The organism is Bradyrhizobium sp. Leo114, from assembly GCF_055229415.2.
The window spans coordinates 57,672-284,224 of the sequence record NZ_JBUYEN020000004.1; the positions used below are offsets into that span (position 1 = coordinate 57,672).

209 protein-coding genes, 3 tRNA genes and 4 pseudogenes (2 of these 216 cut by a window edge) are annotated in these 226,553 nt (G+C 62.8%); 89 read left to right on the forward strand and 127 right to left on the reverse strand.

The window, feature by feature from the left end:
• A protein-coding gene (locus ACZIRK_RS06265) for a PAS domain S-box protein (protein ID WP_130228641.1) crosses the window boundary here: on the forward strand, positions 1-1,970 show its 3' portion. 1,159 nt of this gene lie to the left of the window's left edge; 1,970 of the gene's 3,129 nt are visible here — the last part of the coding sequence; the start codon falls outside the window, past its left edge; its stop codon occupies positions 1,968-1,970.
• 82 nt (positions 1,971-2,052) lie between these two features.
• On the opposite strand, the gene ACZIRK_RS06270 is transcribed toward ACZIRK_RS06265, so the two are convergent.
• Complete coding sequence (locus ACZIRK_RS06270) at positions 2,053-2,700, reverse strand: response regulator transcription factor (RefSeq protein WP_028162383.1); 648 nt, start codon at positions 2,698-2,700, stop codon at positions 2,053-2,055.
• Between the two features lie 150 nt (positions 2,701-2,850).
• Between ACZIRK_RS06270 and ACZIRK_RS06275 the strand changes: the two genes are divergently transcribed.
• Complete coding sequence (locus ACZIRK_RS06275; protein ID WP_130228642.1) at positions 2,851-3,162, forward strand: hypothetical protein; 312 nt, start codon at positions 2,851-2,853, stop codon at positions 3,160-3,162.
• Between the two features lie 98 nt (positions 3,163-3,260).
• On the opposite strand, the gene ACZIRK_RS06280 is transcribed toward ACZIRK_RS06275, so the two are convergent.
• The 5 genes from ACZIRK_RS06280 to ACZIRK_RS06300 all read right to left on the reverse strand — a co-directional run bounded on the left by ACZIRK_RS06280 (position 3,261) and on the right by ACZIRK_RS06300 (position 7,259).
• Entirely contained in the window at positions 3,261-3,590 is a 330-nt protein-coding gene (locus ACZIRK_RS06280) for a hypothetical protein (RefSeq protein ID WP_028162385.1), read from the reverse strand.
• Between the two features lie 2 nt (positions 3,591-3,592).
• Positions 3,593-4,468 carry a CheR family methyltransferase gene (locus tag ACZIRK_RS06285; RefSeq protein ID WP_130228643.1) on the reverse strand — a complete coding sequence of 292 codons (876 nt, stop codon included), beginning with the start codon at positions 4,466-4,468 and terminating at the stop codon, positions 3,593-3,595.
• A 32-nt stretch (positions 4,469-4,500) separates the two neighbouring features.
• Positions 4,501-4,884: a response regulator gene (locus ACZIRK_RS06290; RefSeq protein ID WP_130228646.1), complete on the reverse strand. Its 384-nt coding sequence runs from the start codon at positions 4,882-4,884 to the stop codon at positions 4,501-4,503.
• Between the two features lie 244 nt (positions 4,885-5,128).
• Entirely contained in the window at positions 5,129-5,509 is a 381-nt protein-coding gene (flbT, locus tag ACZIRK_RS06295; RefSeq protein WP_028162388.1) for a flagellar biosynthesis repressor FlbT, read from the reverse strand.
• A gap of 169 nt (positions 5,510-5,678) precedes the next feature.
• Positions 5,679-7,259, reverse strand: coding sequence for a flagellin N-terminal helical domain-containing protein (locus ACZIRK_RS06300; protein WP_130228644.1), 1,581 nt, complete (start codon positions 7,257-7,259; stop codon positions 5,679-5,681).
• 607 nt (positions 7,260-7,866) lie between these two features.
• Here ACZIRK_RS06300 and ACZIRK_RS06305 point away from each other — a divergent pair.
• The 3 genes from ACZIRK_RS06305 to ACZIRK_RS06315 all read left to right on the forward strand — a co-directional run bounded on the left by ACZIRK_RS06305 (position 7,867) and on the right by ACZIRK_RS06315 (position 9,948).
• Positions 7,867-8,574 (forward strand): Crp/Fnr family transcriptional regulator, encoded by a 708-nt coding sequence (locus tag ACZIRK_RS06305; protein ID WP_130228645.1) that lies wholly within the window; start codon positions 7,867-7,869, stop codon positions 8,572-8,574.
• Positions 8,575-8,842: 268 nt separating this feature from the next.
• Entirely contained in the window at positions 8,843-9,583 is a 741-nt protein-coding gene (locus ACZIRK_RS06310) for a Crp/Fnr family transcriptional regulator (protein WP_463327076.1), read from the forward strand.
• Between the two features lie 116 nt (positions 9,584-9,699).
• Positions 9,700-9,948, forward strand: coding sequence for a hypothetical protein (locus tag ACZIRK_RS06315; RefSeq protein WP_130229991.1), 249 nt, complete (start codon positions 9,700-9,702; stop codon positions 9,946-9,948).
• 361 nt (positions 9,949-10,309) lie between these two features.
• On the opposite strand, the gene ACZIRK_RS06320 is transcribed toward ACZIRK_RS06315, so the two are convergent.
• Positions 10,310-10,930: a helix-turn-helix transcriptional regulator gene (locus tag ACZIRK_RS06320; RefSeq protein WP_130229993.1), complete on the reverse strand. Its 621-nt coding sequence runs from the start codon at positions 10,928-10,930 to the stop codon at positions 10,310-10,312.
• A gap of 540 nt (positions 10,931-11,470) precedes the next feature.
• On the opposite strand from ACZIRK_RS06320, the gene ACZIRK_RS06325 reads away from it, so the two are divergent.
• On the forward strand, positions 11,471-11,890 hold the full coding sequence (locus tag ACZIRK_RS06325; protein ID WP_130229995.1) for a hypothetical protein: 420 nt from the start codon (positions 11,471-11,473) through the stop codon (positions 11,888-11,890).
• A gap of 55 nt (positions 11,891-11,945) precedes the next feature.
• Here the strand turns inward: ACZIRK_RS06325 and ACZIRK_RS06330 are convergent, their stop codons facing one another.
• The 4 genes from ACZIRK_RS06330 to ACZIRK_RS06345 all read right to left on the reverse strand — a co-directional run bounded on the left by ACZIRK_RS06330 (position 11,946) and on the right by ACZIRK_RS06345 (position 13,602).
• The gene (locus ACZIRK_RS06330) at positions 11,946-12,146 is read right to left on the reverse strand and encodes a hypothetical protein (RefSeq protein ID WP_130229997.1); all 201 of its coding nucleotides are present in this window, start codon (positions 12,144-12,146) and stop codon (positions 11,946-11,948) included.
• A 23-nt stretch (positions 12,147-12,169) separates the two neighbouring features.
• Positions 12,170-12,487: a hypothetical protein gene (locus ACZIRK_RS06335; protein ID WP_028162396.1), complete on the reverse strand. Its 318-nt coding sequence runs from the start codon at positions 12,485-12,487 to the stop codon at positions 12,170-12,172.
• Between the two features lie 89 nt (positions 12,488-12,576).
• Positions 12,577-13,032 carry an Hsp20 family protein gene (locus ACZIRK_RS06340; protein ID WP_130229999.1) on the reverse strand — a complete coding sequence of 152 codons (456 nt, stop codon included), beginning with the start codon at positions 13,030-13,032 and terminating at the stop codon, positions 12,577-12,579.
• A gap of 387 nt (positions 13,033-13,419) precedes the next feature.
• The gene (locus tag ACZIRK_RS06345; protein ID WP_130230001.1) at positions 13,420-13,602 is read right to left on the reverse strand and encodes a hypothetical protein; all 183 of its coding nucleotides are present in this window, start codon (positions 13,600-13,602) and stop codon (positions 13,420-13,422) included.
• A 218-nt stretch (positions 13,603-13,820) separates the two neighbouring features.
• Here ACZIRK_RS06345 and ACZIRK_RS06350 point away from each other — a divergent pair, with 218 nt between their 5' ends.
• Together ACZIRK_RS06350 and ACZIRK_RS06355 are read left to right on the forward strand one after the other, a co-directional pair.
• On the forward strand, positions 13,821-15,716 hold the full coding sequence (locus ACZIRK_RS06350) for an alpha amylase C-terminal domain-containing protein (RefSeq protein ID WP_130230003.1): 1,896 nt from the start codon (positions 13,821-13,823) through the stop codon (positions 15,714-15,716).
• Positions 15,717-15,827: 111 nt separating this feature from the next.
• On the forward strand, positions 15,828-17,882 hold the full coding sequence (locus tag ACZIRK_RS06355; protein WP_463327077.1) for an acetoacetate--CoA ligase: 2,055 nt from the start codon (positions 15,828-15,830) through the stop codon (positions 17,880-17,882).
• Positions 17,883-17,960: 78 nt separating this feature from the next.
• Here the strand turns inward: ACZIRK_RS06355 and ACZIRK_RS06360 are convergent, their stop codons facing one another.
• Both ACZIRK_RS06360 and ACZIRK_RS06365 read right to left on the reverse strand, forming a co-directional pair.
• Positions 17,961-18,599 carry an alpha/beta hydrolase gene (locus ACZIRK_RS06360; RefSeq protein ID WP_130230007.1) on the reverse strand — a complete coding sequence of 213 codons (639 nt, stop codon included), beginning with the start codon at positions 18,597-18,599 and terminating at the stop codon, positions 17,961-17,963.
• Positions 18,596-19,531, reverse strand: a complete 936-nt coding sequence (locus ACZIRK_RS06365) for a ring-cleaving dioxygenase (RefSeq protein ID WP_130230009.1) — start codon at positions 19,529-19,531, stop codon at positions 18,596-18,598. The genes ACZIRK_RS06360 and ACZIRK_RS06365 overlap by 4 nt, the downstream gene beginning before the upstream one ends.
• A gap of 132 nt (positions 19,532-19,663) precedes the next feature.
• Here ACZIRK_RS06365 and ACZIRK_RS06370 point away from each other — a divergent pair, with 132 nt between their 5' ends.
• On the forward strand, positions 19,664-20,557 hold the full coding sequence (locus ACZIRK_RS06370) for a LysR family transcriptional regulator (protein ID WP_130230011.1): 894 nt from the start codon (positions 19,664-19,666) through the stop codon (positions 20,555-20,557).
• Here ACZIRK_RS06370 and ACZIRK_RS06375 read toward each other — a convergent pair.
• Positions 20,554-21,102, reverse strand: coding sequence for a cysteine hydrolase family protein (locus ACZIRK_RS06375; protein WP_130230013.1), 549 nt, complete (start codon positions 21,100-21,102; stop codon positions 20,554-20,556). The two genes, ACZIRK_RS06370 and ACZIRK_RS06375, sit on opposite strands and share 4 nt — an antisense overlap.
• Positions 21,103-21,213: 111 nt before the next feature.
• Between ACZIRK_RS06375 and ACZIRK_RS06380 the strand changes: the two genes are divergently transcribed.
• The gene (locus ACZIRK_RS06380; RefSeq protein WP_130230015.1) at positions 21,214-22,194 is read left to right on the forward strand and encodes a GlxA family transcriptional regulator; all 981 of its coding nucleotides are present in this window, start codon (positions 21,214-21,216) and stop codon (positions 22,192-22,194) included.
• A gap of 149 nt (positions 22,195-22,343) precedes the next feature.
• On the opposite strand, the gene ACZIRK_RS06385 is transcribed toward ACZIRK_RS06380, so the two are convergent.
• Together ACZIRK_RS06385 and ACZIRK_RS06390 are read right to left on the reverse strand one after the other, a co-directional pair.
• Positions 22,344-23,318, reverse strand: a complete 975-nt coding sequence (locus ACZIRK_RS06385) for a quinone oxidoreductase family protein (RefSeq protein ID WP_130231858.1) — start codon at positions 23,316-23,318, stop codon at positions 22,344-22,346.
• A 208-nt stretch (positions 23,319-23,526) separates the two neighbouring features.
• Complete coding sequence (locus ACZIRK_RS06390) at positions 23,527-24,516, reverse strand: NADPH:quinone oxidoreductase family protein (protein WP_463327078.1); 990 nt, start codon at positions 24,514-24,516, stop codon at positions 23,527-23,529.
• Between the two features lie 144 nt (positions 24,517-24,660).
• Here ACZIRK_RS06390 and ACZIRK_RS06395 point away from each other — a divergent pair, with 144 nt between their 5' ends.
• The 3 genes from ACZIRK_RS06395 to ACZIRK_RS06405 all read left to right on the forward strand — a co-directional run bounded on the left by ACZIRK_RS06395 (position 24,661) and on the right by ACZIRK_RS06405 (position 28,599).
• Positions 24,661-25,719, forward strand: a complete 1,059-nt coding sequence (locus ACZIRK_RS06395; protein ID WP_208829495.1) for an AraC family transcriptional regulator — start codon at positions 24,661-24,663, stop codon at positions 25,717-25,719.
• A gap of 108 nt (positions 25,720-25,827) precedes the next feature.
• On the forward strand, positions 25,828-27,354 hold the full coding sequence (locus tag ACZIRK_RS06400) for an acyl-CoA synthetase (RefSeq protein ID WP_130231659.1): 1,527 nt from the start codon (positions 25,828-25,830) through the stop codon (positions 27,352-27,354).
• 33 nt (positions 27,355-27,387) lie between these two features.
• Positions 27,388-28,599 carry an ABC transporter substrate-binding protein gene (locus tag ACZIRK_RS06405; protein ID WP_463327079.1) on the forward strand — a complete coding sequence of 404 codons (1,212 nt, stop codon included), beginning with the start codon at positions 27,388-27,390 and terminating at the stop codon, positions 28,597-28,599.
• 217 nt (positions 28,600-28,816) lie between these two features.
• Here ACZIRK_RS06405 and ACZIRK_RS06410 read toward each other — a convergent pair whose 3' ends face one another.
• Together ACZIRK_RS06410 and ACZIRK_RS06415 are read right to left on the reverse strand one after the other, a co-directional pair.
• Entirely contained in the window at positions 28,817-29,998 is a 1,182-nt protein-coding gene (locus ACZIRK_RS06410; RefSeq protein ID WP_165435631.1) for an acyl-CoA dehydrogenase family protein, read from the reverse strand.
• A gap of 198 nt (positions 29,999-30,196) precedes the next feature.
• Positions 30,197-30,439, reverse strand: a complete 243-nt coding sequence (locus tag ACZIRK_RS06415) for a GDCCVxC domain-containing (seleno)protein (RefSeq protein ID WP_080663596.1) — start codon at positions 30,437-30,439, stop codon at positions 30,197-30,199.
• Between the two features lie 822 nt (positions 30,440-31,261).
• Here ACZIRK_RS06415 and ACZIRK_RS06420 point away from each other — a divergent pair.
• The 3 genes and pseudogenes from ACZIRK_RS06420 (at position 31,262) to ACZIRK_RS06430 (ending at position 34,688) form a co-directional block, all read left to right on the forward strand.
• Complete coding sequence (locus ACZIRK_RS06420) at positions 31,262-32,026, forward strand: response regulator transcription factor (protein WP_130231309.1); 765 nt, start codon at positions 31,262-31,264, stop codon at positions 32,024-32,026.
• Positions 32,027-32,596: 570 nt separating this feature from the next.
• Positions 32,597-33,179: pseudogene (locus ACZIRK_RS06425) on the forward strand (MarR family winged helix-turn-helix transcriptional regulator).
• 363 nt (positions 33,180-33,542) lie between these two features.
• Entirely contained in the window at positions 33,543-34,688 is a 1,146-nt protein-coding gene (locus ACZIRK_RS06430) for a DUF2336 domain-containing protein (protein WP_165435630.1), read from the forward strand.
• 5 nt (positions 34,689-34,693) lie between these two features.
• Here ACZIRK_RS06430 and ACZIRK_RS06435 read toward each other — a convergent pair whose 3' ends face one another.
• A complete protein-coding gene (locus tag ACZIRK_RS06435) occupies positions 34,694-35,035 on the reverse strand; it encodes a tRNA-binding protein (RefSeq protein ID WP_130231301.1) in 342 nt (113 codons plus the stop codon).
• Between the two features lie 840 nt (positions 35,036-35,875).
• On the opposite strand from ACZIRK_RS06435, the gene ACZIRK_RS06440 reads away from it, so the two are divergent.
• Entirely contained in the window at positions 35,876-36,466 is a 591-nt protein-coding gene (locus ACZIRK_RS06440; RefSeq protein WP_130231802.1) for a hypothetical protein, read from the forward strand.
• A 379-nt stretch (positions 36,467-36,845) separates the two neighbouring features.
• Here ACZIRK_RS06440 and vapC read toward each other — a convergent pair whose 3' ends face one another.
• The 4 genes from vapC to ACZIRK_RS06460 form a co-directional block, all read right to left on the reverse strand.
• A complete protein-coding gene (gene vapC, locus ACZIRK_RS06445; RefSeq protein ID WP_130231804.1) occupies positions 36,846-37,244 on the reverse strand; it encodes a type II toxin-antitoxin system tRNA(fMet)-specific endonuclease VapC in 399 nt (132 codons plus the stop codon).
• A complete protein-coding gene (vapB, locus tag ACZIRK_RS06450; protein ID WP_130231806.1) occupies positions 37,244-37,477 on the reverse strand; it encodes a type II toxin-antitoxin system VapB family antitoxin in 234 nt (77 codons plus the stop codon). The genes vapC and vapB overlap by 1 nt, the downstream gene beginning before the upstream one ends.
• Before the next feature lie 83 nt (positions 37,478-37,560).
• Positions 37,561-38,244 (reverse strand): integrase core domain-containing protein, encoded by a 684-nt coding sequence (locus ACZIRK_RS06455; protein ID WP_463327080.1) that lies wholly within the window; start codon positions 38,242-38,244, stop codon positions 37,561-37,563.
• A 69-nt stretch (positions 38,245-38,313) separates the two neighbouring features.
• A complete protein-coding gene (locus tag ACZIRK_RS06460) occupies positions 38,314-38,577 on the reverse strand; it encodes a hypothetical protein (RefSeq protein ID WP_463327081.1) in 264 nt (87 codons plus the stop codon).
• Positions 38,578-38,979: 402 nt separating this feature from the next.
• On the opposite strand from ACZIRK_RS06460, the gene ACZIRK_RS06465 reads away from it, so the two are divergent.
• Positions 38,980-39,076: transfer RNA gene (locus tag ACZIRK_RS06465), tRNA-Met, on the forward strand.
• A gap of 125 nt (positions 39,077-39,201) precedes the next feature.
• Here the strand turns inward: ACZIRK_RS06465 and ACZIRK_RS06470 are convergent.
• The 5 genes from ACZIRK_RS06470 to ACZIRK_RS06490 all read right to left on the reverse strand — a co-directional run bounded on the left by ACZIRK_RS06470 (position 39,202) and on the right by ACZIRK_RS06490 (position 44,366).
• Positions 39,202-40,194 carry a helix-turn-helix domain-containing protein gene (locus tag ACZIRK_RS06470; protein WP_245474857.1) on the reverse strand — a complete coding sequence of 331 codons (993 nt, stop codon included), beginning with the start codon at positions 40,192-40,194 and terminating at the stop codon, positions 39,202-39,204.
• A gap of 437 nt (positions 40,195-40,631) precedes the next feature.
• Positions 40,632-41,081: a cupin domain-containing protein gene (locus tag ACZIRK_RS06475; protein ID WP_463327082.1), complete on the reverse strand. Its 450-nt coding sequence runs from the start codon at positions 41,079-41,081 to the stop codon at positions 40,632-40,634.
• Between the two features lie 48 nt (positions 41,082-41,129).
• Positions 41,130-42,788, reverse strand: a complete 1,659-nt coding sequence (gene actP / locus ACZIRK_RS06480; RefSeq protein ID WP_130227660.1) for a cation/acetate symporter ActP — start codon at positions 42,786-42,788, stop codon at positions 41,130-41,132.
• Entirely contained in the window at positions 42,785-43,084 is a 300-nt protein-coding gene (locus ACZIRK_RS06485) for a DUF485 domain-containing protein (protein WP_130227659.1), read from the reverse strand. The genes actP and ACZIRK_RS06485 overlap by 4 nt, the downstream gene beginning before the upstream one ends.
• Before the next feature lie 31 nt (positions 43,085-43,115).
• Positions 43,116-44,366 (reverse strand): FAD binding domain-containing protein, encoded by a 1,251-nt coding sequence (locus ACZIRK_RS06490; RefSeq protein ID WP_130227658.1) that lies wholly within the window; start codon positions 44,364-44,366, stop codon positions 43,116-43,118.
• A gap of 165 nt (positions 44,367-44,531) precedes the next feature.
• Between ACZIRK_RS06490 and ACZIRK_RS06495 the strand changes: the two genes are divergently transcribed.
• Positions 44,532-45,242 (forward strand): TetR/AcrR family transcriptional regulator, encoded by a 711-nt coding sequence (locus ACZIRK_RS06495; protein WP_245474856.1) that lies wholly within the window; start codon positions 44,532-44,534, stop codon positions 45,240-45,242.
• A 107-nt stretch (positions 45,243-45,349) separates the two neighbouring features.
• On the opposite strand, the gene ACZIRK_RS06500 is transcribed toward ACZIRK_RS06495, so the two are convergent.
• The 3 genes from ACZIRK_RS06500 to ACZIRK_RS06510 are packed head-to-tail and all read right to left on the reverse strand — an operon-like array spanning position 45,350 to position 49,409.
• A complete protein-coding gene (locus tag ACZIRK_RS06500) occupies positions 45,350-47,578 on the reverse strand; it encodes a xanthine dehydrogenase family protein molybdopterin-binding subunit (RefSeq protein ID WP_130227657.1) in 2,229 nt (742 codons plus the stop codon).
• Positions 47,575-48,063 (reverse strand): (2Fe-2S)-binding protein, encoded by a 489-nt coding sequence (locus tag ACZIRK_RS06505; protein ID WP_130227656.1) that lies wholly within the window; start codon positions 48,061-48,063, stop codon positions 47,575-47,577. The genes ACZIRK_RS06500 and ACZIRK_RS06505 overlap by 4 nt, the downstream gene beginning before the upstream one ends.
• A 41-nt stretch (positions 48,064-48,104) precedes the next feature.
• The gene (locus ACZIRK_RS06510; protein WP_463327083.1) at positions 48,105-49,409 is read right to left on the reverse strand and encodes a c-type cytochrome; all 1,305 of its coding nucleotides are present in this window, start codon (positions 49,407-49,409) and stop codon (positions 48,105-48,107) included.
• A gap of 384 nt (positions 49,410-49,793) precedes the next feature.
• Between ACZIRK_RS06510 and ACZIRK_RS06515 the strand changes: the two genes are divergently transcribed.
• Genes ACZIRK_RS06515 through ACZIRK_RS06525 form a run of 3 tightly spaced genes read left to right on the forward strand, consistent with a single transcriptional unit; the run spans position 49,794 to position 53,356 of the window.
• Positions 49,794-51,002: an MFS transporter gene (locus ACZIRK_RS06515; RefSeq protein WP_130227654.1), complete on the forward strand. Its 1,209-nt coding sequence runs from the start codon at positions 49,794-49,796 to the stop codon at positions 51,000-51,002.
• A gap of 40 nt (positions 51,003-51,042) precedes the next feature.
• Positions 51,043-52,191, forward strand: coding sequence for an FAD binding domain-containing protein (locus ACZIRK_RS06520; protein ID WP_130227653.1), 1,149 nt, complete (start codon positions 51,043-51,045; stop codon positions 52,189-52,191).
• Positions 52,192-52,231: 40 nt separating this feature from the next.
• Positions 52,232-53,356, forward strand: coding sequence for an alkene reductase (locus ACZIRK_RS06525; RefSeq protein ID WP_130227652.1), 1,125 nt, complete (start codon positions 52,232-52,234; stop codon positions 53,354-53,356).
• Here the strand turns inward: ACZIRK_RS06525 and ACZIRK_RS06530 are convergent.
• Positions 53,353-54,267: a LysR family transcriptional regulator gene (locus ACZIRK_RS06530; RefSeq protein WP_165435349.1), complete on the reverse strand. Its 915-nt coding sequence runs from the start codon at positions 54,265-54,267 to the stop codon at positions 53,353-53,355. The two genes, ACZIRK_RS06525 and ACZIRK_RS06530, sit on opposite strands and share 4 nt — an antisense overlap.
• 125 nt (positions 54,268-54,392) lie before the next feature.
• Here ACZIRK_RS06530 and ACZIRK_RS06535 point away from each other — a divergent pair, with 125 nt between their 5' ends.
• The gene (locus ACZIRK_RS06535) at positions 54,393-55,331 is read left to right on the forward strand and encodes a ring-cleaving dioxygenase (protein WP_130227651.1); all 939 of its coding nucleotides are present in this window, start codon (positions 54,393-54,395) and stop codon (positions 55,329-55,331) included.
• Positions 55,332-55,383: 52 nt separating this feature from the next.
• Here ACZIRK_RS06535 and ACZIRK_RS06540 read toward each other — a convergent pair whose 3' ends face one another.
• The 7 genes from ACZIRK_RS06540 to ACZIRK_RS06570 are packed head-to-tail and all read right to left on the reverse strand — an operon-like array spanning position 55,384 to position 61,748.
• Positions 55,384-56,064: a YoaK family protein gene (locus tag ACZIRK_RS06540; RefSeq protein WP_130227650.1), complete on the reverse strand. Its 681-nt coding sequence runs from the start codon at positions 56,062-56,064 to the stop codon at positions 55,384-55,386.
• 1 nt (position 56,065) lies between these two features.
• On the reverse strand, positions 56,066-57,487 hold the full coding sequence (locus ACZIRK_RS06545) for an alginate export family protein (RefSeq protein WP_130227649.1): 1,422 nt from the start codon (positions 57,485-57,487) through the stop codon (positions 56,066-56,068).
• Between the two features lie 14 nt (positions 57,488-57,501).
• On the reverse strand, positions 57,502-58,428 hold the full coding sequence (locus ACZIRK_RS06550; RefSeq protein WP_130227648.1) for a VOC family protein: 927 nt from the start codon (positions 58,426-58,428) through the stop codon (positions 57,502-57,504).
• Between the two features lie 20 nt (positions 58,429-58,448).
• Positions 58,449-58,892: a DoxX family protein gene (locus tag ACZIRK_RS06555; protein WP_463327084.1), complete on the reverse strand. Its 444-nt coding sequence runs from the start codon at positions 58,890-58,892 to the stop codon at positions 58,449-58,451.
• 1 nt (position 58,893) lies between these two features.
• Positions 58,894-60,780 (reverse strand): amidohydrolase, encoded by a 1,887-nt coding sequence (locus ACZIRK_RS06560; RefSeq protein WP_463327085.1) that lies wholly within the window; start codon positions 60,778-60,780, stop codon positions 58,894-58,896.
• Positions 60,777-61,067, reverse strand: a complete 291-nt coding sequence (locus tag ACZIRK_RS06565) for a XapX domain-containing protein (protein ID WP_130227646.1) — start codon at positions 61,065-61,067, stop codon at positions 60,777-60,779. Before ACZIRK_RS06565 ends, ACZIRK_RS06560 begins: the two co-directional genes overlap by 4 nt.
• Positions 61,068-61,097: 30 nt before the next feature.
• Positions 61,098-61,748 (reverse strand): hydrolase, encoded by a 651-nt coding sequence (locus ACZIRK_RS06570; RefSeq protein WP_130227645.1) that lies wholly within the window; start codon positions 61,746-61,748, stop codon positions 61,098-61,100.
• A 475-nt stretch (positions 61,749-62,223) separates the two neighbouring features.
• Between ACZIRK_RS06570 and ACZIRK_RS06575 the strand changes: the two genes are divergently transcribed.
• Entirely contained in the window at positions 62,224-62,856 is a 633-nt protein-coding gene (locus ACZIRK_RS06575; RefSeq protein ID WP_130227644.1) for a hydrolase, read from the forward strand.
• Positions 62,857-62,879: 23 nt separating this feature from the next.
• Here ACZIRK_RS06575 and ACZIRK_RS06580 read toward each other — a convergent pair whose 3' ends face one another.
• The gene (locus tag ACZIRK_RS06580; RefSeq protein ID WP_130227643.1) at positions 62,880-63,806 is read right to left on the reverse strand and encodes a helix-turn-helix domain-containing protein; all 927 of its coding nucleotides are present in this window, start codon (positions 63,804-63,806) and stop codon (positions 62,880-62,882) included.
• A 263-nt stretch (positions 63,807-64,069) separates the two neighbouring features.
• Here ACZIRK_RS06580 and ACZIRK_RS06585 point away from each other — a divergent pair, with 263 nt between their 5' ends.
• Positions 64,070-65,029: a LysR family transcriptional regulator gene (locus ACZIRK_RS06585; RefSeq protein WP_165435348.1), complete on the forward strand. Its 960-nt coding sequence runs from the start codon at positions 64,070-64,072 to the stop codon at positions 65,027-65,029.
• Here ACZIRK_RS06585 and ACZIRK_RS06590 read toward each other — a convergent pair.
• Positions 65,022-66,422: a ring-cleaving dioxygenase gene (locus ACZIRK_RS06590; protein WP_245474855.1), complete on the reverse strand. Its 1,401-nt coding sequence runs from the start codon at positions 66,420-66,422 to the stop codon at positions 65,022-65,024. The two genes, ACZIRK_RS06585 and ACZIRK_RS06590, sit on opposite strands and share 8 nt — an antisense overlap.
• On the opposite strand from ACZIRK_RS06590, the gene ACZIRK_RS06595 reads away from it, so the two are divergent.
• On the forward strand, positions 66,346-67,911 hold the full coding sequence (locus tag ACZIRK_RS06595; protein WP_463327118.1) for an MFS transporter: 1,566 nt from the start codon (positions 66,346-66,348) through the stop codon (positions 67,909-67,911). The two genes, ACZIRK_RS06590 and ACZIRK_RS06595, sit on opposite strands and share 77 nt — an antisense overlap.
• A gap of 214 nt (positions 67,912-68,125) precedes the next feature.
• Here ACZIRK_RS06595 and ACZIRK_RS06600 read toward each other — a convergent pair whose 3' ends face one another.
• The 10 genes from ACZIRK_RS06600 to ACZIRK_RS06645 all read right to left on the reverse strand — a co-directional run bounded on the left by ACZIRK_RS06600 (position 68,126) and on the right by ACZIRK_RS06645 (position 85,659).
• The gene (locus tag ACZIRK_RS06600; protein ID WP_130227641.1) at positions 68,126-68,401 is read right to left on the reverse strand and encodes a hypothetical protein; all 276 of its coding nucleotides are present in this window, start codon (positions 68,399-68,401) and stop codon (positions 68,126-68,128) included.
• The gene (locus ACZIRK_RS06605) at positions 68,383-68,598 is read right to left on the reverse strand and encodes a hypothetical protein (protein ID WP_130227640.1); all 216 of its coding nucleotides are present in this window, start codon (positions 68,596-68,598) and stop codon (positions 68,383-68,385) included. The genes ACZIRK_RS06600 and ACZIRK_RS06605 overlap by 19 nt, the downstream gene beginning before the upstream one ends.
• A gap of 1,113 nt (positions 68,599-69,711) precedes the next feature.
• Entirely contained in the window at positions 69,712-74,223 is a 4,512-nt protein-coding gene (locus tag ACZIRK_RS06610) for a filamentous haemagglutinin family protein (protein ID WP_463327086.1), read from the reverse strand.
• A gap of 119 nt (positions 74,224-74,342) precedes the next feature.
• Positions 74,343-80,750 carry a filamentous hemagglutinin N-terminal domain-containing protein gene (locus ACZIRK_RS06615; protein ID WP_463327087.1) on the reverse strand — a complete coding sequence of 2,136 codons (6,408 nt, stop codon included), beginning with the start codon at positions 80,748-80,750 and terminating at the stop codon, positions 74,343-74,345.
• A 161-nt stretch (positions 80,751-80,911) separates the two neighbouring features.
• Entirely contained in the window at positions 80,912-81,934 is a 1,023-nt protein-coding gene (locus ACZIRK_RS06620) for a FecR family protein (protein ID WP_463327088.1), read from the reverse strand.
• On the reverse strand, positions 81,918-82,502 hold the full coding sequence (locus ACZIRK_RS06625; RefSeq protein WP_165435601.1) for an RNA polymerase sigma factor: 585 nt from the start codon (positions 82,500-82,502) through the stop codon (positions 81,918-81,920). Before ACZIRK_RS06625 ends, ACZIRK_RS06620 begins: the two co-directional genes overlap by 17 nt.
• A 10-nt stretch (positions 82,503-82,512) precedes the next feature.
• Complete coding sequence (locus tag ACZIRK_RS06630; protein WP_130230581.1) at positions 82,513-83,265, reverse strand: STN domain-containing protein; 753 nt, start codon at positions 83,263-83,265, stop codon at positions 82,513-82,515.
• 322 nt (positions 83,266-83,587) lie between these two features.
• Positions 83,588-84,487 carry an integrase core domain-containing protein gene (locus ACZIRK_RS06635; RefSeq protein WP_474417556.1) on the reverse strand — a complete coding sequence of 300 codons (900 nt, stop codon included), beginning with the start codon at positions 84,485-84,487 and terminating at the stop codon, positions 83,588-83,590.
• Positions 84,488-84,600: 113 nt separating this feature from the next.
• A complete protein-coding gene (locus ACZIRK_RS06640; RefSeq protein WP_463327090.1) occupies positions 84,601-84,993 on the reverse strand; it encodes a hypothetical protein in 393 nt (130 codons plus the stop codon).
• 576 nt (positions 84,994-85,569) lie between these two features.
• A tRNA-Ser gene (locus tag ACZIRK_RS06645) sits at positions 85,570-85,659 on the reverse strand.
• A 122-nt stretch (positions 85,660-85,781) separates the two neighbouring features.
• Here ACZIRK_RS06645 and ACZIRK_RS06650 point away from each other — a divergent pair.
• Positions 85,782-86,645: an alpha/beta fold hydrolase gene (locus ACZIRK_RS06650; protein WP_130227992.1), complete on the forward strand. Its 864-nt coding sequence runs from the start codon at positions 85,782-85,784 to the stop codon at positions 86,643-86,645.
• A gap of 274 nt (positions 86,646-86,919) precedes the next feature.
• On the opposite strand, the gene ACZIRK_RS06655 is transcribed toward ACZIRK_RS06650, so the two are convergent.
• The 6 genes from ACZIRK_RS06655 to ACZIRK_RS06680 form a co-directional block, all read right to left on the reverse strand.
• Positions 86,920-88,053 carry an ROK family protein gene (locus tag ACZIRK_RS06655; protein ID WP_130227991.1) on the reverse strand — a complete coding sequence of 378 codons (1,134 nt, stop codon included), beginning with the start codon at positions 88,051-88,053 and terminating at the stop codon, positions 86,920-86,922.
• Between the two features lie 138 nt (positions 88,054-88,191).
• Entirely contained in the window at positions 88,192-89,352 is a 1,161-nt protein-coding gene (locus ACZIRK_RS06660; protein WP_130227990.1) for an iron-containing alcohol dehydrogenase, read from the reverse strand.
• A gap of 31 nt (positions 89,353-89,383) precedes the next feature.
• Complete coding sequence (locus ACZIRK_RS06665) at positions 89,384-90,160, reverse strand: enoyl-CoA hydratase-related protein (RefSeq protein WP_463327091.1); 777 nt, start codon at positions 90,158-90,160, stop codon at positions 89,384-89,386.
• Positions 90,161-90,181: 21 nt separating this feature from the next.
• Complete coding sequence (locus tag ACZIRK_RS06670) at positions 90,182-90,919, reverse strand: SDR family oxidoreductase (RefSeq protein ID WP_130227988.1); 738 nt, start codon at positions 90,917-90,919, stop codon at positions 90,182-90,184.
• A gap of 48 nt (positions 90,920-90,967) precedes the next feature.
• Positions 90,968-92,524: a class I adenylate-forming enzyme family protein gene (locus ACZIRK_RS06675; RefSeq protein WP_245474891.1), complete on the reverse strand. Its 1,557-nt coding sequence runs from the start codon at positions 92,522-92,524 to the stop codon at positions 90,968-90,970.
• Between the two features lie 55 nt (positions 92,525-92,579).
• Entirely contained in the window at positions 92,580-93,230 is a 651-nt protein-coding gene (locus ACZIRK_RS06680) for a 2-hydroxychromene-2-carboxylate isomerase (protein ID WP_130227987.1), read from the reverse strand.
• A 192-nt stretch (positions 93,231-93,422) separates the two neighbouring features.
• Here ACZIRK_RS06680 and ACZIRK_RS06685 point away from each other — a divergent pair, with 192 nt between their 5' ends.
• The 4 genes from ACZIRK_RS06685 (at position 93,423) to ACZIRK_RS06700 (ending at position 95,830) form a co-directional block, all read left to right on the forward strand.
• On the forward strand, positions 93,423-93,938 hold the full coding sequence (locus tag ACZIRK_RS06685) for a winged helix-turn-helix transcriptional regulator (protein WP_028162425.1): 516 nt from the start codon (positions 93,423-93,425) through the stop codon (positions 93,936-93,938).
• A gap of 348 nt (positions 93,939-94,286) precedes the next feature.
• Positions 94,287-94,670, forward strand: coding sequence for a 50S ribosomal protein L21 (rplU, locus tag ACZIRK_RS06690; RefSeq protein WP_130227986.1), 384 nt, complete (start codon positions 94,287-94,289; stop codon positions 94,668-94,670).
• A gap of 123 nt (positions 94,671-94,793) precedes the next feature.
• Positions 94,794-95,066, forward strand: coding sequence for a 50S ribosomal protein L27 (gene rpmA / locus ACZIRK_RS06695; protein ID WP_027583052.1), 273 nt, complete (start codon positions 94,794-94,796; stop codon positions 95,064-95,066).
• A gap of 167 nt (positions 95,067-95,233) precedes the next feature.
• Positions 95,234-95,830, forward strand: coding sequence for a GNAT family N-acetyltransferase (locus tag ACZIRK_RS06700; protein WP_130227985.1), 597 nt, complete (start codon positions 95,234-95,236; stop codon positions 95,828-95,830).
• A 122-nt stretch (positions 95,831-95,952) separates the two neighbouring features.
• Here the strand turns inward: ACZIRK_RS06700 and ACZIRK_RS06705 are convergent, their stop codons facing one another.
• Positions 95,953-96,867, reverse strand: coding sequence for a DMT family transporter (locus ACZIRK_RS06705; RefSeq protein WP_130227984.1), 915 nt, complete (start codon positions 96,865-96,867; stop codon positions 95,953-95,955).
• Between the two features lie 213 nt (positions 96,868-97,080).
• Between ACZIRK_RS06705 and ACZIRK_RS06710 the strand changes: the two genes are divergently transcribed.
• Entirely contained in the window at positions 97,081-97,560 is a 480-nt protein-coding gene (locus ACZIRK_RS06710; protein WP_028162430.1) for a MaoC family dehydratase, read from the forward strand.
• Here ACZIRK_RS06710 and ACZIRK_RS06715 read toward each other — a convergent pair.
• Positions 97,557-98,093 carry a methylated-DNA--[protein]-cysteine S-methyltransferase gene (locus tag ACZIRK_RS06715; protein ID WP_130227983.1) on the reverse strand — a complete coding sequence of 179 codons (537 nt, stop codon included), beginning with the start codon at positions 98,091-98,093 and terminating at the stop codon, positions 97,557-97,559. The genes ACZIRK_RS06710 and ACZIRK_RS06715 overlap by 4 nt on opposite strands.
• 84 nt (positions 98,094-98,177) lie before the next feature.
• Here ACZIRK_RS06715 and ACZIRK_RS06720 point away from each other — a divergent pair, with 84 nt between their 5' ends.
• Positions 98,178-98,540 (forward strand): DUF1304 domain-containing protein, encoded by a 363-nt coding sequence (locus ACZIRK_RS06720; protein WP_130227982.1) that lies wholly within the window; start codon positions 98,178-98,180, stop codon positions 98,538-98,540.
• 293 nt (positions 98,541-98,833) lie between these two features.
• Positions 98,834-100,060: an ABC transporter substrate-binding protein gene (locus ACZIRK_RS06725; protein ID WP_463327092.1), complete on the forward strand. Its 1,227-nt coding sequence runs from the start codon at positions 98,834-98,836 to the stop codon at positions 100,058-100,060.
• 308 nt (positions 100,061-100,368) lie between these two features.
• Here the strand turns inward: ACZIRK_RS06725 and ACZIRK_RS06730 are convergent, their stop codons facing one another.
• A complete protein-coding gene (locus ACZIRK_RS06730) occupies positions 100,369-100,794 on the reverse strand; it encodes a DUF1330 domain-containing protein (RefSeq protein WP_130227980.1) in 426 nt (141 codons plus the stop codon).
• Between the two features lie 160 nt (positions 100,795-100,954).
• Here ACZIRK_RS06730 and ACZIRK_RS06735 point away from each other — a divergent pair, with 160 nt between their 5' ends.
• Positions 100,955-103,198, forward strand: a complete 2,244-nt coding sequence (locus tag ACZIRK_RS06735) for a transglycosylase domain-containing protein (protein WP_463327093.1) — start codon at positions 100,955-100,957, stop codon at positions 103,196-103,198.
• Between the two features lie 256 nt (positions 103,199-103,454).
• On the opposite strand, the gene ACZIRK_RS06740 is transcribed toward ACZIRK_RS06735, so the two are convergent.
• From ACZIRK_RS06740 to ACZIRK_RS06755, 4 genes are all read right to left on the reverse strand, one after another.
• Positions 103,455-104,294 (reverse strand): M48 family metallopeptidase, encoded by an 840-nt coding sequence (locus ACZIRK_RS06740; RefSeq protein ID WP_130227978.1) that lies wholly within the window; start codon positions 104,292-104,294, stop codon positions 103,455-103,457.
• A 198-nt stretch (positions 104,295-104,492) separates the two neighbouring features.
• Entirely contained in the window at positions 104,493-105,821 is a 1,329-nt protein-coding gene (locus ACZIRK_RS06745) for a polyhydroxyalkanoate depolymerase (protein WP_130227977.1), read from the reverse strand.
• Positions 105,822-105,947: 126 nt separating this feature from the next.
• Positions 105,948-106,766: an ABC transporter permease gene (locus tag ACZIRK_RS06750; protein ID WP_463327094.1), complete on the reverse strand. Its 819-nt coding sequence runs from the start codon at positions 106,764-106,766 to the stop codon at positions 105,948-105,950.
• Complete coding sequence (locus ACZIRK_RS06755) at positions 106,763-107,557, reverse strand: ABC transporter ATP-binding protein (protein WP_130227975.1); 795 nt, start codon at positions 107,555-107,557, stop codon at positions 106,763-106,765. The genes ACZIRK_RS06750 and ACZIRK_RS06755 overlap by 4 nt, the downstream gene beginning before the upstream one ends.
• A 49-nt stretch (positions 107,558-107,606) precedes the next feature.
• On the opposite strand from ACZIRK_RS06755, the gene ACZIRK_RS06760 reads away from it, so the two are divergent.
• The 3 genes from ACZIRK_RS06760 (at position 107,607) to ACZIRK_RS06770 (ending at position 109,736) form a co-directional block, all read left to right on the forward strand.
• A complete protein-coding gene (locus tag ACZIRK_RS06760) occupies positions 107,607-107,741 on the forward strand; it encodes a hypothetical protein (RefSeq protein WP_463327095.1) in 135 nt (44 codons plus the stop codon).
• Positions 107,742-107,754: 13 nt separating this feature from the next.
• The gene (locus ACZIRK_RS06765) at positions 107,755-109,077 is read left to right on the forward strand and encodes an ActS/PrrB/RegB family redox-sensitive histidine kinase (protein WP_130227974.1); all 1,323 of its coding nucleotides are present in this window, start codon (positions 107,755-107,757) and stop codon (positions 109,075-109,077) included.
• A gap of 104 nt (positions 109,078-109,181) precedes the next feature.
• Complete coding sequence (locus ACZIRK_RS06770) at positions 109,182-109,736, forward strand: ActR/PrrA/RegA family redox response regulator transcription factor (RefSeq protein WP_130227973.1); 555 nt, start codon at positions 109,182-109,184, stop codon at positions 109,734-109,736.
• Between the two features lie 224 nt (positions 109,737-109,960).
• Here the strand turns inward: ACZIRK_RS06770 and ACZIRK_RS06775 are convergent, their stop codons facing one another.
• Positions 109,961-110,446: an MmcB family DNA repair protein gene (locus ACZIRK_RS06775; RefSeq protein WP_028162441.1), complete on the reverse strand. Its 486-nt coding sequence runs from the start codon at positions 110,444-110,446 to the stop codon at positions 109,961-109,963.
• 120 nt (positions 110,447-110,566) lie between these two features.
• Between ACZIRK_RS06775 and ACZIRK_RS06780 the strand changes: the two genes are divergently transcribed.
• Positions 110,567-112,261 (forward strand): alpha-amylase family protein, encoded by a 1,695-nt coding sequence (locus ACZIRK_RS06780; protein WP_130227972.1) that lies wholly within the window; start codon positions 110,567-110,569, stop codon positions 112,259-112,261.
• Here ACZIRK_RS06780 and ACZIRK_RS06785 read toward each other — a convergent pair.
• Together ACZIRK_RS06785 and ACZIRK_RS06790 are read right to left on the reverse strand one after the other, a co-directional pair.
• The gene (locus ACZIRK_RS06785) at positions 112,249-113,940 is read right to left on the reverse strand and encodes an alpha-amylase family glycosyl hydrolase (protein ID WP_130227971.1); all 1,692 of its coding nucleotides are present in this window, start codon (positions 113,938-113,940) and stop codon (positions 112,249-112,251) included. The two genes, ACZIRK_RS06780 and ACZIRK_RS06785, sit on opposite strands and share 13 nt — an antisense overlap.
• Before the next feature lie 156 nt (positions 113,941-114,096).
• Positions 114,097-114,939 carry an RMD1 family protein gene (locus ACZIRK_RS06790; RefSeq protein WP_165435381.1) on the reverse strand — a complete coding sequence of 281 codons (843 nt, stop codon included), beginning with the start codon at positions 114,937-114,939 and terminating at the stop codon, positions 114,097-114,099.
• A gap of 115 nt (positions 114,940-115,054) precedes the next feature.
• Between ACZIRK_RS06790 and ACZIRK_RS06795 the strand changes: the two genes are divergently transcribed.
• Positions 115,055-115,723 (forward strand): MBL fold metallo-hydrolase, encoded by a 669-nt coding sequence (locus ACZIRK_RS06795; protein ID WP_130227969.1) that lies wholly within the window; start codon positions 115,055-115,057, stop codon positions 115,721-115,723.
• Between the two features lie 159 nt (positions 115,724-115,882).
• Here the strand turns inward: ACZIRK_RS06795 and ACZIRK_RS06800 are convergent, their stop codons facing one another.
• Positions 115,883-117,088 carry an extracellular catalytic domain type 1 short-chain-length polyhydroxyalkanoate depolymerase gene (locus ACZIRK_RS06800; protein WP_463327096.1) on the reverse strand — a complete coding sequence of 402 codons (1,206 nt, stop codon included), beginning with the start codon at positions 117,086-117,088 and terminating at the stop codon, positions 115,883-115,885.
• Between the two features lie 141 nt (positions 117,089-117,229).
• Positions 117,230-118,647 (reverse strand): annotated as a pseudogene (locus ACZIRK_RS06805) (MFS transporter).
• A 334-nt stretch (positions 118,648-118,981) separates the two neighbouring features.
• On the opposite strand from ACZIRK_RS06805, the gene ACZIRK_RS06810 reads away from it, so the two are divergent.
• The 4 genes from ACZIRK_RS06810 to ACZIRK_RS06825 all read left to right on the forward strand — a co-directional run bounded on the left by ACZIRK_RS06810 (position 118,982) and on the right by ACZIRK_RS06825 (position 123,208).
• Positions 118,982-120,220: an LLM class flavin-dependent oxidoreductase gene (locus ACZIRK_RS06810; RefSeq protein WP_130231155.1), complete on the forward strand. Its 1,239-nt coding sequence runs from the start codon at positions 118,982-118,984 to the stop codon at positions 120,218-120,220.
• Positions 120,221-120,429: 209 nt separating this feature from the next.
• Positions 120,430-121,353, forward strand: coding sequence for a LysR family transcriptional regulator (locus ACZIRK_RS06815; RefSeq protein ID WP_130231153.1), 924 nt, complete (start codon positions 120,430-120,432; stop codon positions 121,351-121,353).
• 110 nt (positions 121,354-121,463) lie between these two features.
• Positions 121,464-122,153 carry an SDR family NAD(P)-dependent oxidoreductase gene (locus ACZIRK_RS06820; protein WP_130231151.1) on the forward strand — a complete coding sequence of 230 codons (690 nt, stop codon included), beginning with the start codon at positions 121,464-121,466 and terminating at the stop codon, positions 122,151-122,153.
• A gap of 182 nt (positions 122,154-122,335) precedes the next feature.
• Positions 122,336-123,208: an NmrA family NAD(P)-binding protein gene (locus ACZIRK_RS06825; protein ID WP_130231149.1), complete on the forward strand. Its 873-nt coding sequence runs from the start codon at positions 122,336-122,338 to the stop codon at positions 123,206-123,208.
• Positions 123,209-124,066: 858 nt separating this feature from the next.
• Here ACZIRK_RS06825 and ACZIRK_RS06830 read toward each other — a convergent pair.
• Positions 124,067-124,909, reverse strand: coding sequence for an SDR family NAD(P)-dependent oxidoreductase (locus ACZIRK_RS06830; RefSeq protein ID WP_130228837.1), 843 nt, complete (start codon positions 124,907-124,909; stop codon positions 124,067-124,069).
• A gap of 195 nt (positions 124,910-125,104) precedes the next feature.
• Between ACZIRK_RS06830 and ACZIRK_RS06835 the strand changes: the two genes are divergently transcribed.
• The 4 genes from ACZIRK_RS06835 (at position 125,105) to ACZIRK_RS06850 (ending at position 131,765) form a co-directional block, all read left to right on the forward strand.
• Positions 125,105-126,067, forward strand: coding sequence for a sensor histidine kinase (locus tag ACZIRK_RS06835; protein ID WP_130228836.1), 963 nt, complete (start codon positions 125,105-125,107; stop codon positions 126,065-126,067).
• A 223-nt stretch (positions 126,068-126,290) separates the two neighbouring features.
• Complete coding sequence (locus ACZIRK_RS06840; protein ID WP_463327097.1) at positions 126,291-128,030, forward strand: putative bifunctional diguanylate cyclase/phosphodiesterase; 1,740 nt, start codon at positions 126,291-126,293, stop codon at positions 128,028-128,030.
• Positions 128,031-128,155: 125 nt separating this feature from the next.
• On the forward strand, positions 128,156-131,257 hold the full coding sequence (locus tag ACZIRK_RS06845; protein WP_130228834.1) for a bifunctional diguanylate cyclase/phosphodiesterase: 3,102 nt from the start codon (positions 128,156-128,158) through the stop codon (positions 131,255-131,257).
• A 103-nt stretch (positions 131,258-131,360) separates the two neighbouring features.
• A complete protein-coding gene (locus tag ACZIRK_RS06850) occupies positions 131,361-131,765 on the forward strand; it encodes a YccF domain-containing protein (RefSeq protein WP_028162454.1) in 405 nt (134 codons plus the stop codon).
• Between the two features lie 4 nt (positions 131,766-131,769).
• Here ACZIRK_RS06850 and ACZIRK_RS06855 read toward each other — a convergent pair whose 3' ends face one another.
• Positions 131,770-131,907, reverse strand: a complete 138-nt coding sequence (locus tag ACZIRK_RS06855) for a hypothetical protein (RefSeq protein WP_207231107.1) — start codon at positions 131,905-131,907, stop codon at positions 131,770-131,772.
• Between the two features lie 9 nt (positions 131,908-131,916).
• Entirely contained in the window at positions 131,917-132,849 is a 933-nt protein-coding gene (locus ACZIRK_RS06860; protein WP_207231106.1) for an LLM class flavin-dependent oxidoreductase, read from the reverse strand.
• Between the two features lie 127 nt (positions 132,850-132,976).
• Here ACZIRK_RS06860 and ACZIRK_RS06865 point away from each other — a divergent pair.
• Positions 132,977-133,053, forward strand: a tRNA-Arg gene (locus ACZIRK_RS06865).
• 166 nt (positions 133,054-133,219) lie between these two features.
• Entirely contained in the window at positions 133,220-133,924 is a 705-nt protein-coding gene (locus ACZIRK_RS06870; protein WP_463327098.1) for a restriction endonuclease, read from the forward strand.
• A gap of 382 nt (positions 133,925-134,306) precedes the next feature.
• Here ACZIRK_RS06870 and ACZIRK_RS06875 read toward each other — a convergent pair whose 3' ends face one another.
• From ACZIRK_RS06875 to ACZIRK_RS06905, 7 genes are all read right to left on the reverse strand, one after another.
• A complete protein-coding gene (locus ACZIRK_RS06875; protein WP_130231530.1) occupies positions 134,307-134,741 on the reverse strand; it encodes a hypothetical protein in 435 nt (144 codons plus the stop codon).
• 18 nt (positions 134,742-134,759) lie between these two features.
• The gene (locus tag ACZIRK_RS06880) at positions 134,760-135,635 is read right to left on the reverse strand and encodes a DUF2950 domain-containing protein (protein ID WP_463327119.1); all 876 of its coding nucleotides are present in this window, start codon (positions 135,633-135,635) and stop codon (positions 134,760-134,762) included.
• A 56-nt stretch (positions 135,636-135,691) separates the two neighbouring features.
• Complete coding sequence (locus ACZIRK_RS06885; protein WP_463327099.1) at positions 135,692-137,326, reverse strand: DUF3300 domain-containing protein; 1,635 nt, start codon at positions 137,324-137,326, stop codon at positions 135,692-135,694.
• 180 nt (positions 137,327-137,506) lie between these two features.
• Entirely contained in the window at positions 137,507-139,396 is a 1,890-nt protein-coding gene (locus tag ACZIRK_RS06890) for a sensor histidine kinase (protein ID WP_130225822.1), read from the reverse strand.
• A 95-nt stretch (positions 139,397-139,491) separates the two neighbouring features.
• Positions 139,492-139,857 carry a hypothetical protein gene (locus tag ACZIRK_RS06895; protein WP_463327100.1) on the reverse strand — a complete coding sequence of 122 codons (366 nt, stop codon included), beginning with the start codon at positions 139,855-139,857 and terminating at the stop codon, positions 139,492-139,494.
• A 104-nt stretch (positions 139,858-139,961) separates the two neighbouring features.
• The gene (locus tag ACZIRK_RS06900) at positions 139,962-141,194 is read right to left on the reverse strand and encodes an HlyD family secretion protein (RefSeq protein ID WP_463327101.1); all 1,233 of its coding nucleotides are present in this window, start codon (positions 141,192-141,194) and stop codon (positions 139,962-139,964) included.
• Positions 141,187-141,630: a hypothetical protein gene (locus ACZIRK_RS06905; protein WP_207231020.1), complete on the reverse strand. Its 444-nt coding sequence runs from the start codon at positions 141,628-141,630 to the stop codon at positions 141,187-141,189. Before ACZIRK_RS06905 ends, ACZIRK_RS06900 begins: the two co-directional genes overlap by 8 nt.
• Before the next feature lie 150 nt (positions 141,631-141,780).
• On the opposite strand from ACZIRK_RS06905, the gene ACZIRK_RS06910 reads away from it, so the two are divergent.
• Both ACZIRK_RS06910 and ppk2 read left to right on the forward strand, forming a co-directional pair.
• Complete coding sequence (locus tag ACZIRK_RS06910; RefSeq protein WP_130225821.1) at positions 141,781-142,236, forward strand: hypothetical protein; 456 nt, start codon at positions 141,781-141,783, stop codon at positions 142,234-142,236.
• Positions 142,237-142,278: 42 nt separating this feature from the next.
• Positions 142,279-143,076: a polyphosphate kinase 2 gene (ppk2, locus tag ACZIRK_RS06915; RefSeq protein WP_130225820.1), complete on the forward strand. Its 798-nt coding sequence runs from the start codon at positions 142,279-142,281 to the stop codon at positions 143,074-143,076.
• A gap of 321 nt (positions 143,077-143,397) precedes the next feature.
• Here ppk2 and ACZIRK_RS06920 read toward each other — a convergent pair whose 3' ends face one another.
• The 3 genes from ACZIRK_RS06920 to ACZIRK_RS06930 form a co-directional block, all read right to left on the reverse strand.
• Positions 143,398-143,601 carry a hypothetical protein gene (locus ACZIRK_RS06920; protein ID WP_165435201.1) on the reverse strand — a complete coding sequence of 68 codons (204 nt, stop codon included), beginning with the start codon at positions 143,599-143,601 and terminating at the stop codon, positions 143,398-143,400.
• Between the two features lie 733 nt (positions 143,602-144,334).
• The gene (locus ACZIRK_RS06925; protein WP_028162473.1) at positions 144,335-144,763 is read right to left on the reverse strand and encodes a hypothetical protein; all 429 of its coding nucleotides are present in this window, start codon (positions 144,761-144,763) and stop codon (positions 144,335-144,337) included.
• 182 nt (positions 144,764-144,945) lie between these two features.
• Entirely contained in the window at positions 144,946-146,640 is a 1,695-nt protein-coding gene (locus ACZIRK_RS06930; protein WP_130225817.1) for a SulP family inorganic anion transporter, read from the reverse strand.
• A 173-nt stretch (positions 146,641-146,813) separates the two neighbouring features.
• On the opposite strand from ACZIRK_RS06930, the gene ACZIRK_RS06935 reads away from it, so the two are divergent.
• Together ACZIRK_RS06935 and ACZIRK_RS06940 are read left to right on the forward strand one after the other, a co-directional pair.
• Entirely contained in the window at positions 146,814-147,668 is an 855-nt protein-coding gene (locus tag ACZIRK_RS06935) for an alpha/beta hydrolase family protein (RefSeq protein WP_245474706.1), read from the forward strand.
• Positions 147,669-147,698: 30 nt separating this feature from the next.
• The gene (locus tag ACZIRK_RS06940; protein ID WP_245474705.1) at positions 147,699-148,295 is read left to right on the forward strand and encodes an invasion associated locus B family protein; all 597 of its coding nucleotides are present in this window, start codon (positions 147,699-147,701) and stop codon (positions 148,293-148,295) included.
• Between the two features lie 16 nt (positions 148,296-148,311).
• On the opposite strand, the gene ACZIRK_RS06945 is transcribed toward ACZIRK_RS06940, so the two are convergent.
• Both ACZIRK_RS06945 and ACZIRK_RS06950 read right to left on the reverse strand, forming a co-directional pair.
• Positions 148,312-148,764, reverse strand: coding sequence for a response regulator (locus ACZIRK_RS06945; protein ID WP_349645071.1), 453 nt, complete (start codon positions 148,762-148,764; stop codon positions 148,312-148,314).
• Positions 148,765-148,896: 132 nt separating this feature from the next.
• Positions 148,897-149,529, reverse strand: coding sequence for a response regulator transcription factor (locus ACZIRK_RS06950; protein WP_165435205.1), 633 nt, complete (start codon positions 149,527-149,529; stop codon positions 148,897-148,899).
• 227 nt (positions 149,530-149,756) lie between these two features.
• On the opposite strand from ACZIRK_RS06950, the gene ACZIRK_RS06955 reads away from it, so the two are divergent.
• A complete protein-coding gene (locus tag ACZIRK_RS06955) occupies positions 149,757-150,443 on the forward strand; it encodes a helix-turn-helix domain-containing protein (RefSeq protein WP_028162479.1) in 687 nt (228 codons plus the stop codon).
• Between the two features lie 149 nt (positions 150,444-150,592).
• Here the strand turns inward: ACZIRK_RS06955 and ACZIRK_RS06960 are convergent, their stop codons facing one another.
• Positions 150,593-150,943: a phasin gene (locus ACZIRK_RS06960; RefSeq protein WP_130225814.1), complete on the reverse strand. Its 351-nt coding sequence runs from the start codon at positions 150,941-150,943 to the stop codon at positions 150,593-150,595.
• A 337-nt stretch (positions 150,944-151,280) separates the two neighbouring features.
• Between ACZIRK_RS06960 and ACZIRK_RS06965 the strand changes: the two genes are divergently transcribed.
• On the forward strand, positions 151,281-151,928 hold the full coding sequence (locus ACZIRK_RS06965) for a CoA transferase subunit A (RefSeq protein WP_130225813.1): 648 nt from the start codon (positions 151,281-151,283) through the stop codon (positions 151,926-151,928).
• A gap of 3 nt (positions 151,929-151,931) precedes the next feature.
• Entirely contained in the window at positions 151,932-152,582 is a 651-nt protein-coding gene (locus ACZIRK_RS06970; protein ID WP_130225812.1) for a 3-oxoacid CoA-transferase subunit B, read from the forward strand.
• Positions 152,583-152,647: 65 nt separating this feature from the next.
• On the opposite strand, the gene fabI is transcribed toward ACZIRK_RS06970, so the two are convergent.
• From fabI to ACZIRK_RS06995, 5 genes are all read right to left on the reverse strand, one after another.
• Positions 152,648-153,439, reverse strand: a complete 792-nt coding sequence (fabI, locus tag ACZIRK_RS06975) for an enoyl-ACP reductase FabI (RefSeq protein WP_130225811.1) — start codon at positions 153,437-153,439, stop codon at positions 152,648-152,650.
• Positions 153,436-154,650: an acetate/propionate family kinase gene (locus tag ACZIRK_RS06980; protein WP_130225810.1), complete on the reverse strand. Its 1,215-nt coding sequence runs from the start codon at positions 154,648-154,650 to the stop codon at positions 153,436-153,438. Before ACZIRK_RS06980 ends, fabI begins: the two co-directional genes overlap by 4 nt.
• A gap of 5 nt (positions 154,651-154,655) precedes the next feature.
• A complete protein-coding gene (locus ACZIRK_RS06985) occupies positions 154,656-155,627 on the reverse strand; it encodes a phosphate acetyltransferase (RefSeq protein ID WP_463327102.1) in 972 nt (323 codons plus the stop codon).
• A gap of 29 nt (positions 155,628-155,656) precedes the next feature.
• Entirely contained in the window at positions 155,657-157,876 is a 2,220-nt protein-coding gene (locus tag ACZIRK_RS06990; protein ID WP_130225809.1) for a DUF3141 domain-containing protein, read from the reverse strand.
• Positions 157,877-157,993: 117 nt separating this feature from the next.
• A complete protein-coding gene (locus ACZIRK_RS06995; RefSeq protein WP_463327103.1) occupies positions 157,994-159,079 on the reverse strand; it encodes an AI-2E family transporter in 1,086 nt (361 codons plus the stop codon).
• 287 nt (positions 159,080-159,366) lie between these two features.
• Between ACZIRK_RS06995 and ACZIRK_RS07000 the strand changes: the two genes are divergently transcribed.
• The 3 genes and pseudogenes from ACZIRK_RS07000 (at position 159,367) to ACZIRK_RS07010 (ending at position 160,641) form a co-directional block, all read left to right on the forward strand.
• Entirely contained in the window at positions 159,367-159,558 is a 192-nt protein-coding gene (locus tag ACZIRK_RS07000) for a GCG_CRPN prefix-to-repeats domain-containing protein (RefSeq protein ID WP_433994492.1), read from the forward strand.
• Positions 159,559-159,831: 273 nt separating this feature from the next.
• Positions 159,832-159,996: pseudogene (locus ACZIRK_RS07005) on the forward strand (ATPase inhibitor subunit zeta); the annotation flags it as partial.
• 123 nt (positions 159,997-160,119) lie between these two features.
• Positions 160,120-160,641 carry a GNAT family N-acetyltransferase gene (locus tag ACZIRK_RS07010; protein ID WP_130225807.1) on the forward strand — a complete coding sequence of 174 codons (522 nt, stop codon included), beginning with the start codon at positions 160,120-160,122 and terminating at the stop codon, positions 160,639-160,641.
• A gap of 427 nt (positions 160,642-161,068) precedes the next feature.
• Here the strand turns inward: ACZIRK_RS07010 and ACZIRK_RS07015 are convergent, their stop codons facing one another.
• Both ACZIRK_RS07015 and ACZIRK_RS07020 read right to left on the reverse strand, forming a co-directional pair.
• On the reverse strand, positions 161,069-161,554 hold the full coding sequence (locus ACZIRK_RS07015) for a hypothetical protein (protein ID WP_207231019.1): 486 nt from the start codon (positions 161,552-161,554) through the stop codon (positions 161,069-161,071).
• 149 nt (positions 161,555-161,703) lie between these two features.
• On the reverse strand, positions 161,704-162,015 hold the full coding sequence (locus ACZIRK_RS07020) for a hypothetical protein (protein ID WP_130225806.1): 312 nt from the start codon (positions 162,013-162,015) through the stop codon (positions 161,704-161,706).
• A 77-nt stretch (positions 162,016-162,092) separates the two neighbouring features.
• On the opposite strand from ACZIRK_RS07020, the gene ACZIRK_RS07025 reads away from it, so the two are divergent.
• Positions 162,093-162,941: a hypothetical protein gene (locus tag ACZIRK_RS07025; protein ID WP_028162492.1), complete on the forward strand. Its 849-nt coding sequence runs from the start codon at positions 162,093-162,095 to the stop codon at positions 162,939-162,941.
• A 161-nt stretch (positions 162,942-163,102) separates the two neighbouring features.
• A complete protein-coding gene (locus ACZIRK_RS07030) occupies positions 163,103-163,315 on the forward strand; it encodes a hypothetical protein (RefSeq protein ID WP_130225805.1) in 213 nt (70 codons plus the stop codon).
• Positions 163,316-163,386: 71 nt separating this feature from the next.
• Here the strand turns inward: ACZIRK_RS07030 and ACZIRK_RS07035 are convergent, their stop codons facing one another.
• From ACZIRK_RS07035 to ACZIRK_RS07050, 4 genes are read right to left on the reverse strand one after another with little or no spacing between them, the layout of a single operon-like run.
• Positions 163,387-164,496, reverse strand: a complete 1,110-nt coding sequence (locus tag ACZIRK_RS07035) for a hypothetical protein (protein WP_130225804.1) — start codon at positions 164,494-164,496, stop codon at positions 163,387-163,389.
• Positions 164,496-165,152 (reverse strand): 5-bromo-4-chloroindolyl phosphate hydrolysis family protein, encoded by a 657-nt coding sequence (locus ACZIRK_RS07040; RefSeq protein WP_463327104.1) that lies wholly within the window; start codon positions 165,150-165,152, stop codon positions 164,496-164,498. Before ACZIRK_RS07040 ends, ACZIRK_RS07035 begins: the two co-directional genes overlap by 1 nt.
• On the reverse strand, positions 165,152-166,744 hold the full coding sequence (locus ACZIRK_RS07045; protein ID WP_130225803.1) for a vWA domain-containing protein: 1,593 nt from the start codon (positions 166,742-166,744) through the stop codon (positions 165,152-165,154). Before ACZIRK_RS07045 ends, ACZIRK_RS07040 begins: the two co-directional genes overlap by 1 nt.
• Positions 166,741-167,799: a toxic anion resistance protein gene (locus tag ACZIRK_RS07050; protein WP_130225802.1), complete on the reverse strand. Its 1,059-nt coding sequence runs from the start codon at positions 167,797-167,799 to the stop codon at positions 166,741-166,743. Before ACZIRK_RS07050 ends, ACZIRK_RS07045 begins: the two co-directional genes overlap by 4 nt.
• A 348-nt stretch (positions 167,800-168,147) precedes the next feature.
• On the opposite strand from ACZIRK_RS07050, the gene ACZIRK_RS07055 reads away from it, so the two are divergent.
• The gene (locus ACZIRK_RS07055) at positions 168,148-168,759 is read left to right on the forward strand and encodes an LOG family protein (protein ID WP_130225801.1); all 612 of its coding nucleotides are present in this window, start codon (positions 168,148-168,150) and stop codon (positions 168,757-168,759) included.
• Positions 168,760-168,843: 84 nt separating this feature from the next.
• Here the strand turns inward: ACZIRK_RS07055 and ACZIRK_RS07060 are convergent, their stop codons facing one another.
• The 6 genes and pseudogenes from ACZIRK_RS07060 to ACZIRK_RS07085 all read right to left on the reverse strand — a co-directional run bounded on the left by ACZIRK_RS07060 (position 168,844) and on the right by ACZIRK_RS07085 (position 173,138).
• Complete coding sequence (locus ACZIRK_RS07060; protein ID WP_245474702.1) at positions 168,844-169,338, reverse strand: hypothetical protein; 495 nt, start codon at positions 169,336-169,338, stop codon at positions 168,844-168,846.
• 2 nt (positions 169,339-169,340) lie between these two features.
• Positions 169,341-169,558: pseudogene (locus ACZIRK_RS07065) on the reverse strand (hypothetical protein).
• An 11-nt stretch (positions 169,559-169,569) separates the two neighbouring features.
• Positions 169,570-169,752: a hypothetical protein gene (locus ACZIRK_RS07070; protein ID WP_130225799.1), complete on the reverse strand. Its 183-nt coding sequence runs from the start codon at positions 169,750-169,752 to the stop codon at positions 169,570-169,572.
• A 94-nt stretch (positions 169,753-169,846) separates the two neighbouring features.
• Positions 169,847-170,335: a DUF2267 domain-containing protein gene (locus ACZIRK_RS07075; RefSeq protein ID WP_463327105.1), complete on the reverse strand. Its 489-nt coding sequence runs from the start codon at positions 170,333-170,335 to the stop codon at positions 169,847-169,849.
• A 150-nt stretch (positions 170,336-170,485) separates the two neighbouring features.
• Positions 170,486-172,246, reverse strand: a complete 1,761-nt coding sequence (locus ACZIRK_RS07080; protein ID WP_130225798.1) for a methyl-accepting chemotaxis protein — start codon at positions 172,244-172,246, stop codon at positions 170,486-170,488.
• Between the two features lie 262 nt (positions 172,247-172,508).
• The gene (locus ACZIRK_RS07085; RefSeq protein WP_130225797.1) at positions 172,509-173,138 is read right to left on the reverse strand and encodes an aspartate/glutamate racemase family protein; all 630 of its coding nucleotides are present in this window, start codon (positions 173,136-173,138) and stop codon (positions 172,509-172,511) included.
• A 184-nt stretch (positions 173,139-173,322) separates the two neighbouring features.
• Between ACZIRK_RS07085 and ACZIRK_RS07090 the strand changes: the two genes are divergently transcribed.
• From ACZIRK_RS07090 to poxB, 4 genes are all read left to right on the forward strand, one after another.
• Positions 173,323-174,297, forward strand: coding sequence for an ABC transporter substrate-binding protein (locus ACZIRK_RS07090; protein WP_165435199.1), 975 nt, complete (start codon positions 173,323-173,325; stop codon positions 174,295-174,297).
• A 216-nt stretch (positions 174,298-174,513) separates the two neighbouring features.
• Entirely contained in the window at positions 174,514-175,335 is an 822-nt protein-coding gene (locus ACZIRK_RS07095; protein WP_130225795.1) for an ABC transporter ATP-binding protein, read from the forward strand.
• Positions 175,332-176,099, forward strand: coding sequence for an ABC transporter permease (locus tag ACZIRK_RS07100; RefSeq protein WP_130225794.1), 768 nt, complete (start codon positions 175,332-175,334; stop codon positions 176,097-176,099). Before ACZIRK_RS07095 ends, ACZIRK_RS07100 begins: the two co-directional genes overlap by 4 nt.
• Positions 176,100-176,226: 127 nt before the next feature.
• The gene (gene poxB, locus ACZIRK_RS07105) at positions 176,227-177,954 is read left to right on the forward strand and encodes a ubiquinone-dependent pyruvate dehydrogenase (RefSeq protein WP_463327106.1); all 1,728 of its coding nucleotides are present in this window, start codon (positions 176,227-176,229) and stop codon (positions 177,952-177,954) included.
• A gap of 134 nt (positions 177,955-178,088) precedes the next feature.
• Here poxB and ACZIRK_RS07110 read toward each other — a convergent pair whose 3' ends face one another.
• Positions 178,089-179,300 carry a threonine ammonia-lyase gene (locus ACZIRK_RS07110; protein ID WP_165435198.1) on the reverse strand — a complete coding sequence of 404 codons (1,212 nt, stop codon included), beginning with the start codon at positions 179,298-179,300 and terminating at the stop codon, positions 178,089-178,091.
• Positions 179,301-179,380: 80 nt separating this feature from the next.
• Between ACZIRK_RS07110 and ACZIRK_RS07115 the strand changes: the two genes are divergently transcribed.
• Positions 179,381-179,893: a DUF1697 domain-containing protein gene (locus ACZIRK_RS07115; protein ID WP_130225792.1), complete on the forward strand. Its 513-nt coding sequence runs from the start codon at positions 179,381-179,383 to the stop codon at positions 179,891-179,893.
• 28 nt (positions 179,894-179,921) lie between these two features.
• Here the strand turns inward: ACZIRK_RS07115 and ACZIRK_RS07120 are convergent, their stop codons facing one another.
• From ACZIRK_RS07120 to ACZIRK_RS07165, 10 genes are all read right to left on the reverse strand, one after another.
• Positions 179,922-180,080, reverse strand: coding sequence for a hypothetical protein (locus ACZIRK_RS07120; protein WP_165435197.1), 159 nt, complete (start codon positions 180,078-180,080; stop codon positions 179,922-179,924).
• A 188-nt stretch (positions 180,081-180,268) separates the two neighbouring features.
• Entirely contained in the window at positions 180,269-180,991 is a 723-nt protein-coding gene (locus tag ACZIRK_RS07125; RefSeq protein WP_130225791.1) for a di-trans,poly-cis-decaprenylcistransferase, read from the reverse strand.
• A gap of 33 nt (positions 180,992-181,024) precedes the next feature.
• A complete protein-coding gene (locus tag ACZIRK_RS07130) occupies positions 181,025-181,405 on the reverse strand; it encodes a winged helix-turn-helix domain-containing protein (protein WP_130225790.1) in 381 nt (126 codons plus the stop codon).
• Positions 181,392-182,009 (reverse strand): hypothetical protein, encoded by a 618-nt coding sequence (locus tag ACZIRK_RS07135; RefSeq protein WP_130225789.1) that lies wholly within the window; start codon positions 182,007-182,009, stop codon positions 181,392-181,394. The genes ACZIRK_RS07130 and ACZIRK_RS07135 overlap by 14 nt, the downstream gene beginning before the upstream one ends.
• Positions 182,010-182,130: 121 nt before the next feature.
• The gene (locus tag ACZIRK_RS07140; protein WP_130225788.1) at positions 182,131-182,490 is read right to left on the reverse strand and encodes a DUF1428 domain-containing protein; all 360 of its coding nucleotides are present in this window, start codon (positions 182,488-182,490) and stop codon (positions 182,131-182,133) included.
• A 105-nt stretch (positions 182,491-182,595) separates the two neighbouring features.
• Positions 182,596-183,333 carry a DUF899 domain-containing protein gene (locus ACZIRK_RS07145; RefSeq protein WP_130225787.1) on the reverse strand — a complete coding sequence of 246 codons (738 nt, stop codon included), beginning with the start codon at positions 183,331-183,333 and terminating at the stop codon, positions 182,596-182,598.
• A gap of 21 nt (positions 183,334-183,354) precedes the next feature.
• A complete protein-coding gene (locus tag ACZIRK_RS07150) occupies positions 183,355-183,816 on the reverse strand; it encodes an SRPBCC family protein (protein ID WP_463327107.1) in 462 nt (153 codons plus the stop codon).
• Complete coding sequence (locus tag ACZIRK_RS07155; protein WP_463327108.1) at positions 183,699-184,145, reverse strand: ArsR/SmtB family transcription factor; 447 nt, start codon at positions 184,143-184,145, stop codon at positions 183,699-183,701. Before ACZIRK_RS07155 ends, ACZIRK_RS07150 begins: the two co-directional genes overlap by 118 nt.
• Positions 184,146-184,462: 317 nt before the next feature.
• Positions 184,463-184,738, reverse strand: a complete 276-nt coding sequence (locus ACZIRK_RS07160) for a DUF3551 domain-containing protein (protein ID WP_130225784.1) — start codon at positions 184,736-184,738, stop codon at positions 184,463-184,465.
• 122 nt (positions 184,739-184,860) lie between these two features.
• Positions 184,861-185,835 carry a Bug family tripartite tricarboxylate transporter substrate binding protein gene (locus ACZIRK_RS07165; RefSeq protein ID WP_130225783.1) on the reverse strand — a complete coding sequence of 325 codons (975 nt, stop codon included), beginning with the start codon at positions 185,833-185,835 and terminating at the stop codon, positions 184,861-184,863.
• Between the two features lie 137 nt (positions 185,836-185,972).
• Here ACZIRK_RS07165 and ACZIRK_RS07170 point away from each other — a divergent pair, with 137 nt between their 5' ends.
• Both ACZIRK_RS07170 and ACZIRK_RS07175 read left to right on the forward strand, forming a co-directional pair.
• Entirely contained in the window at positions 185,973-186,392 is a 420-nt protein-coding gene (locus ACZIRK_RS07170; RefSeq protein WP_130225782.1) for a VOC family protein, read from the forward strand.
• A 219-nt stretch (positions 186,393-186,611) separates the two neighbouring features.
• Positions 186,612-188,186 (forward strand): AMP-binding protein, encoded by a 1,575-nt coding sequence (locus ACZIRK_RS07175; protein ID WP_130225781.1) that lies wholly within the window; start codon positions 186,612-186,614, stop codon positions 188,184-188,186.
• Positions 188,187-188,359: 173 nt separating this feature from the next.
• Here the strand turns inward: ACZIRK_RS07175 and ACZIRK_RS07180 are convergent, their stop codons facing one another.
• Positions 188,360-189,457, reverse strand: coding sequence for an HD-GYP domain-containing protein (locus tag ACZIRK_RS07180; RefSeq protein ID WP_463327109.1), 1,098 nt, complete (start codon positions 189,455-189,457; stop codon positions 188,360-188,362).
• Positions 189,458-189,668: 211 nt separating this feature from the next.
• Here ACZIRK_RS07180 and ACZIRK_RS07185 point away from each other — a divergent pair, with 211 nt between their 5' ends.
• The 3 genes from ACZIRK_RS07185 (at position 189,669) to ACZIRK_RS07195 (ending at position 191,628) form a co-directional block, all read left to right on the forward strand.
• The gene (locus ACZIRK_RS07185) at positions 189,669-190,457 is read left to right on the forward strand and encodes an alpha/beta fold hydrolase (RefSeq protein WP_130225779.1); all 789 of its coding nucleotides are present in this window, start codon (positions 189,669-189,671) and stop codon (positions 190,455-190,457) included.
• Entirely contained in the window at positions 190,454-190,804 is a 351-nt protein-coding gene (locus tag ACZIRK_RS07190; protein ID WP_130225778.1) for a hypothetical protein, read from the forward strand. The genes ACZIRK_RS07185 and ACZIRK_RS07190 overlap by 4 nt, the downstream gene beginning before the upstream one ends.
• 152 nt (positions 190,805-190,956) lie before the next feature.
• On the forward strand, positions 190,957-191,628 hold the full coding sequence (locus ACZIRK_RS07195; protein ID WP_130225777.1) for a dienelactone hydrolase family protein: 672 nt from the start codon (positions 190,957-190,959) through the stop codon (positions 191,626-191,628).
• A 142-nt stretch (positions 191,629-191,770) separates the two neighbouring features.
• Here the strand turns inward: ACZIRK_RS07195 and ACZIRK_RS07200 are convergent, their stop codons facing one another.
• The 3 genes from ACZIRK_RS07200 to ACZIRK_RS07210 form a co-directional block, all read right to left on the reverse strand.
• Positions 191,771-192,454: a polysaccharide biosynthesis/export family protein gene (locus tag ACZIRK_RS07200; RefSeq protein ID WP_245474700.1), complete on the reverse strand. Its 684-nt coding sequence runs from the start codon at positions 192,452-192,454 to the stop codon at positions 191,771-191,773.
• Between the two features lie 155 nt (positions 192,455-192,609).
• Positions 192,610-193,266 carry a peptide-methionine (S)-S-oxide reductase MsrA gene (gene msrA / locus ACZIRK_RS07205; protein ID WP_130229515.1) on the reverse strand — a complete coding sequence of 219 codons (657 nt, stop codon included), beginning with the start codon at positions 193,264-193,266 and terminating at the stop codon, positions 192,610-192,612.
• A 132-nt stretch (positions 193,267-193,398) separates the two neighbouring features.
• A complete protein-coding gene (locus ACZIRK_RS07210) occupies positions 193,399-193,716 on the reverse strand; it encodes a hypothetical protein (protein WP_463327110.1) in 318 nt (105 codons plus the stop codon).
• Positions 193,717-194,073: 357 nt separating this feature from the next.
• Here ACZIRK_RS07210 and rpsT point away from each other — a divergent pair, with 357 nt between their 5' ends.
• From rpsT to recF, 5 genes are all read left to right on the forward strand, one after another.
• On the forward strand, positions 194,074-194,340 hold the full coding sequence (gene rpsT, locus ACZIRK_RS07215) for a 30S ribosomal protein S20 (protein WP_028162524.1): 267 nt from the start codon (positions 194,074-194,076) through the stop codon (positions 194,338-194,340).
• A gap of 1,214 nt (positions 194,341-195,554) precedes the next feature.
• On the forward strand, positions 195,555-196,985 hold the full coding sequence (gene dnaA / locus ACZIRK_RS07220; protein WP_028162525.1) for a chromosomal replication initiator protein DnaA: 1,431 nt from the start codon (positions 195,555-195,557) through the stop codon (positions 196,983-196,985).
• 270 nt (positions 196,986-197,255) lie between these two features.
• Positions 197,256-198,374, forward strand: coding sequence for a DNA polymerase III subunit beta (gene dnaN / locus ACZIRK_RS07225; RefSeq protein ID WP_130229516.1), 1,119 nt, complete (start codon positions 197,256-197,258; stop codon positions 198,372-198,374).
• Positions 198,375-198,523: 149 nt separating this feature from the next.
• A complete protein-coding gene (locus tag ACZIRK_RS07230; protein ID WP_130229517.1) occupies positions 198,524-198,829 on the forward strand; it encodes an endonuclease domain-containing protein in 306 nt (101 codons plus the stop codon).
• Positions 198,830-198,907: 78 nt separating this feature from the next.
• Complete coding sequence (recF, locus tag ACZIRK_RS07235) at positions 198,908-200,047, forward strand: DNA replication/repair protein RecF (protein WP_130229518.1); 1,140 nt, start codon at positions 198,908-198,910, stop codon at positions 200,045-200,047.
• Between the two features lie 2 nt (positions 200,048-200,049).
• Here the strand turns inward: recF and ACZIRK_RS07240 are convergent, their stop codons facing one another.
• On the reverse strand, positions 200,050-201,936 hold the full coding sequence (locus tag ACZIRK_RS07240; RefSeq protein WP_463327111.1) for an acyltransferase family protein: 1,887 nt from the start codon (positions 201,934-201,936) through the stop codon (positions 200,050-200,052).
• Positions 201,937-202,270: 334 nt separating this feature from the next.
• On the opposite strand from ACZIRK_RS07240, the gene gyrB reads away from it, so the two are divergent.
• Positions 202,271-204,706, forward strand: a complete 2,436-nt coding sequence (gene gyrB, locus ACZIRK_RS07245) for a DNA topoisomerase (ATP-hydrolyzing) subunit B (RefSeq protein ID WP_463327112.1) — start codon at positions 202,271-202,273, stop codon at positions 204,704-204,706.
• Between the two features lie 27 nt (positions 204,707-204,733).
• Here gyrB and ACZIRK_RS07250 read toward each other — a convergent pair whose 3' ends face one another.
• Complete coding sequence (locus ACZIRK_RS07250) at positions 204,734-205,669, reverse strand: LysR family transcriptional regulator (RefSeq protein WP_130229521.1); 936 nt, start codon at positions 205,667-205,669, stop codon at positions 204,734-204,736.
• Positions 205,670-205,820: 151 nt separating this feature from the next.
• Between ACZIRK_RS07250 and ACZIRK_RS07255 the strand changes: the two genes are divergently transcribed.
• The 5 genes from ACZIRK_RS07255 to ACZIRK_RS07275 all read left to right on the forward strand — a co-directional run bounded on the left by ACZIRK_RS07255 (position 205,821) and on the right by ACZIRK_RS07275 (position 210,766).
• Positions 205,821-206,957 carry an aldo/keto reductase gene (locus ACZIRK_RS07255; RefSeq protein WP_463327113.1) on the forward strand — a complete coding sequence of 379 codons (1,137 nt, stop codon included), beginning with the start codon at positions 205,821-205,823 and terminating at the stop codon, positions 206,955-206,957.
• 125 nt (positions 206,958-207,082) lie between these two features.
• Positions 207,083-208,378 (forward strand): UDP-N-acetylglucosamine 1-carboxyvinyltransferase, encoded by a 1,296-nt coding sequence (gene murA / locus ACZIRK_RS07260; protein WP_130229523.1) that lies wholly within the window; start codon positions 207,083-207,085, stop codon positions 208,376-208,378.
• 60 nt (positions 208,379-208,438) lie between these two features.
• Positions 208,439-208,726 carry a hypothetical protein gene (locus tag ACZIRK_RS07265; protein WP_130229524.1) on the forward strand — a complete coding sequence of 96 codons (288 nt, stop codon included), beginning with the start codon at positions 208,439-208,441 and terminating at the stop codon, positions 208,724-208,726.
• 151 nt (positions 208,727-208,877) lie between these two features.
• On the forward strand, positions 208,878-210,293 hold the full coding sequence (locus tag ACZIRK_RS07270) for an MATE family efflux transporter (protein WP_130229525.1): 1,416 nt from the start codon (positions 208,878-208,880) through the stop codon (positions 210,291-210,293).
• Entirely contained in the window at positions 210,293-210,766 is a 474-nt protein-coding gene (locus ACZIRK_RS07275; protein WP_130229526.1) for a DUF2867 domain-containing protein, read from the forward strand. Before ACZIRK_RS07270 ends, ACZIRK_RS07275 begins: the two co-directional genes overlap by 1 nt.
• A gap of 251 nt (positions 210,767-211,017) precedes the next feature.
• Here the strand turns inward: ACZIRK_RS07275 and ACZIRK_RS07280 are convergent, their stop codons facing one another.
• From ACZIRK_RS07280 to ACZIRK_RS07290, 3 genes are all read right to left on the reverse strand, one after another.
• Positions 211,018-211,422 carry a hypothetical protein gene (locus tag ACZIRK_RS07280; RefSeq protein ID WP_028162536.1) on the reverse strand — a complete coding sequence of 135 codons (405 nt, stop codon included), beginning with the start codon at positions 211,420-211,422 and terminating at the stop codon, positions 211,018-211,020.
• Between the two features lie 260 nt (positions 211,423-211,682).
• Positions 211,683-212,201 (reverse strand): RlpA-like double-psi beta-barrel domain-containing protein, encoded by a 519-nt coding sequence (locus ACZIRK_RS07285; protein ID WP_207231125.1) that lies wholly within the window; start codon positions 212,199-212,201, stop codon positions 211,683-211,685.
• A gap of 413 nt (positions 212,202-212,614) precedes the next feature.
• Positions 212,615-213,733, reverse strand: coding sequence for an FUSC family protein (locus tag ACZIRK_RS07290; RefSeq protein WP_130229480.1), 1,119 nt, complete (start codon positions 213,731-213,733; stop codon positions 212,615-212,617).
• A 129-nt stretch (positions 213,734-213,862) separates the two neighbouring features.
• Between ACZIRK_RS07290 and ACZIRK_RS07295 the strand changes: the two genes are divergently transcribed.
• Positions 213,863-215,233 carry an MmgE/PrpD family protein gene (locus tag ACZIRK_RS07295; protein WP_130229481.1) on the forward strand — a complete coding sequence of 457 codons (1,371 nt, stop codon included), beginning with the start codon at positions 213,863-213,865 and terminating at the stop codon, positions 215,231-215,233.
• A gap of 5 nt (positions 215,234-215,238) precedes the next feature.
• Here the strand turns inward: ACZIRK_RS07295 and ACZIRK_RS07300 are convergent, their stop codons facing one another.
• Genes ACZIRK_RS07300 through ACZIRK_RS07310 form a run of 3 tightly spaced genes read right to left on the reverse strand, consistent with a single transcriptional unit; the run spans position 215,239 to position 218,099 of the window.
• Positions 215,239-215,805: a GNAT family N-acetyltransferase gene (locus ACZIRK_RS07300; RefSeq protein WP_130229482.1), complete on the reverse strand. Its 567-nt coding sequence runs from the start codon at positions 215,803-215,805 to the stop codon at positions 215,239-215,241.
• A gap of 43 nt (positions 215,806-215,848) precedes the next feature.
• The gene (locus ACZIRK_RS07305) at positions 215,849-216,733 is read right to left on the reverse strand and encodes a hypothetical protein (RefSeq protein WP_130229483.1); all 885 of its coding nucleotides are present in this window, start codon (positions 216,731-216,733) and stop codon (positions 215,849-215,851) included.
• A gap of 4 nt (positions 216,734-216,737) precedes the next feature.
• Entirely contained in the window at positions 216,738-218,099 is a 1,362-nt protein-coding gene (locus ACZIRK_RS07310; RefSeq protein WP_165435531.1) for an MBOAT family O-acyltransferase, read from the reverse strand.
• A gap of 171 nt (positions 218,100-218,270) precedes the next feature.
• On the opposite strand from ACZIRK_RS07310, the gene ACZIRK_RS07315 reads away from it, so the two are divergent.
• From ACZIRK_RS07315 to ACZIRK_RS07330, 4 genes are all read left to right on the forward strand, one after another.
• Positions 218,271-219,188 (forward strand): pirin family protein, encoded by a 918-nt coding sequence (locus ACZIRK_RS07315; RefSeq protein WP_463327114.1) that lies wholly within the window; start codon positions 218,271-218,273, stop codon positions 219,186-219,188.
• 65 nt (positions 219,189-219,253) lie between these two features.
• Complete coding sequence (locus ACZIRK_RS07320) at positions 219,254-220,168, forward strand: phosphoribosylaminoimidazolesuccinocarboxamide synthase (protein WP_130229486.1); 915 nt, start codon at positions 219,254-219,256, stop codon at positions 220,166-220,168.
• Between the two features lie 233 nt (positions 220,169-220,401).
• Positions 220,402-222,609: an SLC26A/SulP transporter family protein gene (locus ACZIRK_RS07325; RefSeq protein ID WP_130229489.1), complete on the forward strand. Its 2,208-nt coding sequence runs from the start codon at positions 220,402-220,404 to the stop codon at positions 222,607-222,609.
• 264 nt (positions 222,610-222,873) lie between these two features.
• Complete coding sequence (locus ACZIRK_RS07330; protein ID WP_245475039.1) at positions 222,874-223,428, forward strand: hypothetical protein; 555 nt, start codon at positions 222,874-222,876, stop codon at positions 223,426-223,428.
• A gap of 90 nt (positions 223,429-223,518) precedes the next feature.
• Here ACZIRK_RS07330 and ftsZ read toward each other — a convergent pair whose 3' ends face one another.
• Together ftsZ and ACZIRK_RS07340 are read right to left on the reverse strand one after the other, a co-directional pair.
• Positions 223,519-224,775: a cell division protein FtsZ gene (gene ftsZ, locus ACZIRK_RS07335; RefSeq protein ID WP_130229487.1), complete on the reverse strand. Its 1,257-nt coding sequence runs from the start codon at positions 224,773-224,775 to the stop codon at positions 223,519-223,521.
• 462 nt (positions 224,776-225,237) lie between these two features.
• A protein-coding gene (locus ACZIRK_RS07340) for an NAD-dependent succinate-semialdehyde dehydrogenase (protein ID WP_028162549.1) crosses the window boundary here: on the reverse strand, positions 225,238-226,553 show its 3' portion. 178 nt of this gene lie beyond the right edge of the window; only the last 1,316 of its 1,494 coding nucleotides appear in the window; its start codon lies beyond the right edge, outside the window — the gene reads right to left on this strand; the stop codon is at positions 225,238-225,240.

The window sequence follows — 226,553 nt, forward strand, 5'->3', positions numbered from 1 at the left end:
TCAGTGAGGTGAATGCCAAGACGGTTGCGCTCGAGCGTGAGGTGGTCGAACATCTGCGGACCGAAGCCGCGCGCGACCGCCTCGCCGGGCGCGAGCGCCTGTTCAGCGCCGCGGTCGAATCCGCCAACGACGCCGTCATCACGGAGTCGCTGGACGGCATCGTCACCGGCTGGAATCCGGCCGCGGAGCGCCTGTTCGGCTACACCGCGACTGAGGCGGTGGGCCGGCACATCTCGCTGATCGTGCCGCCCGACCGCGCCGCGGAGACCGACGACGTGCTGCGCCGGATCGGCTGTGGCGAGGCGATCGCGAACAACGAGACCGTGCGCCTGCGCAAGGACGGCAAGCCGGTCGAGGTCTCGCTCTCGATCTCGCCGATCAAGTCGGCATCCGGCGCCATCATCGGCATCTGCAAGACCGCGCGCGACATGACCGAAAGCCGCAAGGCGCAGGAAAATTTGCTCGAGAGCGAGCAACTGGCGCGCGGCATCATCAACAGCGCGCTCGATGCCTTCGTGCAGATCGATCAGAAGGGCATCATTCGCTACTGGAATCCGCAAGCCGAGAGCCTGTTCGGATGGCCCCGCGACGAGGCGCTTGGCAAGAACGTGTTCGAGCTGCTCGGGCGGCCGGACGGCCCGCTCAAGGCGGCGCTGGGGGCCTTCCTGCACTCAGGCGGCGTACAGTTGCAACAACCGCGCCGCGAGGTGCAGGCACGGCGGCGCGACGGCACCGAGTTCACCGCGGAACTGAGCATCGCCGCGCTGAAGACCCGCGACGGCTTCGTGTTCAACGGCTTCGTCCGCGATCTCACTGATAAGATCGCCGCCGAAGAGCGCATGAGGCAGGCCGAGAAGATGGAGGCCGTCGGCCAGCTCACCGGCGGCATCGCGCATGACTTCAACAACATCCTGACCGTCATCACCGGCACGATCGAGATCCTGGCCGACGCGGTGAAGACCGAGCCGCAGCTTGCCGCGATCACCAAGATGATCGACGAGGCGGCCGCGCGCGGCGCCGAACTCACGCAGCATCTCCTTGCATTCGCCCGCAAGCAGCCGCTCGACCCGCGCGAGATCGACGTCAATCTCCTGATCGTCGAGACCACCAAGCTATTGCAGCGAACGCTCGGCGAGCATGTCGAAATCGAATCGATCTTCGAGGACGAGACCTGCCTTGCCATCGTCGATCCCAACCAGCTCGTTACCGCGATCCTCAACCTCGCGCTCAACGCCCGCGATGCGATGCCTGATGGCGGCAAGCTCGTGCTCGAGACGGGAACCGTGTTCCTCGACGAAACCTACGCAAGACTGCAGGGCGACGTGCGGCCGGGGCGCTATGCGATGATCGCGGTGAGCGACACCGGCACCGGAATTCCCTCCGACATCATCGACAAGGTGTTCAATCCGTTCTTCACCTCGAAGGGGCCCGGCAAGGGCACCGGGCTCGGCCTCAGCATGGTCTATGGCTTCATCAAGCAGTCGGCGGGGCACATCAAGATCTACAGCGAGGAAGGCCACGGCACCACGGTCAAGATGTACTTGCCGCCTGCGACCAGCGCCACGGCCACGATCGAGCCGACGCTCACGGCGAAACTGCAGGGCGGCAACGAAACCATCCTCGTCGTCGAGGACGACAAGCTGGTGCGCGATTATGTGCTGACGCAATTGCACTCGCTCGGCTATGTCACGCTGGATGCCGCAAACGCTGCCGACGCGCTCGCCATCACCCGCGCCGGCAAACCGTTCGACCTCTTGTTCACCGACGTGATCATGCCCGGCATGAACGGCCGCCAGCTAGCGGAAGAGATCCACAAGCTGAAGCCCGACGTGAAGGTGCTGTTCACCTCGGGCTACACCGAGAATGCCATCATCCATCACGGCCGGCTCGACGAAGGCGTGCTGTTGCTGGCGAAGCCCTATCGCAAGTCGGACATGGCCATCATGATCCGCAAGGCGCTGGCTGGATAGCGACGCAATCGATCGCATCAGACGTCGCAATTAGCCCGCGCAAAAAAGACGATGTCGTCCGGGCCTTGAGCCGGGACGACGGCTAGGCCGAGCGCTGCTGTTGCTGCTGCGCGGTCATGACGATGCGCACGAGGTCGGCGGCGTTCCTGGCGCCGAGCTTCTTCATGATGTTGGCGCGGTGATCCTCGATCGTGCGCGGGCTGATGCCGAGGTGACGTCCCGCTTCCTTGTTGGAAGCGCCCGCCGTGAATTGTTCCAGCACCTCGCGCTCACGCCGCGTCAATGGCTCGCGTCCCGGGAAATGCAGCGTCGCTATCTGCGATGCGGAACTGTCGGCCTGGCGCCGCGTATAGGCGCCGATCGCCTCGTCGAGGCGAGCGACGATCTCGCTGCCACGGAACGGCTTCTCGATGAAGTCGAGCGCGCCGTTCTTGATGGCGCTGACGGCCATCGCGATGTCGCCCTGTCCCGAGATCATGAAGATCGGCGCCGGATACTCCTCGCCGTGCAGTTCCTTGAGAATGTCGAGGCCGGATTTGCCGGGGATGTGGACGTCGAGCAGGATGCAGGCCGGCGTCCTGGTTCGCGCCACCGACAGCAGCGCGGCGCCGTCGGCGAAACAGATCACCTGATAGCCGGCTGCGGACAGCACCATCGAAAGCGTGTCGCGGACGGCGGGATCGTCATCGACTACGAAAATCTCCCCGCGGGAGGGGGCACTCTCAGCCATAGGTCATTCCGTCCCTACTGGTGAAACCTGCAACCGAAACAATGGCTCCGACCGACATCGCATCGCATTGGCCCGTATTTGTACGGGACGACGGCTTAACGCACAAGTAGCACCGCGGTCCCTAAAGATAGGCTCCCGTGGAGAATGCGCATGCAGAAAGCTGCAGGAAACAATATCGCCGCCGAGGCCGTCGATGGAAACGACGCCTATGAATCGATCGTCTCGGACCTGATGTGCCTGATCGGGCAGGTGCAGGCGAGCCTGTCGCGGATCGAGAACGCAATCGTCTGCGAGACCTCGCTTGCTTCCATGGAAGCCGCCGACGCCGACATTTTCGTGCTTGATGACGTCACGCCCCGCTATGCCGTAGCGGGAGCGGCGCTGAAGGCATGCGACGCCGGCCTCGGCGCGGCCCTCGAGTTCCTGCTCGAGGCGAAGGCAATGGAGCACCAGCTAAACTAGAGCATGATCCGGAAAAGTGGAAACCGGTTTTCCGAAAAAGATCATGCTCAAACAAAGAGCTAGAGCGGGATGACGATTCGAGGAAAAGTTATCGCGCTTTAGCCGGCCGTCTTGGGGCTTTCAGTTCCCGACGCCGCGGCGAGGCGCTTTCTCACAGGCTTGCCCCGGATGAACTGGATGTCGATCTCGGTGCCGTTGACGCGGACCAGTTCGCAGCGGCGGTAGGCAAGCCCGGTCGAGGACAGCAGCAGGAAGAATTCCTTAAGGTTGAGGCCCTGGATGGAGCCTTCGACGTTCAGGGCCGCGTCATTCTCGGAGATGGCGTTGAGCACGCAATTGCGCCGCCAGGTTCCATCGATAGCCATGATGCATACCTCATAGCCGCGACTGAATGTCACTCGCTCCGCTGCCCTGCTGGTCTCCTTCATCGTCAGCGTCCTCCGATCGCGGCCATCCTGGGCATTGCGGCAGCCGCCATCGGGGCGACCGCGGGACGGGTGCCGGTCGGCCGATAGAGGCCGCGCTTTTCAGGACAGGGTTTGAAGACGTCGGTCAGACCGACGACGGTTTCGGCCGCGCCGAGCACCAGGAAGCCATCTCCTTCGAGCGACCTGGTGAGGCGGTTGAAAATATTGATCTTGGTGTCCTGGTCGAAATAGATCAGGACGTTGCGGCAGAAGATGACGTCGAAAGTGCCGAGCTGCGCGAAGTCATGCAGCAGGTTGAGCTGCCGGTGCTGCACCATCGCGCGGATGTCGGCGTTGACCTGCCAGAGCTCGCCGTTCTGCTTGAAATACTTCACCAGCAATTGGATCGGCAGGCCACGCTGCACCTCGAACTGGCTGTAGATTCCGGCCTTGGATTTCTCCAGCACATCCTGCGACAGATCGGTTGCGAGGATCTCGGTGCGCCAGCCCGCAAGCTGCGCGCTCATCTCCTTCAGGCACATCGCCAGCGAATAGGGCTCCTGCCCGGTCGAGCCGGCGGCGCACCAGATCCGGATCGTCCTGCGGCCCGCCCGCGCCTTCAACAGCTCCGGGATGATCGTATCGCGGAAATGATCGAACGGCGCCTTGTCGCGGAAGAAGAAGGTCTCGTTGGTAGTCATGGCCTCGACCACCTGCGCGATGTGGCGAGCCGATCCGCCCTTCATCTTCTGCACGAGATCGTCGATGCCGGAGAGACCGCATTTGCGCGACAGCGGCAGCAGGCGGCTTTCGATCAGATATTGCTTGTCCGCGGACAGATCGAGACCGGAATGGTCCTTGAGCAATTTGCGCAGATACTCGTAGTCGGAAGCGTTCACGATGGCCTCTTGGCGCAAAAGATTTCGAATGATCAGGCGGGCATCGAGGCCGCACACAGGCCGACTTCGTGGAACTTGGCGGCGATGATGTCCTTGTCGAACGGCTTCATGATGTATTCGTCGGCGCCCGCCTCAAGCGCGCGCGAGATGTGATCCATGTTGTTCTCGGTCGTGCAGAACACGACCTTGGGCAGGTCGCCGCCAGGCAGCCGGCGCAGATGGAGCAGGAATTCATGGCCGTCCATCACCGGCATGTTCCAGTCGAGCAGCACCGCTGCGGGCATGGCACGACGACAGGCGTCCAGTGCCCGCTCACCGTTCTCGGCCTCGATGATCTGGAAATTGAGTTCTTCCAGGAAGCGGCGCGCGATTTTCCGCACCACGCTGGAATCATCGACGACAAGGCAGGTCCGCACCTGCTCGCCGACACGAGGATCGTCCATCTGAATTCGCCTCTCGATTGTTCTTGTAGATGCTGATCAATCGATAGGCCTTGGCGGCTCACAACCACTTAATTTTACCGTCCGTGCGAATACGGATGGCATGTTGATACCGTGCGGCAGGGAACCGCCGAGGCGCGTCATCGACGGCCGTCGCGCGCCCAGACACGAAGACAATGAATTCGCTGGAGTTTTCGCGTGTGAGGCGGAGCCGGCAGGCTCAGGCCGCGGCGCGCTGCTGCTCGCGCTGCATCAGCTTGCGGATTTCCTTGAGCGCCTTGTAAAGCGCGCCATCCGCGACATGACGGTTAACCAGATCGAGCGCCTCGCGCGTGCTGGCATCGGCCTCCCGCAGCTCCTTGACGAAGCCGAGATAGGCGGTCCGATAACGCTGGACCTCGTTCTTCAGATACATGGTCTGGACGCAGTGATAGAGCCGCCTCGCCGGGGTGTTGGCGGTCTCCGCGGTCACGGTGTCCCGTTCGCGCAGGATCGGCGCTTCGCCGTCGATCAGGAAGGACGTGCGGGTGCCGGAATTGATCAGCACGGTCTCGCCGATGACGATCCGTTCAAACGGCTTCAGCTCGACGCGTAACGGCATGATCGTCTCCTTTTCTAGGCAACGGCGCGGGGGCATGCTCGCCCTCAATCTTCGAAATCTTCGTCGCGCAAACCGGCAGCAGGTGCGACGCCATCCGGTCTCGCAATTCGTCAGTCCGAAAGCGGCGGAGTTGCCTCCGCCGCTTCCGTGTTCGGTTTCGTCGCAGCGCTCAGCGGAGGAGCTGGAGCACGCTCTGCTGGCTCTGGTTGGCAAGCGCCAGCGCGGACACCGCGATCGACTGGCGGGTCGACAGCGCCTGGCTGTTGGCCGCTTCCTCGTTGGTGTCGGCCAGCGTCAGGTTGGACGAGCCGGTCTGCAGCACGTTGATCAGGTTCTTGGAGAAGTCCTGACGGATCTGCACGATCGACAGGTTCGAACCGAAGGCCGACGCCTGCGAACGCAGCGTGCTCGACGCGTTGTTCAGCGAAGTGAGAACCGTCTGGGTGCTGTCGTTGTCGATGAAGTCGGTGCCGGCAGTCAACGACGCCAGGCCGAGGCCGGCCGGATCGTTGGTCACGCCGTTGATCGTCAGCGTCGACTTGCCGGTTTCGTTGAACACCAGCTTGAGCTGATCGCCGTTCAGCAGGTTGATGCCGTTGAAGGACGCATCCTGCGCCGTCGTCTTGATCTGGTCGATCACCGTATTGTACTGGCGGACCAGATCGGCGCGGGTGTTCTGCGCGTTGATGTCCTTGACAGGCGCGGTCGTGGTGAGAGTCCCGAGCAGACCGCCAGCACCCGTGGCGCTGCCGGTGATCTTGCCGGTCAGATCAACCGACGCATCGTCGTTCGCAGTCGTGATGCTCAGCTTGCCATCGCTGGAGATCGAAGCCGTCAGGTTGCTGTCGGCGAGCTTCTTGTTGAGGTCGTCCAGGGTGTTCACCGCACCGGCGCCGGTTCCGATGGTGATGTTCTGAGCCGCTTTGGTGCCGATCGCAGCGATGCTGAGGACCTGGTTATCCTTGGTATTGGTCGGCTTGGTCTCACCGGCCGTAAGACCCAGCTTGGCGAGGACCGTGCTGGACCCACCAAGAGTGATGCTGTTGGTCTTGTCGGCGGCGGCGTTGCTGATGGTCAGGACGTTGCCGGCGCTGACCGACGACGTGCCACCGGTGATGCCATTGATCGCGGTAAGAACATCCGCCACGGTCGAGTCGGTGGCACCGGCAGTGTATGTCAGGTTGATCGTGACGTTGCCCGCAGCGTCCGTGGTCGAGGCCGCGGTGGCACCAGCGCCGCCGGTCGCGAACGTGATCGTCTTGCCGTTGACGGTGAACGAGTCGCCATTGGCAAAGCCAGCCGCGGTGGTGGTTTCGGTGCCGGCCAGGTTGGTGACCGCGGTGCCCGACACGGTCGCGGCCGTATCGGCGTTGCCGAGCAGGTTCGTGGCCGTCGCGCCGGTCACGGCCGCCGACGTGGCGGTCGACTTGGACGAATAGCCTGAGGTCGCCTGCAGCGCCTGGTTGGCGATCGACTTGGCGCTGTCGACCAGCTTCTGCAACGAGGTGATGCCGGTGTTGGCTGCCTGCAGCACCTGCACGCCATTGCCGATGCCATCGAGCAGGTTGTTGATGTCGCTTGCGCGGTTGTCGAGCGAGGCGGCGGTGAAATAGTTGGTGGGATTGTCGAGGGCCGAGTTGACCTTCTTGCCGGTCGAAAGGTGGCTCTGCGTGGTGGCGAGCAGATCAGCGGTCGACTGCAGCGAGAGCAGGTTCTGGCGAACCGAAGCCGAGAGAATAATGCCGGACATAGTTTGATACCCTTCTGGATGAACACACGATTGACGCAGCCGCCGGAAACTTCACTCCGGCGACCGTGCCACACTGTTCCGGCGGCGCTACCCGTTCGTTAAATCGCTCCTCAGTACAAATACCCAGAAACTCCGCGCGCAGACGCATTTCTCAGTAGTTCTACTGAGATGATCGCAAGTGTGAACGCGCAGATCGAAACAGCAGCACGCATGATGGATTGCGATCGCGGATCGCACAGCAGCAACTCTCGTCGTCGACAGACAAAGCGAGCGTGATGGATTTGGAATGTTTCGTGCTCGTCTCGTCGGAGAAGACAGCCACGTTGCGCGAACAAGTTCCTTTCGATCGTGCGTGGTATTTCGCATACACACAGCGCCGCCATTCGCACAGCCGTTTCGCCGTTGATCGCTTGTCCCACCTCGCACGAATCAGCGCGCGATTTTTGGTTCGGTCGCAAACGAAAACGTCTATCTGCCCGGTAAGGTGTATAGCCACGCGCGTGTAGCTCTTGTGCAATCGTGAGGGAAAGCTATTCTTCGCGCTATCCGACATGCCATGAGTAGGTGACGCGAGACGGTGAGCTCCCGCCTTTCGGCAGGAGAAGGAATGTCTGGATCATCGCGTCCGTCCAATCATCTGTTGCAGACTCTGCCGGCGGCGGAAATCGAGTTGCTGCGGCCGCATCTCGCAATCGTCGAGCTGACGAAAGACGCCGTGCTGTTCGAGGCCGGTGCGCCGATCGGCGATGTCTATCTGCCGCATAGCGGTGTGGTTTCACTGATCGTCGGCTTCACGGAAGGTGAAACCGTCGAAGTCGCCAAGATTGGACGCGACAGCATTGTCGGCGGCACTGCCGTGCTCCATGACGGACCATCGCTGGCGGATGCCGTCGTCATCATACCCGGCATCGCCTCGGTTCTCGCAACCGATCGCCTGCGCGCCGCGATGGAGACGAGCAGCACTCTGCGGCAAGTTCTGGTCAGGCACCAGCAGGCGATGTCCGTGCAGGCCCAGCAAGCCGCGACATGTCATGCATCTCACACGGTCGAATCCCGGCTGTCACGCTGGCTGCTGCACGCGCGAGAGTTGTGCGGCGGAGAACCACTCCCGTTGACGCAGGAATGTCTGTCGCAGTTGCTCGGCGTCCGGCGTAATGCCATTTCGATCGTGGCACACGCATTCCAGGAAGCTGGGCTGATCCGCTACAGCCGCGGGAATATCGAAATCATCGATCTCGAAGGTCTGCAGAAAACCGCCTGTGAGTGCTACACCGTCGTGAGGACGCAATGCGGTCGACTGCTCAACACGGAATGAGAAGCCTCTGGAGCACTTTCGGTTCTGATGGAATCAGAACCGAAGCTCCAGATTCTTGTTCTGACGCGTTTTCTTCACGCGAACCGGTCTCCGCTTCGCTCGAAAACGCTCTGAGCAGCGGAACCTGCGTCGCTGAGGCCACAGTCGCCGACGAGTATCAAACGACATCAGTCAAATGAACAGGTTTTCCTTGCCCGCGATGCGTGGCAAGGCCATCTTGCAACTCGGTCAGCGTGTGTCAGCTGCCAGGCCGAGATACGCTCTAGCAATGAGGCAGGAGACTGCTTTGGATTCGGTTCCTCGTTCGCCGAACGGATTCTTGTCCGCGCTGTCGGCATCCGATTTCGAACTGATCCGCCCGCATCTGCGCACAGTCGATCTCATCCAGGACATGGTCCTGGTCGAGGTCGATGAAGTGCTCAAGCGAGCCTACCTGCCGCAGAGGGGTGCGATTTCCCTGGTCGTAAAGCTCGCGCGCGGCGAGCACGTGCAGATCGCCTTGGTCGGGCGCGACAGCATCTTCGGCGCGTTCGCCGCGCTGGGGGACGCGACCGCGCTGAACTGCGCGGTGGTGGTGGTGCCCGGCATCGCTTCGACCATCGAGCTCGAGCAGCTTCGCCTCGCCGCCGACCGCAGCGCGACGTTGCGCTACGCGCTGGCGCGGCACGGGCTTGCGGTCGATGCGCAGGTCCAGCAGACCGCCGGCTGCAACGCTTCGCACACCGTGGAATCGCGGCTCGCACGATGCCTCCTGCACACCCGCGACCTGTCCGGAAGCGACAAGATCGTGCTGACGCAGGAAGCGATGGCGCAGATGATCGGCGCGCGCCGCAACAGCGTCTCGCTGGTGGCGCACACGCTTCAGCAGGCGGATTTCATCCACTACAGCCGAGGCCATATAGAGATCACCAATCTCGACAGCCTGATGAAGACCTCTTGCGAATGCTACGCGACGGTGAAAGCCCAATACACCCGCCTGATTCAGGGGTACGAATCGGTTACGCCATAAGCGCGACCGCGCGCTTGCTTCCCGCGTGGAAACCCGGCCGTACTTCTACGGCTCTCAATTTTCACGGACGGCTAAGCTTAACCGGCGATAATCGGAGTGCACACGGGAGAGCTGACATGTTCACGTTCGAAACGACGGACCAGAAGGAAGCCAGGCGTTTTCGGATCGCACAGTTCAACGGCAGGATCGCAACCGCGCATTCGGCCGGCGCGACGGTTACGGGCCACGTTCGATCCATCGTGGAGAACAAGTCGCGCGTTCCGGCGGCCTGGACCATCACGATCATCCCGGAAACGCCGAAGCCTGCTGCGGTAAACCTGCGGCCAGCCCCGCGCATCCGCACCTTCGCGGAAGATTACATCTGAATCACCTCGTAGCCCGGTGACGCGAATGCGTAAGCCAGGAGATCTGTGCCGATGTCGACCAGCGGCCCCGGATTACGCCGGCGCTTCCTTATCAATTTGAATCGAATCGTTGTTTGCTCAAGCGCAAGCTCGGCGCAAGCGCATCGTGCTTTGTTGCGCTCTACTGCTTCGACCTGCCGCAGGCATAGGCCGTGCCCGGCGGCCGTCGCGCGCCCAGCGCGAATTCGGTTCTGATTGAATCAGAACCGAAGCTGTAGATTCCTGTCTTGACGTGTTTCTGCGCAGATAAGTCTACGCAATCTGCCTAAACTTGATTGCGACGCAGGCCTGTGCCCGCTTCGCTTGAAAACGCTTCCAGCGCTCAGGACGACTGCATCAGCGCCTTGCGGACGAGATCGGCGGTGTTGCGTGCGCCGAGCTTGCGCATCGCTTCGGCGCGATGGCTTTCGAATGTCCGCGGGCTGATCTTCATGCGTAGCGCGCCTTGCTTGTTCGAATAGCCCTCGCTGATGAGACGGAGCACCTCGCGCTCGCGCCTCGTCAGCGGCTTCTGGCCGGCCTTGGATACAACCGTCACCTTTGGCGGCGGGCTTTCGTCCTTGATGCGCGCAGGCGGACTGTCCCATCCCGCCTTCTGATCGATAACGGGAGCGGATCCCGGATGAACCTCCGAAATCTGCTTCAGCATCGCGCAGACGCGCTCGGTCTGCTGCAGGGCGTTCTCGACCACCTGCTGCAGGTAGATTCGGGCTGCCGGCGAATGCGCGAACTGATGACTGTGCTGCTTGATCTCGTTCATGTAGAGCAGGAGCGCCGTCATCGGACCGTTGAACTGGCGCGCGATCGCAGCGCCCGCCTCTTCCGTAGCGCGCGCACGCTGTGCGGCGAGTTCCACAATCTCACGATTGCTCTCGAATGGGGCGCGGTCTTCCATCCACTTCGACAGATGTGACCCGTCGGCTCGATGCTCGTGCTGTGTCATGCGACCGATCTAGCGACCCTAAGGCTGTTCCCGCGTTAACTCGGCACTCAGTAGGAATACTGAGAACGCGACCATGTGTTGCCAGCTCACAAGGAAATAGAGGCAGACGCGCCTAGAGTTTGCAACAATTCTCGCAGGAATGTGGCAAATCTCAGTATTTCTACTCATAGGGAAAATACTGAAATTGTGGCGGAATGGCGTAGTTTCACGAGCATATTTGTGAGTTCCATGTGGCGGGTCCCGAACGCGCAGCGAATCACCGATGACGCGAATGGCAGCGTACTATCGATGCGCTGGTTCGAGAGCTTTCCAGAGGACGCTTATGCGGGCCTGTCGACGACCACGCGGCGCTTGCACTGAGATGACACGAACATGAGGTCGGCGCGCGATGCGTGCGCGAGAAGTCAACCCGCTACAGTGCATTGCTGCATGATTTGTGATCGATGCGCGGCGCCTCGCACCGGGGTTTGCGATTTACAGCTTTCACCGGCATCGCGATGATCGCGATCTCGATCTTCACAACGATGAAGGGAGACCGCGATGGCGCGAGCAACCGGATCATGGCTTGCGATGGCGACCTTGGCTTGCGCCTTGACGCTCTCATCAGCCGCGAATGCGCAGACCGCGCCCGCGGAGAATGCAGCGCCGCCGACCGCCGACAATGCGGTGATGATCACGGTGTTCCTGAAGCACGATCAGTCGCGCCCGCTCAGCGAACTCAACGCACAGCTCGAGAAGCAGGGCTACTACAAGGCCTTTCCGCCCGTGGGCGTCGAGGTCGTGAGCTGGTATGTGATGATGGGCATCGGCCAGGTGGTGACACTGCGGCTGCCGGCATCGCGGCTCCGCGAGGTCAATCGCGCGCTCGAGGACAAGGCCTGGGGCGCCTATCGCACCGAATTCTATCCGACCTATGATTACAAGGCCGTCGGCATGGCCGCGCACGAGAAGGCGCAATAATTAGCAATAGTTGATTGTCTGTCTCGGCGTGGCGCCAGCGAGGGCGCGTCACGCTTCATGGCAACGCACCCTTGCTCTCAGCTTGCGCCATGGCGGTCAGTTCGGCTTCGTTGATCGTGGCCCCGGATGCATCGAGCACCGAGACCGTGCGGAACCCGTCGTCGCGAAACTCCTCCATCTTTCGCAGCGCCGCCGCCGCCGTCGCGAGGATGACGGAGACGCCGCCGGGACCGTTCCTCGCAAATACCCGGAACATGATCCCCCAGCCCCTGACGTGCTCTACGCCGCCAGCGCGACGCGCGAGGTCGATTTCCGCCGGTACGGCTTGCCGCCCGGCGATCCCGATGGATCGGGGTCGAGCGCCGACAGCGCTTCAAGTACCTCGTCGATGCTGACAGCGCTCTTGGCACCCGGAAGTTCACGCAACGCCGGATTGGACGAAACCGCAGCCGCATCCGACGCCCATGACGCCAGCACGGCGCGCTTTTCCGCCACCGACAGCCGGGCATCCGCCAACACATCGCGCGGATGGTCGTAAACCGATGCCGGGTGCAGGATGACATTCAAATCGACGATATTGTCAGTGCGATCGATCATTGGTTGCTCCCGTTACTTGTTCAGGCACGTGTCAACCGTCCCGCCCGGCAGGTACACCGGGCGGGGCATCCGTCTGCGTCGCGAACGCGTTACGCCGCTTTCGCTTCGAGTTGCTGCACGTTGGCTGCCGTCGCGCCATCGATGGCGATCCGCCGCGGCTTCATGGCCTCGGGCACCTCGCGGACCAGTTCGATCTTCAGGAGTCCATTGTCGAACGCGGCGCTCTTCACCTGCACGTAATCGGCGAGATTGAAGTGCCGCTTGAACGGCCGCGCCGAGATACCGCGATAGAGGTATTCATGTTCGACCTTCTCGGACTTGCTGCCTTCGATCGTGACCACGTTGCTCTCGGCGGTCACCAAGATCTCGTCGGGCGAGAAGCCCGCGAGCGCAAGCGATATCTGGTAGCGATCTTCACCAAGCCGTTCAATGTTGTAGGGCGGGTAATTGTCCTCGCCCGTACGTGCCGCTGCGTCGACGAGATCGAACAGGCGGTCGAAGCCGATGGTCGAGCGCCACAGGGGAGCAAAGTCGTAGCTGCGCATAGCCAAATCCTCCAATGAGCAAGTTGGATACGAGCGGCACCGGACAGAACCGGTGCCCGTTCTGGTCCAGACCCATCAGGCGTCCGGACGCCATCCGTCGGATGGCGAAAAAAATCTTGGAAAAGGCCGATCCAGTTTCAAGGGGAGGCTACAAAAAATTTTTTAGCCCTTCGACGCAAGGCGATGCCCCCCGACATACGCGGCTCTCACCGCGTTTGTGAGCGCAGGCGACTTGGCCAGCTCAGCGGGTAAAGGTTGGAAGCAATCGACGGTGCCACTTGTTGCGATGTGGATCGCTTCGTCGCGTGCACTCGTCGCAATGATGCCAGACAACCCCTCGCGCTCGTCTGGCGCGCGGCGAGTCCGGGGACACGACCGATCAAGGCCTCAGGCGTGCGCCCTCGGCTGCTGGCTCAGCTTCTTGGCCAGCGTCTTCAAATCTTCGATCCGCCGGCTGCACAACAGCCGGGCGAATTCGTCGGCATCGATGGAGGATTGCGGAAGGACGGGCGGTTGGCGCAGCTCCCGGCGCCGCCAGAACAGCCGGGAGAGACGCTGCAGCAGCTTCATTTTCTTGAGCCTCGATGAGAGCCTGCGCGGATAAGTCGCCGAACCGGTCCTTGGTTCCGCGCGTTGCCCCTTTCCCCGTTCTTTTCCGCAAAGAGCAGCCGCCCCGCTCCCGCCGAGGCTCCCGCTTTCGCATCCGCGTAATAATGGTGGGCGACAACCTTGCCGGCCGCTGCCGCCAGGCTCATTCTCCCGGCGCCACGCGTTCAGGGGGAAGACAGATGCCTGAGCCGGACCTCACCGGCGCTCCGATGGGCGGCACGCTCGTGCCCGGCGGGGCGATATTCCGCGTCTGGGCGCCGCGGGCCAGCGCGGTCCATGTCTCCGGCGACTTCAACGATTGGAGGCAGGATGCCGGTTCGCTGATGTCGGAGATCGGCGGCGGGCACTGGGCGAGCTTCGTGCCCGGCCTGAAGGACGGCGACGCTTACCTGTTCTACGTCGAGGGCGTCGGCTCGTCCGGCTTCAAGCGCGACCCGCGGGCGCGGCTGCTCAGCGTCCAGCCGTCCTTTCCGGCCTGCAATTCCGTGCTGCGCGATGCCGGGCGATTTCCCTGGCGCCTCGAGCGCTTCGTGCCGCCGGCATTCAACGACCTCATCGTCTATCAGCTTCACGTCGGAACGTTCGCGCCGCATCCGGACAACGGGGATGGCAAGTTCTTCGACGTGATCGAGCGCGTGCCGCACCTCGCCGCGCTCGGCGTCAACGCCATCGAGCTGCTACCGATCCAGGAATTCCCGACCACGTTCAGCATGGGCTATAACGGAGTCGATCTCTATAGCCCGGAGAACCAATATGCCGAGGCCGACGAGGCAAAGCTCGGCCGCTATTTGGATCGCACCAACGCGATCCTCCAGGCGGCCGGCCACGCGCCCTATCCCGGCGTCGACACCCTCAGGCACAGCGACGACCAGCTTCGCGCGCTGATCGACGTCTGCCATGTCCATGGCATCGCCGTGATCTTCGACGTCGTCTACAACCATGCCGGCGGCGGGTTCGACGACAAGAGCATGTGGTTCCTCGATCGCCACCTGCCCGGCGACAACAACAACAGCCTCTATTTCACCGACAAGGGCTGGGCGGGCGGCCTGGTGTTCGCGTTCTGGAACGATGGCGTCAAACAGTTCCTGATCGACAACGCCACGTTCCTTTATGAGGAGTATCGGATCGACGGCTTCCGCTTCGACGAAGTCAGCGTGATCGATCGCTTCGGCGGCTGGGGCACCTGCCAGGACCTGACCTCGACATTGCGCGTGCAAAAACCCGAGGCGATCCAGATCGCCGAATATTGGCCGGTCAATGCGTGGATCGTGAAGGATCGCAGCGAGGGCGGCGCGGGCTTCGACGCCACCTGGAGCGACAGCATCCGCAACAGCGTGCGGGCGGCGATCGCGAGCGCCTCACAGGGCGCCAACGCACGCGTGCCGATGTCAGCGATCGCAGACGCGATCGCCGCGATCAGCCTGGGTAGCCGCTGGCGCGCGGTGCATGCGATCGAGAACCACGACATCGTCTATATGGGACGCGACGAACGGATCGCGGCGCTCGCCGACGGCAGCAATCCGCGCTCCTGGTATGCGCGCAGCCGCAGCCGCGTCGCGCTTGGCCTCCTGCTGACCGCGCCTGGCATTCCCATGCTGTTCATGGGCCAGGAGATGCTGGCGTCGAAGCCATGGAGCGACACGCCGAGCGTGGACACCGAAATCGGCTGGGCGGCGTTCGACCGTGGCGATGAGGTGATGGCCGGCTTCGTGCGCTTTGCGCGCGAGCTGATCGGCCTGCGCCTGAGGACGCCGGGGCTGCGCGGCGAAGGTTGCGCCGTCATCCACGTCCACGACGACAACCGCGTGCTGGCGTTCCAGCGCTGGGTCGAGGGCGACGGCGGCGATGTCGTGGTGGTCTGCAGCCTGAACGAAAGCCCGCTCCACAACTACGCGATCGGCTTTCCCGTCGCGGGCCGCTGGCGCGAGATGTTCAACAGCGACATCTACGACCGTGAGGTGACCGTCACCGCCGATGGCAGCGTGCACGCCGACGGCCCGCCGCTGCACGGCTTGCCCGCGTCCGCGGCAGTGACGATCCCGGCGAACGGGCTGTTGGTTTTCGCGCGGGGCTAACGCCATCGCTGGCATCTGTCCGGCGCCGGCCGATGACATTCCCGCGCGGGTTCCGTTATGCTAGGCCTTCGTTCGAGCGGCGCTCCCCGCCGCGATGCAAGTCGAAGAGCAATGGCCGCACCTCACGTTCCGCAGATCGCCCTTTATCGCCGCTGGCTGCAGGAGCAGCGCGGCCTGAGCTTTTCCAGCTTTGAGGACATGCGCCAGTGGTCGGTGCGCGACCTCGACGCCTACTGGCAGAGCATCTGGGACTATTTCGGCCTGCGCTCGCCGACGCCGCACCGCGCGGTGCTGGCGGAACGGAAGATGCCGGGCGCGGTCTGGTTTCCCGGCGCGTCCGTCAATTACGCCCAGCAGGTGTTCCGGCACGTCGAAGCCGCCGATGCCGCGGGCCTGGCGGCGATCGTGAGCAGCGGCGAAGATGGCGTGCTGAAAGCGACGAGCTGGCCCGAACTGCGGCGACAGGCGGCCGCGCTTGCGGTTCATCTGCGGGAAAAAGGCGTCAAGCCCGGCGACCGCGTCGCGGCCTATCTGCCCAATATCCCCGAGACCATCATCGCCTTCCTCGCCACCGCGAGCCTCGGCGCGATCTGGAGCGTGTGCGCGCCCGACATGGCGGCGCCGGCGGTGATTGATCGCTTCAAGCAGATCGAACCGAAAGTGCTGATCGCGTGCGATGCCGTCACCTATGCAGGCCGGCGGCATGACCGCCGCGCCGTGGTCGATGAGCTCCGGCGCTCGCTGCCAACGGTCAAGCATTTCATCCTGCACAGCGACGCGGAGAGCGCCGAGACGGCCGATCCGCTGCTATCAGCGATCTTCGCCCGCCGCAGTCCCGCGATCGATACGTTCGAGCCGGTGTGGCTGCCGTTCGATCATCCGCTCTGGATCGTCTATTCCAGCGGTACCACCGGCTTGCCGAAGCCGATCGTGCACAGCCATGGCGGCATCATCATCGTGGTGCTGCCGCTGAACACGCTGCACAACGATATCGGCTGCAGCTATCAGCCGAACTCGTTTGGCGAACGCTTCCATTGGTACAGCTCGACCGGCTGGATCATGTGGAACTGCCAGGTCAACGCGCTCCTGGGCGGCACCACCTGCTGCATCTTCGACGGCAGCCCCGGCGGCTCCAAGGACAAGCCGGACTGGACCACGCTGTGGCGCTTCGTCGCCGACGCACAGGTGACAGTGTTCGGCGCGGGCGCAGCGTTCTTTGCCAATTGCACCAAAGCCGAGATCGATCTCGCCGCCGTCGGCGACCTCTCACACCTGCGCGCGCTCGGCTCGACCGGATCGCCGCTCAGCGCCGACACGCAAGCCTGGTTCAACGAGCGCTTCGCCGCGCTTTCAAAGGTCAATGGCAACGCCGCGCAGGCGGACATGTGGTGGGCGAACATTTCCGGCGGCACCGACTTCGCCGGCGCCTTCATCGGCGGCAACAGGGAATTGCCGCAGACGCCGGGCACGATGCAATGCCGGATACTGGGCTGCGCCGTGGAGGCATTCAACGAGCAGGGACGGCCCGTGATCGACGAGGTCGGCGAACTCGTCTGCACCGAGCCGCTGCCGTCGATGCCGCTGCGTTTCTGGAACGATCCCGGTGATGCGCGCTACCGCGCCAGCTATTTCGAGACCTATCCGGATAATTTCGACGGCAGCGGACGCGGCCCGGTGTGGCGGCATGGCGACTGGCTGAAGGTCGCCGCCGACGGTTCCTGCGTGATCTATGGCCGGAGCGACGCCACCATCAACCGGCACGGCCTGCGCATGGGGACGAGCGAACTTTACTCGGCGATCGAGGCGCTGCCGGAGATCCTGGATTCGATGGTCGTCGACCTCGAATATCTCGGGCGCGAAAGCTACATGCCGCTGTTCGTGGTGCTGCGTGATGGCATCGCGCTCGACGAGGCGATGAAGGCAAGGATCAACAAGGCGATCGAAGCCGGCCTGTCCCGCCGCTTCCTTCCCAACGAGATATTCCAGGTGCCCGAAATCCCGCGCACGCTATCGGGCAAGAAGCAGGAGCTGCCGATCAAGAAGCTCCTGCTCGGCCATCCGATCGAGAAGGTCATCAACAAGGATGCGATGGCCAATCCGGGTTGCCTGGAGTGGTACCTCGCTTTTGCGGGCGACTATCTGCAGAAAAATACGGGCGCCGCTTGAGGCGGCGCCCGCATTCTAGGTTTTTGTTTTGACGCGTTTTCTTCACGCGAACCGGTGTCCACTTCGCTCGAAAACGCTCTACGTGGACTGAAGCGTCCGCTTCTTCACCCGCTCCAGCCACTCGCGCGTCAGCACGAGGTCCGCCTGCGAGAGCTGGTGTCCGGCCGGCAGGGTCCGATGCGTGACATCGGCGCCGGCATCGCCCAGTATCTCAGCCAGCTTCGCCGAGTTGGAGGCCGTTACGATCGGGTCCATCTGTCCCGCGGCGACCAGTACCGGCGCGCCGGCCAGGTCGGGGCGCGGTGGATCGGACAGCGGCACCATCGCGCGCAACAGTATCGCGCCCGAAAGCGTGCCAGGGCGAAGCAGCATCATGGCTGCGGCGATGTTGGCACCGTTGGAATAGCCGACCGCCACTGGCGCGCCGATGCCGAGACGCCGGCGCATCGCGTCAACGAAGTCGGCCAGTTCGGCAGCACGCCGCCGAACGTCGTCCTCGTCGAACACCCCTTCCGCAAGACGGCGGAAGAAGCGCGGCATCCCATTCTCCAGCATGCGGCCGCGCGGCGACAGCAGCGCCGAATCCGGCGACAGCATCCTGCCGAGCTCCAGCAGGTCGCTCTCGTCGCCGCCGGTGCCGTGGAGCAGCAGGAGGGGCGGCGCGCCCGCCCGTTCCGCCGGCTCGAAGCGATAGACAAAGGGTGTCTCGTTCGTCATGCGACTTCTCCCAAATCAGGCAGCACGCTTTCGATCTCCTTGCGATGCCGCTCGAGGAACGCCGGCAGCTTCAAGGTGTGGCCGAGGCTCTCGACGGGCTCATCCACCGCAAAGCCCGGAATGTCGGTCGCGATCTCGAACAGCACGCCGCCGGGCTCGCGAAAGTAGATCGAGCGGAAGTAGTTCCGATCCCTCTGCTCGGTCGGATGCAGGCCGTGCGCCGAGACCAGCTTCTGCGCCATCTGCCCCTGCTCCGCATCGTCAGCCGCGCGGAACGCGATGTGATGCACCGAGCCGACGCCCTGATGACCGCGCAGGAAGCCCTTGGCCTCGTAGATGTCGACGATGCCCCCTTGGGCGTCACCGGGAGCAGCGAAGCGGATCACCGAACCCTCGCGCGCGACCTCGCGGAAGCCGAGCACATCGGTCAGGATGGCCGCGGTCTTCTCGGCGGTCTCGAGCAGCAAGGTCACGCCGTGGAAGCCGCGGATCGCGTGCTCCGCTGGGACGTCGCCATTGCTCCAGGCCGGCTCATCTTCCGCGCCGGGAATACCGACGAGAGCGAGCGCCATGCCATCGGGATCGGTGAACGGCAGCACCGACTCACCAAACCGCTTCTCCAGCGGCTGATGGGGGATGCCCTTCTCGACGAAGCGCTGCACCCAATAGCCGAGCGAGCGCGCCGGCACGCGGAAAGCGGTCTGATGGGTCTCGCCGACGCCACGACTGCCGGCGGGGGCGCCCTCCCACGGGAAGAACGTCAGGATGGTGCCGGGATGGCCAACCTCGTCGCCGTAGTAGAAATGATAGGTCGTGGGATCGTCGAAATTGACGGTCTTCTTGACGAACCGCAGGCCGAGGTCGCGCGTGTAGAAGTCGAAATTCTTCAGCGGGTTGCCGGCGATGGCGGTGACATGATGGATGCCAGACATTGGTCTCTCCTGGTTAACTCGGGAACCCGATCGGGCTCGTTGAGTGCAATATCGGCCCGCTATGTTCCGAGAACAATCCATGCTTTCATGGAGCCACTGTCTACGAATTGAGGACAATCGGCCGGAGGCAAGATGGACAAGGTCGCGAGCTTGCGGGCGTTCGTGAGGGTCGTGGAGACCGGCAGTTTCGCCGAGGCCGGCCGACAGCTTCGCCTCTCCCGCTCCGCCGTCAGCAAGTATGTGGCCGAGCTCGAAGAGAGCCTCGGCGTGCAGCTCCTCAACCGCACCACCCGCCATGTCAGCACCAATGAGAGCGGCCAGATGTATTTCGAGCGCGCGCTCTCGATCCTGTCCGAACTCGACGCGGCGGATCAGGCGGTGTCGCAGGCGCAATCGGCGCCGCACGGACTGCTTCGCGTCAACGCGCCGATGTCGTTCGGCACGTTGCGGCTCGGACCGGCGGTCGCGGACTTCATGGGGAAATATCCGAAGATCCAGCTTCAGCTCGTCCTGAGCGACGACCTGCTCGACCCTGTGCAGGACGGCTTCGACGTCACCTTACGGATCGCGGAGCTGGAATCATCGAGCCTGATCGCGCGCAGGATCGTGCCGATCGACCGCATCGTCTGCGCCTCGCCGGATCACCTGGCCGAGCACGGCACGCCGACCCATCCGCGCGATCTTCGCGAGCATGTCGCGCTGACTTACGGCTTCCTGCTCACCGGCAACCAATGGAAGCTGACGGGTGCGGATGGCGATCACTGGATCCAGCCATCCTGGTCGCTGTGCGCGAACAACGCAGAGGTGCTGCGCGACGTCGCCGTGAAAGGGCACGGCATTGCGCTGATCCCGACCTTCATCGCCGGCGATGCGCTCCATACCGGCGCGCTGAAGACCATCCTTTCGGACTATCACGCGCCGCCGCTGACGCTCTACGCGATCTATCCTCCGACCAGGCACCTTTCGGTGAAGGTGCGGCTGTTCATCGACTTCCTGGTCGAACGCTTCGGCGCGGGAGCGGATTAGCGCGGGAGATAATCCGCCGTGCTCACCAGCGTCCCATAGGACGACCCCAGCGCGGCCATGAAGGCAGCGTGGACCTGCGCGGCGGGAACGTTGACCCCGCCGAACGCAAGGTCGCGCGTCGCGCAGGCGTCGTGCACAACGGTGGCCTTGTAGCCGAAATCCGCCGCCGCGCGAGCCGTCGCGTCGATGCACATATGGCTCATTGCGCCCACGATCACGACGTCCTCGATGCCTTTCGCATCGAGCGCCTGCTTGAGCGGAGTGTCGCGAAACGAGTTGGGATAGTTCTTCACGATCACCGTCTCGCCGTCGGCCGGCTGGACGGACCCATGGATTTGCGCGCCATCCGATCCCGCGACAAAGAACGGCGCATCCGGCCGCACGAATTCATGCCTGATGTGAATGACCGGATCGCCGCTGGCACGGGCAGCAGCGATGACGCGCCCCGCGTTGGCCGCGGCCGCGTCGATCCCGACCAGCGGCAGCCTGCCGGAAGCAAAATAGTCGTTCTGAAGATCGACAACGATGATCGCGCGCTTGCTCATGGCCGGACCGTCCTTTCCGCAGATTGGTCTGTACGTTTCTGGACAAGGCTAGGCCGGCCATCGCATGCTGCAAATTGGCGATACCGACATAAAACGGGTTGATACCGACAGATGGTTTCCCGAGGCCCCACCGAGATCGGGCTGGTGCATTATCCCGGCGCGCAGCTCGCCGCGATCCATGGCCTGACCGATCTGTTCGGCGCCGCCGACCGGATTGCGACCCGACATCGCAAACGCAAGTCCGCTCTGTTGCGGATCAGCCATTGGCAGCAGGCGGAGCCGGACAAGTCGCCGGCGCGGGTCTTTGACAGCGTCCCGGACAGCGATGCGAAGACAGCGCCTGCCGCGCTGATCCTGCCGCCGAGCCTTGGCGATCCGCCCACGCCGGAGAAGGCGGCGCCTTTCGTGCGATGGCTGCATGATTATCACGATGCGGGCGTCACGCTCGGGTCGGTGTGCGCGGGTGCATTCCTGCTCGGCGAGACCGGCCTCTTGGCAGGACGATCGGTAACGACGCACTGGGCCTACGCCGAGCAATTCCAGAACCGTTTCCCGGAGGCGCGCCTCGATATCGACCGGCTCATCATCGACGATGGCGACATCATCACCGCCGGCGGCGTGATGGCCTGGACCGATCTAGGCCTGAAACTGGTCGACCGCCTGCTCGGGCCGACGGTGATGATCGAGACCGCACGCGTCTTGCTGGTCGATCCGCCTGGCCGCGAGCAGCGCTACTACAGCGTGTTCGCGCCGCGGCTGACCCATGGCGACAAGGCCGTGCTCAAGGTGCAGCACTGGCTGCAGGCGACCGGAGCGAAGGACATCGCGCTGGCAACACTCGCGGCGCGCTCCGGATTGGAAGAGCGCACGTTCCTGCGCCGCTTCCAGAAGGCGACGGGCCTGACGACAACGGAATATTGCCAAAGGCTGCGCGTCGGCAAGGCGCGCGAATTGCTGCAATTCAGCCGCCTGCCCGTCGACCGGATCGCCTGGGACGTCGGCTATGGCGACCCGAGCGCATTCAGGAAGGTGTTCATGCGCATCACCGGCCTGACGCCGGGCGACTACCGGCGCCGCTTCAACGCGGAGTGAGGTTTGGCGCCCTCTCCCGCTTGCGGGAGAGGGCGGGGTGAGGGTGCTTCCGCGATTCACGCTGTTCGAACATGTGGAGAGAGCCCTCACCCGGCGCTACGCGCCGACCTCTCCCGCAAGCGGGAGAGGTTAAAGACGGCTCGACTGCATCACACCAGGAACACGGTCGATCCCGTGGTCTTGCGGGCGGCGAGATCGGCGTGGGCCTTGGGGGCGTCCTTGAGCGGATAGGTCTGGTTGATCTCGATCTTGACCGCGCCTGATTTCACCACGTCGAACAGTTCGTTCGCCATCGCCACCAGGTTCTCGCGCTTGGCGCCATAGGTGTTCAGCGTCGGACGGGTCACGTACAGCGAGCCCTTCTGTGCCAACAGGCCGAGATTGAGCGGCTCGATACTGCCGGAGGACTGGCCGAACAACACCGCAACCCCGAGCGGCGCCAGGCAATCCAGCGATTTCAGGAAGGTGTCCTTGCCGACGGAGTCGTAGACAACAGGCACCAGATTGCCTTCGGTGATCTCCTTGACGCGGGCGACGAAATCCTCGCGCGTGTAGACGATCGTGTGCGCGGTGCCGTGGGCTTTGGCGAGTTTCGCCTTTTCGTCGGTCGAAACCGTGCCGATCACGGTGGCACCGAGATGCTTCGCCCATTGGCCCAGGATCAGCCCGACGCCGCCGGCCGCGGCATGCAGCAGGATCGTGTCGCCGCTCTTGACCCGGTAGGTCTGGCGAATGAGGTACTGCACCGTAAGACCCTTGAGCATCATCGCGGCGGCAGTCTTGTCATCGATGCTGTCGGGCAGTTTGAGCAGACGGTCGGCGGGGATCAGCCGCTCCTCGGCATAGGCGCCGAGCGGCGAGTTGCCATAGGCGACACGATCGCCCGGCTTCAGGTCGGTGACGCCGGGCCCGACTTCCTCGACGATTCCAGCGCCTTCGCTGCCGAGGCCGCTCGGCAGCGGCACGCCATAGACGCCCGCGCGGTTATAGATATCGACAAAGTTCAGGCCGACTGCGGTGTGACGGATCCGCGCTTCGCCGGGACCGGGCTTGCCGAGCTTGACCTCCTCCCATTTCAAAACCTCGGGACCACCGGCCTGATGGAAACGAAAGGCGTGTGTCATGAGAAACTCCTGCAGCACGGGATGATTGTGAATCTCAGCGAAAGCGGCGAATGCAATCCATTTCGCCGGCCGCAGACCATATCAGCGTGCTGCACGGCGGCAAGCAGCGCCCACGGTCATCTTGCCGTGAGCCCGTGACGCAGTGCAAAATTCTTCCAATCAGATCCGACGCAGCAGAGATAATCTAGTCCTGCAACGGAGGATCGAGTCAGATCACCACGACGACCTTGCCCAGCGCGCGCCGGTCGGCAAGGTGCTGGATCGCCTTGCCGCCCTCCTGCAGCGGGAATTCGGCGCTGATGCCTGATGACAGCATGCCTTGCGAATACCAGGACTGGAGCGCCCGCCGGTTCTCGGCGAGGCGTGAATCCTGCGACAGCGTGAAGGTGCGCCAGTTGATCCCGAGCACATCGCAATTCTTCAGCAGCGGAAGGTTGAGCGGCAATGACGGAATGCCGGCGGTGAAGCCGAGCACGAGATAGCGCCCGCCCTCTGCGATACAGCGAATGGCGGTTTCCGAGAGCCATCCGCCGACGGGATCGATGATCACATCGGCGCCGTGCGGCCCGACCGCCTGCTTCAGCCGCGCAGCGAGCTCGCGACCATCCCCTGTTGTGTCGGCCGAATAGATCACGCCTTCAGAGGCGCCATGCTGGCGTGCGAAGCCGAGCTTCTCTTCCGATGAGGCCGCAGCGACGACGCGGGCGCCGAGATTGCGCGCGACCTGCACGGCGGCAATGCCGACGCCTCCCGCTGCGCCCAGCACCAGCACGGTTTCGCCGGCGCGCACGCCGGCACGGGTGTGCAGCGCGTAATAGGCCGTCTCGAAGATGAACTGCATGACCGCGGCATCGACGAACGACATGCCCTCGGGAATCGGGCTGCAGCGCGTGGCATCGACGGCGACGAACTCCGCCATGCCGCCGGTTCCGGTCCGCGCCGCGACCCGATCGCCGACGCGCAGCCCGGCAACCCCTTCCCCTGCCGCGGCCACGACGCCGGCCACCTCGGCTCCCGGCGCGAAGGGCCGCGGCGTCTTGACCTGATAGCGATCCTGGATCGTGAGAAGGTCCGGATAATTCACGCCGCAAGCCTTCACCGCCACCAGCACCTGCCCGGGTGCGGGCACCGGCTCCGGTACATCGAGCAGCCGCAGGGTTTCGGGCCCGCCCGGCTCGCAACTCATCAACGCGCGCATCAAATGTCCTCCGGCGGTACTCCCGTCAGCGACAAATGAAAAGAAGTCCCGCACCCGCAATGACGAAAACGATCAGTTGCGTTGACCTTGCCTGCCACAGGAATGGTGGCGACGGAACAATCCCGGCGCTAACATGCCAATGCCATGCCGGGAGCTTCCGCCGCACTTCGATCATCACGCGCTGCGCCGTCGCGTTCAGCGATCGATTCCGGCTATGTCGGCCTGGTCCTGAGCGGCGTGCGCGAGGCCGGCTTCGATATCGACCGGCTGTTGGCGCGCGCCGGCATCGCGCCCGAGCAACTCGAGAAGCCGGGCGCCCGGCTGCCGCAGGACCAGTTCGCCCGCCTGATCGCGATCCTGACCCGGGAAACGCGCGACGAACTCTGGCTCTTGTGCAACCGCCCGATCAAGCCCGGCACCTTCCGCATGATGTGCCGGCTATTGATCCGCTCTGCCAATCTGCGGGAGGCGATCCGGATCGGCTGCCAGTTCTATCATCTGGTCGCCGACGATTTCGTGGTGCGGCTGGCGGAAGGCCCGGATGACGCTTCGCTCTACGTCACCGACACCATCGCCCAGCCGAACCGGCGGCGCATGGTCAACGGCGCGATCCTCTTGTTCGCCTATGGGCTGATGTGCTGGCTGGTAGGCCGCCGGCTGCCGCTGATCACCGTTCACTACGTCTTCCCGGAAGAGCCGTTCAGCTCGGAGCTCGAGCCGTTCTATAGGGCGCCGATGCTGTTCGACCAGCCGCGCACCGAAATCCGCTTCGATGCCGAATTGCTCGATCTGCCGATCATGCCCGACGAGGAGCGGCTGCGGCGCTTCCTCGCTTCGATGCCCAATGCGCTCCTGGTGCGCTACCGCGACGACAGCAGCATGGCCGAACGCGTGCGCGGCATTCTCCGCCGCAACCTCAAGCGTCCGTTGTCGTTTGAGGACATCGCCGGGATGCTCGCCGTCTCGCCGCAGACACTGCGCCGCCGCCTGCTCGACGAAGAGAACTGCGGCTTCCAGGACATCAAGGATCGGCTGCGGCGCGACCTGGCCACGCATCTATTGCAGAAGTCCCGCCTGTCGCTGGAAGAAATCGCGGTCTCGCTCGGCTTCTCCGAGCTCAGCACCTTCCATCGCGCGTTCCGGCGGTGGACCGGCGTAACGCCCGGCGAGTTCCGCGAGCGCCGCGGCCCTGCCGCAAAATAGTAGCGTCGGATTCCGCCAATCGGATTGGCATGCGCGGTCATTCAATGATGCAGCCTTGATGCGGATAATCCCGGCAAGGCCGATGTTCTCGGCCAACACGGGGAAGAAATGCCAATCCTGCGCCAATGGGCTGAACGTCATCCCGACAAGACCGCCGCGCTCGTCGCCTTTTCCGACCAGGCGATGACCTATGGCGAGCTCGATCGCCGCGCCAATGCCGTCACGCAGCTCCTGATCTGGATGGGGCTCGCCGCCGGCGACGGCATCGCGATCATGCTCGACAACGACCCGGCCTATTTTGAGCTGATCTGGGGCGCGCGCCGCCACGGCGTCTATTACACGCCGGTCAGCACGCATCTGAAGCCCGAGGAGGCGGCCTATATCGTGCGCGACAGCGGCGCCAAGCTGTTCTTCGTCGCCGCGCGTTTTGCGGACGCGGTCCAGGCGCTGCTCGCCGACAATCCGCACCGGTCCGCGGTCTACGCACTCGGCGGCGCGTTGGATGGCAGCTTTGACTATGGCGCGGAGCTTGCCCGCTTCGATCGCCTGATCGAGATTCCCGACGGCCCCGTCGGCAAGGATTTCTTCTATTCCTCAGGCACGACCGGCAGGCCCAAAGGCATCAAGCAGCCGCTGTTCGCCAATCTTCGTCAGGCGCAGGCCTCCGGCGACTGGGTGCGCGACAATTTCGGCTTCGCGGAGGATACGGTCTATCTCTCTCCGGCACCACTGTACCATGGCGCGCCGCTTCGCTTCACCATGCGCACGCTGGAGAGCGGCGGCACCGCCGTGATCATGAAGAAGTTCGTACCGGAGCAGGCGCTGGCCGCGATCGAGCATTACCGCGTCACCCACAGCCAGTGGGTGCCGACGATGTTCTTCCGCCTGCTCGCGCTGCCTGACGAGATACGCGCCCGCTACGATCTCGCCTCGCATCGCTGCGCGATCCACGCCGCCGCGCCCTGTCCGCCCGAGCTGAAGGAGCGGATGATCGAGTGGTGGGGGCCGATCGTCTGGGAATATTACGCGGGCTCGGAGCGCAACGGCGCCACCTGCATCTCCACCGCGGACTGGCTGACCCATCGCGGCTCGGTCGGGCGCGCCTGCGTCGGCACTATCCATATCCTCGACGAAGCGCAGAGCGAGCTCGGCCCCGGCGAGATCGGCGACGTCTATTTCGACGGCCCGCAATTCGTCTACCACAACGATCCCGAAAAGACCGCGCGCTCGCGAAACGCCAAGGGCTGGTCGACCATCGGCGATGTCGGCTATCTCGATCACGACGGCTATCTCTATCTGACCGACCGCCGCTCGCACATGATCATCTCCGGCGGCGTCAATATCTATCCCGCCGAGATCGAGAATCGCCTGGCGCTGCATCCCGATGTGGCCGATGTCGCCGTGTTCGGAATCCCCAATCCGGAGTATGGCGAGGAGGTCAAGGCCGTGGTGCAGCTCAGGGAGCCGTCGAAGGCATCATCGGCGCTTGCGACTGAGCTGATGGCGTTCTGCCGGGACGGCCTGTCGCACGTCAAATGCCCGCGCTCGATCGATTTCGCGGCCGAGCTGCCGCGGCAGGAGAACGGCAAGCTGTTCAAGCACGTGCTGAAGCAGCGCTATCTGCAGCCGGCCTAACCGGATCATCAACAACGAAGACAGGAATAGAGCATGAAGAAGCTCATGGTGGCGACCTGTGCGATCGCATGGGCGGGGTTGTCGTTCTCCGCATTCGCTCAGGAGAAGAACTACGGACCAGGCGTGACCGATACCGAGGTCAAGATCGGCCAGACCATGCCGTATAGCGGCCCGGCGTCGAGCTTCGCGGCGATCGGCCGCGCGATGACCGCTTACTTCCAGAAGGTGAATGCGGAAGGCGGCGTCAACGGCCGCAAGATCAACCTAGTCTCGCTCGACGACGGTTATAGCCCACCCAAAGCCGTCGAGCAGACGCGGCGATTGGTCGAGAGCGAGGAGGTGCTCGCGATCGTCGGCACCTTCGGTTCGCCGACCAACTTCGCAACGCAAAAATATCTGAACGCCAAGAAGGTGCCCGGCCTGTTCCTCGGCACCGGCGCCAACCGCGTCTCCGAGCCCGCGACCTATCCGTGGTCGATGGGTTGGCAGCCGAACAACCATGCCAAGGGCGTGATCTACGCCAAATACCTCCTCAAGGAGCGGCCCAATGCGAAGGTCGCGGTGCTGTTCCAGAACGACGATTTCGGCCGCGACTACGTCAAGGGCTTTCGCGACGGGCTTGGCGACAAGGCCGCGACGACGATCGTCAAGGAGCTCAGCTACGAGATTGCCGAGCCGACCATCGACTCGCAGATCCTGATCCTGAAAGCGACCGGCGCCGACGTGTTCCTCGACATTTCGACGCCGAAATTCTCCGCGCAGGCGATCAAGAAGATGGCGGAAACGAAGTGGGATGCGCTGCACCTGCTCAGCGATGCCGCCGGCTCGATCTCCAGCACGCTGGCGCCGGCGGGGCTGGAGAATTCCAAGGGCGTCATCACCGTTGCCTTCCGCAAGGATCCGAACGATGCGGCATGGGGCGACGATGCCGGCGTGAAGGAATATCTCGCCTTCATGAAGCAGTACATGCCCGAAGCCAATCCGTCCGAGACCTATCACGTGTTCGGCTACGCGACGGCGCAGACCTTCGTTCACGTCTTGAAGAATTGCGGCGACGACCTGACGCGCGAGAACCTGATGAAGCAGGCGACCAGCATCAAGGATCTCGTCCTCCCGATCATGCTTCCCGGCATCAAGCTCAACACCACCCCCACGCGCTACACGCCGATGAGCCAGGAACAATTGATGCAGTTCGACGGCGTGAAATGGAAGCCGATCGGCGAGGTGATCGACGCGGAGAAGTGAGAGCGCGGTCTCGGGAATTTTACCTCGCCCCGCTTGCGGGGAGAGGTCGGAATTCGAGCGCAGCTTGAATTCCGGGTGAGGGGGTGCCTCCGCAAGCTCGTCTCAAACCGTCTTCGTGGAGATAGCCCCTCACCCTACCCTCTCAGAGCGAGCTCCGCTCGTCTCGGCCCCGTGAAGAACGGGGAGAGGGAGGCGCAGGGCACTTGCGCTCTTCAGTCTATTCACACTCGCGCAGCACCTCCCGCGCGATGGTCATCTTCATCACTTCGGTGGTGCCTTCCGCGACCTGCGCGATGCGGCTCTGGAAATAGAGCTGGCCGAAGCGGTTTTCCCTGAGCACGCCGAGCCCGCCATGGATCTGGATGGCGCGATCGATGACCCGGCAGGCCGCGAGCGGCGCGAAGCATTTCACCATCGCGGCTTCCTTGCGTGCATCGAGGCCACGATCGAGCATCCAGGCGGTCTTGTAGACCATCAGCCGCGACTGCTCGAGGTCCATCTCCGATTCCGCCAGCATCCATTGAATGGCCTGCCGTTCCGCGAGCGGTTTGCCGAACGTCTCGCGCTCACGCGCCCGTTTCGCGGCCTGCGTCTGCGCCCAGCGCGCGGTGCCGGTGAGGCGCGCACCGATCACGGTGCGGTTGCGGTTGAGCTGGTCCATCATGTAGCGGAAGCCCATGCCCTCCGCGCCCAGCATGTTCTTCGCTGGGACCACGCAATCCTTGTACTGGTAGTCGCAGCTCCGGCCGAGATAGGTGCCCGGCGCCATGGTCTCGTATTCGCGCAGCACCGACACGCCGGGATTGGGATAGTCGACCAGGAACAGGCTGATCCCCTCATAGCCCTTGGTCGGATCGGTCACGGCGTAGCAGAGCAGATATTTCGGCGTGATGGCAGGATGGTTCGGCGGCGGCGCCCAGCGCTTGATGCCGTTGATGATGTAATTGTCACCGTCACGAACGGCGGTGGTCTTTATCCCGGCCGCGTCGGAGCCCGCGCCCGGCTCCGAGATGTTGATGTGGTAGAACTTGTCCTCTTTCAGGATCGGATAGAGATACGCTTCCTTCTGCCATTCCGGCGCGACGTGAAGCGCGGGATGCGGATCGAGAAAGCCCGACCAGGTCGCGAGCAGGCCATGCATCACGGGCGACCTTACGATCTCCTCGTAGACCAGGCACTTCGCGACCGTGCCTAATCCCTGCCCGCCGGCTTCCTTCGGCACCGCCAATCCCCTGAAGCCGTATTCGCGGAATTTCCGCACCACGCCCATGAAGATGTCGTGCGGCACGGCGTAGTCGTCCGTTCCCCAGTCATCCTCGAGCGGGCGGCAGACTTCCTCCACAAAGGCAGCGGCCCGCGCCTTGATGTCGCGTTGTTCCCTGGACAGTTCAAAATCCACTGTGATCTCCAACCCTTGTTTTGCAAGGCTGGAGACTAGGTCGGCTGCGTCAGGGCGATTATGGCGTGGAGAGCCAATCTGGTTGGCTGATTGCATCAGGCCGGGAAACCTTGCTGGCTTCGTCCTTCGCGTCGCTCGATGACGCCGCGGTGTTTAGCGCGCGGAACTCGCGAAACAGGTCGGCAGCTCCCCAGTTGCTCAGCCATCTCTGGCTGAGCAAGCGCAAGTCGATGCTCCACGGCTGGCCTGAACCGGCGGGCATGGCACCGTGCCATAGGAACAAAAAACGCAGCAATCGCCTGGCTTGGGCTTCAGGTGAGCACCGCATGCCTTGCAATCGTAGAAGAACCTGCAAGCATCTAGCGGCATGATTTCCATCTGACGATATCCGCAGTGTGGGCATGTGACGATGGATTGCAGAATAAGTGAGTTGTCCTGCATCGCCGCATCCCGCCAGAAGTAGTCTCGAAATCAGCGCCATGAGTATAGCGCCGATACGGCCTCGAGGGGACGAAAACGAGATTGCGGATGACGCGGGAACGGACGGTGCCCCGCAAGGTCGCTTCTCCCGAGCAGAATCCGACCAGTTAGATTTTGTCTAATCGGCGCGATGACGTCTGCGTCGTCGTGCCATGTGGCAGGTTCCGTGGCGACAACCTGCCAAGCGTCACTTTCAGGCCAGCAATGGACAATGCTTGATCTTGGCGCGGCGGGATTCATGATTGCGCCTTCCGATAGCTCCAGCTCTTGAGCAAAGTAGCATTGCTACAAAATCATCTAATGATTGCTTCAAAACTAATTGCTTCAATAATCTCAAAACAAATGGTCGGCCTGCGTACCAACTACTCTCGGGGCAAGCTTGATTGCATTTCTGCATTTTGCCAACGTCAGGACGAGCGATTCACGTCGCTTATCTAAAAGAACGGCAAATTTTTGGAGCGCTCAGCATGACAAAGGCGCTCCGACACAACTGACATAGCCGTTCTGCATTCGGGGTGACCACCTATGTCTTGGGGGCACCTTCACGATTGTGTGCGTGTGCGTTTGTGGCGTCTCGTCGAGTCCGAACCTCAAAAACATAAATCCACGACGCGCTGAGCTCACGCTACAACCGCTGAATCTGCAAGTGACTCATCCGGAAAAGAAAGAACTGCGTGCGCAGGGCAATCTCTGCTCGCGCTGTCAGCATCACCACGGCACACGGCACACGGCACACGCCAAACGAAAAAATTCAACAGGCTAGGCGAATGGGGCAAATACCGCATGTACGTGATCATCGATGATCGAGAGAACGTTGCCACCGGCTACATCGGCGGTTTCGATCGTGAAGGCATTTCTTCTGTTGGATTTTCGCCAACGGAGTTCCTTGAGTGGCTGGAATCTGCGGGCGACGATGAGCTGTCGGCCATTGACGCTTTTCTTCTTGGAGATTGTGATACTCGCGCCACCTTGCCTCGCACTGTCCGCAAGCGCTGCCGTGCACCGATCATCGCGCTCAGCAACCAGAGAATGCTCAAGCACACGGTCGAGCTCTTTGAAGCTGGCGTGGATGATGTCGTCCATATTCCAGTCCACCCACGCGAGATCCTGGCAAGAACTGCCGCGATCTCCCGCCGCAGCCTCGGAATATCGACCCATGGCAAGCAAAGTGCGATTCGAGTCTTCTTTGACGGGAGAGATCCGGAAATTGGAGGAGCAGTGATGATGCTGCCGCGTCGCGAGCTCCGCATCCTGGAACACATGGTTGGTCAGCAAGGAAAATGGCTGACCAAAACGCAGATCTTCAATGCGGTTTATGGGATCTTCGAGTCAACGTTCGATGAAAACGTGATCGAAAGTCACGTCAGCAAGCTGCGCAAGAAGCTGCGTGACCGTCTCGGCTACGACCCGATCGTCTCGAGGCGATATATCGGCTACCGGCTCGATTCCTCCACAGGAGCGCCCGAAGACGATGCGACGCGAGATCTCCAAACCCTTGGCATCCTGGCCAAGCAAGCACCATCGAGGCCACGCCCCATCTTCACTTGAGAGAACGGGATCATCATTCAGAACAGGTAACGCATCGCCACGAACAACGACCGCGTGGCGTCTGTGCAGATTTGGTAACGAGCTAGCGCATGCCTGCCCGTCACGGCAGCAGGCGCAGCCATCCCATGCCGGATAACGGGTTTGCGCGACGCGCAGGCCCGCCGCTTACGTGTTGGCATCGCGTACCGCCTCGACAATGCTCTCGATAGAGCAGCACGATTTGTCGAATCCCGCGAGAATCCTCTGGAGACGCTTCGAAACGTGAAAATCATTCTTCGAATGCATCGCTGAACCTTTCGCCTTGTGACAGCGACAATGTCGTTGTCACTGACGATCCAGATTGCGTTGCTGCGGTGTGTAGTCCGATCCAATCGGGGGATGATTAATGAAGTCAGTGTTGCTTGCGGGGAAATTCAAACGATCAGCAGACAATTTCTTAATGGCCGACGCATTAGTGGGCTAAACGACATGCAGTTGAGTTGAACCTCGAACCAAAGCGCTAGCGAATCAGGGCGCTAATGAGGTGCACGCCGAGAAACTGCTCGCAAAATTTTTTGAATTGGGTCGATCATGACGTTAGCACGCGAGACGGTTGAATTATTGGTTCAGACGGCGAGAATTTGGCACTTCGAAGGTAGTCGGCACGGGCTGCGCGATCGCGAATGGATGGCCCTGCGTTTTCTTGCTCGCGCGAATCAGTTCTCACGGACTCCGTCGGCATTGGCCACTTTTGTCGGCACTACCAGGGGCACCGCATCTCAAAATCGTCAAGGTGCTCGAAAGAAAGGGATTCCTCGTTCGCAAACCTGCTGCGGAAGACAAACGCTCGGTGATCCTTTATGTGACCGCGCAGGGTGAGAAATTTCTCGGGCATGATCCGGTCAATGTACTCGTAAAGGCGATAGGCGTGCTCAGCGTCGATCGCCAGACCAGCTCACGCGATGCGCTCCGCCAGGTGCTCGACTGGTTGGATATTACCCAGCAACGACATCATGCGGACATTTGCAGGGAGTGCACGTTCTTGACGGAGAATAGTGCCGACGGCGCGACAGGCAACGCCTGCCCACAATTCACATGCCGCTTCTTTCGCGCAGCGATCACAGCGGACGAAACTATGCTGCTATGCGCGACCTTCGAGCGCGGCCGGCGATAGATTCATCCGACGCTGGCGCTACGGACGTCCGCCAAAGCGTGATGACTTTTCTTCGAATCGTCATCCCGCTTTAGCTCTTTTTGTTTGAGCATGATCTCCGCGCAAACGCTTCGCGTTTGTCGCGAGGGAAAACCGGTGTCCACTTTTCCGGGTCATGCTCTATTTCGTTTCGTGATGCTGTATGCCGAGAGAGCAGGCGAAGCGCACGGCAGCTTCGAGCTGCAACCAGACGATTACTGGAATGCCGACAATTTTAATCATCTATGAGGCAGCTCGAATCAACAATCTTCATTGCCCGCATGATAGCTCGTCGCCATCAACTCCTCGCCGCCAAAGGCGAACGTGCCGACGAGACCCATGATCATGACGACGTTCTATTCGTTAATCAATGAAGTGCAAAACACGACGACATCCGGGTCGACGAAACGGCAACTAAGGGCTCTCACCCGCATTACGGACTTGTTCCTTGCCGGGTCTGGTCGCTACTCCAAACAACAGATCAAACTGTTTGACGAGATATTCAAAACACTCGTTGCCGTGATCGAGTTGAAGACCCGCGTCAGGCTGGCTCGCCATCTCGCGACTGACTCGAATGCGCCGGCAACGCTGGTCAGGGCACTTGCATCGGATGATGCTGTTGCCGTGGCGGCTCCGGTTCTCAGTCAGTCGGATGCCCTTAGCGAGTCCGATCTTGTTGCCTGCGCCAGCACCCAAGGTCAGGGCCACCTTCACGCAATCGCGCAACGTCGAACAATCAGCGAGGCGATCACGGAGCTGCTGATTCTGCGCGGCGAAGCCGGCGTGGTCCATGCGGTTGCGAGCAACCCGGGCGCCCGCTTTTCGGATGGCAGCTTCGGCGAGCTCGTCGCGCGATCGAGCGAAGATACCCAGCTTGCCCTCCATGTCGGGACGCGGCATGACATCCCCAGACATCATTTCCTGAAGCTTATGGAAACTGCCTCGGCTTCCGTACGCAACAAGATCGCCGCGGCAAACCCGCAATTTTCCGACGCCGTGCATGACGCCGTGACAGAGGTCATCGACGACATAAATCTGGAGGTCCGCAATCAGTCTCCGGATCACGCGCGGGCAAGGAAGAAGGTAAAGCGCCGCAAATACTGGAAGGAGCTCGGAGAAGCGGATGTTCACGCGGCTGCCCGAGCGCAGGATTTTGAAACGGCTGTGATGGCGTTGTCCGTCCTTGCAGCCTGCCCCATCGAACTGGTCGAACGGGCGGTTCTCAACGACAATCCTGGCACCGTGCAACTTGTCGCAAAAGCCGGCGGATGTTCCTGGGCAACGGCCAAGGCTTTGCTGCTGATGAGAGTAGCGGACCGCAGGCTAAGCAAGATCGACCTTGATCAAGCGCGAGAAAACTTCGAGCGGATCGAGCTCCGAACGGCGAGACGAGTGCTTGAGTTCTACAAGGCACGCCGTGACGCGCGCACAAGCGAAAGCCATCCCATCGCGCCGAGCGAATCCGGCTCCCTAGCGGTCGCCATGATATAGGTCCGCTAGAACAGGCGCCCGCCATTCGGAACTGGCCGCTCAGGCGCAACGAGCACCACACGGCCTTGTTCATCGGGAAAGCCCAGCGTCAGCACCTCCGAGAGGAATGGGCCGATCCTGCGCGGCAGCAGATTGACCACGCAGGTCACCTGCCGACCAATCAATGACTCGGCGGAATACAGCTCGGTAAGCTGCGCGCTGGACCGCTTCGTTCCAACCTCGGGGCCGAGATCAATCGTCAGTTTCCACGCCGGCTTCCGCGCTTCCGGAAAATCAGCCACGTCAACGATCGTGCCGACCCTGATGTCGATGGCCAGGAACTCGTCGATCCCGATCGTTTGCGTCATGTAAAGCTCGCGCGGCAATGGCGTTTCCCGCGCGCATCCCGCAGGGGATCCCAGCCGTTCCCGTTGATGGCGGAGAGGGAGGGACTCCCGGAGCCCGGCAAGAAATGCTGAAAAAACGGGGCTTTTTCACCAGTGCGCGAAACTGCTCTGTACCAATGAATGGTACCAACTTCGTCCCCCAGGGGCAATTCCCTTCAGCGAATCCTTGGCGGCGGAGCAAGGCCTGGGCTCACGCAACGGAGCAGGAAAGCGGCCGGCCGCCTCCCCCCGCCCCGACCGTGCAATTGCAGCCAAACCCGGATCGGCTGGGCAAGCGGGCCGGATCGCTCAGCCAACCCTTCGTCATGAGGGGCAGCCGCTGGAGAGGACGCTGCGAATCCTTGCGACCTGTAGGCGCCCCGCCCCGCCACTCCGACCACCGATGTCCGCGCCGGGGCGTTAGCCTTCCCGACAGCTAAGCTCTCCTCTGAGACATATCGGCCCCGGAGTACCCCTACAGCCGACAGCGACGCCAGCATTTCTGACGGGGGTATGCGCGCATAGGTTTCAACATGCAACATGGAGCCGACCCAGCGCTGGAGGGCGCAATGGCGCTCGTTGCGGTGACGCATAACTATCCCCCGGACGCCGAGAGGCGCGATCAGTCCAGCGATGCCATGCCACGCAACGCGCGCGCATTCATGGGCGTAGCTTCGGGTCGGGTTGACCATCTGTGCGTCGTGCTCGCGATCTTCGGTTGTGACCTAACTAGTGCGACATAGCGACGTTACGCCTGACCGCTGTTATGGATATATTTGCTGCTACTGATCCTTGCCGCGACGACCTGCCTCCGGTTGCACCATGTTCGACGCTGACCCTAAAGCCAGAGCCGATCTAAGGGCCGGGACCCTTTATGCGATAGCGGGCGAAACCGCCTGGATCTACTACGGCCAGGTGACACTGGATAAGGCCATCGGCTTCTTCAGACGTCGGGAGCACAATTTGGCGGAGCCGGAAGGTATCTTATCATCGAACGTGATGGCCACAGTCGTAGTTGCCCATCCATCCATAGGCCAAGCATTGAGGTCCGGTCGATGGAAGAAGCTAGGCCGTTTCCCGCTGCACAAAGATCTGCAAAAGATACGCTATTCAGTTCAGTGGCCGGTAGGAACTTTGAACGTAACGGTATGGGCAGGCGGCAAGCCGAGATATGATACGCGTGTCGAAGACCCCGCGATCCAGAACATGGAGATTGTCGCTGCCTGGGACGCGGAGTATCACATTCCATCACGCCTCACTGCCGACTTCGGAGAAGAAGAAGCTAAATGGCACATCGGCGGACCAATCTGGCGCGAGCGGAAGGTCAAGGAGGAAACAGCGAGACGTTTTCCTGATCACCCGTGGAACAGGCTGCCCGAGGATTGGGTGCCGACTGACAGCGACCAAGGGTAGAAAGCGTCGAGTTGCTAATTCGGTACCCAGCGGCCGAATCTGACCCGTAGCTAACGGTGCCCTCGACCTCTGTAAGGTCGGTTCGTCGGCCTAAAGTGGACATCGCTGAGATCATCATCATCATCGTCCCTGACACATCAACATCCGAAATAAAAGCCCGCCATCGCTGGCGGGGCATAATGTGTTTCAGGTAAGGGACCTACTTTGCCCCGATTAGGGGACCAACTTATAGGGGACCAACTTTGCCCACGGCTGCAGGCTTGCGCCGCGAGGGGCTTTTAAGCGGCGCCAGACTGACGGGTGCATCTGATGCGACGTGAAGGCCGCGCGCCTTGCGCAGGGCACTTGCGTGCGCAAAATCTGACCTTCCTGTCCTCAGTCAGACCCAGTTCTCGACTCTGACCCCCGGCATGCGAGCAAACTCGCGCATGTTGTTGGTGACGATGATCAGTCCCTCGCTGCGAGCATGACCGCCGATCTGCATATCGTGCGGACCACAGGGCGTTCCCGCCCGCTCAAGTTCCGCCCGGACCTGACCGTAGTGCGCGGCCGCCTTGTCAGCAAATGGCAGCACATCAAGACGCGCCACGAAATGTTCGATGGCCGTTAGATTGTCGGCGCGGCGCGCGGACTTCTCGGCGCCATAGTGCAACTCGCCGAGCGTGATGCTTGAGATGCAGAGTTGCTCGGCCAGCCCATTGAATTTTTCGCGCAGGTCCGGCGGATAGTTCTTCATGACGTAGATGCAGATGTTGGTGTCGAGCATGTAGGTGAGCATCAGAGCGGCTCGCGCTCCTCGGCTTCCGGCTGTCTACGTTCGACCATGAAATCCTCGCTGACGCGCGGTCCGTTCTGAAACAGATCATCCCACCGTTTGCCTTGAGGCACGATCATACGGCTGCGGCCGATCTTCAGGATGTCGACCTGATGCACATCCTCAGGAAAGGCAACTGCCTTGGGCAGGCGGACGGCTTGGCTGCGATTACTGATGAACACCGTCGAGGTCGTCATGATGCCTCCTATGTATATCCAAGCGGGATATACATAAACCGACCTTAGTATTTTGACAAGGCCGCCTGTGTGTACCGAACACTCTAAAGCCGGACATAGTGGTGATGGAGTCCGCGGAGAATGGGGAACGATTTGATGCTTCCGGTCCGCTGAACCGGGCGAGAAACCGGCGCATCTTTGTCCAACGACCGATGCGTTCTGACACGATTGTAATAGTCGGCGTAGGATTGCAGAACCCGACGCAAATGCACCTCGCCCAGGACAATGATGTGGTCCAAACACTCGCGGCGGATCGATCCGATCAACCGTTCGGCAAGGCCATGCTGCCACGGCGAGGCCGGTGCAACAGGCTTGTCGCGGATGCCCATGGCGCGCAATCGGCGCGTAACGAGGCTGCCATAGATGCGATCGCGATCGCGAATGAGGTATTTTGGGGCCTCATCCCAAGGAAAGGCCTCCGTGATCCGACGTGCAACCCATTCCGCCGTCGGATTTCTTGTGATGTTGATCAAGACCAAGTCTCTGCGGTCCAGTCGGATGATGACGAATGCATAGAGCAGGTCGAAACCGATGGTGGGAACAACGAACAAGTCCATGGCGGCAACGTCCGGCGCGTGGTTACGCAGGAAGGTCCGCCATCCCTGGCTTGGTGGGCCTCGCCGCTTAACCATGTACTTGGCGACACTCGACTGCGCCAGCTCAAACCCGAGCTTGAGCAGTTCGCCATGGATGCGTGGCGCGCCCCAAAGCGGATTCTCCATGCTCATGTGCCGGATCAGCGCGCGCAGTTCGGCGTCGATCTGCGGCCGCCCTCCCTGTGGGTACGACTTCCAACGCTAGTAGCGGCGAAAGCCGGCCCGAAGCCAACGCACGAGCGTCTCGGGCCGGATGATCGTGAGGACCTGCAAGATCGATGGAAACCAGCGATACAGCTGAATGAAGAACCAACGATCATCGTTGCTGAGCCGGACGCGACCATGCAGCTTACGCCTTAAGGCAATCAATTGATGTCGGAGCGCCGCGTTCTCCGCTTCAAGCCGCAACTTCGACTTGAATGGCGAGGCCAAGACCGCCAAAATAAAACAGAGTAGCCCGATCATTCTTCCAGCTTAGGCGATTCCGTCACCTCATCAACTCGGATAAGGTTTTCGGTACACACACCGGCATGCCGATGATTCAGCTAAATTGGCCATTTGCTGTGCATGGGGAATTTGCGCGACGCAGATCGGGTCGACACAGTCCTAGACTTCTTCGCTGGCGCGGCTGCGTGCGGCGAAGCTATGACCGCGCTCCCCTAACACGATCCACCCATCTCTTCTGCGTCGCGGACCGATCAGCGTCGCTTGCGTCCTTTGATGTTCAGATCGGAGGTCGGTGTGGAAAGTCGTGGCATCGACCATGTAATCGAAGGTGCAACTCGCTGCCGCGAGCGTCGCACGAACCGGGTAACCGCACCAGTTTCGCACCAGAAACGGCCTGAACGAACCGCATCGAGCGCGATCGAGCTCGAACGAAACTGCAGCAAAAGCAACGAACCCGATCGATAGTCTGCCGCTCATAACGGTCTGGTTGCAGGTTCGAGTCCTGCCGGGCCCACCAGTGATTTCAGCAGCTATCGGTTCGCAACAGACCTGAGTCGGATTCGCAAGATCTGACTCCGTGCCCCTCCCGAGCGTCGTCAGACCTCAAGGAAGAGGCGCCAATGCTGTAGGTGTGCTTGCACGTTAAGAACGAGTCGATTGCGTCTTAAGAGCGCGTCGAGTTGTGGTGCGGCGAACTCCAGATCTCATGGTAGCAATCTGAAATTTTGTGTTTTCCAAGCGTTCGCCTTTGGCAGATTGTTCTGGACCTTTTTCCACAGGAACAGCGAGATGTGCACTCCGCCACTGAAAAGGCGTGTCGCCGGCGAAGCGCTTGAACACCGTCGTGAAGTGGGCCTGGCTCTGAAAGCCGACCGCAAAAGCCACGTCCACGAGTGATATATCGCCCTGCTTGAGCAATACCTCGGCGCGTTCGATCCGACGCTTCAGCAAGTACTCGTGAGGGCGCATGCCTGTTGCGGCACGGAACTGTGCGGCGAAATGCATCCGGCTCAGACCGGCGACCGTCGCAAGATCCTGTAGCGAGATTTTCTCCTCCAAACACTCGTCAACGTACTCGACGACGCGCTTGAGGCGCCATTTCTGCAGCGACCTCACGCTGCGGCTCCTGCGGCCCTCGGTAGACAGCGTCCCCGTTCGCCGAAGATCGGCCCGACCGGTAAACTGCCGCGCCAGGATGGCGAGGCGCAGGGCGTCGGCGCAGAGGGCAGCGTGCGAAGCGCGCCCGGTTTCCGTTACCGCGAGCGCGTCAAACAGGCGTCGGATCACGGGGTCGTCGAGTCTTTCGACGACAGGCGCCGCCTCAGCATTCAGGCATTTACGTGCGCGGCGCTTGGCGGCAAGCCTCAGGCAGCGAGTGCCCTTCGCAGCCTGCTCCCCGTCCTGACCTCCGGTCTTAACGGCGAGGGCAAGGTCGAGATGCACAAGGGACAACACAATGCCGTTTTGCGCAAAGCGGTCCGTGAATTTCGAGCGCTGCAGCTTGCGAAGGATCCTGCCATTCTCGGATTCGATAAGCACGATTTCCAGGGTGTCGAGGCAGGGGGCGTCGAAGACCGCCCCCGTGTCGGGTGCGGACGTCAGAACTGTTGCTGTACGACTCGGCCGAATATCCACGCTCGAAGCTCCAGCGCACCTGGCGTTCAAAGACCCCAATGCCAGCACGAACCTTCATTCGCGGCATGCCATCCTGAAAAGCCAATGGAACGTTAGCGCGCTGCGAGCACCCGGTATTGGACAAGGTGATGGCGATTTGTCCAATCTGATCGCTCGGAAGCCCGACTCGCCGGCTCTACTCTCGGCAAGCGCCCATCGCAGCTTGCTGTCGTCATCACTCTGGAATCCGGCTGCGATCTTGACTCGATCGAGCACATGTCCCGGCTTTAGGAAAGGTCGGGACGGATCGCGCTCCATCGCCCTCCAGTAGCCGCGCCCGACAAAAGAGCGTTCAGGGCTTGCGAGATCGTATCAGCCCGCCTCTCGCCGGACGCGCCGTCGCAACGATCCTGGCTTCCGATGGCTCCGTTCTTATGCAGCCAGATCACAGGTCTCGGCTACAGCTCAAGCGTCGACCGAGAGCCGTCCCGTTCGGAAGAGGTTTCGCTCTGGCGATCATGGCCAAGCTCCAGAGGCGCACTGGCGCTGTCGAGAAACTCAACCGTGGTGAACCACAAATCGGAATCTCCGACGTTTTCGAGATCGTGGATCTTGTATTCGCCCTTTCCGTAGACGAAGTGACGCGTTTCGCCTGCAGAATAAATGGCTTCGACGATCGTCCCATCCTCGGCGTGCGATTGCGCCCGCCCCGGCGTCACGGCAGTCCAAAAGTAATCCAGCACGTGGCGATGGAATCCAATGCGCTCGCCTGGAGCAAGCCGGATTTCCCAGACGCGCACGCGGTCCGTTTCCGACAACAGCCGAGTGCCGACCCGTCCATTGAACTGATTGGCGTCGAACTCCTTGCGAATGGAGTCGGGCCAAGCGGCCCGGCCCTGTTCGGCCACATTAGCGTTCATTCGGGTTTCTCCTTGAGTTGGGTTCTCCGAGAAGCATCATTCGACCGCCAGGCCGGTCTGCGCGCGAACATGTTGCGCGCCGAACGATGCGCGGACCGAGGCAGCCGCCGCACTGCGATCCAGCACCGATACCGCCCAGGACACGGCGAAGGCCAGCGGAACCGAGACGAGGGCCGGATTGTCGTAAGGAAACGGCGCGGGCCCGAGCTTAAAGGTGGCGGTCCATACGCCCGGGCTGAGAGCGACCAGCCCGACGGATGCCAACAAGCCGGCGAGCGATCCGCTCACTGCTCCCCGCGTCGTGAGGTCGGGCCAGACGATCGAGAGCAGTATGACCGGGAAGTTCGCGCTCGCAGCGATCGCGAACACCAGTCCGACCATGAATGCGATGTTCTGGTTCTCGAACAGGACGCCCAGGCCCATCGAAAGCACGCTGATCGCGACCGCAGCGGCCTTCGAGACAAGGACCTCCTCCTGTTCGCTCGCACGACCTCTGCGGATCACGCGCGCGTAAAGATCGTGACTGGCCGCCGAAGCGCCCGCGAGCGTCAGCCCCGACACGACGGCGAGAATGGTCGCGAATGCCACCGCGGAGATGAACCCGAGCAGCAGCGACCCGCCGACGGCATCCGCCAGATGCAGGGCCACCATGTTGACGCCCCCGAGCAGCCCGCCCGACTCATCCCGAAACTGGGGATTCGCCGAAACGATCGCGATGGCGCCGAAGCCGAGCACGAACAGCAGACTGTAGAAGATGGAGATGAATCCCGTCGCAACCAGCACCGACGTGCGAGCCTCGCGGCCGTCGCTGACGGTGAAGAAGCGCATGAGGATGTGCGGCAGCCCGGCCGTGCCGAAGATCAGGGCCAATCCGAGAGAGATCGCCGACACCGGATCCTTGACGAGACCGCCGGGCGCCATGATCGCGTCGGCCTTCGGATGCAAGGCGACGGCTTCCCGGAAGAGAGCCTCCAGACTGAAGCCGAAATGTCCGAGAATCAGAACCGACATCAATACCGAGCCCGACATCAAAAGCACGGCCTTGATGATCTGCACCCATGTCGTCGCCAGCATGCCTCCGACAGTCACGTAGACCATCATCAGTACGCCCACGATGCCGACCGCGTAGATGTAAGGAAGTCCGAACAAGAGCTGGATGAGCTTTCCAGCCCCGACCAACTGCGCGATCAGATAGAAGACCACGATAACCAGGGTGTTGACGCCGGCAACCGCCCTCACCGGCACCTCAGACAGCCGATACGCCGCGACGTCGGCGAACGTATAGCGGCCGAGGTTGCGCAGCGGCTCAGCAATCAGGAACAGGATCATCGGGAAGCCGACGAGAAAGCCGATCGCGTAGATCATGCCGTCGTAGCCCGACGTGTAGACCAGCGCCGTGACACCCAGGAACGTCGCGGCCGAGGTGTAATCGCCGGCGATTGCGAGCCCGTTCTGGACGCCCTTGAGACCGGCGCCGGCGGCATAGAAATCCTTTGCCGTGTTCGTGCCCCGTCTCGCCGCCCATAATGTGATGGCGAGACTGACCGCGACGAAACCGAGGAACATGACAATCGCCGTCGCGTTCAGCGATTGCCGAGCGCCGACCGCGGAAGTCAGCGCGTCCGCCGCCGCAGGATCGGAAGCAAGTGCGACTGCGGTTGCGGTAAAGGCTGCGTAGCCCGAGCGCGCAATCATCGAAAATCCTCCAACAGGAGCTGACTGAGCCGATCGAAACGGGAATTCGCCCGCCGGACATAGAGGGCCGTGAGCAGGAATCCGAAGCCGATCAAACCGACGCCGATCAGCACGCCCCAGGTCATCACGGTGCCGTTCCACAGCGGATGCCCGAGTAAGCGGGGCCAGAATGCGACGGTCAGGATGTAGGCGAAGTACGCGACCGCCATGACGATCGACATACCGACGCCGAGGCGCGTGCGCTCGCTCGCGAGCTGTCTGAAAGCGGGATTGTTCTGAATGGCTTGCAGGTCCATTGGTTGGTCCCCTCCTCCTTTTTGAATTCGGTCACGCAGCGATTCCCGTCGTGACGGCGGTCTCCGCCATCACCGCCTCGGGGCTGCGGTGGCGTTCCGCCATCGCCCGTTCTTCGGCAGTGGCAATCTGCGCCTGCATGTAGGCGCCGAGATCGCGGGCGCGGCGCACGACCGCGGCTCCGAACGGAAGCCGGGTCGACTCGAATTTCGCGAGCGCGGCGGCCAGATCGCGCGGATGGGCCCGCAATACGTCGACCAGAGCGGCCGCATCTCCCGCAGCTTTCGTCACTCCCATTCCGACATGCGGTCTGGCTACGAAAGCGGCGTCGCCCAGGATCACCGTTCGGGGACCGAGGACCATTCGCGACGTCTCGAGATCCAGGATGGCCTGTATGAACGGCTGATGCGTGAGGCGGACGACCTCGGCGAACTGCGGCGCAAGCAGTCGCTCCGCGTCCCGACGCATCGCGGCGATCACGTCGGGGCGTATCCGGATCGGCGGAATCGACAGGTCGTGCCGGACGCCGTCGATATCAGTCAGGAGATCGGCCAACCCATGGCCGGAGTCGGCCGGACGGTACCAAACGAAATTGAAGCGCCGTTCGCCGACATCCATCTCTTCGTTGACGCCGGCAACGGGATAGCCGAGCATCTGCTCCCCGGGAGGAAGGCTGAAGGCAAACCAGTCGCACAACTCCGCACGGGTCCGCCGGGATAGCTTTCGTTCCTCGACGAGACCGCGCCACGCGACGTAGCCGGCGTATCTGGGACGGACATCCGCAGCCAGCTGCGCCCTGACGCACGAAAAAATGCCGTCCGCGCCGATCAGCAGATCTCCCGAAGCCTGGGAGCCGTCGGAGAAGCGCGCCACCACGCGGTCGTCGATCTCCGCGATGTCCACAAGGTTCTTGCCGTGATGGTAGTTCTCCGCCGGAAAGGCTGCCCTCAGAAGCCCATAGAGGTGCCCCCACGAGGTGAGGACTTGACGCAACTTGAGCTCGCCCTCGACGTGGCCGCGGCCATCGAGCACGCGCCGCCCCGGGACGGCGACCCCGACTGCGGCCGCTTCCGTGTCGATGCCAGCTCTCCCCAATACCTCGAACAACTCGCGATGAGTGACGATTCCCGCGCCTCGGCCTGCCAGTTCGGCGCCGATACGTTCGTACACGTCGACCTTCCAACCTTCCCTGCGCAGCAGCAATGCCGCGAACAGTCCGGCCATGGATCCGCCGATCACCAGTGCCTTTGGCCGCGTTTTGCCCGTCCAGCCATCGTTCGTCATGAGCAGCCTCCCTTGCGGTGCGGTCGGACGGGAGTTGTCGGGCCGCTATTTATCGTTTGATTAATTATCCAGGCGGCATTGACTTGAGTCAATGACTATTTATCGATCGATAAACAAAAAGTGACGAACCGGCTGGCGGGATCGGACAGGACGGGAAATCGGTGTATGAAGTTGCAGAACCGCACTCAAGCCCACGAATCAGGTGTGAAGAAGCCGAACAGAGCGCGTCCGAGAACGCCTATCCGAGAGCAGCAGAGGCTGGACCCGTCCGAGCGGGAGGCCATTATCACGCGAGAAGCGGTCTCGTTCTTCGCCGAGCACGGATTCGAAGGACAGACCCGCGAACTCGCGAGGCGCCTGCGTATCACCCAGCCCCTGCTCTATCGCTATTTTCCGAGCAAGGAAGCCCTCATCGAGCGGGTCTATCAGGAGGTTTTCGTCGAGCGCTGGAAGCCGTCGTGGGAGAAAATCATCACCGATCGTTCGGTCCCCCTTAAGACCAGGCTGATCCAGTTCTATCGCGAGTACGCCGAGGTCATTCTCACCTATGAGTGGATCCGCCTGTTCATGTTCGCGGGCCTGAAGGACCTAGGATTGAACGCCCGCTATCTCAGAATGCTGCGCGAACGCGCGTTCGAAAAGGTGATCGAGGAGATCAGGCTCGAATACGGACGGCCCTCCACCCGCGAACTCCCGGTTACCGTTCTCGAAATCGAGATGGTGTGGGGGCTTCATGCGGCGATCTTCTATCTCGGAGTACGCCAGTTCATCTATTCGATGCCGCTCGAAACGGACGTCAATTCGATCATTGATGCGAAGGTGGCGACGTTCCTCGGCGGCGTCCGCTCCGTTCTGCCGGCGAAGGAAAAGGGCTAGAGCATTTTCGGTTCTGATTGAATCAGAACCGAAGCTCTAGATTCTTGTTTTGACGCGTTTTCTTCACGCGAACCGGTGTCCACTTCGCTCGAAAACGCTCTAGCCGATCACGGCCCTATCGCTCTTTTTATGCGCGCCGACGTAATGGGAAGATCGTGGAACCGGACGCCTGTCGCATCCCTGATTGCGTTGGCAAGGGCTGCTCCCGTCGGCCCTTGCGCAGCCTCGGCGACGCCATAGAAGGCGTCGCCCGGCCGATCCACCAGATGGACTTCGACCGACTCGGGGACGCGATCGAACCGCATAATCGGATAGGCCGACCAGTCCACCGACGTGACGCGGGTGCGGTCGAACGTCACCCGCTCGAACAGCGTCCAGCTCATCGCCTGCAGGATGCCGCCCTCGATTTGATTGCGGACGCCATCCGGGTTCACGATCTGCCCCGTGTCCACCGCCGCCACGATGCGACGGACACGAATGACACCGTTTAGCCGGGAAAGCTCGATCTCGACGGCCACCGCGCACCAGGCCTCAAGATTCTTGTAGCGCGCAAAGCCGAACCCGAACCCGGTGCCTTCCGAGGACTTAGCCCGTGCGGTCCACCCAAAACGCGAGGCCGCTTTCTCGATGACATCGCGCGCGCGTGGATCTTCAATGTGCCGAAGCCGAAACGCCACGGGATCCTGACGTGAACGAACCGCCAATTCGTCGAGGACGCTTTCGATCGAGAGGACGTTTAGATAACCACCCAAGGAGCGCATCGAAGAGCCGCGCAAGGGCATGTCGGGCAGGAAGTGGCTGATCACCTTGCAGTTCGCGATCGCGTAGAGCGGGATTGCGTTCCTGTCACCGCCACCTTCGGGCTGCGCAAGGGCTACGGGTGGCGCGGGCGGGAAAGCGTCCGACTTCAGTCGGGCCGCGATCAGCGTGCCCGGCGGCCCGGGTCGCATCATGTGCGACTGGCTCCACACTTCGTGGTGCCAATCAGCAATTGCGCCGTCCGCGCCGACCGTCGCCTTCAGCTTGACCACCATGCGGGGCCCGAACGGATCCCACGCGTGCTCCTGTTCACGCATCAGTTGGACCCTGACCGGCCGACCGGGTGCTGCCAGAGCCAGCATCGCCGCGTCGGCCGCGACGTCGTCGGCACCGTTGTGGCCATAGCAGCCGGCGCCCTCCGCATGGATGCAGCGCACGTTCTCGGTAGGCATCCGCAGCATGCCGGCGATCGCGTTGCGAAGGAAAAACACGCCCTGGGTATGGGTCCAAATCGTGAGCTTTCCGTCCTCGAACTGCGCAAGCGCGCAGGACGGCCCGATCGATCCATGCGTAAGATAAGGTCTGCTGAAGGTCCCCTCGACCAGGATTCCCGGCCCGCCGGGATTTCCCGTGTCGTGAATCGTGGTGTCGCGCGAAGGCAATTTCATCAGCGCGGCCGGCAAATCCGCCTCGTCCGGCAGCTCCTGCCGTTCGATCCAATTCGTCGTGGCCGCGAGAGTTCGCATTCCCTGCACTGCGGTCCACTCGCGGTCCGCGATGACGCCGAGGAAATTGCCGTCCCGCACGACCTTGACGATGCCGCTCATTCGCTCGACCCGCGCGACATCGCAGTCCCGCAACGTGGCGCCGTAACTCGGCGGGCGAACAACGCGACCGTGCAGCATCCCTTCGGGACGCAGATCCTGGACGTAGGCTGCTCCACCCGTCACTTTGGCCGGAATATCGACCCTTGGCACGGGTCGGTCCATCACGGTGAAGTCTGCCGGCGAGGTCAAGCGCGAGGTCGGCTTAGCGTCGACCGACAGCAGTTGATCGCTCACCAATTCGCCGTAACCAACCCGCACGCCGTCAGCACCAAACACCTCGCCGTCGCGTACCTGCAGCGAGCTGGCGGCTACGCCGAGTCTGCGGGCCGCTTCGTCCCGGAGCAGTTCGCGCGCTTGCGCCGCCGCATTCCGTATCGCGGTGCCGGAGTCCTGCATCGAGTGGCTGGCGGCCGTGTAGCCTTCATCGGGTGTCCGAGCGGTGTCAGCCGTGACCAGCGAAAGCCGATCGAGCGGTAACTTGAGCTCCTCTGCCGCGACCTGAAGAAGCGCGGTCTTGATGCCCTGTCCGAGTTCGGCCTTTCCGGTGAGGATCGTCGCGGCGCCCGACGCGTTGATGCGAATCCAGGCGTCAATTCTCGGGTTCTCGTCGAGGCTTCCCGGCAGACCGTGCTTCGAGGGTCCTCCACCCGTACCGGTTTCGGTCTGTGCATACGCGCCGGAAATCCGGAAGGCGACGATGAGCGCACCGGCGCCGGCCAAGACGCTGCGCCGAGAGACAGCATGCGTCATCGTCCCGTCCTCGCGTCGGCCGTCTTCGGCCGCATCTCTTCTGCGGCGCGCCGGATCGCACCCAAGATTCGCATGTGCGTGCCGCATCGACAAAGATGAGGCTGCAGCTCGGCTCTGATCGTCGCATCGGTGGCGTGCGGATCGCGATTCAGCAACGCCTGAGCACGCATCATCATGCCGGGAATACAGTAGCCGCATTGCGCGGCCTGCTCGGCGATGAAGGCACGCTGCATCGGGCCAGGCGCGTCCCGGCTCCCGATTCCTTCCAGCGTGGTGACCGTCCGTCCCTCCAACACCATCACCGGCGTTACACAGGAGAAGACGGCCTTGCCATCGACGATGACCGTGCAGGCGCCGCATTGCCCGAGCCCGCAACCGTATTTCGCGCCGTTCAGACCGAGTTCGTCCCTGAGAACGTAGAGCAGCGGAGTGTCAGGGCTCGCCTCGATGGATCGGCGCTCGCCGTTGACGATCAAAGTTGTCATGTTGCTTTACCGAGCCTCCTTGAGTCCTCGTTCGGTCCGGCTCATGGGCCGCCTCTTGTTTCCGCGACCGCTTTCACCAGCGCGTCCCACGGCCGCTTTCCGGCAAACCGGGTACGCAAATAGTTGGCAAGATCGGAGATCTGCCGGTCGTCAAGGACGTCGCCGAAGCCGGGCATGATAGGACGTGCAGAAGCGCCGGCAGCCGCGGGTATTCCCCGCAGCACCAGATTGAGCAGGTTGGTGGGCACCTCGTCCGTAACCGCAGTGGAGAGATCGAGTCTCGAGCCGCCTAGAGGCAAGGGGCGGTCGGCATCGTGGCACGACGCGCAGACGGCGGCATAGATCGCACCGCCCGGCTCCGATGGGATGGGGGGTGTTGCCGCCTGAGCCCCGGCGGCCTGCGGCAAGCGTCCCGGACCAGAAGGAGCCTTCTCCACATCATTCCGCCCCTCGCCTTTGCCGAGAGAGGCAAGATAATGGGCCATTGCCTCTACGTCTGCGGGGTCGACCTGGGAGAGGTTGTTGGCCACATTCGCCATCGGCCCCTGAGCGGTCCCATGCAGAGGGTGCCAGCCACGCGCGAGATAGTCCGCGAGGGCGGCTTCGTCCCACGCGACCGGCGATCGCGAGCTTCGACCGAGCGCATATGCGCGCCAACCTTCGGCTTCGCCTCCTGCGAAACCGGCCGATGTCTTTTCCGCGCCGAGGAGATTTCGAGGGGAATGACAGGCGCCGCAGTGGCCGAGTCCGTCGACCAGATACTTTCCCCTGTTCCACCTCTCATCCTTCGATGGGTCCGCGACGAAACGCGCCCGACGAAGGAAGAGAAGCTTCCAGCCGGCCAGCGTCAGACGAACGTTGAGAGGAAACGGAAGCTCGTTGGGCGGCGCCGATGATTTGACCGGATCGATCGACATGAAGAAGGCGTACAACGCCTTCGCGTCGTCGTCCGATACGCGCGTGAAATGGTCGTACGGAAAAGCCGGGTAGAGGTGGCGACCTTCACGATCCACGCCGGACCGCAAAGCACGAATGAAGGCCTGCTCCGACCAGCGCCCGATGCCCGTCTCCGGATCGGGTGTGATATTGGTGGAGTAGATCGTTCCGAAGGGCGTCGGCATCGCAAGCCCTCCGGCGTATGGGAGTCCGCCGGGTGCGGTATGACATGTGGCACAGTCTCCAAGGAGAGCAAGACTGGCTCCACGGCGCACCGCTGCACGATCCGGCGCGCCTAGCGACCGCGCGTCGACGGGCGGAATTGGCGATTCCAAAGCACAAAAAAGTGACGCCGCCCCGCCGATCACTCCAATGGCAAGCAGTGCAAGCAGAACGGACCTGAGATTCATCGCCCTCCCCTCCGAGATGCGATCGCGATATCAGGCCGGTACTCGCGCCATCTTTTCAGTTTCATGCGGGACTTGCACAATGTCCCGATCGCGGCTCGACGAGCCAATCCAAAGCGTGCGCACGGAATCCAATACGCTCGCGCGTCCGCAGCGTAAGGATCGAACGAACACTCTTCCGCCTGAAAAGCGAGCGCGCGGACAGGGCGGCTATCGCCAAGACCATTGCGGCCACGTACCGACTCAGCCATCGGCACATAGGAGCCATCCATCTTTGACGATCCCTTGTTATTTATCGGTTGATAATTAACTGCCGATCGTGATCGAGGTCAAGTGTCAGCCGCCCGGAACCGAGACTGCGTGCCGACGAAACGAGGATTTGCCGCCATGTCGACGTCAACGATTGCGACGGACCAACAGGTCCCCGAACTCACCCGCGCGCGCACGTTCGCCATGGCGGTTTGTGCCGGGATCGCGGTCGCAAACATCTACTACAACCAGCCTCTGCTCGGCCTGATCGAGGCGAACTACCCGAATTCCTCGACAATCGGTCTCATACCCACAGCCACACAATTCGGTTACGCGGTTGGTCTCCTCTTGCTGGTTCCCTTGGGTGACCTTGTCGAGAGACGGCGTCTCATCGCCGTACAATTCGTCGTCCTTGCGGCGGCTCTCGCATTCGCCGCCGTCGCGCCGTCCTCGCTCGCGTTGATCGCGGCGTCGCTCGTGCTGGGCGTGGCGGCCACCGTGGCCCAACAGATCGTTCCCTTCGCTGCGACGCTTGCTGATGACCGCACAAGGGGCGCCGCGGTCGGAACGGTGGTGAGCGGAATCCTCGGCGGCATTCTCCTCAGCCGCACGATAGCCGGGTTCGTCGGATCGCATTTTGGATGGCGCGAGATGTTCTGGCTCGGCGTCCCGTTGGCGCTCGGCGCCGCCGCACTGGTCCGTTTGATCCTGCCGCGTCACCATGCGACGCAAAGCATCGGATACCCTGCCGCGCTGCGTTCGCTCATTCACCTGCTCGTCGAGGAACCGGCGCTTCGACTGGCGGCGGCAACGCAAGCGATGCTCTTCGCCTCATTCATCGCCTTCTGGACCGTGCTGTCCCTGCACCTTCAGGAACCCGCCTTCGGACTCGGACCGGAAATCGCCGGCCTGTTCGGCGTCATCGGCGCGTCGGGTATCCTCGCTGCGCCTCTCGCAGGTCGGGTGGCCGACAAGCGGGGCCCTCATTTGGTCGTTGCGATCGCGGCGGCCGTATCACTTTCCTCCTGGGTTGTCTTCGCCGGCTGGGACGTCATCGCGGGATTGATCGTAGGGGTCATCTTGCTCGACGTGGGCGTGAACGCGGCGCTCGTTTCAAATCAGCACCTGATCTTCGCGCTCCGTCCGGAAGCACGGAGCAGGCTGAACACCGTGTTCATGACGGCAATGTTCATCGGCGGTTCGCTCGGATCACTCGGGGCAAGTTGGGCATACGCGCATCTGTCCTGGCTCGGCGTCTGCGGCTACGGGGCAGCGCTTGCGACAGCGGGGCTGCTCCTGCAGCTACCGACGCTTTCGTTCCGACCCGGCAAGGCATCGCGTCACTGACGTGACGGACCCATTCGAAGCTGCAAATCGGGAGTGGCGGATGAGTTGGCATGCCGATCATGACTTCACGGTTACGCTCAGCGGCGGGTCGATTGCCGGGCTTTGCAACGCCATTGCGCTTCGAAGGCTCGGCGCGACCATAAGGGTTCATGAACGCGTGCCCGGCCCGATGATGGCCCGAGGAGCCGGGATCGTTGTCCAACGCGAACTGACCCGATTTTTCGCGGAAAATGGCGTACGCCCACTCCCCTTCACGTCCTGCCGCGGGAGGCGATATCTCGATCACAACGGCGGAGACGGCGTCCTGCAGGAGATGCCGCAGGAATTCACCTCCTGGGAAGCCATCCACGCAGCGCTGCGGGCCGCCGTTCCGGATGAATGCTATCGCGCGGGCTCCGAGGTGATGACCGTGATCCAGACCGGCTCCAAGGTCTCGGCGACCCTCGGCGACGGCACCGTGGTCGAAAGCGATCTGTTCGTAGCCGCCGACGGTTCGGGCTCCGCAACGAGGCGAGCAATGCTTCCCGACGTCGAGGCGGGATATGCCGGCTACGTTGCCTGGAGGGGCACGCTGGATGAACGCGACGTGCCTCCCGATCTTCTGTCCTTCTTCGACGACCGCTTCACCTTCTCCGAGGCCCGCAGCGGCGGCCACATGCTAGCGTATTTCATCCCTGGAAGAGACGGCGCCGTCACGGCCGGATCGCGGCGCCTCAACTGGGTTTGGTATGTGCATGTCACCCTCGCCGACCTCGCGAACGTGCTGACCGACAGGAACGGCGTACGGCATCGATCCTCGCTTCCGCGAGGTACGACGCCGCAGAGCACCGTTGCCGCGCTGAAGGCGCGTGCCTTGCGCGAGCTTCATCCGAAGATGGCCGCACTAATCTCGGAAACGCGCGATCCTTTCCTCCAGACGATCCTCGACGTGACGGTGCCGAAGACTCTGTTCGGTCGAATCCTGCTGGCCGGCGATGCAGCGTTCGTCGTGCGGCCCCATACCGCAGGAGGGACCGCCAAGGCAGCCTACGAGGCCTCGGTTCTCGCACGCGCTCTGAAGTCGGCGCGCGCGAACGTCGACGTCGCGCTCCAATCCACCGAGCGGCTGCAGCTCGAATACGGGAGCGCTCTCTACCAATACGGTCTTGCGCTGGGAAATCGCTGGTCGCGCGAAAGAAGCACCGACTAGCCCGATCGACCAGGATCCGAAACTCGAAGGAATGTGAAATATGGCGGATCTCTTTCATCCGACGACCCTGGGCGATCTCGATCTCGCCAACAGGATAGTCATGGCCCCGATGACGCGCTCGCGCGCCGACGAGCGGGGCGTCATCAATCCCTCGGCGTCGAAATACTACGCCGCGCGCGCGAGCGCCGGCCTCATCATTACCGAAGGCGTCAACGTGGGACCGATGTCCCTCGCGTTCGACCGGACGCCCGGTCTGTGGACCGACGAACAGACCGAGGGATGGAAAGCGGTTGTCGGTCGTATCCACAAAGAAGGGGGGCGCGTTGTCGCGCAGCTCTGGCACGCCGGACGCGCGAGTGCGCGTGGCCTGCTGTCCGACAAGCAACCGCCGTCTCCGTCGGGCGTGAACGACGATCTGGATCGGCTGCAGGTGTGGGCGCTCCTCGCCAACGGCGCATATGTGCGGATCACCGCTACGCCGTCGCGCGCGATAACTCTCGGAGAGATTCAAGGCGTCGTGAACGAATTCAGGCTCGCAGCCGACAACGCTGTTCGCGCAGGATTCGACGGCGTCGAGATCCACGGCGCCAACGGCTATCTCATCCACCAGTTTTTGTCCCCCACCATCAATCTGCGGACCGACGACTACGGCGGGAGCGTCGAAGGACGATCCAGATTACTTCAGGAAATCGTGTCGGCGATTTCCGATGTCATGCCGCGTTCGCGGATAGGACTGCGGCTATCGCCCTTCGCCGATTACAACAGCACGCGGGACCCGAAACCGGAGGATACCTATGGGCCACTTGCGCGATGGCTGGGGACTGCCGGGCTTGCATACCTGCACCTTGCCGACACCAACGCCTGGACCGGAGCGCCCGACTACGAAAAGATGCTTCCGATATTCCGCGCGCACTATCGCGGCCCGCTCATCGTCAACGCGGGCATCACCCCCGAACGCGCCGCCCGGATCGTCAACTCCGGCGAGGCCGATGCAGTTGCTTTCGGTCGCCTCTTTCTCGCCAATCCGGACCTTCCGGCGCGGATTCGAGCCGGCGGCCCCTACAACTCACCGCAACCATTCGGGATATATGGCGGTTCGGATTCCGGATATCTCGACTATCCGAGCCTCAAGCCGGCTCCGAAAGAAGCCGCCACGGGAGACTAGTTGAGCCCAGAATCGCGCGCATCGACTTGGCGCCCGAAGCGTTCGACAAGGAAATCGATGAAGAGCCTGACCTTGACCGACAAGTGTCGCGTCGGCGGATAGATCGCATAGAGCGTAAGCGGCGGCGCCCAGAAGTCTTTCAGGATCACCTTCAACCAACCCTTCTTCAGCGCCTCACCGGCGATGAACTCGGGTATCAACGCCACGCCCCTACCCTTGACGGCGACGTCGCGCAGCACCTCGGCGTTGTTTACGCACAGGGACCAGGCGGGTTGGATCCAGTGCTCTCCGTCGGCACCAGTCAGCTTCCACTGATTGCCGGTGAGCAGGAAGCCGTACGTCAGGGAGACGTGATCGCGAAGGTCCCGCGGATGCGACGGCATGCCGTGCTTCTCGAGATAGTCCGGCGACGCGCAGACCACCCTCGGCACAGGCGTGACCTTCCGCGCGATCAGGCTGGAGGATTCGAGCTCGGCGATGCGAAGGGTCACATCGAAACCGTCCTGGACGGGATCGACCAGGTCGTCGCTCAGCACGAGCTGGAGCTGCATGTCCGGATATTTGAGCATGAAATCGGCGAGCGCTGGACCGAGCTTTATGGTGCCGAAGGACATCGGGGCATTGATGCGCAGAAGTCCCCGTGGAGCCGATTGCAAATGCGTGACGGCCTGGTCGGCGGCATCGATCTCGGAAAGGATGACGAGCGCGCGTTCGAAATAGAGCTGACCGTTCTCGTTCGGGCTCGCATGCCGCGTGGTGCGATTGAGGAGCTGTACGCCGAGGCCTTCCTCCAGATCGCCGACGTACTTGGAGATCGCCGATCTGGACAGGCGCAGCTGGCGGCCCGCCTCCGAGAAACTGCCGGTTTCCACCACCTTCACGAAGGCCTTTAGGCTGGCCACTTTGTCCATCGTTCAACCCTGATTGTCGCCAATTCGTAGACAGTAGCGTCATGAAAGCATGGATTGTTCTCAGATCAAAGCCATTCGATATCTCGGTCGAGAGCCCAGGCGGCTCTTTCGAACCGGAGGGCAGGATGTCAGGCATCCATCACATCACCGCCATCGCAGGCGATCCGCAGAAGAACTTTGGGTTCTACACCCGGGATCTCGGCCTGCGCTTGGTCAAGAAGACCGTCAATTTCGACGATCCGGCCACCTACCACTTCTACTACGGCGACGAGACTGGCCGGCCCGGCTCGATCCTCACCTTCTTCCCTTGGGAAGGAGCTCCCGCGGGCCGCCGAGGTGTCGGCGAAACCCATCAGACGACTTTCCGCGTGCCCCAGCGCTCGCTGAGCTATTGGACGGAGCGCTTCCTCGAGAAGGGCATCAAGTTCGAGGCGATCGAGAAGCGCTTCGGTGCGTCCATGCTCGCGTTCTCCGATCCGGACGGCATGGCGCTGGCACTCGTCGGCGTGAGCGGCGCCGAGGACGAAGCTGCATGGAGCAACGGCGAGGTGCCGGCGGAGCATGCGATCCGCGGCTTCCAGGGCGTCACGCTCCTGCTCGACGATCGGACCAAGACCGCAAAGATCCTGACCGACGTTTTCGGCTTCCGCGAGACCGCACGGGAGGGATGCGGGACGCGCTTCCAAGCGCCCGGCGACCTGCGTGGAAATGTAGTCGATATCTATGAAGCGAAGGGTTTTCTGCGCGGTAGCCAGGGCCGCGGCTCCGTGCACCACATCGCGTTCCGCGCGAAGGACGATGCCGAACAGGACGCCATGGCCCAGAAGCTCGTCAGCAATCATGGGCTTCATCCCACCGAGCAGAAAGACCGCATGTATTTCCGCTCGATCTACTTCCGGGAGCCGGGCGGCGTCCTGTTCGAGATCGCGACGGACAGTCCGGGATTCGCGGTCGACGAGCCCGTAGCGACGCTCGGCCGAGATCTGAAACTGCCGAGCGTCCTCGAACCGCACCGCCACGAGATCGAGGACGTCCTGCCCAAACTTCAACGAGCGGTGTCATGACTGCGAACTCTCCGCTCACCCGCCGTCGTCGCGCCGATCCGTCTCCGCGGCGTCACTTCGGCTCGGCGGCCGCCAGGAACACGGCTGGCAAAGCGACCAGCGGAGGCAGGACGAAACACCAGGTACCAAGCTTCGCGTAGAGGCATGCGCCGGCTGCGCACCCCAGCGCGAAGGCGGTTACGCTCGCCGCCATCTTGCCGAGACGCGGCTTGGCCACGGTCAACACCGAGGCCGGCGCGCCCCGTAGCACGTCGGCGACGTCGATCATGATCTGGGTGGTCGTGCCTGTCATTAAGGTGCTCGGAGGCTCCGTACCCATGTGGATGCGATGCGCCGCGTTCTGAATGGCCATCGCGGCGACCAGGATCATGCCCGTGCAGATCGCCTGCCAGCTATCGCCTTGGACGAACGGTCCGAAGCTGACCGCACAAGCGGCGCCCGCCGCCAGAAGCAGCATCTTGATGGTGAGCATCGAGCGAAAGATCGGCAAGCCGATCGCGGGCAGAAGGAAGCTGAAGACCCGAGTGCCGATAACGACCAGGCAGAAGACTGGCAGCGCCAGAAGCTTCGCAAGGCCGCCGGACGTCCCGAGCACCATGGCCGCTCCGAAGGTGACGAAGTTGCCAGTGACGTGCGCGGTGAACAATCCCTGCAGCGCGAGAAATCCAGCGGTATCGACGAAACCGGCATTCAGGCTCATCAAAAGCGGAAGCAGGAGTATATTTCGTGGCATCTTACCAACCGTACTGGAGTTGCACGCCGAGATAGTTGCTGGTGTGTCCACCGGCGCGGAGGATCGTGTCGCCGACGTCGAAATGCACCGCTTCGATGGCGCCTGTGAGGTGGTCGTTGAAGGCGTAGTCGACGCGGAGCTGACCATACGCTCCCGTCCAATTGCTTCCCTTGCCGGCGGTCCCCGCTATCGGCACATTGGGCTGGACGTAGATGGCGTCGGCCGTCGTCTCGCGCCACTGCAAGCCGATGGCGCCCATCACTTTGAGCCGGCTCGTCGGACTGACGGTGATGGAGGGTTTGAGGTGCACCAGGTTCACGTACCCCGTATAGCCGGCGAGCGTGAAGTAGTAGCCATTCGGAAAGAGCGGATTGAACGTACCCACCGTTCCGTCTCCGGGGCGATGGTCTCCGGAGGCGGCGTCGAACTGGATTCCGAGCCGAGGCTGCCATGGCGCGCTTGCGAACGTGTATCCCGTTCGTGCGCCCACGGCCCAGGCGCGAATGTCCGAGGTGCCCACCTGGCCTACCTGCCCCATCGCCTCGAGGTCCCAATCGATGTGCTGCGCGTTGCCCGCGAAGCGGACATCGAAGACGTGCCGGTGCTCCTCCCCGAAAGCATCCAGATATTTGGCGTTGCTCCGTTCGTAGAGCGAATAGTAGCCGGAGAGCTCCTTGTCGCCGAGAACCTTGCGTTCGACCCTCAGCGTGCTGAATCGGAAGCTGTCGTTCGACGTGTCGTCGAAGGGACGGACATCGAAGTATTGGATGGGACGGCTGACGAAGCCGATGAACCGCCAAGCCCCAGTCTCCCAATCGGCCCAGAGCGCGTCGAAGGACTGCCGGACGTTGGGCCCGTCCCGCGACGATACGAAACGCTGCAGGTCGAAGGCGAAGTCCTGCCGCCCGACGCGGGCCTTCAGGGTTCCGCCCGAGAACGTGTCGACATATTCCAGGAAGGCAAGGCGAAGGTCGAGTCTGTCCTGATCGACCGGCGAAATAATCAGCTTGTCGAAGGCGCGATCGTCCTCCAACTCAACGAACGCGCGCCAGTTTTCGTTGAAATGAACGTCGGCATGGACCTGCAGTCGTTGCAGGAGGTAGGCGTCCGACGGCGTGTTGCCGGTGCCGAAGCCTGCCGCGTTGTTGCTCTCGAAACGCTCGCGCAACGTGACACCCAACGAGATGTAACTCTTCGGATCGGTGGCCCAAAGCGGAATGTATTTGAGGTCGTCGAACGGTTCGGTGCGCAGTCTTGGATCGGCGAGAACCGACCAATCCTCTGCCCAGCGGTTCGCCTGGATCGCGGGCCGCTTCGGAAGCGTGGCGTCCCCGTCATCCGCACGCGCGCGGTCGACACCGGCGACGAAGGTCGCAAGCGCAAGGATGATCCAGAAGTTGCGCAGATCGGCCCAAGGCAACATCGGCGGACGTCAACTCACTTGCGATTCGCGCGCGATGCGCTCTTCGGCCCGAGCGAGTGCATTTCGGCGACGTAGCCGCCGGGAAACATGACGAACGCCGTGGAGCGGCCGTCCGACGTATAGGGTTCGACGAGTACCGTCGCGCCTGCGTCCTTTGCCTTGCCGAGCGTGGCAGCGAGGTCGGGCACTTCATAACCCGTCGTCTCCCGTCCGTAGGGATAGGGCACATGACCATCGGTGACCAGCACGACCATCTTCCCGAACGCGGACTCGATGCGGATGCGCCTGTAGGTCGCATCCGATCTTCCGATCTCGACGCCCGGCGCCTTCGCATCATCAGAGACGATCTTGCCGCGGGAGAACGCCAGGAAGCTCCGCGTGAAGGCGCTTGCCCTGTCGGGCGAGACGTACACGCGATTCTCCGGAATCCGCTCGAAGGCGGGGTAGTCGGGCTTCGTCGTGTGCCAGTAGAGCTGCAGGTTGACGCCGCCCGGCCACTGGATCACGGCATCGCGCCCGATGGGGTCCGGAAAGGTCGACACGATCACATCGGCGCCAGCGGCGCGCGCCGCCTTGATCGCCTCGTCCAGGTCGGTGACCAGATAGCCGTTGCGCTCGGCACCGAACGGATATGGGATCGGCGTCTTGAAGCCGAACAGCGAGACTGTGCCCACAGGCGTCTGCAGCAATTGCGACGTGGTGCTGCTCGGCGTGGGCGTGACCGTCGCCACCACCTGCTTGGTACTCTTGCCGCCAAAGGTCGCGAGGAAGCTCGTCACGAACTTGTCCACGTCCTCGGGCGCCACGTACACGTGGGTCGTGTCGTATTGGGGGGCGACGGCAATCGCCGCCTCTTTGGACTTCGTTGCATCCTTTGCGACGACCGGCGTCGTCGCCGCGACGGCAAGCGCCAGCAGAGCGAATATCCTTGTCGATTTCATTGAGAGACTCCTTAGGTAGCTTAAGATCGCGCAGCGCGGCTGGAGTAGAAGCGGGCCCGGTCGGAAGCCATCGATACGACGACGAGACCCGCGATCAACCCGAGATGTTCGAAGAAGGCGTTGGTGGCCATGAATCTCTCATGGCCCCCCATCGTCCAGAACGCGTTGGCGGTGAGCATCGCGACGAACGTCAGAACACCGAGCCCGCCTGTGCCGAGCCACACGAAACGATTCACGACGACGAGCAGAGAACCGCCGAGTTCGATCACGATGGCGGCCGCCGCCCACAGCAAGCCCGGATGCAGGCCGAAGTGTTCCTGCTCCGCCACCGCGCCCGCGAAGTCGAGCAGTTTGGTCATGCCGCCGAGCAGGTAGGCCGAGACCAGCGCCAGCCTGGCCGCATGCCACAGCAACGGCCAGCGCAGGATCGCGGAAACCCAGTTCGGCGAATCTCCGGACGCCATGTCAGACGGCCCAGCATGCGCACCCGAGGGCGCCCCAGAAGCTCCTCAAGTCGGAAACCGGAAGACGGCTCGACCAGGCTGCGGCGTGATCGTGTCCGTGCACGCCGCAGGAGTTGGCGCAGCCGCACATCTGCATGGCCTTCATGGCGAGGCTGCTTTCCTTCGCCTTTGTCTTGTCGTCCGCCCAGGCGGCATAGCCGCCGAAGCGTCGGACGGGCGACCAGTCCGGCATCGCGGGTGGCGGCGAGACGCTCTCAAGCTTGGAGAAGTCGCCCGCTCCGAACACGATCCTCCCGCCGACCATGGTCAGCAGCGACGTCGTATCCGCGATCTCGGCCTCGCTGCAGGAGAAATAGTCGCGGTCCGGCACGATCAGGTCGGCGAGTTGGCCCACCTGAATGCGGCCCTTGTTGCCCTCCTCGTTCGAGAACCACGTCACGTTTTCGGTCCACATCCGCAGCGCCGTCTCGCGATCGAGGCAATTGCGCTGCGGTGTGATCCGCAATCCGCCGACGGTGCGGCCAGTGACCAGCCAGGACAGCGAGACCCAGGGGTTATAGGAAGCCACGCGCGTCGCGTCGGTACCGGCCGAGACCTTGACGCCCTTGTCGATGATCTTCTTGACCGGCGGCGTGGCTTCGGCGGCTCCCGCCCCGTATCTTTCGACGAAGTATTCGCCCTGATAGGCCATCCGGTGCTGCACGGCGATGCCGCCTCCGAGCGCCGCGATGCGGTCGATCGACTGGTCCGAGATCGTCTCGGCATGATCGAAGAACCAGTGCAGCCCATCCAGAGGCAAGTCCTGGTTCACCCGCTCGAACACGTCCAGCGCCCGCGAGATCGTCTCGTCGTAGGTCGCATGGAGCCGCCACGGCCATTTGTTCTGCACCAGGACACGAACGACCTCCTCGAGCTCCCCCTCCATCTCCGGGGGCATGTCTGGACGCGCGACCCTGAAATCCTCGAAATCGGCCGCCGAGAACACCAGCATTTCGCCGGCGCCGTTGTGCCGGAAGTAGTCGTCGCCCTGCTTGTATTTCGAGGACTTCGTCCAGGTGAGGAAATCCTCCTTCTCGCCCTTCGGCTTCTGCGTGAAGAGATTGTAGGCGAGCCGGATCGTCAGGAAACCTTCCTGGCCCAGCTTCTGGATGACCGCGTAGTCCTCCGGATAGTTCTGGAATCCACCGCCGGCATCGATGGCCCCGGTGACACCCAGCCGGTTCAATTCCCGCATGAAGTGACGGGTCGAGTTGACCTGGTAGTCGAAGGGCAGCTTGGGGCCCTTGGCGAGCGTCGCGTAGAGGATGTTGGCGTTCGGCTTGGCCAGCAGCAGTCCCGTGGGATTGCCCTTCGCGTCGCGCGTAATCTCGCCGCCCGGCGGTTCAGGCGTATCTTTCGTATAACCGACGGCCCGCAGCGCGGCTCCGTTGAGGATGGCCCGGTCGTAGAGATGCAGCAGGAAGACCGGCGTGTCGGGGGCGACAGCATTGAGCTCGTCGATCGTCGGAAGCCGCTTCTCCGCGAACTGATGTTCGGTGAATCCCCCGACCACCCTCACCCATTGCGGCGGCGGCGTGACGCCGACCTGCCGCTTCAACATGCCCATCGCATCCGCGAGCGAACGCACGCCGTCCCATCGAAGCTCCATGTTGAAGTTCAGACCGCCGCGGATGATATGGAGGTGGTTGTCGATCAGACCAGGCAGCACGCGATGCCCCTTGAGATCGACCACCTTCGTGGCGGGACCTGCGAGCTTCATCACCTCATGATCGCGTCCGACGGCGACGAACCGGCCATCCGCGATGGCGACGGCTGAAGCCGTCGGATTCGAGCGGTCGAGCGTCGTGAACAGACCGCGATGCAGGATGACGTCCGGTGCCGTGCTCATGAATGTTTCTCCGGATCTTCTAGCGAAGCGGCGCTCTTCGATTGATCGCTTTGACGTCCGGGCAGCATCCCGAACATGTGCGGAGCGCACTTGGCCTGTTGCCACGCGGATGCGAGCCCGTGTCCGGACATCAGTTGCCGGGCGACGGGAACGATCTGTTCACCGGCCAGGATGCCGAGAAGACCGACCAGGGCCACCAGCGGCGGGGCCGGCGAACGCACGTTGAGGAGGCTGTAGACGACGCCGACCAAAAGGCCGGCGCCGAGTGACAGGAGATAGATCTTCATCGCACCACTCTCGATGGGACGGGGCCGACGTCAGGCTACCTTCGTGCCGCCCTCGGACGCGTGCTCTCCGAGCGCCCACTTTGAGAACCGTATCTGAATTCCGTACGGCGAATGTGCACGCTGGATGTCCATCATGCCTTCGTAAGTCTCGCTGCGCGCCCAGTCCTGCTGGAGTTCGTAGGCGTACTGCGAAGAGGTGGTGGGAACCGCGCCTGCTTGGATCGCACGTTCCATGGCTCGGTTGTGTGCTTCGAGCGAGAGATCGCCGCACGCGTCCGCGGGAATGTAGACCTCGTATCCTTCCTTCAGCATGTCCAGCGTCGGGAAGAGCACACACGCTTCAGTCCAAAGGCCCGCCAACACGAATTTCTTGCGACCGGTGGCGGCCACAGCCTTTCGGAAATTGGCATCGAGCCACGAATTCATGGACGTTCGATCGATGATGTCGTGGTCTGGGAACAGCGAGGTCACCTCCGGAATGAAGGGGCCGGAGAAGGAGTCTCTAGCGACGGTCGAAATAACGGTCGGAATCTTGAAGAGCTTGGCAGCCTTTGCAAGAATCTGGACGTTGTTGATCGTGACCAACCGGTCATGCGACTGAACGCCTTGAAACATTGCCGGCTGGTAGTCGATCAGTGCGATGGCGCTATTTTCCGGGGTGAGCATTTCGAGCTTCGACATCGAGAAGGTCTCCTTGTGATCGACGTGACCGATCAAACGAAAGCGGATGGGTGCAAGCGGCCGCATGTGAACCTTGAACGCCGCCCGGCGCTTGGACGATTTCGTCGCGGCTTGGACTCCGGCCCGATGATCTGCTCACGAGCGACAATCGCCGCACACGCGTCCAGCAGCCTCTCGTCCGAGATCGCCAGCATGTCCAAAGGACGCGCAGATAGTCCAAGCCAAAGGGTTCTCCATCCGCGACCTTTGCGTGCAGGAGGACCGAGGGCGATCTGAAGACGACGTAGCAGCCCTCATCGCCTCGTCACGGGAGTGATCGATGGCATTGCTGAAATTGCGAGGTGATACCCAGCTTTTACTGCAAGGACCGGGGTTGAAGACCTATTCGGACGCTCCTCACGCAACGACGACGAGGCAGCCGACCCGGTCAATGAGGACCTCCTCGCATTGCTGAAAGCTTAGTCGGAGAAACCAGATGCCGCCGAATCCACTTCATCTGCTCGAACCAAAGGACTGCGCCCTGCTCCTGGTCGACCAACAGGCCGGCCTGGCGTTCGGAGTTGGTTCGATCGACCGGCAGGTCCTCATGAACAATGTCATCGCGCTGGCAAAGACCGCGACAGTGTTCGGCCTGCCGGTCGTCGCTTCGACCTCCGCGACGAAGGTGTACAGCGGGCCGCTGATGCCGGCCATTAAGTCATCACTGCCCGGCATCGAGCCGATCGACCGGCGCAGCATGAACGTGTGGGAAGACGACAAGGCACGCGAAGCCGTGCTTGCCACCGGTCGAAACCGTTTGATCGTCTCGGGCCTGCTCACCGAGGCATGCGTGAGCTTCGCCGTGTTGTCGGCATTGTCGGCCGGCTTAGAGGTCTACGTCGTCGGCGACGCCTGCGGAGGGCTCACGACGGCGAGCCACGACCTGGCACTCGGCCGAATGGAGGCCGCCGGCGCCCGCCTCACGTCGTGGATCCAAGTACTTCTGGAGATGCAGCGTGACTGGACGCGGCACGAAACCTACGACGGCGCTCGCGCCATCGTCGAATCCCATGCGGGTGGATACGGGATCGGCCTGGCCTACGCCCGCGACATGATCCATCCCGCTTGAGACGCAAGCGCGCCAGGATTTAGTTAGCCCTCGGTCCGGGCCCGCCGCCAGGCTCCGGGGCTTGCGCCCACGCTGCGGGAGAACACCCTGGTGAAGTAGCTTTGGTCTCCGAAGCCGCAGATGAGCGCGATGTCGGCGAGCGGAAGCTTCGTGCTCAGCATGAGACGTTTGGCCTCATCGATCCGGAGTTGTAAGAGGAATTCGTGCGGAGCGACACCCGTGCTGCGCCGGAACGATCTTGCGAAGTGGCTGGGCGTCAATTTGCATTCCGCGGCGACGTCGGCGATCGTCAGGCTGGTAGCAAGTCGCGTCCGCATGATCTCCTTAGCGCGGCGCTCCTGCCACGGCGCAAGACCTCCGCCGACCGCACTATCCCGCGGGCGCATGCCACCATAGGTCTGCGCAAAATGAGCGAGCAGGCTCAAACCGATCTGATCCAGGAAGAGCTGATTGGTCTCCGAATCCTGCTCGACCGCGCTGAGTAGCACGCTGGACAAGGTCGAGAGGTAGGGATCGCGCTGATCTCTGCTCCATTTGAGCGTCGCGATCGGCTTGGCTCCATGCTCTTGGGCGAATTCGTCAAGGGCGCGCCGCGGAACGTAGTATTGGACGGCGTCGAACGGCCCCCTGAATTCGCATTGGGGATTGTCCATCAGATTGATGACGCTGACGGTGCCGGCGCCGAAGGCCCCTGAATACCTAGCCTTACCGGCGAGCCAGCAGGAATGCCTTTCGAGGTCGCCGAGCTGGTGCAGGATGCTGAAGGCTGGTTCGGAAGGGATGGCCGCCGTTCGTTCCCGAACGAAGTGGGAGCAGGTCAGTCGGGTCATCGCGAGCGTCAACTGTCCCTCGCGGTGGACGCGTAGCAGGCAGTCGCCTTCCATACCGAGGTGCTGACTCAGGCGACGACCATAGAAGCCGCCAGACCTGCTATCAGACTCTTCCTTCATTGGAACGTCCAAAGCCATCCGCCACCGAACACGCTATCGAGAAGGACGAACCACATTCCAGTGCGCGTCCGTCGAACAAAATTCTCATAGAGAGATAATCGCCTTCGTTCAAGTCGCCGAACGAGCAACCATCGAGAGCGACGTGCCGATCGGAAAAATGCGTCGAAACGGAAACGATGACCGACCATAGGTGAAGAAACCCGGACTTGATACCCGCCCGCATTCCACATTATTTGTGAAACAGCTTCATAGATGGTCGGGGCATGGACAATCGTGTTGGCGAAATGCAGGTCTTCCTCCGCGTGGTGGAAGCTGGAAACTATTCCGAGGCAGCCCGCCGCCTTCTGATGACGCCGTCCACGGTCAGCAAGCTCATCGGACGGATCGAGACGCGGCTGGGCGTCCGACTATTTGAGCGCTCCACGCGACGCTTGGCTTTGACCTCCGAAGGTCGGATGTACCATGAGAAGAGCCTCGCGCTCGTCGCCGAACTCGACAGCATTGAACGGAGCGTCTCTCGAGGCGCCGCGGCGGCCGGCGGAACGATCCGCGTCAACACCACAGTGTCGTTCGGCATCCTCGGCCTCGAACCTCTGCTCCCGGCCTTTTGGGAAGCTCACCCCGGCATCATGGTCGATATTTCGCTCTCCGACGAGATCGTCGACCTGTACCTCGATCGAGCGGACGTCGCCTTTCGCGTGGGCTCCCTGCAGGACTCCGCGATGGTCGCCAGGCGCATCGGGGTCGTGAAGAGAAGGATCGTCGCATCTCCGGGCTACGTCGAGCGCATGGGTGAACCCAAGAGTATCGCGGATCTTTCCCGTCACAGGTGCCTCGGATTCAACTTCCGGCGTTCCGCGCCGGTCTGGCCTCTGAAGGAAAGCGGTCGCATCGTCGATCGACGGGTCAGCGGTCCGCTCGTTGCGAACAACGCCCAAACCTTGCGGAGGATGGCGATCGCAGGAATCGGCCTCGCAAGGCTGGCCGACTATCACATTCGCGACGATATGGCCGCCGGTCGCCTGGTCGAAGTGCTCAAAGGTACGGTCGGTGACGACGAGCAGATCCACGCACTCTACCATGGCGGGCCGCGGCTGCCCTTTCGCGTGAAAGCATTCCTCGACTTCGTCTGCCCTCGCCTCACCGACTTCATGGAAGGTAAGTCGGCTCATGAAGGAGTCCCACACACCAGGACGAAACGGGCCGTCAAGCGATCTAATTGAGTGGAGGAAGGATCGCCTGCAATTCGAGGCGACGCTCTTCGAGGAAAGCGGGAAGTTGAAGCTTCTCGCCCAATCGCCCGGGCGCCTCGTCGACCGAGAATCCCGGACCGTCGGTCGCGATCTCGAACAGAACCCCGCAGGGCGCGCGAAAGCCCACCGCGTTCAGGTAGGTTCGCTCTATCGGATCACTCACCACGATGCCGTACGCTGAACGAAGCTTCTCGACCATCTCCGATCGGTCGTCGAAATCGCGAGAGCGGAAGGCGACATGCCGGATGGTGCCGCCGCCGAGGCGTCCCCGCGAGGACTTCCCGATCACGTGTAAGGTGATCGCACCGCCCGGACCATCATGCGCCACGAAGCGAATAGTCCCATCCCTTCGGGAAACCAGTTCGAACTCGAAGACCTGCTGCAGGATATCGATGGTTGCGTCCTCCTCGCGGACATTGAGCGTGATATCGTGGAGGCCGTGCAGCAGGCAGGCGGCCGGCGCATTGCGATCGGCCCTCTGCGACGGTTCTTCCAGCGTCTCGACCAGCGCGATCGCCGTACCGTCGGGATCCGCGAAACAGAGCATCCGCTCCCCAAAGGGCGACATTTGCGAACGGTGGGGCACATCGAAGGCATCCAGCCGATCAGCCCATTGGTCAAGGGAGTACGGAGCTGCGCGAAAAGCCGTCTGAACGACTTCGCCGACGCCGGCTAAGCCCGGCGTCACGCAATTCCAGGCAAGCGTGCTGATCACGGTGCCGGGAACCCCGAGGTCGTCGCCGTAGTAAACATGATAGCTGCCCGGGTCGTCGTAGCAGACGGTCTTCTTGACGCGTTTGAGCCCCAGCACACCGCAATAGAAGTCGGCGGCGCGCCGTACATCGCCGACGATCGCCGTAACGTGATGAATCCCTCGCGCGCTCACGTGGCTGATGTCCAATTCGCGGCCCCAAGGCCGTCCGTCCGATGCGTCATGCTCACCTGCCGGCCTTCGTTCTCGCTGCAGTTGCCGGTCGTCCGGGACACACAACTCCCGAACTTCACGAGGCGTCTTGGACTTTTTCCCGATAACCGAACCGTCCCAAGCCAATATGGGGCCATTTTTGCCACTACGACGACGCAATCGTACAAAACGCCGTGGAATCCTGCAATCACTCCCGACTGGCTTGACCAAGGATGGCGGTCCGAAACCTTGCTCCGGCACTTCGTCCCAACGGGTGCCATGATCCATCGACGATCGCCGTTCGATCGGTCGAGTAGATGCGATGCCTCCATCCAACGAGAAGCCCATCCAATCGGTCGCTGCGCGCAACGCTTCTCCGTGGATCGCGTTTCGGCACGCCACGTTTACCGTCGTGTGGACCGCGACCGTCGTCGCCAACGTCGGCACCTGGATGTACAACGCTGCATCCGGATGGCTTATGACAAGTCTCGATGCCGATCCGCTCACAGTTTCCCTGGTTCAGGTCGCGAGCAGCCTTCCGATGTTCCTGTTCGCGCTACCGGCCGGCGCGCTGGCGGATACCGTCGACAAGCGCCGTTTTCTGATCGGCTGCGAGATCGCCCTCACGACCGTCGCGGCAGTAAGCGCGGTGCTCGTCGGACTAAATCTAGTCACTCCGCCCATCCTGCTGCTGTTCACCTTCCTGCTCGGCGCCGGCGCTGCATTCACCGCGCCTGCGTGGCAGTCGGTCGTCCCTCAGCTTGTCCCGAACGAAGACCTGGCGGCGGCAGTCGCCAGCAACGGTGTGGGCGTCAACATCAGCAGAGCCATCGGGCCAGCGCTGGGCGGCGTGGTCATCGGCGGACTGGGCATCGCCGCACCATTCTGGATCAACGCGCTGAGCAATTTCGCCGTGATCGGCGCCCTGCTTTGGTGGCGGCCGGCGTCCCCGCAAGGGAGTGGGCTGCCGCCGGAGCGGCTCGCCGGCGCCATGGTGATCGGCTTCCGCCATGCGCGGTTCAATCCGAGCCTCCGCGCCACGCTCATCAGGGCGGTGGCGTTCTTCTTCTTCGCGAGCGCCTATTGGGCGTTGCTCCCGCTCGTCGCGCGCGATCAGATCGCGGGCGGTCCAGAACTCTACGGCATTCTGCTCGGAGCCATCGGGGTCGGCGCCGTCGTGGGTGCGTTCGCGCTGTCCTGGATGAAGACGACCCAGGGACCAGACCGGCTCGTTGCTGCGGGCACGCTCGGAACGGCGCTCAGTCTGATCCTGCTCGGCACCGCCCATCACGCGGCGATCGGTCTTTCGGCTTGCCTGCTCGCAGGCGTCTCGTGGATCGCCGTTCTCGCGACGGTCAACGTCTCGGTTCAGGTCTCGCTGCCCGATTGGGTCCGCGGGCGCGGCTTGGCCATGTTCGTCACGATGTTCTTCGGCGCGATGACCGCCGGCAGCGCCCTTTGGGGACAGTTCGCCTCGGGACTGGGCCTGCCGGCAGCGCATTTCATCGCCGCAGCGGGCGCCGTCGCCGGGATTGTGCTGACCTGGCGTTGGAAGCTTCAGGCCGGTGCCGGAATCGACCTTGCACCGTCGATGCATTGGCCGGCGCCGATATTGACCATCGATGCCGGTGCGGATCGCGGGCCCGTGCTCGTCACGGTAGAGTACCTCATCGCTCCGGAAAGGCGCGACGCCTTCCTTTCCGCCGTCATGGAATTGGGCCTACAGAGGCGGCGCGACGGCGCCTATGCCTGGGACATCTTCGAGGATGCCGCTGAGAACGGACGCTTCCTGGAAACGTTTATGGTCGCATCCTGGCTCGAGCATCTCCGACAACACCAGCGCGTGACGAACGCGGACCGGATCGTTCAGGACGCGATCCGCAAGTTCGGCGCGACGGCCGAACCCAAGGTTACCCACTTCATAGCGACCCGGCTTCAGTCCCCTTAATCAGGCGACGCACCAAGCTCGGCCTGTCGAGAGTAGCAACCTTCCTGGTCTCGGATCCCGGACGTATCGCTAGCGTCGACCTTCTCAGGATGAGTTCTGGACGAAGTATGACAGTCCGCTCTCGATCGCGCTCCGACCAGGGCTCAAGTTGCTGAAGTGGCGAGGCACCTAGTATCGAAACTCGGCATTCGAAGGAGCCCACAAATCACCTGGATTACTCAATGCACATAGCTCCAACGAGACAAGCGACAGAAGGGAGGAGCATCAGCTTTGGGGAAAAAGCTGCCGTCCCGTATGATGAGCGCGAATTTGAACCTCCTTGCTGGCCCGACAAGCCAGGCTCGAACAGATTGTCCGTTTTGCGCCCCGGGTCTGACGACACCACGGTGCCGCCCTGCCGTCCAAGCCAGTTGCCGGAAAGATCGGAATCGACGTAGCGGGTGACGTTGTCGAAGAGCTGGATGTAGCCGCTCACATCCTGCTGCGCCATGAGCCTGATGTCACCGCCGGATACCACGCCTGCGAGGCGCCGCCGCTCGCGGTTCCGACGAGGTTGTAAGGATTGGTGCCGTCAGCTGGGAGGATCGGCGCCGACTGCGTACCCGCGGTGTAGACGCCGTAAGGCGTGGCCTCGCTGAAGCTTCCACCGGCGAGCAGATCAAGACTGCCGGTGCCGGTGCGGAGCACGCTTCGCCTGAGCAAAAGTACAACCGACAGCGCGCGCCAACGAAGCAGCGAGCCAATTGGGTCACTCTACGCTCACGGTAGGCCCTTAGCTACAAGATACGAACGGTAACTATCGCCTTATGACAAGGTGGTGACAGCTCCTGTCCCGCCCCAGAAACCAATTGGCTGAATCTCCGCTTTCGGCCGATTGTGCCGAAGGGCTCTGCCGTTGAAGCGGAACGATATCGATGAAAGGAGCAGCACGCGCGCACCAACTTGCGCAACATCGTAGATGCAAGTCCATGCGAGAAACGAGGGCTTTAGCGTCGCAGGCGCATTTCCGCCCAAAATGCGGTCGCGCGAAAGACTACAGAGAACACCTAGCTCAGCAAGCTATTAGCGCCATCAAGTGATAGGCAGATTACAGCGTCCTCATTTATCCAGTGACCTTCGACTGCCTACAGTGTGGACTTCCGTGAGTTCCAGCGAAACAATCTCGCCTTAGTCAACTATTGCTGCGTACTCGAGCCCGACGACGTCGAGTTCTTTCGCAAGGAGATCGAAGGCTGGATGGCCTTCTAGCACCGACGACTGCGACTGATCTCTAGCTTCATCGCTTCACGCCTCAGCCCTTGCGGCTGTGCAACGTGACGAGAGTCCGTCGACCCGCGATCACAGCTAGTGTGTATCCGCTTTGTGCCATCTGCAGACGGCTCCCCGCTGGCAAGCGTTTTCTTGGTGCAACGCGCTTCGGTCGGTGCCGCCATGTACGCGGTCTATTGATGCGGTACACGTTGGCCGCTGGTCATAATGCCTTCCGCAGAGGTGGGTCCCGACCAAAAGTACGCGCTCGCGGGGCCGTGGCGCAAATGGGTTGGCGATATGATCGAGAAGACAGACGAGGGATCGCGGTCAAACCGGCGTCCGATCGAACACATCGGTTCGATCGAAGGCTGGCCCAAGGTCGTTCAAGGTGCTCCGGCACATCGAAGCGTTGGAGGCCGCTGGCATCGACGTCTGAGAGGTCGCGCCCAACCATTGGCGCCATGACTACAACCGTCTGAAGGTCGGTCATGAACCGCGCCCCTCTCCCCACATTGAAGAATGCAGGAACGAGGATCGCCGCGCCGACGGTCATTGTGCAAACTGGCGGCGCTTCTCCGCGGCAAGCCCGGCGATCTGGTCGGCCGTTAGCGTTCCGAGCCCGAGCACCTGGTTGGGACCAGTTGCGTCATAGCTGCGGATCTCGGTTCGCTTCTTACGGCGCTGCTCCTCTTCACGCCGCTCCATGTCGCCATCGGTCGTGCCACCATAACCCAGAAACTCGACGATAATCACCGACGGGCGGTCATTGCCGGCCTGCTGATTGGCATCCTTAGCGGCGTCGGCCGCTGCCTTGTCCTTGGTCTCGGCCGTCAGATTGACCACCGCTGGCTGCGCCTTCGGCACGCCCTTGCTTTCGCCACCCACCCTGATGTTGTCCGCGTTTAGCACCATGAGGGCAGCGACATTGAAGTTGCCGCTGACGCGGATACCCGCATCGCCGGCATCCACTGTGCCGACCGGCGCGATCAGATCGAGGTCCCCCGGCTCGACGCCGGCATAGCCGATCACGGTGCCGATGCCGGAGCCGGAAATATCGGCCTGTTCCTTGGTCAGCGTCACCGTATCCACGTCGGTCTCGGTCACCGGCGCCTTCGGCACGCGCGAGGTCTTTGCACCCTTGCCGGCATCGATATCGCCGAGCGTGGACCAGATCGTTACGTCGCCGCCGCTGAAGGTGAGAATACGCGAACGGTTCACCACCACGTCGTCGCGGGCGGCAATGTTGACCCGGCCGAAGCCGAGCGTGACCAGACCATCGCCCGGAAGAACCGTCTGGTTCAACGCGGCGACCTGAAGGTTGCCGCCGGGCACGAGGATGTTGATGTCGCCGCCATTCTCGGTGCGGATCAGCGAATTGGCCGACAGTACCGATCCCGTCCAGCTATCGCCCGGAAACAGCGTTGCGACCGCTTCGTAGCCGCGCCGGTGGCCGCCATTGAGCACGCGTCCATCGGCATCGCGCTCGTTCTGGTCACGTCCCGCCATCCGCAGTTCCTGCATATAGATCTGGCGCAGGAAACGCTGCTGGGTTAGCGCCGGCAGCGACTGGAAGCGCTCCCAGGCCTGCAGCGGCGACAGGGTTTCGCCCGTCATCTGCTTGATGAAGGACACCAGACCGATACGGGTCTGCTTGATCGCGCCATCCGCGAGATCCTTGGTCGCATCGGTGAGATAGAGTGGCAGCAACCGTCCATCGACGGTCGTCGTCAGATAGGTCTGCATCGAACCGACCATGGACGGATCGAGATAGGTCTTCGCAACCGCCGCATAATCCGGCTGCCGGCCGTTCAAGCCGGCGATCATGTCGATCGAGGCGCCGCCATCGGGCAGGCCTTTGACCTGACCATCCTTCACTAACCCGGCTGAATTGTAGCTCTGATTGCCCTGGCTGATGATGACCTGCGACGCAGCATGAATGTCGCGTCCCGCCGTCAGCAGCAGCGCTCCCGGCCCCTGAATGACTGTGCCGGGCATCCGTTCGGTGTTGAGATTGTTGTTGAGAATGTCGTTGCCGGCATTCAGCCACGTCACGTCGGAAACGTGAAGATTGCGCAGGTTCAGCGCGAGATCGCGAATATCGGTCTTGGCCGACATCAGCATCTGCTCGTTGGTGGTCACGTTGCCGCTGCGGATGCTGCCGTTCAGCGCGTAGATCCGGCTGGGCTCCCTGTCGCCGGCATTCATCAGAACGGACGGATTGGCGACCTCATGGAAGTAATCCATGCTCAGCGAATAATAGGCATATGGATCGATGAGGTTGGTCAGCAGCGCGATGAAAAACGTCTCCGTCTGACTTCCGGTTGGATAGAAGTTGATGCCGCTGCCAAACGGCCGAAGAGCCGTCGGCAGCATTTCGCGCGTCGCACGCGACATCACGAGATTGCCCGGCGTGACGTCTCTCGCAGCCAGCATCGTCAATCCGCCATTCGTGGCAGGAAGGATATTCAGGCGGCCCGGATTGGAAATCGAGCCGTTCAGCGCAACGATGTTGGTGAGCGCCGGATAGAGATTTGCATAGAGGTTCGCGAACTGGACCGCACCTCTATAGATCTCGAACCATAAGGTGTCGGTAATCACATCCTGCGAGAGATAATGAACCTGATTGACCAGCGTCACATCGCCGCCGATTGAGCTCAGATCGAGCCGCGTATTGTCGGTCTGGCCGAGCATCAAGGTCTGGCCATTGGACCATGGCTTGGACGGGTCAAAGGTCATCAGCGGATCGAGCACGGCCTGCAGCCGCAGATCTCCGGCAGTGCGGGCACTCAGCGTAGCGTCACCGAGCGCCAGCACCGGCGAGATGTCGTAAGACCTCATATCGCCGCCGCCGGGTCCCTCGAACGAGCGCCCTCGCAGCGTCCGCCCGATCGCGAACGAGCCCGCGTCGATCGCACCGGCGCCGCGGGCGACGTAGTAATTGCCCGCCTTGATATCACCGCCGGCAGAGACATTGAGCGCGCCGCCATTATCGATCTGCAAATAGCGCGAGTCGCCGGGGACCGTACCGCCGTGAACGCGGCCGGTGGTCGCGAGCACCACGGAGAGATTGTCGAGATCGCCGCCCGCCTGCAGGTTGACATTGCCGCCGCCGAGAGCGCCGATGCCCTGCGTGAAGCCGGCATAATTGATCCACCAAGTCGCCTGCTGGCCGGTGAAATTGAACTGGTTGTCGGTCAGACCGTCCTTCTTGAGCCAGTTCGTGTAGAGCATGTTCTCCGCATTATCGACCGGCAGCTGACTGGCGATATTGCCATTGGCGCCGATCGCCAGATGCCCGCCGAGGATGCCGTATTCGGCGCCCGCCGGTGCGGCAAAGTCGGCGTAAGACGTCACATCCTTGCGGCCGGCCGTGTAGATCACCGACTGATAATGCGCAAGCTGGATGTCGCGACCTGCCTGCGCGGCAATGTCGCCGGTGCCGGTGCGGATCTGATAGCCGTGGCTCGCATCGCCGACGACGATCGATCCCTTGCCGGCTGCGAATGTCGCGAGCGGCTTGACCGACAGGATGTCGGCCGCCCCGAGATCGGCGCCGGCCACCAGCCGGATATCCCACGAGTCCTGCGCCAGCAGCGTGCCGCCGCGCGCCACATCGCCGAAGCCGTCGCTGATATGACCATTGATGTTCAGATTTCCGGCAGCGCGCAATGTGAGCCCGCCCTCACGCGCGCTCAGCCCCGACAGATCCCAATCGACGCCCAGCGTAAGATCTGAGTCGCTGCGGATTTCAACCCCCGCAGCAACGGCGATACCGGGACCGATCTGCAGGCGGGACGTGATATCGCCGGCATGGGTCGCGAACTCATCGGCCGCTGCACTGGCCTGATCGCGCAAAGCAGCATCGATGGTGGAAACGACGGTCGCAGGACGCCATACGCCCTCCAGCACCGCGGAGCGGGCGCCGACGATGGTCGCGGCCAGACGATCGACCGCAACGTAATCGGGCCCGGCAACCTGTCCGGCGCGGAAACGCACCTTGCCGCCATTGCCGCCGGAGACATCGATGACGCCGCCGCGGATATCGAGACGTCCACCGGAGGCATCGAGCAACACCCGGCCGCTGCCGAGCTCGGTCGTCGACCGCGCGATCAGATTGGCCGTCTCGGTCATCGTCAGGCCGTTGCCCGCAGAGATCGCGATATTGCCGCCATAGGCCGCGCTCGCATCGATGGTGCCGGTGATCGTCACCTTGCCGGCATCCGTGCTGAGACTGAAGCTCTCCACCTTCGTCACACCATCGAGCACGATGTCACCGGTGCGGATGCGGAACGTGCGCGACCGCGTGAAGCCCGCATTCGCCAATTGTTGCGAGAAGCCAGCGAAATCAGGCAATGCACCGATATCGAGCGAGAACGAACCACCCTTGCCCGCGGCAGCATGCGCATCCACCAGGCCGTTCAATGCCACGGTGCCACCGCCTGCAGCAACGGCGGCAAGCTTGCCCGCATCGCCGCCGCCGGAGGCCGCTGCGAGATTCAATGCCGAACCAGCCTGGGTCACGACGCTGCCGCCGACGGATGTGAGTTCGATCGTGCCGGCACTGGCGTAAGCCGTCACATCGTTGAACGCCTTGCTGAAGCCGCCGACATCGATGATGGCGCCGCCAGATACATTGACGTCTCCGTCGGTCGCGGTCAGCGATACGTTGCCGCCAAGCGCATCGATGCGACCGCCGAAATCGACGCTGGCGCCGGTCAGGGCCCAGCGCGAGCCCAGGCTGTCGGCATCGCGCGGCCGCGTCCGATCCTGCGACGTGACCGCCAGATGCCCAGTCGTCATGATGGACTGGCTCGTACCGTTCCCACCGGTCAGCAATGGCGCCACCAGGCTGAGATTGCCGGACACATCCAGGCTGCCACCGCCTTGCCCGGCAATGGCATCGGCCGCCGTCAGCGTGACGGCATTGAAACCTCGCACCGACTTGGCGCCGGCCCCGAGCACGATGCGTCCGGCATTGAAGGCGAGCGTGCCCTGCGCGACGACCAGCGGATCGACAAAACTGCCGCCGCTGTTGCGCAGCGCGATCGTATCGCCCGCCACCGTGGTGCCGCCGGCGCTGTAGCCGACCAGCCCGGCCGCATCGAGCGTGACCGATCGCAGGCCGGCGGCGCCAAAATCGATTCCGGTATAGAAGTCGATGGTCGAGTAACTGCGCAGCGTCAGATTCTGCGCCTGATTGAAGCGAGCATCCCGGCTGTATCGAAGACGAGGCCCTCGCTCCCGCCACCGAAGCCGATGCGGCTTCCGGACAGGGTGATATCGACAGCGGAGACCTGCGCCGAACCGGCCAGCGTGGTGTTGCGCGTGGCGTCGATCAGCAGCGCCCGACCGCCGTCGATGACCGCAGCGGCGCCGACCTCGACGGTACCGGACGCTGTGCCGTCGACATTGGTGCAGCGAACGCTGGCGGCGGCTCCGTTGGACAGGCGGATCAACGCCCCGAAGTCGCGCTCCGGCGATGCGACCTGGGGCATCAGAGTGATATCGCCGGAATCGCTGGTGGCGGCACCCGCGGCGCGCAGCACGCTGCCGGCCGCGATGGTGATGTTGTCGGACGCCGCCAGAATGATTTCCGGACCGGTCAAGGCACTGTCAGCACCGTTGCGCACCACGATATTGCCGGCCCGTACGGTGACCGAGACGCCGAGATTGGTCCCGGTGCGAACGCCGCCGAGCAACAGACTGGCCGCGCCGAAATTGCTGAGCCGGCTCGAATCGATGATCAGATAGCCGCCAAGCCCGCTGGTATCGGCTCCTGCGCCGACCACCGCGATATTGGTCGCCGCAATATCGACGGTGCCTGCGCGGCCGCCCGGCGCTGCTTGCGACAGCAGTTGTCCATCCAGCACCAGTTGGTCCCGCGCCTTGAACACGACGGCGCCGCCATCCAAAGGCAGTCGCGGCGTCACCACATCGAGGCCGAGCTTGCGGTATTGCGTCAGCTTGAACGTTTCCGAGGCGAAGAATTCGTTGGCGCTCGCTTCGTTATATTCGGAATAGGACCGGATCACGTTGCCGTTCATCACACGCCAGTTCGATGCACGCACATCTGCCGAGCTGTCGAGATTGCTGCCGAGGCGACCGGACATCAGCAACGATCCGTCCAGCAAACGCGTGACGCTGCGAACAGGATTGCCGGAACTGCCAGCCACCATCTGGACGGCGAACGCGCCGGGCAGGAGTGCATATTTCGCCGGCAACAGATTGTACCAACCGGCGGCGAGACCGCCGCCCCCGGCCAGCCAGACCCGGCTGCCAACCGCAACCCCACCATCCTTCGGCGCGGTCGCCGATGCCAGCGCCGGCAGGACCGCATAGACGCCGTTCATCGCGAGAATGTCGTGCGAGCCGCCACTGCCGACGACGAATTCCGATGCTCGCAGATCGCCGCCGCCGCGAATATCGACCTTGGCACCCGCAGCCATATTGACCGCCGGCGCATCGAGCAGCAGCTTCTTTTCCGGCAGTGCCGTAATCACGTTCGGCAGACCGTATTGCACCGGCAGCGCCCAGTCCTCGCCATTCAGCAGCAGACCATAGGGCACCGTCAGCCCATCGCCCGACACCGACACCGTGGCACCCTCCCCCAAGGTGATCGCGTGCGTGGCCTTCAGCGTCAAGCTGCCGAACGGCACGCGCACGGAGCCGTACACGTCGATATCCGTGGACGACAAAGTGAGATCGCCACCGGCCGAGAGCGGCGCGGATGGCGTGCCATTGGGTAGAACCAGAATACGGTCCGGCGCCTTGATCGCCGCCGTCGTCTGTGTCGACGGATAGATCTGCCCGGCCTGCAGAGTTAGCGTGCCATCGACATCGAGCAAGGCTGTCGCACCCAGCTCGAATGCGTGCAGACGAATTTCGTTGGCGACGAGTTTGGTATTGCCGAAGCCGCGGGTGACGCCTGACGTGATATCGATCAGGCCGGCATCGAGCAGCAGCGTTCCCGAGCCGCCGGTCGTATTGGCGTCGGCCACCCCGAGATCGAGTGCGAGATAGCCCGCGTGAATCGCCGCGCTTGCGGTTGGCGTCGTCGCCGACATATTGCCGGCGATCGAGACCGCCGCATTCTGCAGGTTGAGCACGACACCGTTGTCGAGTCGCAACTTGCCCGGAAGATTGACGGCGCCGAAGCCGCCGCCGCTGATGGCATCGGCGGACATGGTCGTGCCGGCATATGTGGTGTCGTTAATCAGGATCTTCGCACCCGGCGTGTAGGTGGTCGTCGTGCCGAGGCGCGTCGCGCGATAGAAATACTTGTTGATCAGGACGACCGCCTTCTGGTCGATGGTCGGATCCACGATCCAGGGCGCGACGGAACCGCCGCCTTGCGCGTCGGCCGCAAGACCATTCACGATGCGCGGCGTAAGTCCGATGACCGACGGCAATTGATTGATCGAATTTTTCATGGTGAGGGGAATTTTGTAGGCGGCTGTCCCGTATTCGTCATAGATATCGAGATCGAGAACGAGCGTGGAGATCGGCGATCCCGCCATCGTCCCGCCGATGAAATTGTAGGTCCCCGACGTGGCGTTCGCATAGTAAGTGCCGGTCGCCGCATCAAAGGAATACTGACCGCCGGTCCCGACCAGCTTGAAGTAGCCCATATAGGTGCCGGCCAGGGCATTCTGGACGGAGCCGGACGGGGCGCCCAGATCGAGAATGTTCAGCGTGCCGCCCGATGCTCCGGCTCCGCCGGCCCTGGCGATTATCTTCGCATCGATCGTCGATCCAGCGAGACCTCCGCTCGTCAATGTGATCCGGCCGCCATCGCTGGCCAGCGGCAGCGTCGCATCGCTGCCGCGCGGGCGCATCGGATCGTCGATCACACCGCTGGTGCCGGACACATCGATCACCGCCGAGGAATCGAGCATCAGTCCACCGCTCAGGCTGACAGTACCACCGTCGAGCACATTGCCGCTGCGCAGGCCCGTGAGCGGATCCGTGTAGATCGTCGGTGTGCCTCGCGCGAGAATCTGCGCGGTCGCCGCCAGCTTCACATTGCCACCGTCGAGGGACACCGTACCGCCGGGTGCGATGATCGTGCCGGCAACGACGACGCTCCCCGTCTTCGGCGTGCTGGCATTGTCTTGCGTCAGGGCGATGCTGCCCCGAACGTCCGTCATCAGCGTAGCGCCGGCTTCCACCGTCAGCGTCTTGAACGCCGTGATGCCCAGGCTGGCCGGCTTGCGGACCAGACGCTCCTGCAGATCCAGGACCCGGACGATCCCGATATCGGTCAGCTCGGTGCCGGTCGTAACGGAGATCGGATTGTCGAATGTCAGAAAGACATTCTGCGGCTGTTGATTGACCACGGCGCCGGCCGGAACCGTCGCATTGCCCATCGTGGAGATGGAGACGGCGCGGAAGCCGCGATCCGCGAACAGCGCGTCACGCAGATGGAACGTCGCTGCGTTTGCCGGCGCCGCTCCACCGACCTGCACATCGGCCAGGACACCGATATTGAGCGTGCCGCCCGAGCCAGCGGCGAACCCGCGCAAATCGACGCCGTCGAGGCTCGTGCCTGTGAGATTCGTAAGCCTGATCGCGCCGGCATCTCCCAGCTTCAGCTTCGTCTTTGCGCCAGCGGCGCTGAGTCGGACGCCGCCGGAGACGTCGATGATGGCACCGGATGCGATGGTGACCTCGCCCCTGACGCCCGACCCCACCGCATTGGAATCGACCGCCAATGAGACCGTGCCGCCATTGATCTGGGAAAACGCTGCCGGGCCGCCATCGGCTACGTCGTTGAGCCAGCGACCGCTGACGTCAAGAACCGCTTTTGCGCCCACATCAATCTTGTTGCCGACCTGGATATTGATGGTGCCGCCGGCGATGCGGATGCCGCCATTGACTTCTGCGGTAGTCGGCAGCGCGTTGCTCGGGCTTCCGTGCTGGATCACATTCAGCGTCGCGCCCGGCGTCAGATCGAGACTGGCGCCCTCCGCAAGCTTGAACGCCTTGTTGTAGAAGATGTCGATCTTGCCCACGCCCGATCGGTTGAGGATGCCGTCGGCGATATAGGCCGTCTTGGCGCGTTCCTTGGGATCGCGCGTGAGATCGTAGAAATCGCTCGGCAGCTCGCTATCGACCGTGAAGTTGCTGGCAAGCTTCACCGGATCGTGCGTGATCACGAATGTCGACCCCAGCCACGGTCCCTCCGGAACGCTGCCGCCGCCGAATTGCAGGCTCCCCGCGGTCGCGGGCTTGCCATTCGCGGCCTGACGCGTGCCGGTGATGACATGGCTATCCAGTTCGCCTTCCATGACGAGGCCTGCGCCATCATAGATCGCGATGCTGCCGGCATTGCGGCCTTCGATATAACCCTGTTCGAAACGCCGTTCGTTGTTGCGATCGAACACGGAGCGCCATGTCTCGGTCAGATTGGCGCGCTCATGACGCCGCATGAAGCTGCGGGGAAAGCCGACATATTGCTGATCCGGCATCGCATTGCCGATATCGTAGACGCGGCCGTCGGCGCCGAGCAGCTTGGTCGTGGTGATCCAGCCATCGGCATAGCGCACCGAACCGCCGGAGATGTCGAGCACGGCACCGGCACGCACGATCGTCTCGCCGCCCGCGCGCAGCACGATCTTGCCGCCTACGGTCGATAGTTCGGCCAGCGTCGTCGTGCCGGTCCCGATCCAGCCGCTGACGTCGCCGAGCGGCGTGCCTTCCCATCGTCCGGCCACATACGCGCCGCCCTTGTCCTTGAACCACTGCACACCCGCCATCGGGCCATCGGCGAATGTCCCGCTCACCCGCTTGTCGACATAAACAGTCGCACCACGCAGCCACGAATCGAGATACAGGACGCTGTCGCGCAATTCGTTGATGCGCATCTCCACCTTGACCGTATTGGTCTCCATCGCGAGCGCCACGTCGCGCAGGCCGCCGACGCTGACCAGCGCGTCGGAATCGACATAGATGCGGCTGCCATCGTCGGTCTTGTCCAGCGCGCCCGGGACCGAGCCGGGAACCGTCGGCGGGAGCTTGCTGGCGATCACGGAGATCGTACCGGACGGCACGACCACGGTGGCGCCGGACTGAATGTCGATGAGAGTGCCCCGCAGATTGATCGAGCCTGCGCGATAGCGCGTTTCGACATTGCCCTGTTCGATGCTGCTGGTGTCGGTCAGATCCGGCATCACCGTGGTGAGGCTGCCCGAGCCGAGACTCAGCTTTCCCGTCCCCCATGAAAACAGCCCACGACCGGAGTTGAAATCCGTATGCACGGCCATAATGCCCTGGCTCCAGGCGCTGATATTGATGGAGCCGTCCTGATTGTTGAGCGCGGTCGATGCGATCAGCGTGCCGCTCTGCTCGATCTCGCGGCCCTTGATCGTGATATTGCCGCGCGAGGCCTCCACTGCGCCGGTATTCGAAACGCGATAGCCTACACTGGCGGCACGCGCGTCCATCTCGCCCATCACCGCGACGTAAAGCGGGCTGATATCGGGATTTGTCACCGTCCTGCTCAGGTACAAATAGTGCAGCAGGGATTCCGTCGGCGACGAGACTGCGAAATCGAGGCCGCGCACATCGATGTTCTGGTTGTTCAACTTTGGATCGGCCAGCCAGACATTCTCGCCGGCGCCGAGCAACACCTGCCCGTTAGGCGTACGGATCGTTCCGGCATTGGTGACGCGCGGCGCGAACAGCATCGCCTTGCCGCCGCTATGACTTTCGATCACCGCGCCGGCCTCTACAACAACATCCCCGGGCGTGCGGCCATAGTGGACGATGTTCGACGCCACCGTGTTGGTCGAACTGTCGCCGAAGGTCGGAATGGCATAGTCGAAGCCATCCGCCCAGATCGAGAGGGTGCTGTTGATACCTGCGCGGAACTGCTCGTTGCTCAGGCCGAGCGACGATGCGACGAATGTGTGGGTATTGATCTGGCTTGTGCCGCCGAACACGATGCCGTTCCGGTTGATGACATAGACCTGTCCCTCGGACTTGATGGTGCCGAGAATGCGGCTCGGTGCCAGCGACGGATCGATGACGCGATTGAGCGCGATCCAGTTGGTCCTGTCGGCGCCGCCGGCCGTCTGGTTAAAGTACAAATCGGTCTCGCGACCGACGTTGAACTTGTCCGACGTCAGGATCGCCTTGGCCTCGGTCTGCTTGATTTCGACCTGGCTCCGCCCGCCGGCGGTCGTCTCGGTCGGCAACTTGGCGCCTTGCCACAAGGTCCGATCGACCTTCACACCAGGCGCAACGACGAGGCCTCCCGGAGCCAGTCCGTTCGGCACTGTCGATGCAGCCGACATCGCAGCGGCACGCGCGGCGTCCTGAATGCTGCGCATGTCCTGCATCGCCTTGGACGCGCGGATCATCGCTTGCGACGCCGCTTGCGCGGCTTGAGCTGCCCTTGCCTGCGCGGCCTCCGGACCACCATTGACGAGCCCCATGGCGACCGCGCTTGAACCGCCACCGCCAAGGCTGCGTGCATGCGCATTCCCGTGCGCCGTAGCCAGCAAGGCGATCAGGCTCGCGCCGGCCAGCAATGCGTTGGTCCGAAAACCTCGACGTGAGCGATTCAGACGGATGTACTGGACGGACATGCGAACGCCTTCTCGGTGACGACTTCAACAGGCAGAGATCGCAGTTTCTGCGATCCCTCTACGCCCGGGATGAACGACGCCCGCGACGACCGAACAACTTTTTTACTTTTGCGAGGATTCTTTTGACGGCGAAGTCGTCGCTCGCAGCCGACGACGGCTCATCATGTCAGGAGTACGATACCGCCGGGCAATTGGCGGGCTTTCGCTCCGAAAATATGCACGATCTGCACGATAATTTTGTCGGTCTCATCGACCTTGAGCCGCGCATTGAGCAGGCGTCGCCCGATCTCGCCGTTCATCAGAATGATACGTCCCGGCCGATAGCGATTGACCTCAGCGATCACGCGATCCACCGGCACCGCGTCGAATGTGAGCACGCCGCGTTGCCACGCGGTCACGCTGTCACGATCGACGGCATCCACGGCTCCCATGCCGCCACCGCCATAGCTGACCTGCTGACCGCCGCCCAGCGACATTGACTGACCATTGCGCTCAACGCTCAGCCGCCCTCTCAGGCAACTGATCGACGCCTGCACCCCGTCGCATCGCAGATTGAATTCGGCATCGGCGGCGGTCACGCGCCCGCCGGCGGCAATAACCGTGAATGGCGGCGCAGAGACGCCGGTCGAGATCGCCGCCTCGCCGGTCAGAAGCTCGATCTGCGTGGCGGCAGATGATTGTTGGCGCAAGGCGATGCTCGTGCGGGTGTTGAGATCGAGCGAGACATTCTCGACCAGCACAACCTGACGTCGCTCGCCGGCACCGGTCCGGACATCCGCCATCAGCTCCGTATATGATGGCCACAGGTCGAGCGGAGGACGCACCGCAACATAGGCAGCCGAGGCGGCCGCAGCCGCCATCAGGCCGCCGATCACCATACGTCGGCTCGGCACTGCGGGCTTGCGCGCCATCTGGATGATGGCGGCTGCGCCAGAGTCGTGGCGACTCTCGTTAGCGATAGGGCCGAGCGACTGCCAGACACGGCGAGCCTCGGCATAAGCACTTTTGTGCTCCGGGCTCTGCCGGTACCACATCTTCATCGCATCGACGTCGGCCGACATCATATCACCCGCCATGAACCGCGCGATCCACTCATAGGCTTCGCGCCTGATGGGATCGAGATCCGCTGGGTTCTCATCGACAATAGCGGGGATCATCGGCTTTGGCTCATTCTGCGTCGTCATGGCTGCTCTCGCGCGCCGCCGGCTCCGACGGTACTCCCAATGATGCTTCGCCGGCGTTCGGACCGAACCTCTGAATGACGTTGCGCCTGATCTTCGCTCCGCAGATCAGCAGTGCTGCCTTCAGCTCCTTCTCGACGAAACGCTGAGAAATCTGCAATTCATCGGCGATATCACGCAGTTTTCGCCCCTCGAGGCGCGAGGCAAACAGAATAAAGCGGCGCCGCGCGCTGAGCTCGTCGAATGCAATCTTGAGCGCTTCGAGTTCCTGCCGCCCCTCCAGGCCGCGCAGCGGATCGGGGGCTTCATCGACAAAGCCGAGCGCCTCGTCCAGATCGGACAGGCTGGTCAGCCGACGCTCGCGGCGAAACCGCATCCGTGCAATATTCGTGGCAATCGTGAGAAGATAGCGCCTCGGACTGTCTATGACGCTCAGCCGTATCGGACGCTCCAGGTGCAGATAGGTCTCCTGCAAGACCTCACGCGCGGCGTCTTCAGAGCCCAGCCGGTGCGTCAACTGCCGCCGCAGGTCGTCATACTCGCCAACCAGCATTTGCCGCAGCACGGCCACGTCCGCTGCACTACTCATGTACGGCCGATTGCGATTGCGGCAACGTTGGCGACTGACACGCCGCCGAGCGTTGCGTCTTCTTTGGCATCAACATCAGATTGATCGGCTGCGGCATCGCGGCTGGCGGCCGCTCGCCGGTCGCGACCCGCGCGAGCGTCGCCAGATAGACGCGGTCGCGCGCATCGGACCCCGTGCTCGACAACAAATCAGCATGCTGCACGCCGCCGGCCGGCGATATCCAAAGGCGCGCAAGTAGCTCATCGGGATCGCCGGCGACAATCGGCACATGGCACAGCGTCTGATCGAGACTGGCCTGAACCAGCGCAAGATAGGACGAAAATTGCGCGACTCCGAGCTTTGCAAGCTTCAGCTCGGCGGCGTCATGACCCTTCGTGGCGGGCGACAAGATGGTGATGGTTCCGTGTTCGAACGAGGCGCTCGATAGGCCGGTGCCTTGCAACATCACCCGCATCGCCGCTTCGGGCGCGAAGGTGCCATGCACGGGAAACGAACGTTTCCCCGAAATGATGCTGCTTTCGTAGAACAATTCGATCTGGGCGGTGGTGGAAAAAGCTCTCAATGCTGCGCCCAGGTGCTGTGACGGAATAACGAACATCATCTGCGACGAATGGTCATCCTGCTGTTGTCCTGCGACTTGCGTCGCTTCAGTCCGGCTCTGGGCCATCACCGGCGCGCTGGCAACGACGAGCACGAGATCGGGCAGGACCGCAAGGCCGATGCGAAACCAGGACCCGATCGACAAAAGCGATCCCGGCCTCAAACGTCCGGCCCTCCCATCGTTAAGATCGTTAGATGTGACACTGATCTATTCACGGTATGTGACAGAGACATGTCACCGTCTCTTAGCCGAGTCCGATAGCTTGCGACTCGCGCTGGTCTGGTACCGGGCCTCACTGACACCGAGAAGACTTGCGAACGCGGCTCCGTCGATCTGGCAGCGGTGTCGGTTCGAAATCGACAATAGGACGTTCAACGTCCGCTTCGCGCCGATCATAAAAATGGATCCTTGCAAGCTCTAGGGTCGCGCCTCGATCGCCTCCCGACGTCCTGTGTGTACCGAAAACTTAAGCTCGGGCGTAGTGGTGATGAAATCCGCCCAGGATGGCGCGTGAACTGATCGCACCGGTTCGCTGAACCGGGCGAGAAATCGGCGCGTCCTTGTTCAAGGATCGATGCGTTCTGACGTTATTGTAATAGTCGGCATAGAATTGCAGGACCCGACGCAGATGCGCCTCGCCCAAAACAATGACGTGGTCCAAACACTCACGCCGGATCGATCCGATCAGCCGTTCAGCAAAGCCATTCTGCCAAGGCGAGGCTGGTGCGGTAGGCTTGTCCCGGATGCCCATGGCGCGCAATCGGCGCGTGACGACGCTGCCATAGATCCGGTCGCGATCACGGATGAGGTAGTGCGGAGCCTCATCCCAAGGAAATGCCTCCGTGATTTGACGTGCAACCCATTCCGCCGTCGGATTTGCTGTGACGTTGATCCAGACGAGGTCTCTGCGGTCGAGCCGGACGATCACAAAAGCATAGAGCAGATCGAAACCGATCGTTGGAACAACGAACAAGTCCATGGCGGCAATGTCCGGCGCGTGATTACACAAGAAGGTGCGCCATCCCTGGCTAGGTGGCCCGCGTCGCTTCACCATGTACTTGGCGACGCTGGACCGCGCGACCTCGAACCCGAGCTTGAGCAGTTCGCCGTGGATGCGCGGCGCACCCCACAACGGATTGTCGATGCTGATCCGCCGGATCAATCCGCGCAGCTCTGTGTCGATGGGCGGTCGCCCTCCGATCGGGCGCGACTTCCAACGCCAGTAGCCGCGAAAGCCGGCCCGGTGCCAACGCACGACCGTCTCGGGCCGGATGATCGTGAGGACCTGCAAGATCGATTGAAACCAGCGATACAGCTGAATGAAGAACCAGCGATCATCGTTGCTGAGCCGGACGCGACCCCGCATCTTACGCCTCAAGACAATCAACTGATGTCTGAGCGCCGCATTCTCTGCTTCAAGTCGGCTCTTCGACTTGAGGGGCGAAGCCAAGACGGCCAGTACGAAACAGAGCAGCCCGATCATTCCGCCAGCTTAGGCGATTCCATTACATCATCAACTCGGATAAGGTTTTCGGTACACACAGTGGCTTTCGCCGCGGCAAGATAGCCGTCCCGTATACTTCTCGGTGTCAATCCTTCCGCTCGCAATTGGTCTTTCCAATCGATGAGAAGAGCGCGGGTCACAGCTGACAGGTCGTCGCGACCGACATGAACGACAAGACGATCGATGATCGGTCCCCACTTCTTGACGGTCCTCGCACCAAGCTCGGCTTCCTTTGCGTACGCCTTGAACGCCGCGACCATTGAGCTCACCTGCGGCTTGGCGTGGTCCTGCCATTCGGGAAAGCGCGAAGCCTTCGGATCGGGCGTGTAGTCGCGGTTTGCATTGCGCATCAAATGCTGGTCGGCCATCTGACTCGCTTCCGCGAACGCCTTGAAAAAGATCGAAGCTCGGCGGATCGAGGCGCATGCGCATTTCGGTCAGGTACTGCTTCGCATGCCACCGATAATGTAGCCAAAGGCCAACGGCGTCGGGCCTCTTCTCGGGGATCAGCTTGCCGTCCCGTTTGAGATTCTTGAATTTGTTTTCCCACCGCTCTGACACGCCGGGATTGTCATCGTTCGCCGCGATCCGCTCACGAGAGAACTTTCCCGCAAGCGCGCTCGCCTGCTTGAAGGTCAGGGTCTGGACACCGCTCCTCAGACCTGCCCAGCGCTTTGCTACTTCGGCGGCCTTCACAGCATGACGCAACTTCGCCTCGTCCGGATCCCGAGTGCGAAGTGAATACTTCCTCCCTCTTCTTGAGGATCGGCCGGAGCTTGGACGGAACGGCCTTGCGAAACCAATAGATGCCGGTGATTGGGTGCGGCCAAGGGCGCGCCATTTTGAGGACCATCGCGTTGTACCAACCTTTTGTACCAACGGCTGGTAACGAAAGCCCCTATTTTACTGAAGGACTCGAATAATCAGGCACTTAGAGGGCTGCTTGGCGGAGAGGGAGGGATTCGAACCCCCGATAGGCTTGCACCTATGCCGCATTTCGAGTGCGGTGCATTCAACCACTCTGCCACCTCTCCCGGTGCCAAAAAGGTGATTCCTCACCCTCTGCGGTCGGGGCGTGTTCTAGGCGAGGATGCCGGGGGAGACAAGGCGCCGGGAGAAGATTTCCGCAGCGCCGAAACGGCCAAAGGAGGGCGAAATGGAGCATTTGACGGTGAAAGCCAATGGGGCGGCGTTCCATGTCGCCCGGATCGGGGCCGGCAAGCCGTTGCTCTTGTTGCATGGCTGGCCGGAATTCTGGCTGACCTGGGAGCCGGTCATGGCGCGACTTTCCGACCGTTTTACGCTGATCGCCCCCGACCTGCGCGGCTTCGGCGACAGCGACAAGCCGGATGGCCCGTACGGGCCGGAACAGCACGCGGACGACATGCTAGCGCTGATGGATGCGCTCGGGATCGAGCGGGCCGGCGTGGTCGGCCATGATGTCGGCGGCGCCGTGATGCAGCCTTTGGCACGAAAAGCGCCCGAGCGGATCGCGGGGCTTTTCTTCTTCGATTTCGTCTATCCCGGCATCGGGCCGCGGATGGCGGCGCCGGATAGGCTGAACCACATCTGGTACCAGTCATTCCACCAGATGGAGATGGCGCCCAAACTCGTCGGCGCGACGCGCGAGAGTTGCGCCCTCTATATCGGGCATTTCCTCAAAGGCTGGTCGCACCGCCAGGACGCGTTCGACGATGTGCTGGACGCCTTTACCGACAACTTCCTGAAAGCGGGCAATCTCGCCGGCGGCTTCGCGCATTACCGCGCCGCGCACGCTGCGCGCGTCAGGATGATGCAGGGCGAAGCGCCGTCATTGCCTGCGATCACCGCGCCGACCTGCATCCGCTGGGCCGAGCACGATCCGCTGTTTCCCTATGCCTGGACCGACCGGCTCGGCGAGACCTTCACCGACCTCGATTTGAAAATGTTCGAAGGCGTCGGACATTTTCCGCATCGCGAAGCCCCCGATCGCGCAAGCAACGAGATCTCCTCGTTCTTTTCGCGCATCGGATGGATCTGAAGCGGGAGAATCAGGTTAGAAAGAGTGGGTGGGACCGCCAGACGCGACAAAAATAACTGGCGGTCCCGTGCCGCTTCATCAAAATGCTGGCCGGGGAAGTGCGGCTTCGCCGGTCAGCGGAGGCGACGCGATCACCGTAGCAACGGGCGCCGCAACGGCCAACGCAATGTCGGCCTTAACCTAACCTTTAAACCTTACTGCATCCGGATTTCCGGGAAACCGCCCGTAAACTTACGGGAAGATGACGAAATCAAGGGTAGGCATCCACCCAGCGTCACGCGCTCTTCTTCGCTTTCTTCTCGCCGTTGTCCTTCTCGGCTTTCTCGCCATTCTTGGCGTTCTTGCCGTTCTCCTTGCGGCGGTTGGTGAAGCGCGCATTGCCGAGGCCGGTGCCGATCGTCAGGACGCCCCAGCGTTCGACATCCTGCATGAAGGGGACTTCGGAAAGGCCCTGCACCACGCCGTCGTTATGCATGACGATCGCGGTGTCGTGGTCGCCGATTTGCGGGATCGCCTCGACCAGGCTTGCCGGCAGGTTGAACTTGCTGCTCTCCCAATTGCCCGGCAGGTTCTGCGCGCCCTTCTCGATCGAGCCGTCCTCATTGATCACGCCGGGACAGGCGATCCCGATGAAGGGCGCCAGCTTCAGCCCATCGGTCTCGGCTTCCGCGATCAGGTCCTGCAGCATCTCGACCAGATGCTCCACCGCGGCTTCGCGCGTCGGTGCTTCGTCGGCATGGCGCCAAAGCTCGGATTTCCAGACCGTGGCCTTGGAGAGGTCCGGCGCCTTTTTCCAGCGCGTCTCGACCACGCCGCAGCGGATGTTGGTGCCGCCGATGTCGACCGCCAGGATACTGTCATGAGCTTCGAAGATCCATGACGGCGCCAGATGCAGGCAGCCGATCAGCCCGGCTTCGTCGGGGTGATGGCGGATCGGCTGAAGATCAACCTTGAACTTCTCGTCCTTGAGGATGATCTCGGTGCGCGCGATCGCGAGCTCGCCAAGCCTGGAGTCACGGAAGCCACCACCGACCACGATGCGCTCGGTCTTGGCCCAGGGCTTGGTCTTGAGGAAACGCCGAGTCACATAGGCAAGCTCCAGCGCGAACTCCTCGATCGCGCTGTGGACCACGGCGGAGGCCTCGGTGTCGTCGCCGATCAGCATCGCGTCCAGCGTCTTCTTGCTGACCTGGTCGGACGGCTCATCGCCGAACGGGTCCTCGCCGGTCTTGCGCAGCGGCTTGCGCCAGCGATCGAGGATCTTGCGGAACGCGCTCTTGCTGGCGCGGTCGCCGAGGAAACCCTCGTCGTCCTTCAGTTCGATGTTGAAGCTGTCGACGTCGACAGACGGCAGCCGCGTCGCACCGTGGTGGGCGATCCCCGTTGTCAATACCAGTTCGTCGGCCATGAAATCCTTGCCCCGGTTGGAACCCGGGGATAACGGCCTGGAACGGGTTTGGTTGCGCCCACGACGGCGGTTAGATCTTCTTGTTTGAGCATGATCTTTTCGGAAAACTGGATTCCACTTTTCCGGATCATGCTCTAATCAGGCCGCCAGCCGCAAAATCTTGACGACGTCGGCCGGCTCGCGGATCGGCTGTGGATTCGAGCGGGTGAAGATCGATAGCATCGCATTCTTGCCGATCAGCTCGAAGCGGTCCTCGCCCACCCCGACATCGGCCAGCCGCCGCGGCAGGCCGAGCCTGGCGATGAAGGCGGCGAAGGCCTCGCCGGCATCGAGCTCGGGCGCGCCAAGCGCTGCCGCGATCTCCTTCTGCGCCTGCTCGGTCGCGGGGCGATTGTAGCGCAGTACGCTCGGCATCATCACCGCCGTGCAGAAATAATGCGGCACATCACAGGTGCCGCCGAGCACATGGCCGATCGCGTGGCTCGCCCCCATCGGCACCCGCCCCTGCAGCCCGAACGCCGACATCCAGGAGCCCAACTGGCAATTGATGCGTGCCGCTTCGTCGTTCGGATCCTCCTTGGTGCGCAAGAGGCCGTCATGGAGATAGCGCAGGCCCTGCAGGCAGACGGCATCGACCAGCGCATTGCCGCGGATCGAGCAGATCGCCTCGATTCCGTGATCCATCGCGCGGGTGCCCGAGCCAAGCCATAGCTTCTCCGGAGTGTAGCGCGTGATGGCAGGATCGAGGATGATGGTGCGCGGCATCATCATCGGGTGATTGAAGATCTGCTTCAGCTTGCGGCGCGTATCGGTCACCAGGGTGCCGGAATTGTACTCGCCGCCGGACAGCGTGCTTGGGATCGCAATCATCCGCACCTTCGGCGTGCGGAACGGACCGAAGCGGCGCTCGGGCGTGGTCTCATAGCCGTCGAGCCCGGAAGGATCGAAGATCTCGTGCTCCATGCACATCAGCACGATCTTGGCCGCATCCACCACCGAACCACCGCCGATCGCGACCACGAGGTCGGCGCCGGCCTCCTTGGCCTGCTTTGCGGTCTGCACCACGACGTCGCGCGTGGTGTGCTGCGGAATGCCGTCGAAGGTCGCGGCATAACGATCGCCGAGAGCGGTGCGGATCTTCTCGATCTCGTCGGTCGTGCTGTTGAGCGTGCGGCTGACGATCAGATAGACGCGTTTGGCGCCGAGCCTTTCTGCTTCCTCGCGCAGCGCCTCAGCCGCGGGCTTGCCATAGATAACCGAGTCCATTGGGGGATATTGATAGCTGCCCGCGGCATGCATGTTCGTCTCCGTGTCTGGTGCGTATCAGACGTCAGGCCTGGAACTTGGTGAAGTCGGGTGGCCTACGCTCGGCGAAGGCTGCAAAGGCTTCGCGCGCTTCGGGCGTCTTGAGGCGCTCCTTGATCAGGCTGCCTTCTTCGGCCATCCGCGCCGCGATCCGCTCATGGTCGCGCATCAACTGCTTGGTGAGGCTGAGCGAACCGGCCGGCCGCTTGGTCAGCGCGATGGCTGCATCGCGCGCCTTCTTGCACAGCTCCGTCTGCGGCACGACTGCATTCGCGAGCCCGCAGGCCAGCGCCGCGGATGCCTCCATCGGCTCACCGAGCGCGAACATCGCGTAGGCCCGCGCATGGCCGATCCGGAGCGGCAGCAGGAAGCTCGAGGCCGCTTCCGGCACCAGCGCGAGATTGACGAACGGCGTGATCAGCCGCGCATTGTCGGCGAGATAAACGAGGTCGCAATGCAACAGCATCGTGGTGCCGACGCCGACGGCATTGCCCTGCACGGCGGCAACCAGCGGCTTCTTGGCCTTGCCGATGGTGGCGATGAAGCGATGCGCTCCGCCCTCGATGGCGGAATTGTCGCCTTTGGACTGGCTAGCGAAATCGGCGAGGTCGTTGCCCGCCGTAAAGCTGTCGCCATCGCCCTGGAACAGGATCACCCGGACCAAGCCATCGGTCTCGGCGCGTTCGAGTGCGTCCGACATGGCGTCATACATCGCCACGGTGAGCGCGTTCTTCTTCTCGGGACGCTGCAAGGTCACCGTCATCACGCCGTCGACGATCTCGGTCTTGACATGCTCGCTCATGATTTGCTCCCTACCCCGCCATTACCACTTCTCGCCGAACGGGCGGATTTCCAGCTCAAACGTCCAGGCGCTCTTCGGCTGCTGGTAGAGCTGCCAATAGGAGGCAGCGACGGAGGACGGCGGCATCAACAGATCGGGATTGTCGAGCGCGTTGGGGCCCAACGCTTCGATGCGCCGTTGCCGCACCCATTCGGTGTCGACGCCGGAGTCGATGATGAGATGGGCGACGTGGATGTTCTTCGGCCCGAGCTCGCGCGCCATCGCTTGCGCTACCGCACGCAGGCCGAACTTGGCGCTGGCGAAGGCGGCGTAGCCCGGCCCGCCGCGCAACGATGCCGTGGCGCCGGTGAAGAAGATGTTGCCCCGGCCGCGCGGCAGCATCAGCCGCGCCGCCTCGCGTCCGGCGAGGAAGCCGGAATAGCAGGCCATCTCCCAGACCTTGCGGAACACGCGCTCGGTGGTCTCCAGGATCGGAAAGTTGACGTTGGCGCCGATGTTGAAGATGCAGACTTCGAGCGGCGCGTGCTTGTCGGCGTCGCTCAGGAAGGAGATGATCTCATCCTCCTTCCGCGCATCGAGCGAGCGGGCATGGATCTCGCCGCCGGCCGCCTCGATCTCCTTCACCAGCGGCTCGAGCTTGGCGCCATTGCGTCGTCCGGCGAAGATGGTGAACCCTTCGGACGCAAATTTCTTGGCGATCTCGCCGCCGATATAATCGCCGGCCCCGATGACCGCCGCCGTCGCATTTCTCTTCTGCATTGGCCTCTCCCGACTGCTGATTGGAAATAAATCGATCTCGCCGCGCGCTCAGGACGTGCGCAGCGACTCCGCCAGTTTGTGCTTCAATATCTTGCCCGTCGAGGTCGCCGGCAGCGCGTCGAGCAGGATGATCTCCGAGGGCCGCTTGTAGGAGGTGAGCTGCGGCGCGACATGAGCCATCAGGTCCTCCGCCGTCGCCTTCGAGCCCTGCAGCAGCTGGACGAACGCGACCACTTCCTCATTGCCCTCGACCGGCCGCCCCACCACGGCGCACTGCACCACGGCGTCGTGGGTCGAGAGCACCGCCTCGATCTCCGCCGGATAGACGTTGAAGCCGGAGCGGATGATCATCTCCTTGGTACGGCCGACGATATAGAGGCAGTCGCCCTCGAAACGCGCGAGATCGCCGGTGTTGAACCAGCCATCGGGATCGATCGCCTTCGCGGTAAGATCGGGCGCGCGGTAATAGCCGCGCATGACGTTGGCGCCGCGGACATGGAGTTCGCCGACCGCGCCGCTTGCGACCAGCTTGCCATCCCTGCCGACGATCCTGGCCTCGAGACCGGGCAGCAGCGTCCCGACGCCATGGTCGGCTCTCGGCGCCTCCGGACGAATGCCGGAAATCCCGGGCGAGCATTCGGTGATGCCGTAGCCGTTGAGCAAAGGCAGCCCGAGTTCCTGTTCGACCCGCGATTTCAGATCGAGGTCGAGCGGCGCGCCCGCGACCGAGATCAGGCGCAGCGCGCCGCGGTTCAGTTTCGAAAGACCTGACGTCCGCTTGTATTCGAGCAGGCGCTGATAGGTGGCGGGAACGCCGTTCAGGATCGTGATGCCTTCCTCCGCCATCGCCTGCACCAACGCCGCCGGATCATACTTCGCGACCAGGCGGACCGTGGCGCCGGTCATCAGCGTCATCGTGAGTAGCGAGATGCCGACGATGTGCGAGATCGGCAGCACGCAATATTGCACGTCGTCCGACGTCATGTTGCGCAGCGCCGCGGTGGTCTGGGCGCTGAACAAGAGATTGCGGTGCGTCAGCATCACGCCTTTCGGCGTGCCCGTGGTGCCCGAGGTGTAGATCAGCACGGCAACCTGGCTGGCGCCGTCGGCCTCGACCGGCTCGGGCGAGGTTGCCTCGTTCAGCGCGGATACGCCGATGCCATAGAGCGGGCCGACATCCTGCACCGGTGCGCTGTAACGCGCGGCATGCGCGGCCGCTTCCTTGGAAACGTCGGTGGTGAGGAAGACGCGGCGCGCGCCGCTGTGATCCCGGATCTGGTCCAGTTCGCGCGGCGATAGCCGCGGATTGACCACGATCGCCCAGGCATCGAGCCGGCTCGCGGCGAACAGAAGGCACGCGAGCGGGATCGCGTTCTCGCTGACGATCATGATGCGGTCGCCGGCGCGGATGCCGAGCGCACGCAGCGCGTCCGCGGTGCCGCCAATGGCGCGATCGAGTTCGCGGTAGGTCAGGCTGCCGCCGTCATCGATCAGCGCCGTGCGATCCGGCGTCGCCGCGACATGCCGGTCGATCACCTCGTGGATCCGGTTCGGCAGATTTGCCAGAATTTCGGCCGCCGGGGCCGCTCGCTCCAATATCGTCAACGACACCTCCCGCCTCCACGACCCTTGTTCCGGGCCTTGCTGTGAATTGGTTTGCTTAGGTTCCTGGCCGTCTCGCGCAGCCTTTCGCCGCCGCGAGCTGGGCGACGATCTCTTCCTCGACCTCGCGCAGGCGATCCTTGCCGAAGAACATTTCGTCGCCGACGAAGAAAGTCGGCGAGCCGAACTCGCCGCGCGCCACCGCGGCTTGCGTGTTCTCGATCAGCTTCTTCTTGACGTCGTCCTGCTGGATGCGCGCGAGCACGCGGTCGATATCGACGCCGGAGGCGAGGAACGCGTCGCGGAAGACCTGCGGATCGTCCATCTTCTTTGGCTCGACCCACATGTGGTGGTAGGCCGCACGGAAATAGGGCTCGAACAATCCCTCGAATTCCGCGGCGATCACGCCGCGCATCAGCATCAACGTGTTCACCGGGAAGAACGGGTTCGACTTGAATCTCGTGATGTGGTGGCGCCGCAGGAAGCGCTCGGTTTCCAGTGCGTTGTATTCGGCCTTGTTCTTGATCCCGCGCAGCGAGTCGAACGGCGACATGTTGCCGGTCGCCTTGTAGACGCCGCCGAGCAGCACCGGGACATAGTCGAACTTCACGCCGGTGCGCTTTTCAATTCCCGGCAGGACCAGCTCGGCGAGATAGGCGTTCGGGCTGCCGAAATCGAAATGAAACTCGACTTTGAGCGGAGCAGCCATCGATTGCCTTTCCTCGGATAGGGCGGCCCGTCGCCGCGATCGGTTGCGACCTCGGCTTTAAAGTTCTATTTTAGAACTGTCAATAGCGGATTGGGCTCTGCGGTAACGGTCGACGCACAAACGGTTGAACGAGCCTCAGTGCCGAATTAGAATGAATCCTGCTTCGCGGACTGCAGGTGACTGGAGACATTGATGAAATGGGATACGCTTGAAGAGGAGCCGTGCTCGCTGGCCCGCACGGTGGCCGTGATCGGCGACCGCTGGAGTCTCCTGATCCTGCGCGAGTGCTTTCTTCGCAAGCGGAGGTTCGAGGCGTTCCAGTCCTCGCTCGGCATCACCCGCCATCTGCTCGCCGAGCGGCTGAAGAAGCTGGTGCGCTTCGGCGTGCTGCGCCGAATCCCGTACCAGGAATCGCCGAAGCGCTACGAATATATCCTGACGCAGAAGGGCCTCGACCTCTATCCGATCATCATGTCGATCGTGCACTGGGGCAACATCCACATGGTCGACTCGCGCGGCCGACCGATGCTGCATCAGCACAAGAACTGCGGACACATGTTCGACCCGGTGATGGTCTGCTCGGAATGCGGCGAGCCGCTGTCGGCCAAGGCCGTCCATGTGCATCCGGGCCCCGGCGCCCGCCAGACCTCGCCGGTGCACGCCATGGCGGCGGATGATCCGAAGGCGAAGACCAAGACCGGGACGTGACTGGGGCGCGGTAGCCCGGGTGGAGCGGAACGCGTAACCCGGGGCCGATGGATGACCCGGGTTGCGCTGCGCTCCACCGGGCTACGGGCCGGGAACCTCGCTCAAACCGGCCTAAAATCGCTCCGAATCCTTCATTTTCGGCCGGTTTTCGGCCCGTTTGCCTTGACTCTTGGCGCTTGACCGCTATAACGGCCCTCAATCCGGCGTGGGATTTCTCGCGCCGTTTGTTTTTGCGCGAATTCCGGGCACGTCCCCGCGCCGCGCGAAAATCGTAACCCATAGCGACTGAACAAGAAGCCGGCCCGGGGGATACCCCGAGGACGGGATCGAACACGAAGGAATAAAACGATGTTCGCAGTCATCAAAACCGGCGGCCGGCAGTACCGCGTCGTTCCGGATGATGTTCTCGAGATTGGCAAGATCGCCGGCGATGTCGGCACGATCGTGCAGCTTGGCGAGGTTCTGGTGGTCGGCGGCGAAACGCCGGTTCTGGGCGTGCCGACGGTGGCCGGCGCTTCGGTGGCGGCCGAGGTGCTGCAGCACAAGCGCGGTCCGAAGGTGATCGCGTTCAAGAAGCGCCGCCGCAAGAATTCCCGTCGCAAGCGCGGCTATCGCGATGAGCTGACGGTGCTGCGGATCACCGAGATCCTGACCGACAACGCGAAGCCGACGATCGGCCCGCGGCCGAAGAAGGAAAAGGTTGCTGCAGCGCCCACTGAGGATGCTGCATAAACCTTCAAAATCGCGGCGTTAGAGAAATGTGATTGTCACGTATCAAAAGTTGAAACGTGACAAAAAGTGAAATGATTCCGTCAAGGAATTGATCTAGAGAATTACTGCAGTTGGAGACGAGCTATGGCTCACAAAAAAGCAGGCGGTTCATCGCGAAACGGACGTGATTCCAAGGGCAAACGCCTTGGCGTCAAAGCGTTCGGTGGCGAGCTCGTGATTCCCGGTAACATCATCGCGCGTCAGCGCGGCACCACCTGGCATCCGGGCCTTAATGTCGGCATGGGAACCGATCATACCCTGTTCGCCAAGGTCGAGGGTCGTGTGGAGTTCCGCGCCAAAGGCAATGGCCGCACCTTCGTATCGGTAATTCCGGTGCTCGAGGCCGCAGCCGAATAGACGGTGGACGATATGAGTCCGCCGGATCCTGTTGAACCGGCGGGGCTCTAAGAGGCTCCAGGGGAGGCGGGATACCGGCCTCCCCTTTTCTGTTGCGCGTGTCCCATGTGGGGCCACGCGCAAGGATCGAAGCGTAGCGTACCGTTATCGCATCACAGGAGCCCGACATGCTGCAGGATATCCCGACCTCAATATTACGCGAGTCGAGAGGTTGCGTCCTCGAGACCGAACGGCTGACCTTGCGCAAGCCGACGCTCGCGGACGTAAAAGCAATTGCGCATCTCGCCAATGATCGTCGCATTGCAGAGAACACCCGCCGCCTGCCGCATCCTTATCTGAACGAGCATGCGGTCGAATTCGTGCGTGCGACTGCCGGGGGAGGCGGCGAGACCGTGTTCCTGATCGAGACCAGCTCCGCGCCGATAGGCGTGGTCGGCATCGACTGGCGCGAGCCTGATACTCCGGAGCTCGGCTACTGGCTCGGCGTCGAACATTGGGGCCAGGGCTTTGGCACCGAGGCCGCGCGCGCCACGATCGACTACTTCTTCGAGGAGTTCGGTCACGACTACCTGTTCTCCGGCGCCCGCGTCGCCAACCCGTCGTCGCGCAACATCCTGGAGAAATGCGGCTTCCAGTGGAGCGGCGTCGAGCTGCACCGCTTCGAAGCGCTCGGCTCCTCCACCCCGGTCGACTGCTTCCGCCTGTCGCGCAGCGTCTGGTCGTCGCTGAGGCGCTGGGGCTCATCGATGCGAAGGGATCGATAGCAGAGAAAACCGCATAGGGTCTCGCCGCAAACAACACCCGTCGTCCCCGCGAAAGCGGGGACCCATAACCACAGGAAGTTGTTGAAGCGCGAGCAAGCAGAAACTGCGCAGCGTCGTTGAGGCTACACCGGCGGGCTCACCACCGGCTCTTCCCGCCCCAGCTTCTGCTCGCGCAGGAAGATGTAGAGCCCGGCGGCGATGATGATCGCGGCCCCGACGATTGTGGCCCAGGACGGCACGTCACCCCACACGACGAAGCCGAAGATCACCGCCCAGACGATCATCGAATATTGGTAGGGCACCACCACGCTTGCCGGCGCCAGCTTCAGCGAGCGATTGACACAGAACAGCGCCGCGACCGAGATCAGCCCGGCGACGAAGAAGAGAGCAAGGCTGCCGGCATCCGGCGTCACCCAGCCGAACGGCGACAGCACGGCGCCGAGCAGGAACGTGCCGCAGAACTGCGACGAGGTCAGCACGATATCGGGTGTTGCGCGCAGCGAGCGCGTGATCAGCATCAGGACCGCGAACGACATGCTGCCGCCGAGCGCAATCATCGCCGGCAAGCTCACGGTTTGCGCTGATGGCCGGAGCGCGATCAATACGCCGCAGAAGCCGACCAGGATCGCGCTCCAGCGCCGCCAGCCGATCTGCTCGCCGAGCACCAGACCCGACAGCGCGGTGACGAAGATCGGGCCGGCAAGATAATAGGTGATGACGTCGGCGAGCGGCAGGTAGACGGTCGCAAGGAAGAAGGCGGCAACCTCGAGCGTTGACAGCGTCACCCGCAGCAATTGCAGCCAGGGACGCTCGATAGGGAAGAACGTCGCACGCTGCTTCCAGATGATCGGCAGCAGCACCACCAGTGCCGCACAGGCGCGCAGCCACAACAACTGTCCGACCGAATAGGTCGCGACGAGGAATTTCCCCATCGCATCGCCGAACGAGAACATGAAGATCGACAGCAGCATCAGCCCGATGCCGGCAAGCCGGGCGGAGCGATCATCATAGGCGGAGAGTTTTGCGAACAGGGTCATGGATGACTGGGATGCTTCTCGTCATGGCGGGATTAGAGCATGATCCGGAAAAGTGTGAGGCGGTTTTCCGAAAAGATCATGCTCAAACAATAACCTAAAGCGCGATGATGCTTCATCCTCATCTCATCGCGCTTTAGGCGGAATCGATTGCCGCATCAACATCGCTGCGATACCGGTACATCACAAAACAATTCTGCCGAGGAAAGCCCTGATATGACCGACTTCGACCCCGCCCAGCACCGCATGGTGCAAGCACAGCGCTGGTTCGAAGATTTCACCCTCGGCGAGCGCTTTGTGATCCCGAGCCGGACCCAGACCGAGGCGGTGTTCGCGGCGTTCCAGACCGCCAGCGGCGACACCCATCCGATCCACTATGACGTCGAATATTGCCGCGCCCGCGGCATGCCGCACCTGCTCGCGCACGGCTTTCAGACCCTGATCCACACCGCACCCGGCGCCGGGCTGTTTCCGTTCATCGTCGAGGAATCCATGATCGGCTTTCTCGAACAGTCGAGCCGCTTCTTGAAGCCGGTCTATGCCGGCGACACCATCTATCCCGCGCTCGAAGTGACCGAGCTTGTGCCCGGCCGCACCACCGGCGTCGTGACGTTGCGCTCCACCGTGTTCAACCAGCGCCGCGAATTGGTGCTCGAAGGCATGCAGAAGTTCTTGATCCGGCGACGGCCGGCTTAAACCCAAACGCCCTCATGCGCGAGCAGCCAGCGCTTGCGCTCCAACCCGCCGCCATATTTGACCAGCGCGCCATTGGCACCGATCAGGCGATGACAGGGCAGCACGACGCTGATCGGGTTCGAGCCGTTGGCATGACCGACAGCGCGCTGCGCGTTGGGCGCACCGAGCTTTGCCGCCATTGCGCCATAGCTCATCGTCGTGCCCACGGGGATCTTCGCCAGCGCGGTCCAGACCTTGTTTTGGAACGGCGTGCCGGCGACGCGCCACTGGATGCCGCCGAGGCGATCGAGATCGCCCTTGAAATATTCGGACAGCGCGGCGCGGATGTCCTTCGGCGCACGCGCCTGTTTCAAGACCACGGCGCCATAGTGCAGGCGCAGCAGCTCGTTCATGCGCGCCTCATAGTCCTCCCAATCCAGCGCGCGGAGCGCGCCGTCGTCATCGGTGACCAGCAACGCCACGCCGATCGGCGTTTCCAGCCGATCCAGGCCAAACGTTGTGGCCGGCTTCGTCAGTTTGTCGCGAACAGGCATTGTCGTTCCAGACATCGATGAACAGTCGCATCTTCGATCCGTCGCGTGCTACCGTCCACCCGGTTTCCGGGGATGGGGGACAAGATGTTCTGGATCGCAAACCTCTTGGTCGCGGTGGTGGCCGCGCTGCACATTTACTTCCTGATTTTGGAGATGTTTCTCTGGACCAAGCCGCTCGGCCTGAAGACGTTTCGCAACTCGATCGAGAAGGCTACCGAGTCGGCCGTGCTGGCTGCCAACCAGGGCCTCTATAACGGCTTCCTCGCGGCAGGCCTGATCTGGGGCCTGCTTCACGCCAACCCGGGCTTCGCGCTTCAGATCAAGACATTCTTCCTGCTCTGCGTAATCGTTGCCGGCGTCTATGGCGCAGCAACCGTCAGCCGCCGGATCCTCTATGTGCAGGCGGCGCCGGCTACGCTCGCGCTGATTCTGCTCTGGCTTGCCTAGGGCATTTTCGAGCGAAGCATGCCCTCGGACTTGATCCGAGGGTGGACACCGGTTCGCGTGAAGAAAACGCGTCAAAACAAGAATCTGGAGCTTCGGTTCTGATTCCATCAGAACCGAAGCTCCAGCCAACACCCTACTTTGGTCGACTGATATCGCTCGGCTTTTCAGCACGACTCCACCTTGCATTGCAGCAAGGGTTCCTCCACTATCGCCGCTAGCGATGGCATCCGGCGGGCCTTTAAGTCCGGCGGAGAAGATCATCGGCACAATCACAACACATGAGGAAACTGCGAATGAGGAACGGGTTTTTGCATCTGGTCACAGGGACGGCGCTGGCATTCGCGCTGTCGGTTTCGGCGGCCAATGCCCAGAAGAAATACGACCCCGGCGCCAGCGACACCGAGATCAAGGTCGGCCAGACCGTGCCGTTCTCCGGACCTGCATCGGCCTATGCCTCGATCGGCAAGACCCAGGCCGCCTATATGAAGATGATCAACGACCAGGGCGGCGTGAACGGACGCAAGATCAACCTGATCCAGTACGACGACGCCTACTCGCCGCCGAAGGCCGTCGAGCAGGCGCGCAAGCTGGTCGAAAGCGACGAGGTGCTTCTGACCTTCCAGATCGTCGGCACGCCATCCAATGCCGCGGTCCAGAAATATCTCAACTCCAAGAAGGTGCCGCAGCTTTTCGCAGCAACCGGCGCCTCGAAGTTCACCGACCCGAAGAATTTCCCGTGGACGATGGGCTTCAATCCGAACTACTTCGTCGAGGGCCGTATCTACGGCCAGTACATTCTGAAGAACCATCCGAACGCCAAGGTCGGCATCCTCTATCAGAACGACGACCTCGGCAAAGACTACCTGAACGGCATCAAAGCCGGCCTCGGCGACAAGGCGGCCAGCATGGTGGTGACGGAAGCCTCCTACGAGGTCTCAGATCCGACCGTGGATTCGCAGATCCTGAAGATCAAGGACGCCGGTGCGGACTTGTTCTTCAGCGCCACCACGCCGAAGCAGGCGGCGCAGGCGATCAAGAAGATCGCCGAACTCGGCTGGAAGCCAGTGCAGATCGTCGACATCAACGCGACCTCCGTCGGCGCGGTGATGAAGCCCGCCGGCCTCGAGGCGGCCAAGGGCGTGATCAGCGTCAACTACGGCAAGGATCCGCTCGATCCGACCTGGAAGGATGATGCCGGCATGAAGAAGTATTTCGAGTTCATGGCCAAGTACTATCCGGAAGGCGATAAGGACTCGAACTTCAACACCTACGGCTACTCGACCGCGCAGCTCCTGATCCATGTGCTCAAGGAGTGCGGCGACAATCTCACGCGCGAGAACGCGATGAAGCAGGCCGCCAGCCTCAAGAACGTGCAGCTCGACCTCTCGCTGCCCGGCATCGTCGCCAACACCTCGCCGACCGATTACCGCGTCAACAAGCAGCTCCAGATGATGCGCTTCAACGGCGAGCGCTGGGAACTGTTCGGTCCGATCCTCGAGGACGCCGGCCCCGCGGGTTAGTGGGACGGCTTATGGAAGACACGATCGGCGGCCTCCGGGCCGCCGATTTGTTTTATGCGTCGCTGCGCTGCTTGACCCTCATGGCGAGGAGCGCGCAGCGCGTCTCGAGACGACGCTGCGCATCGCTCGGAGAACCATGAGGCCCCGCCCGTGGCCTCGCCTTTCGAGACGGTCGCTTCGCGACCTCCTCAGGGGATAGGGCGGAGCACGCTGCCCCATCCGCCATTGCGAGCGCAAGCGAAGCAATCCATCTCTCCACTCGCGGAGGCATGGATTGCTTCGCTCCGCTCGCAATGACAGGAAAAAGCCTACTTCGGAATCTCCCCGAACGTCTTGCCCACCGGCAACACGGCATGCCTGATCAATCGCGAATCCTCCACCGCGGCCTGGCGGTGCTTCACCGCTTCGCGATAGACGGGATCGCGGATCATTTCGACGAAGGCGGCGACGCTTGGGTATTCGGCGATGAAGCTATGATCCCAGCGTTCGGCCTCGGGCCCGATCAGCATCAATTCGAAGCGGCCCTGCCAGACGATGCGGCCGCCGAGCCGCTCGAACACCGGCCCGCTCTCGCGGCCATAGGCCGCATAGGCTTCGGCGCCGGTCACCTTGCGGCCGTCCGGATAGGCGGCCCATTCGCGCAGGCGAACCAGATTGAGCATGTGGATCGGCCCCGGCCGATCACTCTCCCTGAACTGCGCGAAGACTTCCTTGGTCGGATCGATATGGCCCATGCGTCGCTCCTTTCTTTGTTTGGCGCGTTTTCTACGCCTGGTTCCCCAATCCTTACCACGCGCCGCCTCACCTCCTAATCCCGCGTTAAGCTTTGCGTAACCGGGCCTTAAACCGGGAACGCTAGCGTGCGGCGGAACGTGGTGTGAGCAGCGTTTGTGGATGGCGTGGGGAAAGAAAAAGAGCGGCGGGCGCAAGGAGCCGCTATTCGGGCTTCCGGCCGCGCTCGCCGATTTGCGGCTCTCGCCGGCCGACCGCATCCCCAATCCCGAAGACAGACCGAAGAAATCCGCCAAGCGCAGCAGTAACGGCAGCAGCGGCAGCAGTGACCCCGGCGCGGAACCGCCGCGCGAGCGCAAGCCTGCCCCGAGTGGCGGGAAACGGCGGAAATCGCGCGGCGGCTTTTCGATCGGCCGCCTGTTCTATTGGGGCGTGGTGCTCGGCCTGTGGGCGGCGATTGCGGTTATCGGCGTCGTGGTCTGGGTCGGCGCGCATCTGCCGCCGATCCAATCGCTCGAAATCCCGAAGCGCCCGCCGACGATCCAGATCGTCGGCATGGACGGCAGCGTGCTGGCGCAGCGCGGCGAAATGGCCGGCGCCAATGTCGCGCTGAAGGACCTGCCGCCATACCTACCGAAAGCCTTCATCGCCATCGAGGACCGCCGCTTCTACTCGCATTACGGTGTCGACCCGATCGGCATCGCGCGCGCAGCGGTGACCAATCTCCTGCGTCGCGGCGTGTCGCAGGGCGGCTCGACGCTGACGCAGCAGCTCGCCAAGAATCTGTTCCTCACCCAGGAGCGCACCATGCAGCGCAAGCTGCAGGAGGCCGAGCTCGCGATCTGGCTGGAGCGCAAGCATTCCAAGAACGAGATCTTGGAGCTCTATCTCAACCGCGTCTATTTCGGCTCCGGCGCCTACGGCGTAGAGGCCGCGGCGCAACGCTATTTCGGCAAGTCCGCCAAGAACGTGACATTGGCGGAAGCCGCGATGCTTGCAGGCCTCGTCAAATCGCCGTCGCGGCTGGCGCCGAACCGCAATCCTGAAGGCGCCGAGCAGCGCGCGCAGGTCGTGCTGTCGGCGATGGCGGACGCCAAGTTCATCACCGAGACCCAGGCGCAGGCCTCGATCGGCCATCCCTCCTACAACGTGAAGCCGGCCGGCGCCGGCACCGTGAACTATGTCGCCGACTGGATCGGCGAAGTGCTCGACGACCTCGTCGGCCAGATCGACCAGAACATCACGGTCGAGACCACGATCTATCCGAAGCTGCAGAACGTCGCCGAAGCCGCCATCATCGACGAGCTCGCCGCCAAGAGCGTGAAGTTCAACGTCACCCAGGGCGCGCTGGTGGCGATGACGCCCGAGGGCGCGGTGCGCGCCATGGTGGGCGGACGAAACTATGCCGAGAGCCAGTACAACCGCGCGGTGACCGCCAAGCGCCAGCCCGGCTCGGCCTTCAAGCCGTTCGTCTATCTCACCGCGGTCGAGGCCGGGCTGACGCCGGAGACGATCCGCACCGATGCGCCGCTCGATATCAAGGGCTGGAAGCCGGAGAACTACACCCACGAATATTTCGGCTCGGTGACGCTGACGCAGGCGCTGGCGATGTCGCTGAACACGGTCGCGGTCAGGCTCGGGCTCGAGGTCGGGCCGAAGAACGTGGTGCGGACCGCACACCGGCTCGGCATCTCCTCCAAGCTCGACGCCAACCCCTCGATCGCGCTCGGCACCTCCGAGGTCTCGGTGATCGAGCTGGTCGGCGCCTACGCGCCCTTTGCCAATGGTGGCACCGCCGTCTCGCCGCATGTGGTGACGAGGATCCGCACCGATAAAGGCAAGCTGCTCTACGTCCGCCCGGCCGACCCGCTCGCCCGGGTGGTCGAGCCGCGTTATGTCGCGATGATGAACGCGATGATGATGGAGACGCTGATTTCCGGCACCGCGCGCAAGGCCGAAATTCCGGGCTGGACCGCGGCCGGCAAGACCGGCACCAGCCAGGATTTCCGCGATGCCTGGTTCATCGGCTACACCGCCAATCTCGTCACCGGCGTCTGGCTCGGCAACGACGACAATTCGCCCACCAAGAAGGCGACCGGCGGTGGACTGCCGGTGGAGGTGTGGAGCCGCTTCATGCGCACGGCGCATCAGGGCGTGCCGGTCGCGAGCCTGCCGAATTCGCAAGTCGGCTGGGCGCTGTCGAACCTGGTGCAGGCCTCGTCGCAGGTCAGCGCGCCATCACCGCAGTCGCTCGCGCCACCCGCACCCGTTCCATCCGCCGGTCAGTATCGCCCGCCAACGCCGGCGCCGACGCGGGCCTCCACGCCGCCCAATCCCGGTGCGCGTCCGGAAGCTGCGGCGGGATTGGATGGTTGGCTGGTCGATCGCCTGTTCGGCGGCCGCTGATCGCGTAGTTCTTGTAGGATGGGTAGAGCGAAGCGAAACCCATCAATTGGGCCGCGGCGGCGAAGGTGATGGGTTTCGCTTCGCTCTACCCATCCTACGAGTCTAGCTATTCCGTCCTCCCGGCGAAGGCCGGGACCCATACCGCGTGATCTGTCGATAAGGATTCGGGGCAGTCGCCGTCCGCAAAACTGCTCCCTGGGGTTATGGGTCCCGGGTCAAGCCCGGGACGACGGCGGAGTGGTGGCGAGAGCGCGGCTTAATCCTCGATCCCGTAGCGGTGCAGGTCGTTGCCGTGGGTGTCGAGCCAGGTCTTGGCGCGATCCACCGACGAGCAGATCCGGCCCACGGTCTTCCAGAACCGCAGCGAGTGATTCATCTCGACCAAATGCGAGACTTCATGCGCGGCGAGATAGTCGAGCACGTAGGGCGGCGCGAGGATCAGGCGCCAGGAGAACGACAGCGATCCGTGCGAAGTGCAGGAACCCCAGCGGCTCGATTGATCGCGGATCGAGACACGGCGCACGCGCACACCGAGTTCCGCCGCATAGGCCAAGGAAGCCTTCTGCAGATCCTTGCGCGCTTCGCGCTTGAGGAAGTCGTGCACGCGGCGGTCCATGTGCTCCGGCTCGCCGGCCACGCACAAAATCCTTTCGCCGCTGTCACGGATCTCGGTCCACACCGTCCCGCGTTCGCCGGCGCGATGCACGAGCCGATGCGGCACGCCGCGCAGCGGCACCACTGTGCCGGGTTGGAACGGTGCCGCCTTCGGCAGACGACCGAGACGCGCGGCGATCCAGCCGCCATGAAGCTGCGCAAAGTCGCGCGCATCGGCGATGGTGCCGCGCGGCGGCATCGTGAGGATCGCTTCGCGGTCAGTTGGATGAATGCGAAGCGTGTAGCGACGCGCGCGCCTATGCCGCCGTAGCCTGATCGCGAAATATTGGGAGCCGTGCTTGATGAGAAGAGTCGAGGGTTCGGCGGGCCGCCGATAGAGGAGCGCGCGAGTAGCCATTTCTGAGAGTCCGGGGAGGAAGAGTTCGCCCGGATTCTGCCATATCCGCCGCCAGGGAAATCGCTCGGCGCAAAAACAAATCATTTGCCCAATATACAGAGGCTGCCCGTGGTTTGACCCCCACATCGTGGGGTCGGAACCCGAAAAATTTGGGCCGACCCGGCCCGAAATCACCCCCCAAGGAACGAGTCAAAACTCATTCCTTGAGCGATCGCCGAATCCGGATTCTTTTAATCAATTCAGCGACTTACAAACCCACCCAAAACGGGCTCGATCACGTCGCTATTCAGCGGCTGCGACCAAGGAAAGCCGTGTATTCGCCGACGAAACCATGAAATCGGAGATGCGCGGCACGATTTCAGCGCGGAAACGCGAACCGTTGAACACACCATAGTGTCCGACGCCCTTCTGCACGTAATGCACGCGGCGATGATCGGGAATCGACGTGCACAAAGCATGCGTCGCTTCGGTCTGGCCAAGGCCGGAGATGTCGTCCTTCTCGCCTTCCACCGTCATCAACGCAACGCGCCTGATCTTGGAGGGAACGACCAGCTCGCCACGATGGGTCATCTCGCCCTTCGGCAGCGCGTGCTTGACGAAGACGAGGTCGACCGTCTGCAGATAATACTCGGCGGTCAGGTCCATCACCGCGAGATATTCGTCATAGAATTCGCGATGCTTGTCGACGAGATCACCGTCGCCCTTCACCAGATTGGCGAACAGCGCCTTGTGCGCATCCATGTGGCGGTCGAGATTCATGCTGATGAAGCCGTTGAGCTGCAGGAATCCCGGATAGACGTCGCGCATCATGCCAGGATGCGGGAACGGCACCTTGGTGATGACATTGTTGCGGAACCATTCGATGCCGCGTTCGGCGGCGAGGTTGTTGACCGCAGTCGGATTGCGGCGGGTGTCGATCGGGCCGCCCATCAGCGTCATCGACAGCGGCACGAAGGGATCGCGCCGCGCTTCCATGAGCGAGACCGCGACCACCACAGGCACCGAGGGCTGGCAGACCGCGATGACATGCATGTTGCCGCCGAGCGCATGCAGCATCTCGATGAGGTAATCGACATAGTCATCGAGATCGAAGCGACCTTCGGACAGCGGCACCATGCGCGCATCGGCCCAATCGGTGATGTAGACCTCGTGGGTCGGCAAGAAGGCTTCGACCGTGCCACGCAGCAGCGTCGCGTAATGGCCGGACATCGGCGCCACGATCAGCACGCGCGGCTGGGGGCTGCGGAGCGGCCGGGTCAGCTTGCGATCGAAATAGAGCAGCCGGCAGAACGGCTTTTCCCAGACCGTGCGGACTTCAACCGCCGTACGCACGCCGTTGACCTCGGTCTCGTCGAGGCCCCAGTCCGGCTTGCCGTAGCGGCGGGTGGTTCGCTCGAACAGTTCGCAAGCCGCGGCGACGGATTTGCCGACTTCGGTATGCGTCCACGGATTGAGCGGATTCTGAAACAGGATCTTGGTGGCGTCGGTCACCGCGCGCGCCGGGTTCAGCGACGAATGCGCCATCTCGTACATCCAGTACAGTGGCGTCGTGAGCGCCGGACTGCCTTCGGCCGCCAGCGGCGGGGCGCCGCCAAATTCACCAATCGGCATTTGCTTCAAAATCCTTGTTTGCGACGCAGCATACTGGCCAATGAGTAATAAAGCGTCAATGCACCGATCGGTCCATTTATGCCTCGAAAAGCCGTAAATAACCGGGAATCCACGGGAAAGTGAAAGTTATTCGCCACTGCTGAGCAGCGAGCCGTTGCGTTTGGCGCTGCGCAAAAGGGCAAGAAAGATCGAAAATGACGCGACAAGCAGCACCGCGTTGATGACGAGGGCGTCGACCATCAGCTCGGTGCGGAAGTCGTGGTCGATCAAGAGCGCCCGCATGCCCTCGAACACATAGGTCGGCGGCAGCATCCAGGCGACGACCTGCAGCCAGGGCGGCAAGACGCTGACGGGATAATAGATGCAGGCAAGCGGCATCAGCGCGAACATCAGCGTCCAGACGATGCTCTCCGCGCCGAGCCCGTTCCGCAGCACGAGGCCGGAGGCGAAAATGCCGACCGACCAGCTCATGAAGATCAGGTTGCAGAAGAAGGCGATCAGCGGCAGGCCAATGGCGTAGAAGTTGAACCCGAAGAAGAACAGCGCCAGCAGCGTCATCGGAATGACGCCGATGGCGAGGCGGATCAGGCTCATGATCATCAGCGAGATCAGGAACTCGATCGGCTTCAGCGGACTCATCATGAGATTGCCGAGGTTGCGCGCGCACATCTCCTCAAGGAACGAGATCGAAAATCCGAGCTGGCCGCGGAACAGGATGTCCCACAGGATGACCGCGCCGATCAGGGTGCCGCCGGCCTGCGCAAAGAAGCCCGAGGTCTGCGAAATGTAGTTCTGCAGGAAACCCCAGGTGATGATCTGCAGCGCCGGCCAATAGACCAGTTCCAATAGTCGCGGCCAGGACGACAGCAACAGGTACCAATAGCGCAGCACCATCGCGTTGATGCGGTTGAGCGACAGCCCGCGATGGACAGCAATCTCGCTCATGTCGCGCTCTCCCGGGTACGGCCGCGGGCGACGTCTAGGAACACCTCTTCCAGTGTGTCGCGGTTGTAGCGGGCCATGATCCGATCGGGACTGTCGTCATCCTCGATCTTGCCGCGCTTCATGATGATGACGCGGTCGCACAGCCGCTCCACCTCCAGCATGTTGTGCGAGGCGAGCAGGATCGTCGCGTTATGGCTCTTGCGGTAGTTCTCCAGGTGCTGCCGCACCCAATCGGCGGTATCGGGATCGAGCGAGGCGGTCGGCTCGTCCAGGAGCAACAGGTCAGGTTCGTTGATCAGTGCCTTGGCGAGCGCCACGCGCGTCTTCTGGCCGGCGGACAGCTTGCCGTTGGCTCGGTCGATGAAGTCGCGCAGATCGAGATCGGAGGCGAGCCGATCGATCCGCTCTGTGAGATTCCGCACGGCATAGAGCCGGCCGAAGATCGTGAGATTCTGGCGCACGGTGAGCCGCATCGGCATGTCGACATAGGGGCTCTCGAAATTCATCCGCCCGAGCACCTCGGCGCTCTGCTCGGGCATCGGAAAGCCCAGCACATGGATGCGGCCGGAGGTCGGCAGCACCAGGCCCATGATCATGGCGATCGTCGTGGTCTTGCCGGCGCCATTGCCGCCGAGCAGCCCGGTGATGCTGCCGCGCGCGATCCGGAACGAGACATCGTCGACCGCGCGGGTGGCCTTGTAGACCTTCACCAGATGCGCGACATCGATCGCGGCCGAAGCTACGGGATCGGAAGCTGGCGGCTTACGCGAAATTGTCTGTTCGATGTTCATTCAACCCGTTTCATTGAGGCATCACGTCCCCGAGCGCAAGGAGCTCGTCATGCCCGGGCTTGTCCCGGGCATCCACGTCTTACTCTCCCTCGGCGGCAAGAACGTGGATGGCCGGGACAAGCCCGGCCATGACGGAGGCCACAACAGCCAGATCACGCGCGTTTGTGATCGAGCTGTCGTGTAGCTAGAGTGAGGATATGACCGACGTTGCCGCCTCCGATTTCCGCCAACCACGCCGCCATGTTCGCCTGGATACAATTCTGCGGCTGCGTTGGCTGGCCGCGCTCGGCCAGCTCGCCGCGATCTTCATTGTCGCGCAGGGCCTGGAATTCGACGTCCCCGTCATCCCCTGCATCGCCATCATCGCGCTGTCGGCGCTGCTCAATCTCGCCCTGCAGATCGCGTTCAACCCGATGCAGCGGCTGGAGCCGATCTATGCCGCGGCGCTGCTCGCGCTCAACATTGTCGAGCTTGCCGGCTTATTGTTCCTGACCGGCGGCCTGCAGAATCCGTTCTCATATTTGTTCCTGGCGCCGGTCCTGATTTCCGCCACCGCGCTGCCGGTCCGGCTGACGATCGCGCTCGGCTGTCTCGCGGTCGCCTGCGCATCGGCGCTGGTGTTCTTTCATTTGCCGCTGCCCTGGGACGCCGACGATCCGCTGGTGTTGCCGCCGATCTATCTGTTCGGCGTCTGGCTCTCGATCCTGCTCGCGATCGGCGTCACCAGCCTGTACGCGTTCCAGGTCACCGAGGACACGCGAAAGCTCTCGGACGCGCTGGCTGCGACCGAGCTGGTATTGGCGCGCGAGCAGCATCTGACCCAGCTCGACGGCCTTGCGGCCGCGGCCGCGCACGAGCTTGGCACGCCGCTCGCAACCATCTTCCTGATCTCGCGCGAGCTGGAAGGTACGGTGAAGGACGGCCCGCTCGCTGCCGACCTGAAGACGCTGCGCGAACAGGCGCAGCGCTGCCGCGACATCCTGGGCAAGATCACCCAGCTCTCCTCCACCGGTGCGCCGTTCGACCGCATGAAACTGTCGACGCTGATCGAGGAGGCTGTTGCACCGCACCGCGATTTCGGCGTTGCAATCAAGGTGCGGCTTGCTGTCGCAGTCACCACGGAACCGGTCGGCGCCCGCAATCCCGCGATCCTCTATGGCGTCGGCAACATCCTGGAAAATGCAGTGGATTTCGCCAACCAGACCGTCGAGGTGAATGCCTGGTGGAACACAGACACCGTCGAAATCGTCATTTCCGATGATGGCCCCGGCATCGCCCCTGATATGCTGAACCGGATCGGCGAGCCCTATTTGTCGCGGCGCCGCAGTGCGGATGAGGCGCAAAACGGCCGCACAGGGCTTGGTCTTGGCGTTTTCATCGCGCGGACGCTGCTGGAGCGCACCGGCGCCAAGGTCACGTTCACCAACCGCGTGTTTCCCGATCACGGCGCCGTGGTTCAGATCGTGTGGCCCCGCGACGTGTTCGAGACGAACGATGCCGCCGACGACATGATGGGCTGAACACAATTCGACAATTTGACGCATTAATCGCCGATTTCGGGCGGCCTTGGCATCGCCGCAGTCACACGCCATATGTTTGGGATTGGAGAAGGGATAGCAGAACCGTGAACGCCATCGCCGAACTGAACGATCAAACCGACCGCTCATTGCTCATCGTCGAGGACGACAAGCCGTTTCTGGAGCGCCTGTCGCGCGCCATGGAGACCCGCGGCTTCACCGTGACATCCTGCGATACTGTGTCCGATGGTCTGGCGCAGATCGGAAAGGCCGCGCCTGCGTTTGCGGTGGTCGATCTCCGTTTGGGCGACGGCAACGGCCTCGACGTCGTCTCGGCGTTGAAGCGCAAGCGCCCCGATGCGCGCGCGATCGTGCTCACCGGCTATGGCAACATCGCCACCGCCGTGACTGCGGTGAAGATGGGCGCGATCGATTATCTCTCGAAGCCCGCGGACGCCGACGATGTCGTCGCAGCATTGCTGGCGAGCGGCACCGAGAAATCCGAACCGCCGTCCAACCCGATGTCGGCCGACCGCGTGCGCTGGGAGCACATCCAGCGCATCTACGAGATGTGTAACCGCAACGTCTCGGAAACCGCGCGCCGCCTCAACATGCACCGCCGGACGCTGCAGCGCATCCTGGCCAAGCGCGCGCCGCGGTAATTCGTAGCGTTAATTTGTAGGGCGGGCAAAGCGCAGCGTGCCCACCATTCACGATCGGTGCAAGAGAAGGTGGGCACACTTCGCTTTGCCCACCCTACGGCTCCCCTGTTTCCCCTCATGGTGAGGAGCCGCGCAGCGGCGTCTCGAACCATGAGGCCCCGTCTGTGGCCTCATCCTTCGAGACGCGCGTTCCGCGCTCCTCAGGATGGGGGTCTCACCCTAATCTAAAACTCCGCATGGCCCTGCGGGTCGAGCAAGCGGTTGAACCGCTGCGCCGCCGCGATCGCAAAGCGCACCGTCATCAGCTTGCGGGTCGGCGCCGGCAGCCGATGCTCCGGCGCCTCGCAATGCATGTGCGCGCCATAGGCGTCGGCGATGATCAGACCGGTATCAGTGGGAAAGATCTCGCACGGCAGATCCTGCGTGAAGGCAAAGAACAGCCGGTCGCAATGGAGGCGATAGTCCTGCCATTTCTGGTCGGCGCGCAAGTCCTCCACCGACGACTTGATCTCGACGATCCAGATCTCGCCGCGCTCGTTCAGCGCCACGAGATCGGCACGCCGGCCCGACGGCAGCGGCAATTCGCTGATGCAGGAGAACCCGAGCGAGCGCAACAGTCGCGCCGTGCCGCGCGCGATCGCAAGCGCCGTCTCCGACTGGCGACGGTCCGGCGGCGGAACAAGAGCGATGTTGCGGGCGGACGATTCCATATCAATAACCTAGCCGATTCCGCCGGACCACCCAACACGGCTATGGCGGGAACCCAAGCTGCTCTCTCCGCTTAATAGACGGCCGCTGAATCACCCGGGCGGACCTGTGAGGGAAGCCCTGTGATCGACGACCTCTGGTACAAGAACGGCGTTATCTACTGTCTTTCCGTCGACACCTATATGGATGCCAATGGCGATGGTGTCGGCGATTTCAAGGGGCTGTTGCGCCGGCTGGATTATCTCCACGGGCTCGGCGTCACCGCGATCTGGCTGATGCCGTTCCAGCCCTCGCCGGGCCGCGACGGCGGCTACGACATATCGGACTATTACGGCGTCGATCCTCGCTATGGCACGCTCGGAGACTTCGTCGAATTCACCCACGGCTGCAAGCAGCGCGGCATCCGTGTCATCATCGACCTTGTCGTCAACCACACGTCCGACCAGCATCCCTGGTTTCGCGAGGCGCGCAAGAACAAAGAATCCCGCTATCGCGACTGGTATGTCTGGTCCGACAAGAAGCCGGCCAATGCCGACACTGGCATGGTGTTTCCCGGCGTGCAGAAGTCGACCTGGAGCAGGGACAGGGAATCTGGCGCCTGGTACTTCCATCGCTTCTACGATTTTCAGCCGGACCTCAACACATCGAATCCGCATGTGCAGGCGGAGATCCTCAAGATCATGGGGTTCTGGATTCAGCTTGGCGTCTCCGGCTTCCGCATGGATGCGGTGCCCTTCGTGATTGCGACCAAGGGACCAAACGTCAAGAAGCCGGTCGAGCAATACGACATGCTGCGCGCCTTTCGCGAATTCCTGCAATGGCGCGAGGGCGACGCCATCATTCTGGCCGAAGCCAATGTGCTGCCGAAAACCGACATGGAGTATTTCGGCAGCGATGGCGACCGCATGCACATGATGTTCAATTTCCAGGTCAACCAGCATCTGTTCTATGCACTCGCCTCCGCCGACTCGCGTCCGCTCGCAAAAGCGCTCTGGGCGACAAAGCCGCGACCGGCGACGGCGCAGTGGGGCCTGTTCCTGCGCAACCATGACGAACTCGATCTCGGCCGCCTGACCGACGCGCAGCGCAAGATCGTGTTCAAGGCGTTCGGCCCCGACAAGGAGATGCAGCTCTACGATCGCGGCATCCGCCGCCGCCTCGCGCCGATGCTGGGCGGCGACCGGCGCCGGCTCGAACTGGCCTACAGCCTGATGTGTACGCTGCCGGGCACGCCGGTCATCCGTTACGGTGACGAGATCGCGATGGGCGACAATCTCGATCTGCCGGAGCGCGGTTGTGCACGCACGCCGATGCAGTGGTCGACGGAGCCGCATGCCGGATTCACGAAGGGCGACAGGCCGGCGGCGCCCGTCATCGATACCGGCCCTTACGGTTATGAGCACGTCAATGTCGCCAAGCAGCGCCGCGATCCCAATTCAATGCTGAACTGGACCGAGCGCATCATCCGCATGCGCAAGGAAGTCCCGGAGGTCGGCTGGGGCGACTTCAGCATCATCGACACGCATGATCCAGCCGTATTCGCGATCCGCTACGACTGGCGCAACAATTCGGTGCTGTTCGTCCATAATCTCGATGACAGGCCGCGCGAGGTGGCCTTTCGGGCCGGGCTTCCCGGTGATACCGGCAAGCTCCTGATCAACCTTCTGACGGAAGATCACAGCCGTGCCAATGGCCGCGGTCAGCACCGGCTACTGCTCGAGGCCTACGGCTACCGCTGGTACAGGGTCGGCGGGCTCGATTATCTGTTGAAACGCAGCGATATCGATCAGGCCGACAAAGGCGGTCACCCGGCCTGATCATCGATATCGGCCGATTCGCCCTGCTCCAGCTCTGGCTGGTGGAGGTCGGCGGCATCGCGATCTCGGTGCCCCGGTGGGGCGATGATGACGCCTTCATTGCCACGGAGATCGAGCACGCTTTCGATCGTCTCTCCCCTGCGGTCGAGGAAGGTCGACAGCAGGATTTCGCTGCCGAAAGCGATCGCGCTCGAGGTGACCGCGGCCGGCTCGGCCCCCAGGTTCAGCGCCACGATCAGCGCGCCGTCCTCGCCACGCCGGCGATAGAGCAGGATGTCGCCCTGCGCGGCGACCCGTTCATAGCTGCCGGTCACGAGCTGTGGCCATTGCCGACGAAGCGCGATCAGCGCCTTGTACAGGTTGAGGATCGACGTCCTGTCGGCACCGAGACTGGCGACGTTTTCGCGCAGCGCATCATGGGCGAGCGGCAACCAGGGCTTTGCGGTCGAGAAGCCGGCATTGGGCTCGGCGTCCCATTGCATCGGCGTGCGGCAGCCGTCGCGGCCGACGCCGATACCCGGCACGTTCCTTTCGAAGGGATCGCGCACTTCATTGGGCGCGATCGGAACCTGGCGCATGCCGATCTCGTCACCGTAATAGAGCGTCGGCGTGCCGCGCAGCGTCAGCAGCAGCATGGCGGCGACGCGCGCCTGCTCAGGCCCGACCCGGCTCGCGACCCGCGGCCGGTCGTGATTGCCGAGCACCCAGTTCGGCCATGCGCCCTGTGGCAGCGCCTTCTCATAATCCTCGATGATCCGCTCGATCGAGCGCGCGCTCCACAAGGTCGACAGCAGCGCGAAGTTGAACGGCATCTGCGCGCCGGTGAGATCGTTGCCGTAATAGGCGACGAGGCGATGCAGTGGCAGATAGATCTCGCCGATCAAGACCCGGGCCTCGAATTCCTCGGTGACGCGCCGCATCTCGGCGATCACCTCGTGCACCTCCGCCTGGTCGGTGGAATATTGCGTCAGAAACTTCTCATGCGGCGGCCGGCCCTCGTGATAATGCGGATTGGGCGGGTTGTCGCGAAACTTGGCGTCCTTGATCAGATGCCAGATGACATCGACGCGAAAGCCGTCGACGCCCTTGCCGAGCCAGAACCGCATCACGTCATAGATCGCCGCCCGGACCTCCGGATTGCGCCAGTTCAGGTCCGGCTGCTGGGCCAGGAAGGCGTGGTAGTAATATTGCCCGCTCTCGCTGTCATATTCCCAGGCGCTGCCGCCGAATTCCGACAGCCAATTGTTCGGCGGTCCGCCGCCCGGCTTCGGATCGCGCCAGATGTACCAGTTGCGCTTGGGGTTATCGCGCGAGCTTCGCGATTCGATGAACCAGGGATGCTGGTCCGAGGTATGGTTCGGCACCAGATCGAGGATCAACTTCAGCCCCGCGTCGTGGGCTGCGGCGACCAGCGCGTCGAAATCCTCCATCGCGCCGAACTGCGGATCGATGCCGGTGTAGTCGGAAATGTCGTAGCCGAAATCGACCATTGGCGACGGATAGATCGGCGACAGCCAGAACGCATCGACGCCAAGTTCTCTCAAGTACGGCAATCGCCGCAAAATTCCCTTGAGATCGCCGACGCCGTCGCTGTTGGAATCCTGAAACGAGCGCGGATACACCTGATAGAAGACGCCGCGCCGCCACCAATCTTTTTCAATATCGCCCAAATCACTCATATCGTCACGTCACCCTTCAATTCAGGCTTGAACGTGGCAAGGCGCTAACGCGTGGCGCGTTTGCGTGAAAATTTCGATGCATAACGTATTAATGATTCGTATCGAAGCGAGCCGCGAGCTCCGCTTCACCTCGCCCCGCTTGCGGGGAGAGGAACATCACACGTGGCGGCCGGTCGCGAGCTGGTAGATGGTGATCAACACCTCGAACAGGATCAGCAAGACGATGATCATCTCGAGCCGCAGCGAGCGGCGGGTATCGATGATGTCGGTCAGGACCTGCGCGGTCTCGGCGATGACCGCGAGCTTGCGGTTGAGCGATTCGGTGCGCTCCTTCAGTTCGTATTCGTCCTCGAGCCGGGCATAGAGCCGCTCGAGCTGCGGCTTGTCCCAGAGGATGTCGGGCTTCTCGGACACTTCGACCGGCCCCGAGACGCGATGGCGGACCGACAAGGCATTGCCGATGTGCTTCAGGATCGCGCTGCGGCTGCGATGGATCTGCCCGCTCTTGGCGAGCTCGCGCGCGAACGGCTCGGTCGTGTCGAACACCGCGGCGACCTCGCGCTCATGGCGCGCCAGCACGACGCTCTTCGCCAGCGCCTCGCCGACTAGGATCAGCCGCTCCGGCGACAGGCTCTGCAGACAGATCGGACCGCCCGGCGGAATTTGATCGTCCTTCTCGGAGGCGAGCTCGATGGTGGCGCTCTCCTCCTCGCGCCGCGCGAACGGCGCGACCAGGCGCGACTGCAGCCCGCGCAGGAACTCCTCCTCCTCCAGCGCATTCAGGCCAATCAGGACCACGACACCGTAACGGAACAGGATCGCGACCCCGTTATCATTGACGCGGAACGCCAATGGCGTCGTCGCCAGTACATCGCTGCGCTCGAGCCCCGACGTGTTCAGGCGCTCGGCCACAAAGAAGGCGCGGGCCGTGGTGCGCGGGCCTCCGAGCGGCGACCGCGAAACCTGGCTCACGGGATGTTCCGTCACGGTGGATGCCATTCCTCTTTCACACTACATGTTCAAGAACTGTGCAATCCTATCACAGACCGGCCAATGGGCGCAGGATGTTCCGGACCCTTGTTGACGGGGTCCAAGGGAAGAATAAGGTGCCGCCATGGATGACAAAACCGAAACAAAACCGAAGGCCGGCGCCATCATCGTGCCGGTGACGCTGTTTGAGCAGAACTGCACCATCCTCTGGCACGAGCCGAGCAAGAAGGCGGTCGTGATCGATCCTGGCGGCGACGTCCCGAAGATCCAGGAGGCGATCAAACAGACCGGCGTCAGCGTCGAGAAGATCTGGATCACCCATGGCCATATCGACCATGTCGGCGGCGCCGCCGAACTGCGCGATGCGCTGAAGGTGCCGATCGAGGGCCCGCATATCGCGGACAAATATCTGCTCGACAATGTCGTTGCGAGCGGCGCGCGTTTCGGCATGAGCGGCGTTCGCGACTTCGCGCCGGACCGCTGGCTCGAGGAGGGAGAGCAGGTCACGATCGGCGAACTCACCTTCGAGATCCTGCATTGCCCCGGCCATTCGCCGGGCAGCGTCGTGTTCTTCAACCGCGAATTGCGCTTCGCCCATGTCGGCGACGTCCTGTTCAACGGCTCGGTCGGCCGCACCGACCTGCCCGGCGGCAGCCACGAGACGCTGATCAGGTCGATCAAGGAGAAGCTGCTGCCGCTCGGCGACGATGTCGGCTTCATCTGCGGCCACGGCGCCGGCTCCAGCATCGGCCAGGAGCGGATGACGAACCCGTTCATCACCGGCGAGCTGTAAGCGACGCCGCGGCTAGAGCATGATCCGGAAAAGTGTGAAGCGGTTTTCCCTCGCGACAAACGCGAAGCGTTTGCGCGGAGATCATGCTCAAACAATAAGCTAAAGCGCGATGATGATTCATCCTCATCTCATCGCGCTTTAGTAACCGCGGCGCCAGAATTACTTCATCAAACCAGCGGCTGTCAGTGCCCGGGTGATCACATCGCTGATCTCGCGGGCGCGGCCGCGGAGGTTGCGTGACGGCGCAGCCTGACGCGAGGGAGCGGCGCGCGGCAAGGGCATCGGCTGCTTTGCCGTTTCCTTTGCGACCGGCTGCGCCACAGGCTTGACCGCCGGCTTGTCGGCTTCTTTCGGAGCCGGCGCGGGTCGGCGAGCCTGTTCGGTCAAGCCGAAGAAATTCGCGATGTGGTAGGACGACGAAATCCCGGCCTCGATCAGGAAGGCGCCGGCCTCGCCATAGCGTTCGTCATTGGCAGCGGGGCCGAGCGGCGTGCCGTGAGCCATACCGGTGATGGTGTAGGATTCGACGACCGTCTCGCCGTTCGAATCCCACCACACATCGCACGGATAACCGTCGACCATCGTGGTCGCCATCGGCGTCTCAGGCAGGCCGTGCACGTCGAGCCATTGCCGGACGATCGCGTCCGCATTGCCGGGATTGACGGTGCGATCGGCACTGCCGTGCCAGACCGAAACCTTCGGCCACGGACCGTGGTGCTTCCACGCGCCGCGCACCAGATCGCCCAATTCAGTGGCGGTGCGCGACGACGCCTGCATCATGCCATTGAGGGCTTGGCGCAGGTTGGTGGCGATGCCGAACGGCAGGCCGGCAACGATCGCGCCGGCCGCGAACACGTCCGGATAGGCCGCGAGCATCACCGAGGTCATGGCGCCGCCGGCGGAGAGTCCGGTGATGTAGATACGACGCGGATCGAGCTTGTGGTCGACCACCATGCGCGCGATCATCTGACGGATCGAGCCAGCCTCGCCCTTGCCGCGCTTGATGTCCGCCGGATTGAACCAGTTGAAGCAGGTGTTGGCGTTGTTCGCGACCTGTTGCTCCGGCAGCAGCAGCGCAAAGCCATAGTGACGCGCAAGCGTCGACCAGCCCGCACCGAGATCGTAACCGGCCGCGGTCTGGCCGCAGCCGTGCAGCACGACCACCAGCGCGGCACCGCGCGGCAGCTCTTCCGGCACGAACGAATACATCTTCAGCGCGCCGGGATTCGATCCGAAATCGGCGGTCTCGACCAGCGGACTGTCGACCGCAGGTGCAAGGCTTCGCCCGTAGACGGCGGCAAGCCCATTGAATCCGCTCAGCCGGGGCAGATGGCTTAGGAACTCGATGTTCTTGGCAAGTGACAACAGCAACTCCTGAGGTGATTTCGTCCAGCCTCGGACAAATCACATAGTTGCTGCAGCGCAAAATAAAAAGTCCGTATACTGTCATTTCCCGCGAAATCGTGAGGCGGCCGGTAAATTCGTGATCGCAAGATTAATTTGTGATCATGCTGCGCGCCGCATCCATGACAGGAATGCGGCGCAAATGATGATCGACAGCCCAAACAAGGCGCATGCCGCATGCAGCGCCAGCCGTGCTGAGCCTGCTGCTTCGATCGCAAAGAACACGGCGCCAATTGCGGCCACGCCGGCCGCATTTCCGATCTGCGCCGTGGTGCCGTAGATGCCGGAACCCGCGCCCGCGCTCGCGGGTTTCACCGTCGAGAGCACTGCACTCGAGAGCGGCGCCATCACCAATCCTTGCCCGTAGCCGGAGATCATCAGCACCAGCGCAAGCGACGGCGCGGAAGGCGCCTCAACCAGCGCCGCTGTCACGGCAATCGCGGCAAGGCCCACAATCTGCAGCGCGCAGCCCTCGATCAGCACCAGCGTGCCGCGATGCCTGGCCCGTGCGCCGCTATGGCGCGAGGCGACCACGAAGGTGAGCGCGGCCGGCATGAAGACCAATCCGGCCTGAAGCGGCGGAATATGCAGCGCGTTCTGCATGAACATGGTCATGATCAGATAGAATGAGAGATTGGCGAAGAAGAAAAAGAACACGGCAACCAGTCCGCGCATGAAGGCTGCGTCAGTCAGCAGCGCCAGATCGATCAGCGGCATGCCGCCGCCGCGCGCGATCACGCGTTCGAGCCGGACGAACGCGCGATGATCACAGCGCCGCCCGCCATCACCAGCCACACCCAGGGCGACCAGTGCACGTCATGCCCGAACAACAGCGGTCCGATCAGGCACAGCAATCCCGCAAACAGCACCACCGCGCCGGGAATGTCGAGCCTCGTGCCGGCGCGATGCGGCACCGTCGGCATGATCCTGAGGGCCGCGGCAATGATGACGATGCCGAAGGGCACGCTGACGAAGAACACCGCGCGCCAGCCAAGCCCGGCAAGATCGAGCGTCACCAGCACGCCGCCGAGCAGGAAGCCGGCGGCGCCGGAGAGGCCCAGCACGATGCCGTAGATGCCGAAGGCACGGGCGCGCGCGGAATCCGCAAACAGCAGATGCAGCGTCGCCAGCACCTGCGGCACCATCAGCGCCGCGGTCGCGCCCTGCGCCAGCCGCGCGACGATCAGCTCAGGTCCGGATTGCGCAAGCCCGCACCACAGTGACGCCAGGCTGAAACCCGCAACGCCGGCGACGAACACGTTCCTGGTGCCGTAGATGTCGCCGAGCCGGCCGCCGGTGACCACCAGCGTCGCATAGGCGATCAGGTAGATCGCAATCACGGCTTCGATCTCGGCCGCGCTCGCATGCAGCTCCGCCGCGATGGTCGGGATCGCGACATTGACGATGAAGGCATCGACGCCGAACATGAGTTGCGCCGCGACCACGGTCGCCAACACCCACCAGCGCCGCGAGGAATCCACTGACATAGGCTCACTGACATAGGTGACGATCTGGTGCATGGCAGGGCGTTCCGTTCAAAATCTGTTGTGCGTGCAAGCTACAGATTCGGCACATTCCGGCGATTACCTCCGAGGTAAGCTTCGCACCAGGAATCGTAGGGTGGGCAAAGCGAAGCGTGCCCACCATTGCGGGCGGAATGCTTGATGGTGGGCACGTCGCTGCGCTCCTTTGCCCATCCTACGATCGCGTGCCCCAAAATTCCGAGCGGCGGCATACCGCGCCGGCTGCTCAACAACCATGCATGGCGCGCGGGCTCGGAGCATTGCGTCGGACCTGCCCTGCCCGTAGGGTTGGCGCAACCAACGACAACAATAATCCTGGAGAGAACACCCAATGGCACGCCTGAAATTCGGAGCCTTTCTCGCCCCGCATCACCCGATCGGCGAACATCCGCTGCTGCAATTCCGCCGCGACCTCGATTTCGTCCAGCAGCTCGACGAGCTCGGCTATGACGAGTTCTGGTGCGGCGAGCATCACTCCTCGGGCTGGGAGATGATCGCTTCGCCGGAGATGTTTCTGGCCGCCGCCGGCGAGCGCACCAAGCGGATCAAGCTCGGCACCGGCGTGATCTCGCTGCCCTATCACCATCCCTTCAACGTCGCCCAGCGCATGGTGCAGCTCGACTACATGACCGGCGGCCGCGCCATTTTCGGCTCCGGCCCGGGCGCGCTCGCTTCCGACGCGCACACGCTCGGCATCGACCCGATGACTCAGCGCGACCGCCAGGACGAGGCGATCGCAATCATCCGCCGCCTGTTCAACGGCGAGCGCGTCACCGCAAAGAGCGACTGGTTCGTGATGAACGATGCCGCGCTGCAGATCCTGCCCCTGCAGGAAGACATGCCGTTCGTGGTGGCCTCGCAGATCTCACCCTCCGGCATGACGCTCGCCGGCAAATACGGCATCGGCATCATCTCGCTCGGCTCGATGTCGACCCAGGGCCTGATGGCGCTGCCGCAGCAATGGCAATTCGCCGAGGACGCCGCCAAGAAGGCCGGCACCACCGTGAGCCGGTCGAACTGGCGGGTGCTGCTGTCCTGGCACATCGCCGAGACCCGCGAGCAGGCGCGGCGCGAGGCCGGCGCCGGGCTGATGCGCTGGCACAACGAATATAATGTCGGCACTTTGATGCGGCCCGGGCTGACCGCATTCTCCTCACCGGACGAGGCCGTCGACAAGACTGCTTTCGTCGAGGGTGCGGCCTCCACCATCGGCACGCCTGGCGATCTCGTGAAGATGATCAAGAACCTGGTGCAGGTCTCCGGCGGCGTCGGCACCATCGTCGGCTTCGCCCATGACTGGGCAAATCCGGAAAACACAAGGCGAAGCTGGGACATGGTGGCGCGCTATGTGATCCCCGAGATCAACGGCTTTATCGAGCCCTTGCGCAAGTCGCAGAAATTCGTGATCGAGAACCGCGCGATCTTCGAACGCGCCGGCCAGGCCGTGATGGCGAAGATCATGGAGAACGACAAGGCCGCCGCCGCGCTCGCGCATACCGGCCCCGGCCGTGTCGCGATCCCCACCGTCAACGCGCCGGATCTGCAGGAAGCCGCGAAACACAAAGCGTGAGGGTTCGGTCCACCTCTCCCGCTCGCGGGAGAGGTCGCTGCGCCAAAGGCGGAGCAGGCGAGGGCTTTCTCCACTCAAAGAATGTCAATCGCGGAGACACCCTCACCCCGGCCCTCTCCCGCAAGCGGGAGAGGGAGCGCAACCGCCTGCGCTATTGATCCAACGACACTCCGGCTCCATCATTACTGACACACAGTCATGGTGGAGCAATGCCCTTCGACGGCCGCCTGTTGGCGGGAATCAGCGTGCTGGCGGCGGTGGTGCAGACCAAAAGCTTTGCCCGCGCCGCCGATACGCTCGGCATCACCGCCTCCGGCGTCAGCCGGGCGGTTGCGCGACTCGAAGCGCGCGTCGGCGTGCGGCTGTTCGACCGCACCACGCGCTCGGTGGCGCTGACCGACGAAGGCCGCCGCTTCTATGAACAAGTGGCGCCGCTGCTGGCCGGGATCGAGGATGCCGCGAGCACCGCGTCGGGATCATCAGGCGTGGTCCGCGGCCGGCTGCGCGTCGACATCGATCCCTATTTCTCGCGCATGATCCTCTCTGGCCATATCGGCGGCTTCCTGCGCCAGCATCCGGAGCTGACGCTGGAATTGATCACGCGCGAACATGTCGGCGATCTCGTCGCCGATGGCATCGACGTTGCGATGCGCTTCGGCGAACCTCCCGCCGGCCCGCTGATCGCGCGCAGATTGCTGGAGACGCGCGTGCTGACCGTCGCCTCGCCCGGCTACCTCAGGAAGCACGGCCGTCCCAAGCATCCTGGCGAACTGCAGCATCATCCCTGCATCCAGTTCGTCGACCCGCTGTCCGGACAGCTCTTCGAATGGGAATTTCATGCGGGCAAGAAAGTTCTGCCGGTGAAGACCTCGAGTGCGTTGGTGCTGACCGACGTCGGCACCATGATCAACGAATGCATCGCCGGCACAGGGATCGCACAACTGCTGGCCATCGGTGTGCAGCCGCTCTTGGACTCGGGCCGGCTGATCGAATTGTTTCCGGACTGGCCGGGCGAGACCTTCCCGCTCTACGCGCTGCATCCCTCGCGACACCACCCGCCGGCGAAAGTCCGCGCCTTCATCGACTTCGCGCTCAAGGCGGCACAGGGCGCAGCCCGTTCGCATGCGAAGTAATTGATGACCATCGATCACCAGTCACATGACATATCCGCACTGGGATCATCAGTACCTGAGTGAGAGAGTCCATCCAGCAGATCAAACGATCTCGGAAAGGATCGCTCTCAATGGCAACCAGGAAAACCGCTCTCATCATCGGCGCCTCGCGCGGGCTTGGTCTTGCGCTCGCCGAGGAATATTGCGGCCGCGACTACCAGGTGACCGCCACCGTGCGTACCCCGTCGAAAGCGCTGGATGATCTTGCCGCGCGCTTTCCTGTAAGCCTCGAGATCGAGACTGTCGACACGACCGAGCCGGCCTCCGTCAAGGCGCTGAAGCAGCGCCTCGGGAATCGCATCATCGACACCTTGCTGGTCAATGCCGGCATTTGCCTCGCGCGCGAGAACACGCCGATCGATGCTGATGTCAACGACTTCGTCGCGATGATGGTGACCAACGCACTGTCGCCGATGCGCGTGGTCGAAACCTTCGGGGACCAGGTGCCGCCGCGCGGCATCATTGCGGTGATGTCATCCGAGCTCGGCAGCATCGCCGCCAATCGTGGCTTCTGGGAGCTCTATAGCGCTAGCAAGGCCGCACTCAACATGCTGATGAAATGCTTCAGCCAGCGGCATCCCGGTGATCCGCGAGCGATGCTCTTGATCGCGCCGGGATGGGTGCGGACCGAAATGGGTGGCAGCCAAGCAATACTCTCGATCGAGGAGAGCATCCCGGCTGTCGTGACCGCGGTTGAGGCCCGCGCCGGCAAATCCGGCCTGAAGTTCATGAGCCGGCACGGCGACGGCCTGCCCTGGTAGCCGATTTCTACCCGTAGCCTGGGTGAAGCCAACGGGTCGCGCGAACGCGCGCCCGATGACAGGCTCCGCGTTACCCGGGTAACCGTGCCGCCGCATAACAGCCATCCCGGGTTGCGCTTCGCATCACGCGGGCCGCGGGTCGCACAATCGGCGGCGATCATATCGGGCCAAAGGAGAGAGACATGTACACGCTCATGGGAGCCACGGGAAAAGTCGGCGGCGCCACAGCCCGCGCGCTGCTCGCGGAGGGCAAGCGGCCGCGCGTCATCGTGCGGGATCGCGCCAAGGGCGAGAGCTGGGCCGCACAGGGATGCGAGATCGCGATAGCCGATCTCGGCGATGCCAATGCGCTGGGCCGCGCCTTCGAGGGCGCGGAGGCCGCGTTTGTGATGCTGCCGCCGCTGTTCGATCCCTCGCCTGATTGGCGCGAAGCTAAAGCGATGATCGCTACGTTGCGCGCGGCGCTGACACGCGGCGCGCCGAAACGCGTGGTGGCGCTCTCGACGATCGGCGCCGATGCGCAGCGCCCGAACCTGCTCAGCCAACTCGGCCTGCTCGAGCGCGCGCTCTCGACGATCGCCATGCCGGTGGCCTTCCTTCGCGCCGCCTGGTTCATGGAGAACGCGGCATTCGATCTCGCCTCAGCCCGGGATCGCGGCGTCATCACAAGCTATCTGCAACCGCTCGATCGCGCGGTGCCGATGATCGCCACCGCTGACATCGGCAACACCATCGCCGATCTGTTGCAGCAGCAGTGGAGCGACACCCGCATCGTCGAACTCGAGGCCGCCGAGCGCGTCAGCCCCGCGGCCATCGCAGCGGCGTTCTCAAAGGCGCTCGGCAAGCCGGTTCGGGCCGAGGCAGTGCCGCGCGACCAATGGGAAACGATCTTTCGCGAGCAGGGCATGCGCAATCCGCTGCCGAGAATGCAGATGATCGACGGCTTCAACGAGGGCTGGATCGACTTTGCGGACAAAGGCGCCAATGCCCGCAAAGGCGCGGTGTCGATCGACGCCGTGATCGCCGCTATGGTCGACGGCAATACCGCAGCGTGAGCCACCCGTCATTGCGAGCGAAGCGAAGCAATCCACGCCTCCGCTTGCGGCGCTATGGATTGCTTCGCGGTGCTCGCAATGACGATGTGGTTGCCTTCGGTGCGACATAGCAACCCGTCGGGCAAATCAAAAGTCTGTCTATCCCTCACGCGAAAAATAAACCGCTTAACCCGTCGGGCAAATCAGTGATTTAACTCCGCGCGTCTCACGCGAATGAGGGGCGGGTCGCGATCGTCACGAACGTTGCGGTGAGATGCGGTGGACGCGGCTGTTGCGAAAGACGAACGCAACATCAGCGGACGGCGAAGTCGTGTGGTCCTGGCGCCCCGACGCTGGCGCTAAGTTTTTCGCGCGAACAAGTTCGCGCTTGAGATGACGGTGGCAAAAGAGCCCGGTCACCGGGGAGAGCACGAAGTAAGCCGTAACACCATCGCGCAGGGAAAGCCGGAATGCTTCGGTTGAACCTGTGGTCCTACCCCCGTGCTTTTTGCTGCACGGGACCCATGGGTGCAACCAGCACCCGGCTTTCCCTGCGCCCTCGGATGATTGAGGAGGGTGGAAAGTGATGCAAAGCTCGGGCGCATCGCGCCGCGAGAACGCGACCTCACATCCTCACGCTGTTTGAAATTTGAATCATAAGTCACGACGACGCCGTAGGGTGGGCAAAGCGACTTGTCCGCCGTAGCTCGTAGAGCGAAGGCGGAAGCGTGCCCACCATCCCGAGCACGGCGCTGGATGGTGGGCACGGCGCAAGTGCGCCTTTGCCCACCCTACACCTCTGCAACCACTTACTCGCGCCACAACAACATCCTGTGGTTATGGGTCTCCGCCTTCGCGGGGACGACACCGGCGCTAGATCTATCCCCCGCCCTGATCAAACGCCTTGCGGAGGGCAACGTAGCCCTGCTGCTGCTGGGTCCAGTTGCGGCCACCGGTGATGGCGCCGTCGATGACGAGGTCGTGGCCGTTGATGAAGGAGGATTCGTCGCTGGCGAGGAATACGGCGGCGTGCGCGATGTCGTCGGGCAGGCCGGCGCGCGGGATCGGCTGCGCGGTCTTGTAGACCTCGCGCATCACGGCCGGCGTCTTCTCGGCGGCGTCAGTCGACAATCCCAACGCCTTGCCGAAGATGCCGGTCGCGATCGCGCCGGGCGAGATCGAGTTGACGCGGATGCCGGACTCGCCGAGCTCCATCGCGACGCATTTGGTCAGATGGATCACCGCGGCTTTTGCCGCGCCATAGACCACCGAGGACGAAAAGCCGGCAAGCCGTCCCGCGATGCTGCCATTGTTGATGATGCTGCCGGAGCCCTGCTTCTTCATGTGCGGCGCGACATGCTTCATGCCGAGCATGACGCTGCGCACCAAGGTCGCCATCGCGGCATCGAAACGGTCGACCTCCAATCCCTCGATGCCGCCGGTCTGCGCCGGGCCGCCGGCATTGTTGAAGAGGCAGTCGACCTTACCGAATTTTTCCAGCGTCAGCCCGATCAGCGCCTTCATCTGCTCTTCCACGGTGACGTCGGTCTGGCGGAAGATGCAGTTGGCGCCAAGCGCCTTGGCCAAGGCTTCGCCTTCGGCGACGCGCCGCCCGGCGATGACGACCTTCGCACCCTCGGCAACGAAAACCTCCGCCGTGCGCAGGCCGATGCCGCTCGTGGCGCCCGTGATCACCGCGACCTTGCCGTCCAACCGTCCCATGTCATTACCCTCTTAAGTTGTCGATCGAATTCCATGAACTGGGATATTCCTGCCACAGGCGGAACAAGGCAAGCGGACTGTTCGGTGCACAACGCCGCCGGCTGTGGCCTGCGGCCCTCTGCCGGCCACAAATCGCAGCTTACCCGTCGGTTCGGCCTTATTTTGGATTCGCTGATCACCTGAAGTGATAAAGCCATGAAGAGATTGATCGACGAGTTCAGGTGCGGCTGGCGCGGGGATGCCCCGCCATCGCTCGCGCTCGGCATCGGCTTTGCGATCACCTGCCTGGCGCTGGCGACGGCGGTCCGCTGGGGCCTGTCCCAGCTCCGCCCCGACGTATTCTTCACGCCGTATTTTCCGGCGGTGTTCTTCGCCGGCGCGTTCGGCGGCTTGCGCATCGGAATCCTGACCGCGCTTGCGGGCGGCCTGCTCGGCCTCGCCCTCAATTTCGGCAGCACGGTCACCGATCCGACGCGGATCGCGTTGCTTTTGATGTTCTGGGTGGTCTGCGGCCTGACGATCTGGGGCGTCGAGCACTACCGCTCGATCGTCGCCGAGCAGCAGCGGATCGCCAAACGCCTGATCGGCGAGCAGGACTACCGCAAGCTCGTGGTCGACGAATTGCAGCACCGGCTGAAGAACAAGTCCTCCACCATTCACGCCGTGCTGCACCAGGCGCTGCAGGACCAGCCGCAGATCTGGAGCCGCATCGATCATCGCATCCGTGCGCTGTCGGCGACCGACGATTTGATCGCGAAGGTTGACGGCAACGGATGCGATATCCAGGACCTCCTGATCTCCGAACTTGGTCCCTACGGCCACGTCCGGTTCAGCCTGAACGGCGATCGCCTGTTCCTGCCGGCGAAGCTGGCGGTGAGCCTGGCCTTGATCTTTCATGAACTCGCCACCAACGCCGGCAAGTATGGCGCGTTTTCCTCCGCGCGCGGCTTCCTGCAGGTATCATGGTCGGTATCCGACGATCGCCTCACCATCACCTGGGACGAGACCGAGGGCCCGGCCGTAGAGAAGATCGGCGAGCCGGGCTTCGGCACCAGGCTTTTGAAATCGGCGCTCAGGCCATTCGACGGCAAGACCGACGTCAGCTATCTCAAGACCGGTATTCACTGCACCATGCAGTGCCGGATTCCCACGGCTTGAGCGCGCTTTTTCGCGCTCCGCGCCGAAGCGAAGGTGAAACGAAACACAGCCGCAAGCACTCGATGATCGGGTTGACGCTCTGTTAATAACGATTGAGGCAGCGCCTGTTGAAATCTCCTATCGACACAGATGTCGCGGTTTTTCTCAGTTCCACTTAACCAAAACTACAAGGGACTTTGCCAAGTTCGCGCGCATGCACAGTCCCACAAAGCACGACTTTCAGATGGCCACGGCGGCCACGAATGAGAGCGAACTCCATTCCGAATTGCGGATTCTGCGCGATGTCGTCAGGCTGTTGCCTGCGGGCGTCACGGTCCAGGACGAGCACGGCGACTTCCTGGTCGTTAACGATGCCGCCGCGGCGCGCTTCCAATTGGCAAGCGATGCAATGGCCTCGCAACTCGACGAGCGCCGCGAGACCTGTCTCGAATTGCTACGGAACGGCCGCTCCGCCGTGCTGGAGGAAGCGGTTGCTTCCGGCGCGACCAGGCAGGTGTTCCTCACCGCGCACCGGCCGGTGCGGATCGCCGACCGCAGTCTCCTGCTGTCGACCTCCGCAGACATCACCGAGCAGAAGGCGTTCGAGGATCAGCTATTCCGCTCCGCCTATTATGACGAACTGACCGGCCTGCCGACGCGCCGGGTGATCGAGCACCGCGTCAACAGCCTGTTGCGCCGTGACGATGCAGACGGCCATTTCGCGCTCGCCTTCCTCGACATCGACAATTTCAAGCACATCAACGACTATTACGGCCACGCCATCGGCGACGCGCTGCTGGTCGAGATGACCCGGCGGCTCAGCCTGTCCTTGCGCGAGACCGACATCCTGTCGCGCATCTCCGGCGACGAATTCCTGCTGCTGCTCAATCCGATCCAGACCGAGCAGGAGGTCGCTGACTACATCGAATTCATGCTGCAGCGGTTGAAGGCGCCGTTCTTCATCGACCAGTCGGAGATCTTTGCCTCCACCTCGATCGGCGTGAGCCTTTATCCCGAGCATGGCCGAAGCTACGACGAGCTGCGCCAGAACGCCGACATCGCGATGTATCGGGTCAAGCACGGCGGCAAGGGTGCCGCGGCCTTCTTCGACGCCAGCATGGAGGTCGAGGCCATGGCGCGGATGAAGATCGAGCAGTCGCTGCGGCTCGCGATCCTGGAGAAGCGCTTCTGTTGCGCCTTCCAGGCCAAGGTCGATCTCAGGACGCAGGAGGTCAGGGGCATCGAGGCGCTGGTGCGGCTGCGCGACAATGAGGGCGTGATCCAGGCGCCCGGCACTTTCGTCAACCTCGCCGTCGAGCTCGGGCTGATCGACGAACTGACCCATCTGGTGCTGGCGGAGATCGTGAGATCGATCGACCTGATCAACAACACCTTTGGTCCCGACGCTTCCATCAGCATCAATGTCGCGGCCAAGCAGGCCGCCAATCCCGAATTCATGCGCCCGTTCGCCCGCGCGCTCGAGGAGACGGGATACCCGAAGCGCTTCATGATCGAGGTGACGGAAGACGCCTTCGTCACCAAGTCGCATTTCCAGGAGGAGATCCTGCCGATACTGCGCCGGATCGGCGTCGGGATCTCGATCGATGATTTCGGCATCGGCTATTCGTCGCTGTCGGCGCTCGCCGACATCACCGCCGACGAGATCAAGATCGACCGCTCATTCATCACCGACATCCATAAGCGCCCGCGCAGCCAGGGCATCCTGCGGGCGATCGAGTCCTTGAGCAAGGCGCTCGGCATGACCGTGATCGCGGAAGGCATCGAATCCTACGAGGAACTGGCCTACCTGCAGGCCGCGACCAAGATCCGCTACGCCCAGGGTTACTATTTCTCGAGACCGATCTTCCTGGACGACCTCAAGCCGTCGATGCCGCTGACGAGCGAAGCGCGGGCGCACCTGGCGAGCCGGGCGATGGAGGAGGCGCGTCCGGCTTACACCCGGACAAGCAGGTATCGGCGCTGAGCACTGGCGTCCCTACAACCATTGCGAGGAAATACTGCGAGATCCCAATTAAGCGTTGAGTAACCGGATTTCCTAACCGCTTGTGACAATTTTCCGTTGTATCCCTGCCTCCCGGGAATTCGGGAATGCGCAATCCTTCAAAGCACATCCATAGGATCATCCTTCGCGCGAAGGTATTCCGCCGCCATTTCGCCGCGACGATCCGCGGCCCGGTGCTGTGGCTGACACTCTGCGGCGGATTGCTGGTGACCGCGATCTTTGCCGGCACCATCCTGATGGTCGGCCAATTCCGTGAGCGCGCTCTGCACAACAGCGAGCGCGAACTGGAAAATACCGTGCTGATGCTGACGCGCCATTTCGACCAGCAGTTCGAAGACTCCGCGACGATCGCTTCCGACCTGATCTCACAATTGCGGATTCCGGAGCTCGCCTCGTCGGAAGCGTTCAAAGAACGGATGTCGACCGCCGAAGTGCACCATGTGCTGAGATCGAAGGGCCTGTCCTATCTCGGCGACGTCTCGCTGTTCGATACCGACGGGCACATCATCAACTGGTCCGGACCGCTGCCGGCGCCGAAGCTCGACATATCCGAGCGCGCCTACTTCAAGAGCTTCAAATCCAACCCGACCACGGAGACCGTTCTCGCCGAAGCAGTCCGCAGCTATCGCAACGGCAAACTCAGTACCGTGATTGCCCACCGCCTGACCGGGCACAACGGAATCTTTCTCGGGATCATGACACGACGCATCGATCCCGCGAACTATGAGAAGTTCTTTGCTTCCGTCGCTCCAGGCGAGAGCGCCACCATCGCCATGTTTCACGCCGACGGGACCTTGCTCGCCCGTCATCCGCGCATCGATGAGATGATCGGACGGAATTTCGCTTCCGCCCCGCTGATGCGAGAGGTGCTGGCGAAGGGAGGCCAGCATACCCTGCGCATCGAAAGCCCGGTCGATGGAATGAACCGGCTGGGCTCGGCGGCGCGGCTCGGCCATTTTCCGGCGGTCGTGGTCGCAACCAATTCCATCGACGCAGCGCTCGCCGACTGGCGTGCGCAGACCAAATTCCTGATCGTCGCCGCGGCGCTCGGCGCCCTGGTGATCGCAGGCGTGCTGTTCCTGATCATCCGCGAGATCAACAAGCAAAACCGCCAGGCGCGGCAACGGCTGAAGGCGGAGCGGCAGCGGCTCGATACGGCGCTTAACAACATGATCCAAGGGCTGGTGCAGTACGACGCCACTGGGCGCATCGTCGCCTTCAACCGGCGCTATCTGGACATGTTCCAGCTCTCGACCGACGTCGCGAAGCCGGGATGCCATTTCCGCGACCTGATGCTCCACCGCCAGGCGAAGGGATTGTTCGACGGCGATGTCGACGAATTCTGCACCTCGGTCATGGACAATATCGCCCAAGCCCAGGTTGATCGCCGGCTGATCGGTTGCGCGGACGGCCGCTGGTTTTCGGCCATCAGCACGCCGCTCCAGCACGGCGGGTGGATCACCACCGTCGAGGACATCACCGAGCGCTGCAGGCTCGAGCAGGAGCGTGACCGGAACTTCGCGTTCCTGCGCGAGATCATCGACCACATCCCCTCGCAGATCACCGTCAAGGATGCGCAGGACCGGCGCTATCTCCTGGTCAACCGAGTTGCCGAGGAGCAGTTCGGCATTTCGCGCGAGCTGATCTTCGGCAGGACCGCATTCGATGTCTTTCCGGCCGCCTCCGCGCGAATAATCACCTCGGACGACGAAAGGTTGCTGGGATCCACCGACGGCTTCTACAGGGACGAACACCTCTGGAAGACCCAGGCCAAGGGCGAACGCTACATCACCTCGAAACGTATCGGCATCCGCGATCAGGCCGGCGCGACGCGCTATATCATCAACGTCGTCGAGGACGTGACCGAACGCAAGCTCGCGAACGAAAGGATCACCTATCTTGCGCATTACGATGCGCTGACCGATCTGCCGAACCGCGTGCTGTTCCGTGCGCAGATCGCACGCGAGCTCGAAAGGGCAATGCGCGGAGAACGGTTCGCATTGCTTTACATCGATATCGACGAGTTCAAGGCGATCAACGACTCGCTCGGCCATCATGTCGGCGACGAGTTGCTGAAGACGGTGGCTGCACGGATCAAGGCCTGCCTCAAACCCGGCGACCTGATCGCCCGGCTTGGCGGCGACGAATTCGCGGTGATCCAGACCGCCGTTGATGCAACGCCTGATGTCGCGGAATTCGTGACGCGGATCCATGGCGCGATCCGGCAACCTTGCGATTGCCTCGGGCATCATCTTTCCACCGACGCCAGCATTGGCATCGCGCTGGCGCCGCAGGACGGCACGGAGCTCGACCAGCTCATCAAGCACGCGGATCTGGCGATGTATGCCGCCAAAGCGGGCGGGCGCCGGACCCATCGCTTCTTCGAGCCGGCAATGGATGAAAGCGCCCAGGCCCGCCTCGCCATGGAGCAGGACCTGCGGCAAGCCATGGTGGAAGGCGGTTTCGAAATCCACTACCAGCCGCTCTTGGACTTGAGGACCAATCAGGTCGCGGGCTGCGAGGCCCTGTTGCGCTGGCGTCATCCGGAGCGCGGCATGATCTCTCCTGCCGAGTTCATTCCGGTGGCCGAAGACACCGGACTGATCAACGAGCTCGGCGACTGGGTGCTACGCACGGCCTGCACGGAAGCGGCCGCCTGGCCATCCCACATTCGGCTCGCCGTCAACGTCTCGCCGGTTCAGCTCAAATGCGAAACACTGGCGTTGCGGATCACGGGCGCGCTCACCGCCTCCGGCCTCGCGCCCGGTCGGCTGGAGATCGAGATCACGGAGGCGGTGCTGATCAGGGACGATGAAGCCGCGCTCGCGATCCTGCATCAGCTCCGCGCCATCGGCGTGCGCATCGCGCTCGACGATTTCGGCACCGGCTATTCCTCCTTAAGCTATCTGAAGCGGTTTCCGTTTGATAAGATCAAGATCGACCGATGCTTCGTCAGCGACATCGAGGTCGACGGTTCCTCAACCATCGTGCAGGCGGTGGTGAATATCGCTGCGTCGCGCAACATGACCACGGCGGCCGAAGGCGTCGAAACCGAGCAGCAGCGAAAACTATTGCGCGAGCTGGGCTGCACGCAGATGCAAGGCTTCCTGTTCAGCGCACCGAAGCCGGCATCGGAGATCAGGCGATTGCTCGACATGGACCAGATGGCGGCGCGGGTTTTGGCCTAGAGTCGATCGGGCGGCTATCTTGCGCGACGGCGATGGCGTACAAATATGGGGTGCGAGCCCGACCACGAGGCAATCTGGCCATAAGGCAATGGCGAGCGAACCCATGTCCCCTCTTTCCATCCTCCTCAATGTGCTCTGGATCCTGATCGGCGGCGCGTGGATGGCGTTTGGCTGGCTTGTCGCCGCGATCATCATGGCGATCACGATCATCGGCCTGCCCTGGGCACGCGCGGCCTTCAATATCGCTGTCTATACCCTGTTGCCGTTCGGTTCGCGAGCCGCGCGCCGCGACGAAATCACCGGCGTGAGCGACGTCGGGACCGGCCCGCTCGGGCTGATCGGCAACCTGATCTGGTTCGTGCTCGCGGGCTGGTGGCTTGCGCTCGGTCACCTCGTCACGGCGATCATCTGGGCGGTCACCATCATCGGCTTGCCCTTCGCCTGGGCGCACCTCAAGCTTGCCGGCATCGCGCTGTGGCCGATCGGCAAGACGATCGTACCCGCTTGATCCGTTACGCAGCCAAGCGGCCGCGATTGTTCTGGGCAAAGATCGGGCGGATCAGCCGCCCGAAACGCTCGGCCTCTTCGTCATGCAGATAGCCGGACAGGCAGAAGGAATGGCAGCCGGCATCGATGAATTGCTGCAGCATGTCGGCGCATTAGAGGGGATTGCCGACCACGGCAATGCCGGCGCCGGGCCGGACCTTGGTGATGCCGGTCCACAGATGCGGCAACAGGAAATCGCCATGCTCGCGCGCAAGCTGCTGCACCCGTTGATTGGCCGCTGAATTGTTGTAGAGCGTCTTCATCTCCTGTTTCTGCCGTTCGGTAGCGTGACGCACCAGGCGGTCGGCCGCCTCCCACGCATCCGCTTCATTCTCGCGGCAGATCACCTGCAGTCGCATGCCGAAGCCGATCTCCTGCTCGCGGCCGTGGCTGCGCGCCAGCGCCCTGATTTCGGCGACGCTCTGCGCGATGCGCTCCGGCAGGTCGCCCCAGAACAGATGCACATCGGAATGTTTCGCCGATAATTCCCACGCCTGCCGCGAGCCGCCGCCGAGATAGAATTTCGGAAACGGCTGCTGCAGCGGCCGCGGCCAGATATGCGCGCCCGACAGCGAGTGGAACCTGCCATTGAAATGCACCGGCCCGCGCGTGGTCCACAGCGCCTTCAGGATCGAGACCTCCTCGTCCATCAGCGCGTAGCGTTCTTCCTTGGCGTAACGGATACCCTCGGCTTCGACCTCGCTCTCGTTCTGGCCCGCGATCAGGTTGATACAGATGCGCCCGCCCGACATCTGGTCGAAGGTCGAGATCATCTTGGCAAGCAGCACCGGATTGATGTGGCCGGGACGCGCCGCGATCAGCGGCTTGATCGTCGACGACCGCGCCGCCATGAAGGCGCCCGTGATCCAGGCCTCCCAGCACACCGAGCCAACCGGGATCAGCAAATATTCAAACCCCGCCGCTTCGGCGGCCTGCACCACCCGCTCGCAGAGTTCCGGCGAGCCCGCCACCTGGGCTTCCATCAGCCCATAGGCGGTGGTGTCGCCATGCGTCGGCAAATACCAGCCAAATTCGAGCGGACGCATGACGATCTCCCCAAGCAGATGGCGCTTTTCGCGCGGTTCTACCGGCAGTTTACAGCCTGCATCTCGCCAGACAATCGCTCTCAAGACCGTTGCCGATGGGGGACCAATCGGCTAAATGAACCGTCAGGCACCCGTAGCTCAGCTGGATAGAGCGTTGCCCTCCGAAGGCAAAGGTCACACGTTCGAATCGTGTCGGGTGCGCCATATTGTTGCTTTTTGACCGGTTACACCCTTTGCTTGGCTTACCGCCAACGAGGCGCCGACGGTAGTTCGGATGGGAACGCATCTAGCTGTCTATTCTGAGAAGAATCGGAGTTTTCTTCCGATAGTTACGAAGCTCCCGCTAAAGCCCGAAGGTATAAGACGAGTTTTGGGCAGCCCTCTCCGTTATTGCCTGGGTGCAGAATTCCTCTATCTTCCTGAGCAGTCAGATCGGGCAGGTGAGCTGAAACTTTGCTGGGCCCGTATCGGCTCAATCTCGCTTCCTCAAGTCAAGATGACACGCTCTGTCGACGAGATTGGAGAGTACGATCTCCAATCGCTTGAGCATCTTGATGACGTGAGAATCGGCGATCGATATGTCAAGCGCCAAAAAGAGAAAGACGGCAGGTTCGTAACTGTTGATGAGTTCTGCTCTCAATCGCTAATTGATGGCATCGCGCGTGAACCCGAGGCGCTGTCATCTACATCCCGCGCTGACTTTGAGAATCTGTGCGCAGAGCTTTTTGTTAGACGAGGATTCAAGGTCGACCTGTTTCGGCCATCGAAAGATGGCGGTATCGATTTTCTTGCGGTCCAAGACGAAAGAACTGATCCGATAATATTTGCTGTACAATGCAAGCAGCCCGATATCAGAGAAGGCAAATCGCGACACTCAGTTGGACGTCCGATCGTTCAACAGATTTATGGTGCCGCTAAGGCTTGGGATCTGTCGGGCGGAATTGTTGTGTCCGGTTCAACCTATAGCGTCGAAGCAAAGAGGTTTAGCGAAATAATGCCGACTGAGATGCAACTCTACTCCGGAGCTGACGTCTTAGAATGGATTACGCGTTACAGGTGGAACGTGGACGAGTGATGCTCGGAGAAGGACCATCCTGACCTACGGCGGCTTCGAATCGGTGTTTCCGTCCTGAGCTTGAACACACTTAGGCTGCACCAGCAATATCTTGGCCCCTCTTGCCGTCGCGAATGTTTTCCGTGCGGAGCGTGATCAAAGGGGCCGTGTCGCATGTTGTGCGGCGTAGGCACCGCAACGATGTACGAGGTCCCGGTCTCGCTCTGCCCGGCGCGCCAGTTTGTCCTTATTTTGCAACCCGGTGTGCGCGCCCCAACCGAGACCGTAGCTCGGTCTCATTCGCGTTGGTCGCTTCGAGCGACATTTCTGGCACGAATGTCCGCTCATTGTCACAAGCGGAGAAACTCGGCTTGAGCGGACGACTTCCGCTCCTCCCGATAACTCACTTCATCGAAATCCTCAGGCCGCTGAGGTTGGCGGCGAACTCCATTCCCGCTTTCGGCCCCTTCAGGATGAGCACGACGCCCTTTTCATTTCTCAAGTTGACGCCTCCTGCGCCGCCAACCAGGGCGCCGCCGGCGCCGACCGCGCTATAGGTGCCGGCAAAATCGGTCACGTCAACTATGCCGGAGGCCCAACCTTCCAGCCGGCTGACGGATGCGCCGGCGGTGACGCCGAGGCTGAGGCCGGAAACCCGGAACGGATAGTTGCGGCCGCGATATGTCAGGACGCCGGTGCCGCCGCCGGCGCCGACCAGCAGGCCCGCTTTCGCGAAATTGACCCGCACGTAGCCCGGCGCTTGCGCTTGCGATGACGTTACCGGAAATACGAAGGCGAGCAGCGCGATCACCGCAAGACGAATTGCAGATGATTCCATTGCAATGTTTCCGCGTTTTCAAGGATTCGTCGCGTCCACCTTCTTCCACGTCTGGTCCGGATCGAACAGATACGTACGCTTGGCGATGACCGCCGTGCGTTCGCCGAGATCCTTCTGATAAACGGTGCCCGCGTGGTTGACCATGAAGGTCATGACACCTGAATTGCCATACTCTGCGGGATAGGCGATCAGCCCGAAGCCGCCGATCATCTTGCCTTTAACGACATAATTCACGGCTCCACCGGGCGCGTTGGGCCCCTGCCCTTTCAGGATTCGGAAGTAGTAGCCGTGGTAGGGCGCGCTGCCCTCCGCGCCAGCCTTATAGCCTTCCGTTGCCGCCTGCGCCGCGAGCTCACCGAGGGGACTTTGGTCGCGATCGTCGCGCCAGAACAGGCCATCCTTCTTGCCGGGAGTGCTGACAATCCGTTGCGCATAGAGCCCGGCGCCGTCGCCGGTGCGATCCTTGTCCGCATACTCGTTCTCGGCATCGACAAAGGCGAGCGCGGTTTGAATGGCATCGAGCTCGTTGCGTCCGATGCGGCGATACAGGATCTCGAGGCGACCCGCGGCGGAATCAAACTCCCAGCCATCCCTGTTGTTAACCAGAGGGATCGGGAACGGGAAGTCATCCGCGCCCAGGATGAGCGTTGCCTTCTTGTTTCCTTCCGCCTTGATCGAATGCTTGGCTTCATACGCGGACACGAAGCGTTCACGCGTCTCGGCGTCGGCGACATCATCGCCTGACGCGATGATGTCCTCGGCGTCCTTGCCGAGAACCTTCAGCACGGCTCTCTTCTCGCCGGTCTTGACGGCGGCAGCCAGCGCGGCCGCGGCGCCCTCCGGCGAAGGATAGGCCTGTTGCGCGTGAGCCGATGTGATCGGGAGCGCCAGCATGATGAGGGCGGCGACAGCGGCCGCGGGGTGCGCCAACCGGAGCGACTGAACGATCGTCATGGTGTTGGCTCCGATGCTGTGGGAATCCGCGCGCCGGCGGCAAGCCAGTCGCCGTAGGTCCGGAATTTCAATCCGAGCTTGTCGTAGTAGACCCTGAGATAGCCGTCGCTACCGCGCGTGACAGCTTCCGGCATGATGCCCTGCACTTCCTGCGCCATCACACCGACATAGGACTTGTTGCTGCCGAGATAGCTGAAGCGGTAGTAGCCAAGACCGTTGGCGAGGTGGCCGAGCAGCACGACGTCATGCTTCAGCGCGATATCGGAGCGCCGTCCGCCGCCACCACGGAAGCCCCCGCCGCCTCCGCCACGGAAACCTCCACCGCCCCCGCGAATCGCGGCGCCCTGGAAACCACCGCCCCCGCGGCCGGCTAAGGCAACAGCGCCTCCCGCCCGTCCGGCAAAGCTTGCCTGGCCTCGGGCGGCCTGCAGATTGGCAGCCCTGCCGGATGACACATTTTTGAAGGCCGTGTCGCGGCCGCCGCCGCCACGCGCCGCATTGCGACCGCGGTCAGCAGCCCCCGCACGACCGCCCCCTGCTTTGGCGCGATCGGCCGCGGCTGAGCGATTGGCGCGATCTCCGCCGGGACGATCACGAGAGGCGACGCCCTCGCGGCCGCGATCACCAGCGCGATCTCCGACGCGATCACCGCCGCCGGGTCGATCCTGTCCGGGACGCAGCACCTGCTCGCCGCCGCGGCCGCGGAAATCCATCCGGTTGGCACTTCCCGCCTTCAGGTTGTTGTTGCCGAAACGCTGCTGAACATTGGCGTTGTTGTATCGGACGCCTTGCCGATGCGCCGGGTTGTGCTGCCAATTGTTTCCGACGTTGGTGACCCTGTTGTAGTGGTTGACGTAGAGGTTGCGGTTGCCCCAATTGAAGCCGCCGCCCCAATAATTACCCCAGCGGCCGATCGCCCAGGCAGTACCGAAGGCAAGGCCCGCCGCGATCACGCCCGCGCCAATATAAGATGGGTAGCCGAAGTAATAGGGCGGATAGTCCGCATATGGCCACGTGCCGTAGACGGTGGCCGGATCGTAATAGGGAACGTACATCGTATTTGGGGCAGCCGAATCGATGACGATCACCTGCTTGTTGTCCTGGGTCTGCACGCTGACCTTCTGCTGCTTGGTCGTCACCAGCTTGTTGTTGGCCTGGGCCTTGGCGCGGAGCCGCTGGATCGCGTCCATCACATCTGGCTGCTGCGCGAGCACGGCATCGCCGAGATTCTTGGTCCAGTCGATCTTGTCGCTCATCATCGAAAGAACCGCTGCGGTGCTGACCAATGCCTTCACGCTGTCGTCCCAGGACTGTTTGTCGACCTCGTTCTTCAGTGCATCGCCCTTCAGGTTCTTGTGCGAAGTCACCCAACGGTCGGCCTGCACGATCTCCAGCGGATAGGTCGACGCCGCGAGCACGTTCGCCAGGAGGTCGTCGGGATAGAGTGCAATCGGCGCGACCAGCGCCTCGAGCTGTTCAGGCTTCAACAATTGTTCGCTCGGCGCAGCCTGTGACGCCCCCTGCGGCTGACCGCCCTGATCGGGCGGAGAACTGGTCGCCTGCGCAAAGGCTGCGACGGGAGCCAACAGAAACAGTGCGAGCGCGAGCAAGATCCTGCCGCAACGAGACATCACAACCTCCATGAGCCTCACATGCCGCAAGCATCAGTCCACGGCATGCGCGTCTCTTGATCGAGATCAAAGAAACCAAGCGCCGTTCATCTGGATAGCGGCATTGCTGCGACGCGACATGTTCGCGCGGATACCTGGATCGGGACCAACTCCCGCGGCGAAGACAGGTCGTGCCGAAGGTTAGCGAGCAAGTGGCAGTTTGATGCGGAACAGCGCCCCGCTGCCGCTCCGGTTTTCCACGGTGATCTGGCCGTGGTGCGCTTCCACGATCGTGCGGGCGATCGCGAGTCCCATTCCCATGCCGTGCGTCTTGGTGGTGAAGAACGGCTCAAAGACATCCTTCAGATGATCGTCGGCGACGCCCGGGCCGGTATCACCGACCAGGATCTCGGCCTGTTCATTCGAGATGCCCATCGCGACGATCACCTCCCGCTTCTCGCTTTGCGATTCCGATATAACGTCGATCGCGTTCATGATGAGATTGAGGACAACCTGCTGAAGTTGGATGGAATCTCCCTTGACGCGCAGCGTCATTGGCGCCGGAACATATTTCAGCATCACATCGCGGCCTTCCGCCGAAGCCGAAATGACGCCGACGGCTTCCCTTACGGTCTCGTTGAGATCAATCTCGCTAACTTCAATTGGCGCCCTTTTCAGCATGTTGCGAAGACGGCGGATCACTTCGCTCGCCCGCTGATCATCACGCCTGATGTCGGCCAGGATTTCTCGTATTTCGTCGAGATCTGGCGAGATCGATTTCAGCATCAGCTCCGCCGTTTCGGTATTGGTGAGAATGGAGCCGAGCGGCTGGTTCAGCTCATGTGCGAGCGAGGTCGCCATCTCTCCGGCAGCCGAATAGCGGTTGACCCGCGCAAGCTCCGCCAGCCGTTGCCGCGCTTCGACCTCAGCGAGACGACGGCGACGACGTTCATGGAGCAATCCACTGATCAGGCCAGCCTGCACCAGAATCACGCTCGCGATGAGCGCGACCTGCCATCGATATCTTTCCCAGAATGTCGGCTCGCGAAACAGGATTTCGCTTCCCGCGGGCAGGTTGCTCTCGCTGATGCCCCAGCGTTGCAGCTCGCGCCAGTCGTATTTCGGAGCTGCAAATCCAATCGGCTCGATCTTGATGTCGGCCGGCTTCTCGCCACCGAGAATCCGGATCACGGCATTGACGGTTTTCTCGCTCGATGCGCTGATGGAATGCATCGGGCCGCCGACCGTGTCCTGGCCGAAAAAGGCTTCCTGGAAGGAAAAGATAGGGGCATTCGCGACTGCATGAAGACTGCGCAATGCGAGATCGCCTTCATGGGCAACACCTGCCGCGTCGACCGACATCAAGCCCCAGAACAGGACGGTGTGTGGCGGAAGTGTCGCCGCCCGCTGCAGGATTTCCTGGAATGACAGGTCCGCGTACCACACGAATGCGATCCGGCTTTCGAACGGCTTCGCTTCCCTTTTTGCTTCCTCGAGCCAGAACTTCTCCAGGGGCGAGGCGCCGATCAGAACGGCAATCGTCTGCGTCTCCGGCAGGACCTTAAGAATGCTGGCGAAAAAGGTTGAGAAATCATTGTGCACCGAAATGACCGTGTCGTTGTCTGTGAGTCCGGCGCGGTTCACCAATCGCTGTTCGACCGCCGTCAGGACCATGGGCGTCCCTGGGAAGAGCTCCGCGCGGTATTTCTGGACGAACCCGGCCGCAGGTGCCCCGATGCTGATCACAATGTCGGGCGCCGCACCCTGATAGAGCGCGCGCAGATAATCGACGAAGGGCGCTTCCGAGCCCGAATTGTTGAATCGCGCCGCCAGTAGCGTCTGTTCCTGGAGGTTCAGCGGCCACGGCGATTGGCGCTCGAGCTCCGCCCGGATGGCCCGGGCAAATTCGCTCCATGGTCGGAAGTCTCGCCCGAACGAATGGAGCAGCAGCACGCGTTTCGGTTCGCCGCGTGCGGCGGCGCTCGCCGGCCCAGGCAGGATGGCAAGCCACGCCAGCAGACAGACGCACAGGCACAGGGCAACAACTGCCCGGCCCGTGCTGACCGCATCAACGATGATGCGTCTGCTCATCTTTCTCCCCGGCAACTTCACCGTTTGGACGGCTGCACTCTATCCCAACTTTAGCGCCAAAATTGCACCGCAGCCTACGGTCTCAACGGTCCGGCCTATAGCTGGCAGCGATGGTACGTGACCTCCATGCCTTCGACGCCGGGAAACAGCCGCGTGACGCTGTTGTCATCGACCACTTTCAGGAAGAATTGCACGTTTGAGAGCATGATGCCATTGGCGCAGCTCACGACGATGTTGATGTTCTGGCCGTCGTCCTTCCTGGACTTGATCGAACAGTTCTCGAACTTGCCTCTCAGGCGATCAGGCTCGGCGATGAAGCCACCGCCATAGACGCCGGGAAATCTGGTGAAGGTGACCTGCCTTGCCCTGCCCTTGCGCGTGAATACCTTGTTGCATTGGTCGGCGCTCGTGACCCATGCGCCTGTGAGATCGAACGCGGTCGCCCTTTCTGACAGTCCCAAGACGGAAGCGGCCAATGTTGCAGCAAACAATGCAGACCTGCGAAGTCCTCTCATCTCATGCCCCCTTCCAGAACCCCTCAGGCGCTTTCCGTCCTCACCACGCATCAATGGCCGGTGAACACCAGGGTCTTGATCGGCAACAGCAGCGCCTGGATGCGCAGCAGCAATGCGTGCACCAGTCCCACGCCGTCGACCACGTGCAGCGCGATGCGGCGGCCCGCGCTGGTTTCCTTGTTGGAAATTTCCTCATGATTGCTGGTGTAGGCGTTGACGATGCAACTGCTGCCCGGCGTGACCCCTTCGAGACCTCCCTTAAAGAGCGGCTCCATGAACACCAGGACGGTCCCCGGCCGGAGGATGTTTTGCGCTTCGAGCAGTTGCTCGCCACCTCGGAACTGGCCGGCGGCAATGTAATCCTGGACCGTCGTGACCACCATCGGGATGATGACCCACGGTCTTGAGATGCAGGTCGCTTCCGCCACCATGCCTTCCCTCATCACCTGCGCCTCGATCTGGCCGAACCCGGCCTGCAAGACCCGCCGCCCCGCCCCCTCCGGGATAAGGATCCCGGCCGGCCGCATCAGCGGATTGACGACGTCACCGACGCGAAGAAGGAACTGCTCCACACGTCCATCGACGCCGGCGCGAACGAAAGTCTTGTCCAGATCCACCTGGGCCTGCGCCAAGCTGGCTTCGGCGCTTGCCTTCTCCGCCGGCAGCAGTGTTGAGAGCCGAAGGGTCGCAGACTGCTTGGTAGCCACTGCGGCATCAATCCCGGCTTGCCGCTGATCGACCAGGACTTGAAGTTTTTCAATATCGCGCTGCGGCACGATGCCGGGATTGCGGCGCTGCAGATCGCTCTTGGTATCCAATTCGTCCTTCGCTTGCTGATGCGCGCTCCTGGCTTCCTGTGTCTGCGCCTCGGCCTTGACGACGTCGGCCTCCGCCGCCACCAGCGCAGCATCGACCTCGGCGACTTTGCGCTTGGCTGTCTCAACGGCCGCTTCCTGCTTCGAATTGTCCAGCCTGAAGATCACATCGCCTTTCTTCACCGAGGCACTGAAGCCGAAATTGACTTCCGCGACGCGTCCGGAGGTTTCCGGGAGGATAGGGATCGTCCGGAAGAATAGCGTGGCGCTGTCGGTGGCAGGGTGGAAATAGAAGATCATGGTGATCAGCGCTATCGTGAGCATCAGGCAGCCGGTGATGCCCCACCTCAGCTCGAACCAGACCGAGAAGAACGTGATCTCCTTGCCGAAGCGCTTGCCCTGGACATAGCGGCGATAGAGATAGTCTGGAAGGATCGTCACGAGGGAGCAGATCAGGAGCTCAAGCATTGCTGGGCTCCCTTGCCTTCGTCTCCGATGAGGCGGCCGGAACTGCGGGATCCGGTTTGGTTTCAGGCTTTGCCGCGCCGCCTTCATCCGCTGCGGCACTCGCCATCTTCTCCACCGAGCCGGCAATGCTGCGCAGCGGCGTGCTGAAGTCGGGAAGATCGATCATGGCGAGCAACAGCGCCGCGACCCAGAACAGGTGGATGTGCGTGAAAAGCGCCAGTAAGCCGAGGACCGCGACGATCTCGAACTGCAGCTTTTGCGATTTGTGCGCCATCCGCTCGGGCAGGCTGTGCAGGCGCCAGTAGAGCGTGCCGACCCAGAGCACGACGGCGACCAGGAAGATCCCCATGACAACCATCAGCACGTCGACCTCGTTCGGCGGGGTGATGAAAAAAGGCAGATGGTGGGGCGCCATTGGATGAAGCTGCTCGCTCAACTGTTTCTCCGGGTCAGGAATTGGGTTTGACCCTTCAATCTGGATACCGCCGCCCGGGAGGTCGCTTGATCTGGATCAAAGGTGCGCCCCTACCCGGCCCTAGCCTTTCGCGAACGACCATTGGAAACGGCCACTCAGGAGATGTCAGCCATGCCCGCGAACATTGATGACCTGATCCCCAGCGCCAGCCAGATCCAGAAGGAGGCCGCCCTCCGCGAGGCGGAAAAGGCGGATGAGTATGTCCGCCGCGCGGCCGCCGCCGAGGCCGAGAAGAAAGCACTGATCGAGCGGCTCAGCCGGCCCTCGGGCAAGTCCGAGGAGGAAAAGGTCCAATTGGCATCGACCATCATCCAACGCGCCGTGCGGAATGGATTGACCGAGGTCCTGGTGTATCGGTTCCCGAATTCGCTGTGCACCGACAAGGGCCGCGCCATCAACCAGATGGAAGCGGGCTGGGAAGCCACGCTGACCGGGATTCCCAAGGAGATCTACCAGCTTTGGACCGACTACCTGAAGCCGCGCGGCTACCGCATCCGCTATCAGGTCATCGACTTTCCCGGCGGGGTGCCCGGCGACATCGGCGTTACCATTGCCTGGGGCGATTGAACGGCCGGTTCGAGACGATCTGAAGCAGTGGAAAGCCTAGACATGGCAGATGCGCCCGCCGCACGGATGAAGCGAAAGATCTATGAGAAGGAACTGGAGAAGCTCCAAGTCGAGCTATGCCATCTCCAGGAATGGGTGAAAGCGACCCAGGCGCGGGTCATCATCCTGTTCGAAGGCAGGGATGCGGCGGGCAAGGGAGGCACGATCAAGGCGATCACGGAAAAGGTCAGCCCGCGCGTGTTTCGTGTCGTCGCGCTCCCTGCGCCTTCGGATCGCGAAAAGACGCAGATGTTCATCCAGCGCTACATGCAGCATTTCCCCGCCGCGGGCGAGATCGTCATCTTCGACCGGAGCTGGTACAATCGGGCCGGGGTCGAATATGTGATGGGCTTCTGCACCCCCGCCGAGCACAAGCGCTTCCTTGAGCTGTGCCCCACTGTGGAGCACTACGTCGTTGAGGCCGGCATCGTCCTGATCAAGCTGTGGCTCGAAGTGGGGATGGAGGAACAGGAGCGACGATTCAGGGCCAGGATCAACGATCCGCTGCGACAATGGAAGCTGAGCCCGATGGATACGGAATCCTATCGACGCTGGTACGCCTACTCGCGGGCACGCGACCTGATGTTCAAGGCCACCAACTCGAAACATGCGCCATGGCACATCATCCGCTCCGACGACAAACGCCGGGCGCGGTTGAACTGTATCTCGCAGGTCCTGGACTTGATCCCGTACAAGCGCGTTCGCCGCAACAAGGTCAAGCTGCCAAAGCGCTCCACCAAGGGGCGCTACAACGACCAGACCGCACTGCGCGGGGTGACGTTTGTTGACGAGCGATACTGACGGTTGCGGCGAAGTCTCAAGTTCCTGGATTCTCCGATCGGCTATCCGGGACTCGCGACGCCAGCTTGATCTATGTCAAGGGAGCGACGCCGCGCACAAATAGCATTAGTAATGGCCGCCCATTCCGGCCAAGCAGGGATAGGTTCGAGGATCATCTCACCATCCGTCGCGATTCGCCAACGGCGGCACAGCAATCATTCGGTCTTCGAATCTTGCCCGCAACGAGAGGAGAGCGCAATGACACGGCTGCCAGTGATTGTCGCAGCAGTTCTAGCGATTGCTGCATCTGCCCCACTTGTCTGCACGACAACAAGCCCCGCATCAGCCCAAGGATGGCACGGCAGGGACGGCGATGTGGGCAGCGATTTGAGAGACCTTCTGAGAGACCGGATTCAAACGCGCGAAGACTTGCGGGATCTCATTATCGACCTTCTGCGAGATCGACAGGAGATGCGGGGCCGCCTGCGCGAGCGGATGGGCCAGTGGCGTGATCGCGAGGAGGATGAGGACGATGGAGGCTGGCACGGCGGTCTACGGGGGCGGCTCGCCGAGAGGTTGGCCGAACGACGCGGTGGAGGTGAGGGAGGAGGGTGCTATTTCCTTACCCGCAGCTTGAGCGATGAGGACCGCGACTTTATCCTTATCATTCGTAGGCGCGTGTGCCGCGACTGAGCATCTCAGGGGTGAGCCGGAGCGGATCACGACCAGGATCGTTCCGCTCCGGCGTCTCAACTCGCTCACAATGAGGAGACGCACGATGAATAAAGCCTTTGCCCTCACCGTCACGCTTTTGCTTATCTCTCCGCCCGCCTTCAGTCAGAACGCTCCCAGCTCAGATCAGCGAGACTCATCACACTCCCGAATGGATCGTGATCTGGACGATGTTCTGCGAGCGATCGGCGAATCTGGTCGCGGGGGAGCGCGCCGAGGCGGCGCCTCGTTCTTCCTGCGGAATGGCGACTCGATAGTGGCAGTGCGCTGCGATCCACAAGACTCCATGAAGGCATGCGTTGACACCACTCTGACGCTCCTTGAGCGGGCGCGCTCCATGCAGCCAGGAGGAGGAGCGCAGAGTGGCGCTCCGGGAGCGCAGCCCCAACCTCGCTGACAACTCTGAAAGCCGGAATGTCCGCTTCCATCTACCGTCCAGACTGGCAGGAGGACGCTCCTTGGGCGGATTGACTCTCGCGCATTGCACAAGAGCTCCTCGCCCCCCCGAGAAGCGGACCAGGGCAACGCAGCCCTGGCCGCCCCGCGATTATTTCAATCGTATGGTGACGCCACCGACGGCTGCTGACACTTCGGCGCCAATCCTCGGACCGCTGAGCTGCAAGATCACGCCATTGGCATTCTGCAACTGAACGCCTCCGGCGCCGGCGGCAACGGCGCCACCGGCGCCGACCACGGCGTAGCTGCCTTCGATGGACTCAGGCCCCCGCAAATTCAGCGCACGCCCAACAAACTTGGTGGTCGAGGCTCCGATCGTAAAGCCAACGCTCATGCCGGAAACAGTGAATGGATAACGTTTGCCGCGGAGTATCAGCACGCCCTCGCCGCCGCCGACGCCGATGACAAAGCCGCCTTTGGTGAAGACGACTGCAACCTGGCCGGTCTCCGCCCGCGACGGCGTACTCAGTCCTGCCAAGGCCAGCATTGCCATCAGCGCGATCACCCCAACTTGTCTCATGATTTACCTCCAAGAGCGATTTAGAGAAATTTTTCCAACACTACTTCTCGCGTCAGACGCGCTCGACGGCTGATCTCTCCGATCGTCGTGAACGCCGACGTTTGATCGTGCTGGCTCCCTCCGCTGCCCCTTTGATCCAAGTCAATGCCGCGTAACTCGTGGCGAGGTCCTCAGGCGATCGATCATCCGACGGCGTTGCTCTCGCCAAGCACGCTGTCGAGCGTCCGCATCCAGTTGCGGCTATCGGTCTTTTCCGCCAGCCCATCTGCCTGCAACAGGTCGCGCAGTTGGCCATGAGCGCCGACGATGCAGAACGTCACTTCACGATCTGCCAGTTCGTCATGCAGATCATGCAACATGCGCGCCCCGGCCAGATCGATGAAGGGCGATGCCGAGAGATCGCAGACCACCAGCTTGATATCCGACGATTTTCGGAGCGCAGCCAGGACGGCGTCGAGGATCGTCTCGGCGTTGACGTAGAGCAGCGATGCTTCAGGACGGAATGCGATGACGCCAGCCAGCGGCTCCACCCCATGATGCCTGGCGCTGTCCGAATAGCGGCCGGTTCCAGGGAGCCGTCCGAGAAACGCCACATTCGGCTGCGACGCGCGGACGAGCAGCAGGAAGATGGATGCGAGTGCCGCAAGCAGCACGCCTTGCAGGATTCCAAGCAGCAGCACCGAGGCGAGCGCGATCGCCGCAGCATAGAAATCGATCCGGCTGATTTTCCACATGCGCAGTAGCGCCGGGATATCGACCAGCCTGTATACGGCGGCAAGAACGATGGCAGCGAGCACCGCCTTGGGAAGATTTGTCAGCAGTCCCGTGAAGAACAGCAGACACAGCGCGAGCGTGACCGAGCAGAGCACCAGCGCCAAAGGCGTACGGGCCCCAGCCGCGTCGTTCACCGCAGATTGCGACAGGCCGCCGGCAACCGGATAGCCGTGGCCGAACGCCGCCGCGAGGTTGGCCGCACCCAGTCCCAGAAACTCCTGCCGGACATCGAGGCCGTAGCCATGCTTGGCCGCGAAGCTCCGCGCTGCGGAAACCCCCTCGACATAGGCGAGCAACAGACAGCCGGCCGCGATCGGAAACAACTCTTCAGGCTCCGACAGTCCGAATGACGGCACTGCAAACGCCGGCAGCCCTTGCGGGATCGCCCCGGTGATCGGCACTCCGAGCGCCGGCAGGCCAAATATCGATGCGACCAGAATCGACAGTGCGACGACGGCGAGTCCAACCGGCTTGCCCGGCAGGACGCGTTCGCCGATCAACAACAGCAGCAGCGCAGCAAGACCGATCGTCAGAACGAGCAAGTGGACGTCGCCGAGCTGCCCGGCGAGCCGAACAGCCCGGTCAAAGAAGTTGTGGCCACCGCCGGCGACACCGAACAGGCTGGGTAGCTGGGTCATCATGATCGTCAGCCCGGCGCCCGCCTTGAATCCCACCAGGATGCTGTCGCTGATCAGGCGTACCAGAAGGCTCAGCTTGAACAGCCAGGCGATCAGGCAGAGCAACGCCACCGCGCAGGCCACCAGGCTCGCGATGCCGGCGTATCGCGCCGGATCGCCCGCGGCCAAAGCCCCGACCGAGCCGGCGATCATGAGCGAGATCGCGGATGTCGGACCAATCGCTAGCTGACGCGAGGAGCCGAGGAGCGCATAGCCGACGCCGCCAAGCAGATAGCCGTAGATTCCGACATGCGGTGGCAGTCCGGCGAGCGCCGCATAAGCGAGCGAAACCGGTATCGCGTAGGCGGCGAGCGTAATTCCCGCGACGGCGTCCGAAGGCAGAAAGGAAAGCCGATAATTTGTAAGCCACTCCACCGGCGGAAAGAGCCGCGTCCATCCCGGTTGCTGAGATGACGATGACTTCATGTGAATTGGCTCGTCACGAGGCGCTATAGCGGTCGCCGAAATGCTCCGATGAACGGCGGCCTGCGGCCAAGCGGGATTGATCTGGATCAAGCGTCGCTTCGGATTCGATCCGTCAACTCGTCTCGTAACAACGGAGCTCTGATATGGGTCAGGCTTGCTCACGATTCCTGATAATGCTGTTCGTTGTTCTCAGCCAGATCGCGCCGGCGCGCCCTGACGATCAGAACGCTGTCGTGCACATTCAGGAGGAAGTCTGGGCGCTGCCGCTCGTCTTGCCGACCATCGCCTATGTGGTCCGTCCGGTCGGCGGCGGCCCTTTCCCGCTCGCCATCATGAATCACGGCGTGTCACTTGACCCGGTGCAGCGCAGCTTCTTTCCGCTGGTCGAATTCCGCGACGCCGCCATGTGGTTCGCGCGACGCGGCTACCTCGTGGTGGCACCGGTCGGGTCGGGCTACGGCGCCTCGGCCATCGACATACCCGAGCGCGGGCTCTACGGACCGTTCTTCTCCAAGATCGGCAGTTGCACCAATCCGAACTTCCGCGACGCCGGCATGGCTGTTGCGCAGCTCGACCTCTGGATCATCGACTATATGGCTGCCGAGAAGAAGATCGTGCCGAAGGACGTCATCGTGATCGGCCAATCGGCCGGCGGCTGGGCGTCGATCGCACTTTCAAGCGTGAACCCGCCGCAGGTGAAAGCCATCATCACCTTTGCTGCCGGACGCGGCGGCCGCGTCGATGGCAAGCCGAACAACAATTGCGCCCCGGACAGACTGGTCGAGGCTATCAGTGAATTCGGTCGCACCTCGCGGGTGCCGATGCTCTGGATCTACATTGCGAACGACACGTTCTTCGGCCCGACGCTGTCGAAACGGATGCACGAGGCGTTCACCGCCGCAGGCGGCAACGCCGAATACCACCTTCTTCCGCCGTTCGGCGACGATGGACATTTCCTGGTCGGCTCAGCCGACTCCATTCCGATCTGGGCGCCGCCCGTCGGCGCGTTCCTGGACGGGCACAAGTAGCGACGGTGATCGGCGCTGAGGAGCACAGCCATGACGATGCAGCCTCCCGAACCGTTTTCGATCCTGTTCGCCGCCCTGATATTATCAGCGATGATCGCGGCCGGGCCGGCGAATGGACAAAAGGTGCCGACTGGTGCGCAAGCCGGGGAGCCCGAAATCGCGCTTCGCGGCCAACGTGAAGCGCGCGACATCAGGTTCGGCGACTGGGAGAAGGTCTGCTTCAAGCCTGGCGGCGCCAAGATGGTCTGTCGCACCACCATCAGCGGCAGTTTCAATACCGGCCAGACCGCGGTTCGCGTCTATCTGACCGAGCGCGAGGACAATAGCGGCGCGCGGCTACAGCTTTTCCTGCCGGTCGGCCTCTATCTGCCAGCCGGCGCCACGCTCACCGTCGATCAGGGTACGACCTATCGACTTCCGTTCACGTGGTGTCTCACCAATACCTGCATTGCGGGTGACCTCGCCGACCTAAACCTGCTGCACGACATGGACTCCGGCAAGAAACTCCTTCTGCAAGTGGTCGACACGAACTTGCTTTCGGTGAGGACGCTACTCCCGCTCGATCAATTTGCGACCGTGCGCAGAGGCGCACCGGCACGCGTTTTCGAACAGGATATTGATGAGTGAATATCGGCAAGCTCCGCTAGGCGATAGCGGCTGCCATTTTTTCGATCGGCTCGATCAGCGATTTTGCCGAGAACGGCTTGGTCAGGTAAGCGACACATCCCGACTCCGTCGCCGCCGTGCGGTTCGCGTGGCTATCATTGCCAGTGATATAGATGACCGGCAGGGTGATGCCCTTGTCCAGGAGCCGGCGACGCAGATCGATGCCGGATTGGCCATTCAGATTGATATCCAGGATGATGCAGAAGGCGCGGCCGAAATCGCCGTGGCCAAGCAGCGCGCTGGCGGAATCGAACAGCGTCGTGTCAAAACCGTGCTGCCCCAGCAGACGCTTAAGGCTCCTGAGCATGGATCGGTCGTCATCTACGACAAGAACAGATCTTCGATTCGACAAGGTGCTGGCTTCAGCTTTTCGAGGATGTTTTCGGCTATCTTCTGCAGAAGGCGACCTGACCGCGAGCCGAGAAACCATGCTGATTTCACACGCGCCTGATACGCGCTGTCATTAAGATGTGATATTGTCCGTTCGTACAGGTTGTCCTAAGGGAACCCGACAGGGTCTGCGCATTTTTCCTGCAAGATTGCGATACTTCGATTTCGAACGCTAACGGGCTGCATCGTCGCTTGAATCGAGCACGCCGAGCCGTTCCGCGATCGACACCAATTCGGCGAGCGAGTGCACTTGCATCTTTTCCATCACTTGGTGGCGATGTGCTTTCACCGTGCGCTCGGTTGTTCCCAATTGATGCGCGATCTGCTTGTTGATCTTGCCGCGCACGATCAACTCGAACACCTGTCGCTCGCGCGGGGTCAATCTCGCAAGCAGCGAGCGATGGGAATCGAGCCTGATGCGCTGGCTGCGCGTTGCCTCGTGACGGGCAATCGCGCGCTCGATTGCATCGATCAACTGTGCCGAAGACACTGGTTTGGTCAGGAAATCCTCAGCGCCGGCCTTGATTGCCCGCACGGTCGTCGCAGTGTCGGCGTACCCGGTGAGGAACACGATCGGCAGCGTCGAACCGAGTTCGCTGAGACGATCCTGCAGTTCGGGACCGCTCAGGCCTGGTATCCGCACATCGAGCAGGATGCATCCCAGCCGCTCATTGTCCGACAGACGATCCAGTAGCTGCTGAGCGGACGGATAGGTTGCGACCTCATAACCGGCGAGCTTCAGCCGCCGCTCAATGGCCGTCCGAAACGACGCATCGTCATCAACCACGTGAACGAGGCCAGGCAATTTTCCCTCCGAGGAGGCATGGAGCCGCACCGTGACCGGCAATCTCGCCGCCAGTCCGACACCATTGCCTACTTGTCCCATAGTACAATGGTCCGTGGGACAATGATTAGGAATGCTGCCTTCGTCGCAGATCAACCTTGGCGAGACCGGACCCGATACCGAATTCTTGCAGCGCAATAGTTCTAAAGACTGATAGAATTCGTGACGTTCAGGTGAGGAGTTGGGCCATGTTTTCCTATGTTAACATCGATCCGGCAGCGTCCCTACCTAATATGCTCGGCGCGTTCGGCATGGCGAGCGCTTCCAACCCGATGATGACCCTCAACGAATTTACGTACAAGAAAGGGACAGAGATCTACGGCGAGAAAGAGCCTGCCGATTACGTCTACCAGGTCAAGTCTGGCGCGGTGCGAAGCTACAAGCTGCTTTCAGACGGCCGCCGCCAGATTGGCTCGTTTCACCTGGTCGGCGATATCTTCGGGCTGGAGAACGGCAGCGAGCATCGCTTCACGGCCGAAGCGATCGTCGACACCGCGGTGCGCCTGGTGAAGCGTCGCAGCCTTGAACTCGTTGCCGAGAGCGACGCCATGGTCGCCCGCAACCTGCTGAACATGACCACGAACAACCTGCAGCATGCCGAGGATCACATGCTGCTGCTCGGCCGCAAGACGTCGCTTGAGCGGGTTGTCGCTTTCCTGCTCGAAATGGACAAGCGCCTGACCGCGGCCGGCGTCTTGGCGCTGCCGATGTGCCGCCGCGACATCGCTGATTATCTCGGCCTGACGCTGGAGACGGTCTCTCGCGCATTGTCACGGCTGCACGAGCTCGGTATCCTCGGATTCATCGGCAACAACCAGCGTCAGATCGTGCTCCTGGACCGGCCCCAGTTGGCTGGTCTCGATTTGCAGAACTGAACGGCCCTCCCGGTGTCGTCGCTCCGCAATACGGGCGATGGCGACCACAGCGACGGTCACCAGCGCGCGGATCATGATGTTGGATCCGCTGATGGTTGCGACGACCAGGAATTGAAGGGCCATCAGCCACCTCCCGGCCCGCAAGCAAATCAGCTCTTGGGAGTAAACACGCCGGCTGCGGCTTTCATGGCCGATTCGCCCATGCTCCTCCCCTGTTCCATCAGCGCTCGCATCTGGTCCTGGAAGAACTCGGACTGAATTCTGACTACATCAGGCACGTCCTTGGCCTGGATCAGCCGGTCGCAGAGGTCGAAGGTCGCCGAAGTCTGCCGCCGCATATGATCGCAGAACTGCTTGGCCTGCCCGGCAATCGGAAGCTGCGAGGAGCTCAAGCCCTTCTCAAGCATGTCAAAATAGTCCGAATTAGCCTTGCGAACACGGCCGAGATTTTCGGTGAGCATCGCCCGGACGTTGTCCGCTGCCACTTGGGGGTCCGACATTGCATCCTCCTCTCTTGATGAAATCTACTAAAGGTTTCGTCTATTTCGCGAGGCCGCCGAACCAGCCGTCACAGAACGCCGCCAATTCGCGATTCATGCCCAGTGTCGGGCATGAGGACGAGCCGACAGCCCCTCATAGCCTCCGCCATTGTCTTGAAGTCGGCAAGCGAAATCCCGTCGTCCCGCTTACCCAAAAGCGCAAGATGCGGATGCCGGATCTCCGGTATCCGTCACTGCAGCGAATACTCTTGATACAGATCAAAGCGACGCGGTGAGCGGGGACCAGCATCGCACCGGTACTGCCCCGATCAATCGCGTGCCGGCCGGAGTGCCAATCATGAAGGCTATTTCCGTCGAAGAAGCCGTTGCGAAGATCCCGGCCGGCGCGAGCATCATGGTCGGCGGCTTCATGGGCGTCGGGACGCCGGAGCGCCTGCTCGACGAAGTCGTACGCCAGCACAAGACGGGCCTTGCCTTGATCTCCAATGACGCGGCGATACCCGGAAAGGGCATCGGCAAACTGTTCGATGCCGGCCTGGTCTCAAGCCTGACCGCAAGCCACATCGGCCTCAATCCCAAAGCGCAGCAGCAGATGCTGGCCAACCAGATTGCCGTCGACCTGATTCCGCAGGGGACATTGGTGGAGCGCATCCGCGCCGGAGGCTGCGGCCTCGGCGGCGTGCTCACGCCGACCGGCGTCGGAACGACGGTTGCCGAAGGAAAACGCCAGATTGAGATCGACGGAAAAGCGTTCCTGCTCGAGACCGCATTGCGAGCCCAATTCGCGCTGGTCCACGCCTTCCTCGCCGATTACCTCGGCAACCTTTCTTATGCGCTGACCGCGCGCAACTTCAATCCCGTCATGGCGATGGCCGCCGATACCGTGATCGTGACTGCCGAGCACATCGTTCCGGTCGGCGTCATCGCGCCCGACCATGTGGTCACACCGGCGCCGCTTGTCGACTATCTCATAGCGAACGAGTGAACCATGGATGCACAAGAGATCATCGGCCGCCGCGTGGCACGCGAGCTTCGCACTGGCCATCTGGTGAACCTCGGGATCGGCATTCCAACGCTGGTGGCCAACTACGTGCCATCAGACATCAAGGTGTTCTTCCAGTCCGAGAACGGACTGATCGGCACCGGCCCGATCCCGGAGCAAGGGTTGGCCCATCCCCTTCTGACCAATGCAGGTGGACGACCGATCAGCGCGCTTCCGGGGGCCTGCACCTTCGACAGTGCGATGTCGTTCGGATTGATCCGCGGCGGCCATGTCGACGTGACCGTGCTCGGCGGCCTTCAGGTCGACGCGGAAGGGCACCTCGCCAACTGGATGATCCCAGGCAAGATGGTGCCAGGCATGGGTGGCGCGATGGACCTCGTCACCGGCGCCAAACGCGTCATCGTGGCGATGCAGCATGCCGCGAAGGGAAAATCGAAGATCGTCAGACAATGCACCCTGCCCCTGACGTCGTCGCGAACGGTCGACCTCGTCGTCACCGACATCGCCGTGATCTGCTTTCCGGACGGCAAGGCGACGTTGATGGAGACCGCTCCCGGCGTCACGGTCGCCGAGGTCATGGCGGTGACAGAAGCCGAACTCGTCATTCCCGACACAGTTTCGGAAATGACGATCTGACGGGGTAACGAACATGCGGGTATTCAGCGCTGAACGGTCCCAGCCGCTACGGCAGCCGGGTTCACTTAATCGATGATGTGATAACCACCATCGATATACATGACGGTGCCGGTAATGAGTTTTGCACCGTCAAGCGCCAGGAATGCCGTCGCGTTGCCAACGTCATCGATGCTGACGAGGCTGCGGGTCGGCGCCTTCGACTGCGCCTTGTCCATCAGCGCGTCGAAATCAGGAATACCCGAGGCGGCGCGCGTGGCGAGCGGACCAGGTGAAATCGCGTGAACCCGGATACCCTTCGGCCCCAACTCCGCCGCGATGTAACGCACGGCGGCCTCAAGCGCTGCCTTCGCGACGCCCATGACATTGTAGTTCTCGACCACCATCTGGCTGCCGTAGTAAGTCATGGTGAACAGCGTTCCGCCGTTCTTCATCAACGGTTCAGCCAGGTGAGCCATGCGCATGAACGACCAGCATGAGACCTCCATCGTCTTCAAGAAGCCATCCCGTCCGACATCCACGACGCGACCGTGCAGCGCTTCCTTTGGCGAGAACGCGATCGAGTGCAGCACGAAATCAAGCCGGCCCCAATCCTTCTCGATGCGCTCGAACACCTGCTCCATCTGGCCTTCGCTGTTGACATCGAGCGGCATGAAGATCGGCGCTTCCAGCGCCTGCGCCAGCGGCTCGACATGCTTTTTCGCCCGGTCGTTCAGGTAGGTGACGGCCAGATCGGCGCCGAGCGCACGAAACGCCTTGGCGCAGCCCCATGCGATCGATTGATCGTTGGCAATGCCGACAATCAGGCCCTTCCTTCCCTTGAGGGCCACCTTGGTTTCCGGAAGCACGGGAATATTCATGACACCCTCTGACGGTTCGCGTTGGGCGATTGATTGTTCAACAGAACCGACAGGGTGTGCTGCGCGATCATCAGTTCCTCATCCGTCGGTATGACGTACACCGGAATGCGGCTGTCGGACCGCGATATCAGCCGCGCGTGGCCGGCATTCGCGGCCGGATCGAACGCAATGCCAAGCCAGGCCAACTGCTCGACGATGCGTGAGCGAATTCCTGCCGAGTTCTCGCCGATGCCTGCCGTAAAGACGAACGCGTCCAGACCCTGCAGCGCCGCCGCCAGCATGCCGACGTTGAGGCATGTCCGATAGACGAAATACTCGATCGCCAGTATCGCGTGCGGATCGTTGCTTGCCTCCAATTGCCGCATGTCATTGCTGATGCCGGAGAGGCCCTTCAGTCCACAACTGCGGTAGAGGAAATCCTGGACGTTCGAGGCCGACATTCCCTTTTCAGATATGAGATAAAGCACGACGCCGGGATCGATCTGCCCCGGACGTGTCCCCATCGGCAAGCCATCAAGCGCGGTGAACCCCATTGTGCTCTCCACGCTGCGTCCACCCTTCAGGGCGCACATCGACGCACCGCTGCCGAGATGGGCGACGATCACCCGCCCCTTCGCGACATCTGGCGCGATCTGCGGCAAGGTTCTCGCGATATATTCATAGGACAGGCCGTGGAATCCGTAGCGCCGCACGCCCTCGGCGTGGAGCTGATAAGGGATCGCGTAGTGATCCGCTACCGGACCGTGGGTGCGGTGAAAGGCAGTGTCGAAACACGCCACCTGCGGAAGGGCAGGAAAATTGGCGAGCAGCGAACGGATCGGCGCCAGATTGTGGGGCTGATGCAGCGGCGCCAGCGCGACATAGCGCTCCAGGCGCGACACCACGCCATGGTCGATCAGCACCGGCCGCTCATAGTCCGGACCGCCATGGACAACGCGATGCCCGACGGCCATCGGGGAGATGCGAAGCTCGTCCCGCAGCCACGCTCCCGCAACAGCCATCGCGGCCGGGATGTCTGAGACGCTTTCGATCTGGTAGGCCCGCTCCGCCAGCGGATCGCCGTTTGCATCGACAGCGCGCAGGCGCGGACGGCTGCCGATGCCATCCATCTGGCCCTTGATCTGCCGCCGCAGCCTCCCTTCCCCTTCAATCGCAAAGATCTGGAACTTGACGCTGGAGGAGCCCGCATTGACAACGAGGATCGTATCCATGGCGATCACGCAGCCGCAATTGGAGCAAGCCGGCGCCGCGCGTCGGCATAGAGCGCCGCGACCGCGCAGGAGGCCATGCGCGCCCGCGGTGAATCCGCACGGGAGGTCAGAACGATTGGCACCCGGGCCCCGAGCACGATGCCGGCGCTGTCGGCGTTCGCGAAATAAGCCAGATTCTTTGCCAGCATGTTGCCGGCCTCGAGATCCGGAACGACCAGGATCTGCGCGCGGCCCGCGACCTCGGACTTTATTCCCTTGATCCTGGCCGCCTCCACATCGATCGCGTTGTCGAAGGCGAGCGGTCCGTCGAGCAAGCCGCCGATGATCTGCCCGCGATCCGCCATCTTGCATAGCGCCGCGGCCTCGATGGTGGACGGGATCTTGGACGTAACCGTTTCGACCGCGGACAGGATCGCCACCCGCGGCAATGTGCCGAAACCAGCCTGCGTGAAGAGATCGATGGCATTCTGGATGATGTCCCGCTTGTCATCGAGATCAGGGAAAATATTGATGGCCGCATCCGTCACCAGCAGCGTGTCGGGATAGGCGGGGACATCCATCACGAACACATGGCTGATGCGCCGATCGGTCCGCAAGCCGGTCGCCTTTGCCGTGACGCTGCGCATCAGCTCGTCGGTGTGCAGGCTGCCCTTCATCAGCATTTCGCCCTTGGCCGCATGAATCAGCTCGACGCCTTTGGCGGCCGCGGCGTCGCTGTGGGGAACATCGATGATCTCGACACTGGCGATGTCGAGGCCATGCTTGCTTGCCGTGTTCCTGATCTTGGCTTCGGGGCCGACCAGCAGCGGACGGATGATGCCGGCTTCTGCACTGTCCAACGCACCGCGCAGCGAGGTCTCGTCGCAGGGATGCACGACAATGGTCGGCACCGGCGGCACGGCCTTGGTGGCCGCGATCAACCGATCATATTTGGTGTGGGGTCGCACTTCGCCTGAATCTGCGGGCATGACGCTCATGGTGGCGCTCCGGATTCTTCCAACCAGCGTTACGACGCCTTCGCCTTGGGATCGAAAGGGGTAACCTTATCCCTTTGCGACATTTCGCTCGCATCCAGACAGAACAACTCGGCGACGTGCTGCAATCGCTTGGCGACCTCGCCTGAGATTTCGGCACTGGCCGACAGCACCTCGCCGATCGCTGCGAAGGCCGCGCGGCGTTCGTTGGCATTGTCGGGCAGCATTTTCGGAATTGCCGCCAGCGCTCTCCTCTGGTCCAGCAACAGCATGAAGAACTGCTCGCGCACCAGCATTTTGAATTGTGCCAACGTCAATCGCTCACCCCTCTCGCGGCGGATTCGCCGCAGCGCTTCGAGACTGCGCTCGTCCACCATGCCCCGCGCCGACCCGACGTAAAGCAAGCCTCTGATAGCTGCCTCGCGAAGGCCGCCTTCGTCGATCCTGGATTTCAGCTCGCTGATCCGCCGCTGGAGCATTTCGCGGTGCTCGGCCGGCATCCCTTGTCGCGACGGCTCCCAACGCGGATCAACACCGACCGCCGCCTGAAGCGCGGGCGAACCATACACGGCAAGAAAGATGGTTTCGCTGAGTGCTTCCTGGTAGTCCCGCCAACCGTCGAGCGCACTGACGATTTGCCTTGAGATTCCTTCCTGAAGGGCGATGAACAGATTCTCCTCGGCTGCCGGTTTCCGATCATTCCGAATTCTTTCCGCCGTCGTCCCCACGGCAGTCATCAACGGATTTCGGCTGCTGAAAAACTCATATTGCAGGCGCAGCGGGTGGATATTGCGCGTCCACTCCGCCACCTGCGGCGTCACCATGCATTTGATCCAGGGCTGGACGAACTTTTTATAGGCGGCGAGATTGATCTCCGAGACGCGCTTGGCGGTCGCGAAGCGCCGTTCGTCTTCCGACGAGTTGCCGCCCATGGCGCGAATATCATCGAGCGTGCGCGCCTCGCATCGCATCACCCACTGCCCGACCGCAAGATCCGCGTTCGCGGTGTCGGCGCCCTTTGCCTCGAAGGTCGCCTCATAGAGGCCCGGCGGCAGCACGTCGATCAGATCGATGTTGCTGGAAAATTCCGCGTGTTCCTTCTTGGCGATGCCGCCGGACACGAAGATCCCGAGATGGCCGACGCTCTCATGAACCGTGTAGACGATGGTCTGGCCGTAGGCCCTGATCTCGTCGACGTCGGCGTAGAGATCGAGGACCCAGCCCAACGCCTGCTGTGGCGGAGTGATATTGTCTCCCTTGGAGCAGAACACCACGATGGGTGACTTGATGTTGCGCAGGTCGACTGCCTTGCCATCGGACGTCTTGATGCGGCCGGCGGCGAGATTGTTGCCGATGAAGAGCTCATCGACAATGAACTGGATTTCTTCCGCGTTCAGGTTGACATGCCCGCCCCACCAGCGCTCGAATTCGAGATAGCGGTCCGCCTCGGTATCGACCTTCGAATACACATTATATTGTTTGGTCCACAGCGTGTTCGACGGGTTCTGGTTCTCGAAATTCTGCACCAGCCAGGCGCCGTCAAACTTGCCGGCGCCGAGGTCGCTGGTGAGCGCGGTCAACCAGCTCCCGCCGAGCAGGCCGCCCGAGTAGCGCATCGGATATTTGCCGTGCACGCCAGCCCAATAGGCCAGCGGCGCGCCGGCGACGATGATGGGCCCGAACAGTTCCGGGCGCAGCGATGCGAGCATCATCACGGCCCAGCCGGCCTGGCAGTTGCCGATCACGCAGGGCTTGCCGTCGGCATCAGGATGGCGCCTGATGACTTCCTCGATGAACAAGGCTTCCGCGCGCGCGATGCGCTCGATGGTCTGGTGCGGCATCGGCTCCGGCAGGAAGCCGATGAAGTAGCAGGGATGACCGGCCTTCATGGCGACGCCGATCTCGCTGTCCGCCTTGAACCCGCCGATTCCCGGCCCGTGTCCGGCGCGCGGATCGACCACGATGAACGGTCGCCGCTCGAGATCGAGCTCGATACCCTCAGGCGGAATGATGCGCACCAGCGCATAGTTCACCGGTTCGGAGAGCTTGCGCCCGTCCATGACCAGTTCGGCGGCGTAGTGCAGAACATGCGGTGCCGTCTGGGCAATGTGCTGCCGATACTGGTCGCCACGCCGGCGCAGGATATCCAGGAACAGCACAGTGCGCTGCCCGGCATCAATCATGTATTCCACGGCCGAAGCAACGAGGCCTGACATGGGAACGCGCGCAAGCGGTGTTTTGTCGATCGACATGTTCAGACCTCCGTGTCGCGCATCGATTGAATGCGCCGCGCCACCCCGGACTTTGATTTAGGTCAACGTCGTGAAGCGGAACAGAATGGTCCGATTTGAGCGGCTTCGGCTTGCGAGCTATTGTTCCGCCGATTGCGCAAGGCGGCTGCGATCCTGATTGATCCAGGCCACTGTCAACTCCCAAGCGACTGACAGGATGACCGGGCCGATAAAGAGGCCAAGAATTCCGTGTGCAAGCGTGCCTCCGACCACCCCGATAAGGATCACGAGGGCGGGTGTAGTAAGGCCGCGCCCCATCACCAGCGGCTTCAAGATGTTGTCAAGCAAGCCAACAATCACCAGAAACACGGTCAGTGGGAGTGCCGTCGTGAAGTCTTTCGCTGTCCAGAGCCAGATGATCACGGGAAGCAGGACGACCGCCGCACCGATCTGCACGATGCTCAGCAGCAGGATCGCGAAAGCCAACAGGCCCGCATTCGGAATTCCCGCCAGCTTGAGACCGATGCCGGCGAGCAGCGACTGGATGATCGCGACGCCGATAACGCCTTGAGATACCCCACGTATCGTTGCGCCCGCCAATTCCAGGAAGTGTTCGCTCTGCTCGGGAACGACGCGGGACAGGAACCCCCTGCTCGCCGCCACTAGTTGCGGTCCATAGGGGAAGAGAAAGCCGGCCAAAGCAACCGACAGGAGGAATTTGAGCGTTCCAACGCCGGCATTCCCGGCAAGGCCGAGAATCGTCGCGGCCAGCGGCTTCAGATAAGGAGCGATTTCGCGCAGAACGGCGCGGAGGTTGGTCGATGCCTGATCCCAGAGATCGTAGAGCTGCGGGCCGATCAGCGGCCAGTCCTTGATGCGCGCGGGCGGCGAGGGAACCCCGAGGCTGCCCGCGCTGAGTTGTGCAGCAATTTCCCGGAGGCCATCCACCGCGCCCAGACCGAGCCAGGTCGCCGGCCCGATGACTATCGCGAGGTTGACGATAGTGAGAATCGCCGCCGCCAGCTTCGGGCGTCCGCCGAGCAACTTGGCGAGACCGTTAAAGACCGGATGGAACGCCACGGCGAGCACCACGCTCCAGGCCACGATTGGCACGAAGGGTCGTACAAGAACGAAAGTCCAGTAGATCAGAAAAGCCAGCAATCCAAGCCGGATCGCAAGCTGGATGATGTCCTCCCCGGACAAAAGCTGGCGAAGTGTTCTCAAAGGTGCGCCCTCGTTCGAGGCTGCGCGAAAGCGTACCCACCGCGCTGCGCGACGCGGCTTGATTTAGATCAAGCACACCGACCCCCACTGCCCCATCTCGCGAAATCAGTGCCCTCGACCGCTCGGCTTCGTGCTCGGGGAGGGGCTTCGCTTTTCCGCCCCATTGATCCAAGATCAACGCCGCGCGCTCGGCGCAGCACTTGCCTGCAAAACATGAGAGGCGAGAGGAAACAGAGATGAAAGTGACATTCGCAGTTCTGTTCGCAGCCATATTCGCGAGCATTGGCATGGCCAACGCCGCGGACGGCTGCGGTCCCGGTTGCCATGCGGCGCGCAACGGTGGGTGCGTCGTCGACGGCTGGGATAGAGGCGCGCGTGTGCGCAATGAGTGTCCGGTCGGGGCTCATCCCCGTCCTCCGTGCTATCGGTGGTTCGTTTGGAGCCGTCGCGACGGAGCCTGCATCATCAGCCCCAACTAGGGGGCGATCCAGATCGGGATGAGCGGCGTCCATCGCGGGAGCCGACCGGAGTGAGCCGCGTCTCGCGGCCCGCGTAGATTCACACGACTATCAAGTGCCCGTGACTAGAGCATTTTCGGTTCTGATAGAATCAGAACCGAAGCTCTAGATTCTAGTTTTGACGCGTTTTCTTCACGCGAACGGTATCCACCCTCGGATCAAGTCCAAGGGCATGCTTCGCTCGAAAACGCTCTAATGGCGACTTGATCTAGATCAAGCACCCTGGTCCCCCGAGTGGCAGGTTTGATTGCCGATGTCACGGCAATCACCTTCGACGAACGCGAAAAGGCGGTGGAAGCGAAATTCGCTCATGACGAGGAGCTGCGATTCAAAGCGATGGCCCGAGCCAACAAGTTGCTGGGCAACTGGGCAGCCGTACAGCTTGGATTGATCGGAGAGGACGCAACTTCCTGCTTTCGCTCGGCACTCTTGGCTGAAACGAGCGCCATGCTCCGGTGCGGGCCTCACACTCCGCCTGATCAGCGAGACCGGCCGTCGAATGATTGGAACAAGAGGCAGCAGATGCCGGAAGCCGCAACCCACACCGCGCACGAGCGTCTGAACGACGGCAGCCACATCGAAATCCGATCGCTTCGGCCGGACGATGAGGCCGACATGCTTGCTGCGGTCGGGCGGGCGAGCACGCAATCCCTGCAACGCCGTTTCTTTGCGGTGAAGCGCGGCTTCTCGGAGAAGGAGCGCGCCTTCTTCATGGACATCGATTTCAGAAATCATGTCGCGCTTGTCGCACTCATCGAGGAAGCCGGTCGGCGGGCGATCGTCGGAGGAGGTCGATACGTTGTATTCGAGCCCGGGCGAGCCGAGATGGCATTCGTGGTCGTCGATGCCTGGCAGGGACGCGGCATCGGTTCGATCCTGATGCGTCACCTCGTCGGCATCGCTCGCAATGCCGGGCTACAGGAATTGACCGCAGAGGTCTTGCCTGAAAATGCCGCGATGCTGAAAGTGTTCGGAAAGTTCGGCTTCAAGCCGGCCATGCGGCGAGACCCACAGACGATCCATCTGGCGCTGACGCTCAGCTAACAACGATGGTCGGAATCCCTGCTGCCATGCGCTTATCATGGCCCTGCTGCCTGGATCACAGGTAGAGCACGGCAACTGCGGTTATTGCCCCAGAAAATATTCCGAGCGAGATCACGGCCGCTTTGAATACCAAGTCATTCTCGGCAACCCACAACAAGCCAGACCTCAATCCGAGAACGCCCTTGCGCCAACGCAATCGGGCGATAGCGAAGATCACTATTGTTTTCGCCCGGTTCGGATTTGAGAACGACGGCATAGACCCGATACTCCACACCGCCATGATGTGGCTGCGGCTGGCAATTGACCAGTGCAGTTTGTGCCACCAAAGCTCGCGGCATAACAACGCTTGGTGGCTGAAGGCGCAGCCTCGTTTTTTTCCGACGCTGGTCGCATGTGATATCTCCGCCTCTCATAGGACGGCAATCGCTCAGCTCGCGGCGGCCCCCTTCGTCTTCGGCTCGAGCGACGCAAGCCCTTCAGTCGTCATCATCTCCTTGAATCGAGAGGCCTTGGCCATACGGGTTCGTCGGGCTATCCGGTACGTGGGGATTTCCAGCACCGAAGGATTGTTGACACTATCCGGAGAAAAACGACTCCCATAGCGGCCGTATGGATTTGAAATCGAATCCGGATCATACCGGTTGCTACTTAGGCGCCCACGATAGTTTCCCTGGCTGTCATACAGCTTGGGTGCATCCATCGCGTACGGATTGTTGGCGGAGCTGTTGCTGTGGACGCTGCCATATCGCCCGTACGGATTGTTGATGCTGTTTGGATTGTAGGGACTGCCAGCACCGAATGCGTTTCCCGTAGAATTCGAGGCATATGGGTTGGCGGAATAGTTGCCGAGATATTGCGCGGCGGCGCTAGATGTCATCACGACCAACAGAGCGCTGCTCAAGGCCATATTCATCTGCACTTCCTCTTCGTTCCAACATCACGGGCGCGCTCGCCGGACGTACAGCCCTCGCGCGACATGACCGCCCCTGCAGGGCGACCTTAGCGCAGGCTTCGCCATGGCACCCAGCTCACACATCCACCACGTGCGGTCAGAGGTTATCGCTACCTCAGCCCGAGAAGGGAACGGCGGTAGCCGCTCGCCTGGGCTTCGCTCCTGCACACAAAACTTCCGGTGAGACCCAGCCCGTAACGTTTCTGCCCTTTCAAATAATAGCGCTCGCGCCGAAAATCGAGCCAAACCACGGAATCACCCGGGCAATGGCGTTGCGCCTGGGCTTGATAGCGGAACGGCGTGAGCGGGACGGCCTTAGCCTGGTGTGCGGTGCACACGAAAAGTGAGAAGGAAACGACGAGTCCACTGCGTTTGACCCAGATCAACAGGCGCTCCCCCGGCGTTTCCACCGCCCGATCCATAGCATTTTCGGCACGCTGCCTAAAGACGGTTCGAACGGACTGTGCTAAATTTCAGTCTCGATCGAGCGAGCAGCAACATGCTCACGATACCACATCTCACCGCGCAGGCGCTCGGCGCCTTTCTGGCCTCCGAGACAAACGGACGGTTCGGCGCGTCTTACGGTTACCTCAACGAGCTCCTGCCATATGCGGCACGACTGGCGCTCGAATGCATCGGCAACAGCGACGCGCTCTATCACGATATCGAGCACTCGATGCTGGTCACCCTGGCCGGCCATGACATCCTGATGGGGCGCGCCTTGTCGCGGCCGACGACGGCCGAGGACTATTCAAATTTCATCCTGGCCTGCCTGATCCACGACATCGGTTATGTCCGTGGCGTCCTTCAAGGAGACGGGGACGACGTCTATGTCGCCGATGTCACCGGCACGACCATCCGGCTTCCGCGCGGCGCGTCCGATGCAGCGCTCGCACCCTATCACGTGGACCGGTCCAAACTGTTCGCGCTGGAGCGCTTCGATGGTGTTGAGCACGTCGACGCCAACCGGATGGCGCGCGCGATCGAATACACGCGATTTCCCTACGCACCGTCATCGTCCGACGACGATCTGAACAATGAAGAGGGCCTGCTGCTGCGCGCCGCGGACCTGATCGGCCAACTTGGCGACCCCAACTATCTGAGGAAGGCCAACGCTCTCTTCTATGAATTCGAAGAGACCGGGATGAACAAGCAGCTCGGCTACGATACCCCGGCCGATGTCGTGTACAAATATCCGCAGTTCTATTGGAACACCGTCGCGCCGCAGATATCGACCGCCATTCGATACCTGAACGTCACGTCAAGCGGCCGCCAATGGATCGCAAACCTTTACAGCAATGTGTTCAGGGCGGAACGAGAGATGAGGCTGTCCGGTCCGGAGCTGTGACGCTGATCAATTGCCAGGGCGCACGCGGCATGTGGCAGATGTAACCGAATTTTCGGACGCCTGAAATGCCCGCGTAACCCTGACCTCCCAAGTTCCGACACGCGGCACCGCTCGCGGTTACCGCGAGATGCATTCGTTAGCGGGGGCACAAGGAGGAATTCATGACAAACAAACTCGCACTGGCTGCATCAGTCGTCATCCTCATCGCATTCTCGGGCGCGGCGTTTGCAGGCAGCTCCAAAACGCACGCGCGCACGCATTGGTCCGCGGCAGCTTACGCTGCACAAGCCGCGTACTACCCTTACGCTTTCGAGCCGGCACCATACTGGCCCAACGTGCGCCAGTATCACGGCGGACCGAAGTCCAACTATTGAGATCGCGGACATAGCCAGCCGGCGGGCTGGTTATATGGCCTACCGATTAACGGTGATGTACCGCTTGCGCGCTACGCCGCCAACCGGTCGAGCAGAGCGAGCATGACCGGAGCGTCCGGCATCGGCAACACCGCGTCGATGCGCTCGATCAGGCGGGACTGCAGGAGTGCGTTGCGCGCCTTGCCGATGGTGCCGAGCGGGCCGCGGAATCCGTGATCCTCCCAGGCCATCTCGAGCAGGCTTTCGCTCATCAGCGCATCGATGAGGTCGTCGGCCTGGCGCTCGATGCTGATTAACGGATGCGCGGAGAACACCGTCGGCTGCGGATAGAGGATCACCGGCTTGGCCGGCGCATTGGCCTCCAGCCGCTTCCAGCGCTCGGCATCCTGCAGCACCCACTCCACCAATTGATTCTCGTAGCCGACGATCAGCGGCTGCGCGCCGGCGCCGCCGGCAACATAATCGTCGAACAATTTTCCCGAGGACGGCGGCTTGAAGCCCATACGGCGGAACACGGTGGCGACGTCGCCGTCGATGCGGCTCAGGGTGTCCGGCATCACCACGTCGCCCGAGAGCAGGCTCGCGGCGAGGCCCGCGAACATGAATCCCGAATTGGACTTGTTCGGATCGGTGCAGACGATGCGGGCGCGGCCGAACAGATCGGAGACGCCGATCGCGGCCCAGGTCTCGCCGGCGATGATCGCCTTGAGCAGCTTCGAAAGGTCGGCCTTGTAGCGCGGGCCGCCCATCGGCTCGGCGAAACCGCCCTTCACCAGGCCATCGGCAATGCGGTCCCATGAATAGAGCACGATTGGCGAATTGAAGATCACCTGGTCGCGCGAAATCTTCAGGCCCGAGCTGCGCGCCACCTCCACCAGCACGGAGGACGACGGCCACAGGAACTGCGGCTTCTGGTCGAGCAATGCACGCTCGCGCACCATCTCCACCGATCCGGCGCGGCGCCCGTCGAGCACCAGCCCAAAGCGGCGCTCGAGCACGCCGCGCACACGCGCATTGGCGAGGAAGCCTTCCTTCTCGCCACCGGCGAATCCGAACAGTTTCTTCGCTTCGCCGAAGCGGCCGGCGATCTCAGGATGTTCCCGAAGGTAGAGATAGCCGCCGGTCGCCGCGGCGCTTGCGGCAACGAGGCCGATCCCGAACGCACGACGCGACATGGCCATCAGGTTGTTCCCTTCCTCTCCCCGGACGGGATGCCGGTCCGCGCCGGTCCGATATCCTCGTCGAGCGAGCTTTTCAAAAGCTTGAGTTCGATGTCGAGCTTGTCGAGATCGGCATCCTGCAGATTGGCCGCGTAGCGTGTGAAGGCGCCATCGAGCCGGTCGATCAATTCACTCGTCGCGGCGAGGCGTGCGGTGTCGGGGACAATGCTGCGCTCGAGCGAAGCATAGGCCTCGGCGATCTCGGCCGCGCGCGGCAGGTAATAAGTGAGGAAGCGCCTGACACGGTCGATGCGCAGCGGGTCACGCTCGATCGCGGCAAAAATATCGCGGGCGATCTTCACGAGATGCCGGATGCGCTCGGCCACCACGCGGGTCCGGATCGCTGCCGCCGCGGTTTCCATGCGCTCCGTCAGCGGCTCTGCCTCCGTGAGGAGTTCGCGCGCGAATTCGATGCGGCCGCGCGCCGCGCCGCTGGCGTCGAGTTCGGCGAAGCGCCTGCTCGGCGCCATCACCGCGACAATGCCGCCGCCGGCCAGCGCGCTGACGAGGACAGCGATCCAGAATGGCATCCCAACGCCGATCGCAAGCGAAGGCAGCAAGACCGCGGCGGCCGCGCCACCGGCAATCCAGCCGAGCCCGGACGGCACGGCCGCCATCAATTATATCCTCGCACCGAGCGGAACGCGTCCGTCAGGCTCTTGGTGCCGTCGAACACCCTGCCGCCGGTCAGCTTCGCCAGATTGTCGAGCTGGCTGCGATCGACCTGGTCGCCGAACGTGACCCCGAACACTGGCACACGCCGGCCGTCCGCGCGCCACGCGGCCTCAAACGTCGACAAATAGCCTTGGCTCTTGCCATCGGTCATGATGACGATGGCCGGCAAATGCTCGCCGCTGGCAAGCAGCGGCTTCATGGCGACGAGCGCCCGCTCGCCACAGGTATAGAAGTCGGTGCCGCCGCCGGCATGCAGCTCCAGCGCCTGGGTGAGAAGCGTGGCCTGCTCGGCCTCTCCGCCTGTGGCGCGCGCCGTCCACAGCACATGATCGTTGAACGGCAGCAGCAGGATTTCGTCCGCCTTGGTCCATTGCACCAACAGCTCGCGGGTGCGGGCGGGCGTCAAAAGGAAACGCATCGCGTCGAGCAACTGGGTCTCGCCTGCTCCTTGCATGCTGCCGGAGACGTCGAGGCACAAAGCGGTGAGCGAGGGACGTCGGAGCGCCTCCTGATAGATCGACAGCGCCTTCTGGATGACCGCGGGCTCGGGTGGCCGGATGATTGTCAGCGCGCGCGCCGGATCCAGATTGGTCTTGGGATCGGCGCGAAGCGGCGCCGCGCGGCCGACCTCCACCCGCCGTCCGGTCTTCGCGATCCGCGCCTGAACCTCGCCCTTGAGCAGAAAGGCTTGCAGATCGGCAAAGAAGGTTTCGACGTCCTTGCCACGGCCGCGATCGACGAAGCCGAGCGGAGAATCGGCGACCGCGACGCCGTCTTCCGGATAGATCGCGTAAAGCGGCTCGTGGCCATCGGCGATCAATTTGTCATTGGTCTCCTTGATAACAGCCTCATAGTTCCAGATCGCCTGATAGTGCGCTCCATTCCGCTCGCCGTCGCGATAGAGATCGGCGAGCCAGCCGCTCGAACCCGCGCTGCGCTCAACCCCTTTGAGAAGGCCGCGCGCCGTCGCCAGCACCTCGGGCTTGTCGAGATCGCCGGCTTCGATCAGGTCGGGCTTGCCGATGCCGGCCGCGAGCATCGCGAGATAAGCAGCCGCGCCGGAGTTCGACTGCGTCGCCGAGGTCATCAGGAATTTCAATCGGCCGGCCTCGACAGCGGCGAGAATGTCCTTCGCAGTCACCTTGGCGCCGATCCAGTTCAACTCTTGTGCCTTCGAGCGGCGCACGCCGAGGATCACCGGCATCTGCACGATCGACTTGACCGACTTCACCCGCCGCTTGGTGTCGAACATGTCGATCCAGATCGAGGCCGCCGGCCACACCGCGTCGGCCGGCGGATCGTCGCCCTTGAGCGCCAGCGCGATGTCAAGCGAGCCCTGATAGCGCATCGTGCAGACAGCATTGCGCGACTTGCAGAATTCCTGCACCAGCGGCTCGAGCACGTCATTCTCCGAGCCTGACAGGATGGTGAATTGCGGCCCCGGCCCGCCGCTGCAGCCGGAGAGCAGCACGGCGATCAGCGGTGCCGCGACATGCAGCGCAAGCCAGCGCCGCGGGAACAACGCGAGGCTCATGCGGACGCCTTGGTGACCGCGGATTTCAAATCGTCGGTCAGTTGCGACATGCGCTCTTCGATCTCGGCGCGCTTGGTCCGACCCTGTTCCTGCACCGCGAGCACGCCCGAGATGGTGTCGATCAGGTCGCGATTGGTCTTTTCCAGCGTCGTGATGTCGACGATGCCGCGCTGTGACTGCTTCTCGATCTCGATCGCCTGGGTCTTCATCATCTCGGAAGCCTGGCGCATCATCTCGTTGGTGGCATCCGTGACGGTCTTCTGCAACTCGAGCGCGGATTTCTGCCGATTCAGCCCGAGCAGCAGGATCATCTTCTGCTTCCACACCGGGATTGTGAGTTCGGTCGTGGCCTGCAGGTTCTCGATCAGCGTCTCGTCGCCCGATTGCACGATGCGGATCTGCGGCAGTTGCTGGATGCCGATCTGGCGCGCCTGCTGCAGATAGAAGATGCGCTTCTCGAGCCGGTCGAGCGCCTGGAGTGCGTCCTGGTAGGTCTGCGCCGCGAGCAGGGCGTCGCTGCTTTGGCCTTGCGCGGTCGCGGCCCGCTCCATCTCGAGCAGCTTGCCGCGGCGAAAGTCCTCGGCGAAAGCCTTGCCGGCGCTAATATGCGCGTCGAGCTGCCCGAGTGCGGTCCTGGTCTGCTCATAGAGATCGTCGAGCAGCGCGATGTCGCGGCGCAAGACCTCCTTGTTGCGATCGAGCTCGACGCAAACGCGATCGATCTGCGAAGCGACATCGCTGAACTGCTCGGCAAAGCGCCGCAGCCGTGCCTCCGCCGACGAGAACAGGCGCGTCAAGAGGCCGCTGTCCTTAAGATCGGCGGGATCGAGCCCGCGCGCCTTGCCCAAAATGTCCGACAGGAGCTTGCCGGTCGTTCCGAGCTCGCGATTTTGCGTCTGGGACAGAATGCGGTCGGCGAATTCGACCACTGACCGCTGGGCGCGCTCGCCGAACGTGACGATGCGCGAACGATCTGAAATATCGATTTCGGACTTGATACGTGCAATCGCAGATGCATCAGCCGGCAACGCCGGGACATCGGTCGTTTCGCTCACTACCTCACTCCCTCTCTGCCACGGCCATGATAGCATGTCGGGCTGGTTCCGCAGCTAAGCGCAGGCGATACGACAGATTGATGACACTCCCGCAGGTTGATGACAGGCTTGTTGATGAAGTCCTTTCCGAAACGGCATAGGTTACCGAGGGTCGCAAAACCCGATCCGGCGCGAGCTCGGTGCATGAAGAGATTCTTGTTTGATTTCAAATATATGTGAGCAGATCATCCACACTACCGACCTGCCGTGCGTTCACGTTGTAGCGCGGCGCCGCGATTCCCCCGCCCCTCATGCTAACGTCGAACCGCCGACGAATCGTTTGCAGCACGAAAGGTCCGCACACATCCAATGCAAAACCAAAACGCCAAAGCGCTGAAATCCGTCTGTATCTTCTGCGGCTCCAGCCCGGGCCGTGATCCGATCTATCTGGAGACCGCGGTCGCCACCGGACAGGCGCTGGCAAAGGCCGGCATTACCATCGTCTATGGCGGCGGGAAGGTTGGGCTGATGGGAACGGTGGCAGACGCGGCGCTCGCGGCGGGCGGACGCGTGGTCGGCGTCATTCCGCGCGCGCTGGTCGAGCGCGAGATCGGACACACGGGCCTGAGCCAGCTTCACATCGTCGAGACCATGCACGAGCGCAAGACGATGATGGCCGAGCTATCCGACGGCTTCATCGCGCTGCCGGGCGGCGCCGGGACGCTCGAAGAACTTTTCGAGGAATGGACCTGGGCCCAGCTCGGGATTCACCAAAAGCCGTGCGGCCTGCTGAACGTGAAGGATTACTTCGCGCCGTTGATGGCGATGGTGGAGCGGATGGTGGCTGAAGGATTCACGATCAGAGCCTACGCCGAGATGCTCATCATCGAAACCAAGCTGGAGGCGCTGCTCAGCCGCTTTGCGGCCTACCAGCCGCCGCCACGAAAATGGCTGCGCACGGACGCGGCCGCCAAGCCATAAGAGACGGTCCGAAAAGAGCATGCTCAAACGGAGAGGTGAAACCGTGATCCGATTCCTTTCAATCGGATCACGATTTCAGTCGCTTCACCCGCCATGCTTCTGCGGCTTATGGCCGCTCTGACCGGAATCGTTGTGCTTGTTGTGGTGGCTTTCCTGGTTCAGCCCGCCGCGGCTCACCGGAAATTCCGACTGGCGCGCATCCTGTTTCGGACGTCTTACGGTCGCATCTTCCACATTCCGCGCGCCTCCTTGCTCGAGATTGCGCGCATCGGGAACATCGGGCTTGCGTTCCAGCATCCGCAACTGCTGCTCATGGGTCTTCTTGCCCTGCAGCACCGTCTTACGCGATTTTGGCGTCTGATCGCGCGACGGGCGGCCGCGCCGGCGATCCGGCGCCTCGATACCACCCTGCGGGTTGGTGTCGTTCTCGACGTCGCCCTCGAACGTGTTCTCGCCTTCGACATCCTCCAGATCGTCTGGTGTCGCCTGCGCCATTGTGACGCCCTTCGATCCCCCGATCAGCGGATTGCGATAGAGGTCGATGTCGCTCGGCCGTTTCGTTTTAGCGTGTTTCGTCATGATCACCCCTTCGATGCCGGATGCGTACCCCCGCCCTTGTGTTCCGGTTCGTGCGTGTGGTGGCTGTCGCGCTCGCCACCGCCGCCGGAAATCCGGCTGTGACGTCGCCTGGGATCGTCGGCGGCCGGCTTCTTGACCTCAAGCGGCGCCTGAACGTTTTCGTGCGCAGCACCGGGCCGCCCTGGCGAATGCTCGCCGGCGTCTTGGTTGAAGTGGACATGATGCGCTCCTTCAGCGATCCTGCTGATAGCCCTGATGGGTGGTGTTCTGCTTGGCGTTCGCCGACTGCCCCTGCTCGTCGGGATTTTCCACGTGCCCGCGCGTCGTGCGCGCCTGATGGGCATTGCCGGACTTCGGATCACCCGTACCCTTGCGACTCTGGTTCTCCGGCGGCACCGGTGGTGGCTTGGTCATGATGGACTCCTGTTCCATCCAAAGTGACGTAGGATAACGCACGCGAAATGCATGGGTTCACTTCACTGTCATCGAAAACCCGACGACGTAACGATCAGGAAACCGGCTCCGCGCGCCGCGGCGTCCTCTTTGATTCCGGCCACATCGCGCGGACTTCCTCCGGCAATGCGTGGCGGATCTTCTCGACCTGACCAGGATCGACATAGTGGTTTAGCACCTGGAACACAGCATGGTGGTTTAGCACCTGGAACACAGCATGCGCCGCGTCAGGCGCGCTGACCGGCCGTGTCGAGCTTAGCTCGGCCGTGATGATCGACAGGAACTGTTCCGCTGACCGCCAGTTTTGCGGAGCATCGCTCGGGCGGAATCGATCATAATACGTGCCGCGCACGATCAGCGGAAGCTGTGCGCCGAGATGCGCCGCGAGTTCGATCGGAACCCGATCGCGTATGGTCCGCAACACCGCGCCCAGCGCATGCCACGCCAGCTGCCGGTCGCGTGGCAAGGTTTCCATGATCTCATCCAGCCATGAATTGGTGAGGTGGATGGTTCTGTCGAATACCTCGAGACCTGTCGCACTCATGGGGATCACCCTTCGTTTGCAAGACGCAGGGCTAACGATGCGCGGACGCATAGGTTCGCGAATATTGCAGTCGACGAGCGGGCGCCGGTTTTTGTCGCTGGGCGGCCGGGCAGGCATCTACAATGGTGGCAGCGCCGCCACCGGCACCATTCAGGCCGCCCGCACGGTCTGCAGGAACCGGCTGACTTCCGTCTGGAGCCGGCTGCTGTCGCGGGACAGCGATTGCGCGGACGAGAGCACCTGCGAGGACGCCGAGCCTGTCGCGGTGGCGCCGCGCTGGACATCGGTAATCCGCGAAGAAACTTCCTCAGTGCCTTGCGCGGCCTGTTGCACGTTGCGCGCGATCTCCTGCGTCGCCGCGCCCTGCTCTTCGACCGCAGCGGCGACCGTCGAGGCGATCTCCGCCAGCGATTCGATCGTGTTGCTGATCTGGCCGATGGCGCCGACCGATTGATCGGTCGCGGTCTGGATCGCGGCGATCTGCTGACCGATTTCGCCGGTCGCCTTCGCCGTCTGCTCGGCCAGCGCCTTCACCTCGGACGCGACGACCGCAAACCCGCGGCCTGCGTCGCCGGCGCGCGCAGCCTCGATAGTGGCGTTGAGCGCCAACAGGTTGGTCTGGCCTGCAATGGTGTTGATGAGCTCGACCACATCGCCGATGCGGCTTGCGGCCTTGGACAGTTCGCTCACACGCTCGGTGGTGGCGCGCGCCTGGCCGACCGCGTCCGCCGCGATTCGCGCCGAGTCCTGGACCTGGCGGCTGATCTCGTTCACGGAAGACGACAGTTGTTCCGTGGCAGTCGCCACCGATTGCACGTTGGCCGACGCTTCTTCGGAAGCCGATGCCACAGCGACCGTTATTTCCTGGGCGCGCTCGGCCGTCGAGGTGAGCGCCTTTGCCGATTGCTCCAGCTCCGTCGACGCCGACGAGACCGTGCTGACGATCTCGCCCACCGCTCCCTCGAAAGCGTCCGCAAGCTTGATCATCTCGGCCCGGCGCTGCCCGGCGAGGAGGTCATCCTGCCGGCGCTTGGATTCGGACTCGAGCATCGCCTTCTCTTCCGCCTTGACCTTGAAGGTCTCGACGGCCTGCGCGACCGCGCCGATTTCGTCCTTGCGCCCGATGCCAGGCAACTGGACATCAAAATTGCCATTGGCGAGTTCCTGCATGGCCCGGCTCAGGCTGCGCATCGGTCCCGCGATCGAAAGCGCCGACAGCACCGAGGTCACGATCAGCAGCAGAGCCGCAACGCCGCCGATTGCGAGCGACATCCTGTCGGCCGAGGCGGCCTGCTGCGCCGCCTTTTCGATCTCGCCGGCCATGACCTGCTTGGCGCGGTCCACGATCGTATTGGCGTTCGACTCGAGCTCCGCTGAAAGCGGCAGCATAACATCGTTGGCAATCTGACGTGAATCCGTCGTCAACTGGGCGGCGCGCGCCTGAGCCTCACTCGAGATCGTGAGCCCGGAAGCTTCGACAGAGGCAATTTCCAGAAGCTCGGTTTTCATCTTCGCGAGTTTCTCGGCGGCGGACTCATAGGCAGTCGCCGTGCTCTTCAGCTTCTCCAACCGCGAGCGCGTATCGGCGGTCGACAGACGGGAGATCTCATCGATGAACCCGAGGAATCCTTTGTAGCGTGCCGCCAGATACTCGGTGGCCTTCTGCAACTCTTCATCGATGGTTGCAACGCGGATGTTAGCCGCGCCGACCTGCAGGCCGCGCGCTGCCGCCTTGGCGTCGATTGCCGCGCGCGCGATGTTGGACTGCAGGAGCACGCTCTCGTTGGTGCGGCTGACTGAGGCATTCGTTGTCAATTGATTGATGATCATCAGCGCGACGAAGATCACGCCGAGCGCGGATGCGATGCCAAGCTTGGCTCCGATCCGCAAGTTTTGAATACCTTTGATCATGCCCACCCCGTTGCAGTCTGGCCTTTGGCCCAACCTCGTCAGCCGGGGCGAACTTATTGCTGCGGCTGTTTAAGTAACGTTAAACGACGGCAGCGAAAGCGATGAAACAACCCGAGAGCGAGTGATGATTGCTTGCAGAAAAAGCATGCTTCATATGCCGAGGCGCGAACGCTCAGTCCGCACAACTCCCTGATGTATCTCTTCGTCCGGAAGACGGTTGGTCAGGAAAATTCGGTAGCGCACTCATCCGCAAAGGATACCGTCAGCAGAGCATCTCCTTCAACTTCAACACGGCGCTATCCGGCGTCGTGAGCACCGGTCGTCCGGACGCTTGCTCAACCGCCGATGCCGCCGGCGCCATGCTGTATTGCGCGAGCGCGATGACGTCGCAGTTGCGCAAGTCTTTCGACGTTTCGATCACAAGCCGATCATGCTCGGCGCGGTCGCCGCGATCGAGCGCCGCCAATGCACCTTCCGCGAGTTTCAGCACGAGCTCGACGGAGTCGGGAAACTCACGAGGCATGGAAGCCAAAGTCGGCGGAAATGTCGAGAGCAGGCCGACCTTCCGGCCGCTTCGCGCAGCCTGCTCGATCATCGCCTCATTGGGCTTCAAGACCGGCATCGGCGCATGCGCCCGCGCCACCGCCTCGATGCAGGGTCCGAAGGCGGAGCAGGTGAACAGGATCGCATCGGCGCCCGTGCTCACGACATAGCGGCCGAACGCGAGGAAACGCTCGGTCATGGCGTCGGTGAGCCGGCCGTCGCGCGCGAGATCGGCCGACAGGCTGTCGTCGAGCAGGTTCATCAGCCGCGCCTCCGGCCACAGCCTGGCGAACGATGATTCAATCGGCTGAATCGAATGCTTCAGGGCGTGAATAAGGGCGATGCGCATTGTCGTTGTTCTACTCTCGATCAGTTGCCGATGCCGGTCAGCGCTCTGTCGACGGCGCGGCCGAGCCGGTCGACGTTCACATTGCTGTCGTCAGGCGTCCAAGCCGAGCTTAAGCGGAGATCGCCATGATAGTCTATCGCGGCACGCTTCTTGCTACTCCCGGGACTTCCCAGGGGAAATTTCCATGCAGTTGATGACCAGAGTGACCGCGATCCTTGCCCTGCTCGCAGCCATTGCGGCGCTGCCCGCCCCCTCGCAGGCGCAGGACAAGGTCGCCGTCGGCGTATTCCCGCTGTCGTCGTCGCTGCCTTATTTCGTCGCGCTGGAACGCGGGTTCTTCAAGGAACGGAACATCGAGCCCGAGATGACGAAGCTTTTGGGTGGGCCCGCCAACGTCGCGGCGCTGATGACCAACCAGATCGAGGTCTCGGCGGTTCTGGTCACGCTCGAAGGCCTCAACGCCAACGTCAAGAAGCCGGGAGTCGCCACCTATATCAGCCTCAACAGCCAGACCAAGGTCTGGAAGATGGAACAGTTCGTCGTCCGCAATGGCTTTGCGGCGAAAACGATCGCCGATCTCAAGGGCGCCAAACTGATGTCGGCGCCGGGACCGGCCAACATCAACACCGCAAAGGCGATCCTCGCCAAGAACGGCCTGAAGGCAGGCGACTACACGATCGACCAGCTCGACATGGGCCAGCACGTCAACGCCATGACGGCCGGCACCTTCGACGGCGGCTACACGCTCGAGCCGAATGCATCGATGATGATCAAGGCAGGCGTCGCGCACCCGATCGAGGCCGGGGTGATCTCGAAATACATCCTCGGCAATGAGAATGCCAACGCGTACGCCGCCGGCTGCGCGATGACAGCCGATTTCATCCAGAAGCGACCGGATGTGGCAAAACGCTTCGCGGCCGCCTGGGCCAAGGCGATTGCCTTCATCAACGCCAATCCGGATGAAGCGCGGAAACACCTCGCCAAGAACACGTTCACGCCGGATAACGTGGTCGATATGGTGCCGATGCTTGGCTATGTGATGGTCGGCGATATGACAAAGGAGCAGCTTGCCGATCTGCAGGCATTGTCGGATTTCGGCAACTCGATCGGCGTCGTGCCCGAAAAGATCGACGTCACCAAGTTCCTGCGCAGGTTCTGAGGCGCGCATGACGATCCAAGGCTATCGCATTTGGCTATTTGGCGGCTATGGACGAGGCGGGCCTCATGGTTCGAGACGCGCCGCAAGCGGCGCTCCTCACCATGAGGGTCTAGGATTCCGCCACGGAATCAGACCTCATCCTGAGGAGCCCGCCAATGGTGGGCGTCTCGAAGGATGGGCCGCGAAGGGACCGCCCTCCATGTGCGATAGCCCTGCATGACCAGCACGACCGCAAGCGTGGCGAGCGGGCTGGCCAGCGGCTTCGACGAGTCGCGCCGGACGGCGCCGCATGTCACGATCCGCGGGCTTTCCAAGCGTTATCCCGACGCTGTCATCTACGACGCCTTCGATTTCGATATTCCGCGCGGCAAGCTCATTTCCGTGTTCGGACCAAACGGCTGCGGCAAGAGCACGCTGATCAACATGATCGCAGGGCTCGTGCCCGCTGACGCCGGCGAGGTGCTGTTCGACGGGCGGCCGCTCAGTCGCGTCAAGTTCGGCTATGTGTTCCAGAACTATCGCGAGGCCCTGTTTCCGTGGCTGCCAGCGTTCGACAACATCGCCTATCCGCTGAAGCTGATGGGCGTGCCGAAGGCGGAACGCAAGCTGCGCGTGGAGCGGCTGGTGGCGCATCTCGGCGTCAAGATCGACCTTGCGCTCTATCCCTACTACCTCTCCGGCGGACAGCAGCAACTCGTCTCGATCATGCGCGCGCTGATCGTCGAGCCGGAGGTCCTGTTCCTCGACGAACCATTCTCCGCGCTCGATTACGAGATGACGCTGTTCATGCGCGAGCAGTTGCAGCGCGTGTTCATGGAGACCAAGACGACGACGGTCCTGGTGTCGCACGACCTCGAAGAGGCCGTATATCTCTCCGACCATGTACTGCTGCTGTCGCGCCATCCGGCACGGGTGGTCGAGTTCGTGCCCTATGACGCGCCGCGGCCGCGCACGGACAAGACGATGTCAGAGCCTTCCTTCGTCGCCACCAAGGCGCACTGCCTGAAGCTGTTCCAGCACGAGGTGCGCCGCGGATGACGGGACGCCAGCAAATCGCGAGGGCGTTGCTGCCGTTGGTTGGCGTTGCGATGCTGCTCGCCGTCTGGACGCTGGTGAACGGACTGAAGCTGGTCGATCCCGTGCTGCTGCCCTCGCCCGCCGAGACGTTCAGGACCTTGTGGGAAGGCATGGCCAGCGGCAAGCTCGGCGTCGACTTCGTCAAGACGGTGGCGCGGACGATCTCCTCCACCGCAATTGCGGCCGTCATCGCCATTCCGCTCGGCATCCTGCTCGGCTCCTCGGAGAAGCTCTATCGCTCGGTGGAGTTCCTGATCGACTTCTTCCGTTCGACGCCCGCCTCCGCGATGTTTCCACTGTTCCTGGTGCTGTTCGGCGTCGGCGACCGCACCAAGATTTCCGTGGCCGCGTTCGGCGCCGGCCTCGTCATCCTGTTCAACGTCGCCTACGGCGTCATGAACGCGCGGAAGACGCGCCTGCTTGCCGCCAAGGTGATGGGCGCATCGCGCACGCGCGTGCTGTTCGACGTGATGCTCTTGGAATCGCTGCCGCAGACCTTCGTAGGCTTGCGCAACGGCGTGTCGCTTGCGCTCGTCATCATCGTGGTCGCCGAGATGTTCATCGGCTCGACCGACGGGCTCGGCCAGCGCGTATTCGAAGCGCAGCAATTGTTCGACATGCCCGGCATGTATGCGGCGATCTTTGCCGCCGGCGCGCTCGGCTACGCGCTCAATCTCTTGTTTCTATTGATCGAACGCCGCTTCGTGCACTGGGCCGGCCGCTAGCAGCGGCGCTTTCCGGCCTCAGGACGAGGTCGTGCGAACCCGAAATATCCCAGTCGGCCGAATGGCCTATCTTCTAGGCCGCCGGACGTATGCCCGATCGAAACCTCCATTCCCCAGGGAGAACCTCATGGCCCGCACCGTTGCCGACCAGATGGTCGAGACCTTTGCCGCAGCCGGCGTGAAACGCATTTACGGCATTGTCGGTGACAGCTTGAACGGATTCACTGACGCGCTGCGCCGCCACGGCGGCGTTGAATGGCTGCATGTGCGCCATGAGGAAGTCGCGGCCTTCGCCGCCGGCGCCGAGGCGCACATCACCGGCGAACTCGCGGTCTGCGCCGGAAGCTGCGGCCCTGGCAATCTGCATCTGATCAACGGCCTGTTCGACTGCCATCGTTCGCGTGTGCCGGTAGTGGCAATCGCCGCGCATATCCCTTCTCCCGAGATCGGCTCGCACTTTTTCCAGGAAACGCATCCGGAGCATCTGTTCAAGGAATGCTCGACCTATTGCGAATTGGTGTCGAGCGCCGAACAGATGCCGCGCGCGATCGAGATCGCCGTGCGGCGTGCGATCGGCGAACGTTGCGTCAGCGTCATCGTGATTCCCGGCGACATCGCGCTCAAGCCAGCCACCGGCACCTCGGCCTCGACATCGACCGGGCTGGTGCTGTCGCAGCCGGCGGTGGCGCCATCGGATGCCGCGCTTAAGCAACTCGCCGACCTCCTGAACCAGTCAGAGCGCGTCACGCTGCTCTGCGGCAGCGGCTGCGCCGGCGCACACGACGAATTGATGCAGCTTGCGGAAGCCCTGAAATCGCCAATCGTCCACGCCATGCGCGGCAAGGAATATGTCGAGTGGGACAATCCTTACGACGTCGGCATGACCGGCCTGATCGGGTTTTCCTCGGGCTATCACGCCATGGAAAACTGCGACACGCTGCTGATGCTCGGCACCGACTTCCCCTATCGGCAGTTCTATCCGAAGGGCGCGCGGATCGCGCAAGTCGACGTCAGGCCCGAGGCGATCGGCCGGCGCGTGCCGGTCGAGCTCGGCGTCATCGGACAGGTCGGCCCGACGGTGCGCGCATTGTTGGCGCGACTGACGGCCAAGGATGATCGGCGGTTTCTCGACGGTGCGCGCAAGCATTATGCCGAAGCACGCCGCGGCCTCGACGAGCTCGCCTCCGGCCGCAAGGGCGGCACGCTGCATCCGCAGCAGATCGCGCGTGTCGCAAGCCAGCTCGCCAGTGAGGACGCGATCTTCACCTGCGACGTCGGCCTGCCGACAGTCTGGGCGGCGCGCTATCTCGCGATGAACGGCAAGCGCCGCCTGATCGGCTCGTTCTGGCATGGCTCGATGGCCAACGCGATGGCACAGGCGATCGGCGCCCAGGCGGCCGCGCCGGGACGCCAGGTCATCTCGCTTTCCGGCGATGGCGGCTTCACCATGCTGATGGGCGATCTCCTCAGCCTTTCCCAGCTCAAGCTGCCGGTTAAGGTGATCGTGTTCAACAATGGCGCGCTCGGCTTCATCGGGCTCGAGCAGAAATCCTCCGGCTTCCTCGACACCGGCACCGAGCTGAAGAACCCGAACTTTGCCGCCATGGCGGAGGCCACCGGCATCAAGGGTGTCCGCATCGAGGATCCGTCCGAGGTCGAGGGCAAGCTTGCCGAAGCCTTCGCGCATCCCGGACCCGTCGTGATCGACGCCGTCGTCAACCGCCTGGAACTCGCCATGCCGCCCAAGGTGACCACCGAGATGGCCAAGGGCTTTACGCTCTACATGGTGCAGGCAGTGCTGAACGGCCGAGCCGACGAGGTCGTCACGCTGGCGCGGACCAATCTCTTGCGGTGAGAGGCTCCCTCTCCCGCTTGCGGGAGAGGGCGGGGTGAGGGTGTCTCCGCATCGGGATTCCCTGAGTGGAGAGAACCCTCACCCGGCGCTTCGCGCCGACCTCTCCCGCAAGCGGAGAGGTGAGATCACCGCCGCTACGTGCAGCGCGCCGAAAAACCCGATCCCGCGAGCTTGGCCAGCACATCGTCCAGATGCGCGCGGTCACGGGTTTCGATCACGAGCTCGAGCAGCGTCGCCTTGGCCGGGAGCGCCGAGAAGGTGCGCTGGTGCGAGACTTCGATGATATTCGCACCGGCTTCGGCGAGCAGCGCCGAGACCGCGGCGAGCTGGCCGGGTCGGTCGACAATGTCGAGCGTGAGCTGCGTCAACCGTCCCTCGCGCGCGAGCTCGCGCGTCAGCACCGAGGCGATCAGGCGCGTGTCGATGTTGCCGCCGGTCAGGACCAGGCCGACCTTCTGCCCCGCGAAGCGCTGCGGCGCGGCCAATACCGCCGCGAGGCCCACGGCACCGGCCCCTTCGACGACCGTCTTCTCGATCGAGATCAGCATCGATACCGCGCGCTCGATCTGATCTTCCGTGACCAGCAGGATGTCGTCGACCAATTCGCGCACGATCTTGGTCGTGATCTGGCCCGGCGACTTGACCGCAATGCCCTCGGCAAGGGTGTCGCCGCGCATCGGCAGATGCTCGTTCCTGATCGCGTTGTGCATCGACGGGTAGAGCTGGGCCTGGACGCCGATGATCTTCAAACCGGGCTTGAGCGATTTGGCTGCGATCGCGATGCCCGAGATCAACCCGCCGCCGCCGATCGGCACGACGAGCACATCCAGATCCGGCACGGATGCCAGCATCTCCAGTGCAATCGTGCCCTGGCCAGCCATGATCAGCGGATCGTCATAGGGATGGACAAAGGTCATGCCGCGTGTCTCGCAAAGCTTGCGGGCAAACTGCGCGGCGTCCTCCAGCGTCGCGCCGGAGATGATGACTTCGGCGCCATGGCGCCGCGTATTCTCGATCTTCACCATCGGCGTGCCGATCGGCATCACGATCGTGGCGGGAATGCCGAGCCGCAAGGCGTGGTAGGCGACGCCCTGCGCATGATTGCCGGCCGACATCGCGATCACGCCGCGCTGTCGTTCCTCCGAGGACAAAGCTTGCAGGCGGTTCAACGCCCCGCGTTCCTTGAAGGAGGAGGTGAACTGCAAATTCTCGAATTTGAGCCAGATCTCGCAGCCGCAGATCTCGCTCAGCGTCCGGCTCTGGTTGCAGGCGGTGACGATGACGGAATCGCGGATGGTGGCCGCGGCGGCCCTGATATCGGCCAGGGTGATCGGAAGGTTTTTCAAGTTGACCTCGGTTTGTCCTGTAGCTCCTGTTGGCGCGCCTGTGGCATGCTCACGGCCTCCCTCCTTGGATACGGTCTGGAATGCCAACCTATATTGCCCTGCTCCGTGCCGTGAATGTAGGCGGAACCGGCAAGCTGCCAATGGCCGAGCTGAAAGCGATGTGCGTCGCCGAAGGATTTGCAAGCGTACAAACCTATATCGCCAGCGGCAATGTGGTGTTCGACAGCAAATTGCCCGCCGGGAAGGTGAAGGCTGCATTGGAGAAGCGGCTGCAGGCCTATGCGGGCAGCCCGATCGGCGTGGTGATCAGGACTGCGGAGGAGATGGCCGCGGTGCTGAAGGCCAATCCGTTCCCCAAGGCGCAGCCGAACTGGACGGTTGCGATCTTCCTCGACGAAGCGCCGCCGCCCGATGCGCTTGCCGCGATCAGGGGGCAGCAGGACGAGGACGTGCGCCTCGGCAAGCGCGAGATCTATGTCGCCTATCGCTCAGGCATGGGTCGCTCGAAGCTGAAGATACCGGCAGCCGCAAACGGCACCGCGCGGAACATCAATACGATCGCCAAGCTCGTGGAGCTCGCGCCGGGCAGTTAGAGCATCCCTGGGCGAAGTGGAGACCGGCTCAGGCGTCCTGGAGTGCGGCCTGGGCGTGCTCGCGCGGCCTCACCGGCTCGGCCCGCTCGACCACGTCGCAATTCTCACAATGCAGGACGGTACGGAAATGCTTGTCCAGCGCGACGGTCCGTTGCCGGCCGCATTGGCAGCGCATCTGCTTGTCCATGGGAATGACCCTGGTTGTACTGGTTCGCGGGAAGGTCAGTGCGCCTAGCTAGCCGCTAAGGGTTAACCTAGTGTGACGACGATGACGCAAATCGGGCGCGGCTTCGACAAGCCATCTTGCCGCGGCGCCGATTTTCCTGCGGTTCGAGGCCGACCCGGTCGCGGGCTCAATGGCGCCGAGGGCCAAGCTCAGAGGCTCGGCACTTCCTCCAGCGCGACCGCTTGCAAGCCGCCAAAGCGGCGTTCCCGGCCATGGAAGGAGGCTAGCGCCTCGGCGAGATCGTCCCCGTCGAACTCCGGCCACATCCGATCGGTGAAGTGCAGCTCGGCGTAGGCGCCTTCCCACAGCATGAAATCGGACAGGCGCTTTTCGCCGCTGGTGCGGATGATGAGATCGACGTCGCGCAGATTCGGCTCGCCGGTGACGAGCTCTGAGAAGGCCTCGCGCGTGAGCTTGCCAAAGCCGGCGACCCGGGTCGCGGCGTTGAGGATGGCATCGCGGGCGGAGTAATCGATCGCGATGCGCAGATGCAGGGTGTCGCCATCAGCCGTCGCGTCTTCCGCGCGGCCGATCGCAGCCGCAATGCCGTTGGGCAGACGGTCGCGGCGGCCGATCACGGTGAGGCGAACGCCATTGCGCACCAGCGCCTGGATCTCGTTGGCGAGGTAGAAGCGCAACAGGCCCATCAGCGCCGTGACCTCGGCCTTCGGCCTGCGCCAATTGTCGCTGGAGAAGGCATAGAGTGTCAGCGTACCGATCCCCTGTTCGGGCGCTGCCTCGACGATGCGGCGGATCGCTTCGACCCCGGCCTCGTGGCCGCGCAGGCGCGACAACCCCTTCCGCGTCGCCCATCTTCCATTGCCGTCCATGATGATGCCGACGTGAAGTTTGGAGGAAAGATCACTTTGCATTACAAAGTCTCCGATCAAAAAAGGGAATCGTGATCAGGCCGGCAGGATGCCGAGCTGGGAAGGCGCGGCGCCCTCCTTGCCCGCGGCCTTGGCGGCGTCGCGCACCAGCCGTTCCAGCACAGCCAGATAGTCGAGGAAGCGGCGGCGGCCCGCCTTGGTGAGGCGGCAAGTGGTGTGCGGGCGATTGCCCTCATACCTCTTGGTGACTTCGACGAGTCCGGCTTCCTGCAACACCTGCAGATGACGGCTGAGATTGCCGTCGGTCAATCCGCAAAGCTGCTTGAGATCGGCAAACGCCAATCCCTTGGGATGCGTCATCAGCGAGGTCATCAGCCCGAGTCGCGCCTTCTCGTGGATCACGCGGTCAAGACCGTCATAGGAGAACGGCGCGTTGTTGGCTTCAATCTTCGACATCGTTTTCTCCGGTGGCGAAATACAACAGGGCAGCCATCAAAACCTGACCGACGACGAAGGGCAGGCCCATGGTCCAGGGCGACAAGGCGTGGCTCTGGCTCGCGACCACCAGCACCGCAAAGCCCGAGAGGAAATACCAGGCGCCGGCAAAGGCGATGCTGCGCGGCAACGAGCGGACAGAGGCGAACACGCCGAGGCTCACCAGCACCTGCCACAGGCCGGGCAGCATCCACAGCGTTTCAGGCGCGAACTTCCACAACAGGATCGCGAGCAAGACGCCGGCGACGCCCGCGGGCAGGAACTGCTCGACCGCTTGCTGGATCATGGCGTCCGCGAGCCCGGAATGATGCCGGCGCGAGCGCGCCCGCATCTCGGTCCAGATCAGCGCGGCCGAAAGCAGCGCGGCGACGGTCCAGCCGCCAAAGAAGGTGAGCGGGTTCCCGGTCGGATTGTTGAGCCAGAGGAACTGCAGGATGGCTGTCAAGAACGCGACGCCGCCGGTGGCGGCCACGGTCGCCGGGCCATAGCCGCGGAACGCCGTGCCCGCCGCAATCTGGCTGCGGATGGCAAGAATGTCGGCCAGGGCCTTGTCGAGATCGCGCATCGGTTGTCCGAACTTTGCATTGCAAAGTACACCGAGTCGCGAGACGGGCGCAAGTCAGCCAGCGGCCGACTGGATCACTTCGGCCGTCTCCATGGAAACAGTTTGTGTAGCGCCAGCGCCGCTACACCTTCACCAGGCTCGCAAATCCGCCATAGATCATGCGCTTGCCGTCGAAGGGCATCGACTTTCCGTTCATCATGGGTTTGAGACGCTCATCCGCCATCACCTTGGCATTGATCTTGTCGCGCTGGGCACGCGATTTGTAGGTGATCCAGGCGAACACGACGGTTTCGCCGGGTTTCAGCTTGACGCTTTGCGGGAACGAGGTGAGCTTGCCGGGCTTGACGTCCTCGGCGACCCATTCGCGATAGTCCAGCGCGCCATGCTCGCGCCAGATCTTGCCGCACTTTCGCGACATCTGGGCATAGGCGGCGAGATTCTTCTTCGGGACGGCGACGATGAAGCCATCGACATAGGGCATGGGCGATTCCTGTTGTTGTTCCCGTCATTGCGAGGCGCGAAGCAACGAAGCAATCCATTTCTCTGCTTGCGGTGGATTGCTTCGCAATGACGGTTTGTGGGTGCGTCAGCTATGGCAACAGGATGCCTGAAACGGCATCGGCTGGTATTGGTCACGGTGCCGCACCCAGTCCATCGGATAAGGCAGGCCCTCTTCATGCCGGCCGAGCGGCGTGAGATCGAGATAGTGGTAGGCCGCATTCATCATGTCGGTACCTCGGGCAAAACACGAATAGGTGTGAAAGACGTTGCCGGTCTCGTCGCGGTAGAACACGCTGATGCCAGGCGCCTCCTCGATACCAAAGCCGGACGTGCCGAAATTGTAGATCTTAGCGCCCGACTTCACTTCTTCCGGCGTGAACGACACCGCGAAATCATGGTTGAAGTCGCTGTTGGCCGAGGACAGCCAGTCGAACGTCCAGCCCATCCGTTTCCTGAACGCTTCCAGCTTCTCGAATGGCGCACGCGAGATCGCCACCAGCGTGGTGTCGCGCGCTGCAAGATGCGGGATCATGCGCTCGTATCCGTCGGCCCAGAACGAACAGCTCTTGCAGCCTTCGTCCCAATCGGGCCCGAACATGAAGTGCTGCACCACGAGTTGCGGCCTGCCCTTGAACAGGTCGGCGAGCGCTATCTTGCCGTTCGGGCCGTCGAACATGTAGGCCTTGTCGATCTTGACCCAGGGCAATGCCCGACGCTCCGCGCTGAGGGCATCGCGGGCACGGGTGAGCTCCTTTTCATGCGCCATATGGACCTTGCGGGCTTCAATCCACTCCTCGCGTGACACGACTTTGTGTGGCTGCATGGTGTCCTCCCTTGACAGTATTCAAGCGATGAAACTTTCCAGCTTGGTGAACAGCTCCGTCCATCCGCGCTCATGATTGTCGCGCGCGGTCTCGTCGACGAACTGCTCGTGATGGAAGGTCAGCAGCGTGCCGGCGCCATCTGACCTCAGCGATACCGTCACCAGCGACTCGCGCTCGGGCGTCGAATGCCAGGCCCAGGTGAACACCAATCGCTCGTTTGGCACGACATCGCGATAGACGCCGCCGACTTCGTGATATTCGCCGTCGTTGCCGGTGAAACTGATGCGGTAGCGCCCGCCGGCGCGAACGTCGAGCTCAGCCCGCACCGAGCCGGGCTTCACATTCGCCGGCCCGAACCACTGCACTAGGTTTTCCGGTTCGGTCCACGCGGCGTAGACTTTTTCCGGCCGCGCACCGAGGCGGCGCGTGAGGGTGAGGCCGGGGCGCGCGGCGGGGCCGGAGCTGGCGGTGCTGATGGCCATGGGTCTTCCTCCACGAAGGCGGCAAGGCGATCGAAATTGTCGGACCAGAAGCGCACATAGCGATTGAGCCAGTCCATCGCCTGCTCCATCGGGCGCGCGGTCAGCCGGCACGCCACCGTGCGGCCGGTCTTCTCCCGCATGATCAGGCCGGCATCCGACAACACGTCGAGATGCTTCATGATCGCGGGCAGCGACATCTGAAATGGCTGCGCGAGCTCGCTCACGGACAAGTCGTCCTTCTCGCCAAGCCGTGCCAGAAGCGCACGGCGGGTGGGATCGGAAAGCGCCGCGAAAGTGCGGTCCAGCGTCTCGTCGAGATACTTAACCATATGGTTTAGTATAGACGCGATCGATCACGAGTCAATGGCGCGTATCGCGAGAACATTCACGAAAATTTGGCGCGCAAGAGAAGGGGACAGAAGCGACTAGCGCGCGCCGTTCTTTCCTTCTCCCCTTGTGGGAGAAGGTGGCGCGCATGCAATGCGCGACCGATGAGGGGCTGTCTCCGAGCGACGGTGATTGTGGAGACAACCCCTCACCCTAGCGGGTCTGTTGCTGACGCCGGCGCAGCCCTCTCCCACAAGGGGAGAGGGCACATCAACTCACGCCGCGAAGGCGCACCGCGTGAAGCGCGCCGTTCGCAAGCTCAGTCGTAATAATAATTGTCCCTATGCACGCGCCCGCGACGCGGCGGCTGCTGCTGACCGAAGGCTACGCGTGGATTGATGTTGCAATAGAGGTTGCGGCCGGACGCGCTCGCCATGCATTGCCCGTAGGTTTGATACGAGCAGTCGCCCGGAATGCCGAAGCCCCTGCCTTGGGCGCACCAGGGATAGTCATAGGCCGCGGCAGGAGCGGAGCCGGCGGTGACACCCGCCCCGACGGCCGTCACGGCCAGCACTGCCAACATCAGTTTGCGCATCGTCGTTCTCCTTCGCCTGGGCCAAGCTGACCATTGCCCCGCATCTGCGTAGTCGCATCGCCGGCGTCAAGGTTCAGAACGCGATTGCCGCAGGAAGGTTCTGGCTGGTGCGCGCTTGTGTCCTATTCCACCTTGAGCCCGGCGCCCTCGACGACTTTCCTCCACTTTTCGGTCTCGGCGACGATCTCCGCGCCGAACGCCTCCGGCGTCTGGATGCGCGGCTCGCCGCCCAGTTCAACCAAACGTGTTTTCATCGCCGGCTCGGCCATCACAGCGTTGATCTCGCTGTTGAGCTTGGCGATGATCTCCTTCGGTGTGTTCTTTGGCACTCCCATGCCGAACAAGGCGCTCGCCTCATAGCCCTTCACGGTCTCGCTGATGGCCTGCACGTCGGGCAGTTGCGATGAACGCTCCGCCGTGGTGACGCCGAGCGCCCGCAATGAGCCGGAGCGGATATGCTGGATGATCGAGGGCATGTTGTCGAAGATCACGTGCACTTGACCGGCAAGCAGGTCGGTGATGGCCGGCGCCGCGCCGCGATAGGGCACGTGCTGCATCTTGGCGCCGCTCATCGCCATGAACATCTCGCCGGAGAGATGCACCGAAGTGCCATTGCCCGATGAGGCCATGTTCACCTTGCCGGGATTGGCCTTCACATATGCTATGAACTCGGCGACGTTTTTGGCCGGGACATCCTTGTTGACGGTCATGACGTTCGGCACCCGCTGGAACGAGGCGACCGGCGCGATGTCGCGAACGAAATTGAACTTCAAATTCGCATACAGCGTGGCGTTGATGTAGTTCGCGGGATTGACCAGCAGCACGGTGTAGCCGTCCGGCTCGGCATTAACAGCGGCCTCCGTGCCGATATTGTTGCCGGCGCCGGGCTTGTTCTCGACCACGAATTGCTGTCCGAGCTTTTCCGACAGCCGCTGCCCGATCAGACGCGCCAGGATATCGGTGGCGCCGCCCGGCGGATAGCCGACGATCCAGCGGACCGGCCGAGCCGGATAGTCCGCCGCTGCCGAAGCGCGGCCGATCGCAAATGTCGAAATCCCGGAACCGATCAGGCCAAGCGCAGTACGGCGTGAAATCATGTAGTTTCCTCCGATATGGCCGGGTTCACACTCCGGTCCGTTTCTATTGAATTAGTGACGCCGCGCGTTGTAACAAACTACGCATTGGACAGCCAGTGCGCGGCCTGCGCGCTGGACCGCGACGAAAGGATGAGGCCATGGCCGTCAAGGTGAACGCGCTCGACCATCTCGTGATCAACGTGTCCGACGTGGCGCGATCCACCGAATGGTACAGCAGGATCCTCGGCATGGAGGTCAAGGTGTTCGATCCCGGCGAAGGCAAGGCGCCACGGACATCGCTGGAGTTCGGCAACCAGAAGATCAATGTGCGGCCGCGCGATGCCTCCAAGATCGAGTGGTTCACGGCCGACCACGAGACGCCCGGCAGCGAGGACCTCTGCTTCCTCACCTCCAGCACGCCCGATCAGGTGGTCGCGCATCTGAAGGCCAACGGCGTCAGGATCGAGGAAGGCCCGGTGCCCAGGCATGGCGCGCGCGGCATGCTGCGCTCGGTCTATTGCCGCGATCCCGACGGCAGCCTGATCGAGATTTCGTCGTATGAGGGTGGCGGCAAGTAAGCGCGAAGTAAGCGCACCTTTCCGAGCACGCCCTCCGTCGTCATGCCCGGGCTTGACCCGGGCATCCACGTCTTGCTTGCCACGGTTTCGTGGATGGCCGGGTCAAGCCCGGCCATGACGGAAGAAATAGCGCGATTTGATCGCGCCGGAATCCAGTGGCAAAACTGTCCTCCGAACAAGCAAGACGAAAGCAGCCGGCAAGGTTGCACGGGAGGAAGCATGACCAATTCACAGGCAGCACCTGGTATCGTGGGACCGTTCGCAGGCCTTGACGTGCCGTGGCTGCTTCGGATGCGCGCCGAGGTCCGGCGCGATCACCCGTTCCTGATCTGGGCGCCGTTCGAGGCGCCGGCGCGGAAATGGACCTACGGCGAATTTCACGAGCGCGTCGGCGCGCTGGCCGCAGGACTTGCGAGACGCGGCATCAGGCCCGGCGAATATGTGCTGATCCATCTCGACAATTGCATCGAGGCGATGCTGGCCTGGTTCGCCTGCGTCGAGCTTGGCGCGATCGCGGTCACCACCAACACGCGCTCGGCCGCCGCCGAGATGGAATATTTCGCCGGGCATTGCGGCGCGGTCGCCGCCATCACCCAGCCGGCCTACGCGGAACTGATCGCGGCCAATTGCCGCGAGCTGCGCTGGATCGCCGTGATCTCGCATAACGCCGGCGCCGCGCCGGCACAGACCACCTCACGCAGCGACAGTTTTGAAGCGCTGTTCGCCGACAGCGCCGACCGGCCGCGCCGCGCCACCGATCCGCTCGCCCCCTGCAGCGTGCAATACACGTCCGGCACGACATCGCGCCCGAAGGCGGTGTTGTGGACCCATGCCAATGCGCTGTGGGGCGCCAAGGTCAATGCCGCGCACGAAGACCTGCATGCCGGCGATGTGCACCAGACCTACCTGCCACTGTTCCACACCAATGCGCTGGCCTATTCGATGCTGGCGACGCTCTGGGTCGGTGCCTCCTGTGTGATCCAGCCGCGCTTTTCCGCAAGCCGGTTCTGGGGCGTCGCGCTGGAGCATGGCTGCACCTGGACCTCGACCATCCCATTCTGCATGAAGGCGCTGGTGGAGCACGAGATCCCGAAGAATCACAAGTTCCGGCTCTGGGGCACGGCGGTGTGCGAGCCGCCGGCCTTTGCCGCGTTCGGCGTCAGGACCATCGGCTGGTGGGGCATGACGGAGACCATCACCCACGGCATCGTCGGCGAGGTCGACCAGCCGAACGCGCCGATGTCGATCGGCCGCGCGGCGAGCGAATACTCGATCCGGATCACCAATGATGACGGCTCGGCGACGGAAGTCGGCGGCACCGGCAATCTCTCGATCAAGGGCATTCCCGGATTGTCGCTGTTCAAGGAATATCTGCACAACGAAAAGGCTACCCGGGAAAGCTTCGACGAGCACGGCTATTTCCTGACCGGCGACCGCGTCATGTTGCTCGAACACGGCTTCGTCAAGTTCGGCGACCGCGCCAAGGACATGCTGAAGGTCGGCGGCGAGAACGTCGCGGCGTCCGAGATCGAACAGGTGATCGCGGTGGTCGCAGGCGTGCGCGAGGCGGCGGTGGTTGCAAAGAAGCACCCGATGCTCGAGGAGGTGCCGGTGGTCTTCATCATTCCGCAGGGCGGCGTCGCACCCGCAGGCCTGCACGACGATGTCATGGCCGCCTGTCGCAACGCGCTCGCCGACTTCAAGGTGCCGCGCGAAATCCGCTTCGTCGACGACATGCCGCGCTCGACGCTGGAGAAGGTCGCGAAGGCGGAATTGCGCAAGCTGCTGGAGTGACGCGCGGACGCGTCATTTCCGGGGCAACGCCTCTCCACGTCATTGCGAGCGAAGCGAAGCAATCCATGGTGCCGCTTGCGGAAGCATGGATTGCTTCGTCGTGGAGCCTGTCATCGGGTCCGCCAGAGGCGGGACCCGTTGGCTCCTCGCAATCACGGGCGGAGCAGTCCGAATCAATAATGCCCGAACGCGACCGGGCGGAACGCCTGCAGCAATTGCTGGTCGAGCTTGGCGCCCATATCTCCCATGATCGCGAACGCCTTGGCGTGGGTGAACTGCAGCCGGTAGGCGCGCCTCTCCACCAGCGCGGCATAGATATCGACGATGGTGGTGACCCGCACGATGTCGCTGATCTGGCCGCCGTGGAGGCCATTCGGATAGCCGGAGCCGTCCAGCATCTCGTGATGGTGCAGCACCACGTCGAGCATTTCAGGCGGAAAGCCGCCTTGGACCAAGAGCGCCTCGTAGCCGCGCCGCGGATGCTCGCGCATCTCGGCCATCTCGTCCGCGGTCAATTCGGTCGGCTTGTCCAGGATCGAGGTCGGGATGAACGCCTTGCCGACATCGTGCAAGAGCGCCGCGCGGGCGAGGCGGCGCTGGTCGTCCTCGCGCATGCCGAGGTGCTGTGCGAACGCCACCGCGAAGCCGGTCACGAACAGGCAATGACGATAGGTGTCGGTGTGATGGCAGCCGACCATGGTCAGCCATTCGCGCAAGGATGAGTGCTTGATCGCCTTCAGGATCTTGCGCTCGGCGGCGACGATGTCGCTGAATTGCAGGGGCACGCCGGCCGGCAGCTTTTCGAACATCTTGACCATGACCGCGTGCGCCGCCTCGACGCCGCGATTCAGCGCCTTGCCGCGATCGGTTTCATCGTAGCCGTCGGCGTCCGGAAACGCGGCGCGGATGCGCTGCAACAGTCCGGCAGCGTCGAACGGACGCGAGATCGTGTCGGTGGCCCCGAGCGCCCAGGCCTGCATGGTCGCGTGGTGCAATGCATCCTGCAGCACGAACAGGCGCGGCATTTCGCGATAGGCTTCCGTCCTGAGCTTGTTGCGCACGAGCTGCACGCTCTCGGGCGAGCGCAGGTTGATGTCGACCACGATGCCCGAAAGATTATCCGCGGGCTTCTCGGGAATCTCCGCGGTCGAGATGGTATCGACCTCGCCGACGGACCGCAAAATCCTCGCCAGTTCGCTGCTCTGGTCGCCTCGATCCGACGCCAGCAACAGGCGGCGTCTTAGCGAAGTCTTGTTGGCTAACGCTGTCATGAAATCCTTGGGCGTTCGCAATGACGATCGACAAGCCAGGCTAGCGGAGAATGAGTTCCCTGCGGCTTAATAGGCGTGATGAACGGGGGTCTAGCGCCAATGCTAGAATTTTAACGATCGGGCCTTCCATTTCCGCATTTCCCACCCGCGAACGGATCGCGCTAGGATGATTGCGCAGCATCGCTGCGGAAAATCTGGTCGGGGAAACGCAATGCCGAAAATCAAGCGAGATGGGGTCGAGATTTATTACGAGGTCCATGGCGATGGCCCTCCCCTGCTTTTGACCCACGGCTATTCATCGACCTCCGCGATGTGGCAGGGCCAGGTCGGGGCGCTGTCGAAGCGCCACAGGCTGGTGCTGTGGGACATGCGCGGCCACGGCCAGTCGGACTATCCGAGCGATCCCGCGGCCTATAGCGAAGCCCTGACGGTCGCCGACATGGCCGCGCTGCTGGATACGGTCGGCGCGGAAAAGGCGATCGTCGGCGGGCTCTCGCTCGGCGGCTATATGTCGCTTGCATTCTATCGCGCCTACCCTGAGCGGGTGCGCGCGCTCCTGATCATCGACACCGGACCCGGCTTCAAGAAGGACGACGCCCGCGATGCCTGGAACAAGCGCGCCTACGACACCGCAGAGAAGTTCGAGCGCGAAGGCCTGGACCTTTTAAAGTCGTTCAGCCGTGAGCGCTCGACGGTAACGCACCGCGATGCCACCGGTCTTGCGCTTGCCGCCCGCGGCATGCTGACCCAGCGCGACGCGCGCGTGATCGAGTCGCTGCCCGAGATCAAGGTGCCGTCGCTGATCGTGGTCGGCGCCGACGACACGCCGTTCCTCGCCGCCTCCGACTATATGGCGGCCAAGATCCCCGGCGCGCAGAAGGTCGTGATCCCGGCCGCCGGCCACGCCGTCAATATCGATCAGCCGCAAGCCTTCATCGAGGCGGTGTTGCCGTTCCTCGATAGCCTCGAAGTCAAGTCGGAGCAGAAGGCTGCGTCATGAGGAGGATGACCGCGACACTGCTCGTGCTCGCCGCTGCCGCGGAACCGGCCTGCGCGCAACACCTGCCGCCATTTGGCGGTCCTGCTCCTGCGCCATCTTACTTCGTTACAACGCTGTCGAACACCGCGCCGCTGGTGTTCGGGATGGACGTGGAAGAAACGTCGCGCGCGCTCGGCACGCCCCTCACCTACCTCAAAGGACGTCCCGGCAATGAGATCTATCTCACCTTCCGTGACCTCGGCGGCAGCGGCCTGTTCCCGCACAAGGACCGGCTGTTCCTGCAGTTCCGCAAAGGACGGCTCGCCGGCTGGAAAGCCGACTGGGGCCAGAACTGGATGTGGCGGTAGAGCATGATCCGGAAAAGTGGAAACCGGTTTTCCGAAAAGATCATGCTCAAACAAGAGATGAGATCATGATCCGATTCCGTAATCGGATCATGATCTACCCGCTGCTCTTTCGCGAACCGTAATTGCAACCCTCAAACGAGAAGGGATGACCCATGGGACATGATATCACGCTGACGGCTTCGGACGGCTTCAAGCTCGGTGGCTACCGTGCGGACCCGTCCGGCGCGCCAAAGGGCGCGATCGTGGTGATCCAGGAGATTTTCGGCGTCAACCACCACATCCGCGCGGTCTGCGACCGCCTCGCGCAGGAAGGCTATGTCGCGATCGCACCCTCGATCTTCGACCGCAGCGAGCCGAATTTCCAGAGCGGCTATTCCCCTGATGAAATCGCCGTCGCGCGAAAGTTCGTCGCCAATCCGGATTGGACGGCGATGCTGCGCGACACGCAGGCTGCGATTGATGCCGTGAAGAGCGTCGGCCCGGTCGGCATCATCGGCTTCTGTCTCGGCGGCAGCGTCGCCTATGTCGCGGCGACCAAGCTGACGGGCCTGAAGGCAGCCGTCGGCTATTACGGCGGCGCCATCGTCCGCTTTGCCGACGGCAAGCCGACGGTGCCGACGCAACTTCATTTCGGCGAAAAGGATAGCGGTATTCCCTTGACCGATGTGGAGACCATCAAGGCCAAGCGACCCGAGGTCGAGATCCACATCTATCCCGGCGCGCAGCACGGCTTTCACTGCGACGAACGGGCGAGCTACGACAAGGCCAGCGCCGACATCGCCTGGCCGCGCAGCCTGGCGTTTTTCGCGAAGCATTTGAAATAGCGCACTCTCTCCACGGTCATTCCGGGGCACGCGCAGCGTGAGCCCGGAATCCATCGGGCCGCAGGCGCCGGCGGCGAAATGGGTTCCGGGCTCGACGCTTCGCATCGCCCCGGAATGAAGAGTTGAGAGAGTGTCGCGTAGCCTAGAACCACCGCTCGCCGACGAACACCGTATCGCCGGGGCTCATCGGCGTGCCGAGCGGCACGGTGTAGCGCCCCGAGCCGCCAGCATCGGTATGCGTCAGCGTCACCATGTCGCGCTTGGCGCGCGGCGAGAAGCCGCCCGCAATCGCCACGGCGCTTTCGACGGTCATGTTGGGCACATAAGGATATTGTCCGGGGGCGGCGACTTCGCCGAGGATGAAGAACGGCCTGTACGCCTCGATCTCGACGGCGACCGAAGGCTCGCGGATATAGCCGCTGCGCAGCTTTGCCGCGATCTCGCCTGCGAGCCCCGACGTCGTCCTGCCGCGCGCGGGCACCTGCCCGATGAGCGGCATGGTGATCGAGCCGGCAGCATCGATCGCGTAGGTATTGGTGAGCCCTTCCTGGCCGTAGACCACGACGCGCAGCCGGTCGCCGGCATCGAGATGATAGGCCGAGTCGTAGCGGACCGCAGCAACCGGCGCCGCTGCATAGGCCGCGCGGGGTGAAGCGGCAAAGGCGGAGCGAAGCGCGCCGACGGCGCCACCGCCGCTGCTGGCGACCGCGACCGGCGCAGGGCTGGCAGGCCCGCCATAAGCCATGGAGTCGAGATCGGCCGGCGCTGGAGCGACCGCGACCGGGCCGCTCGCGTGCATGCAGCCTGACAGCACGAGTGCAGTCATAACGGCAGTGATCGGCAATCGAAACGCGCGTGCAACCCGCACCCTGGCCATCCCTGAAAAGCGAGACAGCCTAGTCTTGCACCGGTTATGGTTAACAAATGGTTTGTTAGAGAGAACTCCCTCGCCCCGCTCTTGCGGGGCGAGGGAGAACGCGATCAGGCGGTGACGCCGACCCCGATCGGGCACGACACGCCGGTGCCGCCAAGGCCGCAATAGCCCGCCGGATTCTTGGCGAGATATTGCTGATGATAGTCTTCCGCGAAATAGAACTCGGCGGCCTTTGCGATCTCGGTGGTGATCGGACCGAGGCCCTTGGCCGAAAGCGCTTTCTGATAGGCGGCCTTCGAGGCCTCCGCGGCCTTCCGCTGCGCGTCGCCAAAGGTGTAGATCGCGGAGCGATATTGCGTGCCGACATCGTTGCCCTGACGCATGCCCTGCGTCGGGTTGTGATTTTCCCAGAATGTCTTCAGGAGTTGCTCGTAGGAGATCTTCTTCGGATCGAACACGACCAGCACCACTTCGGTGTGGCCGGTACGACCGGAGCAAACCTCCTCATAGGTCGGATTCGGCGTGTAGCCGCCGGCATAGCCAACGGCGGTCGTGTAGATGCCATCGCCGAGCTCCCAGAATTTGCGCTCGGCGCCCCAGAAGCAGCCGAGCCCGAACACCGCCTGCTCCAGACCTTCAGGATAAGGCGGCTGCAGCTTGCTGCCGTTGACGAAGTGGGTGGTGGCGGTCGGGATCGGCGTGGCGCGTCCCGGCAGCGCTTCGGCTGCACTCGGCAACGCGGTGGTCTTGCGCATGAACAACATGGATTACCTCCAGGCGGGCACATCGGCCTGAAGCCGAGAGCGGCTTCGGCCGGCTAGGCCCTCAATATAGGTATTTACGCGCGATCTGGCAGCCCTGTTACGTCCCCACAACCCGAAGGAGCAAAGTTACGATCAATCGCGCGCGTAGCCGATCAGCGGCTTGCGCGGCCGGAACAGGATCATCAAGAGGATGCCGGCGACACCGAGCACGACGAAAACCGGCTGGTCGAGGATGATCTTGATCACGCTGTCCCAGAGGAAAGGCGTGGTGCGCTCGATCCAGGCACGGAAGGCCGCCTGGCTGGACTGGTGGATGTCGTTCCAGAACTGGCCGAAACGGGTGAAGCGCAGGGTCTGATCGGCGACGAAGCGGGCGCCGTCATAGACCATGAAAACAAATCCGCCGGCCAGGAGCAGCAGGCCGATTAACCGAAAAAACCCGCGGATCATGCCTCACCCTTAGTCCCTGTCCGCCCCAAGCGCGCCAAGGCCCATTAACGGCAGGAAGGGCGGAAATTCAACCTGTTCAGCACCTTGGCGGCCATTTTCTGCCGGTTTCGGCCCTCCGAACCGGGTGGAAAACGTTGACGCTGGGGGCCGGCCCCTCTATAAGACCGCGCAATGGCGGCGGGCGCAATCCTGCCGCCGCTGTTCTTTGGACGGGCGGCCGCCGGGACTTTTGCTTCTGGGCACGGCTCCCTCAAGAACACATCTCGACAACACAGCAGAGTAGATCACGCGATTTCAACGGCCGGCGCGCTCGAGCCCGACCAACAGAGCGACCAACGCCGAAGGACAATTGAGACCATGGCCAACACCACTTCCGCCAAGAAGGCGACCCGCAAGATTGCCCGCCGCACCATCATCAACAAGTCGCGCCGCACCCAGATGCGTGGTGCGGTTCGCTCGGTCGAAGAAGCGATCAAGCGCGGCGACCGCGATGCAGCGCTGAAGGCGATGGCGCATGCCGAGCCCGAACTGATGAAGGCCGCACAGCGCAACATCGTTCACCGCAATACTGCGAGCCGCAAAGTCTCGCGCCTGACGCATCAGATCGCCAAGCTGGCGAAGTGAGCTGACGGAAAAACACTTTCGTCAAGGGCCCGGCTTTACGCCGGGCCTTTTTCTTTTGCGAAGCTTCGAACGACTGTGCTCCCGAAGTGACTCGCTGTTGCAGGACAGCGCGTGTGCCATATTCCGCGCGTCCGTAGTTTTACCGAACCTGCAGTTCTTGCTGCGCCTCACACGCGACGACGCGATTAAATACGCACGCGCGCGCCGCATAAATGGAATAGCGCTAAACATTTCCTCGGCGAAAAGCCGCGAAGGGTTACCCTCCAAAAGCAATCGCGAAAAACTTCGTCTCGCTAATCACTTACCCACATAGCGAAGCCGACTTGTTTGAAAAATGGCGCCGCCGAGATGCTACGTAAATATTTTATGAACTTTTTTTTCCGTTACACCGCGCTTTGTGACACGCGCGAATCTGCGCGGTGATTCAAAAACTTGCTTTCCGGTTTCGCAATTGCAATGCCGCAACACCGGCGAAGACTCAACTCACGAGCCACAAACAACGGATTGTCAGAAATCGCGCTTGGTGTATTTGTTTATGCGTTCGCGGCGCCCACGGCTCTTAAGATCAGCGCGATCTTAGACCCACGGGCGGACGTGCAAATCGGCGGCGGTGTGCGCGTTAGCGACGCTTTCCAAGCGAAGCTGAGTTGGCAACTCATAGCAATATGAGAACGGTTGTTCTGTGTCTGGATTTCTCGATCGCAGCGTCCGCGCTGCGAGAGAGACGAACTGGGGAGACACGCAACAGCCGCGGCCTTAAGCAGCGGGGAACGCGGTGCCCGTGAATGGGTTGACAAGGACTGAACTACGCGGCGGCGCAGCACTGGACATTTCGATGTTCGGGAGCGGCACACTGAATTTGGACCACTTGCGAGTGGATTGCTCGCCGCGCGCAATCGCGGCGAGAGGGGGAGGCAGTATGATTTACGGAACCATCGCAGCATTCGAATTGCGCATTTCAGACAAGTCCGTATTCGACACCTTGGATTGCTCTTCCGCAAACAGCTCCACGCGAACTCCGGATACTCCTTCGAGTACGCGCTGACCTCGCGAACGCACGTCTGTTCCAGCACATAATCTGCCCTGCGGCGGTTTCGCCGAACGGGAGAGATGTGCCCGGAACAGAAGGCCTCGCTAGAGGTCGCGCCGTGGCAAGAAACATGCACGGCGCTTTCACAATCAACGGCACTACTCTTGAGAAAAGTCTTCAGGCAATGACAAACACGGAACAGGATCGCTGGTCGCGGGTGAAGGGACGGTTGCGGACGAGCGTAGGGGAGGATGTCTATACGAGCTGGTTTGCACGCATGGATCTTGAGGGCGTGCAGGACGAAAGCGTCCGCCTGTCGGTTCCGACCCGATTCCTGAAGAGCTGGATCCAGGCGCACTACGCCGATCGCGTGCTCTCCTGCTGGCAGGCCGAGATGCCGGAGGTGCATCGCATCGATCTGACCGTGCGCACGGCAGTGCGGCCTTCGGCCACGGTGAAGGAGACTCCCGCGCCGGCAGAAACGCGCCGCGTCGAGCGTCCGGAAGGACGGCCTTCCGTCGAACTGCGTTCGACCGCGACCGCGCCGGTATCGGCGAGCCACGATGCGCTCGGTGGTTCACCGCTCGATCCGCGGCTGACATTTGCGAGCTTCGTGGTCGGCCGCTCGAATACGCTCGCGCATGCGGCGGCGCGCCAGGTTGCGGAAGGTCGTCGCGGCGATCCCGTGATGTTCAACCCGCTCTACATCCATGCCGGCGTGGGGCTCGGTAAAACCCATCTTCTGCAGGCAGTGACCTGGGCCGGCAATTCCGGTGGCGAGCGCAAGGTGCTGTATCTCACCGCGGAAAAATTCATGTACGGGTTCGTCGCGGCGCTGAAGACGCAGACGGCGCTGGCGTTCAAGGAAGCGCTGCGCGGCATCGACGTGCTGGTGATTGACGACCTGCAATTCCTGCAAGGCAAATCGACTCAGGCCGAGTTCTGTCACACGCTGAATGCGCTGATCGATGCCGGCCGCCAGGTCGTGATCGCGGCCGATCGTCCGCCGTCCGATCTGGAAAGCCTCGACGATCGCGTGCGCTCGCGGCTTGCCGGCGGGCTCGTGGTCGAAATGGGATCGCTCGGCGAGGAGCTGCGCCTCGGCATCCTCAAATCGCGCGTGGCCGCGGCCCGCGTCCATCACGCAAGCTTCGACGTGCCGGACGAGGTGCTGGACTATCTGTCACGCACCATCACCCATAATGGCCGCGACCTCGAGGGCGCGATCAACCGCCTGCTCGCGCACAGCAAGCTGAACAACCAGCCGGTGACGCTGGAGATGGCCGAGCGCGAGGTCCGCGATCTGATCCGCCCGCAGGAGCCGAAGCGCATCAAGATCGAGGACATCCAGCGCGTGGTCGCCCGGCAGTACAATGTCAGCCGTTCCGACCTCTTGTCCTCGCGCCGCACGGCGAACGTGGTGCGTCCGCGCCAGGTCGCGATGTACCTGGCCAAGACGCTGACGCTCCGCTCGCTGCCCGAGATCGGCCGGCGCTTCGGCGGGCGCGACCACACCACGGTGCTCCATGCCGTGCGCAAGATCGAAGCACTGGTCGCCAAGGACAACTCGCTCTCCGAAGAGGTCGAATCCCTGAAGCGCCAATTGCAGGAATGAATTCTTCCCTCCCGCCCCGTTTTCCGGGGCGGGAGGGACCTTTATGCCTGAAAACGTGGGGAACGGCGTCCCGCTCCCTTGCGCTCGCGCGTTATCCGCGCCACCTTGCGGTCCCCCCGACGGTTTGGTCAAATCCCATGGATTGACCGGCTTTCGGGCCTCAAACGCCGCGGCGCGCCCATGGCCGCCCGGCCTTTCCATCTCAGAGCACGGTGGGTTACCGGTTTTCGGACAGACCATGCTCAACTCAGGGATCTGGCGGGTATTGCAATGAAGGTCACCGTCGAGCGCGCGCAACTCCTGAAGTCGCTCGGCCACGTGCATCGCGTGGTCGAACGTCGCAACACCATCCCGATCCTCGGCAATGTGCTGGTCCGCGCCGAAAATGCCAAACTCTCGCTGAAGGCGACCGACCTCGATCTCGAGGTGACGGAGACGCTGGCCGCGGAAACCGCCACCGCCGGCTCGACGACGGTGCCCGCCCACATGTTCTACGACATCGTGCGCAAGCTGCCCGACGGCTCCCAGATCGTGCTGGAGGCGGACGGCGACCGCTCGGTGCTGGCGATCCGGGCCGGCCGCTCGCGCTTCACCCTGCAAACGCTGCCGGAGAGCGATTTCCCGGATCTGGCCGCCGGCGACATGACGCATTCGTTCTCGCTTCCCGCCGCCGGCGTCAAGCGCCTGATCGACCGCACGCAGTTTGCGATTTCGACCGAAGAGACACGCTATTATCTCAACGGCATCTACCTGCATTCGGCGGGCAGCGCCCAACAGGCGACGCTCCGCGGCGTCGCGACCGACGGCCATCGCCTGGCGCAGGTCGACCTGGTGCAGCCGAAGGGTGCCGCCGGCATGCCCGGCGTGATCGTGCCGCGCAAGACCGTCGGCGAAGTGCAGCGGCTGATCGAGGATACCGAGGCGGAAATCACCATCGAGCTCTCGCCGGGCAAGATCCGCTTCACGCTCGGCAATGTGGTGCTGACCTCGAAATTGATAGACGGCACCTTCCCCGATTACGGCCGCGTGATCCCGCAGAACAACGACAAGGAACTGGTGGTCGACAAGAAGGATTTTGAAGCCGCCGTCGACCGCGTTTCGACCATCTCCAGCGAGCGCGGCCGCGCGGTCAAGCTGTCGCTGTCGGCAGGCAAGCTCGTGCTGTCGGTGACAAACCCGGATTCCGGCAGCGCCACCGAGGAACTGGAGGTCGAATACGCCTCCGACGCACTCGATATCGGCTTCAACTCGCGCTATTTGCTCGACATCGCCGCCCAGATCGAGGGCGAAGTCGCAGTCCTGAAACTCGCCGATCCCGGCTCGCCGACGCTGGTGCAGGACAAGGACAACAAGAGCGCGCTGTACGTGCTGATGCCCATGCGGGTGTGACCTCGTCCCGCGAAACGCGCTCCGACGTACCCTCTCCCCTTGTGGGAGAGGGTGGCGCCTCACGAAGTGAGGCGCCGGGTGAGGGGTTCGCGCCGCGAACACCACACCATCGACCGATCGCCAAGCGCATCCGCACCTTCGCGAAGAAGATGCGGCGGGAGCCGACCGATGCCGAAGCGAAGATGTGGCGATTGCTCCGCGATCGACGCCTTTCACACCTGAAGTTTCGTCGCCAAGTCCCGTTTCAGACCTATATTCTCGACTTCGTCTGTTTCGAGAAGCGCCTCGTCATCGAAATAGACGGCAGTCAGCACGCGTCATCGACACGAGATGCGGTGAGAGAAGCCGCCCTCATCGCGGAAGGCTTTCGTGTCGCACGTTACTGGAACAACGATGTGCTGCTGCAACCCGGCGCGATATTGGAGGACATTCTCGCAAAGCTTGCCGAGCTGTGAGATACCCCTCACCCGTCGCCTCGCTTCGCGAGGCGCCACCCTCTCCCACAAGGGGAGAGGGGAAGGACGACGAACGACATGACCCCTTCGCGCATCCATCGGCTGTCGCTGACGCATTTCCGCAATTATCGGGCGGCGAGCGTTTCGACGCGCGGTGACGTGGTGGTGCTGGTCGGGCCGAACGGTGCCGGCAAGACCAATTGCCTCGAGGCGATCTCGTTTCTGGCGCCGGGGCGGGGCCTGCGCCGCGCGACGCTGGAAGACGTCGCCGACAACCAGGGCGAAGGTTCCTGGGCGGTCTCCGCCGAGGTCGAGGGCGCGCTGGGACTGTCGACGCTCGGCACCGGGATCGAAGCGCCCGCGCAAGGCGGCGAGAGCGTCAGCCGGCGCTGCCGCATCGATCGCGAGCCGGTGGGTTCGGCCGCGGCCTTCGGCGACCATCTGCGTATGGTGTGGCTCACGCCTGCGATGGACGGCTTGTTCATGGGCGCGGCCTCCGAACGACGGCGGTTCTTCGATCGGCTGGTGCTTGCGATCGACTCCGAGCATTCCAGCCGCGTCTCGGCGCTGGAGCGCTCGCTGCGCTCGCGCAATCGCCTCCTGGAAGTGCGCAATTATGACGACCACTGGTGCGGCGCGATCGAACGCGAGACCGCAGAGCTTGCGGTCGCGGTGGCGGCGACGCGCGGCCAGACCGCCGCAAGACTGTCGGCGATGCTGCGCGAGCGCGCGCAGGGCTCGGCGTTTCCTTCCGCCGAGATCGCGCTCGACGGCTGGATGGAGAATGCGCTGCTCAGCGAGCCCGCAACGGCCGTCGAGGACCGCTACCGGGAGATCCTGCGCCTCAGCCGCGCGCGGGATGCCGCCGCCGGACGCACGCTCGACGGCCCGCATCTGACCGATCTGCAGGTCGTCTACGCGCCGAAGAACATGCCGGCACGCGACGCCTCCACCGGCGAGCAGAAGGCGCTTCTGATCGGGCTGGTGCTGGCACATGCGACATTGGTCGCCGAGATGACCGGCATCGTGCCGCTGCTGTTGCTCGACGAAGTGGTGGCGCATCTCGATCCGAACAGGCGCAAGGCGCTGTTCGACGAGTTGGCAAAGCTCGGCGCGCAGGTCTGGATGACCGGCGCCGATCCTGCCGCGTTCGTCGATATTGGGGCCAATGGCGAGATCTTCGACGTCGACGCAGGCCGCATCAGCCGCCGCGGCTGACGCTACTTTCCCGGATCGCTTGCTTTGCGCCCGTCGAGCACACGGTCAATCACCGCGTCGACGAGATAGGCCGAACCCTTCTCGGTGAGGTGAATGCCGTCGCTTGCGGTGATATCGCCGGCACTGTCGCCGATCCGGGTCAGGCAGCCCTCGCCATTGCACAGCACATCCCAGGCGGAGACGAAGTCCGCACCGGCGGGCGCAAGCTTGTCACGCATCACCGCGTCGAACCATCCGCTGGTCACGCCGCCGCTCCAGCGCGCCGGGAGCAGGTCGTGATAAAGCAGGAAATAACGCAGCACTTCATTCGGCAGCCCGCGCCGCCAGGTCGGCACCGCACCGAGCACGACCACGCGCGCGCCGGTCTCACGCTTCAGCGCGGCGGCGGTCTCGGCGATCTTGTCCGGATAGCGATCCCAGGTGCCGTGCATCAGCACGATGTCGGGCCTGATATCGCGGATCAGTGAGAACACCTTGTCATTCATCGCGCGGCAGTTGGGCGTGCCGGGCACATCGACATTCAGAACAGGAACGCAGGAGGCCGAGGTGAACTGCGCGATGCCGAAATTCTTCGTCTCCTGCACTTTCCGCAATCCGGGCAACAGCGCGCCCGCGGTCGAGTCGCCCCAGATCACGACCAGCGGGCGGCGGTCACGGTCAACGCAATCATCGGCGAACGACGTATCGCGGCCGAGATCGAGCAGGCATTGGTGGAACCGCCATTGCGCTGGCTGTGTCGACACACCGGCCATGGCGCGGATTTCCGGCGGCAGGCGGAAATCGTAGCCACGCCCCCAAACGACAGTGCCGCCGAGCGCGGCGATGAGCACGATGCTGGCACCCAGCGCAACCAATTTGCGCGGCTGCGGCCGGCCGAAACGCAGCGGCTTCTCGATGAGGCGGTAGGTCGCGCAGGCGAGCAGCACGCTGAGCAGCAGGATCAGGCCGCGCTCGAGCAGCGTCAGCGGACTGAACTTGATCAGCGCGAAGAACACCAGCAGCGGCCAGTGCCAGAGATAGAGCGGATAACTGATCAGCCCGATCCATACCATCGGCCGGCTGGCGAGCAGGCTGCGATTGAGCCAGGCAGCGGGAGCCGACAGCAGCAGCGCGGACCCAACTACCGGCAGCGCCGCGCGCCAACCCGGAAACTGGCTGTGACTGTCGTACAGGCCGACCGCGAGCGCGATCAGGGCGAACCCTGCGAACGCACGCCAATCACTCGCGACGGTCGGTTTGCCGGTTTGGCTCCAGCCCAGCGCCAGCAAGGCGCCGGCGAGCAATTCGAAGGCGCGCGTGAACGGCAGATAGAAGGTTGCGACCGGGTTTGCGCCGATCAGCACCAGATTGAGGGCGAAGGAGGCGGCGCCGAGGATTGCGGCGATCCAGAACAGTTTCAGCCGCAGCCGCGCCACCAGGATCAGCAATAGCGGCCAGAACAGGTAGAACTGCTCCTCGATGCCGAGCGACCACAGATGCAGCAGCGGCTTTTTCGCCGATTCGACGTTGAAATAGCCTGACTGCAGCAATAGCGCGATGTTGGCGAGAAACGCAGCGCTGGCAAAGACGTCGCTGCCCAGTTGCACATAGGCGGACGGCAGCATCAATAGCCAGCCCGCCACCAGCGCGACAGCGAGCACGACGATCAGCGCTGGAAAAATCCGCCGGATGCGCCTGGCATAGAAGCCGGCCAGACTGAAGCGCTGCTCGCCGAGCTCGCGCGCGATGATACCGGTGATCAGAAAGCCGGAAATCACGAAGAAGACATCGACGCCGACGAACCCGCCCGGCGCGGCTTCAGGAAAAGCGTGGAAGATCAGCACCAGCATCACGGCGATGGCGCGGAGGCCATCGATATCGGGCCGATAAAGCTGGGACGGCAGGGACAAGGGCAAATAATCCGGAAATCGCGGAACTAGGAGAAGGCATCGAAGTCAGCCTGCTTCGATGCCCTCTCTAGCAGGTCCGCGAAACGCTGCCAGAGGGAGCTCGCCGAGCGATCCAAATCGGGATTCTCGAGCGCTCGCAATGGACCTCGAATCGCGCTTTTTCGCGGCCTTTGAAACAGCCTTAAACCGCCTTGAAAAAAGGCAGAAAAATACTATTTATTCAACAGCTTGCGGAGACAGACTTTGCGCTAGGCGCGATGCATCTTTCGTGGCACAAATAGTGTAATCAGCCCTCAGTTTTGCGCTGCTGATTCGGGACATCCTAAGGCCTCACATGACAGAACCAGCCCGGCAGACCCCTGCCGAAAGCGAGCATCCCATTCCCGTGGAATATGGTGCGGAATCGATCCGGGTCTTGAAGGGCCTGGATGCCGTGCGCAAGCGGCCGGGCATGTATATCGGCGACACCGATGACGGTTCCGGCCTGCATCACATGGTCTATGAAGTCGTCGATAACGCGATCGACGAAGCGCTTGCGGGCCACGCGACGCGCGTCGAAGTCGTGCTCAATCCCGACAATTCCGTCACCGTGCGCGACGACGGCCGCGGTATTCCCGTCGGCATCCACAAGGGCGAAGGCATCTCCGCGGCCGAGGTCATCATGACCCAGCTCCATGCCGGTGGTAAATTCGACCAGAACTCCTACAAGGTTTCGGGCGGCCTGCACGGCGTCGGCGTCTCCGTCGTCAACGCGCTGTCGAGTTCGTTGAAGCTCCGCGTCTGGCGCGACGACAAGGAACATTTTGTCGAGTTCGCCCATGGCGATTCGCTCGCCCCGTTGAAGGTGGTCGGCGACGCCAATGGCAAGCGCGGCACCGAGGTCACCTTCCTCGCCTCCACCGAGACCTTCAAGAACATCGAATATGATTTCGCGACGCTGGAGCATCGCCTGCGCGAACTCGCCTTCCTCAATTCCGGCGTCAACATCGTGCTCTCGGACATGCGCCATGCGGTCGAGAAGCGCGAGGAACTGCACTATGTCGGCGGCGTCGAGGAATTCGTCAAATATCTCGACCGCAACAAGAAGGCGGTCGTCGCCAATCCGATCATGGTCCGTTCGGAGATGAACGGCATCGGGGTCGAAGCCGCGCTGTGGTGGAACGACAGCTACCACGAGAACGTGCTGTGCTTCACCAACAATATCCCGCAGCGTGACGGCGGCACCCATCTGGCCGGCTTCCGCGGCGCGCTGACGCGTCAGGTCAACGGCTATGCCGAGGCCAACGCGAAAAAGGAAAAGATCACGCTGACCGGCGACGACTGTCGTGAGGGCCTGACCGCCGTGCTCTCGGTGAAAGTGCCGGATCCGAAGTTCTCGTCGCAGACCAAGGACAAGCTGGTGTCCTCGGAAGTGCGTCCCGTTGTCGAGAACGTCATCAACGAGGCCCTTGCCGCCTGGTTCGAGGAGCATCCGAGCGAGGCGAAAGTCATCGTCGGCAAGGTGATCCAGGCCGCGGCCGCCCGCGAGGCCGCGCGCAAGGCGCGCGAACTGACCCGCAAGAATCCGCTCGCGGTCTCCTCGCTGCCAGGCAAACTGGCCGACTGCCAGGAGAAGGATCCCGCCAAGTCGGAACTCTTCATCGTCGAGGGTGACTCGGCAGGCGGCAGCGCCAAGCAGGGCCGCAACCGCGAATTCCAAGCGGTGCTGCCGCTGCGCGGCAAGATCCTCAATGTCGAGCGCGTCCGCCCCGACAAGATGCTGTCCTCTGAGCAGATCGGTACGCTGATCACGGCGCTCGGCACCGGGATCAGCGACGACTTCTCGATCGACAAGCTGCGCTATCACAAGATCATCGTGATGACGGACGCCGACGTCGACGGCGCCCATATCCGCACGCTGCTCTTGACCTTCTTCTATCGCCAGATGCGCGAGATCATCGACGGCGGTTATCTCTATATTGCGCAGCCGCCGCTCTATAAGGTCACGCGCGGCAAGTCCGAGCAGTATCTGAAGGACGAGCGCGCGCTGGAAGATTATCTGATCGAGGCCGGGCTCGACGATTGCGTGTTCACGCTTGGCACCGGCGAGGAACGCTCGGGCCGCGATCTGCGCTCCCTGATCGACGACGCCCGCGTCATTCGCGCCGTGCTGCGCAACCTGCATAGCCGCTACAATCGGAAGGTCGTCGAGCAGGCTGCCATCGCAGGTCTGTTCGGCAAGGATATCTACAGCAATCCGGAAACCGCCGCTGCCGCGGCAGAATACATGGCGGGACGGCTGGACAATCAGGCCGAGGAAGTCGAACGCGGCTGGACCGGACAATTCGTCGAAGGCCAGGGCTTCATGTTCGAACGCACCGTACGCGGCGTCAAGGATGTCGCCGTCATCGACGACGCGTTCCTCGGTTCGGCCGACGCCCGCAAGCTCCACGAATACCGGGAGCGGCTGCAGAGCGTCTATGCCCGCTCCGGCAAGCTGCGCCGCAAGGACAGCGAGCAACTCATCTACGGCCCCGTCGACCTGTTCGAAGCCGTAACCAACACGGCCCGCAAGGGCCTGACCCTGCAACGCTACAAAGGTCTCGGCGAGATGAACCCGGAGCAGCTCTGGGAGACCACGCTGGATACCGACGCGCGCTCGCTGTTGCAGGTGAAGGTCAAGGAGGTCGATGAGGCCGACGACATCTTCACCAAGCTGATGGGCGACGTGGTCGAGCCGCGCCGCGACTTCATCCAGGAAAACTCGCTCAGCGCAAACATCGACATCTGAGGCCGCGACGCTGCCAGCCCGAGCGCATCAGGCGTCGGCGTCGGTCGCGGCCAATGGCGGCAGGTTTTCGCGCCTGCGCGTGAGGTCGATGAGCTGGCGCAGACCGGGCGGCGGTTGGCGGCGGCTCGGATAGTAGATGGTGAAGGGCGGGCCTTCCGAGGCCCATTCCGGCAGCAGGATTTCCAACGCGCCGGATACGACCTCCGCTTCGATCCGCCGTTCCAGACAATAGACGAAGCCCACGCCACGCAGCGCCATGTCGACTGCATGTTCCGTCTCGTTGGCGCATACCGGCCCGCGGACATCGAGCCGGATCATCGAATCGCCATTGCCCAATTCCCACGGGAAGTTGCGGTTATCGCCGACGCGCATCTCGACGCACGGAAGCTGCAGCAGATCGCCGGGAGTATCGGGACGGCCAGCGCGCGCGATCAGTTCGGGTGAGCCGACCACGACCCACTTCAACGGTTTGGTCAGCGCTATCCCCACCATGTCCAGCGGCACGCGATCGCCATAGCGGATGCCGGCGTCAAAGCCCTCGGCGATGATCTCGACCATGCGATCCTCGACGGTTACGTCGACATGCATGCCCGGAAATTCCTTGCAGTAACGCGGCAGCACGGGACCAAGCACAAGCCGTGCGGCATCACGGAGAACGTTGAGACGAAGCCGCCCCACCGGGACACGTCGATGGTTCTCCAGCCCGGTCAAGGCATCGCGGATGGTGCGAAATCCATTCTCCAGCTCAGCGGCAAGCGCGGCTCCTGCGTCAGTCGGCCTGACGGAACGGCTGGAGCGATGCAACAGCCTTACGCCCAGATCGGACTCCAGCTTGCGCAGGCGATGGCTCAAGGCGGACGTGCTCACGCCGAGCTCGATGCCCGCTTTGGCAAGGCTGCCGCGGCGCACGATCGTCAGGAACACGTTCAAGTCCGCCAGCATGTTTCGGTCGAACGTTTTCATGAACGGCCTCTCAAGGCGTCGTTGAGCTGCACTCAACGAACCTACCCTGGTGGCCGCGGTTTTACGACCCATACTCAAGTTTCAAGGAAGAGGCGCCGCGCATGGAGCCGCGCTTCTCGGCGCCTTCCCCGCATGACGAAGGAGACACGCGATGACGAAACGAACTGGCAGCCGCAGGGATTTCCTCACCGTCGCCGCGGCGACGGTCGGCGCCCTTGCGGCACCGTCATTGGTGATAGCCGCCACCGACAGCAAAGGAGACAATCGCATGGCACAGGCAAATCGGGCGACACAACTTTTCAAGCCGGAGTTCCGCTTCGGGCTGGGCGGTGTTCCGCTCGGCAACGAGTTCAACAAGGTCACCGACGAGGACGCCGAGGCGACGCTCGAGGCCGCATGGAGCGCCGGCGTGCGTTATTTCGACGTGGCTCCCTGGTACGGCTTCGGATTGTCGGAGCGCCGCTTCGGCCATTTCCTGCACAACAAGCCCCGCGGCGATTACGTACTGTCGTCGAAGGTCGGCAAGCTGTTCAAGGCCTCGAAGAACAATCGGCATGCGGAAATCTTTCCACTCTCGGACTCGCCGAATGACGTCACCTACGACTACACCGCTGACGGTGTTCGCCGTTCAATCGAGGACAGCCTGCAGCGGCTCGGCGTCGACAGCCTTGATGTGGCGTTCGTCCACGACATCTCGCCTGATTTTCCATACTTCCCGACATCATGGCAGGAGCAGTTCGTGATCGCCGAACGCGGCGCGTTCCCGGCACTCTCGCGCATGCGCGAGGAAGGCATCATCAAGGCCTGGGGCATCGGCGTGAATTGTCCCGAGCCGATCCTGCGCGTCATCGACGTTGCCGATCCCGACGTCTGCCTTTGCGCGTCGCAGTACTCGCTGATCGATCATGCCAACGCCCTCAATCAGGTTTTCCCGGCGGTGCGGCAGAAGAACGTGTCGCTGGTGATCGGCTCGGCGCTGAATGCAGGCTTCATCTCCGGCAGTCCGCGCTACAATTACGGGCCGAACAATTACAAGATCTCCCCGGCCCATATCGAGAAACGCGACCGGCTGCGCGCAGCAGCCGCCCGCCACGGCGTCGATCTGCGGACCGCGGCGTTGCAGTTCTCATCAGCCCCTGACGTTGTCGTCGCCTTGGTCGTGGGCGCGAGCAGCCACCGGCAGATCCTCGAGGACTACAATTCAATGCAGGCCAAGATCCCCGCGGAATTCTGGCAGGAGCTGAAGGAAAGCGGGCTGATCGAGCAGGCAGCCACAGTCCCGGCCTGATGGCCGGGGCAGTGGATGCTAAGGGCATGACTTGGACGAGCCTTGTGTGCTATGTCGCTCTGACTGCCCTTTGATTCCGTTACGGAATCTTCCACGAGCGAAGCAACCAACCCGTCGAGGACAACGTGGCGCCCATCCAATATATCGTCGAGGGCGGCCACCGGCTCTCCGGCACGATCGAGCCGTCCGGCAACAAGAATTCGGCGCTGCCGATCATTGCGGCGGCGCTATTGACCGAGCATCCGGTCACGCTGACCAATGTGCCGCGGATCCGCGACACCGAGACGCTGGTTGAGCTTTGCCGCTCCGTCGGCGCCTCGGCCGAGTGGACCGAGCGAAACACGCTGCTGATCCACGCCAAGGAGATCCGCGCCGCCGATCTCGATCCGGAACTGTGTGCGCGGATCCGCGCCTCGATCCTGCTCGCGGGGCCGCTGCTCGCCCGCTGCGGCGAGGTCGCATTGCCGCCGCCCGGCGGCGACGTGATCGGCCGCCGCCGTCTCGACACGCATTTCCTCGCTTTCGAGCAGTTAGGTGCCAGCGTCACCGCGACGCATCGGCTCGAGTTCCGCGCCTCCCGCCTGAAGGGCGCCGACGTGTTCCTCGACGAGCCCAGCGTCACCGCGACCGAGAACGCGCTGGTTGCGGCCGTGGCGGCCCGCGGCACCACCTACCTGCGCAACGCCGCGTCCGAGCCGCATGTGCAGGATCTCGCGCATTTCCTGGTCGCGCTCGGCGCCAAGATCGAGGGCATCGGCACCAATACCATCATCGTGCACGGCCCGGCCACGCTCGGCGGCACGCACTACGCGCTCCAGCCCGATCACATCGAGGTCGGCTCGCTGATCGGGCTTGCCGCGGTGACGCGCTCGCCGCTGCGCATCGCGCGTGCCGGCGTCGAGCATCTGCGCTCGATCCGGATGGGTTTTGAGCGGCTCGGCATCGTCTGCGGCGTCGAGGGCGACGACCTCGTGGTGCCCTCGGGCCAGACCATGAAGATCCATGATGATTTCGGCGGCCATGTGCCGAAGTTGGAGGACCAGCCCTGGCCGGCCTTCCCCGCAGATTTGATGTCGATCGCGATCGTCACCGCGACCCAATGCGATGGCGTCATCCTGATGTTCGAAAAAATGTTCGAATCGCGGATGTTCTTCGTCGACAAGCTCATCGCAATGGGCGGGCGCATCGTGTTGTGCGACCCGCATCGCGCCATCGTCGCCGGTCCGAGCCGCCTGCGCGGCGCGCCGATGACCTCCCCCGACATCCGCGCCGGCATGGCGATGCTGCTTGCGGCCGTCTGCGCCGAGGGCACCTCCACCATCAACAATGCCGACCAGATCGAGCGCGGCTACGAGCGGATCGAGCAGCGGCTGAACGCGCTCGGCGCCAAGATCACCCGCGTGCCCGAACGCGTGCGGTAAATTGGAACTAACGGCCGACCTGTCCGTTGCACTGCCAATCCCCCATAGGCAGGTGCGACCATGCGCGTTCGTCTGCCCAGCTTTCTCCAGATCACCGGCGGCGATGCCGCCAATCTCACCATTGCCGCGGCAGCAGTCGCGGTGCTGACGATTGCGCTCTGGCTCGCGCATAGCAACGAGAGCCCCAGCGGCGTCGCGGGCATCCCGGTCGTGATCCCGCACCATTCGGCGGCGCTCCTGACGAGCGAGCGCGCCCATGTCAGCGATCCCCGCGTCGGACAGATCGCCGACGGCGTCCTCGAGGCCCAGCAACGCGAAATCAACGCGATCAGGCAGGGCCAGCCGTAAACCGGGCCGTAGCCCGGGTGAAGCGAAGCGCAACCCGGGACAGCCGCATCGGCATTCGCGAGCGGCCCCGGGTTACGCCTGCGCTCCACCCGGGCCACCGCAGTGGCTGTTCCGCCACCTTTTAGGCGCGCGGCAGTGCTAATCTCACGCCATGACCTCAACCGAGAACATCGAACGCGCTTCGATGGCGCCGTGCGCGGCCGCGCGTGCGCCTCGTCACCATTTGCGCGACGAGCTCACTGAGACCCTGCGCCTGGCAGTGCCAATGGCGCTGACGCAGCTCGGCCAGATCGCGATGATGACGACCGACCTCGCCTTCATCGGCCGGTTCGGCGACGAGGCTGTCGCCGCCGCAGCCTTGGCGGGCACGGTCTACTTTGTCAGCTTCACCTTCGGCATGGGACTGATGTCCGCCGTCGCCCCGCTGGCGGCGCAAGCCTTTGGCGCGCGCAATCCGCGCATGGTGCGGCGCTCGCTCCGCGTCGGGCTGTGGGCCGCGCTGTTCATCACATTGCCGCTGATGGTGCTGCCGTTCCGCGGCGAGCAGATCCTGCTCGCGCTCGGCCAGTCCGCGACGGCCGCGCAGCTCGCGCAGCAGTATCTGTTCGGCCTCGCCTGGGGCATGCTGCCGGCGCTGTGGTTCATTGCGATCCGCGGCTTCATGAGTGCGGTCAACCGGCCCGAGCCGATCCTGTGGATCACGCTCGCGGCGATCCCGGCCAATGCGCTGCTGGTCTATCTCCTGCTCTATGGTGCTTCCTATGGCGCTTGGCGATTGCCGTCGCTCGGGCTGTTCGGGGTCGGCATTGCCACCTCGATCGTCAATCTCGGGACCTTCCTCGCCGGCCTGTGGTTCGCCTACCGCCGCCGGCCGTTCCGGAAATACCAGGTGCTCGGCCGCGTCTGGCGCATCGATTGGCCACTGATGCGGCAGCTCGTCATTGTCGGCGCGCCGATCTCAGTCTCGTTCCTCCTGGAATTTGGCCTGTTCGGCGCAGCGGGGCTGTTGATGGGGCTGATCTCGACGGCCGCGCTGGCCGCGCACCAGATCGCGCTGCAGATCGCAGCCATCCTGTTCATGGTGCCGTTCGGGATCGGCATGGCGGCGACGGTCCGTGTCGGCCATGCGGTCGGACGCACCGATGCGCAAGCGGTCAGGCGCGCGGGACTCGTCGCAACCGGGCTCGGCATCGCCTTCATGTCGACGATGACGCTCTTTGTCATTCTCGGACGATCCGCGATCGCCGAAATCTTCCTCGGCGAAGCAGCCGAAGCGACCGTGCAATTGACGGCCTCGCTGCTCCTGGTCGGCTCGACCTTCTTCATCGCCGACGGCGTGCAGACGGTTGCCGCCGGCGCGTTGCGCGGCATGAACGACACGCGCCTGCCGCTGCTGTTCGCCACGATCAGCTACTGGCTGATCGGGTTCACCTCTGCGTGCCTGCTCGGCTTCGCGACCACGCTCGGCGCAGTCGGCATCTGGATCGGGCTATCGGCCGGGACTGCGGCCTACGCCCTTCTGCTCATCTTGCGTTTCCGCCTGCTGACCAGCAGATTGGCCGTGTGATGAAAGCGCGCGAAGTCACGCCCGATATCGATCCCGGCCCGTTGCTCGCGGGCGCGGAGTTCATCGACGCCTTTCGCATCGCCGTCGACGGCACCGCGCTCGATGCGCGCAAGGCGGCCGAGAAGATGTTTGCGCGCCGGCAGCGCTGGATCGAAGCGCTGTTGCGATTGCGCAATCTGATTGTCGCGCCGCTTGGCCTGAAGACGTCGGGCGAAGGCGATAGGGCATCGCTTGGCATGGTCGGCATGTTTCCGGTTCTCAGCGAGACGCCGGAACGGCTGGTGGCGGGCTTCAACGACAGCCATCTCGATTTTCGTGTCGTGGTCGATGTCACCGCACATGCCGGCAGCCAGGAGGTCACCACCACCACGCTGGTGCGGACGCATAATCGGCTCGGCCGGACCTACCTCGCGATCATCCTGCCCTTTCACCGTCTGGTCGTGGCCGCGATGCTGCGGCAGGTCGCGCTTTAGAGCCAGCCTAACCGCATCGCGCGCTCGGCCGTGAACTAAACCTAGAGCGTGATGAGATAAGGTCGAATTGTGTTCCCATGGGCGCTGCCTCTTCTCACCTCTCCCATAGGGAGAGGTCGGCGCGTAGCGCCGGGTGAGGGGATCTGCTCTATCGAGGGACCGTAACCCCTCACCCGCGCCTCCGGCGCGACCTCTCCCTTCGGGAGAGGTGAACTTGCGGCCAAGCCGATTCAACCAAATGACATCGCGCTCTAGTCGCGATGGAAGAAGAAAACTTTGGTCGTGAGACAAAGCATCAAGATGACGGTGCACTCGAGAAACAGCAACGTCGCAACGAAAAGCACGGGCTCTTCGGAGGCAACAATCGTCCTGGTAAAACCGAGCTTTTTCCATCCGATTGTCAATTGTCCGAATAAGTAGGAATGCAAAGGTCCCGCAATCGCGCCGACCGCAAGCCCTGCCGTCGCGAGCAACTTCTTCCACATCGGCCAATCGGCAAATCGCCTGAGCTGCTCAGTCCTGAATGTCTGCCGTTCGGCATCGCTCATAAGCAAGAAGCGGCGGTTAAGGATGCCGAAGTAGACGAGCCATCTTTTCCATCTCGGTAATGCCGCAAAGCGCTGAGCTTTGCTTTCTTCGGATTCGGTATCATTCATCGCATGGCCGCATGATAGTGGAGATGAAGCCTGTGTCTCCGGACGATACCTCCTAAGATTTAAGAGCGGTTGAGCGCGAGGCGGTAAAGTGCAGCTTTCGAGAGTAAACGATAGCTTAAGGTGTAACTTCCGCCTTGGTCACGAGCGCTGCGGACGGCGGCGACTTCGCCGACGTCGCGCTGCAGGGCAGCATAAATAGGCGCGATCGCCGGCGTGCAAATTGCGCCCGCCGGCGTCTTGTCGCCAGAGGTGCAATCGCTTCAAGAATCAGCGGCGAGGAGGCCATCGCGGACCGGTCCGGCGGTCCAATCGTCCCCTGAGAGCGGCCTGACCGTTACGTCATTGATGACTCCGAGCTGCAGGCTTGGATCGAAATGGCGCATCGTCCGCTCATTCAGGTCAATGATGCGGCCAGGCGTCAGTGGCCCCACGTCATTTATCTTGACGATGACCTTCTTGCCTACAGCCTCAACGAGGGCATACTTCGGCTTCGCGCCATACTGCACCCCACCGAATTTCTGACGCAAACTTGTCTTGATGGCAGCCGCCCAGCCAGAGGGATCATAGCGCTCGCCGGAGGCTGTATTCGGGCCGCCCTCCCGCCATCCGGGCCGGAACGGATTGTACATGGATGCTGCGCCAACGATCGCATCCCCAGAAGCGACATCGACGACAGCGCTTGAATAAACCGCGCGGGTTTCACTGCGAGCAATGGTAACAGAAATGGCAAGTGCAACTAGGGCGCCGCAAATTGCGGCGCTCGAGCGGAAGAGCATCATAACTCCTTGATTGATTTTCTTCGATCGTTCGGTTCCCGATGCCGCAACGCATGGCCAAGCGAACGCGGAGGCGTTTACGAACTTGTGCCAATTTTTTGCGGATTCGCGCCAACCCGGGCGATGGAACCGCTGTGGGAACCGGGGCGGTTCTCACACAGTGTTTTAGTTCTCATCGACTAAGACAGAGATTGCGTCAGCAGCATGACAGCGCGTGCGCAGGAGCAAGCGTTCTGCCGAGGGCGCAAGGAACAAGCCACAAGCCCATTGGATCGCGCGGCAAATGCGGCCAAGGAGGCCGGTGTTTCCTGCGAGACGATTCAGTAGAGAACGGGCAACCCTATCAAGCCATCATCGCAGCAGCCAAGGACAGGGGCCGCGATCTCATTGTTATGTCATCCTACAGAGCGCACGCCCTATTCTTCGGCCGCCTCTTTCGCCGCTGCCGACGTCTCCGACCACTCGCCAACGACGCGATCGAGATCGAGCAGGTTCTGCCGCATCTGCTCCAGCGAGAATCCGAGTGCGAAGAAACGCTCCGCCATGTCGCCGGGAAGACCGCGGATCAGGCCCTCGCTGCGAACAGCGGCGACTTCGTTCGCATAGCGCTGCAGGGCGGCATGAACAGGCGCGATCGGCGGTGCGCCCGCGCCCATGCGCAGCGCTGCGGCGGCAGAACGCAAATAGAGCGTGATCGCCTTGCTGACGTCGGACAAGGGCGCCGCAAGTCGCGCCTGCACATTCGCCGGCAGCGGCACCACAGTGGCGCGGCCGATCATCACGACATCATGGCGCAGTCGCAAGATGGTCCGCAGCAGCGGCCCGGTGTCCGGACCGGACGATAGATGCGCGGAGCGCTCGCGCTCCGCCTCCGCGCCGGTTGCGTCCAGGCCGACCAGCGCGGTGCCGATGCCGTCCTGGATGCGGTGCAGGGCGTCATTGTCACGCCCGCGCGTCAGGCCGGCGAGCAGCTCAGTGAAGGCGGCCGCGATCAGTTCCAGCAGGCGCGCGGCGTTGACGCGGATCTGGCTCACCGCGCGCGACGGCAACACCAGAAACGACACCAGAAGCCCGGTGACCGCGCCGACCGCGACCTCGCTGACGCGGTCGATTGCGGATACCAGCGGATCGGCGTGATGCATGGTCGGGACCAGCAGCACGATCACGGCCGTCACGGCGGCCGCACTGAGGCTGGGGTTGATGGCCGCGACAAAGGCCAGTGGCGCAACCGCCAGCACCAGCAAGCCGAGCAGGCCGCTCTCTCCGGAATACGGGATCAGCACCGCGATGGCGCCGCCATAGATCGCGCCGCCGATGGTGCCGAGCATGTAGTCGCGGGTTGCCTTCAGCGATCGGCCGACGCTCATCTGGGTCACGATCAGCGACGTCAGCACCGCCCAGAGCGGCAGCAGGAGGTGCAGCGCGACGGCCACCGCATAGGCGATCGCGGCCGCCACCGTGACCCTGACTGCCAGCGCCAATTGGCCCTTTCGGCTGCGAATCCAGCCGAGCACACGTTTCGCGGCGGCTGTCATGCGACCAAATCTCTGCTGCTCACGACGATCCTATGGCTGACGTTCGGCATGGCTGATGCCCGCGGCGTGAAGGCGGCTTGAAACGTGAAACCGGCCCGCCTACCCTGCGCGACAGAACGAGGAAACACGATGGCCAACGAAACCGCAACGCTCGCCGCCTATGTCGCTAACCTGAAATTCGCGGATATTCCACCGGAAGTATTGCAGCGCGCCAAGGTGCTGACGCTGGACTTCCTGGGCAGCACGATCCGGGCGCGGCGCGAAGCCGAATCCACGCCCTCGCTGCTCAAGATGCTGGAAGCGCTGGCGCTTGATGGCAAGGGCGAAGCCACCGTGTTCGGCGACGGCAAGACCTGGACGCCGGCAGTCGCAGCGCTGCTCAACGGCGCGCTCGGCCATTCCCTCGACTTCGATGACACGCATGCCGATTCCTCGCTGCATCCGAGCGCGCCCGTGGTGCCTGCTGCGTTTGCCGTCGGCGAGATGGTCGGCGCGTCCGGCCGCGACGTGCTGACCGCTGTTGTCGCGGGTTATGAGGTCTGCTGCCGGCTCGGCAATGCGCTCGATCCGACCTCGCATTATGCGCGCGGCTTCCATCCGACCGCGACCGCCGGCACCTATGGCGCGGCGGCGGCGGCCGCGAAACTGTTCGGACTATCGAAGGAGCAGATCATCGCGGCCTTCGGCGTCTCCGGCAGCCAGGCCGCGGGCTCGCTGCAGTTCCTGATCAACGGCGCCTGGAACAAGCGCTACCAGGTCGGCGCCGCCGCGATGAACGGCGTCATCGCCGCAACGCTGGCGCGCAACGATTTCGTCGGCTCGGTCGAATCGGTGGAAGGCAAGCATGGCCTGCTCGTCGGCTACAGCGACGACGCGCACCCGGACAAGGCGATTGCAGGGCTCGGCAGCATCTTTGAGACCATGAAGATCGGCGTCAAACCCTATCCGAGCTGCCGCTACACCCATGCCGCGATCGATGCGCTGATCGCGATGCGGCGCGAGCACAATCTGACGCCGGACCAGGTGAAGCGGGTCGAGATCGGCCTGCACCGCAACGGCATCACGCTGACCGGCGATGCCGCCACCAAGCGGCATCCGACCTCGATCGTTGGCGGCCAGTTCTCGATGTTCTTCACCGGTGCTGTTGCCCTCGACCAGGGCCGCTTCGGCTGGGACGACTACAGTCGGCTTGGCGATTCCGCAATTGATGCGCTCGCCGACAAGTTCGACGTGGTGCAGGACGACCGGCTGGAGATCGGCCGCACCCATCCGTTCGGCGCGCGCGTCAGCATCACCACCGATGACGGCGTGCATGAGCGGCTCAATGCCGATCCCTCCGGCGAGCCGACCTCATTCCCCGATGCGCAGGCGATGCAGCAGAAATTCCTCACCCTGGCCCGCCCGGTCCTGAACGGCCGTGCCGACCAATTCGCCGATGCGATCCTGTCGCTGGAACGCTTCGACCGCGTGGAACAGGCGACGCAATTGGGCCGGCAGTAGGCCTCTCAAACCGTCCATCGATCGCGATCGGTCACCCAGATATCGACGGTATCGCCATTGAGCTCGGCCTGGCCGTCGATTTTCGCACCAAGTCGGCGTGCCACGCTCTGCGAGGCGGCGTTGACCGGATCGATGCAATGAATGATGCGATCGACTGCAAGATTGGCGAACACCCAGTCGATGGCCGCGCGCGCGGCCTCGACCGCATAGCCTTTGCCGCGATGGTCCTTGGCGATACCCCAGCCGACCTCAAACCCCGGCCATCCCGCCGGGTACCAGGGGCCCACACGGCCCACGTAGCGGCCGGATGATCTTTCTTCGACGGCAAACATGCCGAAACCATACAGCGCCCAGTGCCCGGCGATGACGGCCGCATTGCGCCAGCCAGTCGTTTCGTTTGTCACCGCCTTGTGGTCGGGCGTGATGAATCGCGCCGTCTCGGGATCGGCGAGCATGGCGGTATTCGGCGCGATGTCGGAAGCCTTCCACGAGCGCAGGATCAACCGCGGCGTCTCGATAGTGGGACCGTGAAATTGCGCCGGCGCTGAGCCGGACTTGAGCCAAGCGACCATTGCTCCTGCACCCTACTGACCAGAATGAGAAGATCCGCGGATATCACTTCAATCTAGCGGAAAAGCATTCATCCAGGTAGCGGCTCACCAGCACCGCCGACCGTGCGTCCAGGTGCACGCCGTCGTCCCATCGCAGTTCGCTACGGTCGACGTCGATCGGCAGCCAGCGGTTCTGATCCGGGAACGCGCGATGGACGATCTCGCGCGTGGTCCTGACATAGAGCGATGTCTCGATCGGCGCGGCGTAGGGCATTTCCATCAGCAGCACGCGGGCGCCGCGCTGTTCCAGCACCTCGATCAACCGGCCGATCATCTCGATATTGACCTTGGCGGCGGCGCTCGGGTCTTCGGACTCCATCTCTCCGATCGCCCGCTGCAGATAGACGTGGTTGTCGAAATTGCCGGGCGGCTGCGCGAGCAGGCTTTTCAGCCGGGCCGCAATCTGGGCGTGGGTGACCGGGGCATGCACCCGGTTCTCATAGGCCGCAACGGCGGTCCGGATCGGGCGCAAGAACAGCGCCTCGTGCCCTTCCTTGGTGGAGAAGCGCTTCACCAGCTCCACATCCGGCGCGCGGGACAAGATATTGGTCTCGACGACGATCAGCTTGGGAAGCTGCCGCTGGCTCGCGAGGATCTCGAGCGCAGTGACGGGCGAGCCGCCCGCGAACGCCAGATTCCCCACGCGCGGCGTTTCGAAATATTCCTCCCTCAGCCGGAAGGTCAGCGAGCTGCCGACCAGCACGACATCCGGAACGGGATTGTCGACATAGCGGTTCACGATGACGAGCGCGCCATCGCGCGCGGTCGTCACCGGCAGTTGCAGCGTGTGTCCGAACCGCGCGGTCGCGATACCGCAGGCGAGCAGCAGGAGCGCTGCCGCAACGGCGCTCTTGATCAACCAGGCGGTGGGTTTGGGCTGCTGCTCCATGCGATCAGAACTGGAAATAGATGAAGGCACTGTCCGGCCCCGCCTCCAGATAGGCAAGCGCGACCAGCGCACCATAGGCATATGGCTCCCACCGCGTCAGCGCGGTCTCGAACAGCGATGTGATGCGCATATGCTGCAGCAGGACCGGAAGCGCGTAGAGCAGCGCAAGATTGTAGAACAATTTGGGCGGATTCGGGTTGGTGGTCGGCGTGAACATGCCGGTGAGATAGGCGAGCGCATGATCGAAATTCGGCAGCTTGAAGAAGATCCAGGCCATGGTGACGCAGAAGAACACCACCCCCATCCGCAACAGGCGCAGCGGCACGGAATCGATCGCCTGCAGCAGGCGCAGGAACGGCCGCTCGATCACCAGGAACAGCCCGTGCAGTACGCCCCACGCCAGATAGCTGAAGCCTGCGCCGTGCCAGAGGCCGCCCAGCCCCATCACGATCATCAGGTTGAGATAGGTTCTGACACGCCCATGGCGGTTTCCCCCTAAGGGGATGTAGAGATAGGTGCGCAGCCAGGTTGACAGCGAGATGTGCCACCGGGTCCAGAATTCCGAGAACGACAGCGACGTATAGGGCAGGTCGAAATTGATCGGCAGGCGATAGCCGAACAGAAGCGCGAGACCGATCGCGATTGCAGAATAACCGAAGAAGTCGGCATAGATCTGATAGCCGTAGAGGAAAACGAGCAGCCAGCGGTCCTGGGTTTGCAGCGTCTCGTAGAGCGGGAAGTCCATATAGGCCGTCATCTCGTTGAGATTGTTGGCCACGTAGAGCTTGAAGAAGAAGCCCGCGATGATCCATTTCGTGGCTTCGACGAACGGCACGTCGGCAAGCTGCTTCGGCACGATCTGCGGCATGAAATTGCCGGCGCGCGTGATCGGACCGGAGACGAGCTGCGGAAAGAAGATGATGTAGAGGAAGACGTCGGTCAGAGGCGGCCGCAAGGCCTTGCTGCGCGTGAGGTCGACCAACAGGCTGATATTGTGAAAGACGAAAAAGGAGATGCCGATCGGTAGCGGCAGCTTCAAGAGGAAGTCGATCGCCGCATTGTCGACCAGTGCCGGCGCCTTCGGATCAAGAAACAGGAATTTGTATTTGAAGAAGGCGAGCAGCGCGAGGTTGAAGACGATGCCGGCCGGCAGCCAGCGCCGATCGTGCAGCGAAAGCACCAGGAACAGATAGGTCCCGCCGACCGCGACCGCGAGCAGCGGCAGCAGCTCGGGCTGGCCGTATCCATAGAAGAACAGGCTCGCAACCACCAGGAGCAGGACCTGGAACCGCCGGAGCGGCGGGAGGTAGTAGGCCACAAATACGATCGCGGCAAACAAGCCGAATTGCCACGACGTGAAAGTCATGTTCCGGGGGCCTCGCAGGAACCTTGAAGCCCATGGCATGCCCCATTGGCGATTCCGGAGTCAAGCCACGATGATGCCAAAAGCCGCCACCCGGCGTGCACGTCCGGGATGATGGCGTGCAGGCGGCGGATTCCTGCTATCATTGAAGCCACGAAATAAGGAGTCCCCCTCATGAGCTGGCTTCCCTCCAACGATCCGATCCTCGGCGATCCCAAGATCTGCGACGCGCTGGAGCTCGTCATCGTGCCGCGCACCCGCGATCTCGGCGACGGCTTTGCCGTGCGGCGCGCGCTGCCGCATGGCAAACGGCAGATGGTCGGCCCCTTCATCTTCTTCGACCATTTCGGGCCGATGCAGTTTCTCGCCGGCAAGGGCATGGATGTGCGGCCGCATCCGCATATCGGGCTTGCCACCGTCACCTATCTCTTCGACGGCAGCATCATGCACCGCGACAGCGAGGGTAACATCCAGGAGATCCAGCCCGGCGCGATGAACCTGATGACCGCAGGCCGCGGCATCGCCCATTCCGAACGCACGCCTGACGTCCAGCGCCGGGACGGCCAGAAGATGCTGGGCCTGCAGAGCTGGATCGCGCTGCCTCAGGCCAAGGAAGAGATCGCGCCCTCGTTCCAGCATTATGCCGCCGGCGACCTGCCCATGATCAGCGAACGCGGCTTCACCGCGCGCGTCATCGCGGGCTCGTCGTTCGGCATCTCTTCGCCGGTCGAGATGGTCTCGCCCTGGTTCTACACCGAGGTCGCCGCAGAAGCCGGCACCAGCGTGCCACTCGATCCCGATCATGAGGAACGCGGGATCTATCTCGTCGACGGCGAGGTCGAGATCGCGAACGAGCGTTATGAGGGACCGCGCCTCCTGATCTTCCGGCCCGGCGACCGCATCACCGTGAAAGCGCTGCAGCCGACGCGGATGATGTTCCTGGGCGGCGACGCGCTCGAAGGCCCACGCCACATCTGGTGGAATTTCGTCTCGTCCAGCAAGGAGCGGATCGAGCAGGCCAAACAGGACTGGAAAACCGGACGTTTCGAGCCGGTCCCGCAGGAACATGAGTTCATTCCGCTGCCGGAGTGAGCTATCTCCCCATCGCTCTATGTCGCCCGCAATCTCGCGGGCGGCCGCTTTGAAGGTCTGACCAGATGAATGCGATGCGCGCCAGCGACCTGCCCTTGCCGCAAATCGGCCGCGGCAAGGTCCGCGATATCTATGCCGTGGGCGAGGACCGCGTGCTGCTGTTGACCACCGATCGCATCTCGGCGTTCGACGTGGTGATGGCCGAGACCATCCCGATGAAGGGCGCGGTGCTGACCCAGATCAGCGCCTGGTGGTTTCGCCAGCTCGAGAGCACCGTGCCGCATCACATGATCAGCGCCGATGCCGATGAAATCATCCGCGAGGTGCCCGCGCTGAAAGACCATCGCGCCGATATCGTCGGGCGCGCGATGCTGTGCCGGCGCACCACCGTCTTCCCGATCGAATGCGTGATCCGCGGCTACATCTCCGGCTCGGCCTGGAAGGAATATGCCGCGCACGGCACGCTTGCCGGCGAAAAGCTGCCGGCGGGCCTCGTCGAGAGCGCCAAGCTGGAGCCTGCGATCTTCAGCCCGGCGACCAAGGCCGAGACCGGGCATGACGAGAATATCACGGTTGCCCGCGTGCGCGAGATCGTCGGCTTTGATGTTGCCGACACGCTGGAGCGGATGGCGCGCACGGTCTACGCCTACGGCGAAAAGGTCAGCCGCGAGCGCGGCATCATCATCGCCGACACCAAGTTCGAATTCGGTCGCGATAAGGATGGACGGATCATCCTGATCGACGAGGTGATGACGCCGGACTCCTCGCGCTTCTGGGCGGTCGATGTCTACAAGCCGGGCCACCCGCAGCCGAGCTTCGACAAGCAGCCCTTGCGCGACTATCTCGACACTGAGCGCCACGCCGGCCGCTGGAACGGCGACGCCCCGGCGCCGCCATTGCCAGCCAGCGTGGTGGACGCGACCAGCAAGCGCTACCTGGAGGCTTATCGGCGGGTAACGGGCAGCGAGCTCAAAATCTAAGCACCGCGTAACTCTATCCCCGTCATTGCGAGCGCAGCGAAGCAATCCATCTCGCCACTTGCGGAGGCGTGGATTGCTTCGCTGCGCTCGCAATGACGGTGCTTCCCGGTGACGTCGCAGCCCATGGTTATGGGTTCCCTCTTCGTGGAAACCACGAATGCACGCGTTGATACAAGAATCTTGTTGTCGCGGCCGGCTGCGCTCGTTTACCAGTGGCGCGGGTGTTGAGGGCAATGCAAGGCGTGGTGCATCGAAACGTCAAACCGGGTCCGCGGATTGGTCGCGCGTTCAGCGACATCCTCGGCGGCAGCGCCGCCAGCGTGCTCTCGATCACCTTTGGCCTGTCCTATGCGCTCCTGATCTTCGCAGGCCCACTATCGCCCTATCTCGCTTACGGCGTCGCCGCCACCTTCATCTCATCGGCGGTGCTGGCGCTGGTGATCGCGCTCGGCAGCTCGGTGCCATTTGCGGTCGCGGGTCCCGAGAGTTCCACCGCGGCGATGACCGCGATCCTCGCCTCCGCGCTGGTCGAGCGCGTGGCGGCCGTCAATCCGGCGGCGCCTATGCTGGCGCCGGTCCTGATCACGCTCGGGCTTGCCACCATCGTCACCGGCATCGTGCTGTGCGGCTTCGGCGTGACGCGGATGGGCCGCGCCATCCGCTATGTGCCCTATCCTGTCGTCGGCGGCTTCCTCGGCGCCACCGGCTGCCTGCTCGTGCTCGGCGCCATCAGGGTCATCACGGGCATGGAGCTGAAGTTTGCGACGCTGCCTCAGTTCGCAAACGTCGTCACCATCGCCGAGCTGTCGGCCGCCTGCGCCATGGCGCTGATCCTGTACCTGACCTGGCACCGCTCGCGCAGCCCGTTCGGGCTGCCGGTGATCCTGGTCGGCGGCGTGCTCATCGGCCATCTCGCATTCTGGATCGTCGGCCTCACGCCCGCCGAGGCGCAGGCCGCGGGCTGGACCTTTCAGCCGCCGCCTCCGACCAGATTCATGCTGCCGTGGAGCGCGGAGAATTTCGCTGACTATCCCTGGTATGCCGTGCCGGACCTGCTCGGCAATCTCGTCGCCGTCGTGTTCGTGACGGCAACCAGCACCCTCTTCAACACCACCGGCATCGAGGTCGCCGCGCATCGCGAGGCCAACCTGGAACGGGAACTCAATATCACCGGCCTTGCCAACATCCTGACCGGCGCCCTGGCCGGTTACGCCGGCTGCACCTCCACCACCCGCTCGCTGCTCAGTCTGAACAGCGGCGGCACCGGCCGCCTTTGCGGCGTGACAGTCGCGGCCTTCTCGGTGCTGATGCTCGCGGTCGCGCCCGAGCTGTTGGGCTACATGCCGAAATTCGTGCTCGGCGGCCTGTTGATCTATCTCGGCGCCGATCAGCTCCACAAATGGATCGTCGAGTCGCGACGGCGGCTGTCGAAAACCGAATATGTGTCGCTGCTCGCGATCATCCTCATCATCCTGCAATGGGGCTTCGTCGCCGGGGTCTTGATCGGCGTCGTGATCGGCTGCGCCACCTTTGCCTTCAGCGCCGCGCGGATCGAATCGATCAAGTATGGTTTCGACGGCACCGAGTATCGCAGCTCGCTGGACCGCTCGCGCGATGATCTCGACCTGCTGGCGGACCGTGGCAGCGCGATCCAGGGCCTGAACCTGCAGAGCTATCTGTTCTTCGGCTCGGCCAACCGGCTCTACCAGCACGTCAAGGCGCTGCTCGCGCGCCATCCGGAATGCCGCTATCTGGTGTTCGACTTCAAGCTCGTCACCGGCATCGATTCATCGGCAGCCTACAGCTTTGCACAGATCAAGCGCTGCGCCGACGAGCGCGGCGTCAAGCTGCTGCTGGTGCATCTGGCGCCAGCAGCCGAAAAGACGTTGCGCGCGAGCGGCTTCATTTCCGGCGAGGTCAGGATCGAGCCCGAGCTCGATCATGCGCTGGAATGGTGCGAGAACGAGATCATCGCCGAGCACCGCGGGCTGGAGCAGGAGGAAGCGAGCCTGCGCGACTGGTTCACCGAAATTCTCGGCTCCGAGCAGGAGGCGAGCGCGCTGATGCATTATTGCGAGCGCGTCGAGGTCGATGCCGGAGAGACCATCGTCCGCGCCGGCGAGCTCGCCGAATCCATGCATTTCATTCTGGACGGACGCGTCGGCGTGATGGTCGCGGCCGATGATGGCCGCCCGACCCGCGTGCGCAGTCTCGGCCGCTACACCACGGTCGGCGAGATGGGCCTGGTTTCGCAAACGCGGCGCAGCGCCACCATCCAGGCCGAGGTCGCAAGCGTGCTCTATGTCCTGAACACGCATCAGTTCGAAGCGCTCAGGGACGCCGACCCCGCGCTCAGCCACAAGCTCCTGACCTATTTCGTCTCGATCATGGCCGAGCGCCTGAGCTTCGCCAACCGCACCATCGCGGTGCTGCGGCGATAGCAACGGTCGTAGCCCGGATGGAGCCAACGGGTCGCGCGAATGCGCGCCCGATGACAGGCTCCGCGCAATCCAGGGTTCTCGCGCTTGGCTCCGGTGGAAATTAATCACTTGTTAACCATACGGTCGCCTAATGCGAATGATTTGGGGGGTATTTAGATCCACCGCCCCGGCGACGCGAACGAAGTCGATGCCTTTGTCGGCCGATCTTACGTTCCTTTGCCAGGCTGACGGTTCGCGTTACGGCTGTCCTACGCGGAGCAAAAAATGTCCGGAGAGAACGATCTAGTGGACACTCTCAGCCGCGATCTCGATCGCGCGCGCGGAAAGCGCGACGCACTTGCATCCGATGTCACGACACTGACGGCTCAGATCGCCGAGATCGAGGCCCGCCTTTCTGAGGAAAGAGTTCGGCGCGAACGCAATCACGTTTTGGGCGAAATCGAAGCGATAAAAAAGCGAATCGCGCAAACTGGCAAAGCGTTTACACCTGTCATCAGCGAGCTCTGCGAGGCGACCGAGATGGCGGCGGCAGTCGTGCCCGAAGCTCGCGAGCTCAATAATTTTCTATCATCCGTCGCGACCGAAGTCGAAGCCGTCATCGATCCCTTGTTGCGCGAACTGGACCGACGCGCGGATGCGGTGCGAGTTGGCCACGCTGCGCTGGATCTCCCGCACCTGGCCAATGAGGCGCCGACCGAGCTGCCAAAAGATAATAACGATCGCCTGCTTGGCTTACTCCGTCTTCCAGCATGGCTGTCGCGCAGCAAGGAGGTTGGAAATAAAGAAGCAGCAGAGAACCCGGGCAGCACAGCCGCGTAAAACATCGGCGCGCTGCGCACCTCAAGGAAGACCCTCGATGCTCGTGTCACGGACTTTTGCAATCCGTCTAATTCCGGCAGTTGGACGTGCTCAGGTGGCCTTCCGGCGCAGGAAGGCCGGGATATCGAGAAGGTTTTCCTCGATCAAATTCCGCCCAGGAGCGGAGCGGCCGTACGGATCGACGCCTTGCGGAGCCGCATGGCGCGCATGTTCCGAAATCGGCGCTGCCGGTTCAGGGTAGCGGGTCGTCGGGCGGAGCGGCGAACGCTCTGATTGAGGCACCGGTGCACGACGCTCGATCCCATTGGCAATGCGACGGTTGTCGTTTTGCAGCCTGCTCGCAAGTTCGGTAACTGCGCTTTCCACCCGTTGCGCCCGCTGCGCCGGGCCAAGATTATCGATGCCGGTCGCCACCACGGAGACGCGGACGATGCCTTCCAGGCTTTCGTCGAAAGTGGCGCCGATGATGATGTTGGCGTCCGGGTCGGCCTGTTCGCGAATGCGCGTAGCGGCTTCGTCGACCTCGAACAACGTCAGATCCCTGCCGCCGGAGATGGAGACGATGAGGCCGCTGGCGCGCTTGATCGAGGGGTCCTCGATCAATGGATTGGAGATCGCCGCCACGGCGGCGTTGAGCACGCGCTTCTCGCCGGAAGCCTCGCCCCTGCCCATCATGGCTTTGCCCTTCTCGCGCATGACCGAGAGAACGTCGGCAAAATCGAGATTGATCAGACCTTCCTTGACGATCAGATCGCTGATGCATGCCACGCCCGAATAAAGCACTTGATCGGCGAGGACGAAGGCATCGGCGAATGTGGTTCTCTCGCTGGCGACCCGGAACAGGTTCTGGTTCGGGATGATCAGCAGCGTGTCGACAGCCTTCAGCAGTTCGGCAATGCCTGCTTCGGCAACGCGCATGCGGCGCTGACCCTCGAAGTGGAATGGCTTGGTGACGACACCAATGGTGAGAATGCCAAGCTCGCGCGCGGTCCTGGCTATAACGGGCGCCGCCCCAGTGCCCGTACCGCCGCCCATGCCGGCCGTGACAAACACCATGTGCGCACCGGCCAAATGATCGCGGATTGCATCGGTCGCCTCTTCGGCCGCAGCGCACCCCACTTCAGGCTGCGCGCCGGCGCCAAGACCCCCGGTCACCTGGGTGCCCATCTGAACGATGCGCGTGGCCTTCGACATGCTGAGTGCCTGCGCGTCGGTATTGGCAACGATGAAGTCGACGCCTCTCAGCCCACTCGCGATCATGTTGTTGACGGCATTGCCGCCGGCGCCGCCGACCCCAAACACGACAACGCGCGCCTTCATTTCCCTGATATCGATGGTCTGGGTCATTTGTGCCTCACGTTGCTCCGCAAGTCGGGAATGAGGGGGTACGGATCAGCTATCTACAAGCCTTACGGTCTGTTTCCACTTTTGGTCCTCGATCTTCGCCGCTAATCGGGGCGATGTTGCCTGACGTCGCTTGGCAAGCGAACGAGCAGCCTCTGGCGGGACTGTCAGGCGGGCACCTGGAGCGGCATATGTCAGCGCCTCAACGGACATCGGCTGTTCTCCTAGAACGAACCGGGCGGCAATCGGCTGATGATGACCGGGCGATGACCGCAGGCTAGGCCGCGTTGGTTAACAGAGTGTTACCGGGCGTGTATGATCTCACGCAGCAAAAAGCCGCCCGGAAAGAGCGACCTCAGCGTCGTAGGGTGGGCAAAGCGCAGCGTGCCCACCATTCTGGCTCGACTGCGGATGGTGGGCACGCTGCGCTTTGCCCACCCTACGCGACTTCGCTCCGACGACGGACTACACGCCCGCCATCATCACGTATTTGATCTCGACATATTCTTCCATGCCGTGATGCGAGCCTTCGCGCCCCAGGCCGCTCTCCTTGACGCCGCCGAACGGCGCGACTTCGGTCGTGATCAGGCCGGTGTTGACGCCGACCATGCCTGATTCCAGCGCCTCCGCGACGCGCCAGACGCGGCCGAGGTCGCGTGAGTAGAAGTACGAGGCGAGGCCAAACGGCGACTTGTTGCACATCGCGATCACGTCGGCTTCATCCTTGAAGCGGATCACTGGCGCGAGCGGGCCGAATGTCTCTTCCTGCGATACCAGCGCATCCGACTTGACGTCGGAGAGCACCGTCGGCTCGAAGAAGGTGCGGCCGAGCGAAGAGCGCTTGCCGCCGGTGACGACCTTGGCGCCGCCCTTCACCGCATCGGCAATGTGCCGCTCGACCTTCTCGATCGCTTCCATGTTGATCAGCGGCCCCTGCACCACGCCCTGCTCGGTGCCGTCGCCGATCTTCATGGCGGCAACCTTCTTCGAGAGCTTCTGCACGAACTCGTCGTAGATCTTGTCCTGGGCATAAAGGCGGTTGGCGCAGACGCAGGTCTGGCCCATGTTGCGGTATTTCGAGACGATCGCGCCCTCGACCGCGGCATCGATATCGGCGTCATCGAACACCACGAAGGGCGCGTTGCCGCCGAGCTCCAGCCCGAGCTTCTTCACGCCGACCGACGCCTGCCGGTACAGGATCTTGCCGACCTCGGTCGAGCCGGTGAAGCCGACGAAGCGCACGGCAGGATGCTCGCACAGGACCTTGCCGATCGGCGGCGCATCGCCGGTGATGATGTTGAACACGCCCTTCGGCACGCCGGCCTTCTCGGCCAGCGCCGCCAGCGCCAGCGCCGACAGCGGCGTCTCGTTGGCAGGCTTCAGCACCACGGTGCAGCCGGCGGCAAGCGCCGGCGAAACCTTGCGGGTGATCATCGAGTTCGGGAAGTTCCACGGCGTGATCGCGCCGCAGACGCCGATCGGCTGCTTGATCGCGAGCAGCCGCGCATCCGGCCGCTGGGTCGGGATGGTCTCGCCATAGACGCGGCGGGCCTCCTCGGCGAAAAACTCGACATAGGCGCCACCGATATCGACCTCGCCCAGCGCCTCGGCCAGCGGCTTGCCCTGTTCCGAGGTCAGGATCAGCGCCAGGTCCTCGCGGTTGGCGATGATCAGTTCGAACCATTTGCGCAGGATGTTGGAACGCTGCTTGGCCGTCAGCTTGGCCCAGGCCGGGAAGGCGCGTTCGGCGGCTTCGACGGCCTTGGTGGCGTCATCGGCGC

Excerpts from the sequence above, each read along its gene's own strand:
- ACZIRK_RS06270 (WP_028162383.1), bottom strand. The coding sequence starts at position 2,700 with ATGGCTGAGAGTGCCCCCTCCCGCGGGGAGATTTTCGTAGTCGATGAC.
- ACZIRK_RS06275 (WP_130228642.1), top strand. The coding sequence starts at position 2,851 with ATGCAGAAAGCTGCAGGAAACAATATCGCCGCCGAGGCCGTCGATGGA.
- ACZIRK_RS06280 (WP_028162385.1), bottom strand. The coding sequence starts at position 3,590 with ATGAAGGAGACCAGCAGGGCAGCGGAGCGAGTGACATTCAGTCGCGGC.
- flbT (WP_028162388.1), bottom strand. The coding sequence starts at position 5,509 with ATGCCGTTACGCGTCGAGCTGAAGCCGTTTGAACGGATCGTCATCGGC.
- ACZIRK_RS06300 (WP_130228644.1), bottom strand. The coding sequence starts at position 7,259 with ATGTCCGGCATTATTCTCTCGGCTTCGGTTCGCCAGAACCTGCTCTCG.
- ACZIRK_RS06305 (WP_130228645.1), top strand. The coding sequence starts at position 7,867 with ATGTCTGGATCATCGCGTCCGTCCAATCATCTGTTGCAGACTCTGCCG.
- ACZIRK_RS06310 (WP_463327076.1), top strand. The coding sequence starts at position 8,843 with ATGAGGCAGGAGACTGCTTTGGATTCGGTTCCTCGTTCGCCGAACGGA.
- ACZIRK_RS06315 (WP_130229991.1), top strand. The coding sequence starts at position 9,700 with ATGTTCACGTTCGAAACGACGGACCAGAAGGAAGCCAGGCGTTTTCGG.
- ACZIRK_RS06320 (WP_130229993.1), bottom strand. The coding sequence starts at position 10,930 with ATGACACAGCACGAGCATCGAGCCGACGGGTCACATCTGTCGAAGTGG.
- ACZIRK_RS06325 (WP_130229995.1), top strand. The coding sequence starts at position 11,471 with ATGGCGCGAGCAACCGGATCATGGCTTGCGATGGCGACCTTGGCTTGC.
- ACZIRK_RS06330 (WP_130229997.1), bottom strand. The coding sequence starts at position 12,146 with ATGTTCCGGGTATTTGCGAGGAACGGTCCCGGCGGCGTCTCCGTCATC.
- ACZIRK_RS06335 (WP_028162396.1), bottom strand. The coding sequence starts at position 12,487 with ATGATCGATCGCACTGACAATATCGTCGATTTGAATGTCATCCTGCAC.
- ACZIRK_RS06340 (WP_130229999.1), bottom strand. The coding sequence starts at position 13,032 with ATGCGCAGCTACGACTTTGCTCCCCTGTGGCGCTCGACCATCGGCTTC.
- ACZIRK_RS06345 (WP_130230001.1), bottom strand. The coding sequence starts at position 13,602 with ATGAAGCTGCTGCAGCGTCTCTCCCGGCTGTTCTGGCGGCGCCGGGAG.
- ACZIRK_RS06350 (WP_130230003.1), top strand. The coding sequence starts at position 13,821 with ATGCCTGAGCCGGACCTCACCGGCGCTCCGATGGGCGGCACGCTCGTG.
- ACZIRK_RS06355 (WP_463327077.1), top strand. The coding sequence starts at position 15,828 with ATGGCCGCACCTCACGTTCCGCAGATCGCCCTTTATCGCCGCTGGCTG.
- ACZIRK_RS06360 (WP_130230007.1), bottom strand. The coding sequence starts at position 18,599 with ATGACGAACGAGACACCCTTTGTCTATCGCTTCGAGCCGGCGGAACGG.
- ACZIRK_RS06365 (WP_130230009.1), bottom strand. The coding sequence starts at position 19,531 with ATGTCTGGCATCCATCATGTCACCGCCATCGCCGGCAACCCGCTGAAG.
- ACZIRK_RS06370 (WP_130230011.1), top strand. The coding sequence starts at position 19,664 with ATGGACAAGGTCGCGAGCTTGCGGGCGTTCGTGAGGGTCGTGGAGACC.
- ACZIRK_RS06375 (WP_130230013.1), bottom strand. The coding sequence starts at position 21,102 with ATGAGCAAGCGCGCGATCATCGTTGTCGATCTTCAGAACGACTATTTT.
- ACZIRK_RS06380 (WP_130230015.1), top strand. The coding sequence starts at position 21,214 with ATGGTTTCCCGAGGCCCCACCGAGATCGGGCTGGTGCATTATCCCGGC.
- ACZIRK_RS06385 (WP_130231858.1), bottom strand. The coding sequence starts at position 23,318 with ATGACACACGCCTTTCGTTTCCATCAGGCCGGTGGTCCCGAGGTTTTG.
- ACZIRK_RS06390 (WP_463327078.1), bottom strand. The coding sequence starts at position 24,516 with ATGCGCGCGTTGATGAGTTGCGAGCCGGGCGGGCCCGAAACCCTGCGG.
- ACZIRK_RS06395 (WP_208829495.1), top strand. The coding sequence starts at position 24,661 with ATGCCGGGAGCTTCCGCCGCACTTCGATCATCACGCGCTGCGCCGTCG.
- ACZIRK_RS06400 (WP_130231659.1), top strand. The coding sequence starts at position 25,828 with ATGCCAATCCTGCGCCAATGGGCTGAACGTCATCCCGACAAGACCGCC.
- ACZIRK_RS06405 (WP_463327079.1), top strand. The coding sequence starts at position 27,388 with ATGAAGAAGCTCATGGTGGCGACCTGTGCGATCGCATGGGCGGGGTTG.
- ACZIRK_RS06415 (WP_080663596.1), bottom strand. The coding sequence starts at position 30,439 with ATGCAGGACAACTCACTTATTCTGCAATCCATCGTCACATGCCCACAC.
- ACZIRK_RS06420 (WP_130231309.1), top strand. The coding sequence starts at position 31,262 with ATGTACGTGATCATCGATGATCGAGAGAACGTTGCCACCGGCTACATC.
- ACZIRK_RS06430 (WP_165435630.1), top strand. The coding sequence starts at position 33,543 with ATGACGACGTTCTATTCGTTAATCAATGAAGTGCAAAACACGACGACA.
- ACZIRK_RS06435 (WP_130231301.1), bottom strand. The coding sequence starts at position 35,035 with ATGACGCAAACGATCGGGATCGACGAGTTCCTGGCCATCGACATCAGG.
- ACZIRK_RS06440 (WP_130231802.1), top strand. The coding sequence starts at position 35,876 with ATGTTCGACGCTGACCCTAAAGCCAGAGCCGATCTAAGGGCCGGGACC.
- vapC (WP_130231804.1), bottom strand. The coding sequence starts at position 37,244 with ATGCTCACCTACATGCTCGACACCAACATCTGCATCTACGTCATGAAG.
- vapB (WP_130231806.1), bottom strand. The coding sequence starts at position 37,477 with ATGACGACCTCGACGGTGTTCATCAGTAATCGCAGCCAAGCCGTCCGC.
- ACZIRK_RS06455 (WP_463327080.1), bottom strand. The coding sequence starts at position 38,244 with ATGAGCATGGAGAATCCGCTTTGGGGCGCGCCACGCATCCATGGCGAA.
- ACZIRK_RS06460 (WP_463327081.1), bottom strand. The coding sequence starts at position 38,577 with ATGATCGGGCTACTCTGTTTTATTTTGGCGGTCTTGGCCTCGCCATTC.
- actP (WP_130227660.1), bottom strand. The coding sequence starts at position 42,788 with ATGATTGCGCGCTCGGGCTACGCAGCCTTTACCGCAACCGCAGTCGCA.
- ACZIRK_RS06485 (WP_130227659.1), bottom strand. The coding sequence starts at position 43,084 with ATGGACCTGCAAGCCATTCAGAACAATCCCGCTTTCAGACAGCTCGCG.
- ACZIRK_RS06490 (WP_130227658.1), bottom strand. The coding sequence starts at position 44,366 with ATGACGAACGATGGCTGGACGGGCAAAACGCGGCCAAAGGCACTGGTG.
- ACZIRK_RS06495 (WP_245474856.1), top strand. The coding sequence starts at position 44,532 with ATGAAGTTGCAGAACCGCACTCAAGCCCACGAATCAGGTGTGAAGAAG.
- ACZIRK_RS06500 (WP_130227657.1), bottom strand. The coding sequence starts at position 47,578 with ATGACGCATGCTGTCTCTCGGCGCAGCGTCTTGGCCGGCGCCGGTGCG.
- ACZIRK_RS06505 (WP_130227656.1), bottom strand. The coding sequence starts at position 48,063 with ATGACAACTTTGATCGTCAACGGCGAGCGCCGATCCATCGAGGCGAGC.
- ACZIRK_RS06510 (WP_463327083.1), bottom strand. The coding sequence starts at position 49,409 with ATGAATCTCAGGTCCGTTCTGCTTGCACTGCTTGCCATTGGAGTGATC.
- ACZIRK_RS06515 (WP_130227654.1), top strand. The coding sequence starts at position 49,794 with ATGTCGACGTCAACGATTGCGACGGACCAACAGGTCCCCGAACTCACC.
- ACZIRK_RS06520 (WP_130227653.1), top strand. The coding sequence starts at position 51,043 with ATGAGTTGGCATGCCGATCATGACTTCACGGTTACGCTCAGCGGCGGG.
- ACZIRK_RS06525 (WP_130227652.1), top strand. The coding sequence starts at position 52,232 with ATGGCGGATCTCTTTCATCCGACGACCCTGGGCGATCTCGATCTCGCC.
- ACZIRK_RS06530 (WP_165435349.1), bottom strand. The coding sequence starts at position 54,267 with ATGGACAAAGTGGCCAGCCTAAAGGCCTTCGTGAAGGTGGTGGAAACC.
- ACZIRK_RS06535 (WP_130227651.1), top strand. The coding sequence starts at position 54,393 with ATGTCAGGCATCCATCACATCACCGCCATCGCAGGCGATCCGCAGAAG.
- ACZIRK_RS06540 (WP_130227650.1), bottom strand. The coding sequence starts at position 56,064 with ATGCCACGAAATATACTCCTGCTTCCGCTTTTGATGAGCCTGAATGCC.
- ACZIRK_RS06545 (WP_130227649.1), bottom strand. The coding sequence starts at position 57,487 with ATGTTGCCTTGGGCCGATCTGCGCAACTTCTGGATCATCCTTGCGCTT.
- ACZIRK_RS06550 (WP_130227648.1), bottom strand. The coding sequence starts at position 58,428 with ATGAAATCGACAAGGATATTCGCTCTGCTGGCGCTTGCCGTCGCGGCG.
- ACZIRK_RS06555 (WP_463327084.1), bottom strand. The coding sequence starts at position 58,892 with ATGGCGTCCGGAGATTCGCCGAACTGGGTTTCCGCGATCCTGCGCTGG.
- ACZIRK_RS06560 (WP_463327085.1), bottom strand. The coding sequence starts at position 60,780 with ATGAGCACGGCACCGGACGTCATCCTGCATCGCGGTCTGTTCACGACG.
- ACZIRK_RS06565 (WP_130227646.1), bottom strand. The coding sequence starts at position 61,067 with ATGAAGATCTATCTCCTGTCACTCGGCGCCGGCCTTTTGGTCGGCGTC.
- ACZIRK_RS06570 (WP_130227645.1), bottom strand. The coding sequence starts at position 61,748 with ATGTCGAAGCTCGAAATGCTCACCCCGGAAAATAGCGCCATCGCACTG.
- ACZIRK_RS06575 (WP_130227644.1), top strand. The coding sequence starts at position 62,224 with ATGCCGCCGAATCCACTTCATCTGCTCGAACCAAAGGACTGCGCCCTG.
- ACZIRK_RS06580 (WP_130227643.1), bottom strand. The coding sequence starts at position 63,806 with ATGAAGGAAGAGTCTGATAGCAGGTCTGGCGGCTTCTATGGTCGTCGC.
- ACZIRK_RS06585 (WP_165435348.1), top strand. The coding sequence starts at position 64,070 with ATGGACAATCGTGTTGGCGAAATGCAGGTCTTCCTCCGCGTGGTGGAA.
- ACZIRK_RS06600 (WP_130227641.1), bottom strand. The coding sequence starts at position 68,401 with ATGGCGCAGCAGGATGTGAGCGGCTACATCCAGCTCTTCGACAACGTC.
- ACZIRK_RS06615 (WP_463327087.1), bottom strand. The coding sequence starts at position 80,750 with ATGTCCGTCCAGTACATCCGTCTGAATCGCTCACGTCGAGGTTTTCGG.
- ACZIRK_RS06620 (WP_463327088.1), bottom strand. The coding sequence starts at position 81,934 with ATGACGACGCAGAATGAGCCAAAGCCGATGATCCCCGCTATTGTCGAT.
- ACZIRK_RS06635 (WP_474417556.1), bottom strand. The coding sequence starts at position 84,487 with ATGCGGGGTCGCGTCCGGCTCAGCAACGATGATCGCTGGTTCTTCATT.
- ACZIRK_RS06640 (WP_463327090.1), bottom strand. The coding sequence starts at position 84,993 with ATGGCCGACCAGCATTTGATGCGCAATGCAAACCGCGACTACACGCCC.
- ACZIRK_RS06650 (WP_130227992.1), top strand. The coding sequence starts at position 85,782 with ATGGAGCATTTGACGGTGAAAGCCAATGGGGCGGCGTTCCATGTCGCC.
- ACZIRK_RS06655 (WP_130227991.1), bottom strand. The coding sequence starts at position 88,053 with ATGGCCGACGAACTGGTATTGACAACGGGGATCGCCCACCACGGTGCG.
- ACZIRK_RS06660 (WP_130227990.1), bottom strand. The coding sequence starts at position 89,352 with ATGCATGCCGCGGGCAGCTATCAATATCCCCCAATGGACTCGGTTATC.
- ACZIRK_RS06665 (WP_463327091.1), bottom strand. The coding sequence starts at position 90,160 with ATGAGCGAGCATGTCAAGACCGAGATCGTCGACGGCGTGATGACGGTG.
- ACZIRK_RS06670 (WP_130227988.1), bottom strand. The coding sequence starts at position 90,919 with ATGCAGAAGAGAAATGCGACGGCGGCGGTCATCGGGGCCGGCGATTAT.
- ACZIRK_RS06680 (WP_130227987.1), bottom strand. The coding sequence starts at position 93,230 with ATGGCTGCTCCGCTCAAAGTCGAGTTTCATTTCGATTTCGGCAGCCCG.
- ACZIRK_RS06685 (WP_028162425.1), top strand. The coding sequence starts at position 93,423 with ATGAAATGGGATACGCTTGAAGAGGAGCCGTGCTCGCTGGCCCGCACG.
- rplU (WP_130227986.1), top strand. The coding sequence starts at position 94,287 with ATGTTCGCAGTCATCAAAACCGGCGGCCGGCAGTACCGCGTCGTTCCG.
- rpmA (WP_027583052.1), top strand. The coding sequence starts at position 94,794 with ATGGCTCACAAAAAAGCAGGCGGTTCATCGCGAAACGGACGTGATTCC.
- ACZIRK_RS06700 (WP_130227985.1), top strand. The coding sequence starts at position 95,234 with ATGCTGCAGGATATCCCGACCTCAATATTACGCGAGTCGAGAGGTTGC.
- ACZIRK_RS06705 (WP_130227984.1), bottom strand. The coding sequence starts at position 96,867 with ATGACCCTGTTCGCAAAACTCTCCGCCTATGATGATCGCTCCGCCCGG.
- ACZIRK_RS06710 (WP_028162430.1), top strand. The coding sequence starts at position 97,081 with ATGACCGACTTCGACCCCGCCCAGCACCGCATGGTGCAAGCACAGCGC.
- ACZIRK_RS06715 (WP_130227983.1), bottom strand. The coding sequence starts at position 98,093 with ATGCCTGTTCGCGACAAACTGACGAAGCCGGCCACAACGTTTGGCCTG.
- ACZIRK_RS06720 (WP_130227982.1), top strand. The coding sequence starts at position 98,178 with ATGTTCTGGATCGCAAACCTCTTGGTCGCGGTGGTGGCCGCGCTGCAC.
- ACZIRK_RS06725 (WP_463327092.1), top strand. The coding sequence starts at position 98,834 with ATGAGGAACGGGTTTTTGCATCTGGTCACAGGGACGGCGCTGGCATTC.
- ACZIRK_RS06730 (WP_130227980.1), bottom strand. The coding sequence starts at position 100,794 with ATGGGCCATATCGATCCGACCAAGGAAGTCTTCGCGCAGTTCAGGGAG.
- ACZIRK_RS06735 (WP_463327093.1), top strand. The coding sequence starts at position 100,955 with ATGGCGTGGGGAAAGAAAAAGAGCGGCGGGCGCAAGGAGCCGCTATTC.
- ACZIRK_RS06740 (WP_130227978.1), bottom strand. The coding sequence starts at position 104,294 with ATGATTTGTTTTTGCGCCGAGCGATTTCCCTGGCGGCGGATATGGCAG.
- ACZIRK_RS06745 (WP_130227977.1), bottom strand. The coding sequence starts at position 105,821 with ATGCCGATTGGTGAATTTGGCGGCGCCCCGCCGCTGGCGGCCGAAGGC.
- ACZIRK_RS06750 (WP_463327094.1), bottom strand. The coding sequence starts at position 106,766 with ATGAGCGAGATTGCTGTCCATCGCGGGCTGTCGCTCAACCGCATCAAC.
- ACZIRK_RS06755 (WP_130227975.1), bottom strand. The coding sequence starts at position 107,557 with ATGAACATCGAACAGACAATTTCGCGTAAGCCGCCAGCTTCCGATCCC.
- ACZIRK_RS06760 (WP_463327095.1), top strand. The coding sequence starts at position 107,607 with ATGCCCGGGCTTGTCCCGGGCATCCACGTCTTACTCTCCCTCGGCGGC.
- ACZIRK_RS06765 (WP_130227974.1), top strand. The coding sequence starts at position 107,755 with ATGACCGACGTTGCCGCCTCCGATTTCCGCCAACCACGCCGCCATGTT.
- ACZIRK_RS06775 (WP_028162441.1), bottom strand. The coding sequence starts at position 110,446 with ATGGAATCGTCCGCCCGCAACATCGCTCTTGTTCCGCCGCCGGACCGT.
- ACZIRK_RS06785 (WP_130227971.1), bottom strand. The coding sequence starts at position 113,940 with ATGAGTGATTTGGGCGATATTGAAAAAGATTGGTGGCGGCGCGGCGTC.
- ACZIRK_RS06790 (WP_165435381.1), bottom strand. The coding sequence starts at position 114,939 with ATGGCATCCACCGTGACGGAACATCCCGTGAGCCAGGTTTCGCGGTCG.
- ACZIRK_RS06795 (WP_130227969.1), top strand. The coding sequence starts at position 115,055 with ATGGATGACAAAACCGAAACAAAACCGAAGGCCGGCGCCATCATCGTG.
- ACZIRK_RS06810 (WP_130231155.1), top strand. The coding sequence starts at position 118,982 with ATGGCACGCCTGAAATTCGGAGCCTTTCTCGCCCCGCATCACCCGATC.
- ACZIRK_RS06815 (WP_130231153.1), top strand. The coding sequence starts at position 120,430 with ATGCCCTTCGACGGCCGCCTGTTGGCGGGAATCAGCGTGCTGGCGGCG.
- ACZIRK_RS06820 (WP_130231151.1), top strand. The coding sequence starts at position 121,464 with ATGGCAACCAGGAAAACCGCTCTCATCATCGGCGCCTCGCGCGGGCTT.
- ACZIRK_RS06825 (WP_130231149.1), top strand. The coding sequence starts at position 122,336 with ATGTACACGCTCATGGGAGCCACGGGAAAAGTCGGCGGCGCCACAGCC.
- ACZIRK_RS06830 (WP_130228837.1), bottom strand. The coding sequence starts at position 124,909 with ATGGGACGGTTGGACGGCAAGGTCGCGGTGATCACGGGCGCCACGAGC.
- ACZIRK_RS06835 (WP_130228836.1), top strand. The coding sequence starts at position 125,105 with ATGAAGAGATTGATCGACGAGTTCAGGTGCGGCTGGCGCGGGGATGCC.
- ACZIRK_RS06840 (WP_463327097.1), top strand. The coding sequence starts at position 126,291 with ATGGCCACGGCGGCCACGAATGAGAGCGAACTCCATTCCGAATTGCGG.
- ACZIRK_RS06845 (WP_130228834.1), top strand. The coding sequence starts at position 128,156 with ATGCGCAATCCTTCAAAGCACATCCATAGGATCATCCTTCGCGCGAAG.
- ACZIRK_RS06850 (WP_028162454.1), top strand. The coding sequence starts at position 131,361 with ATGTCCCCTCTTTCCATCCTCCTCAATGTGCTCTGGATCCTGATCGGC.
- ACZIRK_RS06855 (WP_207231107.1), bottom strand. The coding sequence starts at position 131,907 with ATGCTGCAGCAATTCATCGATGCCGGCTGCCATTCCTTCTGCCTGTCC.
- ACZIRK_RS06860 (WP_207231106.1), bottom strand. The coding sequence starts at position 132,849 with ATGCGTCCGCTCGAATTTGGCTGGTATTTGCCGACGCATGGCGACACC.
- ACZIRK_RS06875 (WP_130231530.1), bottom strand. The coding sequence starts at position 134,741 with ATGGAATCATCTGCAATTCGTCTTGCGGTGATCGCGCTGCTCGCCTTC.
- ACZIRK_RS06880 (WP_463327119.1), bottom strand. The coding sequence starts at position 135,635 with ATGCTGGCGCTCCCGATCACATCGGCTCACGCGCAACAGGCCTATCCT.
- ACZIRK_RS06885 (WP_463327099.1), bottom strand. The coding sequence starts at position 137,326 with ATGTCTCGTTGCGGCAGGATCTTGCTCGCGCTCGCACTGTTTCTGTTG.
- ACZIRK_RS06890 (WP_130225822.1), bottom strand. The coding sequence starts at position 139,396 with ATGAGCAGACGCATCATCGTTGATGCGGTCAGCACGGGCCGGGCAGTT.
- ACZIRK_RS06900 (WP_463327101.1), bottom strand. The coding sequence starts at position 141,194 with ATGCTTGAGCTCCTGATCTGCTCCCTCGTGACGATCCTTCCAGACTAT.
- ACZIRK_RS06910 (WP_130225821.1), top strand. The coding sequence starts at position 141,781 with ATGCCCGCGAACATTGATGACCTGATCCCCAGCGCCAGCCAGATCCAG.
- ppk2 (WP_130225820.1), top strand. The coding sequence starts at position 142,279 with ATGGCAGATGCGCCCGCCGCACGGATGAAGCGAAAGATCTATGAGAAG.
- ACZIRK_RS06925 (WP_028162473.1), bottom strand. The coding sequence starts at position 144,763 with ATGAGACAAGTTGGGGTGATCGCGCTGATGGCAATGCTGGCCTTGGCA.
- ACZIRK_RS06930 (WP_130225817.1), bottom strand. The coding sequence starts at position 146,640 with ATGAAGTCATCGTCATCTCAGCAACCGGGATGGACGCGGCTCTTTCCG.
- ACZIRK_RS06935 (WP_245474706.1), top strand. The coding sequence starts at position 146,814 with ATGCTGTTCGTTGTTCTCAGCCAGATCGCGCCGGCGCGCCCTGACGAT.
- ACZIRK_RS06940 (WP_245474705.1), top strand. The coding sequence starts at position 147,699 with ATGACGATGCAGCCTCCCGAACCGTTTTCGATCCTGTTCGCCGCCCTG.
- ACZIRK_RS06945 (WP_349645071.1), bottom strand. The coding sequence starts at position 148,764 with ATGGTTTCTCGGCTCGCGGTCAGGTCGCCTTCTGCAGAAGATAGCCGA.
- ACZIRK_RS06955 (WP_028162479.1), top strand. The coding sequence starts at position 149,757 with ATGTTTTCCTATGTTAACATCGATCCGGCAGCGTCCCTACCTAATATG.
- ACZIRK_RS06960 (WP_130225814.1), bottom strand. The coding sequence starts at position 150,943 with ATGTCGGACCCCCAAGTGGCAGCGGACAACGTCCGGGCGATGCTCACC.
- ACZIRK_RS06965 (WP_130225813.1), top strand. The coding sequence starts at position 151,281 with ATGAAGGCTATTTCCGTCGAAGAAGCCGTTGCGAAGATCCCGGCCGGC.
- ACZIRK_RS06970 (WP_130225812.1), top strand. The coding sequence starts at position 151,932 with ATGGATGCACAAGAGATCATCGGCCGCCGCGTGGCACGCGAGCTTCGC.
- fabI (WP_130225811.1), bottom strand. The coding sequence starts at position 153,439 with ATGAATATTCCCGTGCTTCCGGAAACCAAGGTGGCCCTCAAGGGAAGG.
- ACZIRK_RS06980 (WP_130225810.1), bottom strand. The coding sequence starts at position 154,650 with ATGGATACGATCCTCGTTGTCAATGCGGGCTCCTCCAGCGTCAAGTTC.
- ACZIRK_RS06985 (WP_463327102.1), bottom strand. The coding sequence starts at position 155,627 with ATGAGCGTCATGCCCGCAGATTCAGGCGAAGTGCGACCCCACACCAAA.
- ACZIRK_RS06990 (WP_130225809.1), bottom strand. The coding sequence starts at position 157,876 with ATGTCGATCGACAAAACACCGCTTGCGCGCGTTCCCATGTCAGGCCTC.
- ACZIRK_RS07000 (WP_433994492.1), top strand. The coding sequence starts at position 159,367 with ATGGCCAACGCCGCGGACGGCTGCGGTCCCGGTTGCCATGCGGCGCGC.
- ACZIRK_RS07010 (WP_130225807.1), top strand. The coding sequence starts at position 160,120 with ATGCCGGAAGCCGCAACCCACACCGCGCACGAGCGTCTGAACGACGGC.
- ACZIRK_RS07015 (WP_207231019.1), bottom strand. The coding sequence starts at position 161,554 with ATGAATATGGCCTTGAGCAGCGCTCTGTTGGTCGTGATGACATCTAGC.
- ACZIRK_RS07020 (WP_130225806.1), bottom strand. The coding sequence starts at position 162,015 with ATGGATCGGGCGGTGGAAACGCCGGGGGAGCGCCTGTTGATCTGGGTC.
- ACZIRK_RS07025 (WP_028162492.1), top strand. The coding sequence starts at position 162,093 with ATGCTCACGATACCACATCTCACCGCGCAGGCGCTCGGCGCCTTTCTG.
- ACZIRK_RS07030 (WP_130225805.1), top strand. The coding sequence starts at position 163,103 with ATGACAAACAAACTCGCACTGGCTGCATCAGTCGTCATCCTCATCGCA.
- ACZIRK_RS07035 (WP_130225804.1), bottom strand. The coding sequence starts at position 164,496 with ATGGCCATGTCGCGTCGTGCGTTCGGGATCGGCCTCGTTGCCGCAAGC.
- ACZIRK_RS07040 (WP_463327104.1), bottom strand. The coding sequence starts at position 165,152 with ATGGCGGCCGTGCCGTCCGGGCTCGGCTGGATTGCCGGTGGCGCGGCC.
- ACZIRK_RS07045 (WP_130225803.1), bottom strand. The coding sequence starts at position 166,744 with ATGAGCCTCGCGTTGTTCCCGCGGCGCTGGCTTGCGCTGCATGTCGCG.
- ACZIRK_RS07055 (WP_130225801.1), top strand. The coding sequence starts at position 168,148 with ATGCAAAACCAAAACGCCAAAGCGCTGAAATCCGTCTGTATCTTCTGC.
- ACZIRK_RS07060 (WP_245474702.1), bottom strand. The coding sequence starts at position 169,338 with ATGACGAAACACGCTAAAACGAAACGGCCGAGCGACATCGACCTCTAT.
- ACZIRK_RS07070 (WP_130225799.1), bottom strand. The coding sequence starts at position 169,752 with ATGACCAAGCCACCACCGGTGCCGCCGGAGAACCAGAGTCGCAAGGGT.
- ACZIRK_RS07075 (WP_463327105.1), bottom strand. The coding sequence starts at position 170,335 with ATGAGTGCGACAGGTCTCGAGGTATTCGACAGAACCATCCACCTCACC.
- ACZIRK_RS07080 (WP_130225798.1), bottom strand. The coding sequence starts at position 172,246 with ATGATCAAAGGTATTCAAAACTTGCGGATCGGAGCCAAGCTTGGCATC.
- ACZIRK_RS07085 (WP_130225797.1), bottom strand. The coding sequence starts at position 173,138 with ATGCGCATCGCCCTTATTCACGCCCTGAAGCATTCGATTCAGCCGATT.
- ACZIRK_RS07090 (WP_165435199.1), top strand. The coding sequence starts at position 173,323 with ATGCAGTTGATGACCAGAGTGACCGCGATCCTTGCCCTGCTCGCAGCC.
- ACZIRK_RS07095 (WP_130225795.1), top strand. The coding sequence starts at position 174,514 with ATGACCAGCACGACCGCAAGCGTGGCGAGCGGGCTGGCCAGCGGCTTC.
- ACZIRK_RS07100 (WP_130225794.1), top strand. The coding sequence starts at position 175,332 with ATGACGGGACGCCAGCAAATCGCGAGGGCGTTGCTGCCGTTGGTTGGC.
- poxB (WP_463327106.1), top strand. The coding sequence starts at position 176,227 with ATGGCCCGCACCGTTGCCGACCAGATGGTCGAGACCTTTGCCGCAGCC.
- ACZIRK_RS07115 (WP_130225792.1), top strand. The coding sequence starts at position 179,381 with ATGCCAACCTATATTGCCCTGCTCCGTGCCGTGAATGTAGGCGGAACC.
- ACZIRK_RS07120 (WP_165435197.1), bottom strand. The coding sequence starts at position 180,080 with ATGGACAAGCAGATGCGCTGCCAATGCGGCCGGCAACGGACCGTCGCG.
- ACZIRK_RS07125 (WP_130225791.1), bottom strand. The coding sequence starts at position 180,991 with ATGCAAAGTGATCTTTCCTCCAAACTTCACGTCGGCATCATCATGGAC.
- ACZIRK_RS07130 (WP_130225790.1), bottom strand. The coding sequence starts at position 181,405 with ATGTCGAAGATTGAAGCCAACAACGCGCCGTTCTCCTATGACGGTCTT.
- ACZIRK_RS07135 (WP_130225789.1), bottom strand. The coding sequence starts at position 182,009 with ATGCGCGATCTCGACAAGGCCCTGGCCGACATTCTTGCCATCCGCAGC.
- ACZIRK_RS07140 (WP_130225788.1), bottom strand. The coding sequence starts at position 182,490 with ATGCCCTATGTCGATGGCTTCATCGTCGCCGTCCCGAAGAAGAATCTC.
- ACZIRK_RS07145 (WP_130225787.1), bottom strand. The coding sequence starts at position 183,333 with ATGCAGCCACACAAAGTCGTGTCACGCGAGGAGTGGATTGAAGCCCGC.
- ACZIRK_RS07150 (WP_463327107.1), bottom strand. The coding sequence starts at position 183,816 with ATGGCCATCAGCACCGCCAGCTCCGGCCCCGCCGCGCGCCCCGGCCTC.
- ACZIRK_RS07155 (WP_463327108.1), bottom strand. The coding sequence starts at position 184,145 with ATGGTTAAGTATCTCGACGAGACGCTGGACCGCACTTTCGCGGCGCTT.
- ACZIRK_RS07160 (WP_130225784.1), bottom strand. The coding sequence starts at position 184,738 with ATGCGCAAACTGATGTTGGCAGTGCTGGCCGTGACGGCCGTCGGGGCG.
- ACZIRK_RS07165 (WP_130225783.1), bottom strand. The coding sequence starts at position 185,835 with ATGATTTCACGCCGTACTGCGCTTGGCCTGATCGGTTCCGGGATTTCG.
- ACZIRK_RS07170 (WP_130225782.1), top strand. The coding sequence starts at position 185,973 with ATGGCCGTCAAGGTGAACGCGCTCGACCATCTCGTGATCAACGTGTCC.
- ACZIRK_RS07175 (WP_130225781.1), top strand. The coding sequence starts at position 186,612 with ATGACCAATTCACAGGCAGCACCTGGTATCGTGGGACCGTTCGCAGGC.
- ACZIRK_RS07180 (WP_463327109.1), bottom strand. The coding sequence starts at position 189,457 with ATGACAGCGTTAGCCAACAAGACTTCGCTAAGACGCCGCCTGTTGCTG.
- ACZIRK_RS07185 (WP_130225779.1), top strand. The coding sequence starts at position 189,669 with ATGCCGAAAATCAAGCGAGATGGGGTCGAGATTTATTACGAGGTCCAT.
- ACZIRK_RS07190 (WP_130225778.1), top strand. The coding sequence starts at position 190,454 with ATGAGGAGGATGACCGCGACACTGCTCGTGCTCGCCGCTGCCGCGGAA.
- ACZIRK_RS07195 (WP_130225777.1), top strand. The coding sequence starts at position 190,957 with ATGGGACATGATATCACGCTGACGGCTTCGGACGGCTTCAAGCTCGGT.
- ACZIRK_RS07200 (WP_245474700.1), bottom strand. The coding sequence starts at position 192,454 with ATGACTGCACTCGTGCTGTCAGGCTGCATGCACGCGAGCGGCCCGGTC.
- msrA (WP_130229515.1), bottom strand. The coding sequence starts at position 193,266 with ATGTTGTTCATGCGCAAGACCACCGCGTTGCCGAGTGCAGCCGAAGCG.
- ACZIRK_RS07210 (WP_463327110.1), bottom strand. The coding sequence starts at position 193,716 with ATGATCCGCGGGTTTTTTCGGTTAATCGGCCTGCTGCTCCTGGCCGGC.
- rpsT (WP_028162524.1), top strand. The coding sequence starts at position 194,074 with ATGGCCAACACCACTTCCGCCAAGAAGGCGACCCGCAAGATTGCCCGC.
- dnaA (WP_028162525.1), top strand. The coding sequence starts at position 195,555 with ATGACAAACACGGAACAGGATCGCTGGTCGCGGGTGAAGGGACGGTTG.
- dnaN (WP_130229516.1), top strand. The coding sequence starts at position 197,256 with ATGAAGGTCACCGTCGAGCGCGCGCAACTCCTGAAGTCGCTCGGCCAC.
- ACZIRK_RS07230 (WP_130229517.1), top strand. The coding sequence starts at position 198,524 with ATGCGGCGGGAGCCGACCGATGCCGAAGCGAAGATGTGGCGATTGCTC.
- recF (WP_130229518.1), top strand. The coding sequence starts at position 198,908 with ATGACCCCTTCGCGCATCCATCGGCTGTCGCTGACGCATTTCCGCAAT.
- gyrB (WP_463327112.1), top strand. The coding sequence starts at position 202,271 with ATGACAGAACCAGCCCGGCAGACCCCTGCCGAAAGCGAGCATCCCATT.
- ACZIRK_RS07250 (WP_130229521.1), bottom strand. The coding sequence starts at position 205,669 with ATGAAAACGTTCGACCGAAACATGCTGGCGGACTTGAACGTGTTCCTG.
- ACZIRK_RS07255 (WP_463327113.1), top strand. The coding sequence starts at position 205,821 with ATGACGAAACGAACTGGCAGCCGCAGGGATTTCCTCACCGTCGCCGCG.
- ACZIRK_RS07265 (WP_130229524.1), top strand. The coding sequence starts at position 208,439 with ATGCGCGTTCGTCTGCCCAGCTTTCTCCAGATCACCGGCGGCGATGCC.
- ACZIRK_RS07270 (WP_130229525.1), top strand. The coding sequence starts at position 208,878 with ATGACCTCAACCGAGAACATCGAACGCGCTTCGATGGCGCCGTGCGCG.
- ACZIRK_RS07275 (WP_130229526.1), top strand. The coding sequence starts at position 210,293 with ATGAAAGCGCGCGAAGTCACGCCCGATATCGATCCCGGCCCGTTGCTC.
- ACZIRK_RS07280 (WP_028162536.1), bottom strand. The coding sequence starts at position 211,422 with ATGAATGATACCGAATCCGAAGAAAGCAAAGCTCAGCGCTTTGCGGCA.
- ACZIRK_RS07285 (WP_207231125.1), bottom strand. The coding sequence starts at position 212,201 with ATGATGCTCTTCCGCTCGAGCGCCGCAATTTGCGGCGCCCTAGTTGCA.
- ACZIRK_RS07290 (WP_130229480.1), bottom strand. The coding sequence starts at position 213,733 with ATGACAGCCGCCGCGAAACGTGTGCTCGGCTGGATTCGCAGCCGAAAG.
- ACZIRK_RS07295 (WP_130229481.1), top strand. The coding sequence starts at position 213,863 with ATGGCCAACGAAACCGCAACGCTCGCCGCCTATGTCGCTAACCTGAAA.
- ACZIRK_RS07300 (WP_130229482.1), bottom strand. The coding sequence starts at position 215,805 with ATGGTCGCTTGGCTCAAGTCCGGCTCAGCGCCGGCGCAATTTCACGGT.
- ACZIRK_RS07305 (WP_130229483.1), bottom strand. The coding sequence starts at position 216,733 with ATGGAGCAGCAGCCCAAACCCACCGCCTGGTTGATCAAGAGCGCCGTT.
- ACZIRK_RS07310 (WP_165435531.1), bottom strand. The coding sequence starts at position 218,099 with ATGACTTTCACGTCGTGGCAATTCGGCTTGTTTGCCGCGATCGTATTT.
- ACZIRK_RS07315 (WP_463327114.1), top strand. The coding sequence starts at position 218,271 with ATGAGCTGGCTTCCCTCCAACGATCCGATCCTCGGCGATCCCAAGATC.
- ACZIRK_RS07320 (WP_130229486.1), top strand. The coding sequence starts at position 219,254 with ATGAATGCGATGCGCGCCAGCGACCTGCCCTTGCCGCAAATCGGCCGC.
- ACZIRK_RS07325 (WP_130229489.1), top strand. The coding sequence starts at position 220,402 with ATGCAAGGCGTGGTGCATCGAAACGTCAAACCGGGTCCGCGGATTGGT.
- ACZIRK_RS07330 (WP_245475039.1), top strand. The coding sequence starts at position 222,874 with ATGTCCGGAGAGAACGATCTAGTGGACACTCTCAGCCGCGATCTCGAT.
- ftsZ (WP_130229487.1), bottom strand. The coding sequence starts at position 224,775 with ATGACCCAGACCATCGATATCAGGGAAATGAAGGCGCGCGTTGTCGTG.